At 68.8% G+C, this 219,428-nt stretch carries 223 protein-coding genes and 8 tRNA genes (1 of these 231 only partly in view); 140 read left to right on the top strand and 91 right to left on the bottom strand.

The genetic code is table 11. The annotated features are described in order from the left end of the window. The 4 genes from ED92_RS05640 to ED92_RS05630 all read left to right on the top strand — a co-directional run. Window positions 1-635 (top strand): sensor histidine kinase (locus ED92_RS05640; protein ID WP_037333754.1); only part of this gene is annotated, 635 nt, incomplete at its 5' end. Continuing rightward, a complete protein-coding gene (locus ED92_RS05635) occupies window positions 632-1,300 on the top strand; it encodes a response regulator transcription factor (protein ID WP_037333751.1) in 669 nt (222 codons plus the stop codon). The genes ED92_RS05640 and ED92_RS05635, both read left to right, overlap by 4 nt. Window positions 1,301-1,813: 513 nt before the next feature. Continuing rightward, window positions 1,814-2,014, top strand: coding sequence for a hypothetical protein (locus tag ED92_RS42395; protein ID WP_125731490.1), 201 nt, complete (start codon window positions 1,814-1,816; stop codon window positions 2,012-2,014). Beyond that, window positions 2,014-2,736 carry a Crp/Fnr family transcriptional regulator gene (locus ED92_RS05630; protein ID WP_037333748.1) on the top strand — a complete coding sequence of 241 codons (723 nt, stop codon included), beginning with the start codon at window positions 2,014-2,016 and terminating at the stop codon, window positions 2,734-2,736. The genes ED92_RS42395 and ED92_RS05630 overlap by 1 nt, the downstream gene beginning before the upstream one ends. Window positions 2,737-3,032: 296 nt before the next feature. Here ED92_RS05630 and ED92_RS05625 read toward each other — a convergent pair whose 3' ends face one another. The 6 genes from ED92_RS05625 to ED92_RS05600 form a co-directional block, all read right to left on the bottom strand. After that, window positions 3,033-4,802, bottom strand: coding sequence for a glycosyltransferase (locus ED92_RS05625; protein WP_037333745.1), 1,770 nt, complete (start codon window positions 4,800-4,802; stop codon window positions 3,033-3,035). Then, complete coding sequence (locus ED92_RS05620; RefSeq protein ID WP_235213200.1) at window positions 4,799-5,338, bottom strand: hypothetical protein; 540 nt, start codon at window positions 5,336-5,338, stop codon at window positions 4,799-4,801. The genes ED92_RS05625 and ED92_RS05620 overlap by 4 nt, the downstream gene beginning before the upstream one ends. Further along, complete coding sequence (locus tag ED92_RS05615) at window positions 5,331-7,232, bottom strand: glycosyltransferase family 4 protein (RefSeq protein WP_037333739.1); 1,902 nt, start codon at window positions 7,230-7,232, stop codon at window positions 5,331-5,333. The genes ED92_RS05620 and ED92_RS05615 overlap by 8 nt, the downstream gene beginning before the upstream one ends. Further along, window positions 7,229-8,572 carry a methyltransferase gene (locus ED92_RS05610; protein WP_037333736.1) on the bottom strand — a complete coding sequence of 448 codons (1,344 nt, stop codon included), beginning with the start codon at window positions 8,570-8,572 and terminating at the stop codon, window positions 7,229-7,231. Before ED92_RS05610 ends, ED92_RS05615 begins: the two co-directional genes overlap by 4 nt. Before the next feature lie 3 nt (window positions 8,573-8,575). Then, window positions 8,576-9,895 (bottom strand): flagellar basal body-associated protein FliL, encoded by a 1,320-nt coding sequence (gene fliL, locus ED92_RS41270; protein WP_052120294.1) that lies wholly within the window; start codon window positions 9,893-9,895, stop codon window positions 8,576-8,578. Between the two features lie 144 nt (window positions 9,896-10,039). Then, a complete protein-coding gene (locus ED92_RS05600) occupies window positions 10,040-11,167 on the bottom strand; it encodes a hypothetical protein (RefSeq protein WP_037333733.1) in 1,128 nt (375 codons plus the stop codon). 321 nt (window positions 11,168-11,488) lie between these two features. Here ED92_RS05600 and ED92_RS05595 point away from each other — a divergent pair, with 321 nt between their 5' ends. The 8 genes from ED92_RS05595 (at window position 11,489) to ED92_RS05560 (ending at window position 16,872) form a co-directional block, all read left to right on the top strand. Then, window positions 11,489-11,788: a helix-turn-helix transcriptional regulator gene (locus ED92_RS05595; RefSeq protein ID WP_037333730.1), complete on the top strand. Its 300-nt coding sequence runs from the start codon at window positions 11,489-11,491 to the stop codon at window positions 11,786-11,788. Between the two features lie 69 nt (window positions 11,789-11,857). Next, window positions 11,858-12,364 (top strand): hypothetical protein, encoded by a 507-nt coding sequence (locus ED92_RS05590; protein WP_037333727.1) that lies wholly within the window; start codon window positions 11,858-11,860, stop codon window positions 12,362-12,364. A 75-nt stretch (window positions 12,365-12,439) separates the two neighbouring features. After that, complete coding sequence (locus ED92_RS05585; RefSeq protein ID WP_007030508.1) at window positions 12,440-13,048, top strand: hypothetical protein; 609 nt, start codon at window positions 12,440-12,442, stop codon at window positions 13,046-13,048. Between the two features lie 187 nt (window positions 13,049-13,235). After that, entirely contained in the window at window positions 13,236-13,775 is a 540-nt protein-coding gene (locus ED92_RS05580) for a DUF2716 domain-containing protein (RefSeq protein WP_037333725.1), read from the top strand. A 38-nt stretch (window positions 13,776-13,813) separates the two neighbouring features. Continuing rightward, window positions 13,814-14,215 (top strand): immunity 7 family protein, encoded by a 402-nt coding sequence (locus tag ED92_RS05575; protein WP_037333722.1) that lies wholly within the window; start codon window positions 13,814-13,816, stop codon window positions 14,213-14,215. A gap of 68 nt (window positions 14,216-14,283) precedes the next feature. Then, window positions 14,284-14,709: an Imm10 family immunity protein gene (locus ED92_RS05570; RefSeq protein WP_037333717.1), complete on the top strand. Its 426-nt coding sequence runs from the start codon at window positions 14,284-14,286 to the stop codon at window positions 14,707-14,709. 95 nt (window positions 14,710-14,804) lie between these two features. After that, entirely contained in the window at window positions 14,805-15,098 is a 294-nt protein-coding gene (locus ED92_RS05565; RefSeq protein WP_037333714.1) for a YiaA/YiaB family inner membrane protein, read from the top strand. Between the two features lie 31 nt (window positions 15,099-15,129). Further along, window positions 15,130-16,872, top strand: coding sequence for a glycosyltransferase family 39 protein (locus ED92_RS05560; protein WP_235213199.1), 1,743 nt, complete (start codon window positions 15,130-15,132; stop codon window positions 16,870-16,872). Window positions 16,873-17,098: 226 nt separating this feature from the next. On the opposite strand, the gene ED92_RS05555 is transcribed toward ED92_RS05560, so the two are convergent. After that, window positions 17,099-17,171 (bottom strand) — tRNA-Gly (locus ED92_RS05555). 197 nt (window positions 17,172-17,368) lie between these two features. Here ED92_RS05555 and ED92_RS05550 point away from each other — a divergent pair. From ED92_RS05550 to ED92_RS05540, 3 genes are all read left to right on the top strand, one after another. Beyond that, the gene (locus tag ED92_RS05550; protein WP_037333708.1) at window positions 17,369-18,925 is read left to right on the top strand and encodes a sigma-70 family RNA polymerase sigma factor; all 1,557 of its coding nucleotides are present in this window, start codon (window positions 17,369-17,371) and stop codon (window positions 18,923-18,925) included. Between the two features lie 105 nt (window positions 18,926-19,030). After that, window positions 19,031-19,471 (top strand): hypothetical protein, encoded by a 441-nt coding sequence (locus ED92_RS05545; RefSeq protein WP_005161585.1) that lies wholly within the window; start codon window positions 19,031-19,033, stop codon window positions 19,469-19,471. 32 nt (window positions 19,472-19,503) lie between these two features. Next, on the top strand, window positions 19,504-20,367 hold the full coding sequence (locus tag ED92_RS05540) for an Fpg/Nei family DNA glycosylase (protein WP_016330579.1): 864 nt from the start codon (window positions 19,504-19,506) through the stop codon (window positions 20,365-20,367). A gap of 77 nt (window positions 20,368-20,444) precedes the next feature. Here the strand turns inward: ED92_RS05540 and ED92_RS05535 are convergent, their stop codons facing one another. After that, window positions 20,445-21,560, bottom strand: a complete 1,116-nt coding sequence (locus ED92_RS05535; RefSeq protein WP_037333701.1) for a serine hydrolase — start codon at window positions 21,558-21,560, stop codon at window positions 20,445-20,447. A 169-nt stretch (window positions 21,561-21,729) separates the two neighbouring features. Here ED92_RS05535 and ED92_RS05530 point away from each other — a divergent pair, with 169 nt between their 5' ends. The 12 genes from ED92_RS05530 to ED92_RS41610 all read left to right on the top strand — a co-directional run bounded on the left by ED92_RS05530 (window position 21,730) and on the right by ED92_RS41610 (window position 32,664). Beyond that, window positions 21,730-23,025: a histidine kinase gene (locus tag ED92_RS05530; RefSeq protein ID WP_016330581.1), complete on the top strand. Its 1,296-nt coding sequence runs from the start codon at window positions 21,730-21,732 to the stop codon at window positions 23,023-23,025. 19 nt (window positions 23,026-23,044) lie between these two features. Then, window positions 23,045-23,890, top strand: coding sequence for a S49 family peptidase (locus ED92_RS05525; protein ID WP_037333697.1), 846 nt, complete (start codon window positions 23,045-23,047; stop codon window positions 23,888-23,890). Between the two features lie 186 nt (window positions 23,891-24,076). Beyond that, a complete protein-coding gene (locus ED92_RS05520; protein ID WP_037333693.1) occupies window positions 24,077-25,009 on the top strand; it encodes a glycoside hydrolase family 16 protein in 933 nt (310 codons plus the stop codon). A 172-nt stretch (window positions 25,010-25,181) separates the two neighbouring features. Further along, on the top strand, window positions 25,182-26,018 hold the full coding sequence (locus tag ED92_RS05515) for a LytTR family DNA-binding domain-containing protein (RefSeq protein ID WP_037336073.1): 837 nt from the start codon (window positions 25,182-25,184) through the stop codon (window positions 26,016-26,018). After that, window positions 26,015-26,533, top strand: a complete 519-nt coding sequence (locus ED92_RS05510) for a hypothetical protein (protein WP_037333690.1) — start codon at window positions 26,015-26,017, stop codon at window positions 26,531-26,533. Before ED92_RS05515 ends, ED92_RS05510 begins: the two co-directional genes overlap by 4 nt. A 31-nt stretch (window positions 26,534-26,564) precedes the next feature. Then, window positions 26,565-28,355 (top strand): cation acetate symporter, encoded by a 1,791-nt coding sequence (locus ED92_RS05505; RefSeq protein WP_037333687.1) that lies wholly within the window; start codon window positions 26,565-26,567, stop codon window positions 28,353-28,355. A gap of 139 nt (window positions 28,356-28,494) precedes the next feature. Next, the gene (locus ED92_RS05500) at window positions 28,495-28,839 is read left to right on the top strand and encodes a DUF485 domain-containing protein (protein WP_037333683.1); all 345 of its coding nucleotides are present in this window, start codon (window positions 28,495-28,497) and stop codon (window positions 28,837-28,839) included. Then, window positions 28,836-30,467 carry a cation acetate symporter gene (locus ED92_RS05495; RefSeq protein WP_037333680.1) on the top strand — a complete coding sequence of 544 codons (1,632 nt, stop codon included), beginning with the start codon at window positions 28,836-28,838 and terminating at the stop codon, window positions 30,465-30,467. Before ED92_RS05500 ends, ED92_RS05495 begins: the two co-directional genes overlap by 4 nt. 47 nt (window positions 30,468-30,514) lie before the next feature. Continuing rightward, complete coding sequence (locus ED92_RS05490) at window positions 30,515-30,865, top strand: rhodanese-like domain-containing protein (protein WP_007030524.1); 351 nt, start codon at window positions 30,515-30,517, stop codon at window positions 30,863-30,865. A 44-nt stretch (window positions 30,866-30,909) separates the two neighbouring features. Further along, complete coding sequence (locus ED92_RS05485) at window positions 30,910-31,836, top strand: DUF4328 domain-containing protein (protein WP_052120292.1); 927 nt, start codon at window positions 30,910-30,912, stop codon at window positions 31,834-31,836. A 75-nt stretch (window positions 31,837-31,911) separates the two neighbouring features. Beyond that, window positions 31,912-32,211, top strand: coding sequence for a hypothetical protein (locus ED92_RS05480; RefSeq protein ID WP_037333677.1), 300 nt, complete (start codon window positions 31,912-31,914; stop codon window positions 32,209-32,211). 27 nt (window positions 32,212-32,238) lie between these two features. After that, window positions 32,239-32,664 (top strand): type II toxin-antitoxin system VapC family toxin, encoded by a 426-nt coding sequence (locus ED92_RS41610; protein WP_037333674.1) that lies wholly within the window; start codon window positions 32,239-32,241, stop codon window positions 32,662-32,664. A 155-nt stretch (window positions 32,665-32,819) separates the two neighbouring features. On the opposite strand, the gene ED92_RS05470 is transcribed toward ED92_RS41610, so the two are convergent. Then, window positions 32,820-33,989 (bottom strand): cytochrome P450, encoded by a 1,170-nt coding sequence (locus ED92_RS05470; RefSeq protein ID WP_037333670.1) that lies wholly within the window; start codon window positions 33,987-33,989, stop codon window positions 32,820-32,822. A 60-nt stretch (window positions 33,990-34,049) separates the two neighbouring features. Beyond that, window positions 34,050-34,262 carry a hypothetical protein gene (locus ED92_RS05465; RefSeq protein ID WP_037333665.1) on the bottom strand — a complete coding sequence of 71 codons (213 nt, stop codon included), beginning with the start codon at window positions 34,260-34,262 and terminating at the stop codon, window positions 34,050-34,052. A 289-nt stretch (window positions 34,263-34,551) separates the two neighbouring features. On the opposite strand from ED92_RS05465, the gene ED92_RS05460 reads away from it, so the two are divergent. The 4 genes from ED92_RS05460 to ED92_RS05445 all read left to right on the top strand — a co-directional run bounded on the left by ED92_RS05460 (window position 34,552) and on the right by ED92_RS05445 (window position 37,418). Continuing rightward, on the top strand, window positions 34,552-35,433 hold the full coding sequence (locus ED92_RS05460) for a DUF5926 family protein (RefSeq protein WP_016330593.1): 882 nt from the start codon (window positions 34,552-34,554) through the stop codon (window positions 35,431-35,433). 74 nt (window positions 35,434-35,507) lie between these two features. Continuing rightward, window positions 35,508-35,861 carry a DUF952 domain-containing protein gene (locus ED92_RS05455; protein ID WP_037333661.1) on the top strand — a complete coding sequence of 118 codons (354 nt, stop codon included), beginning with the start codon at window positions 35,508-35,510 and terminating at the stop codon, window positions 35,859-35,861. A gap of 205 nt (window positions 35,862-36,066) precedes the next feature. Further along, window positions 36,067-36,579 carry a SigE family RNA polymerase sigma factor gene (locus ED92_RS05450; RefSeq protein WP_037336067.1) on the top strand — a complete coding sequence of 171 codons (513 nt, stop codon included), beginning with the start codon at window positions 36,067-36,069 and terminating at the stop codon, window positions 36,577-36,579. Further along, entirely contained in the window at window positions 36,576-37,418 is an 843-nt protein-coding gene (locus ED92_RS05445) for a hypothetical protein (RefSeq protein ID WP_037333658.1), read from the top strand. Before ED92_RS05450 ends, ED92_RS05445 begins: the two co-directional genes overlap by 4 nt. Window positions 37,419-37,485: 67 nt before the next feature. On the opposite strand, the gene ED92_RS05440 is transcribed toward ED92_RS05445, so the two are convergent. The 3 genes from ED92_RS05440 to ED92_RS05430 all read right to left on the bottom strand — a co-directional run bounded on the left by ED92_RS05440 (window position 37,486) and on the right by ED92_RS05430 (window position 40,217). Continuing rightward, entirely contained in the window at window positions 37,486-38,037 is a 552-nt protein-coding gene (locus ED92_RS05440) for a ferritin (protein WP_037333655.1), read from the bottom strand. 157 nt (window positions 38,038-38,194) lie between these two features. Beyond that, a complete protein-coding gene (locus ED92_RS05435) occupies window positions 38,195-39,406 on the bottom strand; it encodes an arginine deiminase (RefSeq protein ID WP_052120290.1) in 1,212 nt (403 codons plus the stop codon). A 13-nt stretch (window positions 39,407-39,419) separates the two neighbouring features. Next, window positions 39,420-40,217: a CPBP family intramembrane glutamic endopeptidase gene (locus tag ED92_RS05430; protein WP_037333652.1), complete on the bottom strand. Its 798-nt coding sequence runs from the start codon at window positions 40,215-40,217 to the stop codon at window positions 39,420-39,422. Window positions 40,218-40,240: 23 nt separating this feature from the next. Here ED92_RS05430 and ED92_RS05425 point away from each other — a divergent pair, with 23 nt between their 5' ends. Beyond that, a complete protein-coding gene (locus ED92_RS05425) occupies window positions 40,241-40,702 on the top strand; it encodes a PPOX class F420-dependent oxidoreductase (RefSeq protein WP_037333649.1) in 462 nt (153 codons plus the stop codon). Here the strand turns inward: ED92_RS05425 and ED92_RS05420 are convergent. Further along, a complete protein-coding gene (locus tag ED92_RS05420) occupies window positions 40,699-41,490 on the bottom strand; it encodes a DUF2470 domain-containing protein (protein WP_037333646.1) in 792 nt (263 codons plus the stop codon). The two genes, ED92_RS05425 and ED92_RS05420, sit on opposite strands and share 4 nt — an antisense overlap. 94 nt (window positions 41,491-41,584) lie before the next feature. Here ED92_RS05420 and ED92_RS05415 point away from each other — a divergent pair, with 94 nt between their 5' ends. Then, a complete protein-coding gene (locus tag ED92_RS05415) occupies window positions 41,585-42,592 on the top strand; it encodes a hypothetical protein (RefSeq protein ID WP_037333642.1) in 1,008 nt (335 codons plus the stop codon). Window positions 42,593-42,856: 264 nt separating this feature from the next. Here ED92_RS05415 and ED92_RS05410 read toward each other — a convergent pair whose 3' ends face one another. The 3 genes from ED92_RS05410 to ED92_RS05400 form a co-directional block, all read right to left on the bottom strand. After that, window positions 42,857-43,597, bottom strand: a complete 741-nt coding sequence (locus tag ED92_RS05410; protein WP_037333639.1) for a hypothetical protein — start codon at window positions 43,595-43,597, stop codon at window positions 42,857-42,859. An 11-nt stretch (window positions 43,598-43,608) separates the two neighbouring features. Next, window positions 43,609-45,426 (bottom strand): substrate-binding and VWA domain-containing protein, encoded by a 1,818-nt coding sequence (locus ED92_RS05405; RefSeq protein WP_037333637.1) that lies wholly within the window; start codon window positions 45,424-45,426, stop codon window positions 43,609-43,611. Between the two features lie 164 nt (window positions 45,427-45,590). Then, on the bottom strand, window positions 45,591-46,766 hold the full coding sequence (locus ED92_RS05400; protein ID WP_037333634.1) for a homogentisate 1,2-dioxygenase: 1,176 nt from the start codon (window positions 46,764-46,766) through the stop codon (window positions 45,591-45,593). Between the two features lie 85 nt (window positions 46,767-46,851). On the opposite strand from ED92_RS05400, the gene ED92_RS05395 reads away from it, so the two are divergent. Continuing rightward, window positions 46,852-47,706: a hypothetical protein gene (locus tag ED92_RS05395; RefSeq protein WP_016330606.1), complete on the top strand. Its 855-nt coding sequence runs from the start codon at window positions 46,852-46,854 to the stop codon at window positions 47,704-47,706. Then, window positions 47,703-48,344: an IclR family transcriptional regulator gene (locus tag ED92_RS05390; protein ID WP_016330607.1), complete on the top strand. Its 642-nt coding sequence runs from the start codon at window positions 47,703-47,705 to the stop codon at window positions 48,342-48,344. The genes ED92_RS05395 and ED92_RS05390 overlap by 4 nt, the downstream gene beginning before the upstream one ends. Before the next feature lie 4 nt (window positions 48,345-48,348). On the opposite strand, the gene ED92_RS05385 is transcribed toward ED92_RS05390, so the two are convergent. Both ED92_RS05385 and ED92_RS05380 read right to left on the bottom strand, forming a co-directional pair. After that, on the bottom strand, window positions 48,349-49,011 hold the full coding sequence (locus ED92_RS05385; protein WP_037333630.1) for a DUF998 domain-containing protein: 663 nt from the start codon (window positions 49,009-49,011) through the stop codon (window positions 48,349-48,351). An 88-nt stretch (window positions 49,012-49,099) separates the two neighbouring features. Beyond that, complete coding sequence (locus ED92_RS05380; RefSeq protein WP_037333627.1) at window positions 49,100-49,687, bottom strand: TMEM165/GDT1 family protein; 588 nt, start codon at window positions 49,685-49,687, stop codon at window positions 49,100-49,102. A gap of 188 nt (window positions 49,688-49,875) precedes the next feature. Here ED92_RS05380 and ED92_RS05375 point away from each other — a divergent pair, with 188 nt between their 5' ends. The 10 genes from ED92_RS05375 to ED92_RS05330 all read left to right on the top strand — a co-directional run bounded on the left by ED92_RS05375 (window position 49,876) and on the right by ED92_RS05330 (window position 63,683). Beyond that, entirely contained in the window at window positions 49,876-50,829 is a 954-nt protein-coding gene (locus tag ED92_RS05375; RefSeq protein ID WP_037333624.1) for a S41 family peptidase, read from the top strand. 81 nt (window positions 50,830-50,910) lie between these two features. Next, entirely contained in the window at window positions 50,911-52,422 is a 1,512-nt protein-coding gene (locus ED92_RS05370) for a cytochrome ubiquinol oxidase subunit I (RefSeq protein WP_037333621.1), read from the top strand. A gap of 299 nt (window positions 52,423-52,721) precedes the next feature. Continuing rightward, complete coding sequence (gene cydB, locus ED92_RS05365) at window positions 52,722-53,729, top strand: cytochrome d ubiquinol oxidase subunit II (RefSeq protein WP_037333619.1); 1,008 nt, start codon at window positions 52,722-52,724, stop codon at window positions 53,727-53,729. Beyond that, window positions 53,726-56,977, top strand: a complete 3,252-nt coding sequence (cydC, locus tag ED92_RS05360) for a thiol reductant ABC exporter subunit CydC (protein ID WP_081975700.1) — start codon at window positions 53,726-53,728, stop codon at window positions 56,975-56,977. The genes cydB and cydC overlap by 4 nt, the downstream gene beginning before the upstream one ends. Before the next feature lie 14 nt (window positions 56,978-56,991). Further along, window positions 56,992-58,128 (top strand): GAF domain-containing sensor histidine kinase, encoded by a 1,137-nt coding sequence (locus ED92_RS05355; protein WP_037336058.1) that lies wholly within the window; start codon window positions 56,992-56,994, stop codon window positions 58,126-58,128. A 116-nt stretch (window positions 58,129-58,244) separates the two neighbouring features. After that, window positions 58,245-58,862, top strand: coding sequence for an excalibur calcium-binding domain-containing protein (locus ED92_RS05350; RefSeq protein WP_037333614.1), 618 nt, complete (start codon window positions 58,245-58,247; stop codon window positions 58,860-58,862). Further along, window positions 58,859-59,479 (top strand): class F sortase, encoded by a 621-nt coding sequence (locus ED92_RS05345; RefSeq protein ID WP_037333609.1) that lies wholly within the window; start codon window positions 58,859-58,861, stop codon window positions 59,477-59,479. Before ED92_RS05350 ends, ED92_RS05345 begins: the two co-directional genes overlap by 4 nt. 9 nt (window positions 59,480-59,488) lie before the next feature. Next, window positions 59,489-60,097, top strand: coding sequence for a histidine phosphatase family protein (locus ED92_RS05340; protein ID WP_037333606.1), 609 nt, complete (start codon window positions 59,489-59,491; stop codon window positions 60,095-60,097). 42 nt (window positions 60,098-60,139) lie between these two features. Next, window positions 60,140-61,390 carry an HAD family hydrolase gene (locus ED92_RS05335; RefSeq protein ID WP_037333603.1) on the top strand — a complete coding sequence of 417 codons (1,251 nt, stop codon included), beginning with the start codon at window positions 60,140-60,142 and terminating at the stop codon, window positions 61,388-61,390. Between the two features lie 73 nt (window positions 61,391-61,463). Then, a complete protein-coding gene (locus tag ED92_RS05330) occupies window positions 61,464-63,683 on the top strand; it encodes a tetratricopeptide repeat protein (RefSeq protein WP_037333601.1) in 2,220 nt (739 codons plus the stop codon). On the opposite strand, the gene ED92_RS05325 is transcribed toward ED92_RS05330, so the two are convergent. The 4 genes from ED92_RS05325 to ED92_RS05310 form a co-directional block, all read right to left on the bottom strand. After that, the gene (locus ED92_RS05325; protein ID WP_152610833.1) at window positions 63,673-65,247 is read right to left on the bottom strand and encodes a hypothetical protein; all 1,575 of its coding nucleotides are present in this window, start codon (window positions 65,245-65,247) and stop codon (window positions 63,673-63,675) included. The two genes, ED92_RS05330 and ED92_RS05325, sit on opposite strands and share 11 nt — an antisense overlap. Before the next feature lie 80 nt (window positions 65,248-65,327). Then, window positions 65,328-65,954 (bottom strand): response regulator transcription factor, encoded by a 627-nt coding sequence (locus ED92_RS05320; protein ID WP_016330621.1) that lies wholly within the window; start codon window positions 65,952-65,954, stop codon window positions 65,328-65,330. Between the two features lie 9 nt (window positions 65,955-65,963). Further along, the gene (locus ED92_RS05315) at window positions 65,964-68,486 is read right to left on the bottom strand and encodes a M14 family zinc carboxypeptidase (RefSeq protein ID WP_152610832.1); all 2,523 of its coding nucleotides are present in this window, start codon (window positions 68,484-68,486) and stop codon (window positions 65,964-65,966) included. A gap of 87 nt (window positions 68,487-68,573) precedes the next feature. Beyond that, window positions 68,574-69,404 carry a thermonuclease family protein gene (locus tag ED92_RS05310; RefSeq protein WP_037333597.1) on the bottom strand — a complete coding sequence of 277 codons (831 nt, stop codon included), beginning with the start codon at window positions 69,402-69,404 and terminating at the stop codon, window positions 68,574-68,576. 186 nt (window positions 69,405-69,590) lie between these two features. On the opposite strand from ED92_RS05310, the gene ED92_RS05305 reads away from it, so the two are divergent. After that, window positions 69,591-71,150, top strand: a complete 1,560-nt coding sequence (locus tag ED92_RS05305) for a 3'-5' exonuclease (RefSeq protein ID WP_037333594.1) — start codon at window positions 69,591-69,593, stop codon at window positions 71,148-71,150. Here ED92_RS05305 and ED92_RS05300 read toward each other — a convergent pair. Next, on the bottom strand, window positions 71,140-71,466 hold the full coding sequence (locus ED92_RS05300) for a nucleotide pyrophosphohydrolase (RefSeq protein ID WP_037333591.1): 327 nt from the start codon (window positions 71,464-71,466) through the stop codon (window positions 71,140-71,142). The two genes, ED92_RS05305 and ED92_RS05300, sit on opposite strands and share 11 nt — an antisense overlap. A 151-nt stretch (window positions 71,467-71,617) precedes the next feature. Here ED92_RS05300 and ED92_RS05295 point away from each other — a divergent pair, with 151 nt between their 5' ends. The 3 genes from ED92_RS05295 to ED92_RS05285 all read left to right on the top strand — a co-directional run bounded on the left by ED92_RS05295 (window position 71,618) and on the right by ED92_RS05285 (window position 75,544). Further along, on the top strand, window positions 71,618-72,511 hold the full coding sequence (locus ED92_RS05295) for a nitrate- and nitrite sensing domain-containing protein (protein WP_037333586.1): 894 nt from the start codon (window positions 71,618-71,620) through the stop codon (window positions 72,509-72,511). After that, window positions 72,508-73,845, top strand: coding sequence for a hypothetical protein (locus tag ED92_RS05290; RefSeq protein ID WP_152610831.1), 1,338 nt, complete (start codon window positions 72,508-72,510; stop codon window positions 73,843-73,845). Before ED92_RS05295 ends, ED92_RS05290 begins: the two co-directional genes overlap by 4 nt. 145 nt (window positions 73,846-73,990) lie before the next feature. Beyond that, window positions 73,991-75,544 carry a DUF1841 family protein gene (locus tag ED92_RS05285; protein ID WP_037333583.1) on the top strand — a complete coding sequence of 518 codons (1,554 nt, stop codon included), beginning with the start codon at window positions 73,991-73,993 and terminating at the stop codon, window positions 75,542-75,544. An 11-nt stretch (window positions 75,545-75,555) separates the two neighbouring features. On the opposite strand, the gene ED92_RS42970 is transcribed toward ED92_RS05285, so the two are convergent. The 3 genes from ED92_RS42970 to ED92_RS05275 all read right to left on the bottom strand — a co-directional run bounded on the left by ED92_RS42970 (window position 75,556) and on the right by ED92_RS05275 (window position 77,723). Then, a complete protein-coding gene (locus tag ED92_RS42970) occupies window positions 75,556-75,726 on the bottom strand; it encodes a hypothetical protein (protein WP_162836885.1) in 171 nt (56 codons plus the stop codon). Window positions 75,727-75,991: 265 nt separating this feature from the next. Next, window positions 75,992-76,924: a type I pantothenate kinase gene (gene coaA / locus ED92_RS05280; RefSeq protein WP_037333580.1), complete on the bottom strand. Its 933-nt coding sequence runs from the start codon at window positions 76,922-76,924 to the stop codon at window positions 75,992-75,994. A gap of 157 nt (window positions 76,925-77,081) precedes the next feature. Beyond that, a complete protein-coding gene (locus ED92_RS05275) occupies window positions 77,082-77,723 on the bottom strand; it encodes a macro domain-containing protein (RefSeq protein WP_037333577.1) in 642 nt (213 codons plus the stop codon). A gap of 97 nt (window positions 77,724-77,820) precedes the next feature. On the opposite strand from ED92_RS05275, the gene pheA reads away from it, so the two are divergent. The 3 genes from pheA (at window position 77,821) to ED92_RS05260 (ending at window position 80,303) form a co-directional block, all read left to right on the top strand. After that, complete coding sequence (pheA, locus tag ED92_RS05270; RefSeq protein WP_037333574.1) at window positions 77,821-78,729, top strand: prephenate dehydratase; 909 nt, start codon at window positions 77,821-77,823, stop codon at window positions 78,727-78,729. After that, a complete protein-coding gene (locus ED92_RS05265; RefSeq protein ID WP_037333570.1) occupies window positions 78,726-79,346 on the top strand; it encodes a histidine phosphatase family protein in 621 nt (206 codons plus the stop codon). The genes pheA and ED92_RS05265 overlap by 4 nt, the downstream gene beginning before the upstream one ends. Window positions 79,347-79,652: 306 nt before the next feature. Continuing rightward, complete coding sequence (locus ED92_RS05260) at window positions 79,653-80,303, top strand: DUF4232 domain-containing protein (protein ID WP_037333567.1); 651 nt, start codon at window positions 79,653-79,655, stop codon at window positions 80,301-80,303. Here the strand turns inward: ED92_RS05260 and ED92_RS05255 are convergent. From ED92_RS05255 to ED92_RS05240, 4 genes are all read right to left on the bottom strand, one after another. Continuing rightward, the gene (locus tag ED92_RS05255; protein WP_235213198.1) at window positions 80,300-80,674 is read right to left on the bottom strand and encodes a hypothetical protein; all 375 of its coding nucleotides are present in this window, start codon (window positions 80,672-80,674) and stop codon (window positions 80,300-80,302) included. The genes ED92_RS05260 and ED92_RS05255 overlap by 4 nt on opposite strands. Before the next feature lie 126 nt (window positions 80,675-80,800). Then, window positions 80,801-82,060, bottom strand: coding sequence for an MFS transporter (locus ED92_RS05250; RefSeq protein WP_037333561.1), 1,260 nt, complete (start codon window positions 82,058-82,060; stop codon window positions 80,801-80,803). Window positions 82,061-82,275: 215 nt separating this feature from the next. Then, window positions 82,276-82,626, bottom strand: coding sequence for a metallopeptidase family protein (locus ED92_RS05245; RefSeq protein WP_037333558.1), 351 nt, complete (start codon window positions 82,624-82,626; stop codon window positions 82,276-82,278). A 4-nt stretch (window positions 82,627-82,630) separates the two neighbouring features. After that, on the bottom strand, window positions 82,631-83,611 hold the full coding sequence (locus tag ED92_RS05240; protein ID WP_037333555.1) for a septum formation family protein: 981 nt from the start codon (window positions 83,609-83,611) through the stop codon (window positions 82,631-82,633). Window positions 83,612-83,804: 193 nt separating this feature from the next. Here ED92_RS05240 and ED92_RS05235 point away from each other — a divergent pair, with 193 nt between their 5' ends. Genes ED92_RS05235 through ED92_RS05220 form a run of 4 tightly spaced genes read left to right on the top strand, consistent with a single transcriptional unit; the run spans window position 83,805 to window position 86,983 of the window. Continuing rightward, window positions 83,805-84,353 carry a hypothetical protein gene (locus ED92_RS05235; protein WP_037333551.1) on the top strand — a complete coding sequence of 183 codons (549 nt, stop codon included), beginning with the start codon at window positions 83,805-83,807 and terminating at the stop codon, window positions 84,351-84,353. Next, window positions 84,354-85,520 carry a glutathionylspermidine synthase family protein gene (locus ED92_RS05230; protein WP_037333548.1) on the top strand — a complete coding sequence of 389 codons (1,167 nt, stop codon included), beginning with the start codon at window positions 84,354-84,356 and terminating at the stop codon, window positions 85,518-85,520. Window positions 85,521-85,569: 49 nt separating this feature from the next. Continuing rightward, window positions 85,570-86,022 (top strand): DUF350 domain-containing protein, encoded by a 453-nt coding sequence (locus ED92_RS05225; RefSeq protein ID WP_016330638.1) that lies wholly within the window; start codon window positions 85,570-85,572, stop codon window positions 86,020-86,022. 55 nt (window positions 86,023-86,077) lie between these two features. Then, window positions 86,078-86,983, top strand: coding sequence for a haloalkane dehalogenase (locus tag ED92_RS05220; protein WP_152610830.1), 906 nt, complete (start codon window positions 86,078-86,080; stop codon window positions 86,981-86,983). Window positions 86,984-87,043: 60 nt separating this feature from the next. Here ED92_RS05220 and ED92_RS05215 read toward each other — a convergent pair whose 3' ends face one another. Continuing rightward, the gene (locus ED92_RS05215; protein WP_037333541.1) at window positions 87,044-88,327 is read right to left on the bottom strand and encodes an aspartate aminotransferase family protein; all 1,284 of its coding nucleotides are present in this window, start codon (window positions 88,325-88,327) and stop codon (window positions 87,044-87,046) included. A 133-nt stretch (window positions 88,328-88,460) separates the two neighbouring features. Here ED92_RS05215 and serS point away from each other — a divergent pair, with 133 nt between their 5' ends. The 3 genes from serS to ED92_RS05200 are packed head-to-tail and all read left to right on the top strand — an operon-like array spanning window position 88,461 to window position 91,817. Beyond that, complete coding sequence (serS, locus tag ED92_RS05210) at window positions 88,461-89,729, top strand: serine--tRNA ligase (protein WP_073846028.1); 1,269 nt, start codon at window positions 88,461-88,463, stop codon at window positions 89,727-89,729. 25 nt (window positions 89,730-89,754) lie between these two features. Beyond that, on the top strand, window positions 89,755-90,765 hold the full coding sequence (locus ED92_RS05205; RefSeq protein ID WP_037333535.1) for a DUF3558 family protein: 1,011 nt from the start codon (window positions 89,755-89,757) through the stop codon (window positions 90,763-90,765). A gap of 47 nt (window positions 90,766-90,812) precedes the next feature. Next, complete coding sequence (locus tag ED92_RS05200) at window positions 90,813-91,817, top strand: DUF3558 family protein (RefSeq protein ID WP_037333533.1); 1,005 nt, start codon at window positions 90,813-90,815, stop codon at window positions 91,815-91,817. On the opposite strand, the gene lhgO is transcribed toward ED92_RS05200, so the two are convergent. Then, window positions 91,814-93,010: an L-2-hydroxyglutarate oxidase gene (gene lhgO, locus ED92_RS05195; RefSeq protein WP_037333530.1), complete on the bottom strand. Its 1,197-nt coding sequence runs from the start codon at window positions 93,008-93,010 to the stop codon at window positions 91,814-91,816. The two genes, ED92_RS05200 and lhgO, sit on opposite strands and share 4 nt — an antisense overlap. An 80-nt stretch (window positions 93,011-93,090) precedes the next feature. On the opposite strand from lhgO, the gene ED92_RS05190 reads away from it, so the two are divergent. Both ED92_RS05190 and ED92_RS05185 read left to right on the top strand, forming a co-directional pair. Further along, window positions 93,091-93,687 carry a TetR/AcrR family transcriptional regulator gene (locus tag ED92_RS05190; RefSeq protein ID WP_037333527.1) on the top strand — a complete coding sequence of 199 codons (597 nt, stop codon included), beginning with the start codon at window positions 93,091-93,093 and terminating at the stop codon, window positions 93,685-93,687. After that, window positions 93,684-94,172 carry a nuclear transport factor 2 family protein gene (locus ED92_RS05185; protein WP_037333523.1) on the top strand — a complete coding sequence of 163 codons (489 nt, stop codon included), beginning with the start codon at window positions 93,684-93,686 and terminating at the stop codon, window positions 94,170-94,172. Before ED92_RS05190 ends, ED92_RS05185 begins: the two co-directional genes overlap by 4 nt. 240 nt (window positions 94,173-94,412) lie before the next feature. On the opposite strand, the gene ED92_RS05180 is transcribed toward ED92_RS05185, so the two are convergent. Both ED92_RS05180 and ED92_RS05175 read right to left on the bottom strand, forming a co-directional pair. After that, the gene (locus tag ED92_RS05180; protein WP_037333521.1) at window positions 94,413-95,945 is read right to left on the bottom strand and encodes an MFS transporter; all 1,533 of its coding nucleotides are present in this window, start codon (window positions 95,943-95,945) and stop codon (window positions 94,413-94,415) included. Continuing rightward, window positions 95,942-97,033, bottom strand: a complete 1,092-nt coding sequence (locus ED92_RS05175) for a C45 family autoproteolytic acyltransferase/hydolase (RefSeq protein WP_037333518.1) — start codon at window positions 97,031-97,033, stop codon at window positions 95,942-95,944. The genes ED92_RS05180 and ED92_RS05175 overlap by 4 nt, the downstream gene beginning before the upstream one ends. Window positions 97,034-97,153: 120 nt before the next feature. On the opposite strand from ED92_RS05175, the gene ED92_RS05170 reads away from it, so the two are divergent. Then, complete coding sequence (locus ED92_RS05170; RefSeq protein ID WP_037333513.1) at window positions 97,154-97,372, top strand: hypothetical protein; 219 nt, start codon at window positions 97,154-97,156, stop codon at window positions 97,370-97,372. Next, window positions 97,369-98,055 (top strand): hypothetical protein, encoded by a 687-nt coding sequence (locus ED92_RS05165; protein WP_037333510.1) that lies wholly within the window; start codon window positions 97,369-97,371, stop codon window positions 98,053-98,055. Before ED92_RS05170 ends, ED92_RS05165 begins: the two co-directional genes overlap by 4 nt. On the opposite strand, the gene ED92_RS05160 is transcribed toward ED92_RS05165, so the two are convergent. Continuing rightward, window positions 98,034-101,156, bottom strand: a complete 3,123-nt coding sequence (locus tag ED92_RS05160; RefSeq protein ID WP_037333506.1) for a BTAD domain-containing putative transcriptional regulator — start codon at window positions 101,154-101,156, stop codon at window positions 98,034-98,036. The two genes, ED92_RS05165 and ED92_RS05160, sit on opposite strands and share 22 nt — an antisense overlap. Before the next feature lie 104 nt (window positions 101,157-101,260). Between ED92_RS05160 and ED92_RS05155 the strand changes: the two genes are divergently transcribed. From ED92_RS05155 to ED92_RS05140, 4 genes are read left to right on the top strand one after another with little or no spacing between them, the layout of a single operon-like run. After that, window positions 101,261-102,391 (top strand): DegT/DnrJ/EryC1/StrS aminotransferase family protein, encoded by a 1,131-nt coding sequence (locus ED92_RS05155; protein WP_037333503.1) that lies wholly within the window; start codon window positions 101,261-101,263, stop codon window positions 102,389-102,391. A gap of 7 nt (window positions 102,392-102,398) precedes the next feature. Then, window positions 102,399-103,331, top strand: coding sequence for an NAD-dependent epimerase/dehydratase family protein (locus ED92_RS05150; RefSeq protein WP_037333500.1), 933 nt, complete (start codon window positions 102,399-102,401; stop codon window positions 103,329-103,331). A 34-nt stretch (window positions 103,332-103,365) separates the two neighbouring features. Further along, window positions 103,366-104,592 carry a glycosyltransferase family 4 protein gene (locus ED92_RS05145; RefSeq protein ID WP_235213197.1) on the top strand — a complete coding sequence of 409 codons (1,227 nt, stop codon included), beginning with the start codon at window positions 103,366-103,368 and terminating at the stop codon, window positions 104,590-104,592. Further along, window positions 104,579-105,205: a DapH/DapD/GlmU-related protein gene (locus tag ED92_RS05140; RefSeq protein WP_037333498.1), complete on the top strand. Its 627-nt coding sequence runs from the start codon at window positions 104,579-104,581 to the stop codon at window positions 105,203-105,205. The genes ED92_RS05145 and ED92_RS05140 overlap by 14 nt, the downstream gene beginning before the upstream one ends. Here ED92_RS05140 and ED92_RS05135 read toward each other — a convergent pair whose 3' ends face one another. After that, window positions 105,206-105,655, bottom strand: coding sequence for a hypothetical protein (locus ED92_RS05135; RefSeq protein WP_052120287.1), 450 nt, complete (start codon window positions 105,653-105,655; stop codon window positions 105,206-105,208). On the opposite strand from ED92_RS05135, the gene ED92_RS42390 reads away from it, so the two are divergent. Beyond that, the gene (locus ED92_RS42390; RefSeq protein WP_125731609.1) at window positions 105,636-105,824 is read left to right on the top strand and encodes a hypothetical protein; all 189 of its coding nucleotides are present in this window, start codon (window positions 105,636-105,638) and stop codon (window positions 105,822-105,824) included. The two genes, ED92_RS05135 and ED92_RS42390, sit on opposite strands and share 20 nt — an antisense overlap. 42 nt (window positions 105,825-105,866) lie before the next feature. On the opposite strand, the gene ED92_RS05130 is transcribed toward ED92_RS42390, so the two are convergent. Continuing rightward, complete coding sequence (locus ED92_RS05130) at window positions 105,867-106,481, bottom strand: hypothetical protein (RefSeq protein ID WP_052120285.1); 615 nt, start codon at window positions 106,479-106,481, stop codon at window positions 105,867-105,869. A 172-nt stretch (window positions 106,482-106,653) separates the two neighbouring features. Here ED92_RS05130 and ED92_RS05125 point away from each other — a divergent pair, with 172 nt between their 5' ends. The 4 genes from ED92_RS05125 to ED92_RS05110 all read left to right on the top strand — a co-directional run bounded on the left by ED92_RS05125 (window position 106,654) and on the right by ED92_RS05110 (window position 109,254). Beyond that, on the top strand, window positions 106,654-107,232 hold the full coding sequence (locus ED92_RS05125; RefSeq protein WP_037333494.1) for a Uma2 family endonuclease: 579 nt from the start codon (window positions 106,654-106,656) through the stop codon (window positions 107,230-107,232). Between the two features lie 156 nt (window positions 107,233-107,388). Continuing rightward, the gene (locus ED92_RS05120; RefSeq protein ID WP_037333492.1) at window positions 107,389-107,952 is read left to right on the top strand and encodes a copper resistance CopC family protein; all 564 of its coding nucleotides are present in this window, start codon (window positions 107,389-107,391) and stop codon (window positions 107,950-107,952) included. Between the two features lie 46 nt (window positions 107,953-107,998). Next, a complete protein-coding gene (locus ED92_RS05115) occupies window positions 107,999-108,508 on the top strand; it encodes a SigE family RNA polymerase sigma factor (protein ID WP_037333490.1) in 510 nt (169 codons plus the stop codon). Beyond that, on the top strand, window positions 108,505-109,254 hold the full coding sequence (locus tag ED92_RS05110) for a hypothetical protein (protein WP_037333488.1): 750 nt from the start codon (window positions 108,505-108,507) through the stop codon (window positions 109,252-109,254). Before ED92_RS05115 ends, ED92_RS05110 begins: the two co-directional genes overlap by 4 nt. A 71-nt stretch (window positions 109,255-109,325) precedes the next feature. Here the strand turns inward: ED92_RS05110 and ED92_RS05105 are convergent, their stop codons facing one another. Both ED92_RS05105 and ED92_RS05100 read right to left on the bottom strand, forming a co-directional pair. Next, window positions 109,326-110,285, bottom strand: coding sequence for a Gfo/Idh/MocA family protein (locus ED92_RS05105; RefSeq protein ID WP_037333486.1), 960 nt, complete (start codon window positions 110,283-110,285; stop codon window positions 109,326-109,328). Continuing rightward, window positions 110,282-111,388, bottom strand: a complete 1,107-nt coding sequence (locus tag ED92_RS05100; RefSeq protein WP_037333484.1) for a DegT/DnrJ/EryC1/StrS aminotransferase family protein — start codon at window positions 111,386-111,388, stop codon at window positions 110,282-110,284. Before ED92_RS05100 ends, ED92_RS05105 begins: the two co-directional genes overlap by 4 nt. A gap of 158 nt (window positions 111,389-111,546) precedes the next feature. Here ED92_RS05100 and ED92_RS05095 point away from each other — a divergent pair, with 158 nt between their 5' ends. Genes ED92_RS05095 through ED92_RS05065 form a run of 7 tightly spaced genes read left to right on the top strand, consistent with a single transcriptional unit; the run spans window position 111,547 to window position 117,958 of the window. Beyond that, the gene (locus ED92_RS05095; protein ID WP_037333481.1) at window positions 111,547-112,278 is read left to right on the top strand and encodes a UDP-N-acetylglucosamine acyltransferase; all 732 of its coding nucleotides are present in this window, start codon (window positions 111,547-111,549) and stop codon (window positions 112,276-112,278) included. A gap of 10 nt (window positions 112,279-112,288) precedes the next feature. Next, window positions 112,289-112,528, top strand: coding sequence for an acyl carrier protein (locus ED92_RS05090; protein ID WP_037333479.1), 240 nt, complete (start codon window positions 112,289-112,291; stop codon window positions 112,526-112,528). After that, complete coding sequence (locus ED92_RS05085; protein WP_020632875.1) at window positions 112,528-113,253, top strand: SDR family NAD(P)-dependent oxidoreductase; 726 nt, start codon at window positions 112,528-112,530, stop codon at window positions 113,251-113,253. The genes ED92_RS05090 and ED92_RS05085 overlap by 1 nt, the downstream gene beginning before the upstream one ends. Further along, the gene (locus ED92_RS05080; protein WP_037333476.1) at window positions 113,253-114,662 is read left to right on the top strand and encodes an AMP-binding protein; all 1,410 of its coding nucleotides are present in this window, start codon (window positions 113,253-113,255) and stop codon (window positions 114,660-114,662) included. The genes ED92_RS05085 and ED92_RS05080 overlap by 1 nt, the downstream gene beginning before the upstream one ends. Then, complete coding sequence (locus ED92_RS05075; RefSeq protein ID WP_037333474.1) at window positions 114,659-115,711, top strand: acyl-protein synthetase; 1,053 nt, start codon at window positions 114,659-114,661, stop codon at window positions 115,709-115,711. Before ED92_RS05080 ends, ED92_RS05075 begins: the two co-directional genes overlap by 4 nt. Next, window positions 115,708-116,949, top strand: a complete 1,242-nt coding sequence (locus tag ED92_RS05070) for an acyl-CoA reductase (protein WP_037333471.1) — start codon at window positions 115,708-115,710, stop codon at window positions 116,947-116,949. The genes ED92_RS05075 and ED92_RS05070 overlap by 4 nt, the downstream gene beginning before the upstream one ends. A 34-nt stretch (window positions 116,950-116,983) precedes the next feature. Continuing rightward, window positions 116,984-117,958 (top strand): lysylphosphatidylglycerol synthase transmembrane domain-containing protein, encoded by a 975-nt coding sequence (locus ED92_RS05065; protein WP_037333469.1) that lies wholly within the window; start codon window positions 116,984-116,986, stop codon window positions 117,956-117,958. A gap of 60 nt (window positions 117,959-118,018) precedes the next feature. On the opposite strand, the gene ED92_RS05060 is transcribed toward ED92_RS05065, so the two are convergent. Continuing rightward, window positions 118,019-119,962, bottom strand: a complete 1,944-nt coding sequence (locus ED92_RS05060; protein WP_052120283.1) for a DUF6541 family protein — start codon at window positions 119,960-119,962, stop codon at window positions 118,019-118,021. Between the two features lie 260 nt (window positions 119,963-120,222). Between ED92_RS05060 and ED92_RS05055 the strand changes: the two genes are divergently transcribed. Further along, a complete protein-coding gene (locus ED92_RS05055; RefSeq protein ID WP_037333467.1) occupies window positions 120,223-121,833 on the top strand; it encodes a hypothetical protein in 1,611 nt (536 codons plus the stop codon). Continuing rightward, entirely contained in the window at window positions 121,830-123,278 is a 1,449-nt protein-coding gene (locus tag ED92_RS05050) for a hypothetical protein (protein WP_037333464.1), read from the top strand. The genes ED92_RS05055 and ED92_RS05050 overlap by 4 nt, the downstream gene beginning before the upstream one ends. Here ED92_RS05050 and ED92_RS05045 read toward each other — a convergent pair. Next, a complete protein-coding gene (locus tag ED92_RS05045) occupies window positions 123,248-124,486 on the bottom strand; it encodes a hypothetical protein (protein ID WP_235213233.1) in 1,239 nt (412 codons plus the stop codon). The genes ED92_RS05050 and ED92_RS05045 overlap by 31 nt on opposite strands. A 104-nt stretch (window positions 124,487-124,590) precedes the next feature. Here ED92_RS05045 and ED92_RS05040 point away from each other — a divergent pair, with 104 nt between their 5' ends. Further along, window positions 124,591-125,325, top strand: a complete 735-nt coding sequence (locus ED92_RS05040) for a 1-acyl-sn-glycerol-3-phosphate acyltransferase (RefSeq protein ID WP_037333460.1) — start codon at window positions 124,591-124,593, stop codon at window positions 125,323-125,325. A gap of 10 nt (window positions 125,326-125,335) precedes the next feature. On the opposite strand, the gene ED92_RS05035 is transcribed toward ED92_RS05040, so the two are convergent. Then, window positions 125,336-126,151, bottom strand: a complete 816-nt coding sequence (locus ED92_RS05035) for an HAD family hydrolase (protein ID WP_235213196.1) — start codon at window positions 126,149-126,151, stop codon at window positions 125,336-125,338. A gap of 66 nt (window positions 126,152-126,217) precedes the next feature. Here ED92_RS05035 and ED92_RS05030 point away from each other — a divergent pair, with 66 nt between their 5' ends. After that, entirely contained in the window at window positions 126,218-127,111 is an 894-nt protein-coding gene (locus tag ED92_RS05030; protein WP_037333453.1) for an LLM class flavin-dependent oxidoreductase, read from the top strand. A 283-nt stretch (window positions 127,112-127,394) separates the two neighbouring features. On the opposite strand, the gene ED92_RS05025 is transcribed toward ED92_RS05030, so the two are convergent. Then, window positions 127,395-129,404, bottom strand: a complete 2,010-nt coding sequence (locus ED92_RS05025) for a DUF6541 family protein (RefSeq protein ID WP_037333450.1) — start codon at window positions 129,402-129,404, stop codon at window positions 127,395-127,397. Window positions 129,405-129,485: 81 nt separating this feature from the next. Here ED92_RS05025 and glf point away from each other — a divergent pair, with 81 nt between their 5' ends. From glf to ED92_RS05000, 5 genes are all read left to right on the top strand, one after another. Then, the gene (glf, locus tag ED92_RS05020) at window positions 129,486-130,712 is read left to right on the top strand and encodes a UDP-galactopyranose mutase (protein ID WP_037333447.1); all 1,227 of its coding nucleotides are present in this window, start codon (window positions 129,486-129,488) and stop codon (window positions 130,710-130,712) included. Beyond that, the gene (locus tag ED92_RS05015; RefSeq protein ID WP_037333445.1) at window positions 130,705-131,220 is read left to right on the top strand and encodes a phosphatase PAP2 family protein; all 516 of its coding nucleotides are present in this window, start codon (window positions 130,705-130,707) and stop codon (window positions 131,218-131,220) included. Before glf ends, ED92_RS05015 begins: the two co-directional genes overlap by 8 nt. Continuing rightward, complete coding sequence (locus ED92_RS05010) at window positions 131,217-132,176, top strand: decaprenyl-phosphate phosphoribosyltransferase (protein WP_037333443.1); 960 nt, start codon at window positions 131,217-131,219, stop codon at window positions 132,174-132,176. Before ED92_RS05015 ends, ED92_RS05010 begins: the two co-directional genes overlap by 4 nt. Before the next feature lie 98 nt (window positions 132,177-132,274). Continuing rightward, window positions 132,275-132,643 (top strand): hypothetical protein, encoded by a 369-nt coding sequence (locus ED92_RS05005; protein WP_037333440.1) that lies wholly within the window; start codon window positions 132,275-132,277, stop codon window positions 132,641-132,643. Window positions 132,644-132,681: 38 nt separating this feature from the next. After that, the gene (locus tag ED92_RS05000) at window positions 132,682-134,187 is read left to right on the top strand and encodes a hypothetical protein (RefSeq protein ID WP_037336038.1); all 1,506 of its coding nucleotides are present in this window, start codon (window positions 132,682-132,684) and stop codon (window positions 134,185-134,187) included. A gap of 74 nt (window positions 134,188-134,261) precedes the next feature. On the opposite strand, the gene ED92_RS04995 is transcribed toward ED92_RS05000, so the two are convergent. The 4 genes from ED92_RS04995 to ED92_RS04980 are packed head-to-tail and all read right to left on the bottom strand — an operon-like array spanning window position 134,262 to window position 137,667. Further along, window positions 134,262-134,855: a hypothetical protein gene (locus tag ED92_RS04995; RefSeq protein ID WP_037333438.1), complete on the bottom strand. Its 594-nt coding sequence runs from the start codon at window positions 134,853-134,855 to the stop codon at window positions 134,262-134,264. Next, on the bottom strand, window positions 134,855-135,541 hold the full coding sequence (locus tag ED92_RS04990) for a hypothetical protein (protein WP_037333435.1): 687 nt from the start codon (window positions 135,539-135,541) through the stop codon (window positions 134,855-134,857). Before ED92_RS04990 ends, ED92_RS04995 begins: the two co-directional genes overlap by 1 nt. Before the next feature lie 3 nt (window positions 135,542-135,544). Continuing rightward, window positions 135,545-136,300 (bottom strand): decaprenylphospho-beta-D-erythro-pentofuranosid-2-ulose 2-reductase, encoded by a 756-nt coding sequence (locus tag ED92_RS04985; RefSeq protein WP_037333433.1) that lies wholly within the window; start codon window positions 136,298-136,300, stop codon window positions 135,545-135,547. Next, entirely contained in the window at window positions 136,297-137,667 is a 1,371-nt protein-coding gene (locus tag ED92_RS04980) for an FAD-binding oxidoreductase (protein WP_037336036.1), read from the bottom strand. Before ED92_RS04980 ends, ED92_RS04985 begins: the two co-directional genes overlap by 4 nt. Before the next feature lie 101 nt (window positions 137,668-137,768). Here ED92_RS04980 and ED92_RS04975 point away from each other — a divergent pair, with 101 nt between their 5' ends. Both ED92_RS04975 and ED92_RS04970 read left to right on the top strand, forming a co-directional pair. After that, the gene (locus ED92_RS04975; protein WP_037333430.1) at window positions 137,769-138,251 is read left to right on the top strand and encodes a GtrA family protein; all 483 of its coding nucleotides are present in this window, start codon (window positions 137,769-137,771) and stop codon (window positions 138,249-138,251) included. A gap of 6 nt (window positions 138,252-138,257) precedes the next feature. Then, window positions 138,258-140,183: a glycosyltransferase gene (locus ED92_RS04970; RefSeq protein WP_016330687.1), complete on the top strand. Its 1,926-nt coding sequence runs from the start codon at window positions 138,258-138,260 to the stop codon at window positions 140,181-140,183. Window positions 140,184-140,310: 127 nt separating this feature from the next. Here ED92_RS04970 and ED92_RS04965 read toward each other — a convergent pair whose 3' ends face one another. Continuing rightward, entirely contained in the window at window positions 140,311-140,553 is a 243-nt protein-coding gene (locus ED92_RS04965; protein ID WP_016330689.1) for a hypothetical protein, read from the bottom strand. Window positions 140,554-140,668: 115 nt separating this feature from the next. Between ED92_RS04965 and ED92_RS04960 the strand changes: the two genes are divergently transcribed. The 4 genes from ED92_RS04960 to ED92_RS04945 all read left to right on the top strand — a co-directional run bounded on the left by ED92_RS04960 (window position 140,669) and on the right by ED92_RS04945 (window position 144,079). Beyond that, window positions 140,669-141,433 carry an ESX secretion-associated protein EspG gene (locus tag ED92_RS04960; protein ID WP_037336034.1) on the top strand — a complete coding sequence of 255 codons (765 nt, stop codon included), beginning with the start codon at window positions 140,669-140,671 and terminating at the stop codon, window positions 141,431-141,433. Window positions 141,434-141,576: 143 nt separating this feature from the next. Continuing rightward, window positions 141,577-142,053: a hypothetical protein gene (locus ED92_RS04955; protein WP_235213195.1), complete on the top strand. Its 477-nt coding sequence runs from the start codon at window positions 141,577-141,579 to the stop codon at window positions 142,051-142,053. Between the two features lie 6 nt (window positions 142,054-142,059). Further along, window positions 142,060-142,611, top strand: coding sequence for a DUF3558 domain-containing protein (locus tag ED92_RS04950; RefSeq protein ID WP_037333427.1), 552 nt, complete (start codon window positions 142,060-142,062; stop codon window positions 142,609-142,611). A gap of 10 nt (window positions 142,612-142,621) precedes the next feature. After that, the gene (locus tag ED92_RS04945; protein ID WP_037333425.1) at window positions 142,622-144,079 is read left to right on the top strand and encodes a hypothetical protein; all 1,458 of its coding nucleotides are present in this window, start codon (window positions 142,622-142,624) and stop codon (window positions 144,077-144,079) included. A 55-nt stretch (window positions 144,080-144,134) separates the two neighbouring features. Here ED92_RS04945 and ED92_RS04940 read toward each other — a convergent pair whose 3' ends face one another. The 3 genes from ED92_RS04940 to ED92_RS04930 are packed head-to-tail and all read right to left on the bottom strand — an operon-like array spanning window position 144,135 to window position 146,812. Then, on the bottom strand, window positions 144,135-145,043 hold the full coding sequence (locus ED92_RS04940; protein ID WP_037333422.1) for a glycosyltransferase: 909 nt from the start codon (window positions 145,041-145,043) through the stop codon (window positions 144,135-144,137). Further along, entirely contained in the window at window positions 145,040-145,864 is an 825-nt protein-coding gene (locus tag ED92_RS04935) for an ABC transporter ATP-binding protein (RefSeq protein WP_037333420.1), read from the bottom strand. The genes ED92_RS04940 and ED92_RS04935 overlap by 4 nt, the downstream gene beginning before the upstream one ends. Before the next feature lie 3 nt (window positions 145,865-145,867). Continuing rightward, entirely contained in the window at window positions 145,868-146,812 is a 945-nt protein-coding gene (locus ED92_RS04930) for an ABC transporter permease (protein WP_037333416.1), read from the bottom strand. 145 nt (window positions 146,813-146,957) lie between these two features. Here ED92_RS04930 and ED92_RS04925 point away from each other — a divergent pair, with 145 nt between their 5' ends. Genes ED92_RS04925 through pseI form a run of 4 tightly spaced genes read left to right on the top strand, consistent with a single transcriptional unit; the run spans window position 146,958 to window position 149,637 of the window. Further along, entirely contained in the window at window positions 146,958-147,587 is a 630-nt protein-coding gene (locus ED92_RS04925) for a hypothetical protein (protein ID WP_037333414.1), read from the top strand. A gap of 35 nt (window positions 147,588-147,622) precedes the next feature. Next, window positions 147,623-148,057 carry a hypothetical protein gene (locus tag ED92_RS04920; RefSeq protein ID WP_037333411.1) on the top strand — a complete coding sequence of 145 codons (435 nt, stop codon included), beginning with the start codon at window positions 147,623-147,625 and terminating at the stop codon, window positions 148,055-148,057. Beyond that, window positions 148,054-148,572 carry a GNAT family N-acetyltransferase gene (locus tag ED92_RS04915; RefSeq protein ID WP_037333409.1) on the top strand — a complete coding sequence of 173 codons (519 nt, stop codon included), beginning with the start codon at window positions 148,054-148,056 and terminating at the stop codon, window positions 148,570-148,572. The genes ED92_RS04920 and ED92_RS04915 overlap by 4 nt, the downstream gene beginning before the upstream one ends. A gap of 9 nt (window positions 148,573-148,581) precedes the next feature. After that, window positions 148,582-149,637 (top strand): pseudaminic acid synthase, encoded by a 1,056-nt coding sequence (gene pseI / locus ED92_RS04910; RefSeq protein WP_037333406.1) that lies wholly within the window; start codon window positions 148,582-148,584, stop codon window positions 149,635-149,637. A 235-nt stretch (window positions 149,638-149,872) separates the two neighbouring features. Here the strand turns inward: pseI and ED92_RS04905 are convergent, their stop codons facing one another. Continuing rightward, the gene (locus ED92_RS04905; RefSeq protein WP_037333404.1) at window positions 149,873-151,006 is read right to left on the bottom strand and encodes a DegT/DnrJ/EryC1/StrS aminotransferase family protein; all 1,134 of its coding nucleotides are present in this window, start codon (window positions 151,004-151,006) and stop codon (window positions 149,873-149,875) included. Continuing rightward, window positions 150,999-151,982 (bottom strand): UDP-N-acetylglucosamine 4,6-dehydratase (inverting), encoded by a 984-nt coding sequence (gene pseB / locus ED92_RS04900; protein WP_037333402.1) that lies wholly within the window; start codon window positions 151,980-151,982, stop codon window positions 150,999-151,001. The genes ED92_RS04905 and pseB overlap by 8 nt, the downstream gene beginning before the upstream one ends. A gap of 49 nt (window positions 151,983-152,031) precedes the next feature. On the opposite strand from pseB, the gene ED92_RS04895 reads away from it, so the two are divergent. The 3 genes from ED92_RS04895 to ED92_RS04885 all read left to right on the top strand — a co-directional run bounded on the left by ED92_RS04895 (window position 152,032) and on the right by ED92_RS04885 (window position 155,030). After that, window positions 152,032-152,778 carry a cytidylyltransferase domain-containing protein gene (locus ED92_RS04895; protein WP_037336029.1) on the top strand — a complete coding sequence of 249 codons (747 nt, stop codon included), beginning with the start codon at window positions 152,032-152,034 and terminating at the stop codon, window positions 152,776-152,778. Beyond that, window positions 152,775-153,785 carry a spore coat protein gene (locus tag ED92_RS04890; RefSeq protein ID WP_052120277.1) on the top strand — a complete coding sequence of 337 codons (1,011 nt, stop codon included), beginning with the start codon at window positions 152,775-152,777 and terminating at the stop codon, window positions 153,783-153,785. Before ED92_RS04895 ends, ED92_RS04890 begins: the two co-directional genes overlap by 4 nt. A gap of 90 nt (window positions 153,786-153,875) precedes the next feature. Beyond that, a complete protein-coding gene (locus ED92_RS04885) occupies window positions 153,876-155,030 on the top strand; it encodes an epoxide hydrolase family protein (RefSeq protein WP_037333398.1) in 1,155 nt (384 codons plus the stop codon). Window positions 155,031-155,111: 81 nt separating this feature from the next. Here the strand turns inward: ED92_RS04885 and ED92_RS04880 are convergent, their stop codons facing one another. After that, entirely contained in the window at window positions 155,112-155,720 is a 609-nt protein-coding gene (locus ED92_RS04880) for a bacterial proteasome activator family protein (RefSeq protein WP_037333395.1), read from the bottom strand. Window positions 155,721-155,854: 134 nt separating this feature from the next. Between ED92_RS04880 and ED92_RS04875 the strand changes: the two genes are divergently transcribed. After that, on the top strand, window positions 155,855-157,054 hold the full coding sequence (locus ED92_RS04875) for a cysteine desulfurase-like protein (protein WP_037333392.1): 1,200 nt from the start codon (window positions 155,855-155,857) through the stop codon (window positions 157,052-157,054). Here ED92_RS04875 and ED92_RS04870 read toward each other — a convergent pair. Beyond that, window positions 157,051-158,028 carry an NAD(P)H-quinone oxidoreductase gene (locus tag ED92_RS04870; protein ID WP_037333390.1) on the bottom strand — a complete coding sequence of 326 codons (978 nt, stop codon included), beginning with the start codon at window positions 158,026-158,028 and terminating at the stop codon, window positions 157,051-157,053. The genes ED92_RS04875 and ED92_RS04870 overlap by 4 nt on opposite strands. 80 nt (window positions 158,029-158,108) lie before the next feature. Between ED92_RS04870 and ED92_RS04865 the strand changes: the two genes are divergently transcribed. After that, window positions 158,109-159,650: a M28 family metallopeptidase gene (locus tag ED92_RS04865; RefSeq protein ID WP_162836884.1), complete on the top strand. Its 1,542-nt coding sequence runs from the start codon at window positions 158,109-158,111 to the stop codon at window positions 159,648-159,650. 81 nt (window positions 159,651-159,731) lie between these two features. Here the strand turns inward: ED92_RS04865 and ED92_RS04860 are convergent, their stop codons facing one another. Continuing rightward, window positions 159,732-160,655, bottom strand: coding sequence for a neutral zinc metallopeptidase (locus ED92_RS04860; RefSeq protein WP_037333385.1), 924 nt, complete (start codon window positions 160,653-160,655; stop codon window positions 159,732-159,734). A gap of 538 nt (window positions 160,656-161,193) precedes the next feature. On the opposite strand from ED92_RS04860, the gene ED92_RS04855 reads away from it, so the two are divergent. Beyond that, window positions 161,194-161,697, top strand: a complete 504-nt coding sequence (locus ED92_RS04855; RefSeq protein ID WP_037333383.1) for a MarR family winged helix-turn-helix transcriptional regulator — start codon at window positions 161,194-161,196, stop codon at window positions 161,695-161,697. Here the strand turns inward: ED92_RS04855 and ED92_RS04850 are convergent. Further along, window positions 161,687-162,820, bottom strand: coding sequence for an RNA polymerase sigma factor (locus tag ED92_RS04850; protein ID WP_037336025.1), 1,134 nt, complete (start codon window positions 162,818-162,820; stop codon window positions 161,687-161,689). The genes ED92_RS04855 and ED92_RS04850 overlap by 11 nt on opposite strands. Window positions 162,821-162,828: 8 nt before the next feature. Further along, on the bottom strand, window positions 162,829-163,236 hold the full coding sequence (locus tag ED92_RS04845; protein WP_037333381.1) for a YciI family protein: 408 nt from the start codon (window positions 163,234-163,236) through the stop codon (window positions 162,829-162,831). 103 nt (window positions 163,237-163,339) lie between these two features. On the opposite strand from ED92_RS04845, the gene ED92_RS04840 reads away from it, so the two are divergent. After that, window positions 163,340-165,064, top strand: coding sequence for an RICIN domain-containing protein (locus tag ED92_RS04840; RefSeq protein WP_037333379.1), 1,725 nt, complete (start codon window positions 163,340-163,342; stop codon window positions 165,062-165,064). Window positions 165,065-165,113: 49 nt separating this feature from the next. On the opposite strand, the gene ED92_RS04835 is transcribed toward ED92_RS04840, so the two are convergent. From ED92_RS04835 to ED92_RS04825, 3 genes are all read right to left on the bottom strand, one after another. Next, window positions 165,114-165,202, bottom strand: a tRNA-Ser gene (locus ED92_RS04835). Between the two features lie 44 nt (window positions 165,203-165,246). Beyond that, window positions 165,247-165,609: a DUF4190 domain-containing protein gene (locus ED92_RS04830; RefSeq protein WP_037333377.1), complete on the bottom strand. Its 363-nt coding sequence runs from the start codon at window positions 165,607-165,609 to the stop codon at window positions 165,247-165,249. Window positions 165,610-165,632: 23 nt separating this feature from the next. Further along, window positions 165,633-165,920 (bottom strand): DUF2277 domain-containing protein, encoded by a 288-nt coding sequence (locus ED92_RS04825; protein WP_037336023.1) that lies wholly within the window; start codon window positions 165,918-165,920, stop codon window positions 165,633-165,635. Window positions 165,921-166,033: 113 nt separating this feature from the next. Between ED92_RS04825 and ED92_RS04820 the strand changes: the two genes are divergently transcribed. Further along, a complete protein-coding gene (locus ED92_RS04820; protein WP_037333374.1) occupies window positions 166,034-166,987 on the top strand; it encodes an Ldh family oxidoreductase in 954 nt (317 codons plus the stop codon). Here ED92_RS04820 and ED92_RS04815 read toward each other — a convergent pair. Together ED92_RS04815 and ED92_RS04810 are read right to left on the bottom strand one after the other, a co-directional pair. Next, window positions 166,984-167,202 (bottom strand): RNA-binding S4 domain-containing protein, encoded by a 219-nt coding sequence (locus ED92_RS04815; protein WP_016330720.1) that lies wholly within the window; start codon window positions 167,200-167,202, stop codon window positions 166,984-166,986. The genes ED92_RS04820 and ED92_RS04815 overlap by 4 nt on opposite strands. Window positions 167,203-167,209: 7 nt before the next feature. Continuing rightward, complete coding sequence (locus ED92_RS04810; protein WP_037333371.1) at window positions 167,210-167,971, bottom strand: serine protease; 762 nt, start codon at window positions 167,969-167,971, stop codon at window positions 167,210-167,212. A gap of 145 nt (window positions 167,972-168,116) precedes the next feature. Here ED92_RS04810 and ED92_RS04805 point away from each other — a divergent pair, with 145 nt between their 5' ends. Then, window positions 168,117-168,941: an SDR family oxidoreductase gene (locus ED92_RS04805; RefSeq protein WP_037333367.1), complete on the top strand. Its 825-nt coding sequence runs from the start codon at window positions 168,117-168,119 to the stop codon at window positions 168,939-168,941. Window positions 168,942-169,043: 102 nt separating this feature from the next. Beyond that, on the top strand, window positions 169,044-169,721 hold the full coding sequence (locus ED92_RS04800) for a hypothetical protein (protein ID WP_052120275.1): 678 nt from the start codon (window positions 169,044-169,046) through the stop codon (window positions 169,719-169,721). On the opposite strand, the gene ED92_RS04795 is transcribed toward ED92_RS04800, so the two are convergent. Further along, the gene (locus tag ED92_RS04795; RefSeq protein ID WP_235213193.1) at window positions 169,709-170,557 is read right to left on the bottom strand and encodes a LysR family transcriptional regulator; all 849 of its coding nucleotides are present in this window, start codon (window positions 170,555-170,557) and stop codon (window positions 169,709-169,711) included. The genes ED92_RS04800 and ED92_RS04795 overlap by 13 nt on opposite strands. Window positions 170,558-170,633: 76 nt before the next feature. On the opposite strand from ED92_RS04795, the gene ED92_RS04790 reads away from it, so the two are divergent. From ED92_RS04790 to ED92_RS04780, 3 genes are all read left to right on the top strand, one after another. Next, complete coding sequence (locus ED92_RS04790) at window positions 170,634-171,350, top strand: CTP synthase (protein WP_037333362.1); 717 nt, start codon at window positions 170,634-170,636, stop codon at window positions 171,348-171,350. 72 nt (window positions 171,351-171,422) lie between these two features. Next, window positions 171,423-172,685, top strand: a complete 1,263-nt coding sequence (locus ED92_RS04785) for an MFS transporter (RefSeq protein ID WP_037333358.1) — start codon at window positions 171,423-171,425, stop codon at window positions 172,683-172,685. Window positions 172,686-172,978: 293 nt separating this feature from the next. Continuing rightward, window positions 172,979-174,115 (top strand): diguanylate cyclase, encoded by a 1,137-nt coding sequence (locus tag ED92_RS04780; RefSeq protein ID WP_235213192.1) that lies wholly within the window; start codon window positions 172,979-172,981, stop codon window positions 174,113-174,115. Between the two features lie 339 nt (window positions 174,116-174,454). Here the strand turns inward: ED92_RS04780 and ED92_RS04775 are convergent, their stop codons facing one another. The 6 genes from ED92_RS04775 to ED92_RS04750 all read right to left on the bottom strand — a co-directional run bounded on the left by ED92_RS04775 (window position 174,455) and on the right by ED92_RS04750 (window position 181,729). Then, complete coding sequence (locus ED92_RS04775) at window positions 174,455-174,982, bottom strand: YbaB/EbfC family nucleoid-associated protein (RefSeq protein WP_037333353.1); 528 nt, start codon at window positions 174,980-174,982, stop codon at window positions 174,455-174,457. Beyond that, the gene (locus ED92_RS04770) at window positions 174,979-175,308 is read right to left on the bottom strand and encodes a type VII secretion target (protein WP_037333351.1); all 330 of its coding nucleotides are present in this window, start codon (window positions 175,306-175,308) and stop codon (window positions 174,979-174,981) included. Before ED92_RS04770 ends, ED92_RS04775 begins: the two co-directional genes overlap by 4 nt. Next, window positions 175,305-177,305 carry a WXG100 family type VII secretion target gene (locus ED92_RS42875; protein WP_037333347.1) on the bottom strand — a complete coding sequence of 667 codons (2,001 nt, stop codon included), beginning with the start codon at window positions 177,303-177,305 and terminating at the stop codon, window positions 175,305-175,307. The genes ED92_RS04770 and ED92_RS42875 overlap by 4 nt, the downstream gene beginning before the upstream one ends. 11 nt (window positions 177,306-177,316) lie before the next feature. Next, entirely contained in the window at window positions 177,317-177,727 is a 411-nt protein-coding gene (locus ED92_RS04760) for a hypothetical protein (protein WP_037333344.1), read from the bottom strand. A 30-nt stretch (window positions 177,728-177,757) separates the two neighbouring features. Continuing rightward, window positions 177,758-178,609 carry an ESX secretion-associated protein EspG gene (locus ED92_RS04755; RefSeq protein ID WP_037333340.1) on the bottom strand — a complete coding sequence of 284 codons (852 nt, stop codon included), beginning with the start codon at window positions 178,607-178,609 and terminating at the stop codon, window positions 177,758-177,760. A 180-nt stretch (window positions 178,610-178,789) separates the two neighbouring features. After that, window positions 178,790-181,729: an AAA family ATPase gene (locus ED92_RS04750; protein WP_037336019.1), complete on the bottom strand. Its 2,940-nt coding sequence runs from the start codon at window positions 181,727-181,729 to the stop codon at window positions 178,790-178,792. A 472-nt stretch (window positions 181,730-182,201) separates the two neighbouring features. Between ED92_RS04750 and ED92_RS04745 the strand changes: the two genes are divergently transcribed. Further along, entirely contained in the window at window positions 182,202-183,296 is a 1,095-nt protein-coding gene (locus ED92_RS04745) for a S1 family peptidase (RefSeq protein WP_037333337.1), read from the top strand. 74 nt (window positions 183,297-183,370) lie between these two features. Here ED92_RS04745 and ED92_RS04740 read toward each other — a convergent pair whose 3' ends face one another. Continuing rightward, entirely contained in the window at window positions 183,371-183,775 is a 405-nt protein-coding gene (locus tag ED92_RS04740; RefSeq protein WP_016330736.1) for an SsgA family sporulation/cell division regulator, read from the bottom strand. A gap of 206 nt (window positions 183,776-183,981) precedes the next feature. Further along, the gene (locus ED92_RS04735) at window positions 183,982-184,455 is read right to left on the bottom strand and encodes an Lrp/AsnC family transcriptional regulator (protein ID WP_037333334.1); all 474 of its coding nucleotides are present in this window, start codon (window positions 184,453-184,455) and stop codon (window positions 183,982-183,984) included. Window positions 184,456-184,648: 193 nt separating this feature from the next. Between ED92_RS04735 and ED92_RS04730 the strand changes: the two genes are divergently transcribed. Then, window positions 184,649-185,647, top strand: coding sequence for a beta-ketoacyl-ACP synthase III (locus ED92_RS04730; protein WP_037333331.1), 999 nt, complete (start codon window positions 184,649-184,651; stop codon window positions 185,645-185,647). On the opposite strand, the gene ED92_RS04725 is transcribed toward ED92_RS04730, so the two are convergent. Beyond that, complete coding sequence (locus tag ED92_RS04725) at window positions 185,634-187,112, bottom strand: adenylate/guanylate cyclase domain-containing protein (RefSeq protein ID WP_037336012.1); 1,479 nt, start codon at window positions 187,110-187,112, stop codon at window positions 185,634-185,636. The two genes, ED92_RS04730 and ED92_RS04725, sit on opposite strands and share 14 nt — an antisense overlap. An 84-nt stretch (window positions 187,113-187,196) precedes the next feature. Here ED92_RS04725 and ED92_RS04720 point away from each other — a divergent pair, with 84 nt between their 5' ends. Beyond that, the gene (locus ED92_RS04720) at window positions 187,197-187,697 is read left to right on the top strand and encodes an FBP domain-containing protein (RefSeq protein WP_037333327.1); all 501 of its coding nucleotides are present in this window, start codon (window positions 187,197-187,199) and stop codon (window positions 187,695-187,697) included. Between the two features lie 50 nt (window positions 187,698-187,747). Here the strand turns inward: ED92_RS04720 and ED92_RS04715 are convergent, their stop codons facing one another. Both ED92_RS04715 and ED92_RS04710 read right to left on the bottom strand, forming a co-directional pair. Further along, window positions 187,748-188,563 (bottom strand): class I SAM-dependent methyltransferase, encoded by an 816-nt coding sequence (locus tag ED92_RS04715; RefSeq protein ID WP_037333326.1) that lies wholly within the window; start codon window positions 188,561-188,563, stop codon window positions 187,748-187,750. A gap of 77 nt (window positions 188,564-188,640) precedes the next feature. After that, window positions 188,641-189,333: a FadR/GntR family transcriptional regulator gene (locus ED92_RS04710; RefSeq protein ID WP_037333324.1), complete on the bottom strand. Its 693-nt coding sequence runs from the start codon at window positions 189,331-189,333 to the stop codon at window positions 188,641-188,643. Window positions 189,334-189,407: 74 nt separating this feature from the next. Between ED92_RS04710 and ED92_RS04705 the strand changes: the two genes are divergently transcribed. Continuing rightward, window positions 189,408-190,034: a GNAT family N-acetyltransferase gene (locus ED92_RS04705; protein ID WP_037333321.1), complete on the top strand. Its 627-nt coding sequence runs from the start codon at window positions 189,408-189,410 to the stop codon at window positions 190,032-190,034. A gap of 107 nt (window positions 190,035-190,141) precedes the next feature. Then, complete coding sequence (locus ED92_RS04700; protein WP_016330744.1) at window positions 190,142-190,903, top strand: sulfite exporter TauE/SafE family protein; 762 nt, start codon at window positions 190,142-190,144, stop codon at window positions 190,901-190,903. A 49-nt stretch (window positions 190,904-190,952) separates the two neighbouring features. Here the strand turns inward: ED92_RS04700 and hisC are convergent, their stop codons facing one another. Continuing rightward, window positions 190,953-192,008 (bottom strand): histidinol-phosphate transaminase, encoded by a 1,056-nt coding sequence (gene hisC, locus ED92_RS04695; protein WP_037333317.1) that lies wholly within the window; start codon window positions 192,006-192,008, stop codon window positions 190,953-190,955. A 97-nt stretch (window positions 192,009-192,105) separates the two neighbouring features. Between hisC and ED92_RS04690 the strand changes: the two genes are divergently transcribed. The 8 genes from ED92_RS04690 to ED92_RS04655 all read left to right on the top strand — a co-directional run bounded on the left by ED92_RS04690 (window position 192,106) and on the right by ED92_RS04655 (window position 199,107). After that, entirely contained in the window at window positions 192,106-192,738 is a 633-nt protein-coding gene (locus ED92_RS04690) for a dienelactone hydrolase family protein (protein ID WP_037333315.1), read from the top strand. A 48-nt stretch (window positions 192,739-192,786) separates the two neighbouring features. Then, window positions 192,787-193,266 (top strand): hypothetical protein, encoded by a 480-nt coding sequence (locus tag ED92_RS04685; RefSeq protein WP_235213191.1) that lies wholly within the window; start codon window positions 192,787-192,789, stop codon window positions 193,264-193,266. A 113-nt stretch (window positions 193,267-193,379) separates the two neighbouring features. Then, window positions 193,380-194,399: a PPE domain-containing protein gene (locus ED92_RS04680; protein WP_369797391.1), complete on the top strand. Its 1,020-nt coding sequence runs from the start codon at window positions 193,380-193,382 to the stop codon at window positions 194,397-194,399. Next, a complete protein-coding gene (locus ED92_RS04675; RefSeq protein WP_037333310.1) occupies window positions 194,399-195,160 on the top strand; it encodes an ESX secretion-associated protein EspG in 762 nt (253 codons plus the stop codon). The genes ED92_RS04680 and ED92_RS04675 overlap by 1 nt, the downstream gene beginning before the upstream one ends. Window positions 195,161-195,179: 19 nt before the next feature. Next, window positions 195,180-197,156: an acetoacetate--CoA ligase gene (locus ED92_RS04670; RefSeq protein WP_037333307.1), complete on the top strand. Its 1,977-nt coding sequence runs from the start codon at window positions 195,180-195,182 to the stop codon at window positions 197,154-197,156. A 30-nt stretch (window positions 197,157-197,186) separates the two neighbouring features. Further along, complete coding sequence (locus ED92_RS04665) at window positions 197,187-198,836, top strand: phosphatidylglycerol lysyltransferase domain-containing protein (protein WP_052120271.1); 1,650 nt, start codon at window positions 197,187-197,189, stop codon at window positions 198,834-198,836. A gap of 65 nt (window positions 198,837-198,901) precedes the next feature. Continuing rightward, window positions 198,902-198,991 (top strand) — tRNA-Ser (locus ED92_RS04660). A gap of 42 nt (window positions 198,992-199,033) precedes the next feature. After that, window positions 199,034-199,107, top strand: a tRNA-Arg gene (locus ED92_RS04655). A 148-nt stretch (window positions 199,108-199,255) separates the two neighbouring features. Here the strand turns inward: ED92_RS04655 and ED92_RS04650 are convergent. The 4 genes from ED92_RS04650 to ED92_RS04640 form a co-directional block, all read right to left on the bottom strand. Beyond that, window positions 199,256-199,327 (bottom strand) — tRNA-Arg (locus ED92_RS04650). A 3-nt stretch (window positions 199,328-199,330) separates the two neighbouring features. Beyond that, window positions 199,331-199,419: transfer RNA gene (locus ED92_RS04645), tRNA-Ser, on the bottom strand. Between the two features lie 13 nt (window positions 199,420-199,432). Beyond that, window positions 199,433-199,509 (bottom strand) — tRNA-Pro (locus ED92_RS42385). A 35-nt stretch (window positions 199,510-199,544) separates the two neighbouring features. Then, a tRNA-Arg gene (locus tag ED92_RS04640) sits at window positions 199,545-199,618 on the bottom strand. A gap of 770 nt (window positions 199,619-200,388) precedes the next feature. Here ED92_RS04640 and ED92_RS04635 point away from each other — a divergent pair. Genes ED92_RS04635 through ED92_RS41785 form a run of 3 tightly spaced genes read left to right on the top strand, consistent with a single transcriptional unit; the run spans window position 200,389 to window position 202,843 of the window. Then, window positions 200,389-200,997 carry an HNH endonuclease gene (locus tag ED92_RS04635; protein ID WP_200882670.1) on the top strand — a complete coding sequence of 203 codons (609 nt, stop codon included), beginning with the start codon at window positions 200,389-200,391 and terminating at the stop codon, window positions 200,995-200,997. 47 nt (window positions 200,998-201,044) lie between these two features. Then, entirely contained in the window at window positions 201,045-202,010 is a 966-nt protein-coding gene (locus ED92_RS04630) for a NaeI family type II restriction endonuclease (protein WP_037333300.1), read from the top strand. Window positions 202,011-202,015: 5 nt separating this feature from the next. Continuing rightward, on the top strand, window positions 202,016-202,843 hold the full coding sequence (locus ED92_RS41785) for an HNH endonuclease (RefSeq protein WP_162836883.1): 828 nt from the start codon (window positions 202,016-202,018) through the stop codon (window positions 202,841-202,843). Window positions 202,844-202,888: 45 nt separating this feature from the next. On the opposite strand, the gene ED92_RS04625 is transcribed toward ED92_RS41785, so the two are convergent. Then, on the bottom strand, window positions 202,889-204,127 hold the full coding sequence (locus ED92_RS04625) for a DNA cytosine methyltransferase (RefSeq protein ID WP_037333298.1): 1,239 nt from the start codon (window positions 204,125-204,127) through the stop codon (window positions 202,889-202,891). A gap of 87 nt (window positions 204,128-204,214) precedes the next feature. Here ED92_RS04625 and ED92_RS41780 point away from each other — a divergent pair, with 87 nt between their 5' ends. Continuing rightward, window positions 204,215-204,709: a very short patch repair endonuclease gene (locus tag ED92_RS41780; protein ID WP_369797372.1), complete on the top strand. Its 495-nt coding sequence runs from the start codon at window positions 204,215-204,217 to the stop codon at window positions 204,707-204,709. A 9-nt stretch (window positions 204,710-204,718) separates the two neighbouring features. Here the strand turns inward: ED92_RS41780 and ED92_RS04620 are convergent, their stop codons facing one another. Then, window positions 204,719-205,276, bottom strand: a complete 558-nt coding sequence (locus tag ED92_RS04620) for a TetR family transcriptional regulator (protein WP_037333296.1) — start codon at window positions 205,274-205,276, stop codon at window positions 204,719-204,721. A 47-nt stretch (window positions 205,277-205,323) separates the two neighbouring features. On the opposite strand from ED92_RS04620, the gene ED92_RS04615 reads away from it, so the two are divergent. After that, on the top strand, window positions 205,324-205,992 hold the full coding sequence (locus ED92_RS04615; protein ID WP_081975698.1) for an SDR family NAD(P)-dependent oxidoreductase: 669 nt from the start codon (window positions 205,324-205,326) through the stop codon (window positions 205,990-205,992). Between the two features lie 4 nt (window positions 205,993-205,996). Then, complete coding sequence (locus ED92_RS04610; RefSeq protein ID WP_037333294.1) at window positions 205,997-206,890, top strand: SWIM zinc finger domain-containing protein; 894 nt, start codon at window positions 205,997-205,999, stop codon at window positions 206,888-206,890. Here ED92_RS04610 and ED92_RS04605 read toward each other — a convergent pair. Then, entirely contained in the window at window positions 206,887-207,879 is a 993-nt protein-coding gene (locus ED92_RS04605) for a tetratricopeptide repeat protein (RefSeq protein ID WP_037333290.1), read from the bottom strand. The genes ED92_RS04610 and ED92_RS04605 overlap by 4 nt on opposite strands. Window positions 207,880-208,057: 178 nt before the next feature. Here ED92_RS04605 and ED92_RS04600 point away from each other — a divergent pair, with 178 nt between their 5' ends. Together ED92_RS04600 and ED92_RS04595 are read left to right on the top strand one after the other, a co-directional pair. Beyond that, the gene (locus ED92_RS04600) at window positions 208,058-208,705 is read left to right on the top strand and encodes an HNH endonuclease family protein (protein ID WP_369797390.1); all 648 of its coding nucleotides are present in this window, start codon (window positions 208,058-208,060) and stop codon (window positions 208,703-208,705) included. Between the two features lie 28 nt (window positions 208,706-208,733). After that, window positions 208,734-209,390, top strand: a complete 657-nt coding sequence (locus tag ED92_RS04595) for an alpha/beta hydrolase (protein WP_037333283.1) — start codon at window positions 208,734-208,736, stop codon at window positions 209,388-209,390. Here ED92_RS04595 and ED92_RS04590 read toward each other — a convergent pair. Next, the gene (locus ED92_RS04590; RefSeq protein WP_037333280.1) at window positions 209,368-210,003 is read right to left on the bottom strand and encodes a nitroreductase family protein; all 636 of its coding nucleotides are present in this window, start codon (window positions 210,001-210,003) and stop codon (window positions 209,368-209,370) included. The two genes, ED92_RS04595 and ED92_RS04590, sit on opposite strands and share 23 nt — an antisense overlap. Window positions 210,004-210,058: 55 nt before the next feature. Here ED92_RS04590 and ED92_RS04585 point away from each other — a divergent pair, with 55 nt between their 5' ends. Further along, on the top strand, window positions 210,059-210,535 hold the full coding sequence (locus tag ED92_RS04585; protein WP_052120267.1) for a MarR family transcriptional regulator: 477 nt from the start codon (window positions 210,059-210,061) through the stop codon (window positions 210,533-210,535). On the opposite strand, the gene ED92_RS04580 is transcribed toward ED92_RS04585, so the two are convergent. From ED92_RS04580 to ED92_RS04570, 3 genes are all read right to left on the bottom strand, one after another. Then, complete coding sequence (locus ED92_RS04580) at window positions 210,504-210,929, bottom strand: ATP-binding protein (protein WP_037333278.1); 426 nt, start codon at window positions 210,927-210,929, stop codon at window positions 210,504-210,506. The two genes, ED92_RS04585 and ED92_RS04580, sit on opposite strands and share 32 nt — an antisense overlap. A gap of 77 nt (window positions 210,930-211,006) precedes the next feature. Continuing rightward, a complete protein-coding gene (locus ED92_RS04575) occupies window positions 211,007-211,780 on the bottom strand; it encodes a SigB/SigF/SigG family RNA polymerase sigma factor (RefSeq protein ID WP_037333276.1) in 774 nt (257 codons plus the stop codon). Beyond that, complete coding sequence (locus tag ED92_RS04570; RefSeq protein WP_037333273.1) at window positions 211,777-212,193, bottom strand: anti-sigma factor; 417 nt, start codon at window positions 212,191-212,193, stop codon at window positions 211,777-211,779. The genes ED92_RS04575 and ED92_RS04570 overlap by 4 nt, the downstream gene beginning before the upstream one ends. A 136-nt stretch (window positions 212,194-212,329) precedes the next feature. Between ED92_RS04570 and ED92_RS04565 the strand changes: the two genes are divergently transcribed. The 5 genes from ED92_RS04565 to ED92_RS41775 all read left to right on the top strand — a co-directional run bounded on the left by ED92_RS04565 (window position 212,330) and on the right by ED92_RS41775 (window position 215,032). Continuing rightward, on the top strand, window positions 212,330-212,638 hold the full coding sequence (locus tag ED92_RS04565) for a WhiB family transcriptional regulator (RefSeq protein ID WP_037315146.1): 309 nt from the start codon (window positions 212,330-212,332) through the stop codon (window positions 212,636-212,638). A gap of 214 nt (window positions 212,639-212,852) precedes the next feature. Then, window positions 212,853-213,206, top strand: coding sequence for an STAS domain-containing protein (locus ED92_RS04560; protein ID WP_016330770.1), 354 nt, complete (start codon window positions 212,853-212,855; stop codon window positions 213,204-213,206). Between the two features lie 54 nt (window positions 213,207-213,260). Continuing rightward, a complete protein-coding gene (locus ED92_RS04555) occupies window positions 213,261-214,046 on the top strand; it encodes a metal-dependent hydrolase (protein ID WP_037336001.1) in 786 nt (261 codons plus the stop codon). Between the two features lie 63 nt (window positions 214,047-214,109). Next, entirely contained in the window at window positions 214,110-214,667 is a 558-nt protein-coding gene (locus ED92_RS04550; RefSeq protein ID WP_037333271.1) for a TetR/AcrR family transcriptional regulator, read from the top strand. 53 nt (window positions 214,668-214,720) lie between these two features. Further along, window positions 214,721-215,032, top strand: coding sequence for a hypothetical protein (locus ED92_RS41775; RefSeq protein WP_081975697.1), 312 nt, complete (start codon window positions 214,721-214,723; stop codon window positions 215,030-215,032). A gap of 51 nt (window positions 215,033-215,083) precedes the next feature. On the opposite strand, the gene ED92_RS04540 is transcribed toward ED92_RS41775, so the two are convergent. Then, on the bottom strand, window positions 215,084-216,721 hold the full coding sequence (locus ED92_RS04540) for an ABC transporter permease (protein WP_052120265.1): 1,638 nt from the start codon (window positions 216,719-216,721) through the stop codon (window positions 215,084-215,086). After that, window positions 216,718-217,614, bottom strand: coding sequence for an ABC transporter ATP-binding protein (locus ED92_RS04535; protein WP_037333264.1), 897 nt, complete (start codon window positions 217,612-217,614; stop codon window positions 216,718-216,720). Before ED92_RS04535 ends, ED92_RS04540 begins: the two co-directional genes overlap by 4 nt. Window positions 217,615-217,708: 94 nt before the next feature. Here ED92_RS04535 and ED92_RS04530 point away from each other — a divergent pair, with 94 nt between their 5' ends. Further along, window positions 217,709-218,212 carry a GbsR/MarR family transcriptional regulator gene (locus ED92_RS04530; protein WP_037333262.1) on the top strand — a complete coding sequence of 168 codons (504 nt, stop codon included), beginning with the start codon at window positions 217,709-217,711 and terminating at the stop codon, window positions 218,210-218,212. A 164-nt stretch (window positions 218,213-218,376) separates the two neighbouring features. Here ED92_RS04530 and ED92_RS04525 read toward each other — a convergent pair whose 3' ends face one another. Then, window positions 218,377-218,976, bottom strand: a complete 600-nt coding sequence (locus ED92_RS04525) for a TetR/AcrR family transcriptional regulator (RefSeq protein ID WP_037333259.1) — start codon at window positions 218,974-218,976, stop codon at window positions 218,377-218,379. Window positions 218,977-219,072: 96 nt separating this feature from the next. On the opposite strand from ED92_RS04525, the gene ED92_RS04520 reads away from it, so the two are divergent. After that, on the top strand, window positions 219,073-219,428 hold the 5' portion of the coding sequence (locus ED92_RS04520; protein WP_037333255.1) for an NAD(P)-dependent oxidoreductase. Its footprint extends 277 nt past the window's final position; the window shows 356 of its 633 coding nt (coding positions 1-356); it begins with the start codon at window positions 219,073-219,075; its stop codon lies beyond the right edge, outside the window.

The following is a 219,428-nucleotide window of genomic DNA, read 5'->3' as shown; positions in this document are numbered from 1 at the left end:
GCCGCGAGCAGGCCGACGAGCATCGGCACCGGATGGCCGAGCAGGAGCGGCTCACCATCGCCCGGGAGGTGCACGACGTCGTCGCGCACAGCCTCGCGATGATCAACGTCCAGGCCGGGGTCGCCGCGCACGTCGCCGACAGACGTCCTGAGCAGGCGAAAGAGGCGTTGCTGAACATCAAGGAAGCGAGCGCTTCGGCGCTGAAGGACCTTCGCGCCACGTTGGCCGTGCTGCGGTCCGGGGAGGACAAGGCGCCCGCGCCGAGCCTCGCCCAGGCCGGCGAGCTGTTCGAGCACGCCCGCGCCGCCGGGCTGGAGGTCCGCGTCGACGGCGAGCCGGGGGAGTTGCCCGCCCCGGTCGATGGCGCCGCGTACCGGATCCTGCAGGAATCGCTGACGAACGTGGTCCGGCACGCGAACCAGGCGCGGGGCGTCGACGTCAGGTTCGAGCGGAAAACCGGTGCGCTGACCCTGCTCGTCCGCGACGATGGCCGTGGCGCCGTCGAGCCCGCGCCCGGACACGGGCTGCGCGGGATGTCCGAACGGGCGGCCGCGCTGGGCGGCGCGCTCACGACGTCGGTGGTGAACGGCGGCTTCCAGGTCCGCGTGGACCTGCCCATCGAGGGGGAAGAATGACGATCCGGGTGGTTCTCGCCGACGACCAGGTGCTGGTCCGCGCCGGTTTTCGGGTGCTGCTGGAGACCGAAGACGGTTTCGAGGTCTGTGCCGAGGCGGGTGACGGCGAGCAGGCGGTCGCGGCCGCCGTCGTGCACCGGCCGGACATCGTCGTGATGGACGTCCGCATGCCCGGCGTCGACGGGCTCGAAGCGACCCGTCGGATCACCGCGAATCCCGAGCTGGCCGGGGTGAAGGTCCTGGTCCTGACCACTTTCGACGTCGACGAGTACGTCTACGAGGCGTTGCGCGCCGGGGCGAGCGGGTTCCTGCTGAAGGACACCGATCCGGTGGAGCTGCTGCGGGCGCTGAAGGTGGTGGCCGCGGGCGAGGCGCTGCTGGCGCCGACGGTGACCCGGCGGCTGATCGCGGAGTTCGTCGACCGCCCGGAGAACCGCCGCATCGACGTGAGCGCCGTCCGCGAGATCACCGACCGCGAACGCGAGGTCCTCGGCCTGGTCGCCGGCGGTATGTCGAACGACGAGATCGCGGCGCATCTGGTGATCTCGACGGCCACCGCGCGCACGCACGTCAGCCGCATCATGACCAAGATCGGGGCGCGCGACCGGGCGCAGCTGGTGGTGCTCGCCTACGAATCGGGGCTGGTCAGCCCTCGCCGGGGTTGAGATTCCCCCAAAATGCTGAGATTGCCGAAAAACCTCCGCCGTGACGGGGAGTCGTCAAGCGCGGCCTGACGTCGACAGTCCGTTAATTCGCCACCTGGCCGACTCGAGGCACGCCCTGACTTAGGTCGTGCATCTGCACGTGCACAGACGCCACTGGTGCCTCTTTTTCGTCTTTACCAGGAGTCCGGCTGGATTCCGATCGCCGGTTCGAAATCAGACGGATGTACGGCTAATGCTGATTTCCTGACGAATCCAGCGGGATCGCGCGGGATTCCGCTCTCGTGAGCGTGTACGGTGCGTGATTTTTCCGCCAGTAGATCACCGGGATATCGGTTACTTTCCGTCGCGAAATCGCTCCCTGGACGGGTTCTGCTCGCTCCGTGTTGCTTTGTCGCAATGGCGCTGAGCATTAGTCTCCGGCTGAACGGCAAGGGGGATTTCACCTACCCGACGTGATTCTCACCCGGCCGGGCAAGAAATCGATTCACCTTTTTCTCTCACTGGGAGTCACCATTGACGGCAAAGACACCTGACCCGCTTCTGGTGGTCACCGCGGGCGTCGTCGTACTCGCCTACATCGTTTTCGCCGCGATCCTCACCAGGTCGCTGCTGACCAAGAAGGTCGCCCAGCCGGCGAAGGTCATCGGGTCGGTCGCGGCACTCGTGGCCGGACTCCCGGCGATCCTCTACGCGTTCGCGGCGGTGGTCGGCTGATGGGCGGGGACTTCCTGGCCGCGGTCACCGAACGGCAGCGCCGTCGGCTGCTCGACCTCGGCAAACACGTCGATCACGCGGCGGGCACCACGCTGCTCCACCAGGGCGACCCGGCGCCCCCGGTGCTGATCCCGCGGTCCGGCTACGTGAAGGCGCTGCGCGCGGCCCAGGGTGGCTCGCCGCCGATGATCGTGGACCTGCTCGGCGCCGGTGACGTGCTCGGCGTCGAGGACTGCCTGGCCGGACGGCCGAGCCACCTTTCGTACATCGCCACGAAACCGGTTCGCGTGCTGGAGATCCCGCGGAACGCGTTCCACGGCCTGCTCGACGACGATCCCGGGATGATGGCCCTGATCACCGCGGATCTGGCCGTCCGGCTGCGCCTGCGGAACGTCGCGCTGGGGTTCGCGACGGCCAAGGTCCGGAGCAGGCTGACCGCGTTCCTCACCAGGATGCAGGCGCTCTACGGCGTACCCGGTGAGGATGGCGTGGTGCTCGACGTGGGGCTGAACCACACGGACATCGCCTCGGCGATCGGCGCTTCACCCGCGTCGGTCAACGCCGAAATGGCGAAACTGAAGAACGAGGGATATTTGAGCACCGGCTACAAGACGATCCACCTGAAGAGACGGCTGCGCGAGGACGGCCCGCCGCTCGTTCCGGTCCCGTCCGCGCGGCGGCGGATCCCACAGTTGCGGATACCGCGGATCGCGATGGGGTGAACGAGGGGCGCGCGAGATCGGGTCAACTGCGCCTCAGCTGAAGCGCGAGCCGTATGACGAACACGACGGCCAGCGCGGCGACCAGGGCGATTTCCCAGGCCATGGCTGCTCCTTATCGGCCGGCATCCGAACTCGTCAGATGCTCTGCCCATAAGGCGCATGACCGGGGGAGGACGTTCACCGACACGGCCCAACTCACACTTTCGGACCAACGCCACGCCCACTTCCCGTGCAATGAAAGGTCCTTTCCTCGCAACATTTGCCAGGAAAGGACCTTTCATTGCACGCGAGGGCAGCTACAGAGCGCTTCCCACGGCCGCCCACACCCGATGCGGGTCGAGGTCCATCGGCCGCGAGTCCGGATCCGGGCGCAGCCGCCGCAGCAGGACCTGCTGCACCAGCGTCGTCGGCCGGGCCGAAGCGGCCACCCGCCGCCAGAACAGGTGATCCTCGAGGCCTTCGAACAGCACCTCGGTGTTCCACCCGCCGAACTCGTCGACCAGCGACCGCCGCACCAGATAGCCGCTGCCCAGATACGGCAGCGTCCGCAAGCGCCGTTCCTCCGGCGGCAGGGCGCCGACCAGACCGTCCACCGGATCCGCGACCGGGCAGTGCACGACGTCGGCGCCTTCGGAAACGGCCAGCAGCCGCTCCAGCAGGAACTCCGAAGCCCGCATCCCGCCGTCGAGCACCAGCAGCCACGACGCCGTCGAACGCTCCAGCAGCGAGTTCCGGGTGAGCCCCCGGCCGAGCGGGGTGTCGTGCAGCAGGACGTCGTACGGGCGCGGCCGCGGCCACGGGTGCACGCCGTCCTCGCCGACCAGCACCTTGCGCGGGGTCACGCTGCCCGTGAGCAGGTCGTTCGCGAGATCGTCCGGGTCGACCTCGCCGGTCCGCCGCACGATCAGCACGTCGACGTCGGCGGTGCCCGCCGTCGAAGCCGCCGCGGGCTCCCAGGTTCGCGTCGCGACCCGCCGGGCCCCCGCCGCGCGCTGCGCGATCCGAGCCGACAGCGCCGTCCCGCGTGCCGAGGCCGGTCCGGCGGCGGACCGGTCACCCGCGAACCGTACGTCGAACGACGGCGTGTCGATCGCCAGCGCGTCCTCCGGGTTCCGCAGGCTCGTCGCCAGCGCCCGCGCCGGGGCGATGTCCGCGGCGGGCGCCGAACCCAGCGAGGACGCGAGCTCGATCAGCCGCCGCGCGGACGCCGCCATGTCCAGCGACTTCACGAAGCCGTAGGCGGCCGAACGCAGATGCCGCTCCCGTTCCGGCTCGTCGGCGAGCGCGGCGACGACCGAGCCCAGCGCCTCCGGCCGCGCGAGGACCAGGTGCTCGCCGGGAACCAGCGGTTCGACGTCGACGGACGTCTCGCTGACCACCACGCAGCCGTTGGTCATCGCTTCGAGCGTGCGCACCCACTCCAGCGTCTGCTTGCGCTCGCGGTGCAGGTTCAGCAGGAACCGCGACCGCGCGAGGTGCTCGAATTTCGCCTTGCCCGGCAGGAAGTCGACGCGGGCGGCGGTCATCGGCTCGTGCGGCGGGGTCAGCAGCCGCGTCCGCAGACCGGCGAGGTCCCGCGCGTACGAGCCGAGCAGCACCGAACGACGCCGTTCGGCCGTGCCGAGGTAAGTGACGTCGAGGTCGCGCGGACTGTCGAGGTCTCCGCCCCACAGATCCCACAGCGGGCTGTAGCCGAGCTGGAAATGCTCGACGGTGATCCCGCGCCGCCGCAGTTCGGCGGTCGAATCGGTGTTGATGTCGACGGCGCCGCCCAGGATGGACAGCAGTTCCGCGTTGCGTTCGAAGGTCGCCGTGCCGGGGTGCTCCACGCAGAACCCGATGGTGCGGCGGCACTGCGCGGCGGTCGGGAAGTCGGCGTCCGGGACGGTCACGAAGTACTCGTGGGGGACCACGACGTACACCGTGTCGCCGTCGGCCTCGGGATAGGTGCCGACCGCGGTCCTGGCCTTGCCGCCCGCCGTGCGCACGGCGTCGGCGACCACCTCCAGGAGCTCCTCCATGAAGGCGGAACCGCCCTCGGCGGAGACGAAGCAGAGTTCGGTCACGGCCGGTCCATCTTCTTCCGCACGACCCGCAGCGGAGCGGTGACCCGCCAGCTGACGGTGCGGCGCGTGGCGTCGAGTTCCCTGGCCATCTCGGCGGCGAGCCGCTCGGCGTTGAGCAGGCGCTGCCGGTCGGCCGACGGTTCGCCACCGGGCAGGACGTCCGCGTCGACGACGCCGGCCGACACCACGAGTTCGGCGTCGAGCAGCGCGAGCCGCAGCTTGTCCCGCTCCTCGCGGCAGGTCTTCAGCTCCGCGCGCAGCGAGTCACGCTGCTGGTGGGCGAGCAGGACCTCGGCCTCCAACGCCTGCAAACGCGCCTTGGCGACGTCGAGTTCTTCCTGCTGCGAGGCGATCTTCTGGTTCACGGCGGCGGACTCGCCTTCGTCCGGCGCGGAGGCGGTGGCCTCGCGCAGTTCGTGCTCGGTTTCGGCCAGCTTCGCCTTCAGCCGGTCCTGCTCGGCGGTGAAGACCTGCCGCTCGGCACGGAGCCGGGTCAGCTCGGCCTGGACACGGCCGGGAATGTCGGTGTCAGACATGAACGCCCCCACTCAGTTCGGTCAGGATTTCGGAGTACTCGCGCGCGTAGCCCGCCGGGTCGAGCCACGGCAGCAGCTTCTCGTGCGCGGCCTTGGCCATCTCGCGGCGGCGCGTGGCCGACGTGCCGAGCGCGCGCAGCAACGCCGCGGTCAGCGCGTCGACGTCGTTGGTCTCGAACAGCCAGCCCGTCTCGCCGTCGACGATCATCTCCCGCGCGCCGAACACGTCGGTCGCCGCGACCGGGACGCCACAGCAGACGGCTTCGAGGATCGAGCGCGGCAGCGACTCGATGTCCGAGCTGTTCACGAAGATGTCGGCGGCCTGGAGCCAGCGCAGCGGATCCGGCTGGATCGGCACGAGGCTGACCGATTTCTCCAGGCCCGCGCGTTTGACCGATTCCTCCATCGCCAGCCCGTACGGCGACGGGTGCAGGCCGACGATGGACAGCTTCGCCTCGGGGTGGATCTTGTGGATCCGCTCCATCGCCGAGATCAGCGGCGCCTGCCCCTTGCGGGATTCCGCGATGCCGATGTTCACCAGCACTATGTCGTCCGGCGAGTAGCCGAGCATGTTGCGCGCCTGCTGCCGCGTCTCCGACCGCGTCCTGCCGCCGAACTTGTGCATCGGCGTGCCGTAGCGGACCGTCCGGCAGCGTTCCGGCTTGCTGTACGGCAGGAACATCTCGCGCGTGGCGTCCGCGACGAACAGCAGCTTGTCTACCTCGGCGAGGGTGCTTTCCCAGCGCTGCCAGACCGCGGCGGGCGGTTTCACCGGGCCCCAGTTCTGGTAGGCGAACGCGGGCAGCGAGAAGCTCTCGTGGATCACCCACGCCGTCGGCATTCCGGCGCGCTTCGCCGCGTCAGCGCCGACGAAGCCGCCGAGAGTGTTGACGAGCGCGACGCCCGCTCCGGAGCACTTCGCGAAGCGCGCCAGCTCGGCGACATGCCCTTCGTACGCGGGCACCGTCTGGTTCCGGTAGTGCGTCGTGACGTGCACGGGGATGCCGAGTTCGTGGCAGTCCGCGCGCAGCGGGCCGTCGGTCTCGCTCACCAGGCTGACCTGCCAGCCGTGGTCGGTCACCATCCGGCTCAGCAGTTCCTGCAGCCACAGCTGCCCGCCGCCGACGCCGAGGCTGTGCGTGAACACCAGCACGTGTTTCGGATCGGTCGGGATGTTCACCCGCGCCATCGCGCGCGCGGTGTCGCCCGCCAGCTCGTCGGCGAGTTCGGCGTCGTCCAGGTCCGCGACGGGGTTCCGAAGCGTGAAGGTGCGCTTCGCCGACACGACCTCGCCGACGCCTTCGGTGCGGTACCGGACGCGAAGCGACAGCGTCCGCTCTTCGCCGTACGGAAGGTCGACAGGGACCCAGGCCTCGAAGCCACTCACAGCGGCGTCGTCGAAGCCGGGGAACTCCTTGGGCACGTCCTTGCGCGGCAGCCGGGTACGCGCGCTGACCGTGCCGCCGCCCTCGACCATGACCTCGATCAGGCTCGGCGCGCGGCCCTGAAGCAGCGCCCAACCCGTCACGTAGACGACGTGTCCTTCGGTGACCTTGCCCTGCTTCGGCGCTTCGAGTTCGCCCAGCCACAGCGGTTCTTCACCCGGCAGCGTTCCCACGTGGACGGTCGCCTGGTTCAGCACGCGCTCGTCCGGACCGGTGACGACGACGTCCTGGACGCCCGCGGGCACGAAGGTCGCCGGGACCGCACGCCAGCCGAAGGTGCCTTCGGGCGCGCCAGGGCACGGCTCGGGGAACAGGTTCGCCTCGACGTCCGCGATGGTCACGGACATCTCGCCGATCCGGCTGATCCCGGTCGTCCAGCCCCGGAGCTCGAACAGGTGCCCCACCGGCCGGTCCGGCGTCAGAATGCCGGCGGTATGCAGGCTCGTCATCGCTTCGCTACCTCGTCTTCGTTCGCCGCCACACCGGCGCCGACCTTCGTAGAACCGTACTCGTGGACGGTCCGCGCCAGGCGCTTTCGCCAAATCCCGGCGATCGCCGCGCGTACTTCGTCCGTGCCGTGCGCGGTGCCGCACGAGCCGATCGTGGAGAAGGCCACCTCACGCTCCAGCGCACCGTCCACAAAGGAGGGATGAAGGCCGATCAGCACGCCGAGCCAGCCCGCCAGGTCGCGCATCGAGCCGTCAGCCGCCGCCGCGGACCAGCCCGCGTCGGTCAGCTTGTCGGCCAGCACCAGCACCCCGCGCTCGATCACCTCGGACACTCCGGCACCCGCGTGCCGCCATTCGAGGTCGATCGGGCGCAGCGTCGCACCGTCGACGAGAACGTTGTGCGGCACCAGATCCCACAGCGCCTCGACCCCGCGATCGGCCTCCGCGCGGACGAGATCCCGCCAGCCGGTGAGCAGTTCCGCGACCCGCTCCGGCTCGTCGAGCAGGACTTCGACCATCGTCGGGGCGTCGTACACCTTGTCCGTGCACGGTCCGACCGAGATCCCGGCCACCGGCGGCGACGGCACCAGCGGCACGCGACGGACTTCGGCGCCCTCCCCGGTGCGCACGACGTCGGCGCGCGTACACGCGAACGCGGCGCGCTCGGCGGTGTTGAAATAGGTCGCGAGCCGGAACGCGGGCCAGAGCGCGGCGGCGCCGGGACCGCAGAGCAGGGCGAGGCCGTTCGCGGGGCCACCGGTGATCGCCGCGGACAGCCGGGGCAGTTCGGTGTCGATCCGCTCGCTCCGGACCGCGCGGGCGACCTCGTGCCCGGGGGAGCAGAGCAACTCACGCTGGACTTCGAGGCCCGCCGCCGCGAGCGTCCCGGCGACACCGCGGGAAGACGTCAGCACCACGACGGCGCCCATCGGCGACAACCGCTCGCGAACCGACTCCAGCAGACCCCGCGTCGCGTACGGCTGCTGGGCGACGACGAGGTCGTAACCATCGGAAGGCGGCCGGTCGTGCACCGAAACCGTGCCGAGGTCACGGGTGCGGAACCGCACCGCGGCGGCGCGGACCGGGTCGGCCTCGACGGCGTGCACCGTCGCCGAGACCTCGCCCAGATACCTGGTCAGCCCACCGAAACCGGCTCCGACCTCCAGGACCTTCGCCGCCTTCGGCAGCACGAGCGCCCGGAGTACGTTCGCGGCACCGTGGTCGAGCGGGACGCGCTCGGCGGCGTCCCAGCCGGCGAAGTGCAGCTCGTCGGACAGGGAACCGGTGTCCTCGGCCAGGGAGAGCAGGGTGGTGAGCAGCCGTGCCGTCTCCGAGGTCATCTTTCAGCTGGTGACGGAGTAGTTTTCCAGCGTCTTCTTCACCGCACGCTGGTACGTGCCGCTCAACGCCTTCTCGCCCTCTTCCCCGCCGAGCGGGTTCTGCAGGATGTCGACGCGGACGATGTTGTTGCCGCTGATCCACGTGCCGCGGTAGGTGCCCTTGTCGCCGTCGATCTTCTTCTGGAAGTTCAGCTTCGGCGGCATACCCGGCAGCGGCTCGGTGATCTGCACGAACCCGTTGCTCGTCTGGTACTGGCGCAGCTGCTTGACCAGGTCACCGGCGGCACCGGGGCTGGTCAGCGGGATGACCGTGACCGAGATCTTCGCCGGCTGCGGGCCGGTCTCGTCCGGCTGCTTCTGCGAGCCGCGGTACGCGACCTGCTTCACGCCGGCGGCGATGACCAGATCCGCCTCGCCCTTCTCCAGCCCGGCGATCTCGGCGAGCTGGGCCGCGGGGATCGCGCCGCTCTTCGAGTCCTCTTCACCGGACTGCTCCGGGATCTTTTCGAACAGCAGCTCTTCGGGCGTCTTCGGCTTGGTCGACGACGGCGGGGGAGCCTGCGGCTGGGACGACTGCGGCGCGGCCGTCGGGTCCGGCGGGGTGTCACCGCCGCCCTTGAACGCGAAGTACCCGCCGACCCCCAGACCGGCGAGGACCAGGACGGCGACGATCGCGATGATCGCGATCTTGCCGCCCTTGCCCTTGGGCTTGTCCTCGAACAGTTCGGGGCCCTGCTTGACCCATTCCGTGCTGCCGACCGGCGAGATCGGCGGGAAGTCCGAGCCACCCCACGGCGGGCTGGCGTCGTTGTCGGTCCAGCCCTGCTGCTGCGGCTGTTGCTGCTGATAGCCCTGGTGCTGCTGCGGGAACCCGCCCGCGGGCGAGCCCTGACCTTGCTGGGGGAAGCCACCGGCCGGAGACGCCTGGCCCTGCTGCGGGAAACCACCCGGCGGCGACGCCACCGGCGGCACGACCTGGGTGCGGTTCGGATCGGCCTGCTGTTGCTGCCAGTTCGGGACGACCTGGGTGCGCTCGGCCTCGCCGCTCTGCTGCGGCTGGTTCACCGGCGCGATGATCTGCGTCGAGTCGGCGCTGGGCTGGCCGGGCTGCTGCGGCGCCTGCGGCTGCTGCGGAGCGGGCGGCTGCTGGAACGGCTGCTGCGGCTGCTGTCCGGGCTGCTGGACCTGCTGCTGCGCGGGGTCGCCGTACGCGACCGCCGAGGACAGCACCTGGTCACGGCGGAGCCGGTAATCGTCCGCGGAGAGCCGTCCAGATGCGAGCTCTTCGTCCAGATTGCGCAGCTCTTCCTGCCAGGACACCACCGGCCCCCTTATCCGAATTTCCGGCGGGAGGACTGCTCCCGGCCGTCGCGATACCACCACTGCGGTGACCTCGCACATTCTGCACTGCCCGGAGTCGATGCGCCCTCGCGGGTCGAATCGTGATCTCCCCGCGACCTGCGCTTCTCAGCTTGACGGCAGAACGGTGTCCAACGAGGTCAGCGTCTGCTCCAGCCGGGCGTCGAGCGCCTGAGGGTCGCCGCCGAGCGGCTGCGAGACCCAAGTCGTGACGGCCATCGTTCCGGAGACGTAACCGATCCCGCTGAGCTGGCCGTTCTTGTTCGCGCCGACGAGGGCGAGCCGATCGCCGACGCGCTGCTCGCGCAATCCGGCGTTGATCGAGTTTTCCCGGAAGTACTTCACGATCGCGGCGGCGTCTTTGGCATCGTTCGCCGGGATCACCAGGACGAGGTAGCTGTTCGTACCCTCGTTCGAACCCTTGTAGGTGACCGACGCGACATTCTTCGACGCGAGGAAATCACCCGCGGCCTTCGAGTAGAAGTTGAGCTCGACGCCCTTAGCGACCGACATCGTCGAGTTGTCCTTCGACGGTGTCCCCGGCAGTGCGGGCAACCGGTCTTCCAACGGCGTCTGGGCACTGTCGGGCCGGCCCGACGGCGTGAGGTCGCCCGGCGGCTGGGCCACGCTCGGTTGCTCGGCGACGTTCGAGGGCTGTGACGAACCCAGCCACAGCGTCCCGCCGATGATCAACGCCAGCACGACCAGCACTCCGGCGCCGATGAACAGCCAGGTCGGCTTGCGTTTCCCGACGACCGCGTAGTCCTCCGTGGGCGCGTAGTGGCTAGGGCCGGGCTCAGGTGCCAGAGGCGGAAGCGGCCGGCTCGGCGCGGAAACCGACGGCCTGCTCTTGACCGGTGGCGGCTCGGCGCGCAGGTAGACCGTCGGATTGATGTCGGCGGGCGAGGGGGCGGTGGTCTTGTGGTCCGCGATCCGCGGGATGGCGGACTTCTTCTCGGGTTCCACGACGGGCGGCGGCGGTGTGTAGACCGGCTGGGTCTGTTGGTACGGCTGGGGTTGGACCGTGACCGTGGGCTGCTCGACCGGACGCGCGGCGGGATTGGTGCTGTGCCACGTCCCGCCGGGGCGGCGCAGCGGTGAGGGCACCGGCGACGGCATCGTCCCGCCGGAGGCCTCCGCCAAGAGCTCGTCGCGCTTCCTGCGGTGCTCGGCGTGCCCGATACGACCCGAGGCCAGCTCGACGTCCAGCTGTCGAAGCTCGTCTTGCCAGCTCATTTAGCCCCCTGCCGCCGGGTGTGGGCAGCCAGTGTTGCATGCACCCTTATGGGTGGTTGATGTGGTCTTTCCTCATTCTTGCGTCCACTCACGACCTGGTCCAGCACTGATCTCCGAGGGCGCTCGCGGCCTTGCCGGATCGCAAACGGATCGCCCAAAAGTGGATCTACCTGGCTTTATAGCATCAAAGCTATGACATGGGTAACGTTCCGGAAAAACGCGCATGCGTGAAGAGCGTGAGGTACGACGGGCGCGGAAGGCGATGTGGCGATGCGTCGCCCGGGAGCACACGGCCGATGAGTGAGGAAAGGAGTGAGATCGATGGCTGAGCGGAACGACTGGCGGAGGCTTCGCGAGCGGCGGATGACGGAGCCCGGCGCCGCTGACGCGTACGAGGCCGCGAAGCTGGCTTATGTCCTGGGCAAGACGGTGCGTGAAATGCGTGAGGGACGTGGCTGGTCCCAGGCGACGCTCGCCACCAGGGCGGGGATGACGCAGTCCGCTGTCGCGCGGTTCGAGGCGGGCGGAACGGTTCCGACCATTCCGGTACTGGAGCGACTGGCGCATGCGCTCGAAGCCGATCTCGATATTCGAATCACTCCGCGGCTCTCCACGGTGTGACCCTCTTTCGGCTGGTCAGCTGCCGCTGGCTGCTCCCGGCGGTACCGTGGCGGACGTGGGAAGCATCCGGTGACGGAGATCGACGCGTGTCGTGGCGCGTTGCGCGAGCTGGCCATCGGCAGGCTCGCCGGACGTGACGTCCGCACCTCCCACCTGGTCGAGGCCGGTCTGGACGCGATCGTCGCCGGACTCGACACCCCGTCCCTCCCCTTGCTCGCCGGGCTCGAATCCACTGCCGAAGCCGCCGTCGACAAGGCGTTCGACCAGGTCGTCGACGAACTCGGCCTCGAACTGCCCGCCGACCCGACGGCCGCCCGCTGGCTGCTGGTCCACGGCTGGCTCACCGCGATGGTCCAAGGGCGCCTCTCACCCGCGGCCGGGGGCGCCCTGGTCAGCGAGGTCGGCGCGCTGCTCGGGTCGCCCCAGGCGTTGCGCGGGATCACGCGCTGGTCGGCGATGCTCGAGCACTGGATCCCGACCGACCTCACCCCGAGGGACGTGTGCGAGGTGCCGATCCTCGAGGAATCGGCGGAGCTGCTCGAAGGACCTTGGCCTCCTTCGCCGCGTCACCCGTAAAGCCCCGTTTTCTGTCGTACATGTGTTCTAAAATGGTCGTTGTACAGCAGGAACAGCGGCGAAAGGCAGACACGGATGGCCTACATCACCCTGCCCACGTTCGTGGGGTACAGCACGAGCTCGGGTCCTTCGCGTTCCTCGTTCGTCCGGCGGTGGCGCCGTCAGTACGAGGACCCGGCCCGGGGCGGGTTCAACTTCTACCTCCGCGCCGCGAACGCGATCCGTGCCGGGCGGATCTCCGGGCGGGATCGCGAGGTACTGCGAGCACTCGTCGAGAACGCGGACGAGCGCACGCGGCCGCACTACACCGAGATCGCCAACGGCTGGCTGCGCTACGTCGGGCGGCGTGACCTGCGGCTGGCCGAGGTCGGCCGGTCACGATGGCGGCTCGGCTCGCTCGAAGTGGGTATCAATCCGCATCTCGGCCTGCGCAAGGGCGACGGCCCCGTCTACGTGACCTGGCTCTATTTCAAGGAGGAGCCGTTGAGCCGGGACGCGGCGCAGATGGTGCTGTGGCTGCTCGAACAGACCATGGACGAGCTGCGGCCGGGCGGGCGTCCGCTGGTCGTCGACGTCCGGCGATCGAAGGAGTTCGCCTTGTCGCCGCGTGATCGCGACAAGGTGCGGCCGTGGGTGCGGAGTGAGGCCTCGGCCTTCATGAGTCTCTGGGAGGCGGCCGCATGATCGATCGACGGCGAGCCCGCGTTCCGTGGGCTCGCCGTTCACGCACCGTCATTCTCACGGTTCCGGCGGCGGCGCAAGACACCTGATCAGGTGACAGTTTCACGGAGAATGCCCACGAGCTGGACAACTTGAGCCTTGAACACGAAGCTTTCCCAGTCTTAATCGGCCGAACCACCGAGGGTCGCTCGTGAACAACGCTTGGGAAGCCATCTCCAGGGTCGCAGATGAGCCCGCCTGGTACTGGGTCTACGACAAGCTCGCGTTCTGGCCGAGCACCTACGCGCACGCCTGGCCGGGTTTCCGCGAACCCGCCCCGTCCGTCGCGTGGGATCTCGCGCCCGGCGGCCTCGACCGCGCGTCGGCCGAATTCCGGGTCGGTCCGTACGCCGTCGAGCAGAACGACGTCGCCCGCGTCGCCCTCTCGGCGCTGAAGGACTGCGTCGCCGAGGACGAGTGGGTCTGGGTGCTGCACTGGCAGCACCAGTCGTACCGCTTCTACCCGCATCGGCACGCCGCGCTCGACCCGTGGCCGGTCCCGGTGTTCCCGCGCACGGACTATCACATGTTCCTGGCGAACGACTTCCGCTTCGGCACACTCGGGCACCCCTGGGAACGGACCCTGTGCGTCTACGGCGAGAAGCTCGTGCCCGCCTTCGAAAAGCACGGCGAACAGGTTTTCAAGAACGCGCTGCGGCGCAACGGGGCACCGGCCGCGATGGCGGGCTGACCACCGTCCGGCGGGCGGACCTGCCTAAACTCAGGTGGGTGTTCGAATACCACGGGTGGGTGACCATCCAAGCGAGCCCTTCCGGTGACGACGACGCCGCGCTGCTCGAGCGCATCGTCGAGCGGGTGCACCGCGCCGTCCGCGACTTCGACGACGGCGACCTGCTCGACCTCCGCTGGGCGGCCGGGGTGCCGGTGCTGCACCTGGGTGGCATGGACAAACACGGCACGGCGATCGCACCCGAGCTGGTGGACCTGTTCACCCGCGTCGGCGACCTCGCGCCCGGCTCCTACGGTCTCCTGCACGTCTGGGACGACCAGGATCCCGAGCACGACAACGAATTCAAGGTGTACCGGATGGTCCGCGGCCTGGTCACCGAACGCGGCGACGAGCACCTGTCCCCGGTCGCGCCGACCGTGATGGACGGCTACGAGATCTGAGCCGTGTCTCGGGGCCGCCCGCTCCGAAGCAGTTCGCCAAGCAGGGCAGGAAAACGGAAGCAGTGACAATGAAATTGACCGCTGCGGAGGTCGGGTTCTTCGAGGACTACGAGGATGAAGAAGCCCTTGAAGTGGGCGTTGCCGGGGTGGACGAGTCCGGTACCCCGAGATCGTTTTCATTTCAGCGATCCACGTATGAACCGGATGAGCAGGAAATCCGGTCCGGGATGGATTCCTACAACGTCTCAACTCAGCGAGGCTTGACCGTATACGGCTGCCTGCGCAGTGTGCGACTCTTCGAAATGGTGCTCACGCTGGAATTCTCCGCTGAGGATGCGGAGATTCTTGAAATCTCGACGACCGTCGAAGTGAACCTGAGCGAAGCGCAGGCGGATGAGGAGAACCTGACTCGGAAGCTCCGTGAGGTTCTGGACTGGGGCTCTCTCGAGAAGCGGCCGGATTTGGTCGGTCTGGATCCGCTCGCCGGTACGTAGGTCGGTCTTGCAGCCGCCTCGTCTTCCGAATCGCAACCGTGCTTGAGTAGCCGTACTCAAGACACCGAAGTGCCATCGGCGCGACCGTGGTACGCATGACGAAAACCTCCGCAGCACCGCCCACCACCGTCGCGTTCTTCGTCCAGGCCGCCCTCTCGTTCGGCTTGGCGTTGCTCGCGGTCGTCATCGGCATCTGGTACCTGCCGGTCGACGGCTGGGTCCGCGGCTTTCTCGCCCTCGGCATGCTCTTCCTGACCACTTCGGCGTTCACCCTCGCCAAGTGCATCCGTGACCGGCAGGACGAGAACACCGTCGTCAGCAGAGTCGACCAGGCCCGCGTCGACAAGCTCCTGTCCGAGCACGACCCCTTCAAAACGCCCGCGCTCTAGCCTGCCCAGAGGCCCGACTAGATTCTCGACCATGGTCTTGACCAGGGGGATTCGCCGCGTCCAGGTGAACACATGGATCCTGCTCGGCGTGGCGGTCGCCTGGTTGCTCGTCAACTTCCGATGGATCGTCCTGTATCGCGACGGCCAGGTGTTCGACATCGACGAGGCCGGCTACTTCGGCATGGCGTTGAACAATCACGGCGCGGCGCTCCGGGACGGTGCCGTCGGCTGGATCGAAGCCGTCGAGTCCCCGGGTATCCAAGCGCCGCTGCTGCCCGCGCTGACTTCGCTGCACTTCTTCGCGACCGGGACCGGAACGGTGGCCGCCTTCCTCGTCCCGCTGATGGCCGGGACGGCCTTGATCCTGCTCACGCACGCCGTGGCGAACAGGGTGGCGGGCCGCCCCTTCGCCTGGATCGCCACGGCGCTGATCGCCACCGCGCCCGGCGTGCTCTTCGAGGCGCGCGCCTACCATTTCGCGCTGCCCGCGGCGGTCATGACCATGGCCGCCGTCTACTGCCTGATCCGTTCCGAAGGGCTGTCGAAACTCCGGTTCGTCCTGCTGTTCGGGGTTTTCGTCGGGCTGATGCCGTTGTCGAGGACGATGGCGATCGCGTTCGTGCCGGCATTGGTGCTGGCCGCGTTGGTCCAGGCGGTGGTATTGCGGGACCGGGGGAAGCGGCTGAAGCACTTCGCCCTCGCGGCGCTCGTGGCCGCCGGCGTCGCGGCGATCTGGCTGGTGCCCAACGGTGCCCGGGTCTTCGAGTACCTGACCGGCTTCGGCTACGGGAAGCAGTCGGTGGAGTTCGGCCAGGAAGCGGGGGTGTTCAACCCGGCGGCCTGGGTCGCGCGGCTGAAGCTGTTGATCTCCGATCACGGGCTCCCGCACGCGCTGGTGCTGTGTGCCGGGCTCGTCGCCGCGGTCGTCGTGGCGATCGTCAAGTTCCGGTCCGGTCCGGCGAAGGACGTCCTCCGCTCGATGGTGGTATCGGCGTTGTTTCCGTCGGCGCTGCTCGTCGCGGAAGGCGGGCTGGCGGTGCTGACGTCCAAGAACACGGGCACCTCCTTCTTTCTCCCATTGATCCCGTCCATGGTGATCCTGGCGCTCTGGGGGTTGTACCGGGCACACCGTTCGCTTCGGCGGGCCTTGCCGGTCGTGGTCGCGGTGGCCGGGCTCCTGGCGCTGGTGCCGATGGTGGATCTGCGCCTGCCGACCGCTCGGCCGTGGGAGGTGGACCTGCCGGTGCTGGGCACGTCCAAGATCACCGACGGGCGCGGTGTTCCTCAGGTCTACGCCGACCCGGATGGTCAGCTCGCCGAGCCGTTGAGCGCGGAGACGGCGCGGGAGTGGCGGGCCGCGTCGGAATGGGCCGTCGGCCAGGTGGAGGAGCAGCACGCGCTGGGCGGGGCGACCGCGTTCGGGTTCCGTGACCGGCTCTTCAACACCAACACCGTTCAGCTGGAGATGCTGCGGAAGTTCGGCTACGGCGTGGCGCTGCCGCAGGTCGACCCCACCGCGAACGGGAACACCGGGCCGGACCATCTGCGCTGGCTGACGTCGTATGCGGGCAGCCTCGGCGGCGACGCGAGCAAGACGTGTCTGCTGTTCACCGCGACGGGAACGGTGAACGAGTACGAACCGAAGGTGGATCCGCCGTCCATGGCTTCCACCGCGAAGGCTGCGGGCTTCACGCCGGTTACGACGCGGCCCCTACCGAACGGTCGGCTGGTGACCTTGTGGAAGCGCCCGCAGCCCACTTGCGTGCCCTCCTGAGGCACGAAGGGCGCACCCACATATGCACAAATCCGAATTACTACAGTCGTGTGACTCCGCTCACTGAACCTGTAGCACTTAGTAACCGAAAAGACCGACGCGCCCAAGAACCGGCTCGCCAACGCGAGTCACAAGGAACGTGGGGGTCCGGGGGCTCGGGCCCCCGGGAATTATGGCGAGTACGCTGCGGCGCAGGCTTTACCTGCGCACGCGGTACCCGCGTGCGAGCGGATGACGGGATTCGAACCCGCGACCCTCACCTTGGCAAGGTGATGCGCTACCAGCTGCGCTACATCCGCATGTCTTGCTCTGCTCCGGCACTCGTTTGAAGCAGTGGAACAACCATACACCGACCGTCTGTAGCGGTTTTGACCCACCCCTATAGGTGCTTCGGCGTCACACCTGGCGTACAAGGGGTGACGACGGCTGCATACCTCCGTATGGTGTCCCCATTCGACCGAATGGTGAGTCCTTCGGGGAGGAGGTGCCTGGCCGGATGACCGAGCAGGGCACGGTGCCGCTTCAGGCGGCCTCGGAATCCGACGAGCAGGCATTGCTCCAGCGTCTCCGTGATGGGGAGGACGCTGCCTTCGGGGAGCTTTTCGAACTTCACGCCGCCGCCGTGCGGCGTTTGGCCCGCAGTCTGGCCGCCGATCGGTCGGAGGCGGAGGACATCACCGCCGAGACCTTCTTCCGGGTGCTTCAGGCGTTGCGCCGGGGCGCCGGGCCGCGTGACTACGTCCGGGCCTATCTGCTGACGGTGGCTCGCCGCGTCTCGTGGGAGTGGCACGGCGCGCGTCGTGACGTGCCGGTGAGCGACGACGAGCTGACCTTCCGGGCCGGGGCGGGGGCGGACACGCATGCCCGGACGGCCGAGCATTCGCTGATCACGACCGCTTTCACGAGTTTGCCGGAGCGCTGGCGTTCGGTCTTGTGGCAGACGGAGGTCGAAGGCGAGCAGCCGTCGATGGTCGCGCCGCATTTCGGGTTGAGTGCGAACGCGACGGCGGCGCTGGCCCGCCGGGCGCGGCAGGGGCTGCGAGCGGCGTATCTGCAGGCGCATCTGTCGGTGAACCGCGGGCCCGATTCGTGCCGCGCGGTGGTGGAGAAGCTGGGCGGGTTCACCGCGGGCAGCGTGACCGGGGCCGAGGCGCGCCGGATCAAGACCCACCTGATCGCCTGCCAGTCGTGCCGGGCCACTCACGACGAGCTGCGTGACGTCTGTTCGTCGCTGCGGGCGCACGCCGGTGTGGTGGCGCTGCTGGTGCCGGCGGCCGCCGGGGCTCACGCGAGCGGGGCGTTGTCCGGGCTCGCCGCGTCGGTCAAGGGACTTCTGCTCGGCTCGAAGGTGAAGGTCGGCCTGGCGGTGGCGTCGACGGCCGCCGCCGGTGCGGTCGGGATCGTCGCCGGTCCGGCTGTGTTCGGCACCGACGTCACCCACACCGTGGGCCTGTCCGGGGGCGGGCTGCCGGAGCTGGCGCTGCTGCCGGCGCAGGTCGCGCCACCCGGCCACGCCCAGCCGGTGGAGATCCCGCCGCAGCGGATCGCGCAGGACCAGCTGCAGGGCAAGGGCGCCCAGCCCGCCGTGACCGGACGAGGACCCGGAGCCGGAGCCGAGCTCGGGGTGTCCGACATGCCGAGCCTGCCGGGTGCGGGCACGCCGCGGAAGGAGCTGAGCGGCGGCGACGTCGTGCAGCCGCCGGACGAGCAGAATCCGACGCAGGAGGAGACCTCGCCGCGCAACGAGGTCCCGGATCCGGGCACGGGCTCCAACCAGACCACTTCGAAGCGGGACGACATCCCGCCGGAGGAATCGTTCAGGCCCACCGAGGAGTCGCTGAGCCCGACAACGACGACTTCGCGGGACTCGACCGAGCAGTCGACCACGCCCGATTCGACGACTTACCCGGAAGGGTCCTCTTCGACGGAGACCGGGACCCCCGAAAGCGCGACCGGGACCCCGTCCGGCGACACCTCGGAGGACGAGCCGAGCCCGGTCAAGCCGACTTCCCACTATCCGGAACCGGGTGTCGACTACCCGACGTGCCCATAACGCCCGAGCGGGCATATCGCCTTCGAACTCTCGCGAATCCGGCTCCCGTCACGGTACGGTGGAGCTCGCTCACGACGAGCGAGCGGCCGCGCGGGAGGCGACTGAATGAACCGGCTGGTGCACGGCGAGGACGGCCGTGACTGGGTGGTCCGAGCCCAGATGGAATGGCGTGCTCCCGCGACAGCGGACGATTTCGAGCACGATGTGGCGGGCAGCTACGGCCCGGGTATCGCGATGATCGCCGTGACGGCGCTGCTCGCGATCGTGCTCATCATGTGGACTCCCGCCGACGTCATGATCCCGTCGTGGGTACCGCTGGCGCTCCTGCTGATCGCGCTGTTCTTCCCGCTGCGGTGGATTCTGCGCCGTCCGTGGACCGTGGTCGCCGAGACCGAGGGCGATCTGGCGGGCGACCGGCCGTCGGAGCGCTGGGTGGGCACCATCCGCGGCATGTTCACCGTGCGCGGCGAGGTCTCGAAGATCACCAAGACCATCCAGAAGCACTCGCTGCCGGATTTCGACGGCCCGTTGCACCCGGTGGAGTAGTCGCGGCGGCCTGAACGCGCGAGACTGGGGCCATGCCCGAGTTACCCGAGGTCGAAGCGCTCGCCCACCACCTGCGTGAACACGCGGTGGGCAAGACGGTCTTCCGCGTCGACGTGTCGTCCCTCAGCGTGCTGAAGACGGCGACGCCGCCGTGGACCGAGCTGCACGGCCGTGAGGTCACCGGGGCGGGCCGGTTCGGCAAACATCTGGATCTCGTCGCCGGGGATCTCCATCTGGTCGTCCACCTGGCGAGGGCGGGCTGGCTGCGGTGGTCCGACGCGTTGTCGCCGACGCCGCTCAAACCCGGCAAGGGGCCGATCTCGCTGCGCGTCCATCTCGACGCGGCCGCCGGACCGGGCTTCGATCTCACGGAGGCCGGCACGAAGAAGGGCCTGGCAGTCTGGATCGTGCGCGATCCGGAGAAGGAGGTCGCGAGTATCGCGAGGCTCGGGCCGGACGCGCTTTCGCTGGACCGCACGCAGCTCGAGAAGTTGTTCACCGGGCGCACCGAACGGCTGAAGACGGCGCTGACCGATCAGTCGCTGATCGCCGGGATCGGCAACGCCTACTCCGACGAGATCATGCACATGGCGAAGCTTTCCCCTTACGCCACAACCGGAAAGCTGTCCGAGGCGGCGCTCGACGGGCTCTCGGAGGCGATCCGCGAGGTGCTGACCAGCGCCGTGACGCGTTCGGTCGGCCAGTCCGCGGCCCGGCTCAAGGGCGAGAAGCGGTCCGGGCTGCGGGTGCACGCGCGCACCGGGCTGCCGTGTCCGGTCTGCGGCGACACGATCCGCGAGATCTCGTTCGCGGACAAGTCGTTCCAGTACTGCCCGACCTGCCAGACCGGCGGGAAACCCCTCGCGGACCGGCGGATGTCGCGCCTGCTGAAGTGACCCGGCCACCCTCGCGTTTCGTCCTCTGAATGCGGTACTTGCACGCGCAAGTACCGCATTCAGAGGACGAAACGCGGTCAGCAGAGGGCGGCCTTCACCGCGGGCGCCGGAATCTTCGGCACTCGCTGCCCGCCGTGCACGTCCGCGGCGAGGTCGTACACGTTCAGCGCGAGGACCAGCTGTTTCGAGCCGTCCGCGTTGCTCATCGAGACGCTGAAGAATCCCGGCCCGGCACCGGTGTTGCCCCAGAACGTCTTCATGCCATCGGCACATTTCACGTCGAGCGTCTCGATCCCCGCCCCGTAGGCGCCGCCCCGGTCGTTCGGCACCAGCCGCTTGAGCTCGGTCTGTTGCGCGGGCGCCAAAAGCCGCCCCGACAGCAACGCGCGATGGAACCTCGCGAGGTCGTCGACGGTCGACACCATCGCGCCCGCGGTCCAGTCGTACGACGGGCTGAACACGGTCATGTCCCGCCCCTTCATGTCATAACCATGTAGGTGTGGACCCCTCAGGAACGGCGACCACAGCGGGAAATACGTCCGGCCGAGTTCGAGCGGATCGAGGATCCGCCGCTGGATCTCCGCGCGGACGTCGTCATGGGTGATCTTCTCGATCACCTTGCCCAGCAACAGATATCCGGTGTTCGAGTAGCCCACGCCGCTGCCCGGCGGGAACGACGGCCGGTCGACGAGCGAGCGCCGGATGACCTCCGACGGCGTGATGACGTGCGCCCGGTTCCCCTGGACGAGATACGGGTCGAAGAAGTGCGGATCCAGTGGGTCGTGCACGCCGGACGTGTGGTTCAGCAGCATGCGCAGCGTGATCTTCTCCGGTTCGTAGCCCGGTCCGCGGACGACACCGGGCAGCCGCCGCTCGATCGGATCGTCGAGCGACAGCTTCCCTTCGCCCGCCAGTTGCAGGACCACGGTGGCGACGAACGCCTTGGTGTTGCTGGCGATCCGGAACCGGTGATGCGGCTCCGCGGCTTCCCGCGTGGCCTGGTTCGCGTATCCGGCGCCGAAGCGCGAGACCGCCTCACCGTTCCGGACCTGGGCGACCGCTCCCGGAAATCCCCCTTCGCCGACCAGATCGCCGACGGCCGCGCGCACCGGGTCGGTCGCCGCGGCCGCCGTCCCGCTCCCCAGCAGGACCCCCACCAGCACCCCCGCCGCGAGCTTCCCCGATCCGCGCATTGTGTTCCTCCCCCGGAAGCGATTGCCTGCGCACAGTCTTTCCCGTGCGACGGGGAGTGACCATGGGGACAACGCCCGGGTCTTGGGTAGGGTCGGCCCCACCCTCAGTTGTCACAACTCAACGGAAAGTGGGGAGCAGGCCTTGCACCCGGTTGGTCGAGCGCAGAGCATGGACGCCGTGTCCGGGCTCGAAATCGCGCAGATCATCCCTTGGGGTGTGGCGCTGTTGCTCGCCATCCTCGTCGTCGTCCTGCTGATCAAGCTGAGGCGTCCCGCGAGCATCGTGGAGAACGCGGTGCTGCAGGCCGTCCACCGGATGTCGAAGGCGACACCGGATCTCCGCGAAGGCCTCGACGAGCAGGTCGCCGACAAGATCACCAGCCAGCTGCTGGAGATGCTCGACTGCGTCGCCGTCGGCATCACCGACAGCGAAGGCACGCTGCTGTCCTGGGACGGCGAGGCCAACGACCACTACGTCGACCTCGTCGACGCCATCGGCAACGCGATTCGCAAGCACCGCCGCGAGGTCGTCGCGCACGACAAGATGCCGTGCAACCACCGCGGTACCTGCCGGATGCGGACGGCGGTGATCGTGCCGCTGATCGTCGAGGGCGAGACGGAGGCCGCGCTGATCGTCGTCGGGCGCACGCGCGGGCGGCTGGTGCAGATGGCCGACGCGGTCGCGCAGTTCGTCTGCACCCAGTTCGAGCTGGCGCGCCTGGACGAATCGAAGAACCAGCTCCAGCAGGCGGAGATCAAGGCGTTGCGCGCGCAGATCTCGCCGCATTTCGTCTACAACGCGCTCAACACCATCTCGTCGCTGATCCGGACGGACCCGGAGGAAGCGCGAGAGCTGCTTCAGGACTTCGCGGACTTCACGCGCTACTCGTTCCGGACGTCGGGCATGTTCACCTCGCTCGCCGAGGAACTGCGCAACATCGACCGGTACCTGACCATCGAGAACGCCCGGTTCGGCGGACGGCTCGAAGTGCGGATGAAGATCGCGCCCGAGGTGCTCTCGGTGGTCGTGCCGTTCCTGATCATCCAGCCGCTGGTGGAGAACGCCGTCAAACACGGCCTCGCGTCGAAGCCGTCCGGCGGCTGCGTCACGGTGATCGCCGAAGACTACGGCGCCGAAGCGCTGATCAGCGTCGAAGACGACGGCATCGGCATGGAGCCCGCCAAACTCGCGGACCTCCGCAGCCAGCACCGCACGGGCGCGCACGTCGGCCTCGGCAACATCAACCAGCGGATGCAGCAGGTGTTCGGCCGCGACTACGCGCTCATGGTCGAGACGGCACCCGGCGCCGGCATGAAGGTGACCTTGCGGGTGCCGAAGTTCATGCCCGGCGTGCGCCCGAACCTGCCGGACTTCTCCGCCGACAGTGCCACCGTCCCGCCGCAGGGCGGCCCGAACGAGGCCAGCGGGGTGAGCGGTTCGCGCAGCGGCGTGCTGCCGTCGTGAACGCCGGTAACCTGGCGGTATGAGCGTTGCGGACAAGCTGACCTCCCGTCTCCCGATGATCGGCGAACGGGGTGAGCGCAAGGACGTCGTCGCCGTGGTCAAGCTGCACGGGGTGATCACACCGACCCCGTCACCCCTGGCCAGGGGCTCGATCAACCTCGCCGCCGTCGAATCGGCGCTGACCCGCGCGTTCGCCCACGAGCGGCTGAAGGCCGTCGCGCTGCAGATCAACTCCCCGGGCGGGGCGCCGACGCAGTCCGGCCTGGTCGCCGAGCGGATCCGCCAGCTCGCCGACGAGAAGAAGGTGCCCGTCCTGGCCTTCGCCGAGGACGTCGCCGCGTCCGGTGGCTACTGGCTGGCCTGCGCGGCCGACGAGATCTACGCGCACCGGACGTCGATGGTCGGCTCCATCGGCGTGATCAGCGGCGGGTTCGGGTTCACCGGCCTGCTGGAGCGGTTCGGCATCGAGCGGCGGCTGCACACCGCGGGGGAGAACAAGTCCCGGCTCGACCCGTTCAGCCCGGAGAAGCCCGAAGACGTCGAGTGGCTGAAGAAGATGCACGGCCAGCTCCACGAACTGTTCGTCGACTGGGTCACCGAGCGCCGGGGCGACCGGCTTTCCGGCTCCGACGACCTCTTCAACGGCGACGTCTGGCTGGGTGCCCGAGCGGTCGAACTCGGCCTGATCGACGGCGTCGGCAGCCTCCGCCAGGTGATCACCGAGCGGTACCCGGACGCCGAGATCTCGGTCGCCGAACCGAAGAAACCGCTGCTGGCGCGGCTCGGCATCGGTGCGCCCGCCGCGGCGAGCGCGTTGCTGGACGCCGTCCAGTCCAAGGCCGCCTGGAGCCGCTTCGGCCTCTGACCCGCGTGCCATGAAAGGTCCTTTCCTTGCGAAATTTGCGAGGAAAGGACCTTTCCTTGCATCCGGGGGCGGCGGGGATTCACCCGAACGGTGGTAGGCGTAAGTGGTTCAGACCAGGTCTCATATCGGACATACCGCTTTGTTGTGAACGGCAACAAACCTCGACAGCGTTGACGAGGAGGTCCGATGTCCGTTAATCGTTCCCGTTGGAAGATCGCGCTGGCAGGCGCCGCGTTGCTCTTGGTGTCCCTGGCCCTGCCCGCGACCGCCGCCGTCCCGCCGCCCCCGGCCGACTGGACCACCGTGTTCACCGACGACTTCACCGGCGCCGCGGGTTCGCTCCCGTCGAGCGCGAACTGGATCGTCGACACCGGCCACGCGTACCCCGGCGGACCGGCGAACTGGGGCACCGGCGAGATCCAGAACTACACGGCGAACCCCGCCAACCTGGCCCAGGACGGATCCGGGAACCTGCGGATCACGCCGTTGCGCGACGGTGCGGGCAACTGGACCTCGGCGCGGATCGAAACGCAGCGCACGAACTTCAAACCGCCCGCGGGTGGCGCGCTGCGGATCGAAGGCCGCATCCAGATGCCGAACGTCACCGGCGCCGCGGCACTCGGCTACTGGCCCGCGTTCTGGGCGCTGGGCTCGCCGTATCGCGGCAACTACTGGAATTGGCCCGCCGTCGGCGAGTTCGACATCATGGAGAACGTCAACGGGATCAACACGGTCTGGGGCGTGCTGCACTGCGGCGTCAACCCCGGCGGCCCCTGCAACGAGACCACCGGGCTGGTCGGCAGCCGTACCTGTCCCGGCGCGAGCTGCCAGAGCGCGTTCCACACCTACACCTTCGAATGGGACACGAGCGTCAGCCCCAACGTGTTCCGCTGGCTGGTGGACGGGCAGCAGTTCCATTCGGTCGGCCAGAACCAGGTCGACGCGACGACCTGGGCCGACATGACGAATCACGCGGGCTACTTCGTGCTGCTGAACGTCGCGATCGGCGGCGCGTTCCCGAACAACAACTCCGGCACCACGACACCGGGACCGGGAATCGTGCCGGGACATCCGATGCTCGTCGACTACGTCACCGTCCTGACCCGCGGCGGCACGTGAGCGTCAACTGGTTCACCTTCACTCCGTGAAGGGATGGACGTGGCACGGCGAGGCGGTTCGTGTCACCGGAAAAGATGACGGCACCGGCCACCCCGGGCGCGGGGGTGCCGGTGCCGTCCTTTCGTTCGACTTTCGTGAAGCGGGCTGGACAAGAAACCCGGCAATGGGCAGGATGCGTCTCACTGTGAGTGCTCACGATGACACCCGGAAGCTCATCGTCCTGGCGGTGGACGATGAGCCCAAAGGGCTAGACGAACTCGTCCACTGTCTCCGGAACAGCCCGCACGTCGCCCTGGTCTACCCGGCGATCGACGCTTCGGAGGCGCTGCGCCTGCTGTCCGCGGACGATCCGAGGCTGGCCGATCGCAAGGCCCGTGGCCTGCCGATCGTGGACGCGGTGTTCGCCGACATCGACATGCCCGGTCTGTCCGGGATGGAGATGTCGCGGGTGTTCGCCGCGCTGCGCCCGTCGCCCGCGCTGGTCTTCGTGACGGGACACGCGGAAGAGGCGGTCAACGCCTTCGACCTCGGCGCGCTCGACTACGTGCTCAAGCCGTACCAACAGGATCGTCTCGACCGCGCGATCACCCGCGTGATCGACAAACTCGCCGCCAACGCCGCGCCGAAGTTCGGCCCGGAAGGCGGCCTCGGGCAGGTCAAGAACGACGACGAGGTCATCCCCGTCGAACTGGCGGGCACCACCAAGCTCATCCCGCGGTCTTCGGTCCGCTGGGTCGAGGCGCAGGGCGACTACGCCCGGCTGTTCACCAACGACGGCAGCCACCTGGTCCGCATCCCGCTCGCCCAGCTCGAAGAACGCTGGGAGAAGGCGGGTTTCGTCCGCATCCACCGGTCGTTCCTGGTCTCGCTGCCGCTGATCACCGAACTGCGCATGGGCCAGGGTGGCTACCAGGTCGTGATCGGTAACGAGGAGAAGGTGCTGCCGGTGAGCCGCCGCCACACGCGCGCCCTCAAGGACAGGCTGGTCGGCGCCAACCGGTCGTCGTGACCGACGACTACTACCGCCGCGTCAACGGCGTCCGTGAGCCGGACCCGACGCTGGGCAAGCGCAGGAAACCGGCGCAACCCGAGGGCGCCGCCGTCGAGCCCGTGCCGGGCGCGCCGTCCGGTCCGAAGCACGAACAGGCCAAACCCGAACATCACGCGAAACCCAAGCGGCAGCGGGTGATCCTCGCCGATCCGCGGCAGGCCACCAGCACCCTGCGGGCCAGGGTCGAGCTCGAAGAACAGACCAGCTGGGGAAAGCTCCTGGTCAAGGATCTGGTGAAGATCCAGCTGCGGACGGCCTCCTGGCTGGCGCTGCTGGTGATGGTCACGCTGTGTTCGCTTCCCGTGCTCTTCTACCTGATCCCGTCCTTCGGACGAGTGGTCGTCGTGGGCATTCCGTTGCCCTGGTTGATCCTCGGCGTGGCCCCTTTCCCGTTCCTGTTCGGGATCGGCCTTTGGTACAACCGGCTCGCCGAACGTCATGAACGCGACTTCGTCGACATGATCGAGAACTGATTGCGGAGCTGCACATGCGAGGATCCACACCGTGCAGCTGAATCCGTGGGCCATGGCCGGCATCGTGCTGGTGGCGGTCCTGACCTTCTATCTGGGACACCGCTCCTCGCGGTCGGCCGTCAGCACGCACGATTTCCTCGTCGCCCGCCGCACCGTGCGCTCCCGGCGCAACGCCGCCGCGATCTCCGGTGAGTACCTGTCCGCCGCGTCGTTCATGGGCGTCGCCGGCATCGTGCTCAAGGACGGCGCCGACGCGCTGTGGTTCCCGATCGGTTTCACCGCCGGCTATCTCGCGCTGATGCTGTTCGTCGCCGCGCCGCTGCGGCGGTCCGGCGCGTACACGCTGCCGGACTTCGTCGAGATGCGGCTGGGCTCGACGATGCTGCGCCGCGTCTCGACGGCGTTCGTCGTGTTCATCGGGATCCTTTACATGGTCCCGCAGTTGCAGGGCGCCGGCCTGACCCTCTCGACGATCTTGCCGGTGCCGGTGTGGGCCGGAGCGCTCCTGGTCACCTTCGTGGTCGGGTTCAACGTGATCGCGGGCGGGATGCGCGCGATCACCGTCGTTCAGGCCTTCCAGTACTGGCTGAAACTGTTCGCCATCGCGGTGCCCACGTTCATCCTGTGCATCGTCTTCCTCGGCGCCGGACCGCCGGGCAGCGCGCGCCCGCTCGGGCAGCCCGCACCGCCGACCTTCCCCGAGAACACCACGGTTTCGGTGCAGGCCGACGTCACGCTGAAGGTCACCTCGGTGACCGTGCTCGAGGCCTACGGCCAGGTGGAAGGCGCGCGCGCCAACGGTTTCGCGGTATGGGCGCCGGAGGTCGCGCACAAGGTCGCCAAGGGCACGACGCTGAAGTTCACCGCGGGCACCCCGGTGCCGGTGGTCAGCGACGCGCCCACGTCCAATGGCGACTGGCTGCGGCCCGGTTCCGGCAGTCTCACCGATCTGCTGCAGGTCTACTCGCTGATCCTCGCGACGTTCCTCGGCACCATGGGCCTGCCGCATGTCCTGGTCCGCTTCTACACCAACCCCGACGGCAAGGCCGCGCGCCGCACGACGGTGCACGTCCTGCTGCTGCTCGGCCTGTTCTACCTGTTCCCGACGCTGCTGGGCGCGCTGTCGCGGATGTACGTCCCGGAACTGCTGGTGACCGGGAAGACCGACGCCGCCGTCCTGCTGCTGCCGTCCGCGGTCCTGCCGGGACTCTGGGGGCAGATCCTGGGCGCGGTGACCGCGGCCGGCGCGTTCGCGGCGTTCCTGTCGAGCTCGTCCGGGCTGCTGGTGAGTGTCGCCGGGGTCGTGTCCACCGACGTCCTGCCCGGCCGCGTCCGTGATTTCCGGGTGGCGACGGCGATCGTGGCGCTGATCCCGTTCGGGCTGGCGGTGCTGCTGCCGTCGGAGGATCTGTCCCTTTCGGTCGGGATGTCGTTCGCGCTGGCCGCGTCGACGTTCAGCCCCCTGCTGCTGCTCGGGGTCTGGTGGCGCAAGCTCAGCTGGCCCGGTGCGCTGGCCGGGATGCTCGTCGGCGGCGGACTCGTGCTGACCGCGCTGGTGGTCAACATCGTCAGCAAGTACACCGGCGGCTGGGCGCCGTGGTTCTCGAACCAGCCCGCGCTGATCACCGTCCCGGCCGCCTTCCTGACCACCTACGTGGTGAGCCGAGCGACCGGGTATGGGCGGCCGGACGACGTCCACGGCGTGATGCTGCGGCTGCACGCACCCGATCCGCTCGGCTTCATGCGGGATCGTGCGGTCGCCCGGTTCGGGCAGGCCGAAGAGAAGACCCGCACCACCGGAAAAGGCCGTCACCGGAAGTAAATCACTCTTTCGAGTCGCGACCCTCTACGCAGAGTCGTACCGTTCACTCAAATGGATTGATCCTCTGGAGCCCTATGAGGGGCATGATCTTTCGTGACAACGAAGTCATGGAATGGTCGCGGCAGGTGGGAGGTCCGACATGAGCGAGACCGATCAAGACCTGGGTTCCCAACCGGAATCCGACTGGGAAAAGGTCCAGGCGAGTCCGGAATTCACCGAGCTGCGACGACGGCTACGGGTATTCGTTTTCCCGGTGTCGGCCCTGTTCCTCCTCTGGTATCTGCTGTACGTGCTCCTCGCCGACTACGCGACCGAGTTCATGAGCACCAAACTCTTCGGCAACATCACCGTCGGCCTGGTCTTCGGCCTGCTGCAGTTCGTGTCCACCTTCGTGATCACCGGCCTTTACGTCCGGTACGCGAACCGCAAGCTCGATCCGCTCGCGGACAAGATCCGGCACGAGATCGAAGGGACCGAACGGTGAATACGCTGGCAGCGGGCGTACAGGGCAGCAGTCCGGCGCTCAACATCACCATTTTCGCGATCTTCGTGGCGATCACACTGGTGATCGTTTTCCGGGCGAGCCGGAATACGAAGACCGCGTCCGACTACTACGCCGCCGGGCGCGCGTTCACCGGTCCGCAGAACGGGATCGCGATCTCGGGCGACTATCTTTCCGCGGCGTCGTTCCTGGGTATCGCCGGTGCGATCGCGATCAACGGTTACGACGGTTTCCTCTACTCGATCGGATTCCTCGTCGCGTGGCTGGTGGCGTTGCTGCTGGTCGCGGAACTGCTGCGCAACACCGGCAAGTTCACCATGGGCGACGTGCTGGCGTTCCGGATGAAGCAGCGTCCGGTGCGCGCGGCGGCCGCGATCTCCACGCTCGCCGTGTCGTTCTTCTACCTGCTCGCGCAGATGGCGGGGGCGGGCGGTCTGGTGAACCTGCTGCTCGGTATCGAGGGGAACCTCGGCCAGGACCTGGTGATCGCCGTCGTCGGCGTGATCATGATCCTGTACGTGCTGATCGGCGGGATGAAGGGCACCACCTGGGTCCAGATCATCAAGGCCGTCCTGCTCATCGCGGGTGCGTTCGCGATGACGTTGTGGGTGCTCGGGAAGTACGGCTTCAACCTCTCCAGCCTGTTCCAGGCAGCCGTCGACAAGGGCGGCCGGACCGGGGAAGCGCTGCTCGGCCCGGGCAAGCAGTACGGCAAGACCGGCACGACGAAACTCGACTTCCTGTCCTTGGGCATCGCGCTGGTGCTCGGCACCGCGGGGCTGCCGCACGTGCTCATGCGCTTCTACACGGTGCCGACCGCGAAGGACGCACGCCGTTCGGTGGTGTGGGCGATCGCGCTGATCGGCATCTTCTACCTGTTCACCCTGGTGCTCGGCTACGGCGCGGGCGCGCTCGTCGGCCCGGACGTGATCGCGAAGGCGCCGGGCACGACCAACTCGGCGGCACCGCTGCTGGCACTCGAACTCGGCGGCCCCGTCCTGCTCGGCTTCATCGCGGCGGTGGCGTTCGCGACGATCCTCGCCGTGGTCGCGGGGCTGACGATCACCGCGTCGGCGTCGTTCGCGCACGACGTCTACGCCAACGTGATCAAGAAGGGGAAGACCGATCCCGACAGCGAGGTCCGCGTCGCGCGGATCACCGCGCTGGTGATCGGGGCGGTCGCGATCGTCGGCGGGATCCTCGCGAAGAACCAGAACGTGGCGTTCCTCGTGGCGCTCGCGTTCGCGGTGGCGGCGTCGGCGAACCTGCCGACGATCCTGTACTCGCTGTTCTGGAAGCGGTTCAACACCCAAGGCGCGTTGTGGAGCATCTACGGTGGTCTCGCGGTCTGTGTGCTGCTGATCGTGTTCTCGCCGGCGGTGTCGGGCAAACCCGTCGACCCGAAGACGGGCAAGAGCGCCTCGATGATCCAAGGCGTCGACTTCCACTGGTTCCCGCTGGACAACCCGGGCATCGTCTCGATCCCGGTCGCGTTCTTCCTCGGCTGGCTCGGCACCGTGCTGTCCAAGGACCACAACCAGAAGAAGTACGCGGAGATGGAGGTCCGCTCGCTCACCGGCGCCGGGGCGGAAAAAGCCGTCAAGCATTGAGTTGTTCTTCACGCGCGCGCAACGGGACGGGATGCGAGGATGGCAGGGTGGTGAGCCCTGCTGACATCCCGACCGTCGCCGTCCGTGATCTGCCGAAGGACGGCGTCGCGCTGCTCGACGTCCGCGAGGACGACGAGTGGGCCGCCGGGCACGCTCCCGGCGCCAAGCACATCCCGATGGGTGAACTGCCCGCGCGCGTCGGCGAACTCGACGACCTGCCCGACGACCAGCCGGTCTACGTGATCTGCCGCAGCGGCGGCCGGTCCGCGCGCGCCGCCGCGTGGCTCAACGCGAGCGGCTGGGACGCGGTGAACGTCGCCGGCGGGATGGGCTCCTGGAAGCAGGAGGGGCGCCCGATGGTCGGCGACCATCCCGGCGTCGAGCCCGAAGTGCTGTAACCGTGCAGCCAGGCCACTACCCACCGAGGGCGCCCCTGTCGCCGATGCCGCCGGTGCGCCCCGCGCCGATGCGGCAGCCGGTGCGCCATCGCGTCCGCTGGGTCGCTTCGCCGCCGCCCGGCGCGCTGCCGCAGCGTCGCAAGCCCGTGGCCGAGCGCTACTCCGGTCCGCCGTCATATCCGGTCCCGCCGAGGTGGGGCTTCCCGAATCTGGCCTGGCGCCGCCCGACCGCCGTTCCCGGGACGGCGTCCGGCGAGGTCACCGCAGGGGAGCGGCTGCGGGTGATCACGCGCAGCCTGCTGCCGGTGCTGTGGACTTTCGCCGCCCTCGCCGTCATCGCGTCTGCCGCGGAAATCTGGCGCTACGTCCTGCTGGTGCAGAGCCGCGACTCCGCGCTGTCGACGTCCGTGGTCTCGGTCTCCGACACCTTCGTGATCACGGCCGGTCTGCTCACGACGATCCTTTCGCTGCTGCCTGCCGGGCTCACCGTGTGGTGGCTGCTCGTCGCCAGGCACGCGGCCGCGGACGTCACCGGCGAGGCGCCGCCCAGGCGGCAACGGCATGTGCTGGCCTTCGTGCTGGTGCCGGTGGTGAACCTGATCATGGTGCTGCCGGTCGTCGCGGAACTCGAACACGCCGTCCTGCGGCGGACGCGGGAAACGCGGCCGAAGCCGTCGCGGCTCGTGCTGATCTGGTGGGGCGTCTGGGCCCTCAACTGGGTGCTGCTCGCGCTGGTCATCGTCTGGCGGTTCCGTGACGGCGTCCAGGCGCTGGCCGACGGCGTCGTGCTGGTCGCGCTGACCGATCTGACCGCGGGTGGGCTGGCTGTGGTGACCGCGCTGCTCGTGAAGCGCATGTCCGGGCTGCTCGCTCCTGTTGAGGAGAAGCGCCTTCGGCTGCTTCGCGTGCTGAAGGTGGATGGGGTTCCGGAGCCGGAGCGGCGCGAACGTCCCGCTTCCTCCGTGCGCTGACGCAACTTTTTCACTAAACGTTGAATGCGGATTCACGCACTCCGCTGACGAGGGATCAGCCTGTAACATGGCGGTATGAGCGAGCAGCGGAAGTGCGACCTGCCTGCCGGGGAGACCGGCCGGGTGCGGTCTGCTGCGAGCGGTCTGTACAAGTCGTCCGCTGCCAGGACGAAGAAGGTGAAACAGCCTGTGACAGGGCGAGTTTCACCTGGCACTAAAACGGGGCTCACCGGGCATGGGATCCGTCGGCCTGAGGCGACCCCGGACGAGCCGTCGAAGCCGTATTCCTTACCGTCCTTCCTGGGCATGTTCGATCTTCCCCCCGACGCGTCCGAGACGGTGAAGGCCGTGGTGCGCGGCCGGGACGTCGCCTGAGTTCGCGGCGGGAACAAGCGAAGATCGATGGCGCGCCCGATCGTGGTGGACGCTGGTCCGCTCATAGCCATGGCCAGCCGGAAAGACGATCACCACCAGGCGGTGGTGGGGTGGCTCGCGACCGCGGCGACCCGTGATCTGCTGGTGCCGTCGCTCGTACTGACCGAGGTGTGCCACTACATCGAAAAGTACCTCGGTGGCGAAGCCGAGGCGGCGTTCATCGAAGGACTCATACGCTCGCCTCAGTTCGCGATCTATCACCCCATGGACGACGATTTCCGGCGGATGGCCGTCCTGATGCGCCAGTACTCGGATTGGCCGCTCGGCCTGGCGGACGCGGCCGTCGTGGCCACGGCCGAACGGCTGAAGACGGTCGAGGTGGCCACTGTGGATCGCCGGCACTTCGAGCACATCAAGCCGGTGCATGTTTCGCACTTCACGCTCTACCCCTGACCTGGGGAAAGAGAGCAAGGGACCTTTGCTACCACTCGCCGACGCCGGGTGAGATCCCCGCGCTGGTGGTCTCGGTGGGGGTGAAGGGGACTTTCACCGCATGCGACGCGGGTAAAGCGCCCTTCACCTCACGGCCCGCCCCAGGCGCAGGACCGTCAAGCCGTGGTCACCCGGAGCGAGCGCAGGCCGCGGATCACGAACTCCGGCCGCCGCTCCGGCTCTTCCGCGAGCTCCAGTCCCGGCAGCTTCGAGGCAAGGGAGGACAGCGCGGCCGCGATCTCCACCCGCGCGAGCGGGGCGCCGACGCAGTAGTGGATGCCCATGCCGAAGCCGAGGTGCGCGTTCGGCGTGCGGCCGATGTCGAGTGTGTCCGGCCGGTCGAAGACCTTCGGGTCCCGCGCGGCGGCGCCGAGGAGCGCGCCGATCTTCTCGCCCTCGGCGATCCGGAACCCGGCGATCTCGACGTCGACGGTTGCCGTCCGCTCGAAAAGCTGCAGCGGCGCGTCGAAGCGGATCAGCTCCTCGACGCACGGGTCCAGGAGATCCGGGGAGGCCAGCAGCCGCTCCCACTGGTCACGGTGGGTCAGCAGCGCGTTGACGCCGTTCCCGATGACGTTCACGGTCGCCTCGTGTCCGGCCATCAGGAGCAGGACCGCGGTCGCGACCAGTTCGTCCTCGGTGAGCTCACTGCGCAGAAGGTCGCTGATGATGTCCTCGCCGGGGGAGTTCGCGCGTTGCTTCGCGACGTCGCGCAGGTAGTCGACGAACTCCGCGGCCGCGGCTTCGGCGGCGTCGCGCTTGTCCTCGGCGAGCCCGTACTCGTACATCTTCACGATGTGGTTCGACCAGGTGACCATGCTCGGCCCCTTGTCGACCGGGACGCCGAGAAGTTCCGCGATGACGGCGACCGGCAGCGGCTGCGCGAGGTGCGCCAGCAGATCGGCCGAGCCGGTTTCGGCGATCTCGGCGGCGAGGCCGTCGACCATGCCGTCCGCGAGTTCGGCGACCATCGGCCGCAGCCGCTGGACGTGCCCGCGCCCGAACGCACCCGCGATCACCCGCCGCAGCCGCGTGTGGGCGGGCGGCTCGTTCTCCAGCAGCGAGTTGCGGTGCAGGAGGTTGAACGACGCGAACCGCTCCACCGGCAGCGCGTCCTGCCAGATCCGGCCGAGCCCGCGATGCCGGAGGACGGCGGCCGACGCCGCGTGCGACACCGCCACGGCGATGCCGAGACCGTCGTGCCGGTGGACTTCGCCGCGCTCGCGGAGCTCGGCGAAGGACGGGTACGGATTCGCGAGGAAGGCCGGGTCGGCGAGGTCGAACACCCGCCGACTGTAACCCGGCCGGGCGCCGCGCCGGGGTGGCCGCCCCGGCGCGGCAGGGAGCTACAGATGCAGCCAAAGCCCCAGGTGCAGGTGCAGCCCGTGATGGTGATGCCCGTGGTGATGGCCGACGCACAGCAGCAGGCAATGTCGCGCCTGGTCGGCTCTGTCGGACTGCGGCGCGGCCGAAGCCGTGCCCACCGCGGGCCCGGCCAGCATCAGACCGAGTGCCACGGGAAACGCGGCCAACGCGGCCCGGCGCTTCGAGGTGCTCATCTGTGATCCCTTCTCCGCACTACGGCACCGGATGGCGCCGTGATCGAGTATTCGGTGCGGTACGGGCAAAACGGCAGGCTGATCACCCGCGATTAGATCGTCCGGATGATGACAACCGTTTTCAGTCACGTTTGCGTGGTACCCGGATGGCCGCTGAAACCCGCCGATCAGGTCGATCCGGTGGCCCGCCGGGTGTCGTCCGCGACGTCTTCGTCACCAACCCCGGGGGCCTTACGAGGCGCGCGCCTTCCCGCGATAGCGTTCCGAACCGAGCTTTGAGGAGGCTGACGTGGGCAAGGGTTCGCGCAAGAAGGGTCCCAAGACGACCTCGGACCGCAAGCCGAAGGTGCGCGACGTCTTCGTCGGCCAGCCCTTCGAGGGGCTCGCGGCGGAGACCGAACTGATCGCGCTGCGCGAGTTCGTCCCGTCGGCGACGGCGGCGCTCACGCTGGGCTCCGGCGAGAAGGTCACCCTCGGCACGGTGCTGCCGATGGCGGCGGCCGCGTTCGTCCGGTCCGACGGCGAGCGCTACATCGGGATGCAGGTGCAGACCCGGTCCTCGGACATCAGCCGCGACCTCGGCCGCGCGCTCAAGTGGGTGCTGGAAGCCAAGGAGGGTGACGTGCTGTCCGTGCCGGACACCACGACGCCGCCCACCGCCGACGAGAAGGCCCGCCTGCAGGACCTGCTCGACACGGACGTCGAACTCGACGTCACGCTCTACAACGACTTCGCCTGGTGGCTGCCCGAGGACGCCGACGCGAGCGGAGACGTCGCCCTGTCCCTCGAGCGCGCGAACGCGGCGATCATGCCGACCGAACGCCTCGGCGCGGGCGCGTACTGGGTGCTCGCCGGGGAGAAGGCGCATCTGCGCTGGGTCCGCCCCGAGCCGGAGAACCTGCTGCTGCAAGCGCTTGCGCGGCTGTCCGCGGCCGGTGAACTCGGCCTCGGCGAGGGCTCTCGCTACGCCGGATCGTTCCGCGCGCACGGGCTGCTCGTCCCGGTGTGGGACCTCGACCCCGAGGCCCACGCCCGCGAATGGGCCGACGCGAAGGACCAGCTCGGCACCCGGCTCGAGGCGGCCCTGAAGTCCCTCGACACCGAGCCGCTCAACGCCGCCGAGCGCCGCTCGCGCGACGGCCTCATCGGCCGCCAGCTCACCATCCGCTGATCCGCTTCCCACGCATTTCGTCCTCTGGATGCGGAGCCCCGCATCCAGAGGACGAAATGCGCGAGGATGGGCGCGTGATCCTCCATATCTGCACCAAGGACGAGTGGGCTTCGGTGCCCGAAGGCGACGTCTACACCGCCGCGTCGCTCGAATCCGACGGCTTCATCCACTGCTCGGACCCGGGAACGGCGCATATCCCGGCCAACGCCGTGTTCCCCGGCCGCACCGATCTGGTGCTGCTGGAGATCGACCCGGCGCTCGTCGGCGCACCCGTCGTCTGGGAGGACGGGGACCCGCCGCATCCGGCCGGTATCCAGTTCCCCCACGTGTACGGGCCGATACCCCGTAACGCCGTGGTGGCCGTTCACGAATTCCCTGTTCAGGGGGACGGTTCGTTCAGAATTCCCGAGTCCGTGTCGAAACGTTGACGCGGGCAACTCCTCGGCGAGACGAGCGTCTCCCGAACTGGTTCGCGGCTGAAGACAACCTGTGGGGGCGGTCATGCGTTTCGGGAGAGGTGGGCCGGGCAGACCTGGCCAGGTGACCCCGGGAGGAGGCGATACGGTGACCGCTGCCGCGACGGTCATACCGGGGACCGACGTCTGGGGGGCCGGCGAGAGCCGGAACAGCGCCGTGTCGGGTGAGCTCACCGACTTCGGCGACTTCGTGCGGGCCAGCCTTCCGGGGCTGCTGAGGTACGGGCACGCCCTCACCGGGAACCCGCACGACGCCGCCGACCTGGTCCAGACCGTGCTGGAGAAGATCGGCTCCCGCTGGTCGTACGTCCAGCACAAGACCGGCGACCCGATGGCCTACATCCGCCGTTCGATGGCCAACGCGCACATCAGCCGCTGGCGCCGGACCAAACGCGAGAGCCTCGTCGCCGACCTCCCGGACGTCGAGCCGTACAGCCCGGCCGATCCGTTCGAGCACGAGCCGCTGTGGCAGGCGCTACGCGCGTTGCCGCCGAGGCAACGCGCGGTGATGGTCCTGCGTTACTACGAAGGGCTGTCCGAGGCGGAGATCGCGGATTCGCTCGGGGTCAGCCAGGGCACCGTCAAAAGCCAGGCGAGCAAGGCCATCGCGTCGCTGCGGACGAAGCTCGCGTTGTTCGAGCCCAAGGGCGAAGGGAGGGAAGCGGGATGAACATGTCCGAAGAGGACGTGCAGCAGAGGTTGCGCGACCTGTTCGCCGACGAGCGGTTGGCCGTGGGGTCCACGCTGAATCCCGAGGCGATCGTCGCGGGCGCACGCCGTCGCCGTCGCCGCCGTCAGCTGATGCAGACGACGAGCGGGATGGCCGCCGCGGTGGTCCTGCTGGGCGGTGGGCTCACCGTCTTCACGATCCACGACAAGGACAACGGCGCGGCCTTCCCCGGCGGCGACCAGCTCACCATGGGCGCGGCGTCGTCGAGCCTGGCGCAGCCGGGGCCCGGAAGCTCGGCGCCGCCGGCCTCCGCGCCGGTGGAGCAGCCGAACCCGACCACCGTGCCGCCGCACTCGACCGCCTCGGACGGGCCGGTCAAACCGCCGAAGAGCACCGCCGCCACCAAGCCGCCCACCCAGCGCAAGGTGACCACTGGCGCGCTGCTGACCTCCGCCGGTTTCGGCAAGCTCCGGCTCGGGATGAGCGAGTCCGAGGCGGAGGCCACCGCCGGTCCGCTTCGGGCGAAAGAAGTCCGAGGCACCTGCACGTACGGCTACGCGGAAGGGGCCGCCGTGCCGGCGCCGACGTCGGTGTCGCTGACCGAGGGCGACGGGATCACCGTCATCAACCCGGCGGGCACGGTGCACACCCCGGAGGGGATCGGCGTCGGCTCGAGCGAGGCGGACATCCTCGCCGCCTATCCCGGCAGTACCAAGGACGGCAGTGCCTACGTCGCGCCGGTCAGCGCGGTGAGCGCGTACCGGATCTCCGTGTCCGACGACGGATCGGCCGTCGGCATCCTGCTGACGAGCATCAACCAGGACTGTCAGTTCAGCTGACGCACGAAGAAAACCCGGGCTTCTCCAAGGGGGAGAGCCCGGGTTTTCTCCGTGGTGGGAGCGTTGGTCAGAGCGCGCCGCCGGCGACCGGGGGCATCCCCGCGTCGGCGCCGCCGTCACCGACGGACTCGCGGTGCAGGTGGTTCTCCACCTCGAACAGGTTGCCGTCGGCGCGTTTGACGATGTTGAGCAGCGTGGACATCTGGGAGATCTCCTCGACCTGCTCCTTGAGGAACCACTGCGTGAACTGCTCGCCGATGTAGTCCTCTTCGGCGCGCGCGGCCTTGGCCAGCTGCTGGATGTCGGTCGCGACGTCCTTCTCCTGCTGCAGCGCGAGCTCGATGAGCTCACGGACGTCGGAGAAGTCGTTGCGCACGTCGCCGGTGCCGGGGATCTCCACGTGGTGGTCGGTGTCCAGCATGTACTGGACCAGCGCCATCGCGTGGTTCCGCTCCTCGACGGACTGCTTGTAGAAGTGCTTCGCGAGCTGCGGCAGGTCCTCGGCGTCGAACCAGACCGCCAGCGCGATGTACTGCTGGGAGGCGTTGAACTCGTTGTGGATCTGCGCCTGCAGCAGTTCGTAGAACTTCGAGCGCGGTTGCTTCTTGATGAGGGCCATGTGTTCGACGATACGTCAGGTCCCTATTCGATTTCCACTTTTCTCTGGTGATGTCCCCCCTATTAGGTTACCATTACCGACAATAGGTCCGCCTCAATTAAGTAAGCCTTCCCTAATCAATGGAAATCAATTAGGGAAGGCTTACTTAATTTCTGTTTCAGATGCTTTCGCGCCGGATCGGGCACGACATGCAGCGCGGGCCGCCGCGGCCGGAGCCCAGCTCGGACCCCGTGATGGCCAGGACCTCGATCCCGGCTTCCTCCAGGCGCGCGTTGGTTTCCACATTACGTTCGTACCCGATGACCACGCCGGGCGCGAGGGCGAGGGTGTTGTTCCCGTCGTCCCATTGCTCGCGTTCGGCGGTGACCGGATCGAGGCCGGTGTCGATGACGCGGAGCCGTTCGATTTCCATTGCTTCGGCGGCCGCGGTGAGGAATGGGGCGGGGCCTTCCACCTTCACCGAACCGTCGTCGGTCGGTCGCATGGTGAATGCGGTCAGTGAATCACGGGAAAGCGGATACATGACGACCGCGTCGGCCGCGACCATCGTGCAGACGGTGTCCAGATGCATGGTCGCGCGGGTCTGCTGGATCGGGACGGCGAGCACGGTGTGCGCGATCCCGTCGGCGAACACGGACCGGGCCAGCGACTCGGCACCCGCCGCGGTCGTCCGCTCGCCGACGCCGATGGCGAGGACGCCCGGCGAGAGCAGCATGACGTCGCCGCCTTCGATCGGCGCCGAATGCGCGCCGTACGCGCGGGCGGCGTGGCGGAACCAGGGGTGGTAGGCGTAGATGAGGTCCAGCACCGCGGTTTCGCGGACGCGCGCGGGCATGGTGAGCGAGGAGACCGCGACGCGGTCGCCGATCCACGCCGACGAGTCACGGGTGAACAGCAGGTTCGGCAGCGGATCGACGGCGAAGTCGTTCGGGTGGTTCATCAGCCGGACCAGGGAGGCGCCCTCGGCGGCCGGAAGTTCCTCGAAGGTCATCCCGGCCATCAGGACCTCGGCCAGCGTCGCCGGTGCCGCGCTCGAAAGGTGGGAGCGGAGCGAATCGGCCAGGTCGGGCCCGAGGCGGCGCTCGTCGACGGCCGCGTGCACGCCCGCCGCGTGGGCGCGGGTGTCCGAGAGCGCCGTGCGCAGCGCGTCGGCCAGCAGCAGCACCTCGACGCCACGGCCGCGCAGCACCTCGGCGAACGCGTCGTGCTCCTCCTGCGCGCGGTCCACCCAGGGGATGGAATCGAACAGGAGCTGGTCGTTGTTGCGAGGCGTGAGCCTTTTGAGCTCGTTGCCGGGCCTGTGCAGCAGTACCGCGCGCAGGGGGCCGACTTCGCTGTCAACTCGGGGTGGAGTCGTCTCGTCAATCACGGTTTCACCCTAGCTAGGGAAGCCAGGAAACTCGCCCTTTGAGCAGCGCGTATCCGACGAAGGAAACGAAATCCAGCGCGGTGTGCGCGGCGATCAGCGGCCACAGCCGGTTCGTCTTCTGCCACAGCCTGCCGAACACCAGGCCCATCACGACGTTGCCGACGAAACCGCCGAAACCCTGATACAGGTGATACGACCCGCGAAGCACCGAAGACGCGACCAGTGAGGTGTTCTCGCGCCAGCCGAGCTGCCGCAGCCGGGTCAGCAGGTACGCGACGACGAGCACCTCTTCGGCGAACGCGTTCCCGAAGGCCGACAACGTCAGCGTGATCGGACGCCACCACGTCTCGCCCAAAGTGGACGGTTGCACCGACAGGCTGAATCCGAGGTTGTAGGAGAGGAAGTACAGCCCGAGTCCCGGAATCCCGATCACCGCGGCGAGCAGGAGCCCGTGGACGACGTCGCGGCCGGGACGCCGCCTGTCGAGCCCGATCTCCGCCAGCTTCATCCCGCCGCGCCACAACAGGTACAGCCCGAGCGCGCCCCAGCCGATCAGCTGGCCGGCGCTCAGGAGCTGTTTGAGCAGGTCGAGCAGGCTCAGGGTCGCCTGGGGGACGTTCAGCTGCGCCTGTTGCTGCGCGAGCGGAACCGGCTGCAGCAGCGAGTCCACAAGGGACAGCAGGCTGCGGAGCCCGGACAGGCCGAGGGTGATGCCGAAGACGACGACCAGTTCGATGACGATCGCGCGGCGGCGCGCCGGATCTTCCACGAATTCCGGCAGCGCCGGGCGTTCGGGACGCAGCCAGCTCATCGGCCGCACGTTACCGTCGGGTCATGGCAAGGAGTATCGCGACCAACGAAACCGTCGACCGGGCCGCGCTCGTCGACTTCCTGTCCACCCGTCACCGCGCCATCCTCATGACCACCAAGGCGGACGGCGGCCCCCAGCTTTCGCCGGTGACCTGCGGAGTCGACGCGGAAGGCCGCTTGGTCATCTCGACGTATCCGAAGCGCGCGAAGGTCGTCAACATCCGACGCGAGCCGAAGGTGTCCGCCTGTGTCCTTTCCGACGAGTGGAACGACCAGTGGGTCCAGCTGAACGGCACCGCCGAGGTGCTCGACCTCCCCGACTCGGTCGAGCCGCTGGTCGACTACTTCCGCGCGATCTCCGGTGAGCATCCCGACTGGGACGAATACCGCGAAGCGATGGTGAAGCAGGGCAAGAGCATCATCCGCGTCACCATCGACTCGTGGGGCCCGATCGCCAAGGGCGGCTTCCCGGCGGAACTCGCCTAACCCTGGGGAAAGTAAGGACAACCGACCAGTCGGCGGATCTCGCCGCTCAACTGCTGCGGCCCTTCGACCGGCCGCGAGAACGCCAGCCGGACGTCGTGGTCGCCGGAGTCGGCCTCGACGCGCAGCCGCAGCCCGTAGCGGTCCAGCCCGAGCGGCCGGATCCAGCCGCCGCGCAGCTCGGCGGGCACGTGCTTGGCGAGCTGCTGGACGACGTCGGCGTGGTCGGTCTCCAAATGCCGCAGCCACCCGGCCTCGTAGTCGTGGAAGGGATCCGGCGGCGCGGCGCTGAACATGTGCGGCCGGAGCGAATGCGTGCCCTCGGCGTCCGCGAGCACCAGCGACGCCGGGGTCAGCCGCAGCAGGGTCAGGCCGTGCCCGACGTCCAGCAGCCGCTCGTCCGGCCGGGTTTCGGCGATGGAGACCGCGCGGGCCCGCGCCGACACCGCGGAAAGCGGCCGGAGCCAGCCCGTGATCCACAGCAGCCCGCGAACGGGTTCGCGCAGGTCGACCGGCGCCTGATCGGTCAGTTCGACCATCACCGCGAGCTCGCCGCGCTGTGCCTCGTGCGCGCGTTTCACCAGGTGGTGCTCGTCCGGCAGCAGGATGCTGACGCTGCCGCTCGGGTGCACGTGGTGCAGCTCGGGGATGACCCGCCCGCACTGTCCCGGCAGGTCACGCTGCTCGGCGGTCGGCATCAGCGTCGCCGGCCCGTTGCGGGTGGCGATCGTCTTCGCGCGTTCCGCGGGGTTCGGCGCCGGCGGGCGGCGGATGGACGTCGGTGTGGTCACGGCTCACCTCCTGGTTAGGTTAGCCTAACCTGATCTGGCTGCCGAGTGGAAGTAGCCTGGATCACGTCTCACCGCACACGTATACGTTGACCTGGTGGAAGACCACAGAATCCGGGTGCTCGAACCACCCGAAGGAATTCCGGCGAAGAACATGCCGGTCCTGACACCCCTTCTCGACCGTCTCACCCTGACCGCCGGAACGACGTCCTTCGCGTCCGGGTTGCTCGTGGTGCTCGGCGTCTTCCTGGCGGTGTCAGGACGGTTCGGAATCGCCGCGCCCGCCTTCCTGCTCTGCTTCATGACACCGGTTTCGCTCTACTTCGGCTACCTCGTCCTTGCCGGATCGTCGCCGATGCGGAAGCTCACCGGCAAACCGTTCCGCCTGGTGAGCGGGCTGGACGGAGTCGTCGTCGCCGGTTCCCGGGTGAGTGTCCCGCTCGACGGCCGGTGGCTCGTGTTCCGGCTGCCCGCCCCGCTGCGAGCGCAATTGGCGGCGCAACGGCGGCTGTGGGTGCTCGGCCCGTTCTTCGTGCTGCCCGGTGTCATCGGCCCCCGGCGCGGCGCGTTCCGGGACGCGCCGGTGCGGGGTTCGGTGCCGTTGGCGGCCGAGCCGGTCACACCGGGACGGCTGGTCACCCTGCAAGGACGGCTGCTGGGTTCGTACTACCTGTTGGGCGCCGGGATCACGCTGGTGGCGGCCGCCTTCTCGCTCTGGGTCGCCTTCGACTATCCCGACCGCGACAGCCTCCTCGTGTCGAACACGCGCGTGCTGGCCGCCCTCTGTGTCCTCGCGACGATCGGGCTCGGTATCGCGGCCATCGTGGTCGCCCGGCCGTCACCCGAGCCGCGGTGGACCGAACTCGCCGTCGTGTCCGGGCCGGCGTCGGTCAACCTCTTCGGCATGGTCACGGTGAAAGGCCGGACGGTGCTGCCCGACGGCCGCGAGGTCACCGTCACCGCGGGCGGTTCGGATCCGTCGCTGGCCGCCAACATCGCCGCCACCGGACGGCTGTGGGTGCTCGGCGTGCCGTCGGCGGGGAAGACGGCGAAGGCCGGTGTGCCGGGGTGCGCGGTTTTCGGGCCGGTCAGATTCGGGCGGTGACGGTTGGCCGGGTTTGCCGGACGGCCCGCGCATAAGGGATACCTGCGACGGCAGATGTCTGATCTGGGTGCTTTACGCGGTTTGTGCGGGGGGTCGTGAGTGGTAAAGAGCGTTAGAACGATCATCGCCACTCACGACCCCCAGGCAATACCGCTCAAAGTGTCCAAATCGGGCACCTGAATCGCGGAAGGTGTCCCTTGTGGACAGTCAAGACGTGGCAGTTCCCGCGATGACCTCTCGACCTTGAAGCCGGCCGGGTCAGATTCAACTGAGCGAGCGCCGCGTCGCCTCCTCGGTCTCCACGACACCCCGCCGGATCCCTTCCAGCTGCTCGCTCAACTCGCCGATCGTCGTGGTGTCGAGCAGCGCGTCGCCGGTGGCGGCCGAGAGCTCGGCCGCCCTGGCGACCAGACCGTCGAGGCCGAGCGCGCCGGATCGCAGCTGTGCCACCAGTTTCCGCTGCGCGCTCGACAGTCGCGTGTGGACGTCTTCCTGTGCCTGCACCGATTCGAGCGACTGGGTCAGGTCACCGCGGATGTCGTCGTCGGCGGTCTTCAATTCCTTTCGCAGCCGGGCTTTCTCGGCCGACACCGCGCCGAGGTCCACCCGTGCCAACGCTTTCCCGGTGGCGGACGTGCGAGCGGCCAGCCGCCGGAGGGTGTCGACGGTTTCCCGCACCACCGGCTCCATGGCGGCCACCCGATCCGCGAGCGGACCGGTGTCGAGCGAAGCGGAGATCGAGCGGAAGCCGTCGGCCGCCGCTTCCGCGCGCCGCACCCAGCCCGCCTCGGGGGAACCGGGCTCGACGTCGGGTAGCGGCCGTTCTTCGGGCTCCGGCAACGGTTTCGGACGCGTGGCGGCGGCGACCCCGGCGCGGGCGGCGAGTACGGTCACGCCGACGCCGAGCGCGGCGAGCGTCGGCAGCTGCACCGCCCAGGCGGCCCCCGCCGACGTCGCCGCGAGGAGCAGTCCCCACGGTTCGGCTAGCTCACGGACGAAGCGCATATCCGAGGATCTCAGAAATTCGAGATCACGGCGGTGAAGACCTGGTCGATCGAATCCGGTTTGGACGAGTCGTACCCGACGCCCTGGGTGGTCTCGGCGATCTCCTTGAGCACGTTCAGATCCGCGTCCGAGCCGTAGGCGATGGTGAACAGCCGCACCGCCTCGCCACCGCCTTCGGTCCGCAGTTGCCCGACCAGGTTCGGCAGATCGATCCCGCCCGGATCCTCGTTCCGGCCGTCGGTGAGCACGACGACCGCGTTGATCGCGTCCGGATCCAGCCGCTGCTTCATGAACTCGTAGGCCGCCAGCGACGAGTCGTAGAGCCCCGTCCCGTTCTGCGGGGTCAGCCCGTTCAGCCGCGACGCCAGTTCCTGTCTGCCCGGTTCACCGCCGATCGGCGACACCGGCCGGAGTTCGGCGTAGTCCTTGTCGCCGTCCAGTTTCGTCGAAAACATCCACAGCCCGACCTTGTCGGCGTCGCTGAACTGCGGCAACGACGCCACGGCGGCCTGCTTCGCGAGATCCATCTTGTTCTTCCCGGTGCCGCTGACGCCGTCGCCCATCGAACCGGAGACGTCGACGACCAGCAGCACGTTCGCCTTCTTCCGCAGGTCCTTCCACGACTTCAGCACCTCGGTCAGCACCGGCGGGCTCGGCGGGCGGATCAGGTTGAGCTTCGAGTCCGGCTCGGCGCCGTTCTCCTTCGTGGTCTGCGAGCCGGGTTTGCCGTCGAACGTGCGGAAGCCGATGTCGCTGAACTTCCGCTGCGCTTCGGCACCGCGCAGATGCGCGAGGAAGTCCGCCGCGACCTGCTTGTGGATGTCGTCGGCCCAGTTCAGCACGGTGAACGGGTGGTCGGAATTGAGCGTGCCGTCGCTCGGGTAGATCCCGACCAGGGGCACCTTCGGCGGCGCGTGCTGACCGCGTTTCGCCGGATCGTTCGTGGGATTGCCCTGGTTGTACCCGACGAGCGAGTTCTCCTCGACCGTCACCGCCGAGATGTACGACATCGCGGCGCCGCGGTCGTCGGCCTTCTGCAGGTTCGTCAGGAACGTCAGCGTGTTGTCGCCGTAGTGGACGATGGCCTGCTCGACGTTCTGCACGAACGTCCGCGCCTCGGGTTTCGCGAGCGCGTTCGCGGTGAGGTCCGAAGACGTGCCCGTTGCCGCGTAGTAGGCGCCGATGGTGGCGTTCAGACCGGACGTCGAGATGTTCGGATTCGTCTTGCCCAGCCGGAACTTCCCCCATTCCGGATGGCCGTATTTCGCCCAGCCCTGCGGATCCGTGGCGAGCGCGGCGAGATCCTTCCAGCCGATGCCCTTGCCGGGCCAGCCGAGCGCTTCGGCCATCGGCTTCGGCATCGCGACGACCAGCGGCGCGTTCGCGACCGATTCCGGGTCACCTTCGGGGACCAGCGCGGGGTGATCGGAACCGGTGAGGTTCTGGCGCAACAGGTTCACCCAGCCGGACGCGGCGGGCGTCCAGACGTCCGGCCGCGGGCCGTCCACCGCCTCGTTCCAGCCGCGGGACAGCGCCTGCATCGCGGTGCCGGACGACTTCGACTGCACGAGCACGTCGACGCAGCGTCCGGCCACCGTGCGGCCGCTGTAGCCCTGGGCGATCTCGGCGACCACGCCCGCCTTTTCCGGCGAAGACGACACCTGCAGCTTGACCGCGTCGCCCGTCGTGCACTTCGCTGCCACGGCCTCCTCGCCGGAGTCGCTCGTGAGCGCGCGCAAGCCGATGATCAGGCCGATGGCGACCACCGCCGCGGCCACGAACGCCAGGACCTTGCGGCCGCCGCGGGACTGCTGAGGATTCACGACCATGGAGAACCTCCGCCGGTGGGGACACCGATTATCCGGAGGTTTCGCCTTGTCCGGCTTGGCGTTGCCGAACCGTTGCGGCCGTGGCGGTACTTATCCCGCCACCCCACGCCGCATTTAGTCCTCTAAATGCGTGGGCCCGCATTTAGAGGACTAAATGCGTGTCACTAAGCGCCGGGGCCGCGGCCGGACCAGGTCCACGCGTAGCCGTGATCCTCCGACGCGTCGGCCGCCTCGCCGAGATCCAGCGGCGCGAAGGTGTCCACCATGACCGCGGTCTCGTCGAAGAACTGCGCCCCGATCGACGCCTCGGCCGCACCGGGCTGCGGCCCGTGCGTGAAGCCGGACGGGTGCAGCGAAAGCGAGCCGACCTCGATCCCGGAGCCCTTGCGCGCCTCGTAATTCCCACGGACGTAGAACATCAGCTCGTCCGAGTCGACGTTCGCGTGGTTGTACGGCACCGGGATCGACTCGGGGTGGTAGTCGACCTTGCGCGGGCAGAACGAGCAGACCACGAAGTTCGGGCCCTCGAACGTCTGGTGCACGGGCGGCGGCTGGTGCACGCGGCCGGTGATGGGCTCGAAGTCGTCGATGTTGAACACCCACGGGTACAGGCAGCCGTCCCAGCCGACGACGTCGAACGGGTGGGTCGCGTAGGTGTAGCGCGTCAGCCCGGCGCGATGGCGCACGAGGACCTCGACGTCGGTGCCGTCGACGACCAGCGGCTCGGACGGCCCGCGGATGTCGCGCTCGCAGTACGGCGAGTGCTCCAGGAACTGGCCCTTCGCCGACAGGTAACGCTTCGGCGGGCCGATGTGGCCGCGAGCCTCGATGGTCAGCAGCTTGACCCCGTCGTCACCGTGCGGGAGCACGCGATAGGTGCACGATGTCGGGATGACGAGGTAGTCGCCGTCGCCGACCTCCAACGAGCCGTAGATCGTCTCGACGGTCGCGCCGCCGCCCTGGACGTAGAACAGCTCGTCGCCCGCCGCGTTGCGGTACAACGGCGAAGGCTTGGTCGCGTGGACGAAGCCGATGGTGACGTCGGCGTTGCCGAACAGCCGCCGCCGGTCGGTGACCGCGTCGGCGTCGCCGAACTTGAGGTCGTGGGTTTTGAAGGCGCGGGGCTTGAGCGGATGGTTCGGGGTGATCGGGCCGCGTTCGTCCTCGATCGCGACGGCGTCGACGATCGCCGTCGGCAGGCCGCGGTGATAGAGCAGCGCCGAGTCCGCCGAGAAGCCCTCGACACCCATCAGTTCCTCGGCGTACAGGCCCCCGTCGGGCTTGCGGAACGCCGTGTGGCGTTTGTGCGGGATCTCGCCTACCTGCCGGTAGTAAGGCATCGGAATCTCCCCGGAACGTGTCCGTTGTGCGAACGATTTTGTCCTGATGTCGTACGCTACTAGCGTGTCAGTCGTGTCAAGCGCTGTGGAACTCACGCCACCCGGCCCCCGAGGAATCCCTCCCCTGTTCGCGCGGCTCGTCGACGACTCGGCGTTGTTCCCGCCCGGTGAGGCGTCCATGCCCGAAGCGCTGCGTGCGCACTTCGCGTCGAGGGCCGGTGAGCACTCCGGCGTCCTCGGTGTGTTCCTGTGCCAGGCGTCGAGGCTGCCCGAGCTCATCACCGAACTCATCAAGATCAAACCCAAGGAACCGCTGCCGCTGTCGCTGATCATCGACACCGGCCTCGGCGGGGTCCCGAAGGCGATCTCGATCGTCGAATCGCGCAGCGAGATCCTCAGCCTGCGCATGGTGGAGATGCCGGCGCCGTCGGACGTCGACGAGGTCTGGCTGGAGCGCGTCTCCGAGTTCGTGCCCGAGGACGTCATCCGCGTGGTCGAGCCGCGGCGCGGCGTCGGCTGGCTGGACGGCGTGCGGAAGGTGATCGAGCACGGCAGCTGGCCGAAGATCCGCTGCGGCGGCAAGGCGGGCGAGAACTTCCCCAGCGTCGACGAGGTCGCGGACTTCCTCGCCGTGGTCAGCGGCTCGACCGGGGCGTCGTTCAAGGCGACGAACAGCCTGCACCGCGCCGTCCGGCACACCGAGGAGTCGAGCGGCTTCACCCACCACGGGTTCCTGAACCTGATCGTGGCGTCCGCGCGCTGCCTCTCCGGCGGCGACGTGCGCGCCGCCCTCGAATCGACCGACGGCGCCGCACTGGCCGCCGAGGCCAAGGGGATGTCGGACGAGGCGGCGAAGGCGGTTCGAGGGCTCTTCGCGTCCTACGCGGCGGCCTCGTTCGACGAGCCGGTCGCCGATCTCGGGGAACTCGGGTTGTTGTGACCCGCGAAGGGTCACTCACCCTCGACCGGGGTCTCGCGCTGCTGCAAGCGGTCGCGGACGCCGGTGGCGAGGCGGCGACGATCTCCGAACTCGCCGTCGCCATCGGCGCGAGCCGGGCCGCCGTCTACCGGCTGCTCGTCCCGCTGTCAGAACGCGGCCTGGTGTGGCGTGACGGCAACAAGGTGCGGCTGGGTGTCGGCCTGCTCCGGCTCGCCGGGCAGGTTCTCCCGCAGCTGCGTGAGGCCGCGCGGCCGGTGCTGCGCGAGCTGGCGGAGAAGGTCGGCGCGACGGCGCATCTGTCGGTCGCGCAGGGGGACCAGGCGCAGGCCGTCGCGGTCGTCGAACCGTCGTGGACGAGCTTCCACGTCGCCTACCGCGTCGGCACCCGGCATCCGCTGTCCGCCGGCGCGGCGGGCAAGGCGATGACGCTGCGTCCTGGCGGCGGCGAAGGCTGGGTCACCTCGTCGGGTGAGCTGGAGGCGGGCGCCTCCGGGGTCGCCGCGCCCGTGCGCGGAGTGCCGGGATTGAAGGCCAGCGTCGGCGTCGTGTCCCTCGAGCCGCTCGATGCCTCCGTGGTGGGGCCCGCGGTCGTGGCGGCCGCCGTCCGGCTCGCCGAGGTGCTGAAGCAGCCCGAGTAGCGCCTCAGCGGTGGCTGAGCAGCGGGCGCACCATCGTCGCCAGCAGCGTGAGGTCGATCGCGAACAGCAGCCGCTCGAACAGGCCGAGCGTGACCTCCTGATGCGACGGGCCGGTGAGCATCGTCCAGACGAAGCCGCCGAGCACGATCACCACCGCGGCGAAGCTGGCCACCGAAAGCCGCCGGATCGTCGTGCGGCGCGGCTCCCACGGGCAGCGCGCGCGGCCCGGGCGGGTCAGCACCCAGGCGGCGGCGGGCAGCGCGAGAAAGGCCGCCAGCGCGGCGTAGTTGTGGATCTGGCCCGCCAGTGACCGGGCCTGACCTTCGGGATCGACGGGGATGAGCGCGAGGACGAACAGCCCGGCGCACCAGACACCGAGCAGGACCAGAACGGATTCGTAGCCCTTGCGGTGCGCCTTCGCGATCCCGCCGAGCAGCGCGAGCGAACCGAACCCCAGTGCCAGGCACATCGCGCCGAACAACGGGGCCGCCGTCGAACCGGGCGAGAGGTAGCCGTAGACGTACTCCGACAGCGTCTGCCAGATCGGGCTGACCTGGCTGGAGAGCCTCAGGTGCAGGTCGATCGAGATGGCGACGGCGACGGCCATGCCGAAGACCGCGAGCCTGCCGTGCACAGGGGAGACTGCGAGTGTCTTCGGCGAGGTCACGACCGGTTTCTCCAGGCACGTCGGGGCGGGTGTTCACCTTTTCGTTCCCGAAAGGTTACCCGGCGAACCTGTGAAAACCCCGTGCGCCTCAGAAGGCGAGCTGGGCCAGCGCGAACAGCGAGAAACCGGCGAAGACGAAGCCCGCGACGCGTTGGATGAGCTTGGGGCGGATCCGGCTACGGACCTTCGCGCCGATGAAGACGGCCAGACCGGCGACGGCGATCAGCGCGCAGAAGGAGCCGAGGCCGACCGCGAACGGGTTGCCGAAGCGGGCCGTGAGGCTGGCCGTCGCGAGCTGGGACGCGTCGCCCCACTCGGCGGCGAAGAGCACGCCGAACGACGTCAGCGCGGAGCGGAGGAAGGTCGCGGGACCGGGACCGGAACGCGAGGCGTCCTCTCCGCCGTCCTTGGCGGGACTGAACCCTTCGCGAAGGAGCATGTACGCGCCGACACCGAACATCGCGGCGACGATCGCGGTCACCAGCGCCTCCGGCAGCAAAGTGAGGACACTGCCGAACGTGGCCGCGATCGCGGATTGCACGGCGAATGCGGCGGTGACGCCGACGAATACCGGCCACGCGCGAAAACGAGTGGTGAGAACCAAAGTGGCGACGAGGGTCTTGTCCGGCAGCTCCACGGCCAGTACCAGGCCGAACGCGCTGATCAGCGCCAGCATCGAGCTAGACATGATGGTTCTTCACCCCTTTCACTGCAACGATAAAGGGGCGATTCAGAAAAAGGCAAGCTGATGGCTTTTCCGAATCGGTCGGCATGTGCGGGCGAATTGTATTCGTTGGCCGGGCGGAATTGAGTTTTCGGCAAACCGAATTCTTTTTTCAGGCTTCGCTGGTAGCGTCGCCGGGCATGGACGAGAGAGCGCGGATCGAAGACGTGTGCAGGCGCCTGCAGGACCACTACGTGTTCCCCGATGTCGCCGAGAAGCTGACGGTGTTGCTACGGGCGAGGCTGAGTGACGGCGCGTACGCGGGGCTCGACGATCAAGCGTTCGCCGCCGCGGTCACCGGAGACCTGCAGTCGGTCAACGGGGACAAACATCTGCGGCTGCGGTACCACGTCGACCCGCTGCCCGAGGTCGACGGTGAGTCGTACGATCCCGAGGAATTCCGGCGTGAGGCGGAGCTGAACTGCCACGGCATCGCGTCGGTGCGGCGGCTCGCCGGGAACGTCGGCTACTTGGAGACCAAGCTGTTCTACGGGCCGGACATCGCGGGCGAGGCCCTCGCCGCGGCGATGACGCTGCTCGCCACTACCGACGCGCTGCTCATCGACGTCCGGGAAAACCGGGGCGGTGACCCGTCCGCGGTCGCGCTGCTGATCAGCTACCTGGTCGGCGAGCCCGTCCATTTCAACAGCATCTATCTGCGCGACGGTGACGTGACCAACCAGTTCTGGACGCAGCCGTACGTGCCGGGGCGCAAGTTCGGCCCGGACAAGCCGGTGTGGGTGCTCACCGGGCCGACGACGTTCTCCGGTGCCGAGGATCTGAGCTACTCGCTGCAGCAACTGGGGCGGGCGAAGACGGTGGGCGCGGTCACCGGCGGCGGGGCGAATCCGCGAAAGCAGTTCAATGTGGACACCCATCTGGATGTCACCGTCCCGGGTGGACGGGCCGTGAACCCGGTCACGGGGACCAACTGGGAAGGCGTCGGCGTCCAGCCCGACATCGCCGTCGATGTCGAGGACGCTTTCGACACGGCATACGCGTTGGCGCTGGCCCACGTGCTGACGCTGGGGGACACGGGCCTGCGGCGGCAGGTCGCCGATGAGGCGCGTCTCACGCTCGCGAGCCTCGGCTGACCAGGGCGCGGGACCTACGTCCCGGCGAGATCGGGACCACTTGAACTGGCGGGCTCATCGGGCGTTGAGCAGGCTTGAGGCGTGGAGGTTCTCGATCTCGCTCGGTGGCAGTTCGGCATAACCACCGTCTATCACTTCCTGATGGTCCCGCTGACCATCGGGCTTTCGGTCCTGGTCGCCGGGATGCAGACGGCGTGGGTCCGCACGGGTGACGTGCGCTATCTGAAGATGACCAAGTTCTGGGGGAAGCTCCTGCTGGTCAACTTCGCGATGGGCGTGGTCACCGGCATCGTGCAGGAGTTCCAGTTCGGGATGAACTGGAGCGCGTACTCGCGGTTCGTCGGCGACGTGTTCGGCGCGCCGCTGGCGATGGAAGGGCTCGTCGCGTTCTTCGTCGAGTCGACCTTCCTGGGGCTGTGGATCTTCGGCTGGGACAAGCTGCCGAAGAAGGTCCACCTGGCGTGCGCGTGGGCGTATTCGCTGGCGACCGTGGCGTCCGCGTACTTCATCCTGGCGGCGAACTCGTGGATGCAGCACCCGGTCGGGGTCGAGTTCGTCGACGGGAAGCCGACGATGAACTCGATCTGGGCGGTGCTGACGAACAACACCGCGCTTGCCGCGATCCCGCACACGCTCGCGGGGGCGTTCTCGGTGGCGGCGGCGTTCCTGGTCGGTGTGGCCGGCTGGCGGCTGTGGCGCAAGCGTTCGGAGGACGACGAGCACCGCGCGGTGTGGCGTTCGTCGTTGCGTCTCGGCGGCTGGACCGGTGTGGTGGCGTTCGCGGTGCTGGCGATCACCGGCGACGTGCAGGGCAAGCTGATGTTCGAGCAGCAGCCGATGAAGATGGCCTCGGCGGAAGCGTTGTGCCATACGGAGAAACCGGCGAGCTTCTCGATCATCGCGATCGGCGACGTGCGGAACGCGAACTGCGAAGACGTCAAGACCTTCACCGTGCCCGCGCTGCTCTCGTTCCTGGCGCACAACGACTTCACGACCGAGGTCAAGGGCGTGGAGAACCTGATCACCGAGTACCAGGCGAAGTACGGCACGAACTACCCGGACGACCCGCAGCTCGGTTCGCTCGCGGGCAAGCCGATCGACTACGTGCCCAGCCTTCCGGTGACCTACTGGGGCTTCCGCGCGATGATCGGCTTCGGCGCGATCTCGGCCGGGATCGGGGTGCTCGCGCTGTGGCTGACCCGGCGTGGCCGGATCCCCGGGCAACGCTGGTTCCCGTGGCTCGTGCTCGGCGGGATCGCGACGCCGTTCATCGGCAACAGCGCCGGGTGGATCTTCACCGAGATGGGCCGTCAGCCGTTCGTGGTGGTGCCGAATCCGACCGGTGTCGACGGGGTGTGGATGTTCACCGCGCAGGCGGTCTCGAAGTTGTCCACAGGCGAGGTGTGGACTTCGCTGATCGCTCTGACGACCGTCTACGCGGTGCTCGGCGTCGTCGAGGTCTACCTGATGCGCAAGTACGTCCGCGGCGGCGTCGACGCCGTCATGCCACCCAAAAAACCGGCCTCGACCAGCAAGAACAGCGACTCGGAAGGCGGTGACGGCGATGACGACGCGCTGGCCTTCGCCTACTGATCGCCTCTTGACCTCACGTACCCAGCCCCCCGCCCTTCCCGGGGGACGGCCCCGCACCCAGCGTATCGGGGGTATCGCTCAGGCGGGTTACCCACAGCCGATCTGTGGACAACTTGCGCGGTTGTGGATAACTCAGGGCGATCGGGGGATGGGGAGCGTCGCGAAAGCCACTTTCGCGACATCCAGCGTCCCGAAAGTGGCTTTCGCGACTTGCCGCACGGCGTCGACAAGGCGCGCGACCGGGCCAGGCGGGCTGAAAGCGTCCTTCAGCCCCCGGAAGCCAGGAAAGTGAGCACCCGATGACCCTCGAAACGATCTGGTTCTGCGTCATCGCCCTGTTCTGGCTCGGCTACCTCTTCCTCGAAGGCTTCGACTTCGGCGTCGGCATGCTCATGCCGGTCCTCGCGAAGGACAACACCGAGCGCCGCGTCATGGTCAACACGATCGGCCCGGTCTGGGACGGCAACGAGGTCTGGCTGATCGTCGCCGGCGGCGCGATGTTCGCCGCCTTCCCCGGCTGGTACGCGTCGCTGTTCTCGGCCGCGTACCTCCCGCTCCTGGTGGTCCTGCTCGCCCTCATCGGCCGCGGCGTCGCGTTCGAGTACCGCGGCAAGGTCGATTCCGATCGCTGGCGCCGCAATTGGGACCGCGTCATCGGCATCGGCTCGTGGGTACCGCCGTTCGGCGTCGGCCTGCTGCTCGCCACCACCGTCCTCGGCCTCCCGCTCGACGCCGACGGCAACCGGGTCGGCGGCCCGTTCGCCGCCCTCAGCCTCGAAACGCTGCTCGGCGCGATCGCGGTCGTCGGGTTCTCGCTGGTCCACGGCGCCGCGTTCCTCGCCCTCAAAACCGAAGGCGACCTCCGGCACCGCGCGCGGAACCTCGCCACCCGCCTGCTTCCGGTCGCCCTCCTGCCGTTGCTCGCGTTCCTCATCGTCGTGCAGCTGCGCTCGGGTGACCTATGGACGCTGTTCCTCATCGGCGTCGCGGTCGTCGCCGCGGTGCTCGCGTGGTTCAAGATCCGCATGGGCCGCGAAGGTCAGGCGTTCGCCGCGCTCGGCGGGGTCATCGGGGCCTCGGCGGTCGCGATCTTCGTCGCGCTGTACCCGAACGTCCTGCCGTCCACTTTGGACGCCGCCAACACGCTGACGATCGCGGGTGAGGCATCGAGCCCGTACACCCTGACCGTGATGACCTGGGTCGCCCTGTTCGGCGCCCCGGCCGTCCTGATCTACCAGGGCTGGACGTACTGGGTGTTCCGCAAGCGCATCGGCACCCGGCACATCCCACCGGTGCACGCACCATGACCGAACTTCCCGGCCGCGACACCCTTTCCGCCACGGAGTCCACAATGGACCCAGCGCGACCGGGGAAGGGTCCGCTCGGCGCGCTGGCTCCGCTTTCGAGTGCGGCGCGCCGAGCGTTGATCCTCAGTGGAGTCCTCTCCTTCGTCAACGCGCTTCTGCTGGTGGGACAGGCGTTCCTGCTGGCCGACGTCCTCTCCGCGGTCGTCCGCGGAACACCGGGGGACCGCACCGCCCAGCTGGCCGTGCTGCTCGCGCTCGTCGCAGGGCGCGCGTTGACCGGCTGGGCGGTGCGGATCGTTTCCGTTCGCGCGGCCGCCCGCGCGAAGGAGGAGTTGCGCGCCAAAGCCCTCGACCACGCCTTGAAACTCGGTCCGGAATGGATCGCTCGCCGCGGTCACGGCGAGCTGACGTCGTTGACCACCAAGGGACTCGACGCGCTCGACGCCTACTTCACCCAGTACCTCCCTGCCCTGGTGACCGCCGCGATCGTGCCGCTCGCCGCCGGTGTCGCGATCCTGTTCGCCGACTGGCCGTCGGCCCTGCTCGTCGTGATCACCGTGCCGCTGGTGCCGCTGTTCGCCATCCTGATCGGCAAGCACACCGCCGAACGGGTCGCCGAAGCCGCCGACGCCGAACAACGGCTGTCCGGGCATCTGCTGGAACTCGTCCGCGCCCTGCCGATCCTCAGCGCGTTCCGCCGCGCCGGGGCGCAGGCCGAGACGGTCCGGAAGATCTCCGAACGCCATCGCCGCACCACGCTCAAGACGTTGAAGGTCGCGTTCGCGTCGGCGTTCGCGCTCGAACTGATCGCGACGCTCTCGGTCGCGCTGGTCGCGGTCGTCATCGGGGTCCGGCTCGTCTCCGGCGAACTGTCGCTGGCCATCGGGCTCGGCGTGCTGATCCTGGTTCCGGAGTGTTACCAGCCACTGCGCGCGGTCGGCGCGGCCTTCCACGCCAGCGAGGACGGCGTCGAGGCCGTGCGCCGGGTCGCGGACGTCCTCGCGGAACCCTTGCCGCCCAACGGTTCCGAGACACCGGCCAAGGGTGAGATCCACGTCGGCGGCCTGCGTGTCGCCAGGCGCGGCGGATTCGCTCCCGACGGTGAGACGTTCAGCGTCCGGCCCGGCGAGATCACCTGGCTGCGTGCGCCCAGCGGCGGAGGCAAGTCGACGACGCTCGCCACGCTGCTCGGTTTCGTGCAGGCCCACGACGGGACGATCACCGTCGGCGGCACCGACCTCGCCGACGCCGATCTGACGAGATGGCGTGAAAGCGTCGCCTGGGTGCCGCAGTCGCCGGTGTTCGGCGGAGGCACGGTTCTCGACGAGGTCGGAGCGGAGGACATCCTCGGCGAACTCGGGCTCGCGGGGCTCGCCGACCGGCCGGTTTCGAAGCTGTCGCAGGGACAACGCCAGCGGGTCGCGGTGGCGAGGGCCCTGGTGCGGATCCGGTCGGGCGCATGGCTGCTGCTGCTCGACGAACCCACCGCGCACCTCGACGAGGTCAACGCCGCGCGTGTCATGGCCGCCGTTCGCCGGGCCGTCGACGGCGGTGCCGCCGCGATCATCGCCGCCCACGAACGCGGCTCCGGTGTCGACATGTCGACCACAGTGGGCGGCGAAATCGGAACCACCGAGGAAACCCGGCAAGTCCGGCCGCTGCCTTGGCGTGCGCTGCTGCACCCCCGGTTCTTCGGCGGCGCGCTGCTCGGCGCCGCCGCACTGCTCGCCGGGGTCGCGCTGACCGCGCTTTCGGGCTGGCTGATCGCCAAGGCGTCGCAACAGCCGCCGATCCTGACGCTGACGGTGATGATCGTCGGCGTGCGGACGTTCGGGCTCGGCCGCGCTGGGCTGCGTTACCTCGAAAGGCTGGTCACACACGACGCCGCGTTCCGGATCGCCGGAAGCCTGCGCGTCCGGTTGTGGGAGTCGCTGGTGCGGCTCGGACCGGCTCGGGCGCTTCGGGCGGGTGAAGAGCAGCGTCGGCTGGTCGGCGACACCGACACCGTGCGTGACTTGCTCCCGCGCGTGATCACCCCGCTGATCGTGGTCGCGTTGGTGGCCGTCGGCGCGGTCGCGGTCCAGGCCGCCGTGCTGCCCGAAGCCGGGCTCGCGCTGGCGGCGGCCGTGCTGGTGAGCGCGTTCGCGCCGCTGCTCGCGCTTCGGGCGGAACGCCGCGCGACCAGTGCGCTGGCCGCCGGACGGCGTTCGGTGTCGGCGCAGGTGCTGAGCCTGTTCGAGGCCGCCGCCGAACTGATCGCGTATGGAGTCGACAAAGAGCGTCGTCGACGGATCGCCACGACCGACGCCGCCCTGACCGCCGAAGCGCGCAGGCAGGCCTTCGGCGCGGGCGCGGCCGACGCCCTGATCATCCTGGCGACAGGGGCCGCCACCGTCGTGAGCACCGGGTTCGCCGTGAGCGCCGTCGCCGCCGGCGCGCTGAACCCGGTGCTCGCGCCCGTGGTCGCCCTGGTGCCGCTCGCGCTGGCGGAGGTCCTCTCCCTTCTTCCGCCCGCCGCGCAGCACTGGGACACCCTGCGCCAGGCCCGTCTGCGCCTCGCCGAGTGTCAGGAAAGGGCCGTTCAGGACGAAAAACGTCAGGAACGCCCCTTTCCTGACACCGGCGGGGTGCGGATCCGGAACGCCGACCTCGGCTGGCCCGGCACCGAGCACCCGGTCCTCACCGGCGTCGACCTCGACATCGCGCCCGGCACGCACGTCGCCGTCGTCGGCCCGAGCGGCGCCGGGAAGTCGACGCTCGTCGCGGCCCTGCTCGGTTTCCTCCAGCCGAGCAAGGGCGACGTCGCCGCGCCCGAGAACGTCGCCTGGGCGCCGCAGGAACCGATGCTCGTCTCGACCACGGTCGCCGAGAACCTGCGCCTCGCCAAACCGACGGCGTCCGAGGCCGACCTGCGAAAAGCGTTGTACGAAGCCGCTCTCGAAGACGTCGAGCTCACCACGATGCTGGACAGCGCCGGCGCCGGCCTTTCGGGCGGGCAGGCGCAGCGGGTCGCGCTGGCGCGGGCCGTACTCGGCGCCGAGCAGGCCGAGCTCGTCCTGCTCGACGAGCCCACCGCCCATCTCGACGAGCCGACCGCGCGCACCGTCCGCGAACGGCTCGGCGAGGCGCTCGCCGGGAAAACCGTCGTCCACGTCACGCATCACGCCGCCGAAGCCGAAGAAGCGGACGTGATCCTGGAGGTCCTAGAGGGCCGAGTCACAGCGCGCGCACTCGCCGGAGCCGACTAATGTCGATAGCGCTCATGGATCCCACGCTTGCCGCGCGCGCACTGTCCGCCGCCACCGAGATCACCGGCACCGCCCTGTCCGGTGACGACCCGGGTGACGTGCTGGAGACCGTGGTCGCCCGCGCCGTCGAACTGGCCGAGGCCGACCTCGGTCTCGTCATGGTGCGCGCGGACGACGGCCAGGTGGTCGCCGAGGCCGCGCACGGGGCCACCACCCAAGGCCTGCGAGGGCTGGCCTTTTCCGCCGATTCCGCGGCGGGCCAGGTCGCGCGCGGTGGGGAGCCGGTGGTCAGCGAGGACTTCACCGTCGATCCCCGCACGGCGCCGTTCGTGCCGCCGGAGCTCCAGGGCTTCGGGCCGTTCGCCGCTTCGGCGTTCGGCGCGGGCGGACGTGTTCTCGGAGCGCTCACCGTGTACCGCCGTCACGGCGGGGAGCCGTTCTCCGCCAGCACGGTCGAGGTGCTCACCGCGTTCGCCGCGCAGGCCGGCGTGGTGCTCGCGCTCGCGGAGGGCGCCAACGCCCGGCACCGCGTGACGCTCTATCAAGAGCGCGAACGTATCGCGCGCGAACTGCACGACGTCATCGTGCAACGCCTCTACGGCGCCGGGATGCAGCTCGACCGCGTCCGCAAGAACATGCGGAAACGCTTCGCGCAGGCCGACGGCGCACGGTTGTCCGAGGCGATCGACCAGCTCGACCAGACCATCGAAGAGATCCGCGGCACCGTGCGCGCCCTGCGCAGCCCGGAACCCGCGAACGAGACCGTCACCGCGACCGACCTCGCCGAGTCCGCGCGGGGCGAAGTGCGCATCGCGGGCGAGCTGCTCGGCTATCCGCCGACCCTCGAACTGTCGGGAGAGCTCGCCGACATCCCCGCCGAACAGGCGGACCACATCCGCGCCGCCCTGCGCGAGGCACTGTCCAATGTGGTCAGACACTCCGGGGCGAGCGAGACCCGCGTGACGCTCAGCCGCGACGCGGAAGGCGTCAAACTCCGCGTGCGGGACAACGGATCCGGTGTCCCGCAGGGGGTCGCCAAACGCGGTCTGCGTCATCTCGCCGAACGCGCGACGACGTCGGGCGGGCGCTTTTCGATCAATTCTTCCCCGAGTCTGGGGACTTTGGTCGCTTTTGACGTTCCGCTCGACTGAACCGGGTGAAATTAACGGTTCGCGTTTCCGATTAATCCGTAACAGCTGGGGTCTGAACGCGACTCTATGTGCATCGAACGCGCCCCGAGCGCGGATTCCCAGCGAAAGGACTCCCCATGTCCTCGGTTCGTCGCGCCTTCGGCACGGCCGCCATCCTTGCCGGATTCTCCTTGTTCGGCCCCGCTTCCGTCGCTTTCGCGCTGGCCGAAGCGCCCGCGATCGCCGATCTGGACTGCGGTGACTTCAAGTATCAGGAAGACGCGCAGGCCGTGCTCGACAAAGATCGCTCCGATCCGCATCGCCTGGACGAAGACGGCGACGGAATCGCATGCGAAAAGCTTCCCAAACGGGGAACTGCGCCGACCGTGACGAGTACGCCGGCCCTTCCGTCGATCACCACGGAAACGCGGGCGCCGCGATCCACCGACAAGGATTGCGCCGACTTCCCTTCGCAAGCCGCTGCGCAGGCCGAGCTCAAGAAGAACCCGCGAGACCCGCACCGGCTCGACGCCGATCACGACGGGTACGCCTGCGAATCCCGGTTCGGCGAACCCGCGAAATCCGGCCAGGTGAAGGTCAAACCCGTCGGTGGAGTCGCGACCGGTGGCGGCGAGGCCGTCGAGAGCAACGGCGGGTTCCTGGAGGTCGCCGCGGTCGCGCTGACCGGCACCGCCTTGCTGACCGTGTCGGTCGCGGGCGCGTCCCTCGTCCTTCGGCGGCGTGCGGAGCGATGATCCGGCCTTCCTGGCGCCGGTGGCCGTTTCCGCTGGTCGTCGGCACGCTCATCGGGGTGGTGCTCGCGGCCGCGCTGACCGCGTGCGCCGTCCCTCCGCCGGGCAAGGTCGCCTCGCCGGCGCCGCCTTCCTCGGTGTCTTCCGTCGCGGAGGCGCCTCCGCTGGCGCCCGCGAAACCGGCCAGACTCGAGATCCCGGCGATCGGCGTCCGCACCGGCGAAATCGTCGACCTCGGCCTGGCCGGTGACGGCACCCTGCAGGTGCCGCACGACGCGATCACCACCGGCTGGTTCACCGGTGGCCCGGCGCCGGGCGAGATCGGGCCCGCCGTCCTCGCCGGGCACGTCGACTACAAGAAGGCCCCCGGCGTTTTCGTCCGGCTCAAGGAACTGAAGGCCGGCGACGAGGCACTCGTGCATCGCGAGGACGGGAGCACCGCGGTGTTCACCGTGTACGCCGTCGAGCGGCATCCGAAGGCGTCCTTCCCGACGGAGAAGGTCTACGGCGACACCATCGGGCCTGAACTGCGGCTGATCACCTGCGGCGGGGATTTCGACTCCTCGACCGGCAACTATCTCGACAACGTCGTCGCCTTCGCGAAACTGACGCGCGTTTAGATTCTCCGGATGCGCACCGTCCACGTCGTCACGCATCCGGAGGCCACCCACCACGTCGATCGCCTGGTGGGCGGGTGGTACGACTCCGAACTCACGCCCGAGGGTGAACGCGCGGCCGTCGCCATCGCCGAGTCGCTGCGCGCGAAGGTGCCGGACGAGGTGGAGCTCTACGCCTCGGATCTGCGCCGCACCGCGCGCACCGCGGAACTGATCGGTGAACGGCTCGGCGTGACCCCGGTCCTGGACCGGCGGCTGCGCGAGAAGTCGTACGGGGAAGCCGGCGGCAAACCGCAGGCGTGGCTGGACGGCCGGTTCGTCCCGCCGCCCGCCGTCGGCGAGCGGCTGGGACACGACGAAGGAATCCCTGGCGCCGAAACGAAAGGCGCGATGGCGGCGAGGGTCTACGCGGCCATGAAGTCGATCCTGGAAAGCGCCTGCGAGCACCAGATCGTCGTCACGCACGGTGGTGCGCTCACCTTCGTGATCGCCGCGTGGATCCGGATGCCGCTCGAATCGGCCGGCTACGTCGACTTCCGCGGTTCACCCGGCAGCGTCACCGTGCTGCGTGAGGACGACTACTTCCACAACCGGCAGGTCGTCACCCTCGCCGGGAAATGACAGGATCTCCCCGGACAGTCGAAGACCATGTGGGGAGATGACATGCCGAGGTTCCTGCGAGCCGTGGCCCTTGCCGCCGCCGTGGCGGTCGTACCGGTGGCCGTGCCCGGCGCGGCGACCGCCTCGACCGCGTCACCTTGTCCGCAGCTGAGGTTGGCCGACCATTGGTACGGCGACAACGCGGCGAAGATCCAGCAGGTCATCTGCGGCAAGAAGCACGGCGAGCGGCCGGTCGCCGTGTTCGATTGGGACAACACGGTCATCAAGAACGACATCTCCGACCAGACCGTCTTCTGGATGATCCGACACGACAAGGTCCTCCAGCCGCGCGACCAGGACTGGCGCACGACCAGCCGCTACATGACCGACGCCGGCGCGAAAGCGCTGAGCAAGGCGTGCGGTACCGCCACCCCGGCCGGAAAACCGCTTCCCACCAGCAAGAACATCGCCTGTGCCGACGAGCTCCTGTCGGTGCGGAAGAGCGCGAAGACGACCACCGGAGAAGAGGTCTTCGCGGGCAACAACCGGCGGTACATGGAGGCGGCCTACGCCTGGGTCGCGCAGATCAACGCCGGATACCGTCCGGACGAGGTCCGCGCGATCGCCCGGCAGGCCAGGGCCGCGGCGCTGTTGGCGCCGGTCGGGGCGACCCAGAAGGTCGGTTCGAGCACCCAGGTCGCGTGGATCCGGTACTACCCGGAGATCAAGGACCTGATCTCGACGCTCACCAAGGCGGGCTTCTCGACCTGGGTCGTTTCCGCCTCACCCAAGGAATTCGCGGACGTCTGGGGCTCCGCCGTCGGCATCCCGCCGAGCCGCACGCTCGGGATCTACTCGCAGACCACGAACGGCCGGATCAACGGGCACCTCGAAGGCTGCGGCGGGCACGCCGACGGCGCCGACGAGATCATGACCTACATCGACGGCAAACGGTGCTACATCAACGAACGCATCCTCGGGATCCGCGGCGCGAAGGCGATGGAACCGGCGCCGGCGGACAAGCGGCAGGTGCTCGCCGGCGGTGACGCGACCACCGACGTCACGATGCTGCGCGACGCCACCGGAGTCCGCGTCACGCTCAACCGCAACAAGGACGAGCTGATGTGCCGCGCCTACGACAACGCGGACGGGAAATGGGCGGTGAACCCGATGTTCATCGAGCCCTTCCCGGCGCTGAGCCGCACCTATCCGTGCTCGACGACGGCGTACGAAAACGCCGACGGCACCCACGGTCCGGTGCTGCGCGACGACGGCACGGTCATCCCGGATCAGCGGGACACCGTTCATCCCTGAGCGGGTTCACGGTGAGTGACGTGCATGATCCGCGCTGCTAGCGTGTCGGATACAGCTGTGAGGGGGTTTACAGGTGACCGATCCGTTTCAGGCGGAGCTCGTCAAACAGACAGTCGCGCTGGTGTTCACCGGTGGGGGCAAGGTCGCCGAATACCTCTGGAAGAAGCTTTCGGGGCGGCGGGACGAGAAACGCCTGCGGTCCGATCCGGCCGCCCTGGAGGCCGCCGTGCGCAGCCTGGCCGCGGAAGATCCCGCCGTGGCGGGGGAATTGCGCGAGCTGGTCGGAAGCATGCTCGCGATGAGCCACGACCGGCCGCGCATCGTTCCTCGGTCGCCGAACCTGTTCGACCGCGTCGGCGCTCAGGCTCAGCTGGGTGGCACAGGTGTCGTGGTGCTCTCGGGTCCGTCCGGAGTCGGCAAGACGACGCTCGCCGAGCACTACGGGATGCGCTCCGGCGGCGCGTATCCCGATGGCGCGCTGCTCGTCGATCTCGGAGATCATCGCGACGGCCCGGGCGCGCCGTTGAGGATCAGCCAGGTGCGGGAGGCCGTACTCCAGGCGTTGGGAGTGGAGCCGAAACTCATCACGTCGGGTGCCGGGGAACTGAAGACCCAGTACAACGATGTGCTCGGCCCGTTGCGTCTGCTGCTGGTCTTCGACTCGGTCGAAAGCGTCCACGATCTTCAGGCGTTGGTGCCTCCGGCGCCGATGAGCCTGGTGCTGGCGCTGACGGAAGGCACGTCCGACGAGCTCGTGACGCAGTATCCCCGGCACGTACCCCTCAGCAGGCTCGAAGAGGGAGCGGACCGGATGCTCTTCGAAGCGATCGCGGGGACCGATCTGCTCGCCGCCGATCCGGAGAGCGCGCTCGAGGTCCTCGTCGAATGTGACCGTTTTCCGGCGACGGTGGTCGCCGCCGCGATCGCGGCGAGGCAGCGGGCGGCGCTGGCGGCCCGGCCGCTCAAGCTCCTCGCGGAGGAACTGCGCGGAGGGCGCGCCCTCGGGCCCGTGAGTGCCGCCTTCGACCGGGTGCTCGCCGGGCTTCCGCGGCGTGAACAGGATCTTTGCCGGGCACTGAGCGAGATCCCCGGACCGAGCTTCACCTATGAGGCGGCAGCGGCCGTCGCCGGTTGCGAACCGTTCGAGGTCCTCGACGGGCTGGTGCATCTCCAGTCCGTCTTCTTCGTGACCGAGGAGTCCGGCAAGCGGCTTCGGCTGACCAAACAGGCGAGGCAGGCGCTCACTCGCGCGGGTCACGAGCCGGATGGCGAGGGATTCCCGCGGCTCGTGCGCTTCCACCGCACCCGGGCGGTGCAGGCGGATCACTGGAAGATGGGTGACCGGCGGCTGAGGCTGTACGACCAGACGCTGCCGGAGGACACCCGCCCCTTGGACCTCGCCCCTGGACAGGACGCGATCGACCTGCTGGTCGCCGAAATCCCGACGTATCGCGCGCTGGCGAAACCGGCCCACGACGCCGGGCTGCATCGCGAGTTGACGCAGCTCTGCGGCGCCCTGGAAATCGTCGGATTGCACCGGGGACATCTGCGTGAGCTCGCGGAGATCAACAAATGGGGGATGGCGAGCGCGGAAGCCCTCGGCGACGTTCCGCTCCAGTTGAGGACCATCGCGCAGCAGGCACGGCTGTACTCGTTGCTCCAGGAGTTTCCGCGGGCGGAGGCGGAGTTCGGCAAGCTGGGAGAGCTGCTGCGACGGCTCGAATCACCCGAGACCGAAACGAATCGGCAGCTGCGGGCGTCGCTTTGGGAGTTCCGCGGGCTCTTCCACCGAGAACGAGGCCAGTACAACGAAGCGTCGGCGTGCTTCTTCGAGGCGCTGAAGATCAGCCGGACTTTGGGCGGACTTCCGTTCCGAGGACAAGGACTGCACGCGAGGATGCTCGCCAACGTCCAGGTGCTGCTCGGCGATCTCGCCGGAGCGTTCCAGCTGTTGGAAGAAGCCGAGGCGAACACGGACCCGGAGAACAAACGTGACCTCGCCCAGGTGTGGCTCGTGCGGGCGAAGGCACTGAGCCGATCGGGGACGGCGGACGCCGCGCGGCGGGCGCTCGACCTGGTGCCGGAAGTGTGGCGCATGATGGTTCCCACGGGGAGCGATCAGTACGAACTGGAGATCGCCGAGGCACTCGGGGACGCCGCTTGGTCCTGCGGAGACTTCAAGACGGCACGCGAGTACTGGTCCGGTGTCTGGCAGCGATTGCAAGCGGTCAAGCATCCGCGCGCCGACGCGGTGCACGCCAAGATCTACACCGAGGCGCCACTCAATCGGTGAGCAGCGAGACGACGACGTTCCGGGTGTGGTGGCCCTCGCGCACGCGGAACGATCCGGTCGCCGGGAGATTTCGTTCTCGACGCCAGTAATAGGCGGAAATCGCGGCCAGCGGCTCACCTCGCGTGGTGAGTTCGACGACCGGTTCCCCGGTGCTCCACAGCAGGCACCGGTCCACGCCGATCCCGGCGACGAGCGCGGCATCGGGACGGCGACGGCTGATTTCCCTTGCCCAGCCGTCGAATTCGGTGTCTTCGCCGGTGAATTCGCAGTAGACCACGGCGGCGCCTTCGAGTTCGTCCAAAGTGGACAATTCCTCGTGGGCTACGACATGGCGATCGAGGGAGCCGGACCGCCCGGCCTGTTCGGTGGGAAACCGGGAGACCGTCAGATGATCCGTGTGCCGCCGGACCTCGACCGAGAACGTCGCGGGCTCCGTGACGTCGGGCACCGGATCGGGAACGGGAAGGAAGACCGCCCGGGTGTCCGGCTCCGCGAGCCGCATCAGTTCGTAGAGGACGGGACGGAGAAGCTCCGCGCATTTGCCGGAGAACTCGACCGCCTGCGCCGCGACCTCGGTGAGCGGTCCCGCGGCGCATGCCTGGTCGACCTGTTCGCGCAGATCGCGTTCCTGGTCGAGCCGCGGGGCCCTGACCAGTAGTTCCGCGAGCGGGGAGTCCGGCACCACGGTGGCGGGTTCCCGGCTGCCGATCAGCACCGGGATCTTCGCGGCGGCCGCGTACAGCGCGATGGAGCCGCCGTCCGAGACCAGGCAATCCGCGGACACGACGGTCGCCTGCCAGCCACGTTGGGGCGGGATCACGGCGAGCCCTGCTCGCAGCGCCCTTGACAGCCACGCGCGGATCTGCCAGGGACTGTGCGCGGCCCAAGCGCCCGGATGCGCGATGAGGCTGAACTTGTACTCGTCGACCGGAAGCTCGGTGAGCAGCCGTGCCGGCAGGCCCGGATCGGTGCCCAGCAGGGAATCGGGCCCCCAGGTGGAGGCCAGCACGACATGCCTGCGGTCACGGACGTCGAGCAGGCGCCGGTAGCGGGCCGCGCGGTTGAGACTGGCGAGCATCCGGTCGTGACAGGGGTCCCCGACCACGACGGCGTGCGGTTCGGCCTGGGGACAATTCCGCCGGATGTACCGCAGCTGGTTACTGTGCGAAAGGCCGATCCGGCTGGGGACGACGTGACCGTCCCGGACCAACCGGGCCGGGTTCAGCCCGGAAATGACCGGCTGGTGCGGGTAGTGCTTCTGGTGTCCGATGCCGTGCGGCACGAGCAGGACGGGCGCGTCCAGCCGGTGGAGTTCATCGTTCTCGCTGGCCGCGATCGCCAGGTCGAACCGGGTTTCGACGGCCTGCTCCCAGGAGATGACCTTCGCGTCCAGCGAGGCGAGGAACTCGCCGACCCCGGAGGACAGGATCGCCGGCTCGCGCTCGTTGTGGGTGAACACGATCTGGACCCGCGGATCGTCCTTCAGCAGCGACACGACGTCGAGCAGCCGGGTCAGGGTGGTGACGGTGCGGACGACGACCAGGACGCGATGGGAGAACCGCACGGTGAGCCACTGGTCGAATTCGGGATCGACCGGGACCTTCGCCCAAAACGACGGGGGGGGGGGGGTACTTTTTTCGCGCACTACCTGTCCCGGCGCGCGATCCACGCCGCGGCCTGCGTGCGGCGCTGCATGCCCAGCTTCGCGAGGACGGACGTCACGTAGTTCTTCACCGTCTTCTCGGCGAGGAACAGGCGCTCGGCGATCTCGCGGTTGGACATGCCCTGCCCGATCAGGTCCAGCACCTCGCGCTCACGTTCGGTGAGGGAGCCGAGTTCGTCCTCGGGCGGATGCCGCAGCTTGTCGAGCACCCGCGCCGTCGACAGCGGATCGAGCAGCGACCGGCCGGCCGCGACCTCGCGGACCGCGTTGACGACGTCCTGGCCGCGGACCTGTTTCAGCAGGTACCCGGCCGCGCCCGCCATGATCGCGCCGACCATGGCCTCCTCGTCGTCGAACGCGGTCAGCATCAGGCACTGCGGCGGGTTCGGCTTCGAGCGCAGCTCGCGGCAGAGCGCGATGCCGTCGCCGTCGCCGAGCCGCACGTCGACCACGGCGACGTCCGGCTCGACGTGCATCGCCACGGCGAGGGCCTCGTCGACGCCGCTCGCTTCGGCGACGACCTCGATGTCGGGCTCGTCGGTGAGGAGGTCACGCAGACCGCGCCGCACCACCTCGTGGTCGTCGATGAGCAGCACCTGGATCGGCATACCCCCACGTTACTTCGGGGCCGCCCAGTAAATCGCCTTGGCCACCTGCGAGTACAAGCCCTTCGGGTGATCGCGGAACAGCGGTTCGGTGCCGAACAGCACCGCCCGCCCGCCGAGCCCGGTGGTCCCGGACACGACGGCGGCCTGGCCCGCCGCCTGCTGCGGCCCGCCGGTCCCGTCGTCCCGTGTCCGCCAATGCCCCGCGACCAGGGGATTCCCGCTCGCGTAGCGCTGCTCGACGGTGACCGAGGAGCCGAGATCGGTGAACCAGAACGGCCCGTAGACGAACGAGTCCGGCAGGGCGCCGGCACCCACCGGGCCGGTCCCGTTGACGACCGAGACGACGCCGTTCCCGTCCTCCCAGCCCACCACCGGACGTGCTTCGAGAAGTCCCACGTCCGTGTTGAACCGCGCGCCCGTGGCACCGCGGGTGACCACGCCGCCGCGGGCGAGGAAGGCGCGCAAACCGTCCTTCGCGGCCGGAGTGAGGTCGGTGTAGCGCAGTCCGGAAGAGACGAACAGCAGGTCCACCCGTGACCAGTCGAAGCCCGCGTCGAGCACCGCCGCCGACACCGGTCGCACGTCGAAGCCCATGTCCCGCAGTGCTTTCAGCTCGTCCGCCCCGACGGCCGCCGCGATCGTCTTGCGGCTCAACGGGGTCGCCGTCCCGCGTGCCTCGGTGAACCGCACGCCGTAGCGGTCCGCAACCTCGGCGGCGGCCGGACGGGCCGACGCGGGGACGACGATCGTGCCGTCGTCCGTACGGCCGAGGGCGAGGCCTCGGTTCAGCAGGTCGTTGACCGCGCTGACGTCCTTGGCGTCGACCAGCTTCAGCGCGAGATCCCGGCCGGGCGCGGCGTCGACGCCCCCGGTCGGCGAGGCCGCGACGACGTCGTGCGCACGGACGTCGAGCCTGCCCTGCTTCACGATGTCGACCGACGCGCCCCAGAGCAGGCGATGGCTCCAGCCGGAGATGTCGTACATGACCGGCACCTTCGCCGAGATGTCGCTGCCCTGCTCCAGCATCACGTTCGCCAGCCCGCGTTTCGGCTGGTGCATGTCGACCACGTACGAACCGGCCGGATAGCGGCGACCCGCCAGCGAGAACGGGCGATCGGCCTGCCGCACCCGGACGTCGTTGGCCACCAGATGGTCGACCAGCCGGGAAGCGGCGACGGCCGAACGCTGGCCGTCCCCGGCGGGGATGACGTACGCGCGCGGGAATTCGGTGCGGTAGCGGTCTTCGGGCCCGAAGCCGGGCACGAATCCGTCCGGGATCTCGCGCTGCGCTTCACCGGCCGTGCCGCGGCGGAACATCTCGATCTGGTTCGCGATGAGCTCGCCGCGGTTGCGGTCGACGTAGTCCAGCGTGCTGCCGATGGTGGCCTCGACGACCTCGGTGTTGATCACCGCGCGCCGCTGGAGCTCCGTCACCGGCTGGTTTTCGTAGTCCGCGTTGTTCACCCGCATCGGGATTTCGATCGTGAAGGACACCGCGCCGTGGTACATCGCGTACTGGGCGGTGTAGATCGGCGCCCAGCCGTCCCAGCTGCCGGGGTCGTAGTCGCGGAACGGGATCTCGGGCTTCGCCGTCTCGGGGCGCCCGAGCGCCTTGACCGCCTGCTCCATGCCGAGCCCGTTGGCGTAGCCGTGCTTGATGTAGAGGTCGAAGTCGTAGTTCTGGCCGTGCGGCGGCGTGGTCGGCTCGATGAGCGTGTTCGCGACGTAGCCGTGTTCGTCCAGCATCATCAGCGGCTGCTTGCCGATCGCGATCCCGCGCATAGCCCGCACTTCGGGCTGCGACGCGGTGACGAAGTCGCGGTTGGGGTCGAAACCCTGCGACGTCTGCCGCGTGCCGGCGACGCGGCCGTCCGGGTTGGCCGTGACGTTGAAGTAGATGCGGTTCCGCTTCAGCAGTTCGACGGTCTTGGGATCGTTCGACGTCGCCAGCTTCTCGATGACGCGGAGCGCGCCGTCGGTGCCTTCCCATTCGTTGCCGTGGATGTTGTTGTTGATCCACACCGGCGCCTTGTAGCCGTGGCGCAGGAACGGGTCGCGCGCGGCCCGCGCCGGATCGTTCTCGATCAGCGACCGCCAAGCGTCCTGCCGTCGCGTCTCGGACCGGCTCTCCGGCGCGGTCAGCGTCACCAGGTAGAGGTCGCGGCCGAGCCCGGACTGCCCGGCGATCTCGACCGAGATCCGGTCACTGCGCGCCTGCAACGCGTTCAGTTTCGGCGCGATCGCGTGATACGGCGCGAGCCCGAGTTTGATCGACTTGTCCGCCGTGTTCTCCGGATACACGCGCAGCTTCGTCTTGCGCGGATACCCCGAATGGTCACCCGCGACGTTCTCGCCCGCCGCGGCCCGCGCGACGCTCATCGGCTGGTCGGTCGCGGCGACCTCGTTGCGCTCCGGTCCGTTGCCGGGATCGCGATGCGGCGACGTCGGCGGTGGTGCCGCGTACGCCGGCGCGGCGACCGCGCTCAGTGACAGCATCAGGGCCAGGAACACGGTGCGAGCCGAACGCGACAAGGGCCACCTCCAGGGACGTCGGCACAGTGTTTCCGGTCGGCCGAACGGCCTACAAGACCCGAAAGGCGGCTAATCGGGCGCCGGGAACTACTTCTTCGGCTCGCAGGCGACGCCGTCGCCGTCTCGGTCGAGTTTGCGGTTGTAGCCGGGCTGGCCCGCGTACAACGGCGCCGCTCCGGCCGCTCGCACGGCGTCGCAGTTCGCGTAGGACACCGCCTTGGGCGGATCCGGTTCGGCCGCCGCGGGCGGCGGGGTGGACTTCTTCGTGGTGGGCTCGGCCCGGGTGATCGGCGGGGCGGCCGGCTGCTGCGGTGGCGCGACGGAGGTCGGTGGTGTGTCGATCTTGCCGAAGCAGGGCGGCCCCCAGAGCCCGTTCCCTGCCGTTCGCGCGGCGTCTTCGGCGGCCTGCAGCGCGGTACCGATGGTCTTCTCGACCGCCCTGCTCGCGAATTTCGCGTATCCCGCTTTGAGCGCGGTGGTGGCGTAGTCACCGCCGTTCACCATGCTCACCGATGCCAGCGCGGCACCTGCCTCATCGGATACCGATCGAATGATGACCTCTTGGCCGGTCAGTGTGTTCTTTGCCCACGCGAGGGCTTCCTCGGCGAAACATCCGTTCGTATTCGGAGGGGGCGTCAAACCGAGGATCCTGACGATTTTCTCACCGTCGGGACCGGTCACCTTGACCGTGCCGGCGTCCACGATTTCGGCGATCCGGTAGGTGCTCGGAGCGGTGGCCGAGGAGGTCGGCGGGGGCGACGTCGTCTGTTCGGCACTTTTGGCCGCGACCGGCTGCGCTTGTTGTGGCTGAGGGGTTTTCCCGAACACGGCGCCGAGAACGAAAAGTACCGAAAAGGCGGCGAGGACGATCATCATCCAGCGGGGCATCCGCTTGTCGCGGGAGGGACCGGTGTGCATGGGCGTCCTCGGGATTCTTGCTTCGGGTGAGCTTCGCCGGTTTTTGTCGTTCCCCCGGCGAATGGTGTTACATGCTCGGCATTTCTGTCACGAAGCGGCCACGAACGGGTCACCGTCGGAATTCGGGCGTTACGCGGACGGTGACGTCACGATCCACCGGTAGACGCTTCGAGAAAAGGAAACGAAATGGCGGAGACAGTCGGAAATCTCGCGTTGACTCCAGACGGCCGGTTCGCCGCGGGGACGACCGAATTCACCGCCATCGACTTCGAGACCACCGGCCTGCACCCCGGACACGTGGTCGAGGTGGCGGCCGTGCGCGTCCGGGCGGACGGCACGGTCCTGCGTGAGTTTTCGACGCTGGTCAATCCGGGCCCCGGCGTGGATCCCGGCCCCGCCCACGTGCACCGGATCACCCGCCGTGAGCTCGACGGCGCTCCTTATCTCGGCGAGATACTGGGTGACTTCCTCGATGTCTGCCAGGGCAGTGTCCTGGTCGGACACAACCTGCCCTTCGAGGCGCGATTCCTAGACGGGGAGTCCGGCAGGTTGGGCGCGCGGATCCCGGCGATGCCGGGCGTGTGCACGCTGGCCGCGGCCCGGCGTGCGCTGCGGTTGCCGAACTATCGCCTGGCCACGGTCGCCGAGGCGGTCGGCGTCGGTGAGTTCGCGGCGCACACGGCGCTCGCCGACGCCTACGTATGCGCCCGGATCGTGACGACGCTGGTGAACACGCACGGCCTCAGGTTCACGGAACGGCCGGTGTTCCCGGAATTGCCACGATTCGCGCCCGCCACGCGTCTGTCGCCTCGTCGTGTGGTGGTGCCGAGCGGCGGCACCTGGATGGCGGATTTCGTCGACCGGGTACCCGAGGCCGCGTTCGGAGCCACCGGCTCGCTGCAGGACGCCTACGTCGAGCTGCTCGGCAACGCCTTGGCGGACCGTCATATTTCGGACGACGAGGCGAGGGCACTCGGTGCTGCGGCCTCGGCGGCGGGGATGTCGGACACCGATCTGCACCGCGTGCACACCGGGTTCGTCAAGGCCATGCGCGAGCTCGCCGAAAGCGACGGCGTCATCACCGCGGAGGAAGAACGGGATCTGCGCGCCGTCGCGGCGGCTTTGCGGGTGCCCGAAACGCTGCACGGGCTCCGGGCCACCGGGGCCGCGTCCGGTGTGCGCCGCCGCGTCCTCGTTCTCGGCGACGGGCTGGCGGAGGATGATCTGCGCGCCGCAGTGCTCGACGCGGGCCTTCAGCTCGCGAAGAAGCTCACCGCGTCGGTGACCCATCTGGTCGTGGGCTCCGGGGTGCCCCCTGCCGAGCCACGGATCGCCAGGGCGGGTGAACTCGGCGCGAAGGTGCTCGGAGTCGCCGAGGCGCGTGAAGTGCTGGGTCTCGTTCCGCGGCCGGCGCCCGTGTCGGCCCCGATCCCCGTGCCGCCGCCCGCCCCGGTCCCGGCTCCCGTGGCGTCGGTGCACCGGCCGGTCTACACCGCTGAACAGCCGACGGCTGCCTTCGTTCCTTACCCGCAGCCACCTGTTCCGCACGGGTACATACCGCCAGTGCCGTCCCCACCGTCGGTGAAGCTGTGGGGCGGCCGGGCCCTCATGGGGTTCGGGATGCTGCTCATGTTCATCACGGTGCTCGCGTTGTTCGGCGGCGCGGGGCTCGCCGCGGGCCTTTTCGTGGGCGTGCTGGGTGTCGGGGGCCTGCTCGGCGGCTGGCAGATCGCCGTCAGGGCTTGACGTCGGGCGCCGGGAACCGGTGCTCGTTCCGATCGATCTTGGCGTTGGCCGCCTCGATCAGGTCCACCCCGAGGCTGTTCGCCAGCTGGAGGAGGTACAGCGTGACGTCGGCGATCTCGTCGACGACGTTGTGCGCCAGCTCAGGGTCGGAGCGCCACTTCGCCGATTCCTCCGGGGTGAGCCATTGGAACAGCGAAGTCAGCTCGCCGACTTCGCCGGACAGCGCCATGACCAGGTTCTTCGGAGTGTGGAACGGTTCCCAGGCCCGTGCCGCGGCGAAGTCGCGGAGGCGCTGGTTGAGGTCGTCGAGAGTCACGTGCCGTGCCTACCAGATCGTCACGGTGCGCTAACGGCCGTATGGCGGACGAGCGTTGACGTGCAATTTGCAACTTGCCTAACGTCGCTGGGCGTCGGGGAACCGATCCGGAAGGAAAGTCTTGACGTACCAGCGAAGCCTTCGCGCTCGCATGCTCTCCATCGCGTTCGTGCCGAGCGCGGCCTTGGTGCTCGTCGCGTTGTTCATCGGCGGATTCCTCGTCCAGCAGGCCATCCAGGACCGTGACGACGCCGAGGGCGGGGCGGTCGTCATGGCCGGGGCGAGCCGGGGGATCGCGGCGTTGCAGCGTGAGCGGGCGGTCGCGCTGCGGGCGCCGGGCAGTCGTTCCGCCACGTACACCGCGTACGCCGATCGCATCGACACTTCGCTTTCCTCGTTGCGCGAGATCGCGCGGGCCGCCCCGGACGCCGAAGTCGGCTATCAGCAGACGATCGCCGTCGAGCTGCTCACCGCCGTCGAAGGCATGGACCGCAGCGATTCCCTCGCGGTCGCCGGGATCGACGACGAGGGGCGGCGCGACTACGCCGCGGCCGTGGGCGCCTACCGGTCCAGGCTCGACGCCGTCGCCGGAAAGCTGACGGAAAGTAGCCGTCGGACCTACCGCGATCTTGTCGCGAGCGTGGATTGGAGCCGGTTCGGCGCGGTCGAAACCGCGTTGAGCGCGGCCACGCCGCCGCCTGTCGGCCAGGACGCCTGGCGCGCGGCGGCCGGCGTCGTCGGCCGGACCCTCGGCGATCTCGCCGCGCGCCAGATCGAGTACTCGGCGCAGCTCGCGATCGACGGCGGACGCCGGGTGCTGAGCGGCGCCCTCGCCGCCGCCGCGGCGATTTCGCTGCTCGCGGTGGTGGTGATGGCGATCGTCATGCGGCTCGCCGGCCGGCTCCCGATCCCGATCATCCGCTGTCCTTCGCGGCTGGACGCGGCGCCGCTGACCTGGTCACACCTGGTGAGTGATTACGCCGAAAAGAGCACGCTGTTGGCCCACACGAGTCGGCGAAGCGGTCGGGCAGACTTGTCCGGGTGAGTTCCCCGACGGATCTGCGCCCCTACCTGCGTACTTTGGACGCGGAAACGCTGGCGGACCTGCTGCACGCCCAGGCCGAGCGTGACCCTGAGTTACGGCGGGCTCTGGAGAACCGTTTCGCCACCCAGGGGAGTGACGTCGCCGAGGCGCACCGTCTCCTCGACACCGCCGTGCTGGCGAACAACGTCGAGTACGCCGCGAAGGTCGGCTCCGTCCTCGACACGCTTCAGCGGCTTCTCGACGCAGGCAGCCGGGCCGATCTAGCACCGCTCGCCCGCCGGACTGTGGACGACATCAGCGAGATGCTGGAGCAGATCGACGACACCTCGGGCGAGGTCGCGGACCGGCTGGACCGGGCCGTCGAGCTGTACGCGCGGGCCTGCGCGGCCCGTCCGCCGGATCCCGAGAGCCTGGCCGCCTGGATCCTCGAAGTCGAGTTCGACGGGCCCGGCTGGCCTGCCATCGAACTGGCCGACTTCGCCTCTGCATTGGGAGAAAAGGGAATCGCGCGGATCAAGTCCACTGTGGACAAGGTGCTGGCGGAGCAGCCGTCCGGTGCGAAACGCGAGACGGCCGAGCGGTTGCGCGAGGAACTGGCGGAGGTGTCCGGCGACGTCGACGCGCTCGTCGCGATCCTCGCCGCCAAACCGCCGCGGGTGGACGTCAGCCTCAAGATCGTGCGCGTCCTGCGCGCGGCGGGGCGGCACAGCGAGGCCATCGCGCATGCGGCGCGGGCGCTCACGTACGACAAGAAGGAAGAGCCGCCACCGCCGGAGCCGGAGCCGGTTCCCTTTTCGCGCAAGGAGTTCGACGAGAATCCCACGGCCGCGACGTACCTCGCCCTGCGCGAGGAGTCGCTGGAAACCGGGCGCTGGGTCGCCCAGCGGAAGACCGCGCTGGCCCGTCTGCGCGAACTCGCCGCCGGAAGCACCCAGGCCGCCGACGAACTCGTCCGCGCGTTGCTCGGCGAGGATCGCGTTGACGAGGCTTGGCGGGCGGCGGTGCGGTTCGAAGCCTCTTTGCCGGTGCGCGTCGAACTCGCGGACGCGCGTTCCGTCGCCCATCCGGCCGAAACCATTCCCGTGTATCGGGACCATGTCGAAGAATTGATCACGCGGAAAGACCCGAACTCCTACCGCGAGGCGGCCCGGCAACTGCGCAAACTGCGCACGGTGCACAAAAAGGCCGGTATGGCTGAAGAATTCAGCTCGTATCTCGGCACATTGGTGGAAATACACAAACGCAAGACCCGGCTGATCGCCGAGGTCAAAGCGGCGAGAATCGCCATTCCCAAAACCGTAACCGCGCCCGTCGGCGGTCGTTATTCGGAGTGAACCGAGGAAACCCGGCGAAGAAGGTCGAAGTCGCGGTGGTCCTGTAACCGGTTTCCGCCCGCGTCCTCCCCGCGGACGGGACCCGTGTTCCGCGCCCGGGACCACCGCGACGAGCCCGATCGGGTCCGCGTGAAAACATGTCGCCATGAGTCCGGTCAGCCGTGCCCGCAAGAAGGCAGCCCAGCCCTCCACTCCGAGTGTGACGGGCCTCTTCAAGGACGTCCTCCGGGACTTCTCGACCCTTGGCGCCGAACCCGAGGTGCTCGACGTCGAGCTGCTGACCTCCGAGGTGCTCGGCCAGTGGTGGGAGATCGAGGTCGAGGAGGACGAGACGCCGCTGGGCCTGGAGCTCATCGCGTTCGCCGAGCGGAAGATCACCCCCGCCGCGGCCGCGCTGCTCGCCGGATTGCGCGTCTTCGCCGAGACCGAGGAAGAGCGCGAGGCGGCCGCCGCGGCGCTGAACACCGTGCTGGGCCGCGGGATCCCGGAGCCGGAGTGGGTGGGAGACCTCGCCGCGGTGACCGTGGGGGACTGCTGGCGCACCGGCGACGTCTTCGGTGACGAGTCCTCCCTGCTCTGCGTCTTCACCCGCGGCGGTGTCGAGCACGGCCTGCTCGCGCTGGTCGACTTCACCGAGGGCGGCCGGATCCGCGACGTCGTCGTGGTCGACAAGCCGCAGGACGTGCTGGCCGAGATGCGCCAGCAGGCCGCCGACGATCCGGAGCTGGTGACGCTGGAGCGGGTCCTGCCCGAGCGCGCCCACCAGCTGCTCGCGGACGGCCTCGCCGCGACGGACGTCGTCGAAGAACCCGACGTCAGCGAGGATTACGCGCGGTTCCACGCGCTCGCGCTGGCCTGGATCCGGGCGATGCCCGCGCCGGAACCGTCGCCCGAGATCTCCGAATGGCCCGAGCAGGTCCGCGAAGAGGTCGTCGCCGACTTCATCGGCTCCGGGCTCGTGGAGGACACGGACGCGACGCGGTTCTACGCGCGCCTGCTGGTCGACTACGGCTGCGAGACCGAGCCGGGCAGCCCGCTGCGGGTCGGTCCCGAGAAGCTCGCCCGGTTCCTCGAGTCGCTGCTGGACGGCGAGTTCGAGATCGACGAGGCCTACGAAGACGCGCTGGAGCCCGCCCTGCTCGGCTGGGTCACCTGGGCCGCCGACCGCGCCGGGCTCCCCGAGGCCGCGCGGGTGGCGCTGCTGGAGAGCGCGACCGAGTTCCTGGAGGAGTTCGCGCAGGACGAGGATTCGGCGCTGGACGTCTACTTCGACGGTTCGGAAGGGATCGAGGACCCGGCGGAACTCGCGGACGCCCTGGCGCGCCGCATGTTCGCCGTCCCGACGGTCTACGCGGAGATCGGCGACGAAGAGCTGGAACTGGAGCCCGCCGACCCCGAACAGCGCCGCCTGCTGGTGATCGGCGAGCACCCCGAGTACCACGAGGCGCTGGCCGAGGAGACCTTCGACGGCGAGCCGAGGATGCGGCTCGCGCTCAAGACCACGATCGTCGACCAGCTCTGGGACGACGAGCCCGCCGAGGTCTGGCAGGCCGTGCGGCGGCTGAGCGAGACCGGGCAGGAGCGTGAGGAGATCTTCGATCGCCTCATCGACGCGCTGTCCGCTCAGCTCGCCGAAGCGGGCGAACACGAGATGGATTACGACGTCGACGACTACCGGAAGGCGCTCGGCGAGCTCTGAGCGCCGGAGGCTCAGCTCAGCGGAGCCGCGGGGGAGCCCTTGGTCTCGGTGACTTGGGGCTTCTTCCGGCGGCGGTCCCCCCGGGCGTCGTCGAAGTCGACGACGAAGGCGCCGGCCGCCATGGCCACCAGGAGTGCGAGTCCGAGAATCGAGCCGACCCAGGTCAGGATGATCGAGAACATCGTGAGCCTCCTCCCTGCTCAAGGTCTGTTCGAGACCTCTTGTTCCCCTGACACAAGGGTCGCCGTGGGGGGCTGTAGCCGGTATCGGCCAACCGGTTACACGTACTGAGCGTGGATCGGCCGATCGGCCGAGGAAAGCCGCTCGGCGACAGCGGTGCGCGACGGGAACGCACCGTTGCCTCGCAGGTGGTGCGAAGGTTGCTGCTTGTGAGGGAACGGCGGGGAGCGGGAAACCCTCGAGCGTCCGGTTACGCGGTGTGCTCGCTCAGAGCTTGCGCAGGCGGACCCGGTTGATCGTGTGGTCGGCGTCCTTGCGGAGCACGAGGGTCGCCCGGGGCCGGGTCGGCTTGATGTTCTCCATCAGGTTCGGCTCGTTGATCGTGTGCCACAGGTGGCGCGCCTCGGCACGGGCCTCGTCGTCCGGGAGGCCGGCGAAGTGGTGGAAGTGCGACGCGGGATCCGCGAAGGCCGTGTGCCGCAGCTTGAGGAAGCGCTCGATGTACCAGCGTTCGATGTCGGTCGTCGGTGCGTCCACGTAGATCGAGAAGTCGAACAGATCGGACACGGTCAGCCGGGGGCCGGGCTGGAGGACGTTCAGCCCTTCGAGGATCAGGATGTCGGGCTGCTGAACGACCTGTTCCTCGTCGGGAAGGATGTCGTAGGCGAGGTGCGAGTACACCGGCGCGCTGACCCGTTCGGCACCGGACTTCACCTCGGTGACGAACCGCAGCAGCGCCCGCCGGTCGTAGCTCTCCGGGAAACCCTTGCGGTGCATGATCCCGCGCCGGACGAGTTCCGTACGCGGGTAGAGGAACCCGTCGGTGGTGACCAGGTCGACCCGGGGGTGGTCCGGCCAGCGGGCGAGCAGCGTGCGCAGGATGCGCGCGGTGGTCGACTTGCCGACGGCGACGCTTCCGGCGATGCCGATGATGTACGGCACCTTGGTGCCCCGGCTGTCTTCACCGAGGAACGTGGTGGTGGCTTCGTACAACCGCTGCCGGGCGGCGACCTGGAGATTGATCAGCCGGGAGAGCGGGAGGTAGACCTCGGCGACCTCGGCCAGGTCGACCTGTTCACCGAGACCGCGCAGCCGCAGCAGTTCCGCGGCGGTCAGCGGCAGGGGAGTCGACCTGCGCAACTCTCGCCACTGCTCACGGTGCAGCTCGACGTAGGGACTGAGCTCACGGACCCGCGGCATCGCACACTCCTCGCCCGTCGCCTGCGCTGGCGCCGTACAAAACCGTGTTGACGAGTTCTCGGCGGGTGAACGTGCCTCGAACCGGATGAAGCCGCTTTAACGGTAGGGCTTACGGCTCGTGAACGCGCTGCGATGTGATGTAGCCCGCTTCGGGGCGTTACCGTCCGTTACGGGGACGGCCGGGCGTGAAGACCTCGTCCCAGGCCGCGGCGACCTGCCGGGCGCAGGACGCGGGGGCGACCCCGCCGACGCCGGTACCGAGCCCCGGCATCGCGATCGTGTGCACGAGATCACGGACGCGGCCCTGGTCGAGGCTGGCGTCGCGCCACTGCTGGAACACCGCGCGGGCGGCGAGGTACGGGTGCACGGTGTCGCGCGGGAGGCGTTCGCCGGGTTCCCGCATGGTCGGCGCGCTGATCAGCCAGGCGGGCTCCGCCTCGCCGGTCGGCACGATCACCGCTTCGCCGATCGGCAGCTCGCCGCCGTGGTAGGCGAGGACGGCGCTGCGGACGTTCTGCTCGACGCCGGGGTACGCGCGGGCGTAGACGGCGTCGATGCCGCCCCGCATCCAGCCGTAGGAGTTCGCTGGGCTGACGACGGCCTGCGCGACGACGTCGAGCACGGATCCGCGGTGCACGAAGACCCGGCCGTCCACGGTGTCCGCGACGGTCGTCCAGGCTTGGGCGAGCAGGTCATCGACGGCGCACAGCACCAGCTCCGGAGTGGGATGGTCCGGCACGGGAGCGAAAGAGGCGCCGACATCCTCGTGGCCGGTGTGCGTGCCCGGTTCGGCGGTCACGCCCTAAGCATGGCAAAAAAAGCCACCTGGCGTAACCGGCGCGCGTACCGGCTGTCCGAGTGAAAGTCGCCACCCGCGCCGTGCGTAATCTGGCGGGGTGTCACGGATCGCCTACTTCGGCCCCCAGGGAACCTTCACCGAACAGGCCGCGCGACGGCTCGCCTCCGGTGAGGAGCTGATCCCCGCGGAGACCATCCCGGCGGCACTGGCCGCGGTGCGCTCGGGCGCGGCCGACGCGGCCTGCGTCCCGATCGAGAACTCGGTGGAGGGCGCGGTCACCGCCACCCTCGACAGCCTGAGCGAGGCCGAGCCGCTGGTCGCGGTGGCGGAGGTGCTGCTGCCCGTCCACTTCAGCGTGCTGACCAGGCCGGGCACGACCGAGATCCGCACCGTGGCGAGCCATCCGCACGCGCTCGCGCAGGTTCGGCACTGGGTCGAGGCGAATCTGCCCGGCGCTCATCCGGTCGCGACGTCCTCCACGGCTGCGGCCGCGGTCGCGGTGGCCGAGGGCGAGTTCGACGCGGCCGTCACCGCGCCGGTCGCGGTCGAGCACTATCCGCTGGAGGTGCGGGCCACCGAGGTCGCCGACGTCCGCGACGCCAAGACCCGGTTCCTGCTGGTCCGCGCTCCCGGTGAACTGCCGGAGCCGACCGGGGCCGACCGCACGTCGATCGTCGCCGCCGCCACGAACCGGACCGGTGCCCTGGCGGAACTGCTCACCGAACTGGCGGTCCGCGGGATCAACCTGACCAAATTGGACGCCCGGCCGACCAGGAACAACTTCGGCGAGTACCGCTTCTTCATCGACTTCGAGGGACACGTGTCCGAGCCCCGGATCGGCGACGCGCTGGCCGCGTTGCGCCGTCGGTGCCGCAACGTGCGGTTCCTCGGCTCCCACCCGCGCGCGGACAACGGCAGGACCGAGGTCGAGCCGGGCGCCGCGAACGAGGACTTCACCGAGGCGATCGACTGGGTCGCCGCGGTTCGGAAGGGAGCACAGGCGTGAAACTTCTCCTCGTCCGCCACGGCCAGACCGACGGCAACGTCCGCGGCGCGCTCGACACCGCGCTGCCCGGGCCGCCGCTCACCGAGCTGGGCCGCGAGCAGGCGCGGGACCTCGCGACGCGGCTCGACGGCGAGCCGATCGTCGCGGTCTACGCCTCGCAGGCGGTCCGCGCCCAGCAGACCGCCGCGCCGCTGGCCGCCAAGCTCGGCCTCGACGTCCAGGTCCTCGACGGCGTGCACGAGGTCGCCGCGGGCGAGCTCGAAGGCAAGACGGACAAGGACTCGATCACCACCTACATGAGCGTCGTGCGCCGGTGGACGCTCGGCGAACTCGACCCGCCGATCCCCGGCGGCGAGACCGGCGCGCAGGTCCGCGCCCGGCTGCTCGACGCGGTCGCCCGGCTGCGCGCCAAGCACGAGCAGGCCGACCCCGACGGCACGGTGGTGCTGGTGAGCCACGGTGGCGCGATCCGGCTCGGCGGCGAATGGCTCGCCGGGAACGTGACCGCCGAGATCGCCAACCAGGGCCTCATCCCGAACACCGGCGTCGTCGAGCTCGTCGGGACCGCCGACGGCTGGACGTGCCTCACCTGGGCGGAAACCCCCGTCGAACCCTGACGCGATAACGGACATTTTGCGCGGACTGCGTGCCCGATTGATGTCGTTATGTCCGACCAGACTGGAGGCCGCACTCGGGTGTTCCGCCGCTGATCACGCGAGTTCCGCCTTCGATCACGTGAGTGCGGTCTCATGGCCGCCGGTCACGTGGGGAGGCGTCCTTCACCGCGTTTGCCTCCACCCCCGCCGGGGAACACAGCACACAAGATCGATTAACACCTTGTGGGGAATTAACCGGTGGGGCGCAACCTCGTCGGCGGACGACACGTCTACTGGACGGTGGGTCACCCGGATACAGGGAGGCGAATGACCATGGTTCGTTCGAAGTTGATCTCCATCGGCGGTCTCGTCGCGGGTACCGCCGGGCTGCTGTTGGCCAGCGCGTGCGGTTCGGGGACCGAACCCGTCGCGCAGAACACGTCCGCGTCACCGTCGAGTTCGGCGCCGGACACCTCGGTGGCGCCCAGCGCGACTTCTTCGGCTTCGACGCCGACGCCGCAACCCGCCCAGCCGCCCGCGCAGGCTTCGAAGAATGACGGGCTCTGCAAGGCCGGCGACGTCAAACTGTCCATCAAGGACAGCGACGCCGCCGCGGGAACGGTGTACCGGAAGCTCGTCATCACCAACGCGAGCGGGCACCCGTGCACGATCCAGGGCTTCCCTGGTATCTCCTACGTGACGGGCGCCGACGGTCACCAGGTCGGTGAGGCCGCGTACCGCGACGGCGCCAAGGGCGACCCGGTGCAGCTGGCCAACGGCGAGAGCGCGATCGCGGACGTCGGTTTCGCGAACGTCCGCAACTACCCCGAGGAAGTCTGCAAGCCGGTCGAGACCAGGGGCCTGCGGGTGTACCTGCCGCAGGAGACGGCGTCGAACTTCCTGGCGGTGCAGGGACTCGGCTGCACCGGGAAGATCTCGGGCAACCAGCTGACCGTGAAGACCGTCCACAAGGGCTAGAGCTGGGTGCAGAGCTGTTCGGCCTGCACGAGGTGCCGCTGTCCCGAGATCTGGTTGAAGTGCAGGCTGAACACCATCCTGCTGACGCCGTCGATGTGCTCGGCCAGCGGCCGGTAGGTGTCGTTGGCGGCGGCCGCCGCGGCGGAGAGTTCGCGCGCGGCCGTCATCCGGTGCAGGACCTCGGGCGCAAGGACCGCCACGGTCTGGTCGCCGGGGGCGGAGTCGGTGGTGTCGGGGATCGTGCCGACCCTGGCCAGCGCCGAGCACGCCGCCTGCGCGTCTTCGAGTGCACCCGCGTTGACGCCCGAGAGCGCCCAGAGCATGCCGATCACGCCGCCACCGATCACGAAACCGGCGACTGCGGTGAGCACTTGCGGGCGTCTGGAAGGTTCTGTCGTCCCCACGCCGGCCTCCGGCACCAGTGTCTGCTGCATCGCGGACCTCTCCCCGTCACCCGTGGCGGTGATGGGCTATTTCAGCACCAAAGACCTTGGTTTTCACCGGTCTTGGTGGAGAACCCGCTCCTCCGTGGCCGATTCGTCATCGAAGGCTCCGGGCCGTAACGAGACGAACGCGAAACCGGCTACGCCGAACAGCAGAAGCCCGGACGTGAGGAACGTCCGGGCCGCGGAACCGAGGGCGTGGGTGAGGACGCCGCCGAGCAAGGCGCCGACCGGGATCGCTCCCCAGACGACGGTGCGCCACACGCCCAGCACCCGGCCGAGCAGGTCGCCGGGGACGAGGGTGTGCCGTGCCGTCCCGAGCACGATGTTCACCGCGACGACGGCCGCCGCGAACAGGCCGAACAGCGCCGCCCCGGCCACCGGCGAACTCGTCAGGCCCATGCCGGTGAACGCCGCTCCGCAGCAGGCCGTCCCCCAGAGGAGCACCGCGCGACGGCTGGACACCTTCACCAGCCGCGGGGCGACGGCCGCGCCGAGCAGACCACCGATGCCGCCGACGAACGCGAAGAGCCCGAAGGCCGCTTCGCTGAGATGCAGGTACTCGATCGCGTACAGCACCAGCTGTGCCTGCGCGAGTTCGCTGACCAGGCTGATCGCCCCGGCGAGGACGACCAGGCGCAGCACCAGCCTGCTCCGCTTCAGCCAGCGGAAACCCTCCGCCAGTTCGGTGCGGAGGTCGGTGGTGGCGCGCTCGGCGGAGCGCGGCCGGTAGCTCCCGGCGAGGCCGAGCAACACGACCGCCGCGATCGCGAAGCCCACCGAGTTGAGCAAGAACGGGAAGGTCGCGAAGAGCGCGAAGGTGGCGCTGCCGACCGGTCCGCCGAGGAAGGTCTGGCCGACGATCTCGCAGGCTTGGAGCTTGCTGTTCGCGCCGTCGAGCGAACCCTCGCCGACGACCGCCGGGATGAGCACGTTCGCGGCGCTGTCGGCGACCACCTCCGCGAAGCCGATGAGCAGGGCGGCGGCGTAGACCATCCAGATCGTCACCCCGCCCGCGGCGACCAGCGCGGCCGTCCCGCCGACGACCACCGCGCGGGCGCCGTTCGCGAGGATCATCGCCCGCCGCCGGTCGACGCGGTCCAGCAGCGCGCCCGCCGGGAGCGCGAACAGCAGCCACGGTAGGAACTGGGTCGCCGAAAGGCCGGCGATGAGCAGTGGGTCCCGGGTCAGGGTGACCGCGAGCAGCGGGAACGCGACCTTGCCGATCCCGTCGCCGAGGTTCGACGCCGCGCTGGACGCGAGCAGCCAGCGCAACCGCCGGTCGCTCCTCCTTCGCACCGTCGACTCGGCCATGCACCGTCTCCCCAGGCATTCGCCGGCGAAGACCGGCGACAACGTGTCGAAAAGTTTAGCGGGGCTGTCGCCCAAAGTGGCGGGGTTGTTACACGCAGTTAAGAATCCGGAGAACCCTTGGTGCTCCACGCACAAAAATCACCCACCATGCCACCGGTGGCGCGGAATCCGTCGCGAGGAGAGCAAGGGACCTTTGCTATCACGTGCGCGGCGGTTCACCCCCAGCCGAGTTCGTGCAACCGCTCGTCGTCGATGCCGAAATGGTGCCCGACCTCGTGCACCACCGTGATCAGCACCTCCTCGACGACGTCTTCCTCGGTGTCGCACATCTGCAGCAGCGGACGCCGGTAGATCGAGATCCGGTCGGGCAGCACCCCTCCGTACTCGTGGGTCCGCTCGGTCAGCGCGACTCCGTGATAGAGCCCGAGGATCGTGGGCGACTCCTCGTTGAACTCCTCGACGAGCACCACGACGTTGTCCATGGCGTCCGCGAATTCGGGTGGGAGCTCGTCCAGCGCCTCCGAAACCAGCTCTTCGAAACGCTGCTGGGTCATCTCGACGGGCATGCGATCACCCTCCGGTCTTCGGGGGCGAGGAGGACGACGGCGGCGGGGCCTCGCCGTTGCCGACCTTGACGCTCCCGGTGACCGGCGCCAGCCCCTTGTTGTCCGGAAGGACCGCGGCGACCTTGCAGTTCACCAGCGTGGACCCGGCGTCCCAGCTCTCCTGCTCGCGGACGTCCCAGCTGAGGATGAGCTTCTTCGCCGCCAGATCCGCGTTGCCGGTGTACTCCTGCGAAGCCGTCGAGCATTCGGTGTCGAGCCAGGTGTTCTGCTGCTCCTGTGAGGGGTAGCCGTCCTTGAACTTCGTCTTGAGGTCGAGCGTCGCGATGATCTCGTACGAATGCGTCTGCGCGCAGTCGATCGGGTCGCCGAAGCTGTTGTTGAGCAGCGCGAGACAGGTGCCCGGCTCCCACACCGCCGACTGGTCCTGCTCCTTGGCGGGCCCCTTGGTCGGCTGCAGCTTGCCGCCTTGCCCCGCCCATTGCAGACCGCACCGCAGCTGCCGGTCGCCGTCGGCCCACTGCGCGGGCGTCGGCCGGAGCAGGTTCATGCTCAGCTTGCCGTAGGGATCGAGGTTGCGGCCGAGGTACGGCTTGACGTCGATCGTGCAACGCGAGCGGGAGATCTCCTGCCACTGCTCCAGGTTCGGGCTCGGCACCCCCGGCGGGTACTGCGCGCCGATGTCGACGATGCTGGTGACCTCGAACAGATGGGACTCCGCGCACGGCACGCGCCGCGCGTCGGTGGCGTCCGGGTTGTTCCAGGTCAGGCAGGTGCCAGGGGGAGATTGGAACGCCTCGGCCGCGGCGGGCGACAGTTTGGGGGCGCCGCCGCCCGCACCGCCCTCCGGGCCCACGTTCCACGAAAACGCCACACTCAGCGAAAGCGCGATGATCGCGCCCGCGAACACACCGGCCATGACGAGCCGGGTGCGCAGGGTGCTCAGCGCGTTTCGCGGATCACGGAACCGCTCGGCCTGTTGAGACATCCACTCCATGATGCCCGCGCCGCACGTAAGGTGCGCGTACCGGGTGGTTAGTGTTGGACACGAGTTCGGGCCGGCGGGCGATTACGGAGCTTCGATGACGCAGGATGACAACCAGGGGCCACAGGTGCCACCGTCCGAGGGACGCTTTCCCCCCGAGGGCGCATCGGCACAGCAGCCGCCCAGGCGCGGCACCATGCGCTTCCAGGACAGCAGCACGCAGGCGCGGCAGCCGTCGCTGGCCGAGCAGCGGGCACGCCAGCAGGCGCTGGCGGAACAGCAGCGCCAGGAGGCACTCGCGGCGGAGGCCGCTCACGCCGCCGAGAAGAAGTCTTCGACCAAGAAGAAGCTCCTGATCGGCACGGGCGTGACCGTCGGCCTGGTCGGGCTGGTCGCGACGTTCTATTCGGTCGCGAAGCCGCGGGAGGTCACGGCCGTCTGCGCGGCCAAGGACACCGAGATCATCAGCGACGACCAGAACTGCGACGAGCGGTACGTGACGTCGCACGGCGGCTACCACTCCGGTGGCTTCTTCTTCATCCCGATCGGCGGCGGGCGGTACGACAGCTACCGCTACAACTACGGCGGCACCGGGACCATCGGCCAGCGTGTGTCGGGTGGTTCGTACACCGCACCGTCGAACGCGAACGTCCGGACGAAGTCGGGCTCGACCGTCCAGCGCGGCGGGTTCGGCATCAGCGGCAAGAGCGGCTCCGGCGGCAGCGGCAAGAGCGGGGGCTCGTAGGTGTACCGGGATTCCAAGCCGCCCCGGCGGGACTGGCAGAACATCGTCGAAGAGCAGGGGCTGGTCTTCGGCACGCCCGCGCGCGACGGCTCCGGCAAGTCCCGGCCGTACTGGGACGAGTCGGTCCACTACGTCTTCGACATGGACGAGATCCTGTCGGTCGAGGCGGACGTCGAACTGCTGCACTCGATGTGCCTCGAAGCGGTCGACAACGTGATCACCACCGAGCAGTACCACCGCTTCGGCATCCCGGAGTGGGTCTGGCCGCATATCGCGGAGTCGTGGAAGCGGCAGGATCCGCACGTCTACGGCCGGTTCGACCTGCGCTACGACGGCAAGAGCCCGGCGAAGCTGCTCGAGTACAACGCCGACACCCCGACCTCGCTGCTCGAAGCCGCGGTGCTGCAGTGGCATTGGAAGACCGCGGTCTTCCCCGAGGACGACCAGTGGAACTCCATCCACGAGAAGCTCGTCGAGCGCTGGGGCGAACTCGCCGACAAGCTGCCCTCGAACGAACTGCACTTCACCTGGTCTTCGGCCGATCCGTCCGGTGAGGACCACGTCACGACGGCGTACCTGCAGGAGACCGCGGCCGAGGCCGGGCTCGACACCGTCGGCCTGTCGATCGAGGAGATCGGCTGGGACCCGGTGCTCAAGCGGTTCGTCGACCTCGAAGAGGCGCAGATGGCGACCGTGGTGAAGCTCTACCCGTGGGAATGGGTGGTCGACGAGGAGTTCGGCCGCTTCGCCGTGGAGACCATGCCGCGCACGCTGTGGGTCGAGCCGCTGTGGAAGATGATCCTCTCCAACAAGACGCTGCTCGCGATCCTGTGGGAGAACTACCCGGGGCATCCGAACCTGCTGCCCGCCTTCGCCGACGACCCCGGTCTGCTGACCGAGTACGTCCGCAAGCCGAAACTCGGCCGCGAGGGCGCGAACGTGCAGATCGTCGCCACCGGCTACGAGACGCAGACCGACGGGGTCTACGGCGCGGAAGGGTACGTCTACCAGGCGTTCGACCCGCTCCCGGAGTTCCAGGGTTACCGGCCCGCGCTCGGCGCGTGGATCGTCGGGGACCAGGCCGCCGGTCTCGGTATCCGCGAGACCGCGGGACTCGTCACGGACGACGGTGCGGCGTTCGTCCCGCACCGCATCGTCGAGTCGTGATAGAAGCAACCGCACAAACCTGACATTTCCTGACTTCTGGAGAACCCCTGTGACCACCACCCTTGCGCTGTCCGACACGTTCGGCTCCGACCTCGTGCGAGGGATCGGCGCGATCCTGCTGTACGGCGTCGTCGGCCTGCTGATGATGTTCGCCGGGTTCTGGGCGATCGACTGGACCACGCCCGGCAAGCTGTCCCAGCTGGTCACCCGCGGTCTGCCGAACGCGGTCATCGTCACCGCGTCGGGCCTGCTGTCGATGGCGTTCATCATCGTCGTGGCGATCGCGAACTCCGCCAGCGACCTCACCGAGGGCCTCATCACCTCGCTGGTCTACGGCCTGCTCGGGATCATCGTGCAGGTGGCCGCCGTCCGGCTGCTGGAGTGGGCGACCCGGATCGACATCCGCTCGACCATCGAAAGCGAGAAGTTCGCCCCGGCCAGCGTCGTGGTGGCCTCCGCGCACCTGGCCCTCGGCCTCATCGTGGCCGTTGCCATTTCGTGATTTCCTGACGTACTGAAAACGGCATAGGCGCACGATTCCCACTAACGTGGGAGTCGTGCGCCTTTTAAGGACACCGGACGACCGGTTCTCGGACCTGCCCGATTTCGACTTCGAACCGCGCTACGCGGAGCTCGTCGACCTTCACGGCGGCGTGATCAGAGTGGGATACGTGGAGGCCGGACCCGAGGACGGACCGCCCGTTCTCCTGCTTCACGGCGAGCCGACCTGGTCCTACCTCTATCGCAAGGTCATCCCGGTGCTCGCCGACGCCGGGCTGCGCGCCATCGCGCCCGACCTGGTCGGCTTCGGCCGCTCCGACAAACCCGGCGACATGGTCGACCACACCTACCAGCGGCACGTCGAGTGGATGCGCGCGTTCGCCGTCGACGTCCTCGACCTGACCGACGTCACCCTGGTCGGCCAGGACTGGGGCGGCCTGATCGGCCTGCGGCTGGTCGCCGAGAACCCCGACCGCTTCGCCAGGATCGTCGCGGCCAACACCGGCCTCCCCACCGGCGACACCGACATGCCCGAGCTCTGGCACAAGTTCCGCGACGCCATGGAGAACGCCCAGGTCATCGACATCGGGCGGTTCGTCCAGTCCGGTTGTCAGACCAAGCTGTCCGACGAGGTCCGCGCCGCCTACGACGCGCCCTTCCCGAACGAGATGTACAAGGCCGCGCCGCGCGCGATGCCGTCCCTGGTGCCGATCACCCCGGACGATCCGGCGTCGGCCGCCAACCGGGCCGCGCTGAAGGTGCTGTCCGAACTGGACAAGCCGTTCCTGGTCTCGTTCTCCGACGGGGACCCGATCACCGCGCCGTGGGGCCTCGAACTGCGGGGCTCGATGCGCGGCGCCCGCGAACTGGAGCATCCGACGATCACCGGCGCGGGTCACTTCCTGCAGGAGGACGCCGGCGGGCGGCTGGGCGAGGTCATCGCCCGTTTCGCCCGCTCCTGAACGCTAGGAAAGGACCGTTCCTTGCAAAATTTGCAAGGAACGGTCCTTTCCTAGCGTTCGTCAGGACACCGCGGCCAGCGCGTCCACGATGATCCCGAGGCCCTCCGCGGCCTCTTCGGCGGTCAGCGTCATCGGCGGCGCGATCCGCAGCACGTTGCCGTGCAGCCCGCCCTTGCCGATCAGCAGCCCGCGCGCCTTGGTCTCCTCCATCATCCGCGCCGCGGCGCCCGGGTTCGGGGTCATGCCGCCCGGCTCGACCAGCTCGACACCGATCATCAGGCCCTTGCCGCGCACGTCCCCGATCAGCGGGTTCCCCGCCGCGCGCAGGCCGTCGAGCAGTTCGTTGCCGCGGGCCAGCGCGTTGGCCTGCAGGTCGTGGTCGGCGATGTGGTCGAGCACCGCGGCCGCGCCCGCCATCGCGACCGGGTTGCCGCCGAAGGTCGAGATCGAGTTCGCGGTCAGGCAGTCGACGAGGTCGCCGCGCGCCACGAGACCACCGATGGCGAGGCCGTTGCCGAGCCCCTTCGCGAAGGTCATCGCGTCGGGGACGACGTCGTGCGCCTGGATCCCCCAGTAGTGTTCCCCGGTCCGTCCCCAGCCGGTCTGGACCTCGTCGGAGATGAACAGGATCCCGTACTGGTCGAGGACCTCCTTCATCGCCTTGAACAGGCCGTCCGGCGGTGAGCTGAAGCCGCCGACGCCCTGGATCGGCTCGGCGATCATGCAGGCGACGTCGCCCGAAGTGCCCGTCTCCAGGACGTCCACCAGGTCCGCGACGCACGCGTCGATGTACTCGGTGTCCGAAAGCTCGCGGAACGGGCTGCGGTACCGGTAGCCGCCGTGCACGTAGCTCACCTTCACCGGGCTGAGCGACGACGCCGACCAGCCGCGGTTGCCCGTGATGCCGACCGTCGCGAACGACCGTCCGTGGTACGAGTTCCGCATCGCCAGCACCTGGTTGCTGCGCCGGTACTGGGTGGCGAGCATGAGCGCGGTGTCGTTGGCCTCGGTCCCGGAGTTGGTGAAGAACACCTTCGCGTCGGGGATGCCGGAGAGCTTCGCGATGCGCTCGGCCAGCTCGACCTGCGAGCGGATCAGGTACAGCGTCGACGTGTGCAAGATCCCGGTGTCGAGCTGCTTGCGCACGGCGTCGCTGATCGCCGAGACGTCGTAGCCCATCGAGTTCGTCAGGATGCCCGCGAAGAAGTCCAGGTAGGTGCACCCGGTCGAGTCGATGACCCGGCGGTCCTGCGCGTGCACGATCTCGATCGGCTCGTCGTAGTAGAGCGCCAGCCACGACGGCAGCACCGCCTTGTGCCGCGCCAGCAGGTCCGCATCGGTCATCGGGTTTCTCCGTCCGCAGCAGGGAGATCCCAGTATGGGGAGCGGCCGAAACGGGCGGCAACGATCAGACTGTCGGGTCATCCGCGCGGACCCGCACATTTTGTGCGGCCGCCACGGACTACCCTCTGCATTCGTGATTGACCCCAGGACTCTGCGCGATGAACCGGACGTCGTGCGCGCTTCGCAGCGCGCTCGTGGCGAGGACGAAGGAGTGGTCGACAAGCTGCTCTCCCTCGACTCCCGCCGCCGGTCCTCCATCGCCGCCGCCGACAAGCTGCGCGCCGAGCAGAAGTCGCTGGGCAAGCTCATCCCGAAGGCGCAGGGCGACGAGCGGGCCGAGCTCCTCGCCAAGGCGAAGGAGCTCGCCGCCCAGGTCAAGACGGCCGAGGTCGAGCAGACCGAGGCGTCGGAGGAGTTCGAGCAGCTGCACCGCCTGGTGCCGAACCTCGTCCACCCCGACGCTCCCGAAGGCGGCGAGGACGACTACGTCGTGCTCAAGCACGTCGGCGAGCCGAAGAAGTTCGACTTCGAGCCGAAGGACCACCTCGAACTCTGCGAGGGCCTCGGCGCGCTCGACATGGAGCGCGGCGCGAAGGTGTCGGGCTCGCGGTTCTACTTCCTCACCGGCGTCGGCGCCCAGCTCCAGCTCGGCCTGCTGAACATGGCGATCGCGCAGGCGACCGCGAACGGCTTCACCCCGATGATCACGCCGACCCTCGTGCGGCCGGAGATCATGGCGGGCACCGGATTCCTCGGCGCGCACTCGTCGGAGGTCTACCGGCTGCGCGACGACGACCTGTACCTCGTCGGCACCTCCGAGGTCCCGCTCGCCGGCTACCACGCCGACGAGATCCTCGACCTCGGCAAGGGCGCGAAGCGGTACGCGGGCTGGTCTTCCTGCTACCGCCGCGAGGCCGGTTCGTACGGCAAGGACACCCGCGGCATCATCCGCGTGCACCAGTTCGACAAGGTCGAGATGTTCGTCTACACGCGTCCCGAGGACGCCGAGGCCGAGCACGCGCGCCTGCTGGACTGGGAAGAGCAGATGCTCGCCAAGATCGAGGTCCCGTACCGGGTGATCGACACCGCCACCGGCGACCTCGGCACGTCGGCGTACCGGAAGTTCGACTGCGAGGCGTGGGTGCCGTCGCAGGAGACCTACCGCGAGCTGACCTCGACGTCGAACTGCACGACGTTCCAGGCCCGCCGCCTCGGCATCCGCTACCGCGACGACGACGGCCGCCCGCAGACCGTCGCCACGCTGAACGGCACGCTCGCCACCACCAGGTGGATCGTCGCGATCCTGGAGAACCACCAGCTCGAAGACGGTTCGGTCCGGGTGCCGGAGGCGCTTCGTCCCTTCCTCGGCGGAACCGAGGTGCTCACGCCGACATCGAAGTAGGGTCCGCACCGAGGAGGGACCCCCGATGAACCGCCGTCGCAAGCCGATCACCGCGTTGTTCGCGGCGGTCCTCCTGCTCGGCGGATGTTCCGAGACGATCTCGGGTACGGCGTCGCCGGTGCCCGGCCAGGGGCCGGTGCTCACCAAGGCGGCGCCGTGCTCGTTGCTCACCCCCGAACACGCCGACGCCCTGGCGCTCAAGCAGCCGGGTGTCGAGACGAAGGGCAACCAGGCACAGAAGCTCCCGCCGATGTGCCTGCTGTCCGAACGCGACGATTCGCCGCGCGGGGTGTCCCTTTCGATCACGCAGAGCGTCGACATCCCGCTGAACGACTTCTACGCCGGTGCCCAGCCGGGGGAGAAGTACGGCATCGGCGGCTTCACCTGGACGCGGTACGCGTCGCCGCTCGGCCCGACGGCCTGCTCCCTGAGCACCGAACTCGGGCCGTCCTCGTTCGTCGAGCTCGGCAGCGAGACCCAGACGGGCGCGCCCGAGTCGACGGCCTGCGATCTCGCGCTCGCCGCCGCCCCCGCGATCGCCTCGAGGCTGCCCGGCGGCGTGCCGGACCCGAAGATCGTCGCGCCGCCGGGACAGAAGAAACCCGAGCCTTCCGGCCCGTTGCTGCAGGCCGACCCGTGCACGCTGCTGAAGCCCGACGAAGCCGCGAAGCTGGCCATCGCCCAGGGCACCCCGGTCGATCCGGCAAACCTGGCCAATCCCGAGGACAAGGGCTGCGAGTGGAAGGACTCCGACGGCGACAAGGGGCAGCGTCCGCTGAACGTGACGTTCTTCCCGTCGACGGCCGTCGCCGACGTCGCCGGACTCCAAGGCACCCCCGAAGAGACCGACCTCGCGGGTCGCAAGTGGACGGTCCGGTCCGACGCCGCCACGAAGTACTGCACGGCCGCGCTGCCGATCACCGCGACGTCCACCGTGAAGGTGTCCAGCGGCCACTGGGACGACGAGACGAAAGCCTGTGACCTGCTGCGGGCCGCGCTGCCGACGGTGAGCGCCGCGCTGCCCGCCGGTTCGTGAACGGCGGCCGCGCACAAGTAGTGTGCGAGCCGATGAGGAGGGGACGCATGCGGTTTCGGAACTCGCTCGCGATCGGGCTGGCGGTGCTGACGCTCGGCGGCTGCACGTCGACGATCGCCGGTACGGCCTCGCCGGTGCCCGGACAGGGACCCGTGATCACGAAGGCCGAGCCGTGCAAACTGCTCTCGGAGGAACACGCGAACGCGCTGGGAGTCACCTATCCCGGAGCGGAGCGCCCCGCCAAACCCGAACAGAAGGTGCCCGCGGTCTGCCGGTTCCGCGAGCTGGAGGGCGTGCGCAAGGCGTCGAGCCTCGAGGTCGCGTTGAGCAAGGACCTGTCCGTGAACGAGTACATGAACGGCGCCCAGCCCGGCGAGAAGTTCGGCATCGGCGGCTTCACCTGGACGCGGTACGCCACCATCCTCGGGCCGACCTACTGCTCGCTGAGCACGGAGCTCACGCCGGACTCGTTCGTGGAGATCTCCAGCGAGAGCCCCGACCGCACCGAGGGCAACGCGTGCGACCTCGCCAAGGCGGCGGCCCCGGCCGTGGCGTCGAAGCTGCCGGGCGGGGAGCAGAACCCGCAGATCACCGCCCCGCCGGGGCAGAAGCCCGCCGAGCCGGGCGGTCCGCTCGTGAGCACCGACCCGTGCGCCATGCTCAAGCCCGAGCAGACCGCCCAGCTGCGGCTCGCCCCCACCGGCGAACCGATGAAGTCCACCTCGGATCCGAACCAGGTCGGCTGTGAATGGGCCGATACCGACGGCGAAAAGGGCGAAAAGGCGCTCGACCTCTGGTTCTACCCGGCGACGGCGATGGACGAGACTCCGACGCTGATCTCGCAGGGCGAACCGCAGGACTTCGAGTCGGGCGGTCGCAAGTGGAAGATCTACACCGAGTCGGGCAGCAAACTGTGCGCGGCGGGTATCGCGATCACCGCGACGTCGACGGTGGCGATCATCGCGGGCAACCTCGACGACCCCGCGAAGGCGTGCGAAGTGATCAAGGCCGCGGTTCCGCTGCTGAACACGAACCTGCCGCCGTCGTCCTAGGACACGGCCTGGCCGGTCACCTCGTCGGCGATGTGCTTCGCGATCTCCAGCGCGCTGGTCGCCGCCGGTGAGGGCGCGTTGAGGACGTGCACCTGGTTCCGCGCGGTCTCGATCAGGAAGTCGTCGACGAGGGCGCCGTCCGGGCGCAGCGCCTGTGCCCGGACCCCGGAGCCGTGCCGCACGATGTCGTCCTCGGTGACGGCGGGCACGAGCCGCGCGAGGCTTTCGGCGAAGCGGCGGCGGGAGAACGACCGGCGGACCTCGTCGAGCCCGGTCGGGTACGCGTACTTGCGCGCGAGCCGCCAGACGCCGGGGAAACGGGCGACCTCGGCGAGGTCCCTCGCGGAGACATCGCGCCAGGTGTAGCCCTCGCGCCGCAGCGCGAGCACGGCGTTGGGGCCGGCGTGCACGCTGCCGTCGAGCATGCGGGTCAGATGCACGCCGAGGAACGGCAGCGACGCGTCGGGAACCGGGTAGATCAGGCCCCGCACCAGGTGGCGGCGTTCGGGTTTCAGTTCGTAGTACTCGCCGCGGAACGGCACGATCCGCGCGCTCGGGGTGAGCCCGGCGAGCCGGGCGACCCGGTCCGCGTGCAGGCCCGCGCAGTTGACGAGGGCGTCCGCGTGGATCACGTCGTCGCCGGTCGCCACCTCGACACCGCCGGTGCGGCCAGGCCGGATCCCCAGCGCGGGCGTGCCGAGCCGCAGGTCGGCGTCGGACTCGTCGAGCAACCGGACCAGCGCGGCGCAGACGGCGGGGAAATCGATGATGCCGGTGGACTCCACGCGCAACGCGGCGACGCACGAGACCTCGGGCTCGTACTCGCGGGCCTCGCTCGGGGTGATCAGTTTGGCCGGGACCCCGTTGGCCTCCGCGCGTTCGGCGAGCACCTTGAGCGCCGGAAGCTCGGCTTCGGACGTGGCGACGACGAGTTTGCCGCATACCTCGACCGGCACCCCGTACTGCCGCGCGAAGTCCACAATGGACCGATTGCCCGCGGTGGACATCCTGGCCTTGAAGGAACCCGGCTTGTAGTAGAGCCCGGCGTGCACGACGTTCGAGTTGTGCCCGGTCTGGTGGGCCGCCCAGTGCTCCTCCTTCTCGAGCACCGTGACGTCCAGACCCCGTTTGGTCAGTTCCCAGGCTGTGGCGAGACCGACGATCCCGCCCCCGATGACTACGACTGTGCGCACGATCGACCAGGTTACCCGGAGCGCTACCTGACAGCTGTCAGGTTAGGTGGTAGCGTACCTGACCGATGTCAGGTAAGCGGTTGAGCAGGGAAGAACGCCGGGAGTGCATCCTGGCCGCGGCGGCGCGGGTGTTCGCCGCGTCCGGGTACGACGCGGCGGGGATGCGCGAGGTCGCGACCGCGGCGGGGATCAGCACCCCCGTGCTCTACGACCATTTCCCGTCCAAGGCGGCGCTGTACGCCGGTCTGCTGGAGTCCGAAGTGGACAGTCTGCTGGCCGGCTGGGCGGAGCTGCCGCCGTCGGACACCGCCGAGGGCCTGCTGCGCGCCAGGGTGGCGGCGATCTTCGCCTGGATGGAGACGAACGAACGCGGCTGGCGGATGATCTTCGCCGAGACGCCGTCCGACGAAGGCGTCGCCGAGGTGCACCGGCGCGGCCAGGCCAGGTCGACCGCACAGCTGACCGAGGTGTTCGCCCAGATCCCCGGCCTGGCGCTGACCGCGGACCTGCCGCGCGACCGCGCGAACGAAGCGCTCGCCGAAGCGGCGAAGAGCGCGCTGAACGCCATCGCCACCTGGTGGTGGGACAACCGCGACATCCCGCGGGAGCAAGTCGTCGCGCTCACGACGGATCTGTTGTGGCGCGGGCTGGGGAACCTGATCCAGGAGGACCGATGAGCATCGAAACCACCGAGCGGTACCGCCGCGCCCTCGAGACCCGGGACGTGGACCTGGCGCTGAGCGCCTTCGCGCCGGACGTCGTGGTGCACTCACCGCTGACGAGCCGGGTCCGGTTCACCGGGCACGCGGAACTCAGGCCGCTGCTGGAGGTCGCGTACACGCATCTGCGCGACGTCCGGTTCCACACCGACACCGGGGACGGCGAGACGCGGGTCGTCGTCTACACCGCGCGCATCGGCGGCGAGGAGATCGAAGAGGCGGCGGTGCTGAAGATCGGCGAAGACGGGCTGATCACCGAAGTGACGCTGTTCGTCCGGCCGCTGCCCGGGCTCGTCGCGCTGATGGACGCCTTCGGCCCGGACATCGCGCGCCGCAACGGCCGCACCTTCGCGGCCCGGCTGCTCGCGGTGGCCGCGAAACCCCTGCTGGCGATGGTGCGGTCGGGCGACCGGCGCGCCGTCCCGCTCGCCGGGCCTCGCTGACGGACGCTTTTCGCGTGATCAGATGGACGACACGCGTGATCAGGCGGACGACACGCTCGTCGTCCGCCCAATCACGCGTGTCGTCCATACCGTCACGTATGTCGTCCGTCCGGTCACGCGTGTCGTCCATCTGGTCCCGAGAAGAGTCCCTATGGACGATCAGTGCGTGAGGCCGCTGACGGATGTCATGAACGGCCCTTTCCTGACGAAAAACGTCAGGAAAGGGCCGTTCATGACACTTCACGCGGCCACGGCGACCGGAGCAGACTCCTCTTCGGGGTCTTCGAGGACCTTCGGCACCCCGCGCAACGTGAACAGGACGCTCACCGCCAGCACCGCCATCAACCCCGCCGAGCACAGCATCGTCACCTGCAACCCGTCGACGAACGCCAGTTTCGCGTTGGCCAGGACCAAAGCTCCCTGTTCCGGCGGCAGCTTGGCCGCGAACTGGACGGCACCGCCGAGGGTGTCCGAAATCGCCTCCGGCGGCACACCCGGCGGGATGACGAGTTCACTCCGGTACAGCGCGCCGAGCGCACTGCCGAGTACGGCGATCCCCAGCGCCCCACCGAGTTCGGTCGCCGTTTCGGAGATCGCCGACGCCGCGCCCGCCCTGGCCTTCGGCACGACGCCGAGCACCGTGTCCGTCGCGACGGTGAGGATCAGCGCCAGCCCCACGCCGAAGACGATCATCGCCGCCAGCAGATCCGTGTACACGATCGTCACGTCGATGCCCGAGTACAACGCGAACCCGATTGCCGACAGCGCGCAACCCAGCCCGATGGTGATCGCGCGCCCGAAGAGTTTGATCCCCAAGGGCGCGAGCACTCCGCCGACGATCGCGCCGCCCATCCCGGGCAGCCCGGCGAGCCCGGACTTCAGTGGCGACCAGCCCGCCACCAGCTGCAGGTACTGCGCGAACATCAGCGAGACCGCGAGCTGCGCGAACATCGCCAGGATCGTGGTGCCGACGGTCGCCGAGAACGCCCGCCGCGCGAACAACTTCAGATCCATCAGCGGTTCGGCCAGCCGCGGCTGCCGCAGGACGAACGCCAGCAGGCAGCCCAGCCCGAGCACCGCGGCGATAGCGACGTCCCAGTGCCCCCAGCCCTTGTACGCGACTTCCTTGATCGTGTAGACGATCCCGACCATGCCGGCGATCGACAGCAGCACACTGACGACGTCGATCCGGCCCGGGGCTGGGTTCTTCGATTCGGGCAGGATCAGCGCGCCCGCGATCACCATGACCACCACCACGGGCACGTTGACCAGGAACACCGAACCCCACCAGAAATGGTCGAGCAGGAACCCGCCGACGAGCGGCCCCATGCCGAAACCGAGGATCGTCAGCCCGCTCGACACCCCGATCACGGCCGCGCGTTCCTTGCCGGTGAACACGTTCCGCACGATCGAGAGGGTCGACGGCATCAGCGTCGCGGCGGCGACCCCGAGCAGCGCGCGGGCGGCGATCAGGAGTTCCGCCGTCGGTGCGTACGCCGTGATCACCGAAGCGACCCCGAACAGCGACGCCCCGATCAGCAGCAGCTTCTTCCGGCCGACGCGGTCGCCGATGTTCCCCATCGTGATCAGCAGCCCGGCGAGCGCGAAACCGTACGCGTCGGCGATCCACAGCAGTTCCGTCGTCGACGGGTGCATCTGCTCCGAAAGCGACGGCAGCACCAGATGCAGCACGGTCAGATCGATCGCGATCAGCAGCTGCGCCAGCACGCAGACCGCGACGGTGCCGATCTTGCGGCCCTTTCCGATGGTCACCGCGACACTCCGAAGGTGAGTTCCGGCGAGTGCCGCGCGGTGCCGTTCTCGCCGTCACCCAGGTAGAACCGCGTGCTGAGGGTGCGGGCCGCCGGGTCGAGGACGCTGCGCCACAACGTCCGCCACGGCGCGCCGGGCTCGACCGCGAACGACACCGCGTCGAGTGCGGCGCGCGGCCCGGAGCCGGCTTCCTTGGTGACGGTGCGCAGCCGCTCGTAGGTGCGCATGGTCTCCGGTGTGTCCTCCGGCAGCGAGTCGACGTCCGGGTGCAGGTGCAGCAGGTGGTTCGTGACGCACAGCGGACCGTCGGCCACCTCGACGAAGTACTCGACATCGTGCGCTCCGCGTTCGTACACGAAGCCGCGGCCGGAGGCGTCGGCGACGATGTAGTGACAGGGCGCGCCATGCGCGTACTGCTTGGCGAGCATCAGCGCTTCTTTCGCCTCGTCTACGGTTTCGCAGGTGTCCAGCAGGTACCGGCACACCTGCAGCACCGAGAGACCCGCCTGCGGACCGTGTTCCAGTGGCATGGCCGTCTCGACGTCGGCCATCAGCAGCGCGACGACCAAGCCTGCCTCGTTGACCCCTTCGGTCGCACCGTCCATTGTGGACATCGTGAGCGCGGTCGAGGCGATGCCGTCGTCGGGGATCGTCGTCAGGACATAGGGCCGGGACGCCATCGGCACGGTCCCGTCGTCCACGGGTTCCTCCCCGGCCAGCACCGCACCCAGCTGGGTCCAGCTCATGGTGAAGAAGTCGTAGTTCCGGCCGAGCGCGCTCCCCGTCCACAGCGCCGAGCACCCCGACCCGGCGGGCAACGCGCTCGCGTCGTCGAAGGAGACCGCCGCGTCGGCCGGGAGCCCGTAGGCCTCGGCGAACCCGGCAAGGCGTCCGGCGTACTCGGGCCAGTTCCGCGCGAACCAGGTGCGCCGCGCCGTGGCCGCGATCGGGTCGATCGCCGACGGCGACCAGTCCGAGCGCGCCTTCACCTCGGCGCCGAGCGCCCGGCCGATCTCGGACTGGGAGCCGCGCACCGTCAGATGTCGCACGGCGAGGAAGTCTTCGGGAGATCCAGCTGCGTAAGTCATGTCCGCAGGGTCTCCGCGACCGCTGACCGTCCACGCACCGAACGCTGTCAGTGTGTCATCGGAATGTCATGTGCCCCGCGCGAGAGTGATCCCACCAGGCAACGACAAGCGAGGGAAACCATGCTCAGCAACAAGGTGTACATCATCGGCGGGGCCGTCGTCAGCGTCCTCTTCGTCGCGCTCGCGATGGCCGAATTCTCCACCGGCTACCCGGAGGACGGCCTTCAGGACCTGCTCTACGCCGTCCTGAGCGCCGGTGCCGGAGCCCTGCTGTACGTCCTCGACCGCCGTCAGCGTGAGCGTCGCGCGGCCGCCGAAACGCAGCGTGACGCCCGATGAGGAACATCGACGGCGGCTTCCTCGCCGCACCCGACCAGGCCGCGCTCCAACGCCGCGAACAGGACGTGCGCAAGGGAAAGCTCGCGCTGATGTCGACCGTCGTGGGCGGCTTCGTCGCACTGATCGCCGGGTACAACGTCTTCGCGGACTTCTCGCCGGTTTCGCTGGTGGTGACGATGCTCGGGCTCGCCGCCGCGGTCGGGGGCGGGGTACTCACCAAACACCTGACGCGCAACGTGCGGTTCCGGGTGCACAAGCCGAACGCGGGCCTGGTCGGCGCCGCGAAGCTGACCGGGCTTCTGGTGGCCTTCCTCGGGATCGCCGCCCTGCTCGGTTCGATCGAAGCGCCCGGTGCGCTGCGCGTCGTCCTGATCGCCGGCGGCGTCGGCACCATCGCCTACGTGAAGTCGCTGCACGACCAGCAGTGGGTGCTCTTCGAACTGGACGCGGTGGGCGTCCGGATCGAGCGGACCGTCGTGCCATGGCGTGACGTCGCCCGGCTCACCATCGACCCGGTCGGCCCCGGGATGACCCGGCTCGGCGCCGTCCCGACCAACGCGGCACCGCTGTACGTCGCGGTCCAGGACAGCGAACTCGACCAGCGTCACCTCGCCGATGCCATCGGCCGCTTCGCGCCGCAGGGGATCCAGCTGGCAGGCGGTCAGAGTTTCCCGGTCAATTGAGCGGCGCCGCGCACGCCGAGTCCCCGGCGGTAGGCCCGGTCGAAATCGTCGCCGAGCCGCTCCCGCACGGTCGTCCTGAGCAGGGCGGCGTCCAGATCGACGGCGAACGAGGTGCCCCGGATGGTCACCGCCGCCCCGATCAGGACCGCCGCCCGCTCCGCGTCGCCGCGCAGCAGCGCGACCCCGGCGAGGCCTTCGACGGCGCAGGCCACGGTGGTGCTGTCGTGCCAGTGGTCCGCCGACACCAGCGCCAGCCGGTGCAGCTCCTCGGCCCCGTCGACGTCGCCCTCGGCGGCCAGCACCCAGCCGAGGGAGATCTTCGCGCCGGCACGCACCCCTTCGGCCGCGAACGAACCACCGGAACACTCCGCGAGCGCGCGTTCGCTCAACGCGCGGGCCGCCGCCAGATCGCCCTCGTGCCGGGCGAGGAACGACAGCCCGACATATCCGGCCGCCCGGCTTTCGGGCATCCCGGCCCGGCGCGCGATCTCGATGGCGAGTTCGAAATCCGCCCGCGCGCCCGCCGCGTCACCGTGAAGCAGCTTGCTGCCGCCGCGACGGCACAGCAGGTCCGCGTTGTCGTCGGAGGCGCCGAGCTCCCGCATCAGCCGCAGGGCCTCGTTCATCGTTTCGAGGGCTTCGGCCTGCCGGTTCGTCCAGATCAGGACCTGTGACAGGTGGTCGAGGGCCATGGAAAGGCCCCAGCGTTCCCCGATCGAGCGGAACGCCTGTGCCCCCTCGCGCAGGAATTCCTCCGCCGTTTCGAGATCGCCCTGCATCAGCGCGCGGAGGCCGTAGCCGGTCGGCGAGAGGGCGAGACTCCAGTCGTCGCTGTTCGCCAGCAGCACCCGGCTGCGTTCGAGCAGCGCGTCGTCGTCACCGGGCGGGCCGGTCACGACACCCATCAACAGCAGCAGCGCCGGGTTCCGGGGTGCCTTGACGAGGCTCAACATGAGGCCTTCCACCAGCGGCAGGTGCCGGTCGAGCGCCTCATGGCCCCGCAATCCCGCGGCGGCGGTGAGCACGCAGAGCTGGTGCTCCTCTTCGAGGCCGTCCGGCGCCCGCTCGCCGAGGCGTTTGACCACTTCCAAGCAGAGCGTCGAGCCCTCGAACCGGCGCCCGCGCATCCACCAGTACGTCACCAGCGAAGCCGAAAGCCGCAGCGCGACGCGCACGTCGGATTCCGCGGCCCAGCGCAACGCGGCGAGGAGATCGTCGTAGGCGGCGTCGAGGCGGTCGAGCCAGCGCAGCTGGTCGCCGGTGCGCAGCATCGGATCCGATTCCTCGGCGAGGGCGAGGAAATGCTCGGCGTGCGCGCGCCGCATCCGGTCGGCTTCGCCCGCTTCGGTGAGTTTCCCGGCGAAGAAGGCCCGGATCGTTTCGAGCATCCGGTACCGGTCGCCGCCGCGTTCGACGAGTGATCTGTCCACAAGGGACGGAAGCAGCTCCGCGGCGTCCGGCATGCCGCAGACAGCTTCGGCGTCGGCCAGCGTCGTCCCACCCGCGAAAACGGTCAGCCGTCTGCCCAGCAGACGCTCGTCCTCGTCGAGCAGATCCCAGCTCCACTCGACGACACCGCGCAGGGTGCGATGCCTGGTCTCGGCGGTGCGGCTGCCTCGCGACAGCAAGCCGAACCGGTCGTCCAGCCGGGCCGCGATCTCGCCTATCGGCAGCGTCCGCACACGCGCGGCGGCGAGTTCGATGGCCAGCGGCAACCCGTCGAGCGCGGCGCAGACCCGTTGGACGTCGCCCGCGGTGGTGTCGTCGACGGCGAATCCCGGATCACCCGCCCGCGCGCGGTCGGCGAACAGCCGGACGGCGGCGAACTCCAGCGACCGGGCGGGCGGCGTGCCCGGCGGCGGTACGGCGAGCCGCGGCACGGGGGAGACGATCTCGCCGGTGATACCCAGCGGTTCGCGGCTGGTGGCGAGTACCCGCAGGGCCGCGGCGGCGCCGAGCAGCCGGGCGACCAGTTTCGCGGCGGCCTCGACCAGATGCTCGCAGTTGTCGAGCACCAGCAGGACCGCCCGATCGGCCAGCGCGTCGATCAGCCGGTCCACCGGAGCGTTCTCCACCGGCGCGGTGACCGCCCCGAGCGGGACCGTCCGCAGGCCCAGGGCGGTCAGCACGGCCTGGGCGACGTCCGCGTCCTCGGTGTACGGCGCGAGCTCGACGAAGACCGCCGGAAGGTCCATCGCGGCCGCGGTCTCGATGGCCAGCCGGGTCTTGCCCGTCCCGCCGGGGCCGGTCAGCGTCACCAGGCGCGAGCGGTCCAGCTGGTCGAGCACGTGCCGGAGGTCGCCTTCGCGCCCGATGAAGCTGGTGAGTTGCGCGGGTAGCGGTGCGGTCGTGGTCTTGACGGGCGGCGTTTCACCCCGCAGCACGGCCAGATGCGCGGCGGCGAGGTCGGGGCCGGGGTCGGCGCCGAGCTCGTCGGCCAGGACCCGGCGGGCGTCCTCGAACGCGGTGAGCGCGTCGGCCTGACGGCCTGCGGCGTGCAGGGCGCGGATCAGCAGCGCACGCGGCCGTTCCCGCAACGGCTGCTCGTCGATGACCTCGCGAAGCTCGGCGAGGACGTCTTCGTGTCTCCCGAGCCTGAGTTCGGCCTCGACCCGGTCTTCGATCGCGGACGTCTTCAGCTCGTTCAGCCTCGTGACCTGCGGATCGCGGAACGGCGCGTCGGTGATGTCCGCGAACGCGGGACCGCGCCAGAGATCGAGAGAGCCACGAAGCAGCTCAGCCGCCTTCGCGGCGTCTCCCGCCGCCAGAGCGCGCCGTCCTTCGGCGGCGAGCCGCTCGAACCGGTGGACGTCGACGTCGTCGCGGTCGACGACGAGGCGGTAACCCGCCGGGCTGAACTCGACGGGCGCGAGCTCCTTCAGCGCGCCACGCAGCCGCGAGACCTGCGATTGCAGCGCGTTCGCCACTCCATCGGGTGGCTGCTCGCCGTAGAGGCCGTCGATGAGCCGTTCCGCGGGGACGACGCGGCCCGCCTCCAACGCGAGCAACGCGAACAGCGTCCGAACCCTCGGGCCGCCGACCGGGACGGTGGTGCCGTCCTCGCGGCGCACCTCCGTCGCCCCCAGAACGCCGAATCGCATGAGCTAAAGACTAGGACGTCGTTTACCTGGGCGGATCCAGCCCGCCCGAGATCCGCCGAATGGCGTCTATACACTTCGCCGGGTCCCCACGCAATGGGAGAGGTATGTCTGAGCAGGAACCTGTGGTCCTCGGTCAGCCGACCGTCGGCGACGAAGAGCTCGCCGCGGTGGCGGAGGTGTTCCGGTCCGGCTGGCTGGCCGGTGCCGGTCCCGCCTGCCGCCGTTTCGAGGAACGCTTCGCGAAGACCGTCGGCACCGCGCACGCCCTGACCACCAGCAACTGTGGCTCGGCACTCTTCCTCGGGCTGCGTGTGCTCGGCGTGAAGCCGGGCGACGAGGTCATCGTCGGCGACTACACGTTCCCCGCCACCGGCCACGCCGTGCTCCAGGCGGGCGCGACCCCGGTCTTCGCGGACATCCGCCCGGACGTGTGGAGCGCCGACCCGGCGTCGATCGAAGCGCTGATCACCCCGCGCACGGTCGGCATCCTCGCCGTCGACGTGGCCGGGCAGCCCGGTGACTTCGACGAGTACCGCGCCATCGCCGACAAGCACGGCCTGTGGCTGTTCGAGGACGCCGCCTGCGCCGCGGGCGCGACGTACAAGACCCGCCCGGCCGGCAGCCTCGCCGACCTCGCCGCGTTCTCCTTCCACGGCCGCAAGGGCATCACCGCGGGCGAAGGCGGCGCGCTCGTCTCGGATCGCGAAGACCTCATCGCGCACGCGCGCAAGCTGCACACCTACGGCATCGAGCCCGCCATCACCCGCGAGGGTTCCGGCGCGCTGCCGATCCCGGAGTTCCACGAGCTGGGTTACAACTTCCGGCTCTCGGACGTGCAGGCCGCGATCATGAACGTCCAGCTCGACCGCCTCCCGGACCTGCTCTCGGCCCGCCGTTCGGTGGCCAAGCGCTATCACGAGGCCTTCGAGAACCTGCCCGGTCTCGACGTCCCGGTGGAACTGCCGGACCGTGAACACCCGTGGCAGGCCTACATCCTCACCGTGGCCCCGGAGATCGACCGCGACGCGCTCGCGCTGCGGATCCGCGAGCAGGGCGTGCAGTGCAACTTCGGCACCTACGCCTCGCACCTCCAGCCCATCTACGGCAAGAAGCAGACCTTGCCGGTATCGGCGGACCTCTTCGCCCGTCATCTCGCCATCCCGATGCACGCCAACCTCACCGATACTCACGTGGACCGGGTCATCGAGACCGTCAGCACCGCGTGGGCGAGCTAGGAGAGAAATGCCCGACAAGAAGGTCCTCTTCACCGGGGGCGGCGGTTTCATCGCCGCGCACGTCATCCCGATGCTGATCGAAGGCGGCTACACCGTCCGCGTCTTCGACAACATGACGCGCGGCGACCGCGCCCGGATCAACGAGTTCGTCGCCACCGGCAAGGTCGAACTGGTCGAGAAGGACGTGCGCTACGGCGGCGCCGTGCGTGAGGCCATGCGCGGCTGCACCCACGTCATCCACTTCGCCACCGTGTCGATCAACAAGTCGGTCGCGGACCCGCACGAGTCCATCGACATCAACATGGTCGGCAACCACAACGTCTTCGCCGCCGCGGCGGACGAAGGTGTCGAGCGGGTCGTGTTCGCCTCGACCGCGTCCGTCTACGGCGACCCGAAGCGGCTGCCGATGCACGAGGACGACGAGCTCAAGCCGCTCACGCCGTACTGCATCTCGAAGCGCGCGGGCGAGGACATGCTCGGCTTCTACGAGCGCACCAAGGGCCTGTCCTGGAACGCGCTGCGGTTCTTCAACGTGTACGGCCCCGGCCAGAAGATCGAGGCCTACTACACGTCGGTGATCAACCACTTCATCCAGCGCCTGCGCGCGGGTCAGCCGCCGATCATCGACGGCCGCGGCGACCAGTCGATGGACTTCGTGCACGTCACCGACCTGGCCCGCGCCGTCGTCGCGGCACTGGAATCGGAGAAGGCGAACGTGCCGATCAACATCGGCACCGGTATCGACACCTCCATCGCGACGCTGGCGAAGATCCTCATCGACGCCGTCGGCGTGAACGTCGAGCCGCTGTTCAACGAGCGCGACGTGCTGGTCTCGCGGCGTGCCGCCGACATCACCCGTGCCCGCGAGATCCTCGGCTGGGAGCCGAAGATCTCGGTGGAAGAAGGCATGTACGAACTGGTGAAGGCTTCGGAGGGATGACCGCCGTCGACGTACTCTTCCCCGCGGAGACGGCATGGTGATGGCGCCGGGGGAGAGCCGTCCTCTTCGTATCGCCGTGGTGAACAACTTCTTCCCGCCGAGGGTGGGCGGAAGCGCGCACATGGCGGCTTCCCTGGCCGAGCAGTACGCGGCGCGCGGGCACGAGGTGCTCGCGATCACCGCCGCGTACGCCGACGCCCCGGCCGACGAGACGAAGGACGGCTACCGCGTCGTCCGCCTGCCCGCGGTGAAGATGCCGCAGCTGGGCCTGTCGATCGACTTCGACATGAGCTTCGCCTCGCTGCGGCCGGGGAACTGGCGCCGGCTGCGGAAGCTGCTGGACGAGTTCAAGCCGGACGCGATCCACCTGCACGGGCAGTTCTTCGACCTGTCGTGGCTGGCCGGGCGGTACGCGCGGCGGCACAAGCTGCCGATGCTGCTGACCATCCACACGCTGCTGATCAGCGACAACAAGCTGTATGGCGGCGTCTTCCGGTTCCTGGACGCCGTGCTGGTGAACCCGATCCTGCGCTACCTCAAGCCGCGGTACGTCATCCTCGACAAGCTCGGCGTCGACTACTGCGTCGAGCGCTACGGCACGAGCGACGCGAACTCGGACTACTTCCCGATCGCCGTCGACACCGGGAACTTCGAGAAGCCGCTGACGAAGGATGTCCGTGCGGAGCATGGGCTGGGCGACGGTCCGGTGATCGTCTCGCTGGGGCACGTGATCCCGCTGCGCAACCGGCTCCCGCTGGTCGAGGCGCTGCCGTCCATTTTGGACAAACACCCCGGCGTGAAGGTGGTCGTCGTCGGCCGCGTGTACCACGACGTCTTCCTCAAGCGGGCGGAAGAACTCGGGGTCGCGGACGCCATCATCGTCACCGGTGCCGTGCCGAAGGCCGATGTGCCGTCGTATTTCGCGGCGGCCGACATCGTCACGCACGACCTCAACGGCGGCTGCGGCACCGCGTCGCTGGAGGCGATGCTTTCGGGTACCGCGACCATCGCTTCGGTCACCGAGGACAACTACCCGGGCATCGAACTGCGCAACGGCGAGAACATCCTGCTGGTGCGCCCGGACGACAGCGAGGCGGTGGCGAACACCGTCATCGAACTGCTCGACGACCCGGAGAAGCGGGCTTTGGTGGCACAGCGGGAAAGCGCGATGGTGCGGGCCAACTTCGGCCTCGACGTCGTCGCCGAAGAACACCTGCGTACCTTCGAGAAACTGGTGACCGAGGCCGATGTTCTTCGATGACGAACGCAGCAACCGGCTGCGTCCGCAGATCCTGACCGAACTCGTTTCGCAGTACATGAACGACGCCGAGCGCGCTCGTTTCTACGGGCTGCCGGAGTCGACCCGGGTCCGCGAACGCGTGAAGATCATCAGCCCGGAGAACCTGAAGATCGGCGAACACTGCTGGATCGGCGAAGGCGCGGCGCTCGACGCGAGCGGCGGGCTGGAGATCGGCGAGCACACCAGCATCGGCCTCAACACGCTGATCTTCACGCATTCCAGCTGGCTCGCGAACATGACGCTGCAGAACCACTCCGGCAGCGACCTCATCGAACGCAAACCCGTGAAAATCGGCAAAGGCTGCTTCATCGGCGGCCTCGTGGTGATCATGGCCGGGGTCACGATCGGCGATTTCGCCACCGTGCAGCCGAATTCTGTGGTCGCCAAGGACGTTCCGCCGCGCAGCCTGGTGGCGGGCAACCCGGCGCGCGTCTTCCAGAAGTACGACGACGAGTACATCCAGTCCGAAGTGGAGCGTGTGCGCGCCGAAAACGCGCGGCGGCGGGCGCTGGCCGAGGAACGCGGTGACACCCCTGGGTCTTGGGGTGCCCCCGCGGGCGATTTCACGGAGTAGTCAGAGCCGGTCGGCCATCAGCTTCGCCAGCGACGAGTAGACGTCGGTCCTGGTCTCGTTCATGTACAGCGTCGCGACCCGTGTTTCGCCATGGCTACGCTTTCCCACGGTCACCAGGATGTTGAGGTCCGGTCCGTCGGTGGGGATCCCGCACCACAAGGCCTGCTCGCCGATTCCGGGAAGCTGGGTGACCGGTTGCTTGCATTCCTTCGCGAGCTTGTCGATCGTGGTGCGAGGCGGCTGATTTCCGGGGATCGCCGCGACGAAGAGTTCGGCCGATCTCGCGTACTTTCCCTTGGGGTCGTCGAAGGAGCACCGGTAGGCCTTGCCGGCGCCGACCCGTTCGGCTTCGCCTTCGTCGGCGACCAGATCGTCTGATTTCCCGATCACTTGAAGGAACTCGATCGGGCTCAGCACGGGGCAGGCCGCGGTGATCTTGGCGAGGGGCACCGGTGGTGGCGTGGTGCTGGGCGTCGTGCTGACGGCCGGTTTGCTCGAGGACGACGGTGGTGCCGTCGAGGTCGGCGTCGGCTCGGTCGCGGCGCCGCTGGAGCAGGCCGCGACGGCGAACAACAGGCAGGTGGTGGTGAGGATTCCCCTCGATCTGTGCACGCGGTGAACGTATCCGAGGTGATGGGCGATCAGCCATGCGTTTTCCGGGTCAGAGCCGTTCCGCGAGTAGCTTCGCGATCGCCTCGTAAACGTCCGCGCGGTTCTTCGGGAGATCGACGAGGGCGAGCCGGACCTGTCCGTTGCTGCGCTTGCCGACGACCACGATCGCCCTCGTGAAATCCTTGCCTTGCTCGCAATGGGCCGTCTTGTCCCCCACGCCGCCGACGGTCGTGATCGGCTCGCGGCAGAACGCCTTCATCGTGTTGTCCACCGCCGTGACACTTTCCGCCCCGATCTCCGGCGCCACGGTGATGTGCAGCCGCGGCGCGCCGTCGGGCGACTGATGGATGTCCTCGTAGAGGCAGCTGTACCGCTTCTCGGTGCCTTCCACGTCCGCCGGCTGTTCCTGCGCTCGGATCTCGGCCGACGTGCCGATGATCTGCGCGAGTTCACCGACGGCGATGAACGGGCAAGCGTCGGTGACCGTGGCGGGTGACACGGGGATCGGCGTCGTGGGTGTGGCGGCCTTGAATGTCGTGGGTGTGGCGGCCTTGAACGAGGAAGACGGAGTCGTTTTCGAGCGGATCGGGATTTCGATCTCGATGGAACAGGCCGTGGCGAGGAAGAGCAGGCCGACGGTCAGGAACCCCCAGGTTCTTCTCATGCTTGAAATCTAGCTGAGCAGCGGAAATGGTTTGATCACGATCGGATGTCCCGGCACAGCGGTTGCCGCCGGGCAACTCCTCACCGTAATGGTGTGTCACTTTCCGTGGTGCTACGTTCTCGGGGAAACCGTGGGAAGATGGTCTGGTGATCACCGGCGAAGGAGGAGTTCGATGAGTGTCGTGCACTGGCCTCACCGCCTCCTGACGCTCGACGACTGGACCGCGCTGCCGGAAGACCCGGAACACCGCGCAGAAGTCGTCGAAGGGGTCCTCGTCGTGTCGCCGCGTCCGTTGTTCTTCCATCAGCGTGCGGTCAATCGCCTGACGTATTGGCTCGACGAACAGACGCCGCCGGAATACAGCGCGATGGGTGAAGCCGAAATGGTCGTCGCCACTGCGCCGTTGACGGTCAGAGTGCCCGATGTACTGGTCACCTCCGCCCTCGTGGCCGACGAAAACCCGGCGAGAATCTCCGCCGCGGAAGACGTGCGGCTCGTCATCGAGGTGCTGTCCGAGGGAACCGTCCGCACCGACCGGGTCACCAAGTTCTCCGAATACGCCGAAGTCGGCATCGAGCACTACTGGATCGTCGACCTCGAAGACCCGGCGAGCATGACCACGTACCGCCTGATCGACGGCGAGTACGAGAACTTCGGTGAGCACACCGGCAAGGTGAGCCTCGACTTCGACGGCACTCCGCTCACGCTCGACCTCGACGCGCTGACCACCCGCCACGCGCAGCGTCCCTGAATGTCATGAACGGCCCTTTCCTGACGAAAAACGTCAGGAAAGGGCCGTTCATGACATTCGACCAAGCCGCAGGGCCGATCCCGAGCCGGAACCAACGCCCGTCCCGGCCCGACTACTAGGCTCGGCGGGGGAGTTCCCCGGTGAGAAGGGTGTCTGATGAGGTTCAAGCGGTTCGGTGCGTCGTTGCTGGTCACCGGGTTGGCCCTGCTGGGCACCGCGTCCCCGGCGCTGGCCCATTCGGAGCTGAAAAGCAGTGATCCGGCGAGGGGCGCTTCGCTGGCGACGCCCCCGACGCAGATCAAGCTGACCTTCTCGGGCCCGGTCACCCTCGCCGACGAGAACCCGATCCAGATCACCGGCCCCGAGAACGCGTCGTGGACGGTCGGCCGCGCGGAGGTCGCCGGAACGGTCGTCACGGCGCCGGTCCAGGCCGTCGGCCCCGCGGGCGAGTACACGCTCCGCTACAAGGTCACCTTCGAGGACACGCACGCCACGAGCGGCTCCGTGAAGTTCAACCTCAGCGCGCCGGCACCGAGCCCGACGAGCCAGGCCCCGACGAGCAGCCCGGCTCCGGCCAGTAGCGCGGCCCCGGCACCGCAGGCAGCCGGCGAGACCACTCCCGAAGACCTCGTGCCGTCCTGGGTGTGGATCGTCCTCGCGGTGGCCGTGGTCGTGGCGGGGATCGTCGTCGCGCTCCGGTTCGCTCGCCGGAAGGACTGAAGCAACCTTTCAGGTGGTCAACCGTCGAACGAAGATGAGGACCAGGGTGGCTCGCGGCGATGACGAGTTCGTCGAGTTCGTGCGGAACTCGGCGACGCGTCTTCAGCATGCGGCCTTCCTGCTCACCAGCGACCGTCATCAGGCCGAGGACGCCACCCAGACGGCGCTCGCCAAGACGTACGCGGCCTGGTCGCGGGTACGCCGCAAGGACGCTTACGCGTACGCGAGGCAGGTGCTCGTCAACCACGTCATCGACGGCTGGCGGCGCCCGATCCGCGAGAACGCCACGGAGGACATCCCCGAGCAGCCGAGCGGCATGGACGTCGCCGGTGCCGTCGTCCAGCGGAAATGGCTGCTTGACGCGTTGCGTACGCTCACAGACCGGGAGAGAGCCGTCGTGGTGCTCAGGCACTTCTTCGACTTGAAGGAATCCGACGTGGCGGGCGAATTGGGTGTCTCGGTCGGCACCGTGAAGAGCACCAATTCCCGCGCCCTGACCAAGCTGCGGATCACCGCGGAGGACGGAACGGAACTGATCGGGGGGCTGGGACGATGACCGACCTCGAGACGCTGCGTTCGGCTTTGCGGGAACCGCCCGCCGAAGGGTTCGCCGAGCCCGACCTCGGCGCGATCATGACCAAGGGCAGGCGTATCCGCCGTCGCCGCCGTCTCGCGACCGGCGCGGGCGGGGTCGCCGCCGCCGTGGTGACGGTGCTGGTCATCGTCGGCGCGGTCGCGCTGAGGGAGCCCGCCCAGCAGCCGCTTCCGCCCGCCGCGAGCGCGCCCGTCGCGTCCGTCCCCGCTCCGGTACCGGCACCGGCACCGGCGAGCACTTCGATCACGGCGGCCCCGTCGGACGCTCCGTTCGGGGACGTGATCCCGCTCGGGTACAGGGGCGAAGATGGCCGTGAGCTGGTGATCTACGCGTCCGAGATCGACGAGCCGTCGATGCCGGACGTCCGGTTCGGTCTGCAGGTCGCGTACCGGACCGGCGCGGGCGAGTACGAGGCGCTCCTGGCCGCCAACGAATTCAAGGGTTCCGACCGGTCGTTCGGCTTCCACGCCGTGGACGGCGGCGACGTGATCCGGGGCACGTTCGTGCCGGTGTTCGGCTACTTCTCCGGTCCGGCGGTGCGGGTCACCAGCACCGTCCGCGGGAAACCGGTCGAGGCCAAGGTGATCCCGTGGAGTGAGGATCCGTCGGTCGTCATCTTCTGGTTCAACCCCGGCCAGGTGGAGTCGCCGTACGTGCTGACCCCGCTCGTCGCGTACGACGCGAAGGGCCAGCGCCTCACCAAATAACGCAATCAGTCCTCTGGATGCGGTACTTGCACACGCAACTACCGCATTCAGAGGACTGAATGCGCGAAAGGTCAGGCCGCGGCCTGCGTCAGCACCTGGTCGACGACGGCGTGCGACGGCAGGATCAGGTCCCGCTCGACGTCCACGTCGACCTTGCCTTCGAGCAGATCGACGAACCGGTCCAGCTGTGTCGCGAGCGGCTCGCGCGCGGTGACCAGTTCCGGGATCTCGATGACGGTCTGCTGCCGGTAGCCGAGGCCGTCCTCAGTGACCGAGTCGTGCGAGACGTGCCGGTAGATGGTGACGTCGCGGCGCAGCAGGTCGATCTCGATCATGCGGTCCAGTTCGGACACCCACAGCGAGCGGACCTTGCGCTGGCCGAGGCGGGACGCCGAAACCGTGGCGAGCCCGGACTCGAACGACAGCACCGTCTCGATGGTGTCCTCGGCGCCTTCGACGGAGCTCGGGTGGAAGTAGCCGGCACCGGAGGCGACCCGCTGCGGGGTCGCGCCGCCGAAGAACTGGATCGCCAGGTCGACGTCGTGCACCAGGAGGTCCCACGCGACACCGGTCTTGATCCGCGGCGCGTACGGGCCGTGGCGGCGGGCCATCAGGTGGATCGGCTCGTTGACCAGCGCCCGCGCGGTCATCACGGCCGGGTTGTAGCGCTCCAGGAGCCCGCACATCAGCGGGATGTCCTTCTTCGCCGAAAGCCCGACGATCTCCTGGGAGAATTCGAGGCTGTTGCACACCGGCTTCTCGACCAGCATCGGCTTGCCCTGGCCCAGGATCTCCTGCGCCAGCTCGTAATGCGCCTCGGTGGCCGAAGCGAGCACGACGGCGTCCACATCGGACAGTGAGCCGATTTCGGGCGTCCACTGGGTTTCGTAGCGATCGGCGACCTTGCGGCCCGCCTCTTCGCGCGGGTCGATCACGCGGACGAGGTCCACGCGCTCGTTCGCGGCGAGGACACGGGCGTGCAGCGAGCCCATGTTCCCGGTGCCGATGAGGGCGATCTTGTGGGTCGTCATGCGCCGAGTACCTCGCGAACCGTTTCGATGATGGTGTCCAGGTCGGACTCGGAAAGGTGCGGGTGCACCGGCAGGGAAAGCGCCTGCGCGGCGACGGAAGCGGCCACCGGGAAGTCCTCGACCTTCGCGTCGGGGATCAGCGGGTTGTTCCGGTAGCAGTCGTAGTCGAAGACGATCTTCGGGTAGTAGATCCCGTTGCCGATGCCCCGCTCGGTGAGCGCGGCGGCGAGCTCGTCACGCGAGAGGAAGGCGTGCGGGCCGACCAGCACGGTGTACTGGTGCCACACGTGTTCGCGGCCCGGCAGGACCTGCGGGATGTCGAGACCCGGGGTGCCGGCGAGGCCTTCGGAAAGGCGCTTCGCGTTGGCCTGGCGGGCGGCGGTGAGCTGGTCCAGCTTCTCCAGCTGCGGGATGCCGACGGCGGCGTGCAGGTCGGTCATCCGGTAGTTGTGCCCGGCGACCTCGTACTGGTACCGGGCGCGCATGCCCTGGTTGCGCAGCACCCGCAGGCTGTCGGCCAGCTCGTCGTCGTCCGTGGTGATCACGCCGCCCTCGGCGGTGGTCACGTTCTTGGTGGCGTACAAGGAGAAGCAGCCGATCCCGAAGGAACCCGACGGCTTGCCCTGGAACGACGCGCCGACGGCCTGCGCGGAGTCCTCGATGATCTTGAGACCGTGCTCGGCGGCCAGCGGCGCGAGCTTGCCCATGTCGGCCGTCTGCCCGTAGAGGTGCACGGGCATGAGGACCTTGGTGCGGTCGGTGATCGCGGCCGCGACGGCGTCCGGGTCGATCGCGAAGTCGTCGCGCCGGATGTCGGCGAAGCGGACGGTCGCGCCGGCTTCCAGGATCGCGTTCAGCGTCGCCACGAAGGTGAACGGCGAGGTGACGACCTCGTCGCCCGGCTTCAGGTCGAGCGCCTGGATGGCGGCGACCAGCGCGGTGGTGCCGTTGTTGACGGCGATCGCGTGCTTCGTGCCGGAAACGCTCGCGAACGCGTCCTCGAAGCGCTTGACCATCGGTCCCTGTGCGATGGCGCCGGATCGCAGCACCTCGACGACGAGGTCCTCCGCGTCACGGACGTCGACCACGGTAATGGGGATCATCTGCAAGTCTCTCTCGACTGGGCGTTCTGGTGCGTCCGGTACAGTGAGCCGCCGGTTCTGCGCCCGGCCGCCCCCTCTGGCGCGGGCCACACGTTACCGGGACCGCCGAAGCGCCCATTACCCCAGGCTGCCTCCAGCCACAACGAACGGATCTTCACGTGGTGAACCGCATCCACCCGACAGCAGTCATCGGCGAGGGTGTCGAGCTCGGCGACGACAACGTCATCGGACCGTTCACGGTCATCGTGGGCCCCACCCGGATCGGGGACGGCAACTGGATCGGCCCGCACGTGACCATCGGGACCCCCGGTGAGGACCGGGGCCGTGAGCACCCCGCGGCCTGGGAGGGCGCGCCGACCGGTGATCCCGATCACGACGGCCACGGCGTCGTCATCGGCAGCCGGAACCGGATCCGCGAGTACGTCAGCGTCCACCAGGGCACCTGGCGCACCACCACCATCGGCGACGGCGGCTATTTCCTCCGCGGCTCGCATATCGCCCACGACTGCCTCGTCGAGGACGCCGTCACGGTCGCGTCGAACGTCATCACCGGCGGCCACTGCCACATCTGGTCCGGGGCGAACCTGGGCATGGGCGCGATCCTGCACCAGCGGGTCGTCATCGGCCCCGGCGCGATGGTGGGGATGAGCTCCGCGGTCCGCAAGGAGGTGGGCGCGTTCACCATCGCCGTGGGCAACCCCGCACGGGTGACCGGCGTCAACACGGTGGGCCTGTCCCGCCGTGGCCTGGACGAGGCCGCCATCGAGGCGCTGGGACCGTGGCTGAAGGGTAAGGCCGGTCTCCCTGAGGACGGGCTGGCCGACCGGCTGCCCGGCGACCTCTCTACCTTGGTGAAGGCGTGGGACGCCCGTCCACGCGACGAGCATTAGGAGTACGGACATGGCGGAAGTCGCCGGCAAGCTGCGTGAGGTCTTCGTCGAGGCGCTGGACCTCGACGGCGAGGTCGACGTCGAGAACCTGAAGTACCGCGACATCGAGGCCTGGGACTCGGTCGGTCACATGGCGCTGGTCGCGGCCATCGAGGACGAGTTCGATGTGGAATTCGACACCGACCAGGTGATCGACATGTCCAGCTTCAAGGTCGCCGTCGACATGGTGACCGACCTCCAGAACAAGTGATGCTGGACGGCAAGGTCGCCCTGGTCACCGGGGGTACCCGGGGTATCGGGCTGGCCACCGCGCGGGCGCTCGCCGAGGCGGGCGCCACCGTCGTGCTGACCGGCCGCGACGAGGCGAAGGCCAAGGAAGCGGCGGCCGCGGCGGGGGCCGCGAGCGGGCTCGCCCTGGACGTCACCGACGCCAAGGCCGTGTCGACGCTGGTCCGCGGGGTGGCCAAGGAACACGGCAAGCTCGACATCGTGGTCGCCAACGCCGGGATCATGGAGGACGCGCTCCTCGGCATGATCCGCGAGGAACTGGTCGACACCACGCTGAGCACGAACGTCGCCGGCACACTGCACACCGTCCAGGCCGCGGCCAGGGCGATGATGCGCAAGAAGACCGGCGCCATCGTGGTGCTGGCTTCGATCGTCGGCGAGCACGGAAGCGCAGGTCAGACGGTGTACGCGGCCTCGAAGGCGGCGGTGGCGAACATCGCGCGTTCGGCCGCGAAGGAACTCGGCCGGTCCGGGATCCGGGTCAACGCGGTGGCGCCCGGTGTCATCGACACCGACCTGACCTCCGGCCTGACCGAGGACGCCAAGGCCGAGAACATCGGCAAGACCCCGCTGGGGCGCCTCGGGACGCCCGAGGACGTGGCGAACGCGATCCGGTTCCTCGTCAGTGATGACGCTTCGTTCATCACCGGGCAGGTGCTGGGCATCGATGGAGGATTAGTTCTCTGATGACCCTTCTGGGTGTGGGTGCGCGACTGATCGACGTCACGAGCGGCAGGACGCTCGAGGGCGAGGAACTCGACACCGAGGTCACCCGCGTGGGTGCCGCGTTGTCGCTGCTGCCGCCTGGCGCGCTGTTCGCGCGCATGTCGGTGGACCTCTCCAGCGTCCTGAACTACCTCGGCGCGTTCGAGGCGGGCCGCGCGATCGCGCTGATCGACCCGGCGCTGGACGCCGACGTCCTGGCGGGGCTCATCGAGCGCTTCCGCCCGGCCGCCGTGCTGTCCGCGCCGGACGCGCCCGCCCCCGAGGGGTACGCCGTCTCCGACGGCCACTGGGTCCGGGAGTCCGCCGAAGGGGTCGAGCCGCATCCGCATCTCGCGGTCCTGCTGCCGACCAGCGGTTCCACCGGGAATCCGAAGCTGGTCCGGCTCTCCCGTGGCGCGGTGTACGCCAACGCCGACGCGATCGCCGAGGTACTCGGCATCGACCGCCACGAGATCGCGCCGACCAGCCTCCCGCTGCACTACAGCTACGGCCTGTCCGTGCTGAACTCGCATCTCGTCCGCGGCGCGACCGTGGTCATCGAGCCCTCCGGCGTGCTGGGGCGCGGGTTCTGGGACGCGGTCAACGAGCACAAGGTCACTTCGCTCGCCGGGGTTCCGTACCACTACGAGATGTTGCGGCGCCTCAAGTTCGACCCGGCGAAGTACCCGACGTTGCGCACGCTGACCCAGGCGGGCGGCAAGCTGCGCGACGATCTCGTCGCCCAGTTCAACGACAAGATCCGCGAGGTCGGCGGGCGGATGTTCGTGATGTACGGGCAGACCGAGGCCGCCCCGCGGATGACCACCGTCCCGGCGGAACGGCTCGCGGAGAAGCTCGGTTCGGCCGGGCCCGCGCTGCCCGGCGGTTCGTTCGCCATCCGGCGCGAGGACGGTTCCGAGACCACGCATCCGAAGATCGTCGGCGAGGTCGTCTACCGCGGGCCCAACGTGATGATGGGGTACGCCGAGGACGAGGCGGGGCTGGCCGCGGGCGACGAATACGGTGGCGTGCTGGCCACCGGCGACCTCGGCTACCTCGACGAGGACGGGTTCCTCTACATCACCGGACGCCTCAAGCGGATCGGCAAGGTCTTCGGCAACCGCGTCAGCCTGGATGATCTCGAGCACGCCGTGCGTTCGGCTTCGGTGGGGATCGACGTCGTGGCCGCCGTCCCGGCCGGGGACAAGGTCGTCCTGTTCGCCGAGTTGCCCGAGGGCGACGGAGCCAAGGCCATCTGCAAGGACGCCGCGAAGGCGCTGTCCGAGCGGCTGCACCTGCACACCAGCGGGTTCGACGTCCGCCCCATCGACACCGTGCCGTTGCTCGCCAGCGGCAAGATCGACTACCGGTCGCTGGAGGCCCAGGTATGAGCGTCTTTACGTTGTCCCAGGCCGAGCGTGAGAAGCATCTGCTTCCGCAGCTCGCCGAACTGACCGCGCACCACCGCGAGAACTCCGAGGGCTACGAGCGCATCCTGTCGTCGCTCGGCATCGCGCGGGACGCTTCGTTCAGCTCCATCGCGGATCTGCCGTGGCTGCCGGTGCGGATGTTCAAGACGCACGACCTGCGCAGCATCCCCGAGTCCGAGATCTTCAAGACGCTGACCTCCTCGGGCACCACCGGCGCGGGCGCGTCCCGGATCTACCTGGACAAGGACGCCGCCGGCGCGCAGACCAAGCAGCTCGGCGCCACCCTTCAGGAGGTCCTCGGCGGCGAGCGCCTGCCGATGCTGATGGTCGACACCATCGGCATCATCAAGAACCGCCGCTCGTTCTCCGCGCGCGGCGCGGGCGTGCTGGGCATGGCGAACTTCGGCCGCAAGCACACCTACGTGCTCGACGAGAACGACCAGCCGGACGTCGAGGCGGTCAAGACGTTCTTGGCGACCTACGGCGACAAGCCGTTCCTGATCTTCGGCTTCACCTTCATGGTGTGGCAGTACCTCTACGAGGTCGCCCGCGAGCACGAGCTGGATCTCTCCAACGGGATCCTGATCCACTCCGGCGGCTGGAAGAAGCTGATCGACCGCGCGGTGGACAACACCGAGTTCCGCCGTCGCTTCAAAGAGGACACCGGGCTCACCCGGATCCACAACTACTACGGGATGATCGAGCAGATCGGCACCGTGTTCCTCGAAGGACCGTCCGGGAACTCGTTGTACTGCCCCGATTTCGCCGACGTGGTGATCCGGAACCCGGAGACCTGGGAAGAGCAGCCGGTCGGCGAGCCCGGGGTGATCGAGGTCGTCAGCACGCTGCCGCGTTCGTACCCGGGCCACGTCCTGCTCACCGAAGACCTCGGTGTCTACAACGGGATCGACGACGGCGACTGGCCGGGTAAGCACTTCTCGGTCATGGGCAGGCTGCCCAAGGCCGAGGCCCGCGGTTGCTCGGACACCTTCCAGGGAGCGGCGGCATGAGCCTGAACCAGCGTTTTCCGATCGGCGACGCGATCGAGGTCTCCTCGCTGGTCGAGGAGCTGCGGGCCGAACCCGTCGGCGGACGGATCCGCGTCGGCGACCCGCGTGTCGTCGAGTTCCTGACGAAGTTCGCGCGCAAGCTGCTCGCACCCGCGACGGCCCGTCGTTTCCCGGAGCTGGCTTCGCTCGGTTTCTTCCTGCGCAAGGGAGAGATCGCCAAGGCACTGTCCACTTTGGAGACTTCCGGTGACGCGCTGCGCTTCCCGCGCGGGCTGGTCTTCCACGTGCCGCCCGCCAACGTCGACACGATCTTCGTGTACTCGTGGGCGCTTTCGGCACTGGCGGGCAACCACAACGTCGTCCGCGTCTCCTCGCGTTCGGCCGGTGCCGCCGAAACGGTGCTGGAAGCACTGAACGCCGCACTGTCCGAAGTGGACGCCGACACCGCCGCCGCGATCACCGCGACGCAGCGCATGGTCACCTACGACCGCAGCGACGCGATCAGCGGCGCGCTGTCGGTCGCCGCGGATCTGCGGGTGATCTGGGGCGGCGACGCCTCGGTCGCCGCGCTGCGCAAGTACCCGCTCGCGCCGCACGCCCGCGACCTGACCTTCCCGGACCGGTCGTCGTTCGCGGTCGCGTCGGTGCGCGGCTGGCAGAACGCCTCCGAGGCCGAGCGCCGCGGTGCCGCCGAGGGCTTCTACAACGACTCGTACTGGTTCGACCAGGCCGCTTGCTCGTCGCCGCGCGCGGTGTTCTGGGTCGGCGAGGAAGACGGCGCCCGCGAGGCAGGGCAGGAGTTCCGGAAGCTGCTCGCCGAGGTGCTGGCGACGAAACAGCACGTCACCGAGCCCGCCATGGCCGTGCAGAAGCGGGTTTCGGCGTACGGCGCGGCCGTCGACGGGCTCGTCAGCGGCATCGAGTTCCAGGGCAACGGCATCGCGACCCTGGAGCTGGCCGACCCCGCCGTCCTGCCACGCGAATGGCTCGGCGCGGGCACTTTCGCCAACGCGCGCGTCGACACGCTTTCCGACCTCGTCCCGATCGTGCTCCGCAAAGATCAAACCGTCGGTCAATTCGGCTTCACCAAAGAAGAATTGACGGAATTCGTGACGGAATTGGCCGGCCGTGGCGTCGACCGTGTCGTTCCCTTCGGCTCGGCCCTGACGTTCTCCGCGATTTGGGACGGCTACGATCTGCTGACCGAGTTCAGCCGCTTGGTGACCGTACAGGCCTGACCTGCGGTGACGAGGTAGCAGCAGAGGAGGTTCAGTGACGACGGTCGAAACGCCCGAAGAGGACACTTCGGTTTCCGTAAAGCAACCGAAATCCACCAAGGCGAAGATCCTCGACGTCGTCCGCTGGATCGCCATCCTGCTGGTCGTCGGTTTCGCGGCGAAGACACTTGTCACCAATTGGGGTGAATTCTGGCGGACCTTGTCCGAGGTCGCGTGGGAATCCTCCACGTTGAGCCTGCTCGCGCTCATCGCCGCGATCATGGTGTCGACCTACGGCTGGCAGGTCATGGTCGACGACCTCGGCAAGCCGATCGGTTACGCCCGCGGCGCGCAGATCTGCCTGGTCGGCTCGCTCGGCAAGTACGTGCCGGGTTCGGTGTGGGCGTATCTGCTGCAGATGGAGCTGGGCCGCAAGGCCGGGCTCGCCAGGGCCCGGATCTTCACCGGCTCGCTGATCCAGCTCGGCGTCGGTGTGGTGTCCGCGCTGGTCGTCTCGCTGCTCGCGGCCCCCGCGGTGTTCAGCAACAGCCCGCGGGCGATGTGGCTGTTCGTGCTCATCCCCGTCGGGCTGGCGATGCTGCACCCGCGCGTGCTCACCTGGGGCACGTCGCTGGTGCTGCGGATCCTGCGCCGCCCGCCGCTGGACCACCGGCTGAGCTGGTCGGTCGTCGGGAAGGTCTTCGGCTCGTCGACGGCCGCGTGGGCGCTGCAGGGTGTCCACCTGTGGCTGCTGGCGAACTCCGTCGGCACGCCGGGCTTCAGCGGTTTCGTGCTGTGCGTCGGCGCGATGGCGGTCGCGATGACCGTCGGGACGTTCGCGTTCATCCTGCCCAGCGGGGTCGGCGTCCGCGAGGTCGCGCAGGTCGCCGTGTTGACCGCCTCGGGTCTCACTGTCGTCCAGGCGACGGCCTTCGCCATCGCCTCGCGGGTGATGTTCACCGTCGCCGACCTGATCACCGCCGGCGGTGCCGCCCTCTCGGCCCGCCTCGTCACCCACCCCCGCAATTAGTCGACTAATTGCGGCTAACAACTCGCGTCGGTCGCAGACGTAACGACCGCAATTAGTCGACTAATTGCGGGGGTTCAGGCGGTAGATCACCGCGTCGGGGTTCCGGTACACCTCGGTCACGAAGTTCAGCCCGTCCAGATCGCGCAGACCCGCCTGGCGCGGGGCGCCGGTCGGGTAGCCGTACTGCCCGAGGATCACCCACCGCACGTTCAGCCGCGCCACCGCCGCCCGCACCTGGGCGTTCGACGGGTACTCGCGGAAGTGCCATTCCAGCAGCCGCGCGTCCGACGGCGACAGCGTCTCGTCGAAATGCCCGGAAGTCGTGCGGACGCCGGAGAGCGCGTAGGTCCACACCGTCCCGTCCAGGCGGTCGTTCAGCGCGCGCTCGCCGGGCTTCGCGAACTCGGCGAGCTTCTCCATCGCGACGACCTCGTCCGGGCTCACCGGCAATTTGTGCTGGTCGATACCGGGGGTGTTCGCGTAGCCGGGCGCGACTTTCGCCGCGTTGGACGGCGCGTAGAAACCGTTGCTGAGGAAGGCGAACGCCCCGAACACCGCCACCGCGACGGCGAACGCGGGCACCTTGCGGTGCGCGATGTTGTCCCGCAGCCACGCCTGCGTCTCGGCGAGGCCGTGCGCCGCGATGATCGACAGCGGGATCGCCGCCATCGACATGAACCGGTACGGGTCGTTCCACCACGGCCGGGACAGCGCCAGCACGAGCGGCTGCTCGGACGACGTCACCGCGATGTAGGCGAGCCCGGTGATCAGCGCCGTGACCCCGATCCAGCGCAGCGCGCCCGCGCGCGAGAAGAAGATGAAGCCCAGCAACAACGCCACGGAAAGCCAGATCTGCGGATACGGCTCGTGGTGCTGGAAGCCGAGCAGCGCGCCGAGCGCGGTCGTCGCCCGCCATTCGACCGGCCAGCTGCGGTAGGGCACCTCGCCGCTCGCGAGCCCGATCGCGCCGAACAGCTGCAGCCACGCCACGAGGATCGCGACGACCCCGACGATCGCCAGCGCGCGCAGGTCACGCCCGATCCGCCGCCACCGTTCCCCGGGCGCGATCCACCGCTGCAGCAGGAGCGGGCCGGCGAACAGGATCGCGCCGAACAACGCCGACGAGTGCACGCACAGCAGTCCGACGGCGCTCACCAGCAGCACGAATCCGGTGTCGGGTGCGGGACGGTCGAGGTACCGCTTCACCGCGACGGCGGCCAGCGGCGTCAGCGCGAGGCCGAGCAGGAACGGGAGCAAAGGTCCCCTGCTCATCGATTCGTACAGGCCCATCACCGGCGCGATCGAGACGAGGGCGACGGCACCCGCGAACACCGCGCGTCCCCGGAACACGCGCACCATCGTGACCAGCGACAACGCCAGGAGCGCGGGCAGCAGCGCGGTGTTCACGTCCAAGGCCAGCGGGATGGTCGCCGGGCTCAGCAGGTACACCACGGACGCGAGCAGGTGGTACGCGTTGGGGTAGAACACCGGCGCCGCGTCGCCGTACCAGTTCACCTCGCCGGTGCCGAACAGGCTGCCGTCCCCGGTTTCGGCGATCTGCCGGACGCCGTTCGCGTGATACACCGCGTCGAACCCCTGCGGGATGGCGTCCAGCCTGCCCATCCCACGGACCACCGCGTACATCCCGACGGCGGCCGCGAGCAGCAGGCAGGCCCCGACGGCGAGGTGCCCGGAGCGTCCCCACAGCGGTTCTTCCGGCGCGGGCGGCCACCGGCGCAGCGTGAGCCGCCGCAGTCCGAACGCGACACCGGCGAACAACGCCGTCGCGACCGCGTACGTCACGGGAGTGAACGGCAGCCCGAGCGCGGCCGCCCACGGGCCCGCGAGCCCGCCGATGGCGTAACTCAGCAACGGCGTCATCCCCGCGAGCACCCAGCCGCGCAGACCGGCGGCGAGACCGGTGAGCAGACCGGGAAGGCCGATGACGAGCAGCGCGACGACCACCGTGAGGACGTCGGCCGACAGGGAGGTGTGGGTGGGCACGGGCTACCTCGGCTGGGGAATCCGCACAGAACCCCCGAGGTGCGGAACGGAATGGGAAGCCAGATTAACCACCGGGGACCGATACCCGAAGGAGGCACATCCCGACGGGGAAAACCGCGTGCCTCCGTTTACTCGGCGCACACGTCGATCGCCCATTCGTGTCAATTGGCTGCGCCGAAAGAAACACCTTGGCGCGGTGATCGATACTTGACCGTAGTCTTTTCGCATACGGAGCGCTCGGCCCGGGAGGGTGGGATCAGGTGGTGGTCGCGCTTGTCGTCGCCTGGTCCGCGGTCGCGATCTTCGTGCTGGTCGCCTGGCCCAAGATCGGCGTGGACAAGGGCCGGCGTGCCGCCGCGCTGATGCTGATCCTCGGTTTCTCGCTGGTGCACCAGCTGGTGTTTTCGACCATCGCGGAAGACGCGTACATCACCTTCCGATACGCCCAGAACATCGCCGACGGCAATGGGCCGGTGTTCAACACCGGCGAGCGGATCGAGGGGTACACGAATTTCCTCTGGATGATCGTGATCGCGTTGCCGAAAGCCGCTTTCGGGGCCGATATCGAGACCTCCGCGGTCGTACTCGGCATTCTCGCCACGCTCGGCGCCGTCCTGCTCGCGTACGTGACGGTGAACCGGGTGGTCGCGCGGGCCGCGGGTGAGCCGCGGCCCGCCTACGGGGTGGCCGCCGCGGTGCTCGTCGCCGGTGCCGGAGGCCTCGCCGCGTACGGCGGCTCCGGTACCGAGACGCCCTTGTTCGTGCTGCTCGTGTTCGGCGTCTTCGCCGCGCTCGCGGCCCGGCGGCCGGTGGTCGCGGGGGTGCTCGTGGCCTTCGCGATGATGACGCGTCCGGCGGGGATCCTGCTCGCGGTGCTGGTGGGCTGCTGGCTGGTCGTCGCCGCCCTGCGCGGCCGGTACACCTGGTGGTCGCCGGTGGGCTGGCTGCTCGGCGGGCTCGTCTTCGCCGCGCCCTGGACGGCCTGGCGAGTGACCTACTACGACCATGTCCTGCCGACCTCGGTCGTCATCCCCTTCGACCTCGGCCTCCAGTCCCGGATCGACCGCGGGTGGCAGTACCTGTCGGGTTTCTCCGTGGTCCACCAAGGATTCCTGCTGCTCGGCCTGATCTCGGTGGTGGCGCTGTCGCTGCGCCGCACCGGCCGGACCCCGCACGAGGCCGAAGCCCGGTCGCTGATCTGGCTGATGCTCGCCACCGCCGTCGCGCTCACCGGGTTCGTGGTCTTCTTCGGCGGCGACGCCGCGCCGGCCTGGCGTTTGCTGGCGCCGATCCCGCCGCTGCTGTCGGTGGCGGCGGTGTCGGTCTACGGCGTGCTGACGGTGGCCGCGAAGCCGAGCCCCCGGCCTCGGCCGCCGATTCAACGGCTGATGCCCGCCGCCGCGGTGGCACTGTCCGGGCTCGCGGTGCTGGTGTCGGTGTTCAGTCCGGAGATGCTGGGCCGGGTGCGCGCCTGGCACGACCACGGCGCGCAGATGGAGGAGATCGGCCGCTGGCTCGATGCCTACCTGCCGCCCGGTTCGGTCGTGAGCACGTCGGCGCCCGGCGTGCTGTCGTATCACGCCGGGACGCAGCTGCAGATCGTCGGCGTCCGCGGTCAGACGGAGGAAGCGGGCGAGGCCGTCGTCTCCCGGCGCCATCCGACGATCGCCGTCATCACCGACAGCGGCTATTCGGCGAAGCAATCCTGCGTGATCGACCCGGCGTACGCGGCGAGGTACCGCGTCGCGACCTTCGCGCGTGAAGGAAGCTCGTCGTGGATCACCGTGTTCCTGCGGGCGGACGTCGAGCGGGTGGTCAGGGCGGCCCTCGACCGCTCACCCGATTTCCGCCACGTACCGTGCCCTGCGTGAGTGTCGTTTCCCCCAGCAGACCGGCAGCGCTCGAAGCATCGTCGCGCCTGTTCGGCGTCGGCGTTTTCGCCGCCGCGCTCACCGTGCTGCTGGCTCGTTTCCTCGTGCCGAGGCCGGTCGGGATGGCCGACAACGGTGACGGTTTCCGCGTGCTGTGCGGCGCGGGCATCCCGTGGAAGGGCAAGCCGGAGGGCTTCGTCCACCTCGCCTACACCGTCCCGGCAGGCGAATGCGACGCCACCTACCTCCTGACCCAGAGCTGGTTCGCGCGGATCGCGCGGTCGATCGGCGGCGTGCTCGGCCTCGAATCGACGCTCAGCCTGGTGGTGCTCGGCGTGCTCACCAGCGTCCTCGCCGCCGCGGCGGTCGCGCTCATCGTCGTCGGGCTGCCGTACTCGCGCCGCGTCCGCGGCTTCGCGGCCGTCGGGCTGCTGCTCGTCGTCGCGGACTCGGCGTTCTTCGGCTACTTCGCGTCCGTGCTCGGCGAAGGCGCCGCGTTCCTCGGTCTCCTGCTCGCCGTCGGCGGTCTCCTGGTGTCCGCGAGGCCGGACTGGTGGCGCTACGCGGGCTTGGCCGTGCTGCTCTTCGGCGGCGTGATCGCGGTCAACGCCAAGGTCCAGACGCTGATGATCCTGCCGTTGCTCGCGCTCGCCGCGCTGCTCGTCCGCCCGGCGGGCGTCCGCGGCCTGAAGCGCTGGCTCCCCGTCGTGTTCGTCATCGGCGCGCTCGCCGGGGGAACGGCCTACGCGCAGCAGACCGTCGAGCCCGCGAAGCTGCCCGACGGCTCTCTCGCCGCGCGGCCGGGCGACGATTCGCGCGAGATCAACATGTTCAACACGATCTTCTTGACCATTGTGGACGGTCGGCACGACACCGAAGCCGACCTCGCCGCGTTGGGATTGCCCGCCTCGTTCGGCCAGTACGCGGGCAACGGCTGGTGGCATCCGAAGCCCGCGACGCTGGACCCCGAGTACCCGAAGTACCGCGAGCAGATCAGCAGGCGCAACGTCGTCGAGTACTTCGCGACGCATCCCTTCCGCACCGTCGAGATCCTGGACCGCGCGGCGGGCGATCTGCTCACCGCGCGGCCGCCCTACCTCGGCAGCTTCGACCAGTCGGCCGGCTTCGCCCCGGAAACGCAGGAGTACCGCGTCCCGATCGTCTCGACCGCGACGAAACTGCTGGCGCCACTGGGTTTCTTCGCCCTGCTGCCGATATGGGCCCTGATCGCCTGGCGTGGCTGGAAGACCCGGCGCACCGCGGTGGGTGTCGTGCTGGGCTTCCTGCTCGCCGTGGCCGCCGGGCAGTTCGTGCTGGCGGCGCTGGGCGACGGACTGGAGAACGTCAAACACCAGGTGATCGCGCTGTACTGCACGCTGCTCGGCGTCGTCCTGGCGGTGGTGACCTTCGCGCGTCAGGACGAGTTGACGTCCAACGTCCCTTGATGGGGGCGGAAGCCGCCGAACACGGAGCCACGGGCTCGCAGCGGTGTCTTCGGGAACGACACCAGCGCGGCGAAGATCAGTAGTGCGACGGCGTCGACCCAGAACACCGCCGCGCCCGTGACGATCCGCAGGTTCACCGCGATGTACAGGAAGAACAGCACGCCGACCCAGAGCCGCCGTCCTTCACCTCGCTGCTGGTCGAGCACGAACGCCGCGAGCGCGATGATCAGCGGCGCCATCATCACGAACACCCGCGGGGTGTCGGTCGCGACGAGCCGTCCGGCCAGACAGCAGGCGAACAGCCAGATACTGGAGACCAGGAGTTCGGCGCGCAGGCCGTGGCGGCGATACTGCTGGTAGAGGCCGTAGCCGAAGACCAGCCAGAAGAAGTGGAACGTGGCGAACAGTTCGACCTGGCCCGCCCCCTTGCTCGCGTTGAGCGCGAACCGGATGTTGTCGAGCAGGCCGCTGTTCGACTGGCCCGCACCGAAGCCGTAGTCGCCGCCGATGAGGTTCTGCGCCCAGATCCGGTAGCCGATGTAGACGCCGATGGCGACCACGACCACGACGACACCCCCGAGCACGTCGCGATCGCGGAACCGGCGGCCGCGGATCCACGCGAGCAGCGGGTACAGCGGCGCCAGCAGGAGCGTCGTCTCCTTGTTGACCGCGCCGAGCACGATGACGATCGCGAACGGGATCAGCTTGCGCTGGAGGACGAACCAGATCGCGAGCAGGTAGAGCAGGTTGTTGAGCGGGTCGACCAGCCAAGGGTTGCTGAAGGCGTAGGGCGCGTACCAGAACGTGCAGGCCAGCGCGACGGACGCGAGCACCGAGGTGAACAGCTGCAGTTTCAGGTACGAGCGCAGGAACTCGAAGAAGACGAAGAGCGTGACGAGCGTGACCAGGAAGGTGAACGCGACCCAGAGGACATCGAGGGACAGGCCGGTCAGGAGATTGCCGCGGTGGACGATCCACGGGCTCAGCATCCGCAAGGCGAACGGGTTCTCGACGGCCACGCCGGTCTGCTCGGACATGCGGTAGTAGTTCACCGCGTCTCCCCAGGCCTGTTCGTGCGGCTTGGGGAACTTCGGCATGAACGAGATCAGGTTGATCAGGGAAACCGTGCTCAGCGCGAGATAAGCCCAAAGGCGCTGAGCGCCGGGTCTGCCTCTCGGCATGAGGGTGATTTCGGAGGTTTCGTGCATCACCTGGGCATTTTAGGGTAATGACCTGCGGTGATCGGACGAAAGGCGGTATGTGACCTACGCGACCGTAGGTTGGTTACCCTACGGTAGCGTAACCTGAACGAATGGCTGAGCTCGTTTACCCGCCCGTCATCATGGCGGCGAAGTTGATGTTCCGGGTGCTGGACAACCGCATCCGGGTGGAGGGGACCGAGCACATCCCGTCGAAGGGCGGGGCGGTCATCGCCTGCAACCACGTGAGCTATCTCGACTTCATCTTCTGCGGCCTCGGCGCCCAGCCGGCGAAACGCCTGGTCAGGTTCATGGCGAAGAAGGAGATCTTCAGCAACCGCGTCGCCGGACCGCTCATGCGCGGCATGCACCACATCTCCGTCGACCGCGGCGCGGGTCTCGCCTCGTACCGGGAAGCCGTCGAGCGCCTGAAGGCCGGGGAGGTCGTCGGTGTGTTCCCCGAAGCGACGATCAGCCGGTCGTTCACCGTGAAGGACATCAAATCCGGCGCCGTCCGGATGGCCGCCGAGGCGGGTGTCCCGGTCGTGCCGATGGCGCTGTGGGGCACGCAGCGGCTGTGGACCAAGGGCCGCCCCAAGGACCTCACCAAACGCCACGTCCCGATCTCGATCCTCGTCGGCGAGCCGATGCACCCGAAGGCCGACGAAGACGCCGAAGTCCTTTCGAAGGACCTTCGCGTGCGGATGTCGGCGCTCGTGGACCGCGTCCAGGCCGACTATCCGGAGAAGCCCTCTTCCGACGACGAGCGCTGGTGGCTGCCCGCGCACCTCGGCGGCACCGCGCCGACGCCGGAAGAGGCCGCGAAGCTCGACCGCGAAGGCCGCTAGGCAGGTCGTCTCAGAACCAGCGCTCCAGCACCTGCGCGACGCCGTCCTCGGAGTTCGGCCCAGTCACCTCGTCGGCGACGTCGAACACGTAGCGATGCCCGTTGGCCATCGCGACACCGTGACCGGCCCAGCCGAGCATCTCGACGTCGTTGGGCATGTCCCCGAACGCGATCACGCGCTCGGCGGGCACGTCCAGCCGCTCGCAGACCTCGGCCAGCCCGGTCGCCTTCGTGATGCCGTGCGCGGCGACCTCGATCAGGCCGGTGTCGGTCGAGTACGTGATGTCGACGGAGCCGTCGAGCACCTCACGCGCCGCCCGCGCCATCTCGTCGGAGCTCATCCCGCGCCTGCTGATCAGCAGCTTGATCGCCGGATGCCCGATCACCTCGGCCCGCGGCGCCTCCGCGCCCTCGTGGTTGCCCCACGGATTGTGGTAGTCGGGCTCGATCACGAAGCTGCGTACGCGCGGGTCCTGCGCGGACTCGCCGACCCGTTCCGCGGCGAACCGGCAGCCGGGAAGGGCGTGATCAAGAGCACTCACGGTGTCGTGCAGCAGGGCCGGTTCGAGCTGGCCGTGGACCGCCACGATCCGGTCCGTCCCGATCTCGTAGAGCACCGCGCCGTTCGCGCAGACCGCGTAGCCGGTGAGGCCCAGCGGGTTCGCGATCGGGGCGATCCAGCGCGGCGGACGGCCGCTGGCCAGCACGAAGGGGACTCCGTCCTCGGTCACCCGCCGGACGATGTCGATCGTGCGTTCGGACAGGACCTCCAGCGGGGCGAGCAGGGTGCCGTCGACGTCGGAGGCGATCAAGAGGGGCTTTTCCACCGGCACATTGTCCCCGAAGATCCGCCCATCGGGCGAAGTGTCGGTCTGGACCAGTACCTTCCCGGTGTGCGCGTAGGCATCGTGATCCTTCCGGAAGATCGTTGGTGGGCGGCCGAGCCGAAATGGCGGGCCGCCGAGGAGTACGGCTTCGACCACGCTTGGACGTACGACCACCTCGGCTGGCGGACCCTCGTCGACGGCCCGTGGTTCAGTGCGATGCCGACGTTGACGGCGGCCGCGATGGTGACGTCGCGGATCAGACTGGGCACCTTCGTGGCGTCGCCGGTCGCCCGGCATCCCGTGCCGTTCACCCGCGAGCTGACCACCCTCGACGACATCTCCGACGGCCGCTTCATCCTCGGCGTCGGCGCGGGCGTCCCGAACACCAACTACGACGCCACCGTGCTCGACGGCCCCGAACTGTCGGTCAAGCAGCGCACGGACCGTTTCGCCGAGTTCGTCGAAGCGCTCGACGGGCTTTTGATGACCGACGGCTTCGACTTCGAGGGCGAGTACTACCGGGCCAAGGGCGCGCGGAACCTGCCGGGCTGCGTGCAGCGACCGCGGCTGCCGTTCCTCGTGGCCGCGAACGGCCCCCGCACGATGACGCTCGCCGCGCGGTTCGGCGCGGGCTGGGCCACCACCGGCGTCAAGGCGGAAACCCAGGACGAGTGGTGGAAGGGGGTCGCGGAGCTCGTGAAGACCTTCGACGAGCGGCTCGACGCCGTGGGCCGGGACAAGGCGAGCGTGCAGCGGTTCCTGAGCCTCGACGCGGCGCCGGTCTTCTCGCTCGAGAGCGTGGGCGCGTTCACCGACGCCGCCGGGCGGGCCGGTGAACTCGGGTTCACCGACATCGTCACGCATTGGCCGAGGTCCGGCGACTACTACGTCGGCCGCGAGTCGACGCTCGAAGAGGTCGTGAGCGACGTACTCCCGGTACTCCAGGGAAGAAGCTCTTAGGCCGATCGGGTGACGTTGGCGAGCCGGGTAAACCGGTTCCGCCCAGTAGTCGTCTGAAGAACAAGTACAGCGAGTGGGTGTGGCCGACGACGGCTGCCCCTCATGGGTCACCCCGGGGGTGAATGGGGGACGAAAGGCTCGCGTGGTCGCGGCAGGGGCAGTCCGCGACCACGCGAGCCTTTTATCTTTTCCGACCCGACACCGGTCCGGATGTCATGAAAGGGCCGTTCAGGACAAAAGATGTCCTGAACGGCCCTTTCATGACATCCGTGAAGGGCTGCCGTCAGCGAGTCAGCGTGTAGATCGAAGCGCCCGCGTTCGAGAAGTCCTTCCGCAGGAAACCCAGCCCGTCCAGATCCCGCAGCCCCGGCGCCGGCGGCTCGCCGATCTTGATCGGGGTGCTCCCGATCAGCACGTGCTTGATGTTCAGCCGCCGCACCGCGGCCCGCACCTCGGGATCGGTGTCGTAGTCGCGGAAGTGCAGTGCCAGGTACTTCGCGTCCGGCGGCGGCACACCCGGGTCGTAGTGCCCGGCGACCGGGTGGATCCCGGTGATCGCGTACAGCCACGCCGTCCCGTCGAAGCGCTCGTTGAGCACCTTCTCGTCCGGTCCGATGTTCATCTTGGTCAGCTCGTTCATCGCGGCCAGTTCGTCGGCGCTGACCGGCGGCGTGACCTCGCCCTCGGGCCCGTTGTAGTACAGGAACGACACCGCGTGCGCGTTCGACTCGGTGTAGAAACCCTTGGTCAGCACGGCCGACGCGGCCACGACGAACACGGCGGTCGCCAGCCCCAGCCTGGCGGGCAGCGCGGGACGGCTCTTCACCCAGGACCGGCCGCTCGCCCACTTCGCGAACCAGCGCTGCAGCTCCGCCATCCCGTGCCCGGCGAGCAGGCACAGCGGGATCGCGGCGAGCGCCATCAGCCGGTACCGGTCGTTCCACCAGGGCCGCGACAGCGAGATCACCCACGGTTCGGCGCCGAACGAGGCGACCAGTACGAACAGCGCCGAGAAGCCGATCGCCGAAAGCCCCACCCAGCGCATCCGCCCGAGCCGGAACAGGCTCAGCACGCCGATCACCAGCAGCACCGTCAGCCACACCTGCGGCGCGCTCAGCACCTGCCGGAAGGTCACCAGCAGCCCCAGCGACTTCAGCACCGGCAGGTCGGAGCCCCACGCGTAATAAGGGTATGAACCCGAAGTGAACTTCAGGGCGCCGAGGATGTGCGGCGCCGCGAGCAGCCCGCTGCCCGCCATCACCGGCACCATCTTGACGACGTCGCCGCCGATGACCCGCCAGCCGCCGCGCCCCTCGGGAACGCCGTCGAGCGGCTTGTGCCGCAGCGCGCGGTACCAGCGCTGCACCACCAGCGGGAAGGCGAACAGCAGCGCGCCGAACAGGGCCGACGAATGCGCCGCCAGCAGGCCGACCGCGGTCAGCGCGAGCACGTAACCGGTGTCGAGGCCGGGCCGCGCGAGGAAGCGGGCCAGCGCGACCACGGCCAGCGGCGTCAGCACGATCCCCAGCGCGAACGGCAACAGCCCGCTGGACACCGACTCGTACGCGCCGGTGGTGGCCGCCGCGGCCACCAGCGCCGTGCAGCCCGCGAACACCGCCCGTCCGCCGAGCTGGCGGATCAGGGCGACCATCGACAGCGCGAAGATCCCGGCGACCGGCATGGTGATGGCGTTCAGCGTGACCGGGATCGTCGTGCCCGAGATCGAGTACACGAGCGAGCCGACCAGGTGATACGCGTTCGGGTAGAACGAGCCGTCCGGGTACCAGTTGATGGTGCCCATCCCGGTCAGCGAGCCGTCGCCGGTCTCGGCGATGTAGCGGATGCCGTTCGCGTGGAACACGGTGTCCCAGCGCTGGAACACCGCCGTCGTGCCGCCGCGGGCCGAGAGCACCACGAGGATCGAGATGCCGACGGCCAGCGCGACGCAGGCCGCGACGGCGTAGTGCGCGCGCGGGTGCCACTTCGTCGGCGGTTCCTCGGCGCCCTGCTTGATCCAGCCGCGTGCCTGGCCCAGCTTCCGAAGGCCGAAGCCAAGTCCGGCGAGCACTGCCGTGACGGCCGCCACGGTCAGGGGGTTGTACGACACGCCCGCGAGTGCCAGCCACGGACCGGCCAGTCCGGTTACCGTGTAGGACAGCAGCGGGGCCAGCCCCGCCAGGGCCCAGCCACGCAGGCCGGCGGCGCGGCCGACGAGCCCGCCGGGGACCGCGAGGACGGCCAGGTAGGTGAGGGTCGCACCGAAGTACGACCAGAAGGTGTCCGGAGTAGGCACTGCTTCCTAAATGTGTCTGTCGAAGGTGAAAACCGGTGCTCGCTGCAGGGCACGGAGTCGACGTGCGTACCCTCGACGCCCGTGAGCGCGCACACGAACCCCGACAAGATTACTGAAGCCGATTTCACCGGCTACGACCTCATCGTGGTCGGGTCCGGATTCTTCGGGCTGACCGTCGCCGAACGGGCCGCGGCCGAGCTCGGCAAGAAGGTCCTCGTGCTGGAGCGGCGTCACCACATCGGTGGCAACGCCTACTCCGAGGCCGAGCCCGAGACCGGGATCGAGGTGCACCGCTACGGTGCGCACCTGTTCCACACCTCCAACAAGCGTGTGTGGGAGTACGTCAACCGCTTCACCGACTTCACGAACTACCAGCACCGGGTGTTCGGCAAGTACCAGGGTCAGGTGTACCCGCTGCCGATGAACCTGGCGCTGATCAACCAGTTCTTCGGCAAGTCGCACACCCCGGACGAGGCCCGCGAGCTGATCGCCAAGCAGGCGTCGGAGTTCGAGACCGCGAACGCGCAGAACCTCGAGGAAAAGGCCATCTCGCTGATCGGCCGCCCGCTCTACGAGGCGTTCATCCGCGGCTACACGGCCAAGCAGTGGGAGAACGACCCGAAGAACCTCGGCGCCGACATCATCACCCGGCTCCCGGTCCGCTACACCTTCGACAACCGCTACTTCAACGACACCTACGAGGGGCTGCCGGTCAACGGCTACACCGCGTGGCTCGAGAAGATGGCGGAGCACGAGAACATCGAGGTGCGGCTGAACGTCGACTACTTCGACGTCCGCGAGCACATCCCCGCCGGCACCCCGACCGTCTACACCGGGCCGCTGGACCGCTACTTCGACTACTCCGCGGGCCGCTTCACCTGGCGCACGGTGGACTTCGAGTCCGAGGTCGTCGAGACCGGTGACTTCCAGGGCGCCTCGGTCGTCAACTACAACGACGAAGAAGTGCCCTACACCCGGATCATCGAGTTCCGGCACTTCCACCCGGAGCGCAAGCACTACCCGAACGACAAGACGGTCGTGTTCCGCGAGTACTCCCGCTTCGCCGGCGAGGCCGACGAGCCGTACTACCCGATCAACACGCCGGAGAACCGCGAGAAGCTCGAGGCCTACCGCGAGCTGGCGAAGGCCGAGGCCAAGAACAAGAACGTGCTGTTCGGCGGCCGTCTCGGTACCTACAAGTACCTCGACATGCACATGGCCATCGGTTCGGCGCTGTCCGCGTTCGACAACAAGATCGCGCCGCACCTGACCGATGGCGCGCCTCTCGACGGGTCCCTCGATGCTTGAGAAGGGCGCACCCACGGGTGAGGTAGCCGTTCTCGCGAAGGCTCAGGGCGTCCTCAAGAGCGACGTCACGGTGAAGGCGGCACGCGGTCTTTCGCACTTCGGCGAGCACAGCGCGGGCTGGTTCGCGCTGGGGCTCGTCGGGGCCGCGGTCGACAAGAAGCGCCGCAAGGACTGGCTGGTCGCGGCGGCGGGCGTCGTCGGCGCGCACGCCGCGTCCATCGCGGTGAAACGCGTGGTCAGGCGGCCGCGACCGGACCACCCGAGCGTCGAGGTCCTGGTCTCCACGCCGAGCAAGCTGAGCTTCCCGTCCTCGCACGCGACTTCGACTACGGCGGCGGCGGTGCTCTACTCCGGATTGACCGGGCGTAACCTGGTCCCGGCCCTGGTACCGCCGATGCTGGCCTCCCGGCTCGTGCTCGGCGTCCACTACCCGACCGACGTTCTGGCCGGAGCGGCCCTTGGGGGCGTAGTCGGCGGCTTGATACGTAGGAAGCTGAAGCGACGATGAGTGAAACGACCGAGAAGGCCGATTCCAAGCCTGACGACGTAGAACCCGTGGCCGAGGCCGCCGAAGGAAAGAAGGTCGCCGGCGGTCTCGTCGGCGGCATCATCAAAACGGCACGCCCACGCCAGTGGGTGAAGAACGTGCTGGTGTTCGCCGCACCGTTCTTCGCCTTTTCGAAGTCGACGGACCGGACCGGCCTGCTGATCGCCGCGCTGATCGCCTTCGCGGCGTTCTCGCTGGTGGCCTCCTCGGTCTATCTCATCAACGACGCGATCGACGTCGAGGCGGACCGGGCGCACCCGACCAAGCGGAACCGGCCGATCGCGGCCGGGATCGTGCCGGTGCCGGTGGCGTTCGTCGCGGCGGGCGTGTTCTTCGCCGCCGGTCTCGGCATCTCGTTCTTCGCCAGCTGGCAGCTCGCGGTCGTGCTGGCGGTCTACGAGGCCGTCCAGCTCGGCTACTGCTTCGGGCTCAAGCACCAGCCGGTGGTCGATCTGGCCATCGTCGGCTCGGGCTTCCTGATGCGGTCGATCGCCGGTGGTGTGGCCGCCGGTATCGCGCTTTCGCAGTGGTTCCTGCTGGTCACCGCGTTCGGCTCGCTGTTCATGGTGGCGGGCAAGCGCTACGCCGAGATCATGCTCTTCGAGCGCACCGGGGCGAAGATCCGGTCTTCGCTCAAGAAGTACTCGGCGAGCTACCTGCGGTTCGTCTGGGCGACGTCCGCGGCGATCCTGATCATGTCCTACTGCCTGTGGGCCTTCGAGATCCGCCAGGTCGAGCACGACTCGGTCTGGGCGGTCGTCTCGATGGTGCCGTTCGTGGTGGCCGTCCTGCGCTACGCCGTCGACGTCGACGGCGGCAACGCGGGCGAGCCGGAGGAGATCGCGCTCAAGGACCGCGTGCTCCAGGTGCTCGGCGCGAGCTGGGTCATCACGCTGTTCCTGTCGTTCTATCTCTGATTCGACAGCTCACACACAGCGCATCCATAGGAAGCGCACGCATCCTCGGTGATGGGGGCGGGCACACAGCCCGCCCCCATCAGCCTGAGGAGCGAAAGATGACCGACCAGCAGCGGCCGCCCGAAGACGAGGACAAGACGGTCGAGCAGCCCGCCGCCGAGAAACCCGCCGAGACCCCGGCCGCCGCCCCCGCGGGCCCGCCGCCGGGCTGGGTTCCGGCGCAGCAGGCTCCGCCCGCGAAGGGCGGTTTCCGCCGCTTCGCCGGGCACCGCGCGACGCAGCTGGTCGCGGTCGGCGTACTCGGCTTCGTCCTCGGTGGCGGCATCATCGGTACCGCCGTCGGACTGGCTTCCCGCGACGGCGACCGGCCCGGTTTCTCCCGTGAACACCGTGGCCCCGGCGGACATGGCATGGATCGCGACTTCCGTGACGGCCCCGGCTGGCGTGACCAGCGCCACGGCGGGTAGATAACGGAATCATCACGGCACCGTGTACGGTGTTCGTGATGCGAAGCGCCTCCGCTGATCTGCCCCAGGCTCCCGGTGCGCTGCCGGGAGCCGCCGTCCTTACCCGACCCTGGGTGCTCCCGGCCGGGGCGGCGGTGGCGTCGGCCCTGGTGTTCGTGCTGGTCAGCGGGCATTTGATCGACGACACGTACATCACGCTCTCGTACGCGAAGAACCTCGCCTTCCACGGCCACTGGGGCCTGATCGAAGAAGGCACCGCCAACACCGCGACGTCGCCGCTGAACGTCCTCGTGCTGGCGCTCGTCACCTTCATCGTGCGAGACGCCGTCTTCGCCGCCGGGATCGTCTTCGTCGCGAGCCAGGTGGCGCTCGTCCTCGGCCTCCGCCGGATCGGCGCCGCGACCGGCCTCTCGGGTTGGTTCGCCCCGCTCGCGCTGGGCCTGCTGCTGGTGAACCCGCTGCTGCTGTCGTCGGTCGGCCTCGAAGTCGCCCTCGGCGCGGCGGCCGTCGTCTGGACGATGGTGTTCCTGCACGAACGGCTGCCCGCCGCCGCGGGCGCGATGATCGGCCTGATCGCGCTGATCCGGATCGATCTGCTGCTGATCGCGTTCGTGCTGTTCCTCGGACGCCGCGAATTCTGGGTGGGCATCTGGCGGATGACGTTCGCCGCGCTCGCGGTGATGCTGCCGTGGTTCGGGTTCAGCTGGCTGGTGCTGGGTTCGGCGGTGCCGGACACCCTGGTCATCAAGATCATGCAGCGTTCGTGGGGACCGTTCAGCTTCACCAACGGCCCGCTGCTGTACTGGCGCAACTTCCCGGTGGCGGCGACGCTTTCCTTCCTGCCGCTCGTGATCGGCGCGCTCGCCGGTCTACTGTGGACGTTCCATTTCCGGCGCGGCTCGGAGCGGGCGAAGCGCCTGCTGCCGTTCGCGACCCTCGCCATCGCCGGCGCGGCGCACTATCTGGCCTACTGCTGGCTGAACGTTCCGCCGTACCACTGGTACTACGCGCCCAGCATCATCGGCGCGACGGTCTTCCTCGCCGCCGCGGCCTGCGCGGTACCCGGCCGGGCCCGGCTCGGGGCGGGGATCCTCGCGGGCGCGTTCCTGCTGACGAGCGCCGTCGCCTACGCCGCTCCCGAACTGCCGCGGCGGTTCGCGCCCATCACCAGCAATCACGCCGCGTCGGACGAATACCGCGCGATCGGCTCGCAACTGGCCGAACTGACCAAGGGACGCAAGGTGGAGAGCGCGGGCGAGGTCGGCGCGCTCGCGTACTCCTGCGATTGCGACATCGTCGACCAGTTCTCCGACCGCGGCTCCGTCGACCCGGCGATCATCGAGACGAAGAACCGCAGCAGCGAGCTGGGGAAGGCGCTGCTGGCGGCGAACTTCCGGTTCTTCGACCACAGCGTCCCGCCCGCGACGCCGGATCTGGTGCTGGCCACCACCAGCAAGGCCCCGCCCGCGAACGCCCTGGCGACCTGGACCATTCACTCGCCGTGGATGGGCACGCAAAGCCTGTGCCTCCTCCCGGCCCGCTAACCCCCGCATTTCGTCCTCTGAATGCGGTAGTTGGCATCGCGAACTACCGCATTCAGAGGACGAAATGCGAGGGGTCAGCGGCGGGAACGGGCCCGGTCGGCCTTCGTGACGGCCAGCATGTCCCGCTGGTAGACCACGGACCCGTCCGCGAAGACGAACTGGAGCACCGGGCGTGGCGGGAAACTCCGTCCCAGGTAGAGCGCGGAGACCGAACGCACCACCCCCGACGGCATCTCCTCGAAGGTCCGGAACGGCTGCGCGGGATCCTCGCCCTCCAGCAGCCGCGCCGGGTACACGACGGCCAGCCGCCGATCCGAAAGCGTCAGCCGCGCCTCGCCCTTGCCGCCCGCGAGATGGTCCGCGAGCCGCACGGCGGTCTGGTCCGCGGTCCGCGCGACGACCCAGTACGCGATCGTCGGGTCGTCGGTCCAGTCGCCTTGGAGAACGTCCGAAGCGGGCAGCGGCCACCGCGTCTTCCCGGTCACCGCGGGGGTTTCCCGCGACGCCGAATAGGGCAGCGTGAGCTCGCCGTCCAGCACGAGACCCACATAACCGTGCGCGGGCGGGCAGCCGATGATCAGGCGTTCTCCGGGCGCGAGCCAGAACCGGTGCAGTTCCCGTTCGACGATCTCATCGACGGACTTCGCCATCGGAAGCGTGTTCTCCATCAGCTCACCGTCACCGAGTGGAGCCAGGCGAACTGCCGGGGATCGTCGCAGTCGAACAGGAAATCCATCCCCGATCCGTCCACAAAGGACGCGCGGAGACACGGGCGCCGCTTCTTGCCGTGCTCGGCGACGGCGAACCCGGCGATCGACTGGCGCGGGATCTCGGCGCACGGCACCATCTCGTGCCGCGCGATCGGGACGCCCGCCGCGTTCTCGCCGTAGGTCTTCGTGGTCATGATCGCGGCGATGTCCTTGCCGAACCCGATCGCCTTCGACAGGAAGGACTTCTCCGAGGGCTTCTCCGGCGTGACGGCCTTCTCCAGCACCAGCAGCCGCGCGCTGGTGAGCGCCCACAGCCGTGCGAGCGAACCGCTCGTGGACAGCCCCCGTACCGCCGCGTGCGCGAGGCCGCCCTGCTCGCCGAGCACGATGACCTGCGGCGACGGCGGATTCGACCGGCCGCTGTCGTCGCCCCCGCCCAGCGCCGCGCCGACCATGTCCCCGGCGAAGTTCGCCGCGCCTGACCCGAGCTTGCTCAGCACGCTCTTCTTCGGCACACCCCAGGGATCGAGGCCGCGCACGTCGTAGTTCAGCGTCCGGCCGTACGCGGCCCACAGCAGCCGTTCGCCCGGGCGCAGTGAAGGCAGGGCCTGTGACGCGGCCCCGAGCGGATAGCCGAGGTTCATTCCTTAGATCGGCAGCTTCCGGAAGATCGGCCGGGGGATGTGCCGCAGAGCCGACATGACCAGCCGGAACGGCGCGGGCGACCACACCAGTTCCTTGCCCGCGCGCGAGGCGGCGACGGCGGTCTCGGCGACCTGCTCGACGTCCACCGTCAGCGGGGCGTCCTTGAGGCCTTCGGTCATCTTGGTCCGGACCTGGCCGGACCGGACGACGGTGATCTGCACGCCGAACTCCGCCAGCGCCTCGCCGAGGCCCAGGTAGAAGCCGTCGAAACCGGCCTTGGAGGAGCCGTAGACGAAATTCGACCGGCGGACCCGCTCACCGGCGACCGAGGACAGCGCGATGACCTTGCCGTGCCCCTGCGTCTTGAGCTTGTTCGACAGCGCGACCCCGACCGACACCGCGGCCGTGTAGTTCACGGTCGCCGCCTCGACGGCCTTCGCGTGGTCCTGCCACAGCTCTTCCTGGTCGCCGAGCAGGCCGAACGCCACGACGGTGACGTCGATGTCGCCACCCTCGAAGGCCTTGTCGAGCACGCCGGGGTGGGTGTCCAGTGCCTTGGCGTCGAAATCGACGGTGGACACTTCGGCGCCCTTGTCCTTCAGGCGCTGAGCGGCCGCGTCGAGCCGCGGCGACTGGCGGCCGGCCAGCACGACCCGGAGGGGCCGCTCCGACAGGTACTTCTCCGCGATCGCGAGCGCGATGTCGGAGGTGCCGCCGAGCAGCAGCAGGGACTGGGGGTTGCCCACAGCGTCGATCACAGTTCCAACCTTCGGGACATGTCAGAGGCGAAAACGCCTTCGGGGTCTACGGAAGCGCGGACCTTGCGCCATTCCTCGAGCCGCGGGTACATCTTCGCGAAGTTCTCCGCGGAGGTGCGCGAGTCCTTCGCCGTGTACAGACGGCCGCCGAGGGCGAGCACGTCCTCGTCGAGTTCCTGGCAGAACCGGTTCAGCCCGTCCTTGATCGGGAAGTCGAGGCAGACCATCCAGCCGGGGTGCGGGAACGACAGCGGCGCCGCGTTGCCCTCGCCCATCTGCTTGAACACGTTGAGGAACGACACGTGCCCGGAGTCGGCGACCTTCTGGATGATCCGGCGCAGCGGCTCGTGCGCGTTCAGCGGCGTGCTGAACTGGTACTGCAGGAAACCCTTGGAGCCGTATGCCCGGTTCCACTCGCCGAACAGGTCGAGCGGGTGGTAGAAGGCGGTCAGGCTCTGGATCTGGTCGCGCGCGTTCTTCGCGGTCTTGCGGTAGTACAGCTCGCCGATCGCGGAGAACGACAGCTTGTTCGCCAGCCCGTTCGGGAACACGTCCGGCAGGGTCGCCAAGGTGCCCGGGTTGAACTTGAGCGGGTCGGCCCGCAGCTTGGGCGGCAGTTCGTCCAGTTTGGCGAGCGAGCCGCGCTGGAAGGCGGCGCGGCCGAGCTTCGCGCCCCTGGAGATCGAGTCGAACCAGCCGGAGGAGTACGTGTAGTTGTCCTCGGAACCGTCGGTGACCAGCGCCAGCGTCTCGTCGAGGTTCGCGGTGCGCTGGATGTCGGCCTTGAAGTAGGCCGTCTCCGTCTTCGTCATCCGGATCTTGGCGCGGACGATGATGCCGGTCAGGCCGATGCCGGCCACGGTCGCCCAGAACAGCTCCGCGTCGGGGCCGTCCGGCGTGATCGTGCGCACCTGCCCGTCGGCGGTGACCAGGTCCATCGACACCACGTGGTTGCCGAAGCTGCCCGCCGAGTGGTGGTTCTTGCCGTGGATGTCGTTGGCGATCGCGCCGCCGATGGTCACCTGGCGCGTACCCGGCAGCACCGGGACCCACAGGCCGTACGGGAGGCCCTCGCGCATCAGCTTGTCGAGGCTGACCCCGGCGTCGAGGTCGACGATGCCGGAATCCGGGTCGATCGAGTGGATACGGTCCAGCGCGGTCATGTCCACGACCAGGCCGCCCGCGTTCTGCGCCGGGTCGCCGTACGAGCGGCCGAGACCACGCGCGATGACCCCGCGTTCCCCGGCCCGCGTCACCGCGCGGGCGATGGCTTCCACGTCGGGGGTGCTCAGGACGTTCGCGATACTCGGCGACGTCCTCGCCCAGCCCATGAGCGACTGCCGCTGTGTCTCGGGTGCTTGGGTCACGCCGACCAGGGTAACCACGCCGAACACTGCCCGGAACGTGACCCTGAAGTGCTCGCTTCTACACTTTGCGCATCAGCCCCAGCAGTTTATGAGGTAGAGCAGTGGTGGCGACCGACCCGAAAGCCGGCGTGACGGCAGCAGCGCCGTCCTCCCCTGGGCTGCTCGGGCAGCTCATCCGCTTCGGCCTCATCGGCGGTTTCTGCGCCCTGGTCGATTTCGGCGTCTACCAGGGGCTTCGTGCCCTCGGAATGGACGCGACGCCGTGGGTGGACATCGCCCGCGCGCTCAGCTTCATCGTGGGCACCACGACCGCCTTCTTCCTGAACCGCAAGTTCACCTTCGCCGGTGGACGCCAGGAGGGCGCGCGTCAGATCGGTAGCTTCGTGCTCTTGTACGCCGTGACGTTCCTCGTGGCCGTCGGCGTCAACCGCACGATGCTGCACGTCCTGCCGGAGTCGGCCTGGAAGGCCACCTTCGGCTGGGTCGTCTCGCAGGCAACCGCGACCGTGATCAACTTCGTCATGCTCAAGTGGGTCGTCTTCCGTGAGCCCCGCGCCACCGCCACCAGCACAGAGGAGAACTGAGGATTCATGCCCGGTAAAGCCGCCGTCACCGGAGAGGCCCCGAGCGCCATGGTGAGCACTGTCGACGACACCCGCTTCGCGGAACGCACCCCGCAGGGCCGTCTCACCGCGCAGCGCGGGCTCTACGCCGGCCCGGCCCCCATCGTCAGCAAGGACCTCTACGCCGAACTCGAGTGGGGTACCGCCGTGCGCGAGCGCGGGGGCATCTCCATCGAGCCCGCGTCGAAGGTGTCCGGCAACACGTACTTCGGCCGGTTCCCCGCCAGCTACTGGCAGCGCTGGACCGATGTGACCGAGGTCCAGGTCGAGGCCGTCGTCACCGGTGACGGCCAGCTGTCCGTCGGCGCCTCCGACATCGAGGGCGACCCGCGGGTCGTCGCCGCCGAGGTCGTCGCGGGTGCGAAGCAGCAGAAGGTGACGCTCACCGCGAAGCTCGACAAGTTCTACGACGGCGGCGCGCTCTGGCTCGACATCGAGACCGAGGGCGGCCAGTCGCTGCGCGTCGAGAAGGTCCGCTGGACGGTCGAAGCGCCGGAGAAGATCCGCCCGACCGCGGTGACCATCTGCACGATGAACCGCGCCGACGACTGCCTGTCGAACCTGCAGGCGCTCGCCGCCGACGTCTCCTCGCTGGAGACGCTCGACGCGATCTACGTCGCCGACCAGGGCACCGACCTCGTCGAGTCGCGCGACGGCTTCGAGCAGGTCGCCAAGGACCTCGGCGACAAGCTGCACTACATCAAGCAGCCGAACCTCGGCGGTGCCGGCGGGTTCACCCGCGGCCTCTACGAGGTCGCCGGCCACACCGAGACCGAGCACGCGAACGTCCTGTTCATGGACGACGACGTCCTGCTCGAGCCGGATCTGGTGATCCGGATGACCGCGTTCTCCAACCGCACGGTCAACCCGGTCATCGTCGGCGGGCAGATGCTGAACCTGCTGCACCCGAACCAGCTGCACGTCGGCGCCGAGTACGCCCGGCTGAACACGCTGGAGCCCGGCCAGCCGGTGCAGCACTCGCTCTCGACCGCCGACCTGCTCGGCGTCGACGAGGAGACCCTCAAGCCGAACCGCCAGGAACGCCGCCTCGACGCCGGGTACAACGGCTGGTGGTCGTGCCTGATCCCGTACGAGGTCGTCAAGGCCACGGGCTACCCGCTGCCGTTCTTCTTCCAGTGGGACGACGCGGAGTACAGCTACCGCGCCCGCGCGCACGGCTTCCCCACGGTCACCCTTCCGGGCGCCGGCGTCTGGCACGCCGACTTCCACTGGAAGGACTGGGACGAGTGGCACCGCTACTTCAACCTGCGGAACTCGATCATCACCGCCGCGCTGCACTCGCCGTTCAACCTGAACCTGCTCTCGCGCGTGCTCATCGCGCAGCTGGTCCGGTACCTGCTCGGCATGCAGTACGGCCTGTCCGCCACGCTGATCAAGGCCGTCGAGGACTTCCTCGAGGGGCCCGAGGTCCTGCGTGACGGCGGCGTCGCCGCGATGAAGGAGATCCGCCGGATCCGCGACGAGTACCCCGAGACCAAACGGCACAAGGCCACCGACGTCCCGGGTATCGCGTCGAACGACATCGGCATCATCAACAGCGCGCCGCGGCCCAGCATGCAGCGGCTGGTGCTGATCAAGCGGATCCTCGACCGGGTGCTCGGCCGCAGCCGTCACTCGCTCGGCGCGATCCCGATCGACGAGGCCCACTGGTGGCACGTCGCGACCTTCGACACCGCCGTCGTCACCGACGCTTCGCAGGAAGGCGTGCGGGTCCGCTCGTACGACCGCGCGAAGATGTTCGACCTGGCGCGCCGGGGCGCGAAGGTGATCCAGCGGCTCCGCAAGGAAGGCGCGGCGGTGCAGGAGCAGTACAAGCGCGCCATGCCCGAGCTGACCTCGCGGGACAACTGGAAGCGGCTTTACGAGCTGTAAGCGCACTTCGCTTCACCGAATGTCATGAAAGGGCCGTTCAGGACGTTTTTCGTCCTGAACGGCCCTTTCATGACGTCTGAGGCCGGTCACCTGCTGCCCTCGACGACTCAAGTAGGGCTCCCTGGAACTAGTGCAGCCCGAACACTCTCGTCTTGCGGTTCAGATCGTCGATGTAGGCGGCGGCGACGTGGGAGAAGTTGATCGCCACCTCCGAGTCGTCCCTCGTCTGGATCGTCTGCACCGAACCGGTGCGGACGAAATGCGAGAGATCCTTGGTCAGCCGTTCGGTTTCTTCCGTCGTGAGCGCGAAGAGCAGTGGCTCCCCGCCGGTGGCGAGATGGAGGACGAGCGCGGGTTTCTGGTCTGCCATGGATCCATGGCAGCAGCCGTGATCACAACCGGGCAAGCGGGTTCGCTGCGGGCGTATCGGGCGCGTGGACTACGTTCATCCCGACGGACAAGACACCCGCGGGGGGGAAATGGCGATGCCGCATTCGTTTTCGTTGTCGCTGGCGGCGGTGGACATCCTGCTCGAACACGGCCGGTTCGGGCCGTCGCCCGTCCCGTTCGAGATCCCGCACATCGGCACGACGACCGATCAGCGCGCGATGGTGCGCGAGGCCGTCTTCCGCGACCTCGAAGGCCGCGGCCTGATGCGCGGCGGCAGGCTCGACGCGGACGTCGAGCTGGCGATCGCCACCTTCGCCAATCCGCAGCTCGCCGTCTGGGCGGTCGCGCAGCTGGACAAGGACAAGCAGCTACTCGCGAGGGCGGCGACGAACGGGCAGTTCGCGGTCGTCGTACGCCAGGACGAGAACCTGCTCGTGTTCGAGGAGACCAGGCCGACCGCGATCGTCGCGTCGATCGTCGACCTGCTGCCGCTCACCCCGGCAGGCCCCGGTCAATCGGTCACCATCGCGAAGCCGGCGAGCACGCCGAAGCGCCCCCGGAACGACGACGCGTACGACCCCTTCGCCAACGTCAGCGGGCCGCGGTCACACGGGTCGAATCCGCAGCTGCGGCAGGTGGAGCGGATCTTCGAGAAGCCGAAGACGCGTGTGGGCCAGTTCAGCGTGTTCATCCGCGGCGGCCAGCTGTTCCCGCCGCTGGCGTGGTTCGACACCGAAGCGGGCCGCTTCATGATGACCTCGCGTCAGGCGGCCGACGGGCAAAGCTGGCTGACCTACGCTCCCGCCGACAACGCGAGGATCGCTCAGCAGCTGTATGCCCAGCTCGAAGGGCACTTCTGAGCCACGGGGAACCGGGGTGACGCCCGTTTCGTCACAGCTACGGAGATCTTCGGCGATCGGTGAATCACCGTCGCGCTGAGTGCCCGGCTAGTAGACTGCCGGGCGATACGCACAGGCGAGCAGACGAGGCAGTGGGGCGGGCGATGGCTTTCGAAGCGGACGGCGGACAGGCGGCACCGGACTTTTCGATCGGCTCCGCCTTGGGTGCGGCAGCTGGTTACGTGGCGGCCGGTGGCCTGAACGCGGCCGCGGTCGCCAAGGTGAGCGCGGAGACCCAGAAGCTGGTCTCGGCCGCCAAGAGCGGCGGCTTCAAGATCACCGCCAAAGGCGTCGAGCCGCTTCTCAAAGTGGTGCGCGACATGACGAAAGAGCTCAACAGCCTGGAAAGCAAGACGGTCCACCTTTCCCAAGCGCCGCAACTCGGCGACCACCCGTACGGCAGGGCCGTCGCCGCCCACGACCACAAGGGTGCCGCCCAGTCGGCCAATTCGGCGAGCGCGGTGATCGGTCAGTTCCGCCAGGTGGTCCTGGATACCGAAGAAGCGCTGTTGCGCGCGTCGGGCCAGTACGAGAAGAAAGAACACGAAACGGTCGAGGCGCTCGATCGGCTCAAGAACTGAGGCGGAATGAAGAAGCTGCTCCTCGTACCGCTGACCGCGGCCGCGTTCGTGCTCGCGGCCTGTTCCACCGAAAAACCGGGCACCCCCTCCGCGGCGCCGTCGTCGCCCGCGCAAGGCGGCGAGTCCACCGCCCCGACGACGGCCACCGGTGGTGCCGACCCCGCGTCGATCGATCCGTGTTCGCTCGTCGGCGCTGCCGATCTGGCGTCGTTCGGCACTTTCGAGCCACCCGTTCCCGAGAACGTGGGTGGTGCCCGCGTCTGCGAGTTCACCAAGGACTCCCAGACGGCGGCCGACAGCGTCACCGTCAGTGTCGGGGTTCGTGACAAGCAGGGTGTCGACGGTGTCGTCGACGGCGGGAACGGCAAGACCACCGGCAACGTCAACGGGCGCAAAGCCGTGCTCGTTCCGAAACCTCCCGCCAGCTGTCTGATGGCACTCGAAATCAGTGCCTCGGCGCGGGTCGACCTCGTGGTCGTCAGCACGGATCCGGAGAAGTCGTGCGGGATGGCGGAGAAGATCGCCGACATCGTCGAACCGAAGCTTCCGAAGGGCTAGGGGGACCAGGATGACCACCAACAAGGCTCAGATGACCGAGCAGGAGTACGTCGCCGGTCTCTCGCCCCAAGCCCGGGACCAGTACTACCGGGACAAGGCCAGTGGCGAAGGCGACGACGGGCCGTTCGGCATCTTCCAGCGGTTGATCGCCCAGGGCAGGGCTCAGCAGCAGTCCGAAGAGGTCGGCGACAAGACCGTCGACGAGCTGACCAAGAACAAGGACGTCAAGTACGTCGAGGGGCTCGAGCCGCCGAACGGCGACTACCTCGGCTACGACCACGAGAAGCTCGAACAGTTCGTCAACAGCAACCTGAACGTCGAACAGGTCTCCGAGGTCTCGACCGCGTACCACGAGATCCACAAGGCATTCGACACCTTCTCGAGGAGGATGGACGAGGCCGTCGTCGCTTCGCAGGGCACCTGGGAAGGTGACGCGGCGGGCAACGCGCAGGGCTACTTCAAGAGCCTCAGCAAATGGTCCGAGGCGAACTCCCAGAACGCCAAGCTCGCCTCCGAGACGATCTACGACCAGGGCACCGCGGCCTCCACCGTGAAGAACACGATGCCCAAACCGATCCCCTTCAGCTGGAAGGAAGAGATCGGGGGGTGGCTGACGTCGAACCCGTTCAACATGAGCGAGAACATCGACAAGTCCATCCAGAAACAGAAGGACAGCCTGGAGGCCCACACCCAGGCGGCCTCCGCCATGAACAACTACGACAAGTCCTTGTACGAGGCCGCGTCGAAGCAGCCGGTGTTCGCCGAGCCGCCGAAGTTCGGCGAGGGCGGCGGTGGCGGGATCGACGATACGGGCAAGCCGCTGCCGTACCAGGTTCCGCCCGGCTCGAACACGCCCGGCCCCAACAACCCCGGGAACACCTACATCCCGCCGGGCAGCGGTGGCGGGGGTAACGGCGGCGGTGGTGGAGGCGGTGGCGGTGGCTACGGCTCCACCTTGCCCGGTCCGGGCAGCACCACGGGATCCGGCAGTCTTCCGTCGGGCACCACGCCGTCCGGCTTCCAGAACAACCCGGCGCCGATCACCACGCCCGGCCCCAACAACACCGCGATGCCGATCAGCCCCATGCCGATGGCGCCGCCCATGATGGGCGGCGGCATGGGCGACTCGGACTACAACAGCCGGACCGGCCGCGGTGGCGGCGGAAGCGGGTTCGGCCCCGGCAGCGGCGGCGGTTCCACACCCGGTTCGGGTTCCGCGTCCGGCGCGGCCCGTCCGGGCGGTATCGGTGCCGCCGAAGCGGCCGCCGGCCGCGGTATGGGCGGTCTCGGCGGTGGCGCGGCCGGTCGCGGCGGGCCGGGGATGGGCGGCGGTATGGGCGGCCGCGGCCAGCAGTCGGAGGGGGACGAGGACACCGAGCACCAGCGTCCGACGTACCTCGTCGAGGGCGACCCCGACGAGGTCTTCGGGACCGACATGCGCACCGCGCCGCCGGTCATCGGCGAATAGACGCACGAAAACGGGCCCCTCGCGCGAGCGAGGGGCCCTTTTTCTTCCGTGGAACTCAGTAGCGGTAGAACTTCTCCTTGCGGCCCTGGCGAACCAGCTTGAGCCACTGCAGGAAGGCCTTCGGATCCCGCTTCACCCCGACGAAGTACAGACCGAACCGCACCACTTCGAGCGCGCCGATCTTGCGCATCCCCGGCTGGGACAGCAGGTATCCGCGGTTGCGGTAGGTGTAGTAGCGCTTGACCTCGTTTTCCGGGTCCTGCGCGTGGAACCGGCCACCCAGCATCGGCTTGAACTCGTCCGAACCGTCCGGGTGCAGGTACGCGGTCTTGAGCGAGGTGCCGAACGGCAGCCCGGAACGCACCAGGCGCCGGTGCAGTTCGACCTCGTCACCGCGGAAGAACAGCCGCAGATCAGGCACGCCGACGACGTCCAAAGTGGACGCCCGGAACAACGCACCGTTCATCAGCGAGGCGATCCCCGGCAGGAAGTCGACGCCCAGTTCCGACGACGAACGCTTCCAGGTCAGCCCGCGCCGCAACGGGAACGCGAGCTTGTCCGGCGCGTCGATGTTGGACACCACCGGGGAGATCTCGGCCAGATCGCGCTTCTCGGCCTCCTCCAGCAGGATCGCGAGGACGTTCTCGTCGGCGGGACGGCCGTCGTCGTCGGCCAGCCAGATCCAGTCCGCGCCAAGGGAAAGCGCGTGCAACATGCCGAGCGCGAACCCGCCCGCACCGCCGAGGTTGCGATGCGAAGGCAGGTACGTGAAGGGAAGCGGGTAGTTCTCGACGATGTCCCGCGCCGACTTGTCCGGCCCGTTGTCGACCACGACGAGGTGGTCGACCGGCCGGGTCTGCGCGGCGATCACCTTGAGCGAGTCCGCGAGCAGTTCCCGTCGATGGCGCGTGACGACCACGCCGACGACGGCGCCTTCGGGCAACTGCCGGGTCTCGCTGGTCATCCTTGGCCACCGTTCGTCGTCGCCACCGGCTCGGGTTCGATACCGAACCGCTCCAGCGTCTCCTTGCTCATGTTCTCGAACGGGTCGCGCCCCTTGTAGCCGGTGAGCACCTCGCGCAGCGAACCGCGCTGCTTGACGTGCCCCTCGTCCATCCAGATCGCGGAGTCGCAGAGCTCGAAGAGGAACTCGTCCGAGTGGCTGGCGAACACCAGGATGCCCGAGCGCTTCACGAGGTCCTTGAGCCGGTCCTTCGCCTTGTTGAGGAACGCCGCGTCGACCGCGCCGATACCCTCGTCGAGGATCAGGATCTCCGGGTCGATCGAGGTGACCACGCCCAGCGCCAGGCGCACCCGCATACCGGTCGAGTAGGTCCGCAGCGGCATCTGCAGGTAGTCGCCGAGTTCGGTGAACTCCGCGATGTCGTCGACGCGGGCTTCCATCTGCTTCGCGGTCATCCCGAGGAACAGGCCGCGGATGATGATGTTCTCCATCCCGGAGATCTCCGGGTCCATGCCGATGCCGAGATCGAAGACCGGCGCGATCTTGCCGGAGATCTTCGCCGAACCACGGGTGGGCTCGTAGATCCCGGACAGCAGCCGCAGCAGCGTCGACTTCCCGGCGCCGTTGTGGCCGACGAGACCGACACGGTCGCCTTCGCGGAGCTGGAGGCTCACGTCGTGCAGGGCTTCGATGATCGGCACCTTGCTCTCGGTGCCGATCTTGCCGCCGACCTTGCCCAGCACCTTCTTCTTCATGGAGCGGGTCTTCGCGTCGAAAATGGGGAAGTCGACGTAGGCGTTGTGCACATCAATGCTGACCATCTGTCACACCCAATAAGAGACGCGGGAACGGTAATTGCGCATCGCGACCAGCGCGAGACCCCAGCCGACGACGGTGATGCCGAGCACCACGTACCAGCTGTTGAGGCTGACGGCCTGGCCGATCAACGGTGCGCGCACGATCTGGATGAAGTGGAAGAGCGGGTTGCCGTAGACGTACGGCAGGGCCCACGAAACGCCGTCACGGGCGCCACCCGCCATCAGCTGGTCGATCGGCCAGACGATCGGCGTCATGTAGAAGAGCAGCTGGATGAGCGAGTTGATCACCTGCGGGATGTCGCGGTAGCGCGTCGAGATGATGCCCAGCAGCAGGGTGACCCAGCCGGCGTTCAGCGCGAGCACGAGGATGCCGGGGATCGCGCTCAGCGAGTACCAGCCGAGCCCCGGGTGGCACAGCGCGCCGTCGACGCAGGCGCCGCTCATCGCGTACGGCTGGTCCAGGCTGGTGAAGAAGATCGCGACCACGATCACGTAGACGATCAGGTTGTGCGCCAGCATCAGCGTCTGGCGCCAGACCGTCCGCAGCACGTACACCGAAAGCGGTGCCGGGAGCTGTTTGATCAGCCCTTCGTTGGAGATGAAGGTCTCCATGCCCTCGGACAGGCAGCCGCTGATGAAGCCCCAGATGATGAACCCGGTGCTGATGTAGGGAAGGAACGTCGCCGTCGGCAGGTTGAACAACTGTGAGTACAGAAGCCCCAGGCCGAGCGCGATGACGCCCTGGCTGATGGTGATCCAGAACGGGCCGATCACCGAGCGGCGATAGCGCTGCTTGATGTCCTGCCAGCCGAGGTGTCCCCACAGCTCTTTGGCGGCGAAACCGGTCTTGATGTCGGCGAACGCGCGCGAAAAGGTCTTGCTGTCCGAAATCGGCGGAACCGAGGTCGGCGCAGCACCGTCGGCGGCGTGAACCGTGCTGGTGGCATGCACGGGAACGAGGGTACCGATGGGGCCGATGATGCCTGGGGCGCCCCGTCCCGACCACGGAACGCTACCGTCGGATTCGCACCCGAACGCGGTGCGTGTGCTGGTACTTTCTGCCCTCATGACTGCTGCACTCGGCGACGCGAGCCTGATGGTCAATCTGCTCGCCGCATACGCCGACCGGCCGGAGCCCCGTTCGGTGGCCGTGGTCGGGAATCAGCCGCTTCCGCCGGACCCTCGGCGAGCGAAGGCCATCGACGCTTGTGACCTCGTGATCCGCGTCAACGGCTTCGTCGTGGACGAGCCGGGCGGCCCCGAAACGGTCGGCAGCCGGGTGCACGTCGTGGTGTTTAACCGCGCCGTCCGCGCCACCAAGCACGTCTTCCGTGACTACCGCAAACGGCTCTACCTGCTGGTCGAGCCGGGCCGGATGCACTGGGAGCCCGAAGACATCCCGGGCTGGTGGCCCGGAGACCTCGGTTACGTGCCGGTGCCGAACCGCGAGGTCGTCCTGCCGCTGTCCGACGCGCTCGGGCTGCCGAGCCGCGAAGAGGGCCTGTGGTCAACCACCGGGACGCTCGCCGCGTGGATCGCGCGCACGTCGTTCCCGCACGCCAATCTGGTCCTGTCCGGGTTCTCGTTCATCGACGACCCGGCCCAGACCCACTGGGAGCACGCCGCGGGCGACTCCTGCATCGTCGGACCCGAGCACCGCATCGCCGCCGAGGGCAGGTTGCTGGACTCGTGGACGAAGACCGGCGAAACCGAACTCCTGCGCTGAACTCCCAGCCAGCCCATCCCGAGAAGGAACACCCCATGGCAGTGCAGAAACTCCGCAGCGGCGTGATCGGCCGGATCGCCCGGCTCATCGACTTCCGGATCGACGAGCGGCTTCGCGACCTCAACGGGCGCGTCAACGACCTCGAACACGCCACCGCGGACCACCGCCGACGGCTCGACGGCGCCGAGAGCGGCCTTGAGCACGCCCGCGGCGACTTGCGCTGGACCCGCGCCGAGCTGGACCGCCTGATCCCGAGTGTCGCGGCCCAGGAGGCCCAGCTGGAGGATCTGCGCGAGTCGCTGTCGCTGCCGGTGCACGCGGACAAGCCCGAGCTGGCCGAGGCGCGCAGCCTGATCCAGGAGATCCAGCGCCAGCACGCCCAGATCCGCGTCCGGCTCGCCGGGATCGCCCGCTACGAGGACCGGCTGCGCCGGATCGAGGACTCCATCACCGTCCCGGCAGGCGAATGACCGGCCTGCTGGTCGAAGCCGGGGACGAGGACCTCGACCGGATCCGGCGGTGGCGCAACCATCCGTCGGTCCGGCGGGTCAGCTTCACCACGCACGAGATCGGTGTCGAAGAACACCGTGGCTGGTTCGAAGCCGTCCGCGCGGACCCGAGTCGTCGTGTCCTCGTCTACCGGCACGACGGCGTGCCCGCCGGTGTCGTGCTGTTCAGTGACATCGATATCGAGGCCGGAAGCGCGGAATGGCACTTCTACCTGGACGTCGAGGGCCTCGGCCGGGAAATCCTCCCTGCTTGGCTGAAGCTGGAGGGCGCCGCCGTCGACTACGGCTTCGACGTGCTCGGCCTGAACCTGCTCGGCGGGGCGACACTCGCGGACAACCGGCAGGTGCTGCAGCTCCACAAGCGATTCGGCTTCCTCGAAACACGCAGGTATGTTCGAGAGGTCGACGGTGAGCCGCGCGAGGTCGTCTGGACCGAACTGCGTGCCGCCGACCGCCGGACCAGGAAGAAGAGGTAGTCCCACCCGATGACCGCCACCGAGGTGCGCATCGGCGCACATGTTCTCTCGACGGCGCATCCGCCGTTCGTGATCGCCGAAATGTCCGGTAACCACAACGGTGACCTCGGCAGGGCCCTGGAGATCGTCGACGCGATCGCCGAGACCGGCGCGCAGGCGGTCAAGCTGCAGACCTACCGGCCGGACACGATCACCATCGACGTGGACACACCGGACTTCCGGATCGGCGACTCGCATTCGCTCTGGGGCGGCGAGAACCTCTACAAGCTTTACGAGCGCGCCCACACGCCGTGGGAATGGCACGAGCCGCTGTTCGAGCGCGCCCGCGCCCGTGGCCTGGAGATCTTCTCCAGCCCGTTCGACCCCACCGCCGTCGAACTGCTGGAGTCACTGGACGCGCCCGCGTACAAGATCGCCTCGTCGGAGATCGTCGACCTGCCGCTGATCGAACTGTGCGCGAAGACCGGCAAACCGTTGATCATCTCGACCGGGATGGCCAGCGTCGCCGAGATCGACGCGGCGGTCCGGACCGCGCGCGAGGCGGGCAACGACCAGCTGATCGTGCTCGGCTGCACCGCCAGCTACCCGGCGTCGCCCGCCGAGAGCAACCTGCGTGGCCTGCCTGTCTTGGCGGGCGTGACGGGGACGCTCGTCGGCCTGTCCGACCACACGCCCGGTATCGGCGCCCCGTTGGCGGCCGTGGCGCTGGGCGCCGTCGCCATCGAGAAGCACGTGACGCTGGCCAGGAACGACGGCGGCGTCGACTCCGAGTTTTCGCTGGAGCCCGGTGAGCTGGCCGCACTGGTCACCGAATCGCACCGCGCGTGGGAGGCGCTGGGCGCCGCCGTGATCGGGCCGCGCGAGAGCGAGAAAGAGGGCTTGCGGTTCCGCCGTTCCCTTTACGTCGTCGAAGATGTGCGCGCGGGGGACACGGTGACGCGGGAGAACGTCCGGTCGATCCGGCCGGCCGGCGGGCTGGCGCCCGCCGAGATCGTGAACGTGCTCGGCCGCACGTTCTCCTCGGATGTCCCGAAGGGCACCGCGCTCACCTGGGGCCTGATCTAGCCTCACGTGACCTGGTGGACGACACACGTGATCCGACGGACGACACGTGTGATCGGGCGGACGACACGCGTGACTGGATGGCCGACACGCTTGCGGCCGGGTCCATGGCGCGAGTCGTCCGCCCAATCACGCGTGTCGTCCATCCCAACACATGTGTCGTCCGTCCAGTCACGCGAAACCGCCACCCGTGCATCGGTGGGACGTACCTAAGACACGGTCGGCCTTAGTCGTCCTTCTAGCGGAAGAAGCCGTGGACCTCGTCGATGACGCGGTCCACGTCGGCGTCGGTCAACGCCGGGAACAGCGGCAGCGAAAGCTCCTGGCTGTAGTACAGCTCCGCGTTCGGGCACATCCCGCGCCGGTACCCGAGATCCTCGAACACCGGGTGCCAGTACGCGGGGATGTAGTTGACCTGCACGCCGATTCCCTTGCCGCGCAAGTGATCGAAGAGCGCACGGCGGCGTCCTTCGAGGACTCGCAGCGGGTACAGGTGCCACACCGGGTCCGCGCCTTCGCGCACGGCAGGCGTCAGCACTCCGTCCACTGAGGACAGTGCGGCGGTGTAGCGCGCGTGGATCTCCGCACGCCGCTTCTTGAACTCCGCGAGCCTGCGCAGCTGACTGCTTCCCAGGGCGCACAACACATCCGGGAGCCGGTAGTTCAGGCCGAACTCGTGCACCTCCTGGTGCCACGCGCCTTCGTCCGGATACCGCTGCGCCGCCTTGTCCCGCACCAGGCCGTGATTGCGGAAACCGCGGGCGCGGGCCAGCAGCTCGTCCGAACCGGCGACCACCGCACCGCCTTCGGCCGTGGTGAGGTTCTTGGTGGGGAAGAAGGAGAACGTCGTGAGGTCGGCGAGCGAGCCGACCGGCCTGCCCTGCCAGTTCCCGCCGACCGAATGCGCGGCGTCTTCCAGCAGCAGTGCGCCGTTGTCGTGCGCGATCCGGCCGAGCTCGTCCAGTTCGGCGGGGTGGCCGGCGTAGTCCACGGCCGCCACGACCTTGGTCCGCCCGGTGACGGCCGCCGAAGCCGCCGCCGGGTCGAGGTTGCCCGTGTCCGCCTCGACATCGGCGAACACGACCTTGCCGCCGAGCAGAGCCGCGGTCGCGGCGGTGGCGACGAAGGTCATCGGTGACGTGACGATCTCGTCGCCAGGGCCGATCCCGGCCGCCGCATACGCGACGTGCAACGCGGCCGTACCCGACGTGACGGCCACTGCGGGCGTGCCGCCGGTGTGTTCCGCGAGGTCTTCTTCGAAGCGGGTGACGGCGGGGCCGGTGGTCAGCCAGTCACCGCGCAGCACCTCGGTGACCGCGGCGATGTCCTCGTCCGAAACGGACTGACGGCCGTAGGGAAGGAAGTCACCCATACTGCTCGACCAGGTCGCGCAGTTCCTCGGCGTCGAGCCACAGGTCGTTGGTGTCCGAGCGGTAGGCGAAGTTCTCCGGGACGGCCTTGCCGTCCGACGGCGGCTCGTAACCCCAGCCCGCGATATGCGGCTGGACGACGTAGCGGTCGCTCAGCTGCACCGTGCGGCGGGCGTCGTCCGGGGCGATCATCTCTTCGTGCAGCTTCTCACCGGGGCGGATGCCGACCTCGTGCATCGGCGAGCCGGGCGCGATCGCCTGCGCGAGCTCGACCAGCCGCATGCTCGGAATCCGCGGCACGTACAGCTCACCGCCGTTCATCTGGTCGAACGAGTCGACCACGAACTGCACGGCCTGCGGGAGGGTGATCCAGAACCGGGTCATCTCCTTGTGCGTGATCGGGAGGGACTCGCCCTTGGCCGCGAGCGCGCGGAAGAACGGGATCACGCTGCCCCGCGAGCCCATCACGTTGCCGTAGCGGACCACGGAGAACCTGGTCGGATGCGTCGCGGCGTAGTGGTTCGCGCTGATGAACATCCGGTCGGCGCAAAGCTTGGTGGCGCCGTAGAGGTTGATCGGGCTGGACGCCTTGTCCGTCGACAGCGCGACGACCTTCTTCACGCCGGTGTCGATCGCGGCTTCGATGACGTGCTGCGAGCCGACGACGTTGGTCTGCACGAATTCGAACGGGTTGTACTCACCCGTGTCGACCTGCTTGAGCGCGGCGGCGTGCACCACGTAGTCGACGCCGTGCATCGCGCGCTCGAGGCGGCGGCGGTCCCGGATGTCGCCGATGAACCAGCGCAGCCGCGGGTCGTTGTCGAACTGCTGGCGCGCTTCGTACTGCTTGAGCTCGTCGCGGGAGAGCACGACCAGCCGTCGCGGGTTCAGTTCGGCGAGGGCGTAGGTGATGAACGCCTTGCCGAACGAACCGGTCCCGCCGGTGAGCAGGATGCTGGAGCCATCCAGCTCGGACATCGTTGACCTCCGCGTTTCGGTGCTACTGCCGCACGACATCATGTCACCCATGGATCCAGACCCCGGGGCCCACGTGGTCAACGCCGTCATCCAGGCACGCGCGTCGTCCACCCGGCTGCCTGGCAAGGTGCTCCGCCCCTTGGCGGGCCGGAGCGTCCTCGGCTGGGTCGTCCGTGCCGCCACCGCTTCGCCGGGAATCGACAACGTCGTGGTCGCGACCTCGACGGAGGCCGACGACGACGAGGTGGCCGAGGAGGCCGCCCGGCATGGTGCCCTGGTCGCGAGAGGGCCGCTCGACGACGTCCTCGGGCGTTTCGCGGTCGCCATCGAGTCGTACCCGGCCGACGCGGTGGTACGGCTCACCGCGGACTGCCCGCTGCTGGACCCGGAATTGATCGGGCAGCTCGTCACGCTGTGGCGGGCGCGGCCGTCGCTGGACTACCTGAGCACCACCCTCGTGCGCACGCTGCCCCGGGGCTTCGACGCGGAACTCGTGCGTGCGGGAGTGCTGGCCGAGCAGATCGAGACCGCCCGCGGCGCCGATCGCGAGCACGTGACTTCGGGTGTCTACTCGCGTCCGGAGACGTATTCGTGCTCGGGCGTCGTGGTCAGCCCGCCCGCCGACGATCTGCGCGTGACCTTGGACACCGTCGAGGACTGGGCGGTCATCGAAGGTGTCGTGGCGGAGCTCGGGGATCGCGTCGGCGTTTGGCGTGAGGTGGTCGCGGTGCTGCGGTCGAGGCCCGATCTCGCGGCGCTCAACCGGCACGTGGAGCAGAAGAAGGTGGCCAGGTGACGAAGCTGGTGTTGAGAGCCGACGCCTCCGGGACGATCGGCGCGGGCCACGTCTCACGCATGGTCGCCTATGCCGAACGCGCGGTCGCGCGCGGCTGGGAGGTGGCGTTCAGCGGCTTCGTGGACAACGCCGAATGGCTGGCCGCGCGATTCGCGGAGCTGTCCGTTCCGATGCTCTACTCCGCCGTTCCCGCCGCGCTGGCGGAGGACTTCGACGTGGTACTCGTCGACCACTACGGCATCGGCGAGATACGGCGGGAAGTCAACGCCGGTGGTGCGCTGCTGGTCTCCATCGAGGACGACGTTTTCGGCAGGCGTGCGGCGGATCTGGTCGTCGACTGTGGGTTCGCTCCCGCGCCGCGGCCCGACGACGGCTCCGGTGAGTTGCTCAGGGGCGTCGCCTACGCGCCGATGCGGGACGTCGTCCGCCATGCGCGGGAGAAGCGTCATGCCCGCGAGCTGACCGAGCGGCCGCACGTGACCGTGGTGCTCGGCGGAGGGACGGAATGGGCCGGAACGGTCAGCGCGCTCCTGCACGCCTTGCGCGACACGGGGTTGCCCTTCGTCGCCGACGTGCTCGTACGTGGCGAACCCGTGGTGCCGGAGGCCTTGCCCGGGCAGGAATTCCGTGTCGCACCGCCCGGGCCGGGGCTGCTGGATCTGCTCGTGGAGACGGATGTGGCGGTGAGTGCGGCCGGGGTGACGCTGCTGGAGTTGTGCTGTCTCGGCGTGCCGACCGGCGTCGTGAAGCTGGTCGACAACCAGGAGACGGGCTACCGGGGCGCGCTGGATCTCGGGCTGGCGGCGGGCCTCGGAAGTGCCGCGGCATTGGACGACGATGTCGTCGAGACGCTGCGGACCTTGCTGCTGGACAGGGAGGCTCGCCATCGGTTCTCGGAGACGGCGGCGTCCATCGTGGACGGCCACGGCGTCGACCGTGTGCTGGACCGAATCGAGCGTTTCCTGCCGCCGGGGGAGAAAGCGCCGACCAGCGTCGACCAGCGCTGAGCTGATGACCAATTGGGCGCGGCCCGAGAACCGGGTTTGACCTTCGGTCGAGGACCGTGGTTGTCCTCGATCCTCCCTACCGTCGTCCCCATGACCATCACGCCGTTCACGATCGACGTCCCCCAGCGCGACCTCGACGATCTCGCCGCCCGCCTGGCGAACACCCGCTGGCCGGACGAGATCGACGGCGTCGGCTGGGGCCTCGGGACGCCGCTCGGCTACCTCCAGGAGCTCGCCGAATACTGGCGGCTCCGCTACGACTGGCGCACCCACGAGGAGCGTCTCAACGGTTTCCCCGGATTCCTGGCGAACATCGACGGCGCGAACGTCCATTTCCTGCACGCGCGGTCACCGGAGCCGGACGCGATCCCGCTGGTGCTGACGCATGGCTGGCCGGGGTCCATTGTGGAATTCCTCGACGTCGTCGGGCCGCTCTCGGACCCGCGCGCGTACGGCGGCGACCCGGGGGACGCGTTCCACGTCGTCGTGCCGTCGCTGCCGGGGTTCGGTTTCTCCGGGCCGACGACCGAGGCGAACTGGGGTTCGGACCGGACCGCGGACGCCTGGGTCGAGCTGCTGTCGCGCCTCGGGTACGAGCGGTTCGGGCTGCACGGTGGTGACTGGGGCGCGATCGTGTCGCGCGCGGTGGGCGTCCGGTGCCCGGAGCGGGTGATCGGCGCGCATCTGACGATGCTGCCGCACGCGGTGCCCCGGAGCGAGGCCGATCTGGAGGGACTCACCGGCGAAGAACTCGCGCGGGGCGAGGCGGCGCTGGCGCGCGGGCGGGAGTTCCAGAGCGGCGAATTGGGCTACGCGATGATCCAGTCGACCAAGCCGCAAACGCTTGCCTACGGGCTCACCGACTCGCCTGCCGGGCAGCTCGGCTGGCTGGTGGAGAAGTTCAAGTCCTATTCGGACTCGCGTGACGTCCCGGAGGACGCGATCGATCGCGACGATCTGCTCACCAGCGTGATGCTCTACTGGCTCACCGGCACGGCGAACTCGTCTTCGCGGATCTACACCACGCTGGGCCAGGCTTGGGGTACGCCACCGCCGCGGTCCACAGTGCCCACCGGCGTGGCCGTGTTCCCGAAGGACACCGGCCTGCCGATCCGGCACCTCGCCGAGCGCACCGACAACGTCGTGCACTGGTCCACTCCGGACCGAGGGGGTCACTTCCCCGGGCTGGAGGTGCCGGATCTGCTCATCGACGACCTGCGGACGTTCTTCCGCCCGCTGCGCTGAGCCGCGGATGTCATGAAAGGGCCGTTCAGGACGAAAAACGTCTTGAACGGCCCTTTCATGACATTTGGAGAGGGGCGCGTGTCAGAGGTACTGGCCCGGCCCGTGAGACTCGCCGCCGGCACCGTGCCCACCCAAAGCGGCGCCGCCCGCGGACGGACCCGCCGGCAGCCCCCGCCGCATCTGTTCCAGCTGCACCCGCGCCGCCATCTGCTGCGCGAACAGCGCGGTCTGGATGCCGCTGAACAGCCCTTCCAGCCAGCCGACGAGCTGCGCCTGCGCGATCCGCAGTTCGGCATCGGACGGCGTCGAGTTCTCGGTGAACGGCCGCACGAGCCGCTCCAGCTCGTCCTGCAGCTCGGGCGCGAGCGCCTGCTCCAGCTCGCGGATCGAGGTCTGGTGGATCTCGCGCACGCGGGTGCGGCTGGCGTCGTCCAGCGGCGCGGCGCGGACCTCCTCCAGCAGCTGTTTGATCATCGTGCCGATGCGCATCACCTTGGCGGGCTCTTCGACGAGGTCGCCGAGCGATTCCTCGTGTGCCTCCTCGCCGGAGTCGGCGCCGGGGGAGGCGACGCGCGCGGTGCCGACCGGAGTGCCGTCGGGACCGACGACCACCACATGGTGTGTGGAGTCTCCTCCGCCGTCACCGGGGGTGGTCGATTCGCGGGAAACTGGGTCGGTCATGTGCTCCATCCTGGCCTACGTCGGGCACGAAGCGCAGTGTGGTTTTCAGCGCCGTCTCCGAGCGTAGCGGGAATCGTCGCGCCCCGTGATCGGGCAGCCAACCCCGGGTAAAGCGCCAAACCGCACGTCCGTACGGTGTCCCCATGGCGTTCGACGTCGCTCGTATCCGTGGGTTGTTTCCCGCGCTGGGTGACGGCTGGATTCACTTCGACGGCGCCGCCGGAATGCTCGTACCTGAACAGGTCGCTTCGGCCGTATCCACGGCCATGCGCGCTCCGGTGTCCGGGCCGGGTGGAGCGTTTCCGGCCTCCCAGCGCGCGGAAAGCATTGTCACGGCCGCTCGCCGGGCGGTCGCCGATCTGGTCGGCGCCGACCCGGCCGGAGTCGTGCTCGGCCCCAACGCGCCCGATCTCATCCGCCGTCTCGTCGACGCGATGGCCGATCGCTGGACGATCGGCGACGAGGTCGTCGTCTCCCGGCTGGACGAAGAGGCCAACCTCGCGCCGTGGCGCCGAGCGGCGAAACGTGTCGGCGCGGTCGTGCGCTGGGGCGAGATCGACATCGAGACCTGTGAGCTGCCCGCCTGGCAGTACGAGAACCTCGTCTCCGCGCGCACCAAGGCCGTCGCGGTCACGCTGGCCTCCGGTTCGGTCGGCACCCGGCCCGACGTCCCGACGGTGATCGAGTTCGCCAAACGCGTCGGCGCGCTGGTCGTCGTCGACGCGACGTACGCGGCGCCGTTCGTGCCGCTGGACCTCAACGCGCTCGGCGCCGACGTGATGGTGGTTTCGGCGCAGGCCTGGGGCGGGCCGTCGGTGGGGGCGCTGGTCTTCCGCGATCCCGAACTGCTCGAACGGTTGCCGTCGGTCTCGCTCGACCCGGCCGCGCGCGGTCCGGCCCGGATGGAGCTGGGGCCGCACGCGTACCCGTTGCTGGCCGGGCTGGTCGCGTCGATCGACTATCTGGCCGGTCTGGACGACGCCGCGCAGGGCTCCCGGCGCGAGAAGCTGGTGACGTCGCTGGGCTCGGCCAAGTCGTACCACGCGGGTCTTCTGGCGCAGCTGTCCACGGAGCTGCGTTCGCTGCGGCACGTCATGGTCATCGGCGACGCCATGCGCAGGATCCCCGCGCTCGCGTTCGCAGTCGCGGGCAAGAAGGCACCCGAGGTCGCCGAATACCTGGCGTCCCAAGGGCTCTGCGCCTTCGCCGACGACGGCACGAGCGGTGTCTTCGGCTCGCTCGGCGCCGCCGAAGTCGGCGGCGCCGTCCGCATCGGACTCGCGCATTACTCGAACGTCTTCGAGGTCAATCAGCTCGTCCGCGTGCTGGAAGAGATCCGCTAGGACTTCGCGGCGAGGAGAACCTTGCCGAAAACCGTGCCGTCCTCGAGGGCCCGGTGCGCGGACGCGGCTTCGGCCATCGGGACGACCTGACCGACGATCGGCTTCACCGAACCCTGCTCCACCAACGGCCACAGCCGCTCGCGGACGTCGGCCACGATCGCCGCCTTCTGCGCCAGCGGCCGTGAGCGCAGGCCCGCGCCGAACACGCTCGCCCGTTTGCCCATCAGCTTGCCGATGTTCAGCTCGCCCTTGACGCCGCCCTGCATGCCGATGACGACCAGCCTGCCGTCCATGGCCAGCGCGTCGATGTTGCGGCCGAGGTACTTGGCGCCCATGTTGTCGAGGATGACGTTCGCGCCATCGGTTTCGGCGCGCAGCACCTCGACGAAGTCCTGCTCCTTGTAGTTGATCGCGATGTCGGCGCCGAGCTGGCGGCAGCTCTCCAGCCGTTCTTCCGAACCCGCGGTCACCGCGACCGTCGCGCCGAGCGCCTTGGCGACCTGGATCGCGTGCGTGCCGATCCCGCCCGCGCCGCCGTGGACGAGCAGGACGTCACCTTCGGACAAGCCGGCGTGCATCACCACATTCGCCCAAACCGTGCACGCGACTTCGGGCAGTCCGGCGGCCGCGAGCAATTCGACTTCGGCGGGAAGCGGAAGCAGTTGTCCGGCCGGGACGGCGACCTTTTCCCCGTAGCCACCACCGGCGAGCAAAGCACAAACTTCGTCGCCGATTCGCCACCCTTCGACGCCTTCGCCGATTTCGGCGATCGTGCCCGAACATTCGAGCCCGAGGATTTCGCTGGCGCCCGGCGGAGGCGGATAGTTCCCCTGCCGTTGCAGCAGGTCAGCGCGGTTGACGGCGCTCGCGGCGACTTCGATGACGACTTCGCCTTCACCCGCAACGGGATCAGGGACCTCGGTCCATTCGAGAACATCGGGATCGCCGGGCTCACGGATGGTGATCGCGTACATACAAACGACCCTATCCCGGTGTCGTAAAGTCCGCCGAACGTCGGTTGACCTGTGGCACAAACCGCACAAAGGTGACGCTCATGTCATATTCGCGAAGAAGCATTGTTCCCTCGATCGTGGTGATGGCCACCGCCGCGCTCACGGTCGGAATGGCTCCCGCTGCGACGGCCACGACCGGGATCGACGGTCCCGCGCTGGCCAAGCAGCTCGTCAAGAAGGTCGACGTGAACAACGTCAACCGGCACCTGATCGCGCTGCAGCGGATCTCGGACGCGAACGGCGGCCGCCGTGCCGCCAGCACCGAAGGGCACAAGAAGTCCGCCGAGTACGTCGCCACGAAGCTGGAGCAGGCGGGCTTCACGGTGACGCGGCAGGAGTTCCCCTTCACCTACGCGGAAACCCTCGCGGAGAAGCTGACGGTCGCGGGCGCCGACGTCCCGATCATCATCATGTCCTACAGCCCGTCGACGCCCGCCGGGGGAATCACCGCCCCGCTCGCGGTGGTCCCGGTCGACGACACCAGCGGCTGCGAAGCGACCGACTACGCCGGCGGCGTCACCGGCAAGATCGCGCTGATCCAGCGCGGTGGCTGCTCCTTCGCGCAGAAGCAGGCGACGGCCGCGGCGGCGGGCGCCGTCGGCGCGATCGTCTACAACAACGTCCCGGGCCCGGTCAACGGCACCCTGGGCGACCCGGCCGCGGGCAAGATCCCGACCGGCGGCATCACCCAGGCCGACGGACAGGCACTCGCCGGGAAGGCCGGTGCCTCGGTCACCCTCGACCTGCGTGCCTTCCAGGAGGCGCGGACCAGCTACAACGTCATCGCCGAGACCAAGACCGGGCGCAAGGACAACGTCGTGATGCTCGGCGCCCACCTCGACAGCGTCACCGAGGGCCCCGGCATCAACGACAACGGCACCGGTTCCGCGGCGCTGCTGGAGACCGCGCTGCAGCTGGGCAGCAAGCCCAAGGCCAACAACGCCGTCCGCTTCGGCTGGTGGAGCGCCGAGGAGTTCGGTCTCGTCGGCTCGACCTACTACGTCAACTCGCTGAGCTTCGAGCAGCAGCTCGACATCGCGCTCTACTACAACTACGACATGATCGGCTCGCCGAACGCGGCGTACTTCGCCTACGACGGTGACAACTCCGACGGTGTCGGCGCGGGTGCGGGCCCGTACGGTTCCGCGCAGCTCGAGAAGACCCTCGTGGACTACCTCCAGCTCGGCAAGGGTGTCCCGGTCGAGGGCACGGACTTCACCGGTCGCTCCGACTACGGCCAGTTCATCGCGGTCGGCATCCCGGCCGGTGGCCTGTTCACCGGTGCCGAAGGCGTGAAGACCGCGGCGCAGGCGGCCAAGTGGGGCGGCAGCGCCAACGTTCCTTACGACAAGTGCTACCACCAGGCGTGCGACAACCTCGGCAACATCGATCGCGTCGCGCTCGAACGCAACTCCGACGCCGTCGCGTGGGCGCTGGGCGTGTACGCGACCAGCACCGCGGACATCAACGGTGTGTCGGGCAGTTCGGCCGCGAAGGCGAAGTCCCTTCGCGCGGCCGAGCGGTCTCAGCAGCGGAGCATGACGGCTTCCGTCCAGGCTGACGAGCACCACGTCGCCGCGTAGTAGCTCCTCAAATGCTAGGAACGGTCCTTTCCTCGCAAATTTTGCGAGGAAAGGACCGTTCCTGGCGTCCAGGGGGAGTGCTCAGCCCAGGCTCTTGGCCGCGAACGTGTCGCACCGCGCCGGCTCGCCCGTCTGGAAGCCGGTCGTGAACCACTTCTTCCGCTGCGCCGAGGTGCCGTGGCTGAACTTCGACTCGTCGACCCGGCCCCCGCCGAGTTTCGACTGGATGTAGTCGTCGCCGATCCGCGAAGCGGTGTCCAGCGCCGAGTTGACGTCCTCCTGGCTGATCTCGCTGATCAGCGGCCGCCCGCTCTCGGTCGGGGTGGTCGTCGCGTGGTTCGCCCAGACACCGGCGTAGCAGTCGGCCTGCAGTTCGAGCCGCACCGAACCCGACGTCGGCCCGCTCCCGGTGCCCTTTTTGGACACTCCGGTGAGGTTCTGCACGTGGTGGCCGTATTCGTGGGCCAGCACGTACGCCTCCGCGAACGGCCCGCCCTCCGCGCCGAACCTGGTGCGGAGTTCGTTGAAGAAGCCCAGATCGATGTAGACCTCGGAGTCGCCGGGGCAGTAGAACGGCCCGACGTCGGAAGTCGCGTTACCGCAGGCGGTGTTCACCCCGCCGTTGAAGAAGTTCGTGACGGCCTTGCGGTAGGTCGAGCCGGACCGCTGGAACTCCTGGCCCCAGTAGTCCTGGATCGAGTTGATGATGGCGACGATCGCGCAGTCGTGGTTCCGGTTCGCGTCCGCGCCGGTCTTGCACTCCTGGGACAGCGTGGTGTTGTCCATCTGCTGCCCGGAGCCCACGCCGCCGAGGCTGCCGATCCCGCCGGACGACGGGTTCAGGCTCACGCCGCCGAACTGGGAGAGCAGGAAGTAGATGACGAGGCCGACCACGCCGAGCCCGCCGCCGCCGAGTGCCACCCGGCCGCCGATACCGCCACCGCCACCGCCGCGCAGGTCCTCGACCTCGGAGGTGTCCAGGCCCGCGCCTTCGTCGAATCGCACGGGGGAAGCGTAGCCGGAAGACCCCGGATATGCCTGGGTGCGGCCGCGTGGAGCGGCCGCACCCAGGGCTACCGAGGTTGTCTTGTTCCGATCGCCGGTCGGCCGCGATCACCGGGCCGGCGTCCTGGCGCTGCCGAGGCGGTCGAAGAGGCCGCTAACCCGAAACAGGCCGGAGTGACGCCGAATGCGCCAGAATTGTCGAGCGCATCCGAGATGCCCGCGCTCGTCGCTGTTCACAGTCGCGACCGACCCGGTCCTTTCCGTTCCGGTCGCGGGGACACAGCAGGCGGTCAACCGCGAGAATCACCCGCCATACCACCACCTGACCCTTCCCGGCTGGGAGCAGGTCCGGCGACCCTTCCACGGGTTCGCCCGGTACTTGCCCGACCATCCGCTGACAAGCAGAATGCGCCTTTTCTCGCCGAGTCTCAACCTTTTCGTAACCCTCCTTCGGGCGAATGTTCCGCCGGATTTTTCAGGGACCGAAAAGTGACCGGTGGGTATGCGCCTTGTGCGATCAACGCTCTACTCTGCGTGGATGGCGGTGGAGCAGAAGGAAGTGCGCTGGCTTTCCGAGTCCGAGATGGTCGCCTGGCGCTCGTACATCGTCGCCACCATGCGGCTGCGACAGCGTCTCCATCGCGAACTCTCCGAGCGCCACGACGTCACCCTCGCCGACTACGAGGTCTTGGTCTGCCTTTCGCTCCAGCCCGACCGGCGGATGCGGATGACGGAGCTGGCGAGCATGCTCGGTTCGACCAAGAGCAGGCTTTCGCACCAGATGGTCCGGCTCGAGGCCGACGGTCTCATCCGCCGCACCCGGGACCCGGCGGACAAACGCGGCGTCGTCGCGGAGATGACCGAGACCGGCGCGGAACTGCTGGAAGGCGCGGCACCGACGCATGTCGAGGGCGTCCGCGAGCATCTGATCGATCTGCTGAGCCCCGAGGAGCAGCGGGTGCTGGGACAGGCGTTCGGACGCGTGCTGGAGCACCTGTCGGAGATCGACGGCCTGCCGCGGCTGCCGCCGATCACTTCTTGAGACGCTCGGCCTGACGCGTCAGGTGGTCGCGCTCGGCCAGGTCGGCCGCCTTGGCCGCGGCTTCGCCGTACAGCCGCGCCGCGGTCTCCGGATCGCCGTCGCGCTCGTGGAGGTACGCCGCCACCGCCGCGTACCTCGGCAGCGAATCGTCCAGTTCCGCGAGCGCGGCCAGCCCCGCGCGCGGTCCGTCCGCCTCGCCGACGGCGACCGCGCGATTGAGCCGGACGACCGGGCTGCCGGTCAGCCGCGCGAGTTCGTCGTACCACTCGACGATCTGCACCCAGTCGGTCTCCGCCGCGGTGGGCGCGTCTGCGTGGAGCGCCGCGATGGCCGCCTGCGCCTGGAACTCGCCCAGCCTGTCGCGCGCCAGCGCGGCTTGCAGGATCTCGACGCCCTCGGCGATCAGACGCGTGTCCCAGGCGCCGCGGTCCTGTTCGGCGAGCGGCACGAGCGCGCCGTCGGCCGCCGTCCGCGCGGCGCGCCGGGCGTGGTGGAGCAGCATGAGGGCGAGCAGCCCGGCGACCTCGGGATGGTCGATCGAGACGAAAAGCCGCCGGGTGAGCCGGATGGCTTCGGCGGCGAGGTCGACGTCGCCCGAGTAACCCTCGTTGAACACGAGATACAGCACGCGCAGCACGGTGGCGACGTCGCCGGCCTGGTCGAAACGCACTCCCGAGACGGTGCGCTTGGCCCGGCTGATGCGCTGCGCCATGGTCGCTTCGGGCACCAGGTACGCCTGGGCGATCTGGCGGGTGGTGAGCCCGCCGACGGCGCGCAGGGTGAGCGCGACCGCCGAAGCCGGCGTCAGCGACGGGTGGGCACACAGGAAGTAGAGCTGCAGCGTGTCGTCCACCGCGGGAGCGGGCCCCGGGGCGGGCTCGTCGTCGACGAGGTCTTCGCGTCGGCGGCGGGCGGCGTCGGACCGTGCCATACCGAGGAACTTGCGCCAGGCGACGGTGACGAGCCAGCCCTTCGGATCGTTAGGCCGGTCACCGGGCCAGACGCGGACGGCCTCGATCAGCGCCTCCTGGACGGCGTCCTCGGCCGACGCGAAGTCGGCTCCGCGGCGGACGAGGATCCCGAGGACGTTCGGCGTGAGACTCCGGAGCAGGGCCTCGTCCAGTTCGGTGGTCACTCCGTGACGACGAGCGGCTCGCCCTGCAACGGACGCAGTTCGAGCCATTCGTGGATCGGCTTCCCGCCCGCGCCCGGGGCGGCCGACAGTTCACCCGCGAGTTCGAGCGCCCGCTCGTAGCTGTCGACGTCGATGATCATGAAACCGGCGATGAGGTCTTTGGTCTCGGCGAACGGGCCGTCGGTGACCGGCGGTTTGCCCTCGCCGTCGTAGCGGACGAAGGTGCCTTCGGGTGCGAGAGCCTGCTCCGCGACGAACTCGCCGGTCTCCACGAGCCGGGTCGCGAAGTCCCTCATGTAGTCGATATGCGCCGTGATCTCCTCCGGCGCCCATTGCTCCATCGGGATGTCGTTCACCGCTGCCGGAGCGCCGCGGTAGTGCTTGAGCAGCAGGTACTTGGGCATGGCCGAAGGGTAGCGGCAGACTGCCGGTCCTTCTGCCTGGCGCGGCCATACATCCGATCTCTAGCGTCGTTATCGCGTTCCTCCATCGCGAAAGGAAGAGCCTTTGTCCAAGGCGAAACGGCGAACCGCCTGCCTGCTAGTGACCATCGGCCTCGGCTGTGGCCTGCTCACCGGAGAGGCGGCCGCCTCCGAGGTGGCCCCGCCCCCGCTCGCTCCAGCCGTCGCCCAAGCGCTGATCGCCGCGAACCCGGTGGTCTGCGAGGGCGACGGGGTTTCCGGCAAACGTGTCGAGCTGGTCTACGTCCGTGAGGCCGGCCAGGCCGACCGGTACGCGACCGTCGTGCCGTCCCTGCGCGCGTACGCGTCCGGGATCGACGATTCGTTCAACGACAGCGCCGCCGCGACCGGCGGCAGCAGACATCTCCGCTACGTGACGACCGCGGGCGCGGGCTGCCAGGTCGCCGTCGCGAATCTCGTGGTGCCCGACGGCACGTATCTGTCGGGTGCCATCCGCGACCGCGCCATCGAGGCCGGTTTCTTCAACGCGGACCGTGACTACATGCTGTTCTCCGACAACCCGCACACCTGCGCCGGCACGTGGGGCGACAGCGACGACCAGCCCGGTCCCGCCAACGCCTTCAACAACGGCAGGCACTACACGGAGATCGCCGTCCCCTGCTGGGGTGTCAACGCCGCCGCGCACGAACTGGGCCACATGCTCGGCGCGGTCCTGCCGGGTGCCCCGCACTACCAGGGTGGCGGGCACTGCTCCCAGGAATGGGATCTGATGTGTTACGGCGACACGCAGTCCTTCGACTGCACGGAACGCGACTTCGACCGGCTGCTGGACTGCGGCAACGACGACTACTTCAGCACGAACCCCACGCCGGGCAGCTGGCTCGCGACGCATTGGAACGTCGCGAACAGCGCCTTCCTGATCAAGAAGGACACCCCCGACAACGACGACGGCCACGCCAGGGGCGGGAAGACCTACGTCATCACCGGCGCGAGCGGTAACGCCATCGACGTCGTGGGCTCGTCGACCGGCGGCCTCGCGAACCTCAGCCATCGGCCGCGGACCGACGCCATGAGCCAGAAGTGGATCCTGGGCTACAACACCGGGCTTCAGCTGGTCAACGCCAACAGCCAGCTGTGCGCCGACAGCGCCCAGAGCGGGACGGCGCCGGGAACGCCGATCCTGCAGTACAACTGCAACGGCCAGAACGGTATGCGGTGGGCGTTCCAGCCGCTCGGCAACGGCAAGGTGGCGATCTTCAACTACCTGACCGGCTTCGCGATCACCGACGGCGGCGCGTACCCGGCGCCGCTGGTCCAGCAGCCCTATACCGGGGCGGCCAACCAGCAGTGGACGCTGAACCCCGTCGCCGATCCCGGCCCGCAGGCGGGCAAGAAGTACTACCTGACCGTCGCCACCAACGGCAACAGCGCGGCGGTCGTCGATGGCTCGTCGTCGGCGGGCGCGAAGATCACGCATGTGGTCAGGCAGAACGACAACGGCCAGAAATGGCGGCTCACCGACGCGGGCGGCGGGTACTGGAAGATCTCCAACGAGCGGAGCGGTCAGTGCCTGCGGCCGGTCTCCGGCAGCACCGCGGAGGGCGCGCAGTTCGAGCAGACGCACTGCGGCTCGGCCACCAACCAGCAGTGGAAGCTGTTGCGGAGCGCCGACATGCGCTACGGACTGGTGAACCGGGCGAGCAAGCTGGCGGTGCGGCAGATCAACAACGGCACGGCATCGCTGCTGGAGCAGCGGCCGTTCCTGGGCGGCCGTAGCGACGAGACGGTCTGGGCACTGGTACCCGCGTGACGAGAAGCGCCCCAGGTCGGTCGGCCTGGGGCGCTTTCGTTTTCAAGACTGGCGGTAGCGGTGGGATTCGAACCCACGGAGGACAGAGCCCTCGCATGTTTTCAAGACATGTTCCTTCGGCCGCTCGGACACGCTACCGCTGTCGAGGGTATCCGACGGGCCTTTGCCTTAACGCTTCGGATCTAGTCGAAGTCCCAGTCGGTCAAGATCCCGACGAAGATGAAACCCGCCAGGAGCAGCAGGATGACGGCGACGCCGAGGTAGCCGATGATGATCGCCGCGAGCGCCATCCCCTGGCCGCCCGCTTCCCCGCGTTTGGCCTTGGAATGCGCGATATGCCCCATGATGACGCCGGCGATCGACGGCAGCCCGCTGCACGCGACCAGACTGGCGATCGACACGACCAGTGCCGCGATCGCGAGCCCTTGTTCCTGCGGCGGCATCGCCGGGCCGTATCCGTAACCCGGTTGCTGGTACGGCTGCCCGTACGGAGGTTGCTGGCCGTAGGGCTGCTGCTGACCGTAGGGGTCTTGCGGGTATGTCACCCGCTAACCGTAACCGCCGGAGCTCAGGATGCCTGGCTCTTCGCGGCCTTCGCCGCGATTCGCGCCTGGACTTCGGGACGGCGCAGCGGCGGCACCGTCGCCGGGGGCTGACGGCGCGGGGGCAGCTCGGCCAGTACGCGCCGGGTGATCTCGGTGATCTCGGCGACGGCGGCCTCGAACGGCTCACGGGTGGCGTCGGACAGGCTCTGCACCCCGGACACCTTGCGGACGTACTGGCGGGCGGCGGCCTCGATCTCGTCCGGCGTCGCCGCCGGTTCCAGGCCTCGTAGCGTGGTGATGTTGCGGCACATGCCCCGATCGTACGTCCGCCCACCGACGTTTCCGAGCGCTCCGATCACACAGTCGGTTAGAAGCTGCCCTGGTTCGTTGACGCCGAAAAACGCGTTTAGGCACCCTCGGCGGAGTGCCCCTCAGACCTCGCTCTCTCCGCCGTGCGCCCGTCGAGCCGACCCCCGAACCGGCCGAACCCTCCCCGATACCGGAACAGATCTGGCAGCGCGTCCCGATCGACGCCCTGATCGACCTGGTCACCGAGATCTTCACCGCGCACGACCTGCCGTGGTCGCGGGCCAGGATGGCCGCCGAGGCGTTGTGCCACGGCGATCTCACCGGAACGCCGGAATCCGGCGTCGCCGAACTGACCCGGTTGCATCTGCCGATGCTCGCCAACGGGATGGTGCGGCCGAGGGCCGAACCGCTGATGATCGCCGACCGCGGTGCCGCCGCCCTGATCGATTACCGCCGCGCGCCGGGCCTGTGGGCCGTCGGCGACGCGATGGACCGGGCGGTGTCCAGGGCGGGCCGGTACGGCGTCGGGCTGATGTCGGTGCGCGGCGTCGGGCCGTTCGGCCGTGCCGGGCACCATGCCGCGAGGGCGTTGCCGCACACCATGATCGGGCTCGTCATGGCGGCGGGCGGGGAGCGCGGGACGGCCGCGAACCCGCTCGGCATGGCCGCCCCCGCCGGCGCGTACCCCGAATTCGTCCTCGACCTGGACACGCTGGGGGACGTCGACGGCGCGGGCAGCGCCGCGATCGCCGGATTCGCCCTGCTGGTGGAGATCTTCGCCGGGGTGCTGTCGGGCGTCGGCGACCACGACCACGACACCGGACTGATGGTGATGGCGATCGCGCCGACGACGCTGCGCAGCGCCGACGGGTTCTACAAGGCCGCGAGCGCGTTGTTCGGCAGCCTGCTCGGCTGGGAGGGCGGCACCCCGGTCCGCTATCCGGGCTGGCGCGAGGCGCAGTACCTCGAACAGTGCCAGGCGCTGGGGGTCCCGCTGAACGAGCCGGTGCACCGCGAGCTGGAAGAACTCGCGAAGGCGTTGCGCCTGGCGCCGCTGCAGGGGCGTTAGCCCAGGACGACGCGGCCGCCTTCGCCGCCGACCTCCACGACGTCGCCGTTCGTCAGCTGACGGCCGCGCCGGACCTCCACCTCGCCGTTGACCGTGACCTCTTCGGCGTCGAGGAGGTCTTTGGCGTGCGATCCGTCTTCGGCCAGGTTGGCCAGTTTGAGGAACTGGCCGAGGCGGATCGGTTCACCGGTGATCGGGACGTCGTGGATGCTCATGGGGAGATCATCCCCGTGTGTCCATCTTCCGGTACAAGGTGGCGACGTCGGTGTCGAAGTAGCTGCTGTAGGACGTGTCCGGATCGTCCCCGCCGTACAGGTAGCCGCCGATCACGCCGACGACGGTGCCGAGTCCGGTCTTCGGGTCGGCGTCGACCACCCACGGGCCGCCGCTGGTGCCGGTCGTGAAGCCGGGGCACGCGACGCGCATCTGGTAGGTGTCGGCCTGGGCGCTGGTGCCGTGGCAGACGACCGGCGCCTCCCGTTCGTCGGGATAGCCGGTCAGGGTGATCGGGTGGTCGAAACCGCCGCCGGTCAGCAGGGTGTTGGCGCCCGTGACGCTTTCGAGGGTCTTCGTGGTGCCGGCCTGGCGGGCGGTCGCGAACCCGACGTCGAGGTCCGGATCGGAGGAATCGGCCCAGCCGTCGGGAACCTGCGGATCGGAGACTTCCCAGTAGCCGTATGGCGCGACACCGTCGTGGTAGCCGGGTGCGAACGAGATCCCCGTCGCGTACTCGCCGCCTTCGCCGTCGTGCAGGCAATGCGCCGCCGTGAGCAGGAGGTCGCCGGGGGCGCTGTGGACGACGCTGGCCGTGCAGAAATGCGTTCCGTCCAGGAAGAGCGCGCCGATCGCGGGATTGGTCTCCGGTGCCGCGGGGGTGGCCGCCACCGTCGCGGGGACGGCGCTGTCTTCGGTCGCGGCGGGATCCGACGCGGCGGAACAACCGGACAGAACGACACAGAGCACGAGCAACAGGGCGCGGCGCATCGCCTTCCTTTCGCTCGTCCACGGCTGTCCGGTTACAGATCACCATAAGTGGTGTGCGAACACAGCCCGAATCGATCAACGCACAGCAAGCTCACAGCCGTAGTATGTGTTACCTCCGGTAACAGTCGAGCGGGTTGGAGCGGGTATGAAGTCGTTCACGGACAAGGTCGTGGTGATCACGGGTGCGGGCTCGGGGATCGGCAAGGCGCTCGCGATCGAGCTCGCCGGGCGGGGCGCCAGGCTGGCGCTCTCCGACGTCGACGCCGTCCGCGCGGCCGGCACCGTCGCGGAGTGCGAGAAGGCGGGCGCCACCGCGAAGGCGTACGAGCTCGACGTCGCCGACCGTGACGCCGTTCTCGCGCACGCCGAGGAGGTCGCCGTCGATTTCGGCGGCGCCAACGTCGTGGTGAACAACGCCGGGGTCGCGCTCGGTGCCACGGTCGAGGAAATGACCTGGGACGACTACGACTGGCTGATGGGGATCAATCTCGGCGGCGTGGTCAACGGTACGAAAGCGTTTCTGCCGCAGGTGATCGCTTCGGGTGACGGGCACATCGTCAACCTTTCGAGTGTGTTCGGCTTCATCGGCGTGCCCACGCAGAGCGCGTACAACGCCGCGAAATTCGCGGTGCGGGGGTTCACCGAGGCGCTGCGGCAGGAAATGCTGATCGCCCGGCATCCGGTCAAGGTCAGCTGCGTACATCCCGGTGGCATCAAGACGAATATCGCCCGTGACGCGCGGGGCGGCGCCGAGCGGGACATCGACAAAGCCGCCGAGGGATTCGAAAAGATCGCGCGGACGACGCCGGAGAAGGCCGCGCAGACCATCGTCCGCGGTATCGAACGGGGGACGGCGCGGATCCTGATCGGTCCGGACGCGTATGCCATCGACGCGATTCCCCGCGTGCTCGGCTCCTTTTACCAGCGGCCGCTCGCCCTGTTGGGACGCTTGGGAATGCGGAATCTCTGAGAAAGCGGAAGCCACTGAACGGAGTAACCCTCCGTGGTCCGGACGGCTCGGGATAACTCGATCGGGGTGCATTACTTACGGCGGCGTCGGAAATGCACCACAATGCTCAAGTTCGTGATTCCCCTTCCGGAGGTCCCCATGCCGCGCGCCGCCCAGCGCCGTACGCCGACCGATGCCGCGCTCTCCGTCGAGACGGCGGAGTTGCTGGACCGGACCGGGATCATCGCGGCGAGTCTGCCGAAACGGCGGCGCAGCCCGGAGAACGAACCCGAGCCCGAGCCGATGCCGGTCCGGCCCCCGGTCTGCGAACCGGTGGTGGACAAGGATCTCCGGCCCAAGGCCGTGGTCATCCATCGCCGCGCCCGCTCCTGGCTCGTCGGCGGAGCGGGGGTGGCGCTGCTCGCGATCGGCTGGTTCGCCGGCACCTTCAGCTTCCAGCCCGTCGACGACACCGCCCTGCCCGAGCAGCCGTTGCCCGCCGTCGCGACCCAGCAGGCGGCGCCGCCGGTCGCGCAGCCCGCGCCGCAGGCCGCGCCGGTGACCGTTTACGTCCCGGTCACCGTGAAACAGCAAGCGCCCGCGACGAAGAAGAAGCCCGTCAAGGAACGCGTCGTCGCCCTCCCGCCCGCCGAGACCAGGCCGCCGGAGCAGCCGCGCACCGACCTCGGCTCGCGCGACAAGCCCACGCAGGACATCCGGAGCATGATGGATCCCGTCGTGGCGAGTTCCCTGGCGATGCAGATGGCGCAGGGAATGGTGAGTTACGGCTACGGCCGCTGACCCGTCAGCGTGGCGGCCAGTGCCGAGCCCTCGCCGGGATCCCCGTGCACGAGTTCGGTGCGATGCACCACGCGCGGTGAGGACAGGGAAAGCGCGCTCACGCCGGTGACGACGTCCGCCGGGAGCAGCGCCAGTCCCTGACCGGCCGCGACCAGTCCGAGCAGGCCCCGGACGTCGGTCCCGGTGTAGCGCAGCCGACCGCGGAATCCGTCGGTCGAGGCGAACTTCCTCAAGCGTTCCAACGGAATCGCCGTATCCGGCGCGTCGATCCACGCCGCGTCGGCGAGTTCGGCGAGCCGGACCGCCCGCCCCGCCATCGGATGACCGCCGGGTACCGCGACCGCGAGGGGGCGTTCACCGACGACAGTGGTGGTGAGCGGGCCGACGTCCGGCAGCGGGAGCGGATCGCTCGGCGCGGTCATCCCGTCGACGAGGCCGAGGTCGAGTGAGCCGGTCGCGACCTCCGTCAGGACGTCTTCGCGGCCCAGGACGCGCAGTTCGGTGCCACGACGCGCGGCGGCGGCGACTTCGGCGGTGAGCGACAGCGGGGTGAGCCCGAGGACGACCCGCCCGCTGGGCGCCGCGGTGAGCCGGGCGAGGTCCGCGCGGGCGGCGTCGAGCCGGGTCAGCAGCGGACCGGCGTGTTCGAGGAGACGTTCCCCGGCGCGCGTCGGGGCGACCGGCCGCCGGGTGAGCAGCGCGGTGCCGAGGTCCTGTTCGAGCCCGGCGATGTGCTGGGAGATCGCGGATTGCGTGTAGCCGAGGTCGCGGGCCGCCCGCGAGAACGAGCCGCCGCGGGCCACCGCCACGAAGGTGCGGAGCAGATGAGTCTCCATGAGCATCAGTATCGCTTATGAACACAGCAAGGATCATCGTTGGCGCTGAACTCGGTTCACGGGTCAGGATGGCCGCATGACACAGACAGCCCGGGTCGCCCTGGTCGGCGACCGCTCGGACGGCGTCCGCTCCCACGTCCGCATCCCGATGCTCTTCGAACGGCTCGCCGAACGCGACGGCCTCGAACTCGACGCCTACTGGATCCCGACGGACGCCGTCGGCGACCTCACCGGTTTCGACGCCGTCTGGCTGGTGCCCGGCAGTCCTTACCGGTCCGAATCCGGTGCGATCGAGACCGTGCGCGCCGCCCGCGAGAACGGCATCCCATTCCTCGGCACCTGCGCCGGTTTCCAGCACGCGCTGCTGGAATTCGCGCGGAACGTCTGCGGGCTCGACGGAATCGGGCACGCGGAGAACGCGCCGGACGCGGAAGAGCGGTTGATCGTCCCGCTCGCGTGTTCGCTCGTCGGGCACGAAGGCGCCGTGCATGTCACGCCGGGCACCCTGGCGGCACGGGTTCTCGGGGCGGAGCGTTCCGTTGAGCGGTACCACTGTTCGTACGGTCTCGACGCCCGGCACCTGGACACCTTGGCGGCGAACGGGTTGATCTTCAGCGGATTCGACGCCGATGGCGACGCGCGGATCGCGGAACTGCCGGAGCACCCGTTCTTCCTGGCGACGCTGTTCCAGCCGGAACTCGCCGGCGACGGAACCCGGCCGCATCCGGTCGTCCGCGCCTTCGCTTCGGCCGCCGTGGAACACGCGAAGTTGACTGTCCACAGTGGACGCTGATGGTCGACGTGGGCCGGATGGACGCTGACACTGCGGAAGTGATCGACTACCGTGAGCCAAGGGGAGGGGCTCATGGAGAAGGGGGATTCCGCTCGGGGCACCGCGTTCAAGGCCGCTTTCGCGGTCGGCGAGTTCCGTGCGTTGTGGGCGGCCGAGGCGCTTTCGCAGGCCGGTGACCAGCTGGCCAGGGTCGCGTTGTCGGTGCTGGTCTGGGAAAGAACGGCGTCGGCGGGGTTGACCGGGCTCACCTACGGCCTGACGTATCTGCCGACGCTGATCGGCGGCACCCTGTTCGCCGGATTGGCGGACCGGTATTCGCGACGGACGGTGATGATCGTCTGCGACCTGGTGCGCGCGGCGGTCGCGGCGCTGATGGCCGTTCCGGGGATACCGCTGCCGGTCCTTGCCGGACTGCTGGTGATCCTGACGATGGCGGGCGGTCCGTTCCGGGCGGCGCAGCTCGCGTTGCTCCCGGACGTCCTCGAGGGAGACCGATACGTCGCCGGGCTCGCGGTCCGGACGATCACCATCCAAACGGCACAGCTGGCCGGATTCGGCGGCGGCGGACTGGTCATCGGGCTCGTGACGCCCTACTGGGGACTGGTGATCGACGCGGTGACCTTTGTGGTCTCGGCGCTGCTCGTCTCCGTCGGAGTGCGCCGCCGGGGGCCCGCCACCACGGAATCTTCGGTGAAAAGCCGTGTGGCGCGGGCTTTCAGTGGCGAAGGCGCCAAGGAACTGTGGCAGGGCAAGGGAATCCGGGTGCTCTTCGGGTTGAAGATGCTCGCCGGGTTCGCCATCGCGCCGGAAGGGCTCGCGGCGCCGCTCGCCGTCGGGCTCGGGGCGGGCAGTTTCGCGGTCGGTCTTATTCTCGCGGCCGATCCGATCGGTTCGGTAATAGGTTCGTGGATCTTCACTAAATGGGTTCCGGCGCGACGGAAAACGCGAATCGTCGGCATTCTCGCCATCGCATCCGTCGTTCCTTTGGTGTTCCTCTTCTTTCGCCCGTCCTTGCCCGTCTGCCTCGCGCTGATCGGGCTCAGCGGGGCCTTCGCGGCGCCGTACCACCTGCAGGCGGTCGCGTTGATGGCCCGCGCGGTGCCGGACGGCGTCCGGGCGCAGGTGATGGGGCTGACCTCGACGAGTTTGGTGACCGTGCAAGGAATCGGGATCATGCTCGCGGGCGGTCTCGCCCAGCTGACCGGTCCGTTCGTGGCCGTCGGGGTGGCCGCGACGGTGGCCGTCGCCTCGGCGGGACCGATGGCGATGGCGTGGAAACGCGCCATCGCCACCGGCCCCGATGTGTGGCTCCCGGCCGGGAGCCGAACCGGCTGAATCGGTGGGATCAGTCCTCGCGACCGTTCATGATGGTCCTCCCTCCCACTGCTCCATCTGTGTGTTCCGGAAATGACTCGAGCCACCCTCAGTACTACCTCGGATACATTGAATTGTGCACGGAAGGGGGACCGGTGACGATGATTATGGGGGAAGTTGAACTCGCCGGAGAAGGGGCCGGCACACGTCTGAGAGCCAGGGTCCGACGCTGGGAATTATGGTCCGGACCACGCGGTGTTCCCGCGGTTTTTCTTGTGGTGGAAGGCCTCGCGGCGGCAGTCGCCGTAATCGCCTTGCTCCGATCGAACTACGACACTACGGAATTCGTCCGATTTGGATCACTGCTCGGCCTCGCTGTTCTGCAGGCCGAGCTTTCGCGTTCGGTGGAACGGTTGCGGCGCACGCTGTGCGACCGGCCGCATATCAACATGACTTCGGTGTGGACGTTCGCGGGGGTGCTCGTCCTGCCGTCCGGGCTCGCGCTCGCCCTCGGTTTGCTCATCTACCTGCATCTTTGGTTCCGGGTGTGGCGGGGGATGAGCCACCGCCCGGCCTACCGCGTCGTGTACTGCGCGGCGGCGATCGTGATCTCCTGCCTGGCCGCGGGGGCCATCGTCGCCGGCTGGAACGGACTGCCCGTCGGGTTCGCCGGCTCGCTGAAGATCGTCGAGGCGGCGGCGGTGTTCACCGTGGTCAACGCGTTCATCGTGGCGCTCTCGGTGTACCTGCACACCGGGGCCCGCTCCCTGCGGTCGCTGTTCGGCACCGGCGACGACAACCTGCTGGAGGTCACCACCCTGGTGCTCGGGACCTCGACCGCGCTGGGCATCGTGCACACCCCGGCGCTGGTCCCGTTCGTGCTGCTCCCGGTGCTGGTGCTGCACCGCAGCGTGCTGGTGCGGCAGCTGGAGATCGCGGCGAACATCGACGGCAAGACCGGCGTCCTGAACGCGCACGCGTGGCACGCGCTGAGCGAACGGGAGCTTTCGCTGGCGGCGAGGGCGAAGAGCAAACTCGGCGTGCTGATGCTCGACCTCGACCACTTCAAGCAGGTCAACGACGTCTACGGGCATCTCGCGGGCGACGTCGTGCTCAAGGTCGTCGCGAAGACGATCTCCGAGCACGTACGCGACTACGACTCCGTCGGACGCTTCGGTGGCGAGGAGTTCGTCGTGCTGCTTCCCGGGGCGACGGAGACCGAGGTGCTGCCCGTGGCCGAGCGGGTCCGCCGGGCGGTGATGGCGATCGAGGTCGAGGTCGCGACCGCGTCGGGGCCCCGGGTCGTGCGAGGGCTTTCGGTGTCGATCGGCGCGGCGGTGTACCCGTCGGGTGGGACGGTGCTGGAGCGGCTGCTGCACGTCGCGGACTCCGCGCTCTACCAGGCGAAGAACAGCGGGCGGAACCGCGTGGTCTCACTCGCGGCCGCCTGACCGGCTCGTGAGTGGTGAGGACGGGAAGGGCCCGTTGGTCAAAGGTCCGTGAAGGCCTCCTTGCCTACCCTCAAGGTAGGGAAGGAGGCCTTCACGGACTTCAGGGGCGAGCCGCGCTGTGCCGCCTGAGGCCGTTGGTGTCCACAGTGGTCACTTTCCGGACAGTGAACGCCTGCTTTGTGCCGGTAAGTCCGGTTTCGCGCGGGGTCGTGAGTGGCAAAGAGGGTTAGAACGACCATCGCCACTCACGACCCCCACGCAATACCGCGCAAAGTGCCCAAAACAGACGCCTCCCTCTCGGAAAGTGTCCTTTTTGGACGGTCCAAGGAGCGCGAAGGGCTACCAGGGCGAGTTCTCCTCGTCGTCCGGCGCTTCGTGACGCCGTTCCCGAGGTGCCTGCGGCGGAGGCGGAGCGTCAGCCGCGGACGCCGGAGGTGCGGGCGGCGGCGGAGGCGGCGGCTCTTCCTCTTCGATCTCGGGGAAGCGGCTGCGCAGGGTGCCGATCATCAGCGCCCTGGTCTCCTGGTCCTCGTCGCCGAGCGATTCCTGCATGACCTCGGCGACCTGGCCCGCGATCCCGGCCTGCGCCTGGTGCATGGTCCGCAGGATCGCCCGCGACAGTTCCTCCAGCGGGTACGTCCTGGCCTTGTTCCCGAACTCGATGTCCGTCACGCCGCCGTCCGCCCCGACGGTGATCTTCACGGCGCCGTCGGAGCTGGACGCGGTCAGCCGGAGCTGCTCCGTCCGCTCCTGTGCGGCCGCGTACCGCTGGGCCTTCTCTTCCAGCCCGGCGGCCCATCGCTCCATTTTGCGCTGGGCCTCGTCCGGGTCCAGCATGAGCTCGCCGAGCTCGTTCGCGCCGGTCACTTCTTTCCTCCGATGTCCAAGGCGGAGAAGTCCGCTTTGAACGGTTCCGCGTTGGTCTTGTCACCGTCTACATAGGACTTGGCGGCGGTGCGGACGTTGTCGGCCGTCGCCTGTATCCCTTCCACGGCCGCCTTGATCGTCTCCGCCGCGCGTTCGCCCGCCGGGTTGACGATCGGCGGCAGGAACGCGCACAGCAGGCCGTACGCGTCCGCCGACATCGCCGAACCGGTCGCGGCGTGCGCGGTGTTCAGCCGGTCCACGAGCCCGTCGAGATGGCTCGCGTGCGCGGTCAGGTCGTCCGGATCGACCTCGAACGAGGCCGTCACTTCCAGTCCTTGTTCTTCCAGTCGCCGATCACCGGCGGCGCCACGACCTCGTCGGCCGCGAAGAAGGACGGGTCGTCGGATTCGACGTAGTCGGCGACCTTGTGCTCCTTGTCGTCCTGGCCCTGACCCTTGCCGGCGCCGGGGGCCATCCCGCCCATCGGCCCCATGCCGCCGGGGGTACCGGGCTTGCCGCCGGAGGCCGCCGCACGGGCCGCGGCCGCTTCGGCGTCCAACGCGCCCGCGCCGACGGCACCGCCCATGCCGAGCGAGCCGGACGCCCGTCCGGCGCCACCGAGACCGCCGCCGCCCGCGCCACCCGCACCGGTACCGCCGCCGCCGAAGCCACTGGTCCCGCCGGTGCCGCCACCGCCGGGGATGTTCGGCATGCCGAGTTTGGGCGCGTTGTACGGCGTGCCCTTGTACGAGTTGCCGTCGGGGAACGAGGGGCCGGTGAGCCGTTCGCCGATGCCGCCGGGCCGCGGAATGGGCGGGATGTTCGGCATGACCGGCCTCGGCCCGCCGCTGGTGGGCCCGTTGGGCCCGTTCGGGAGGGGGATGTTCGGCGGCGTGAACGGAAGACCACCGCCGGGCCGCGGTCCGCCGCTTTCGGGGATCGGGATGTTCGGCGGGGTGAACGACGGCGGCGAAACGGACGGGGGCGTGTAGCCCGTCGTGCGCGTGGTGTCGTCGATCTTGGGCATGTTCGGGAGGCTGGGTCCGGACGACGCGGCGGGCTTGTAGGTCTCGCCGCCGGTCGGTCCGTTGGGGATGTTGATGTTGGGCATGGTCGGGCTGGAGCCCGGGCCGCCACTACCGGGACCACCGCCGCCGGGGAAGCCACCGGGACTTCCGCCAGGACCTCCGCCCGGTCCACCACCGGGGCCGCCGCCCGGTCCGCCGCCCGGTCCGCCGGTCGGCGAGTTGAACGGCGACACACCGCCGGGACCACCGGCCCCGCCCTGCGGCGTCCCGTCCATCGAAGCGACGAGGCCGTCCGGGCGCGTCCGGTCCGAGGTCGCGCTGAACGGGCTGAGCTGCCCGTCGGCGCCTTCGGGCGACATGCGGTCGCGAAGCGTGCCTGCGGGCGAACCCGCGCCACCGCCGGCGGGAGTGCCCTGCAGCTGCCTGGTCGCCGACGCCAGCTTCGGCGGGGCGGGGAACGCCGGGGTGGCGATCGCCGAGCCGACCGTGGTGTCGAAGTCGGTCATCACCTTCGCGGCCTGGTCCCGCGCGTCCTGCTGCTTCTTGAAGGTGCTGAGATCCTTACCGAGCTGCGCCATGTAGACGTACGGGTCGGTGATCTTTTGCAGGTTGGCGTTGGCCTCCTGCACGCTGAACGCCACCGGCGGGTTCGCCGCCATCTGCTTCTGCGTCTCGTTGAGCGTCTGCGAGTGGATCTGCTGCTGCCGCCCGGCCAGCGTCGCGCCGTTCGCGGTCGAGCCGAGCCATTTGCCGACACCGGCGAGGTGCTCGCGAGCCGCGTCGCCGCCCTCGCCCTCCCAGTTGGCCGTGCTCGCGCTGATCGCCTTCGCCAGGTTGCGCTGGTGCGAGGCCAGGTCGTTGCCCGCCCGGATCCACTCTTCGGAGGTCTCGGCCACCGCTGCCGGATCCGCGTTGTCCGCGATCGCGGTCTGCATCTGCTCGTGGGTGGCGTTCGCCCAGACCGTGGACGGCGGCTCGCCGGGCTTGCGGATGTCCAGGTTCTTGTCGAGACCTTCGCGCGCCTTCTCCAGCTGCCCCTCGTACATCTTCTGCGTGAAGATGTCCTTGATGCCGCCGAGCGCCTTGTCACCCCAGCCGAGGATGTTGAAGAGGAGGTCCGTCCCGGCCGAGGCCCCGGCCCGGATCTCGTCGCCGGAGGCGGCCTCGTCCGCCAGCGGTCCGACGTAGTAGTCGGACGACGAGTCGGCCGTCGGGTCGTAGTTCGGGTCCAGCTTGTCGTAGTCGGGCGAGTTCGGGTCGGAGACCTTCGCCGTCTTCTCCTCGGATTCGGTCACAGGTCTCTCCTTCAGATCTCGGTGTCGATCCGCTTCAGGTCACGCTGGTTCTGCGTGTCGCGTTCCCGGTAGTTCCGCTGGGCGAGCTCGATCGCCTCGATGTAGGTCGGGAACTCGGCGCGAGCGGCCTGGAGCTGGGTGAGCAGACCTTGCGCGTCCGTCGCGGTGCCGTGCATGTGCTCGGACACCCAGCGGGCGGTCGCGGTGGAGCTCATCGGAGGTGACTTCTGCAGCTTGGTCAGCGCGCTCCAGCGCTCTTCGAGGCTGTCGATCACACCCTGGAGCGAACGGATCATCTCCTGGCCGGTGGTCTCGTCGACGGCGAAGCCGCCCTGTTTGGCCATCTCCTTCAGCCGTGCGCCCGCGAACGCCACCTTGCGCGCCGCCATCATCGGCTGCAGTTCTTGTGCTTCCTCGGTCAACGGAGGGTCCTCTCGCCGGATTCAGGAAGGTCAGTAGATGTCCGCGATGGCGTCCCGGATCGCGTTCGCCACGCCCGATTGACTGGCCGGGTCGTAGTGGCCGATCACGGCGCCGGAGGTCTCGTCGGTCTCGGTCCGGATCAGGTACCGGCCGTCTTCGGTGTCGAGCCAGCTCAACGGTGTCGACCGGAGCCGTTCGCCGCGGCGGCCGATCCCGCTCACGATGATGTAGCCGCCGCCGAGGCGGGTCCCGGACAGCACCCTCTCCAGGACCTCGACGTCGCTCTCGTCGTTGCGCGGCGCCGGGGCCTCCGGCCGGGCACGGACGACGCCGGTGAACTGGAGGTTGCCGAACGCGTCGGTCTCTTCCTCGTCGAACTCGGCTTCGGCCTGGCGGCGCGCGGCCATCGCGGAGACGGCGCGCTCCTCCTTCTGCACGAGCGTGCGGCGGCCGGTCGACGCGGGGCGCATCCGCGGCAGCACCCCGGAGAGGACCTCGACCAGCTCCTCGTCGTCGAAGAGCGCGAACTGCAGGAGGTCTTCGCCGTGGGCCTGCGTGATGCCGAGCGCCTGCCTGCCGTCGGTGAGCGCGAGGACGGCGATGTCCTGGCCGATACCGTCGATACCGTTGATCGAAACGGTGATCCGGTGGTTCCCGAGCAGCTCGAACGCGGTGCGGACGGCCTTGTTCAGCTCGCCGTTGATCGACAGGCGGCGCTGTTCGAGATCGGTGTAGACCTTCCGGATGATCGCGGCGTACCGCTCCGGGTCGATCGAAGTGTTCTGGACGCGCAAGGGAAACAAGCGGGCATCGACGCCAAGCGCCCGCCCGACCACTGTCGCCTCGACCGTCCCCAGCGCGAAATCGGCTCGCTCAGCCATGCTTCTGCGCTACTCCCTCACGGGGTCGGGCCCCGACTTTGTTAATGGCCAAAACAAACTAGCACAGCGCATGAACCTACGGAACCATACGTACACCGCTGAACCCGATGGAATGGATCACCATGCCCGATCGGGCACTTTTCTTGCCCCTAAAGGAATAACGGCCTGTTCACCGGCGCGTTACCGGTCGGCCGTCGCGGGGGCGTAGGTCGTCATCCGGCGGGCCACGTCGGTCCGCGAACGGGCACCCAGTTTCCGCAGGACTTTCGCGACGTGCTGTTCGACCGTACGCGGCGAAAGGAACAATCCGTCCGCTATCTCTCGATTCGTGCGTCCGTCGGAAAGCATGCGCGCGACCTCCAGTTCGCGGGGCGAGAGCTCCTGGCCGTAGCCGCGCCGCCCGCGCTGCGAAGGTGCCCACGCGCCGTGTTCCCGGAGCAGGTGGCGGCAGCGGCCGGCGTCCCTGGTCGCGCCGAGCCGCTCGTAGGCCTCCGCGGCCGCCGCGAGTTCCTCGATCGCCTTGCGGTCGCCCGCGTCGAGACGGCCCCCGGTCAGGCGGCCCGCGGTCAGACGGCACAGCGCCGCACGCTCGCGGGCACCGATCGCCTGATAGGGCATCGGCAGCGCTTCGTAACCGGCCGCGGCCTCGTCGAAAACCGTTGCCGCGGCGGGATGTTTGCCGCGCGCGTCGAGCAGGATCGCCCGGCCGGCGAGCAGCGCGACCCGGGAGACCGGCGAATCCTTGCCGTCCACGCCGCGGGCGAATTCCTCGACCACGGCGTCCGCCTCCGACCAGCGCCCGGCCCGCGTGTAGGCCTCGGCCGCGGCGGGCACCAGCGCCGCCGCCCACACCCAGACACCCTTGCGCCGGGCCGCCGCGACGGCGTTGTCGGCCGCCGCGCACGCCCCGTCGACGTCGTCCGTCGCGAGGAGCACCCGGATCAGGACGCCGGCCGCCGAGAGGACGACCGGGATGGGCCCGTGTTCCGGCGCGTGCACGCTCGCCGCGACCAGATGTCGTTGCGCGGCGGCGAATTCCCCGCGCACGGCGGCCAGACCGCCGAGGACGAGCGAGCATTCCATGACGATCGGGCCCAGGTCGGGATAGCCGTCGCGAAGCTGTTCGGTGGCCTCCGCGAGCCCGGACCAGTCGCCGCGCACCCAGTCGAGCCGGACCCTGGTGCCTTGCGCGAGCCCGGCGGCGTAGAGCGCGCCCGCGTCGGACGCGCGGCGGATCCCTTCCGTGACCAGCTTTTCCGCCCTCGCCAGATGTCCGGCCCAGGACTGCGCGTCGGCGAGGTTGCACCACATCCTGGCCAGCTGGACCCGTTCGGCCACTCCGCCGCCTTGATCGGCCAGTTCGGTGAACTCGGTCCAGGCCGAGCCGTCGCCGATATGAGCCTGGGTGGAGATCCGGTCACCGAGCAGCGCGAGGCGCAGCTCCGGGTCTTCGATCCGGTCGAAGACCTCGCGGGCCCGATCCATCCAGACCTCGTGCCAGGACAACGGGGTCAGCCCGTCGATGGGCTGGGCGAGCAGGTTGATCCCGCGCGCGGCCAGCTCCGGCTCGTCGACCAGTTCGGTGATCGCCTTCTCCACCTCGACCCGGCCGCGGGCGAGCCGCCCGATCGTGCGGACCAGCAGCATCCCGAGGCTGAGCCGGATCGTCCCGCGCACGCTCGGGCGCAGGTCGGTGAGGTCTTCGAGGATCCGCTCCAGCGTCTCGATGACGTCCGGGCGGAACCCGCGCAGCGCGACCTGGCTGAGCTTCGTGGCCAGCCGCGCGATGTCGTCCTCGCCGAGTCCCGCCTCGGCCAGCACGGACTGGAGCAGGTCGATGGCGCGTGAGGTGTCGCCGTGGGCGATGGCCTCGTCGGCGGCGGCTTCGGCGTAGTGGCGCCATTGCCCGGTCCGGCCCGCCGCGCGCGAATGGTTCGCCAGCAGGGTCAGCGGCGGGGCGGGCTGCTCGGCGAGCACCTTGATGGCGCGCGAATGCAGCAGAGTCCGTTCCGGGCCGCTGATCGTGTCGTAAACGGCCTTGCGGGCCAAGGGATGCCGGAAGCCGTAACGGTCGCCGCCGAGTTCGCCGAGCACTCCGCCGTCCAAAGTGGACAAGAGGGCGGTGCGGAGGGCGTCGCCGTCGAGGCAGGCGAGTTCGCCGATCACGGCCGGTTCGGAGGGGACGGCGAGCACCGCCGCCGCGCGGGCGAGCCGGACGGCGGGTTCCGGCAACGCGTCGAGCCGTTCGGTGATGGCCTCGCGCAGGGAGATCGGGACTTCGAGGCTTTCCAGCAGCCGGTCGCCCAGCACTTCGCCGATCGGCAGCCGCCCCGCCGCGTCCCGCAGCGCCCGCAGGGTCTCCTCGACCACGAACGGGATCCCTGCGGTGCTTTCGTGGAGCTTCGCGGTGAACGGCGCGGAAACCCTCGGCAGGTCCAGCAGTTCCTCCGCGAGCTTCCCGACGGCGTCGAGATCGAGGGGGCCCAGCGTCACGCGGGCGGTCTGGACGTTCGGCGGGGTGCGGAACGGGATGCCGGCACCGTGTGCGGAGGGGGAACCGGTTCGGTAGGCCGCGACGACGGCCAGCTCGGCGGGCATCGCGGCGGCGAGGAAACGCAAGAGGTCGCGGGTGCCTTCGTCGGCCCACTGGAGGTCGTCGATCAGGACGAGCGCGGGCCCGCAGGCGATCAGGAGTTCACGGACGGCGCGGAACTGGCGGTGGCGTTCGGCGCACGGGTCGGCGAGCGGTTCCGGTTGGGGCGGAAGGCTTTCCGCCAGTTCGGGCAGCAAGGGTCTCAGTACCCCGGCCACCGGGCTGAGCGGCCCGAGCGGCCGGTCGCCCGCCGAGCGCAGCGCTTCGAGCACCGGCCCGAACGGGAACGGTTCGCGCATCGGCTGGCAGGCGCCCGAAAGCACCCGGGCGGACGCGAACTCGCGACGTCCGGCCAGCTCTTCGAGCAGCCTGCTGCGGCCCATCCCGGGTTCGCCTTCGATCAGCACGACGGCGGGACGGCGCAGCAGGATCTTCACGATCGCCGAGACCTCGACGTCGCGGCCCACTAATGCCGTCGATCCGGCGCGGACCGAAACCGAGGTCGGGCGAGGGGTGGCAAGCCACATCATGCGCTCCTCGGTGGGGAGTTCCCGCTGAGCCCGACACGATCTTGTGCGTTGTCCTGCGGAGCCTAAGCACTGCCTACCGGGTCGTAAACCACCCAACACGGACACCCCGGGCACCCCCTGAGGCCGTTCGGGGACGCAGAGTCACCGGTTGGCTGACGGATCATCGGTTGGAAAATCACCGGGCACCCGAAACGTCGGCCACCAACCCGATTCGGCGATTCATCCCACGTTCAGGGGGTGGAAACGACTACGCAAGGTATTCGCTCGAAACCCTACTTACGGACGTGTCCGTCCGGGTGCCTGCTCTAGGTGGCCGCCCGTGGAGCAGGCGATTCGGTTCCCGAAGAATGGGTATACCTATCCCGCGCCGACCCGGATTGCGGCCTTCCCCGGAGTCCAGAACCCTCACCCGTCAGGGGAGGGCCATCGCATGGCGAACCGGAGCCGTGCGTGATGACGAGGGAGAAGCATGAAGATCACGAAGCTCCTCGGTGTGGCCGCCACGGCAGCACTGGCCACCGGCGCGCTCGTCACGGGTACCCCCGCGGCAGCGACCTCGGACACTCTGCTCAACGCCGGAATGGTTCCCGCCCTGCAACGGGACCTCGGCCTGACCGCCGACCAGGCGCTCGCCCGGATCCAGAGCGAGACCGCCGCCGGCACGCTCGAACAGGCACTCGCCGCCACGCTCGCCGGCAGCTTCGGCGGCGCGAGCTACAACGAGGCCACCGGCAAGCTCCGCGTCGGCGTGACGGACGCGGCGAAACTCGGCCAGGTCCTCGCCAGCGGCGCGGAAGCCGAACTGGTCCGTTTCTCGGCCGCCCAGCTCGATTCCACTGTGGACAAACTGAACGCGAGTGAGCGCGCGGCGGACGGCGCGATCACCGGCTGGGGCGTGGACACCAAGACCAACCGGGTGACGGTGAACGTCCTGCCGGGCAAGAGCGGCGTCGTCGACTCGTACCTGGAGAAGGCCAAGGTGGACAAGGCCGCCGTCGCGGTGGTCGAGACCACTTCGGTGCCGACCCTCAAGTACGACGTCCGCGGCGGGGACGCCTACTACATCAACAGCTCTTCGCGGTGCTCGATCGGCTTCTCGGTCAACGGCGGCTTCCTCACCGCCGGGCACTGCGGCCCGGGCACGGTGACCGGCTCGAACCGCGTCGCGATGGGCTCGTTCGCCCGCGTCAGCTTCCCGACCAACGACTACGGGCACGTCCGGGTCAACAGCAACTGGACGCCGCGCGGCATCATCAACAACGGCACCCGGGTGAGCGGCTCGACCGTCGCCGCCACCGGCGCTTCGGTCTGCAAGTCGGGCTCGACCACCGGCTGGACCTGCGGCACCGTCGGCGCCAAGAACCAGACCGTCCGCTACGCCGAAGGCACGGTGTACGGCATGACCGCCACCAACGTCCGCTCGCAGGCCGGCGACTCCGGCGGCTCGTTCATCGCGGGCAACCAGGCGCAGGGCATGCTGTCCGGCGGCAACAGCTCGGTGACCTACTTCTTCCCGGTCCGGCCGGCGTTGTCCGCGACCGGGACCTCCCTGGTACTGGGCTGACACAGGACGAAGGGCGGACCGAGTGCCTCCAGCGCACTCGGGCCGCCCTTCGTTTTCGTGCCGCGGGAAAGTTTTCAGACGTTGCTGATCTCCTCGATCAGCGCTTCGACGTCGAAGTGCTCGCTCTCGGACCCGAGCGGGACCAGGTCGTAAGTGGACTCGAGGAACGTCTCCACGTCCTCGCGCTCCAGCTCGAACGACGCATAACCGTCGGGTGACTCGATTTCGAGCGTCAGCATCGCCTCGTCCTCGGAGAGGTCGGGGCGGACGCGGACGTCGCCGAGCCCGGCCGGATCGGTGAGGCCGGTGACGAGCAGCTCACGCGCGAAGGTCCACTCGACCCACCGGCCACGCTCGGTCCGGAACGACACGGTGACCGCGAACGGTTCGCCGGCGTGGAAGGACAGGCGGGAGAGAACGGGCGTGCTGCTGTTGTTCAGCAGAACGAACTGGCTCTGGTGAATTGCGTCGGTGTGCACGGCCACTCCTCAGTGCTCTCGTGGTTCGCGCGGCGCGAACTTTTCGTCTCGGGGAGGAGATGGCCGGGCACGGGCCGGATGACGCGACTGTCGCGACGTTCACGCTATCGGCTGCATATGTCCATAGTGGTGTAACGCCGGGCACAGACCCCTTGCGTTCGGGCCGATACCCGTGGTGACGAGGTCAGGGAGTCCTTTTTGGACCCTCAGGGCTCCAGTGGCAGGGACAGCCCGGTCTTCACCCGGTCCATCGCCACCGACGTCGTGAAGTGCCGCACGTTCGGGTTGTCGAAGAACATCCGCCGCGTGAAGGTCTCGAAATCCGCCATGTCCCGGCAGGTCACCACGAGCACGAAGTCGGCGTTGCCGGTGACGTAGTAGCACTGCTGGACGTTGTCGTCCGCGAGCACCTGGCGGCGGAACCCGTCGAGCACCGCGAGGTTCTCCCGCTCCATCTCGACCATCACCACGAACGTCATCGACAGCCCGAGCGCCGCCGGCGACAGCACCGCGACCTCGCGTTCGATCACCCCGGCCTCGCGCAGCCGCTTGATCCGCCGCTGCACGGCCGCCGCCGACAGGCCCACCTTCGCCCCGATGTGCTCGGCGATCGTGCGGGCGTCGGACTGCAGGCAGGCGAGGATGGCGACGTCCAGGCGGTCGAGGTCGGGTGTGTGCACCAGGTCAGGCTAACCGGACCGCTCTCCCCGGCGCCTGTTCTTTGATCGCGCCCCCGCGCGGCGTCGGTCACGCCAGGGGTGAAGGTGAGAATTCTTTGAATTGTGACCCGGAACACAACTGACGGGTCTACTGAATGGTAGCGCTTACAAGTGAATGGCAGACCTCTCATTTCCCCCGCGAAAGGATTTCTTGGTGCCCTCATCTCAGGCGGCCGTTCTCGCCGGTCTCGGCTCTTGGCTGCCTCCGCGCGTGGTGGGCAACGAGGAGATCGCCCAGCGGCTCGACACCTCCGATGAGTGGATCCGCTCCCGGACCGGCATCGCCGAGCGCCGGGTCGTCGATCCGGGGACGTCCACTGTGGATCTCGCCGTCGAGGCGGGACGACGGGCGTTGGCCTCGGCGGGGGAGACCGAGGCGGACGCGGTCGTGCTCGCGACGTCGACCGCCGACCAGCTGTGCCCGGCCAGCGCGCCGCAGGTCGCGACGAAGCTCGGGCTGAACGGTGTCGCCGCCTTCGACGTCAACGCCGTGTGCAGCGGGTTCGTCTACGGGCTCGCCACCGGCGCCGGGCTGGTCGCCGCCGGTGTCGCGCGGCGGGTGCTGGTGATCGGCGCCGACGTCTTCACCTCGCTCGTCGACCCCGAAGACCGCGGCACGGTGCCGATCTTCGGCGACGGCGCGGGCGCCGTCCTGCTGCGCGCGGGCGACCCGGACGAACTCGGCGCGCTCGGCCCGTTCGACCTGCACAGCGAAGGCGAACTCGCCGAACTGCTCTGGGTCGAGGCCGGTGGCGCGAAGAACCGCCGCTCGGACGACCCACGTGACCACTATCTGGTGATGCAGGGCCAGACCGTCTTCCGGCACGCCTGCGCGCGGATGGCCGAGTCGGCGCGCGCGGTGGTCGGCGCCGCGGGCTGGATGGTCGGCGACATCGACCGGTTCATCGGGCACCAGGCGAACATCCGCATCCTGCAGACCTGCGCGAAGCAGCTCGGGCTCGCGGAGGACGTGATGTACTCGAACATCGAGAAGGTGGGCAACACGAGCGCGGCGTCCATCCCGATCGCGCTGGCCGACGCGGCCAAGGACGGCGCGCTCCAGCCGGGGCACCGCGTCGTGATGGGGGCGTTCGGGGCCGGGCTGACCTGGGGTTCGACGCTGCTGCGCTGGCCGGACGTCATTCCGGGCTGAGCGCCGCCCAGGCGTGTGTCGGTTCCTGACGCCCGCGAAGCTCCAGTTCCGCGTACGGCTCCCAGTGCGAGCGCTCGCTCTCCAAGGCCGCTTTGAGCACCGCTTCGCTCGCCAGGATCCGGCCGTCGGCGGCTTTCGCGTACTCGGTCAGGCGCGCGGCCTCGTTCACCGCGTCGCCGATGACGGTGTACTCGAACCGGCTGCTGGTGCCCAGCTGACCGGCGAAGACCCGGCCGCTCGCGACCCCGATGCCGAGGTCCAGCTCGCCGGTCTCCTGGACCGCGTCCCGGATCGCCCGCGCGGCCGAAAGCGCGGCCGTCGGCGCGTCCGCGAGCCGGGTCGGGGCGCCGAAGACGCAGAGCGCGGCGTCGCCCTGGAACTTGTTGACCAGCCCGCCCCGCGCCCCGACCGCGTGCACCACGCTGGTGAAGAACCGGTTGAGCATCTTCACCAGGTCTTCGGGCGGGGTGCGGCTCGCCAGGGCCGTCGAATCGACGACGTCGACGAACAGCGCCGTCACCTCGCGCACGTCACCCGAAAGGGAGGCGCCGTACTCGAGCGCGTGCCGGGCGACCTCGTCCCCGACGTGCCTGCCGAAGAGGTCCCGCATCCGTTCCTGCTCGCGCAGCCCGGCGGCCAGGTCGTTGACCGACGTCTGCAGCAGGCCGATCTCGCTGGAGTCGTCGACCTCGACCACGACCTCCTTGTTGCCGCGGGCGATCTCGTCGAGCGCTATCCGCAGGCGGTGCAGCGGGGTCGCGACGGCCTTCGCGAGCAGGCCCGTCCCGATCGCGCCGACGCCCAGCCCGATCACCGAAAGCATGATCAGGCTCGCGACGTGGTCGCCCTGGCCGAGATCCGGCGGCGTGGCCACCAGCAGCACGCCGAGGAACGGGACCCCGCTCGCCAGCGACCAGGTGACGACCACCCTGGTCAGCACGGTGACCTTGAGCGTCCCCTTCGGCGGGGTCACCTTGAGCGCGATCGTCATCACCGGCCGGGCGACCCATTCCGCGGCGAGATAGGTGAGGCCGACCGTGGTCAGCCCGCCGAGCCCGATGACCAGCGCCATGCCGAGCGCGTCCATCCAGGACCCGAGCACTCGCGCGAGTGAACCGAGCACGATCGTGCCGATCAGCCAGAGCGTGCCGCTCACGATCCCCATGTCGACCGGGAGCCGGAGGGCGCGCTCGGCCTCGGCCTTCGTCGGCGGGCGGCCGAAGACGAACCAGACCGCCGTGCGCCGCTGCAGCCACGCCGTCCACACGGTGCCGACGATCAGCGACAGCGCCACGATCCCGGCCGCGGTGACGCCGAGGATCCAGCCGCGATCGCCGACCTCGCTCGGAAGGCCCTGCAGGAGCAGCAGCAACGCCACGACCCCGGCGCCGCACACACTGGATCCGACGCCGAGCGCGGCGAAGCCGAGACTGGTCCTGAGCACCAGCCGGAACCGGCTCGACATCGTCTTCGCGCGCACCCGGTGATCGTATGACCTCCGGCGGAAAACGGTTCGCCAGTTCCCGGGCGCGGTGGTTACCGTGCGGGTATGGAACCGCTGGGCCAGGACGAGATCAGAGCGTCCTTCGTGAACTGCACCCGAGGCGAGGCCAAGGGGGTCACGCTGCCCGCCCGGCCCGAAGAGATCCCTTGGGAGAAAAGGGAATTCCTCGGCTGGCGCGATCCGAAGGCCGCCGCGCGGGCGTATCTCGTGCTGCCGTACCGCGGGGAGACCGTCGGGCTTTCCCTGCGCGCCGCGCCGCGGCCGAAGGGCCGTGTGCTGCTGAGCAACATGTGCGGCCTGTGCACGACGACACATCCGCTGTCCGACATCGCGCTGTTCTCCGGCCGCCGCGCCGGGAAGCTCGGGCGCGAGGGCAACACGCTCGGCATCTACGCGTGCGCGAATCTGGCGTGCAGCCAGTACATCCGCGGCGAGCTGAAGTCGGACGTGCCGCAGCCGGCGGAAACGCTGTCGCTCGAAGAACGCGTCTCCCGGCTGGAGGACAAGCTGCACCGGTTCGTGGAGCGGGTACTCGAGTCACGCTGACCTACCTGCGGTAGAACGCATTCAGAGGACTAAATGCGTTCTACCGCGCCTCAGAACCGCATCCGCAGGATCCGTCCCATCTTCTTGAACGCCGGGAACAGCCCCGCGAACCACAGCTGCGCCCGCATCGACCCGGAAAGCCGGTCCTTCACCTCAGGCGTCGCGTAATCCGTCGAATCGAGTTTCGACACCAGCGTCAGCCCGAGCCGCTCCAATTCGGAAATCTCGTCGATGCCCCAGTACAGCGTCGCGTTGGCTTTGCGGACAACGGGATTCAGCTTCTGCAGTTTGATTCCGAGCCTGCTGAAGATGTCGAAGACCATTTCGCCGCCCTGCGGGAAATGCGCGATCAGCCGCCGCAGCAATTCCTCGCCTTCGGACGGCCGCAGGTACATCGTCAGCCCCTCCGCGATCACCAGACCGGGTTTGTCCGACGGGATCTCGTCGATCCAGCCGAAGTCCGTCACCGACGAGCCGATGGTCCGGTAGCCGTCCCGTTCGGGATAGATCCGGGCGCGCAGGTCGACGACCTCGGGGTAGTCGACGTCGAACCACCGCACCGTGGGCGGCGGGTCGACGCGGTACACGCGGCTGTCCATCCCGCAGCCGAGCTGGACGACGGTCGCGTCCGGGTGCTCCCGGAGGAACGACGCGGCCCAGTCGTCCATCGGCTTGGCGCGCAGCGCGACGGTCAGCCCCATGTCGGCGTTCACGCCCAGCGAGGCGAAGTCGTAGTCGATCTGCTTGACGGCTTCGTCGGCGGCCTTGTCGCCGAGGATCGGCCGCTCGCCGCGGGCGTCGAGCGCCCGGCCGTACAACGTGGCGAGCATCGTCGCCTTCTCTTCGGTGAACCGGACCTTCTCCACCGCACACCCCCGTCAGAAGTTTCACAAACTTCTGAAAATAATACTCGCGCGAGGGCGGCCGCGCCATCAAGGAAGCGTTAATCCCCGGACGTGTAGTCGTGGACGTAGGTCTTGGCGTCGAGCAGATGCCGCAAGGTGATCTCCCGCGCGGCCGCCGCGTCCGACCGGCGGATCGCTTCGAGGATCGCGCGATGTTCGTCGACGGCCTTGCGGATCTGCCCCGGAAGCCGCAGCGCCGCCCGCCGCTCCTCGCCGACCAGCGAGAGCACCGAACGCAGCAGATCGGTGACGTCGTCGTTGCCGGCGTTGCCCGCGATCACCCGGTGGAATTCGGCGTCGGCCGCGATCACGCGCAGCATGTCGCCGTCGGCGGCGGCCTGGTCCATCTCGTCGACGGTGCTTTCCAGCCGGGCGAGCACCCGCGGCGTGTGCTCGAGCGCGAGCCGCTCGGCCAGTGTCGGCTCGACGGTGGTCCGCAGGTCGAAGAGCTTCTCGACCAGTTGCTCGTGTTCGGAGAACCAACCGCGCAACGGCTGTTCGCCGAGGTTCTCGCGGACGTAGGTGCCCGAACCCGGCCGCACCTGCACGTAACCGATGGAGTCCAGCACCCGCAACGCCTGCCGCAGCGAACCGCGGCTGATCCCGAGCTGCTCGCAGAGCGCCCGTTCGGCGGGCAGTCTCGACCCGGCGGGGAGCCTGCCCGAGTCGATCATCGTGCGCAGATGATCGACGGTCGCACTCCACACCTGTTCGCGCTCGTCGTCGGCCACGGCCCCATCCTCGCAGGCCCGGCGGGACGTCCGGAATTGTCGGTGCGGGATGTCATCCTGTGCCGATGACTGGGGTGGCAGGGCTGATCAAGGCATGGGTGCACGGCTGGGCGCTCTCCCGCGGTGTCGGGCTCCCCGTCGCCGAGCCGGACGGTTACCGGCTCGACGTCGGGCGCCCGGGGCATCGCGTGCGGTACGTGCTGGCGGACACCGGATCGGTCGCGAGCCGGGCGCGTTCGCTGACCGAGCCCGGAACGTGGTTGAAGGTGAGCGGTTCCCGTGAGGAAGTGGCGAAGACGGTGCCGCCGGAGTGGCAGGTCGGCCCGCCGGAATACCTGATGAGCGCGCCGATCGCGCTGCGTCCCGTCATGGCCGCGCCAGAGCCGTATCGGGCGGAGCTGGTCGGCGACGGCGTCGTCACCGACGTCGTCGTGCGCGCCCCCGACGGTTCGCGCGCGGCCACCGGCCGGGTCGCGATCGCCGGCGGCACCGCGGTGATCGATCAGGTCGTGACGGAGCCCGAGCACCAGCGGCGAGGGCTGGGCCGGTTCGTCATGCGCAGGCTCGACGAGGTGGCGGTCGCGGCCGGGGCGGAGCGGGCGGTCCTGGTCGCGACGGAGGAGGGGCGCGCGTTGTACCTGACACTCGGCTGGACGGTCGCCACGGAGATCACCGCGGCCCATCTGCCGGAGGGGAACTGAAGGGTGCCCCGTCGAACGGGACATAACGGGCTCGTTGAATGTTCGACTAGACACATCCGCAGCGCGAAAGGAGGTAACGGTGCTTAGGGTGCGGACGTGAGTGCTTTATGACGTGGTGGCACGCGGTCGTGATCTTCGTCGCGGGGCTCTGGGCGGGCACCATCAACACGGTCGTCGGTTCGGGCACGCTCGTGACCTTCCCGGTCCTGGTCGCGCTCGGCTACTCGCCGCTGACGGCGACGACCTCCAACGCGATCGGCCTCGCCCCCGGCACGGTGAGCGGGGCGATCGGCTACCGGGAAGAGCTCAAGGGCTACTGGCCCCAGGTCGTCAAACTCGCCGTCGCGTCGTTCTTCGGCGCGATCTGCGGGACGATCCTGTTGCTCTCGTTGCCGAAGGACGCTTTCGAGACCGTCGTACCCGCGCTCGTCGGGCTCGCGGTGGTGCTCGTGATCGTCCAGCCGCGCGTGGCCGCCTGGGTCGCGAAGCGCCGCGAAGAGAACGGAAAGGTCCACAAGATCGGACCGCTCCTGTTGTTCCTGATCTTCCTGATCGGCATCTACGGCGGATACTTCACGGCCGCGCAGGGCGTGATGATGATGGCCGTGATGGGGATGCTGATGTCGGAGTCGCTGCAACGGCTCAACGGCGTCAAGAACGCCCTGTCCGCGGTCGTGAACATCGTCGCGGGCGCGATCTACGCCTTCATCGCGCCGGTCAGCTGGCCCGTGGTCGCGCTGCTCGCGGTCGGGTCGACGATCGGCGGCCAGATCGGCGCCAAGATCGGCCGCAAGCTTTCGCCGAAGGTACTTCGCGGCGTGATCGTCGTGATCGGCCTCGCCGCGATGGTGCAACTGCTCCTCAAGTAGGAAACGGCCCGCACTCCGTCGACGAAGTGCGGGCCGCCCCGAATCCTTGTCAGCGCGGGAAGTCCCCGGCCGCTTCGAGGAAGAGGTCGTTCTCCTCAGGCGTCCCGATGGTCACTCGCGCGCCTTCGCCCGCGAAGGGACGCACGATCAGCTTCCGCTCCAGGGCGTGCTCCGCGAACTCGGTCGTCCGCTCGCCCAGCGGCAGCCAGACGAAGTTCGCCTGCGTCTCCGGCACCTCGTAACCCTTGGCCACCAACGCATCCCGGACCCGGGTGCGTTCCGAGACGATCTCCTTGCAGCGTTCCAGCAGTTCGTCGGCCGCGTCGAGCGAGGCGATGGCCGCCGCCTGGGCGATCATGTTCACCGAGAACGCGACGTAGACCTGCTTCAACGCGACGGTGATCGCTTCCGGGGCCACCGCGTAACCCACGCGAAGGCCGGCGAGACCGTACGCCTTCGAGAACGTCCGAAGCACCGCGACGTTGTCCCTGCCGCGCGCGAGTTCGACGCCGTCCGGCACCTCGGCGTCGGTCACGAACTCCTTGTACGCCTCGTCGAGCACGACGAGCACGCCCGAGGGGACGGCGTCCAGGAAGCGCTCGAGTTCCGCGCGCCGCAGGACCGTTCCGGTCGGGTTGTTGGGGTTGCACACGAAGACCAGCCGCGTCTTCGGCGTGATCGCGGCCAGCATCGCGTCGAGGTCCAGCCCATGCCCGGCCGTGAGCGGCACCTTCACGCTCACGGCGTTCGCCACCTGCGTGACGATCGGGTACGCCTCGAACGAGCGCCACGGGAAGACGACCTCGTCGCCCGGGCCGCACAGGGCCTGGATCATCTGCTGGCAAAGGGAAACCGAACCGCAGCCGACGGCGATCCGGTCGACGGACTCGTTCAGCTCGCGGGCCAGCCGCTCGACGAGCGCGGAAGCCGTGATGTCCGGGTACCGGTTGATGCCCTGCGCCGTCTCGGCTATGGCCTGCGCCACACTCGGCAGCGGTCCACCGGGGACCTCGTTGCTCGCCAGCTTGATCGCGCCCTGGATTGTCCGGCCAGGGACGTACTTCGGCAACGATTCGAGATCCGCACGCGGCGAAACAGGTGACATCTTCGGCGCTCCTACGTCTGGGGGACGGCTCCGACACCGTATCCTCCCGCGCGGGCGCAAGCTCCGAATATTTACCTAAGAGTGGTCTGATGGAGGAATGACCCTGACGACCACCGTGGAACATCAGCACGCCGACGGCCACACGCTGCGCCTGACCTTCGCCGAACCGGATGGTGTCGTCCGCGGCGGACTCGTGGTGCTGCATGAGGAGGCCGAAGAGGTCGAAGAGGGTTTGGGCCTGCTCCTGGCCGGTCTCGCCGGCGAAGGCTGGCTCACCGTCACTCCGCATCTCGACCGGGACAACCTCACGCAGCAGGACCTGCTCGAAGCCACCGACGCGACGCTCTCCTGGCTCGCGGAGCGCGGCGTCCAAGCGGATCTCGTCGGTGTCGTCGGTTTCGACCTCGGGGGCACGGCCGCGCTGGTCGTGGCGTCGAACCGCAGGCTGGGCGCGGCGGTCAGCGTCGGCGGGCAGGGTGTCACCGGGCTGCCGGTCCTCGTCGAGATCGCGGGACGGCTCACCAGCCCGTGGCTCGGCATGTACGGCGACGCCGGCGACGAGGCCGGAGGTGCCGAGGTCGAGCAGCTGCGTGACGCGGCGGCGACGGCGAACGTCGCGACGAACGTCGTCCACTACCCGGGCGCCAATCACCGCTTCGACGCCGACCCGGACGCCGCCGCGGAGGCCTGGCAGCGCACGTTGAATTGGTTCGACGCCCACCTGCGCTGACCCCGTTCGCGCTAGCATTCCCCTCAAGATGTGACAGGGGAGGGTCGAATGGCACAGTCACCCAAGGTGCCCGTGACGCCACAAGCCGCGTTCGGAGCTTCGGCTCCGGCGCTGGCTCCGGTGGCGGGTCAGATCCGGGACTCCAAGACCGATGCCAAGAAGGGGGCCGTCAAGGTCTCCGAGGACGCCGCCAAGAAGCTCGTCGACGCCCTGCTCAAGGCGCGCCAGGAGCTCAACGCGCTGATCAAGGACTCGACGGAGTTCAACGCACCGTTGAAGCTGGGCGACAACGTCGTCGGGCACACCATGAGCGATCGTTTCCAGGGCGCCGCGAACAAGGGGACCGAGGCGGCCGTGCCCGTGCTCAAGGACTTCGCCAAGGTGCTCAAGGACTTCCAGCTCACCGTGATGGCGGCGCGGAAGATGTACGTCGCCGCGGACGAGGAGGGCCAGGAGCAGCTCGAACGGGTCGCCCGCCGGTTCGACATGGAGGACATCGTCGGCCAGGAGCGGAAGGACGAGCACTGATGCGCATCCTGCCCATGCCGTGGCCGCCGCGGGAGCCCGAACCGCAGCCGGGCCCCGAAAGCCTCACCGCCGACATCGACTGGATGAGCTACTCGCATCGAGAGCTCTACGCGATGGTCCACGACGAGCTGGATCTCGCGAGCGCGGAAGCCGTCGCCGCGCAGTGGACGAAGATCAGCGCTTTCCTCGACCGGGTCGGCTCCGAGCTCCGGGCGGCCCTCGCGGCCACCGCCGACGGCTGGACGGGCGAGGGCGCGGACAGGGCCCGCGACGCCGCGGTCAAGCTCGTCGACTGGGCGGGCGAGACGGGCTGGCGGGCGGAGAACGTCGCGAACTGCGTGCGCCGCCAGGCGGACATCGCCGAAACCGCGCGCCGCACGATGCCCGAGCCGCCGGGATACGCGCCGCGCCCCAAGCCGCCGGAGCCGCCGAAGCGCCGCCCGATCCCGGTCTCCGATTCGACGCAGGCCATGTCGACCTCGGCACCGTCGGGATCCGCGTTCGCCGAAGCCGGGCGGATCGTCGCCGAACCCACCGACGAGAGCTCGCAGGATCTGCACCGTCAGGCCGCCGACGTGATGAAGCGGATGCAATTCAGCTCCGGCGAGGTCTACGAGAACGTTCCGAGCTTCACGTCGTACGGCAAACAGCCGAAGATCCTTGAGACGCCTGAAGAACCGAAGCCGAAGCCCGAAGAACCGAAGCCGGAGCCGGTCCCGCCGCCGGACGACTCGACACACAGCAGCGGCGTCGACGACGTGGCCCCGATCCAGGTGCGCGAGCCGGTCGAGGCGCCGCGCGCACCGGGCGCGGGCAGCGGCGCCTACGTGCCACCGCCGCCCGGCACCGTCGGAGGAACCCAGGAACAGCTCGGGCAAGGCGGCCGGTCCGGCGCCGGTGCCGGTGGTTTCGGGCCGTCGGGGCAGCCCGGCCAGCCGGCCGGGACCCGCGCCGCGGCCGCGGGCATGGGCGGCTTCGGCGGCATGCCGATGGGGATGGCGCCTTCTCAAGGGCGGCAGGGCGAAGAAGCGCACAAGGCGCCGGACTACCTCGTCGAGGATTCCGACGTATGGGGCCTCAGCGGGCACGTCACGCCGCCGGTCATCGGCGAGGACCCGAGGAGCGGTCGCTGATGGACTGGATCCGGCTGCACGTCGGCGAGCTGTTCCTGCTCTGGTCGGCGCACGGACGCGACGAACTGCCCGCGGTACTGGAGGTGCCGCACGTCGGGCGGACACCGGAGTTCCGCGCGGAGCTGGTGGCCACGGCGAGCGCGACGCTGTCGGAACGCGGCCTCGGCACGGTGGACGCCCCCGCGCCCGAACTGGTCCGGCTGCTGCACACCGTCGCGAACAGCGAACTCACGCTCGACCTGCGGCTCGACGGGGATCCGGCGTACCGGGCGGTCGGCTGCGTATCCGATCGCGGCGCGGTCGCGATCGGCGTTTCGGGCACCGACGTCGAGTTGGCGGCCCTGCGGGAACCGCTCGTCGCCGCGACGCTGCTGCAGGCCTTGCCGCCGTGCGAACAGGGGCGGGGCCTGTCGGTCAACCTGCGCGTCGACGACTACACGGCCGCGTGCGAGGCGGGAGAACGTGGCGGGCAGCCGGCGTTCTCCGACGTCCTGCGCGACGCCGGGCTGCGGGAACCCGAGATCATCGTCATGGTGCGGATCGCGACGCAGCGCATCGGCAGCGGACGGCTCGGCGCGGTCAGGAAGTCTTGGGAAGGCCGCTGGGTGCGCGGAGAGGGTACGTTGACCTGGGTCGACACCCCCGACGGCCGCTACGGGCTCCGGCGCGACCGAGGGTGGCTGACCGTCACCCCGCTCGACGCGTCACGGCTGAAGTCGATGGCGTACGAGCTGTTCACGGGGGCTCGCCAAGCAGGTTAACGAGGGTTAACATCGCGGGGTGACTCACACCGCCGACGCCCCGGAAGTGCTCTGGCGCCCCGAGCCGAGCCGCCTGCCCGACACCAAGATCGACGCGTTCCGCCAGTGGCTGCGCACCGAACGCGGCGTGGAGGTCGACGACTACAACGCGTTGTGGGAGTTCTCCACGCGGCGGGTGCCGGAGTTCTGGTCCGCCGTCGCCGAGTTCCTCGGCGTGCGCTGGCACGAGCAGCCCGGTGAGGTGCTCACCGGTGAGATGCCGAACGCCCAGTGGTTCGTGGGCGGCACGCTGAACTACGCCGAGCACTCGCTCATGCCCGGCGTCGCGGGCGCCGCGAAGGCCGACGACGAGATCGCCGTGATCTTCCACCGCGAGGACGGCCTCTCGTCGCAGCTGACGTACGGCGCGTTGCGCTCCGCCGTCGCCGCCGCGCGGCAAGGGCTACGCGAACTCGGAGTGTCCAAAGGGGACAGGGTCGTCGCGCTGGCGCCGAACTGCCCGCAGACACTGATCGCCTTCCTCGCCACCGCGAGCCTCGGCGCCATCTGGTCGTCGTGCTCGCCGGACTTCGGTGTCCGCGCGATCACCGACCGCTTCGCGCAGATCGAGCCGAAGGTGCTCATCGCGGTCAACGGCTATGTCTACAATGGACGGTGGTTCGACAGCCGGTCGACGGTGAACTCGTTGCGCGACGAGATCCCCACGCTCGAAGCGACCGTGCTCGTCGACTACGCCGGCGGCCGCCTCGACGGCACCCTCGACTGGGACGAGCTGCTCGCCGACAACGCCGGCGCGGAGCTGGCCTTCGAACCCGTCGACTTCGCGCACCCGCTGTGGGTCCTGTACTCCTCGGGGACCACCGGCCTGCCGAAGGGCATCGTCCACGGGCACGGCGGGATCACCCTCGAACACCTCAAAGCCCTTGCCCTGCAAAGCGATCTCGGCCCGGGCGATCGGTTCTTCTGGTTCACCACCACCGGCTGGATGATGTGGAACTTCCTCATCTCCGGCCTGCTGACCGGCACCACGATCGTGCTCTTCGACGGCAGTCCCGGCAGCCCGGACCTCAACGTGCTGTGGCATCTGGCCGAGCAGCATCGCGTGACGTACTTCGGCACGTCGGCGCCGTACATCCAGAGCTGCCTGAAGGCCGGAATCAAACCGGCCGAACGGTTCGACCTGACGGCGTTGCGCGCCTTGGGATCCACCGGCGCGCCGCTGAGCGTCGAGGGTTTCCGGTGGATCGTCGACGAGGTGGGCAAACGCGTCCAGATCTGCTCGGTGTCCGGTGGCACGGATCTGTGCGCGGCGTTCGTCGCGTCGGCCCCGGACGTCCCGGTCTGGCTGGGCGAACTCTCGGTCCGCGCGCTCGGTGCCGCCGTCGCCGCCTTCGACGAGGACGGCAAGCCGGTGGTGGAGACGGTCGGCGAACTGGTGATCACCGAGCCGATGCCGTCGATGCCGGTGTTCTTCTGGAACGACCCGGACGGCTCGCGGCTGCGCGAGGCGTATTTCGAGATGTACCCAGGGATCTGGCGGCACGGCGACTGGATCCGGATCACCGGCCGCGGCTCCGCCGTCATCTACGGGCGCAGCGATTCGACGCTCAATCGCGGCGGCGTCCGGATGGGCACGGCCGAGTTCTACCGCGTCGTCGAATCGTTCGACCAGGTCGCGGACTCGCTCGTGATCGACACTTCGGCGGCGGGCAACGAGGACGGGCAGCTGCTGTGCTTCCTCGTGCTGACCGAGGGCGCGTCGCTCGACGAGGTCGAACCCGCGCTGCGCAAGGAACTGCGCGGAGCCCTCTCGCCGCGGCACGTGCCCGACCGGTTCGTCCAGGTGAGCGAGGTGCCCCGCACGCTCAACGGCAAGAAGTGCGAGGTCCCGGTCAAGAAGATCCTTTCGGGGGTCTCACCTGACCGCGCCGTCAGCCGGGATGCCCTGCTGAACCCCGACGCCCTTGTACCGTTCGTAGAGCTGGCAAGGAGCTGACAGGGGCGGGATTTGGCAGGTGCTTGGCGGGTGGCGGGCGCCACCACGGTGGCGGTGATCACCTGGGTGACGCGGCTGGCCGGGCTGCTGGCACTGGTCTCGGTGCTGGTCCCGGCCGGGCGGCGCACCCTGCGCGGACACGTCGCCACCTGGCTGGAACTGCCGCACGAGGCCACGGTCGGCGCGGCGACGGTGGCGCTGGTGACCGGCGTGCTGCTGATGCTGCTCGCCACCGGTCTCAAACGACGGAAGCGCCGGGCCTGGCAACTGGCGGTCGCCGCCGCCGCGCTGCTGACGGTGTCGCACCTCGGGCTGCGGCACACCCTCGGCGCGGGACTCGTGTCGCTCGCGCTGCTGGTCGCCCTGATCGCGACGCGGCGGTACTTCATCGCGCTTCCCGATCCGGTGACCGGCCGGTGGCGCGCGATCCGGGTCTTCCTGCAACTGACGGTCGCCGGGGTAGCGATCAACTTCGCGCTGCTGTCGGTCGCGCCTGTCGACGCGGGTGTCGGCGACCGCCTGGCGCAGTCGACGCTGGCCCTGATCGGCGTGAGCGGCCCGGTGACTTTCCCCGCGCTGTGGCTGGAAGACCTCTCGGCGGCGGTCGGCCTGCTGTTCGGGATCGGCGCGGTGCTGCTGGCGGCGTACTTCCTGCTCCGCTCGGCCGAACCCGCCCCGGAGCTGACCGACGAGGAGGTCGAGCGGCTCAGGGGGCTGCTGGGGGAGCGGGACTCGCTGGGGTACTTCGCACTGCGCCGGGACAAGTTCGTGGTCTTCTCGAAGTCGGGGAAGGCCGCGGTGACCTATCGGGTGATCGCCGGGGTCGCGCTGTGCTCGGCGGACCCGCTCGGTGACCCGGAAGCGTGGCCCGGCGCGATCGAGGAGTACCTGGACGTCTGCCGGCGGTACGCGTGGACCCCGGCGACGATGGGCTGCTCGGAACTGGGCGCGACCGTCTGGGCCCGCTTCGGGCTCGAAGTGCTGGAGATCGGCGACGAGGCCGTCGTCGACACCGACACCTTCACGCTCGAAGGGCGCGTCATGCGCGGAGTCCGCCAAGCCGTCTCACGCACGAAGCGCGCCGGCTACACCGCGCGCATCCGAAAGGCCGAAGACCTACCGGCCGCGGAACTCGACGAACTCCGCGCCCTCGCCGCCACCTGGCGCGGCACGGATACGGAACGCGGCTTCTCGATGGCCCTCGGCCGCATGGGCGACCCGGGCTCGGTCCTCGTGACCGCCGAACACGACGGTCAGGTGCGCGGCGTCCTCCAGTTCGTCCCCTGGGGTGAGAAAGGCCTGTCGCTGGACGTCATGCGCCGCGACCGGACCGCCGACAACGGCGTCAACGAACTGATGATCTCCGAGCTGCTTCTGACGACGCCCGCCCAGCACGTCTCCCTGAACTTCGCCGCCTTCCGCGCGGTGCTGGAACAAGGCCAGCGCATCGGCGCCGGCCCCGTCGCCCGCCTGTCCGCCCGGACACTGCGATTCTTCTCACGCTGGATCCAGATCGAGACCCTCTACCGCTTCAACGCGAAGTTCCAGCCGCGCTGGGTCCCGCGCTACCTCGCCTACCCCGCGGCCCGAGACCTCCCTCACGTCGGCGTCGCCGTCTTCGAAGCCGAAGGACTCGGCGGGCGCCCATCTGGCCTGCTCAGAGCCCTGCAACGCGTCTAAGGGGGGTGCCTTCCGAGGGGGTCCAGGGGGTGTGTAACCTATTTGAGCAGTGGTCGTTGGGCCTGGGAGGCTTCGCCTAGTCTGGTCTATGGCGCCGCACTGCTAATGCGGTTGGGGGTAACCCCCCCTCCCGGGTTCAAATCCCGGAGCCTCCGCTGGTGCCTGTTCCGGCAGGTGCTAGATTGATAACTGAACAAGCGCCCGTAGCTCAGCTGGATAGAGCATCTGACTACGGATCAGAAGGTCAGGGGTTCGAATCCCTTCGGGCGCACGTCTGGTTGAGACAGCACGAAGGCCCTCCCGTTCGCGGGAGGGCCTTTTTGTCTGTCCGTTGTGGATTCTGGAGGCCCACCCGGGAGTCGAACGGCTTTGCAGGCCGCCGCACGACCGTCGTGAAGTGGGCCGAGTTCGGACCATCGTGCCCTCGGCAGGAGTCGAACCCGCGTTCCCGGCTTCGGACGCCGGCGTCGTATCCGTTGGACCACGAGGGCTTGCGGAGGATGCAGGATTCGAACCTGCGCGACGCTCTCGCGCCGACCACCGTTTTCGGGACGGTTGCCTTACCTGGCTCGGCCAATCCTCCTTGCTGTGCCGCTTGGTCGGACGCCCGCGAGTCGAACGCGGTGACTCCTGATCCCAAATCAGGCGGGGTCGCCAGTGCCCCTCGCATCCGTCGACCGGCGTATCCCCCTCCGATACGCCGACCAGTACCCCTGCCAGGACTCGAACCTGGGACCTCCGCATTCGTAGTGCGGCACTCTGTCCACCTGAGCTACAGGGGTGAGGTGGAGACGAGCACACGCCTCCACCGGCGCTCGTCCTGGCCGCCTCTTTCGGCGACGGGGACGAGCTTTGGGAAAAGTCTTCTGTTGTCAAGGTTCGCGCCGAATTGGGCGGCATCGAGCACCGGCGGGAGGAGTCGAACCCCCTGGATACGGTTTTGGAGGCCGTTCCGCTTCCCAAGCTCGCCGATAGGGAATTGCTTTTTGCGCAGCGAAAAGAGAAGCCGCCCGGATCGGTTTCCCGATGGGCGGCTCCCTGGCATCACACGCGCTATGGCGTCATGATGGGGAGCCTTTATCGGCCAGAACTCGCTGGTCAGCACGGCATGAACGTCGCCAGGAACAGGGCGAAGGACATACGGCGATGGGCGCGAGGGCCGAATGCCGACGCTGCGCCTTTCGCTCACGCATGTTCATCATGGCTGCTCCTGTACTGGTTGAGTGCGCTAACTATGGCTGATAAACCTCCGTGGCGCAATGTTGTTTTGTGTATTCGGGCAGAAGGCGGACTGGTGCGAGCGCGAGATTGAGTGGTGGGTCTCGGCGATGCCGGACGTGAGGTCTCTTTGTCGACGGCGCAGTGTGGTGCCGCTACTTGCCGAAGCAAGCTTCGGCGGCGTACGGTGCGAAGGTCGCTTCGCGCGCTTCGGAGGTAGAGGGTGTCTGGTTACGACGCTGAGGCAAAGCCTGACTGGAGGAACCCGAGTTTGGGGACGCGGGTGCGAGTTGCCCTTTGGCTCGCCGCAGAGGTCGGTGAGGGTGGGCGCTTCGTGAAACGGCAACTTCGGGAGGCGATCCCAGGAGTGGAGCAAGTCGACAGGCGTATGCGTGATCTCCGGCCCGCCGGATGGTCGATCCTGACCTATCGCGATCATGGTGGCCTCGCGCCGGGGGAGCTTCTCCTGGAGAAGATCGGAAGGCCGGTCTGGGAGAAGGAGCACCGTGCCGCAGGGCTGAGGGTCATCACGGCCGCGACCCGGCGGAGAGTCTTCGAGCGAGACAACCACCGGTGCGTCCGATGCGGAATCCTGCCGGGCGAGATCTACCCAGATGAAACGGAAGCTGCAGCGAGGCTCACCATTGGCCATGTGGAGCCCCACAAGTATGGATCAGCTTCGGGCGAGGAAAACCTCGTGACTGAGTGCTCGCGATGCAACGAGACTGCCAAACACCTGGCGTCCCCCAGGTTCAGCGAGCGTCAAGTATGGGATGAGATCACGGAACTTCCTCGCAAGGACAAGCAAATGCTGCTTGCCTGGCTGGCAGCTGGGAAGCGTGAGCAAAGCCGGGTTGAGCGGGCGATGTCCCATCTCTGGCAGCTTCCTGCTGTTCAGCGCGAAGACATCATGCGCCGGCTGGGGCGCTCGCTTTCGTCTTGATTTTCACCTGACGCGACTCATTATGTTCAATTCCTTGAGGGGGATGGATGACTCCTGGGCTGTTCGCGCTTAATTCTGACGATTCTGAGCTGCTGGAGGTCCGAGACGAGCTCTATCGCAGAGATCCTTCTGGTGGAAGGGTCGCCGCCGTCCTCCGGGACACGCTAGATCAACTTTATGACGGCCAGCGTACGGGTAGGTGGTCTTTCGATCAGCTGCACAAGACCGAAAAAACCTATATGGGGACTTTGATCGAGATAAATCTTCACCGCGAATTCGGGTTCGAAGACGGTGACGTGATGGACTACAAGATCGCTGGTATTGAGGTCGACTGCAAGTACTCGATGTCGAAGGGCTGGATGCTGCCACCCGAGGCAGCAGGGCATATCTGCTTGCTGCTGTGGGCGGAAGACCTGAAACAGTCTTGGTCTGCTGGCCTGGTCAGAGTGCGTGACGAGTACCTGAACCGCGGTGCGAACCGTGATAGCAAGAATACGCTGAACAAGGCCGGCCGGGCCGCGATCCTTCCCCTCTGGGAGGACCACACGGTGCTTGAGCCCAATCTCTTCCTTGAACTTCCGGCCGATAAACGTGAGCGGATCTTCAGTGCGCGCGGAAAAAGGGGTCCCAGTGGCCAGGCAAGAATCAATGAACTTTTTAGGCTGGTTCAGGGAAGGATCGTCCGACGAGCTGAAATCGCCACTGTCGCGCAGCAGGACGATTCAATGAAGCGTGCTAGGGACTCTGGCGGTGCACGTGATGGGCTTCGCCCCGAAGGCATCCTCGTGCTGGGGCACCAGGACAACGACCCATTGGTGGCCCGCTCGCTAGGGTTGCCTGTTCCCAAGAAGGGGCAAGTCATCGCTGCCCGGGTCGTCCCGGCTGAAGAGGGGGAAGAGCGACCCGTAGCTGAGATCGAGGGGAAGCTGTGGGTTGTGGCGAGGGAGGGCGAGGAGCCGGTGGTTCCAGCTCCCGTCGTTCCCCGGAAGCGCATAGCGCTGGTGGAGGCGTAGCCATCGTGCCGGAGAAGAAGCGCGTCCTGCCGAAGCCAGGATCACCGGAACTGTCAGTTCTTGCTACGGAGTCGCACCGGGTGCTTTACAAGTTCTTGTATGAACGCAGGAACGATCCTCCGACCATGCGTGAAATCCGCGCACACGTCGCCGATGTCCTGGGCGAGGCCCTGTCGCAAACTGATCGCCGGGTGCGTGACCTGCGCGATCACTTCGAGGTTCTCGCTGTTCGGTCTGGGGCCGAACATCGCTACCGGCTTGAAGGCTGGTCGAAGGTCAAGAAGGCCGGATCCAGGAAGGCTCTGAGCAGACGGGTCAGGGCCGAGGTGCTCTCGCCCAAGCGTTGTGCTCAGTGCGGGAGAACTCCACTGGACCATGGAGTGGTGCTTGATGTCGACCACAAGGTTCCTCGCGAGTGGGGTGGAAACGATGAACTGGATAACCTCCAGCCGCTGTGCGTCGAGTGCAACTCAGGGAAGAAGGACTTCTACGCCACCTATGATGCGTACGCCGCGGAGATCAGGGCCGCTTCCGCTCATGTGGAGCCGCATGGGCGGATCGGCGAACTGCTCAAAGCGTTTCGAGGCGACTGGGCACCGTCGAGTTTGATTGGTGTTGTGGCGTCGATGCAGCAGTACCAGGAGGACTGGCAGCGGCGGCTTCGTGAACTTCGCTTGCTGGGATGGAAGATCTCATCCAAAAAGGAGAGAGACCCCATCACCGGACGTATCAATACCTGGTACCGGGCCGAGGCTTGGACTCCTTGGCCCAGCGGAACGATCCGGGCCGAAGTCGACCGGCTTGCTCCTTACACGAAGCGCGGACGGAGTTGAACGCAGGTCAGGCCCTCCTCCACAGGGGGTGGGCCTGACCTGATATCAGCTGATCTTCGCGCGGTGCTTCAGAAACAGGTCATGCCTGTCGTGATCTTCCTGTCCCACGAAGGCCTTGAAGTTGCCGAGTTTGTAAGCGGTTTTCGTGCCATTGATAGCGATCTCGACCTCGAAGTCGCGGCTGAGCAAGCCGATCCTGCGTTCGAGCTCGGCCGGGTCGTCGAGGCCAGCTGTCTTCATGAGACGTTCCGGGGTGATGAAGTCACTGGCTGACCGAAGAGCTGTGTACACCGGATCTTGTTCTGTAGCTGCTACTTGCTTTTCTGGTGCATCATGCTCGAGCGCCTTGAAGATCGCTTCACCGACTGCTTGCGCGACAGGGGGCGGGAAGGCGTTTCCGATTTGGCGGTACCTGGAAGTCTTGCGGCCCGTGAACTCCCAGGGGTACTCCTCGGTCCAGCCCTGGATGCGCGCGACCATCTCGGTGGTCAATTTCGGAATGAAGTCGAAGGGATGGTCAGGCGTCGGGGGAGCGTCCGCGACGCCAAGGGCGTCCACTCCCATCTCGGCCCAGGCGCGTTTCGCCCGTGTGGGGCCCAGGTCGGCCCCGCCGTGCTTCTTGGAACCACCGACAATCGTGGGCGCGATCTTGTTCGCCTTCTTGGACCAGGCTTCGGCGCCCTGCCAGCCATCAGCCGCCATGAGGTCGACCAGGAGCTCTCCCACCGTCGGCGGGGGCCCTGCATGCTTCGGCCAATGGAAGTAGGGAGCGTCTTCGGCTTTGAGTGCGACGAGGATGAAGCGTGGCCGGAGCTGTGCGACACCGAAATCTGACGCTTGTAGTAGCCGCCATTCGGCGACGTACCCGAGTTCGGCAAGGCGGTCGAGCACGTGCTGACGGTAACCAGCGAACCGCGGCATGCTCAGTCCGCGAACGTTTTCGAGCATCAACGCGCGAGGCTGGACAACGGTGACTTGTTCCACGGCCCAGGCGAAAAGATCGCGCTCGTCGTTCGCGCCGAGTTGCTTGCCCGCGATCGAAAATGGAGGGCATGGCACTCCGCCGGCGAGGAGGGACACACCCTCGTAGTCGGAGGGTTGCCAGTTCTCTGTATCGGCGACGTCGCCCTCTGCGACCTTCCAGCTGGACCTGTTGGCTCGAAGCGTGTTGCAGGCGTGTGTGTCGAGTTCGACGGCAAGGGCGTGCTCGAACCCTGCCTTCTCGAGGCCCAGGGCTTGTCCACCGGCGCCTGCGCAGATCTCGACCACATCGTGTGTGCTCATCGATGCTCCTCTCTATCTGCGCGGGTGGGCGGTCTGCCGGTATCTTGCCTCACGCGGGACGCAGAGTTGTGATTGGTCTGGTGGTTGGTGAACGTGTCGGAGAGTGATCGTGCTGAGCCGGACCCGCGCGAGGCTGAGCGGCGTCGATCTCCCGCGCCTCTGAACGCTGGACGCTCGCGCAACATGAAGGCGAATCGGCGGTCTGATACCAAACCCGAGGTCGAGCTGCGTCAGGCATTGCATCGGCTCGGCTATCGCTACCGCAAGGATCATCGACTCGACTTGCCGGCTGGCGTTCGAGTGCGGCCTGACATCGTGTTCACGCGGCGTAAGATCGCGGTCTTTGTCGATGGATGCTTTTGGCACGTTTGCCCGGAGCATGGACGTGAGCCCACTCGAAACGAGTGGTACTGGACTCCGAAGTTACGACGGAACATCGAACGCGATCGCCTGGCTGACGCGGCACTTGCCGATGCTGGATGGCGGGTCGTGCGTATCTGGGAGCACGAAGACGTACAAGGGGCGGTGGACAGGGTACGCGAGGTCATCGAACATGGGTTCGATGTTATTGATGGGGTCTGACACTTTCTGTTAGTTCCCGAACACGCTGGTCAGCGTCTCGCGGATCAACCCCGCCAGATCCGCCTCCCCGTCCGTCTCCGCCCACCGCAGCAGCGCGACATGCGCCGCCCCAAGGCACGCCATAGCCGTAGCCCGCACCCGAAACTCCTCCTCGGGAGAACAACCGACAGCGGCCACGATCGCATCCGCCGTCGCGTACTGGCTGTCCAGATGCCGTGCCCGCAGCGCCGGCACCGAGATCATTAGCCGCAGCCGCGCCAGCAGGAACGCCTTCTCCGACGAAGACCCGTGAGCGGCCGTTTCCGAGAGCGCGTGTCCGATCCGGGCGGGCAAGGGCCCCGGAGGCGCGGCAGCGACGGCCGAAGCGGTCACGGGGTCGTATTCGTCGTAGAGGACCAGGTCCTCCTTCGTCGGGAAGTGCCGGTAGACCGTCATCGCCGAGACGCCGGCGGCCGCGGCGACGTCGGCGACGGTGGTCGCGTCGTAGCCGACGTCGGTGAAGAGGCGGATGGCGTGCGTCTGGACAGCGAGCCGGGTTTCGGCGCGCTGGCGGTCTCGGAGGTTCACGTGGTAGACACTATCAAAGTGTTAGTCACTAACATCTGGGGCGAGCGATGAAGACGGCATTGGTGACCGGGGCCTCGCGGGGGATCGGGGCGGCGATCGCGCGGCGGCTCGAAGAGGACGGCATCGAAGTCCTGAGACACGACAGCACCAAGGGTGACTTGTCGACCATGGACGGAGTCGACAAAGCCCTGGAGGGCATCGACAGTCTGGACATCCTGGTCAACAACGCGGCGGCCGCACCGGGAGGGCCGATCGAGACCGACACGCCCGAGGGCTTCGACCACCTAATGGCGGTGAACGTGAAGGCGCCGTACTTCCTCATCCAGCGGGCGCCGCTGAACGACGGCGGCCGCATCGTCAACATCTCGTCGGTCGCCACCAGGATGGCCAACCCCGCGCAGACGTCCTTCGCGATGACCAAGGGCGCGCTCGAGACGATGAGCCGCACCCTCGCCCACCAGTTCGGGCCGCGCGGCATCACGGTCAACGTCGTCGCGCCGGGCGCCACCAGGACCGCGGACAACGGCCGGATCTTCACGCCGGAGCTGGAGGCCGCCATAAAGACGCTCACCGCGCAGCGAAGGCTCGGCACCGCGGAGGACATCGCGGACGTCGTCGCGTTCCTCGTGTCCGACGACGCCCGGTGGGTGACCGGGCAGGTCCTCGACGCGAGCGGTGGGTTGTTCCTCGGTCCTCCGGGCCAAGGCGCAGAATAGGCCGGTGACGTGGTTCAGCGAGGACGAACTCCGCAGGCAAGCCGGTGACGTCTCGTTCGCGCGCGGCGCCAAGTACCTGGAGTCGGTCGAGACGCTGGACGACGTCGCGGGCGGGGTGACGGCCGTGGTCAGCGGCACCGACCGGTACACGGTCCGGTTGCGCAACGTCGACGGCGAGCTGGTCGGCGAGTGCTCGTGCCCGCACGCGGCGGACGGCTTCTTCTGCAAGCACTGCGTGGCCGTCGGGCTGCTGGTCCTGGAGGGGGTGGCAGACGGCGGCGCGGCCGACATCCGCGGGTACGTCGAGACGCTCGACCGCGAGGAGCTGGTCGAACTGCTCGTCGGGCACGCGAACGAGGATCCGGTCCTGTTCCGCAAACTCTCGCTCAAGGCGGGCCGCGGCGACCTCGACGCGTTGCGCCGCCATGTCGAGGGAACGTTGCGGTTGCGCGGTTTCGTCGGCTTCCAGGGCACGGTCGCGTACACCGAGAAGGTGCGCGAGGTGCTCGCCACCGCCAGGGAACTCATGGACGGACCGTTGCTGTGCCGCGTCATCGAGCTGGTCGTGGAGGCGCTGGACTTCGTCGAGGACTCCTTCGGCGTGCTCGGCTCCGAGGTGTCGGGCGCGCTCGCGCTGTACGCGGAAGCCTGCGCGGACACGCCGCCGGAGCCCAAGGAGCTCGCGGAGTGGTTGCTACGGCTGGATCTCGACGGTTCCGGCCGCGTCGACGTGAACATCGCGGACTTCACCGCGGGCCTCGGTTTCGAGGGGCTCGCGGTGTTCCGCGCCGGCGTCGAGGAGCGGTGGCGGCTCGACGACGGCGAGGACCCGTATCGCAGCCGCAAGCTCCAGCGGCTGCGCGAGGGGTTCGCGGCGATGCGGAACTGGCAGGCCTAGTACCGCTGCCGGTTGCGGTACAGCTCCTCCAGATCCCGTAGGCCCGCCTGGTCGCCGGTGTCGGCGGCCGCGCGGAACCAGTGTTCGGCCTCCTGGAAGTTGCCGTGGTCGGCGGCCAGCCTGCCGAGGTTGGTGTACGCGGGAACGCTGCCGAGTTCCGCGGCCTTCCGGTACCAGGCGGTGGCCTCACCGGGGTCGTTCCGGTCGTTGGCCAGCACGCCGAGGTTCGTCATCGCGGCGGCGTCGCCTCGTTTGGCGGCCTTGAGATACCAGCGTTCGGCGGCGTCGAGTTCGCCGCGGCGATGCAGCACCAGGCCGAGGCGGACGGCGGCGTCGGGGGCACCGGCGGCCGCGGCCGCGTGGAAACAGCTTTCGGCGCGCGTGAGGTCGCCTCGTTGCTGCGCCTGATGGCCGAGTTTGATCAGCGACGCCGCGTCGGCCTCTTCGCTCGCCTTGCGCCACCAGGGATCCGCTTCGGACGTCCGGCCGGTGTCGCACAGCACCGCGCCGAGCGTGATCATGCCTTCGACGTTGCCCGCCTCGGCGGCCTCGCCCGCCCAGTATTCGGCTTCCTCGAGATCGCCACCGCGGTGTCTCGACCGCGCGAGTTCCGCCATCGCCTCGACGCGGCCTTCGGCGGCGGCCCGGCGCCACCAGTCCTCCGCCGCCTCCCGATCCCCTCGGCGCGCACAGAGATTTCCCAGATGCGACATGGCCTGCGAATCACCGGCGGTCGCGGCTTCGCGGTACCAGCGTTCGGCCTGTTCCGGTACGCCGCGCTCGTTCAGGAGATGCGCCAGGTTGCCCATCGCGACCCTGTCCCCGCCCTCGGCGGCCTTGCGGAACCACGTCTCGGCCCCGTCGAGATCACCACGCTCCAGCGCGGTGGATCCCATCCGTGCCATGGCGATCACGTGCCCGCGTTCCGCGGCCTTCCGGTTCAGATAGTCGTCGACCCGGGTGTTCCACTTACGTTTTTCGGCGCCCACAAGCCCGCTCCTTCCGGCAGCGTCCCTGGGGTAGTCGCTGCTCAAGGCCCCGATGTGACAACAACTACCGGGTGTCATCGCCGTGTCGCGCCCGGTTTCCCCGCGCCGCGCGGCGATACTTGGCGCTCCCCATCCCCCCGTCGAGAGGAACCGCGCGGTGGCCACGCGTACCAGCCAGATGACCACTGCTCAGCGGTTGCTCCTGCTGATCACGCTCGCCGCCGTCGTGCTCGCGGTGTTCTGGTTCGTGAGCGGCAAGGGCGACGCGCTGCAGCCGAAGCCCGCGAACCCGGCGAGCGCGGCGGACGCGCGCAAGCAGCTGGACGAGCTCACCGTCGCCCCGCGCGGCTCGATGGACGGCTACGACCGCAAGAAGTACCCGCACTGGGACAACCAGGGGAACAACTGCAACACCCGCGAGTTCGTGCTCAAACGCGACGGCAAGGACGTCAAGACCGGTTCCGACTGCGCCCCGACCTCCGGCAGCTGGACGAGCATCTACGACGGCGAGACCTGGACGAAGCCGACCGACGTCGACATCGACCACATGGTGCCGCTCGCGCAAAGCTGGGTCAGCGGCGCGAAATCGTGGACCGACGAGAAGCGGCGCCAGTTCGCGAACGACCTGACCCGGCCGCAGCTGTTCGCCGTCACCGACAACGTCAACCAGGAGAAGAGCGACAAGGCGCCGGACCAGTGGAAGCCGCCGCTCGTCTCGTTCTGGTGCACCTACGCCACCGACTGGATCACCGTGAAGCACTACTACGGCCTCACGATCACGACAGCGGAGAAGAGCGCACTCAGCGACATGCTCGGTCGTTGCTGATCAGCCCGGTTTCGGGTTGGCTGGGGACATGGCGACCTTCGTACTGATCCACGGCGGTGGCGGCAGCGCCTGGGACTTCCACCTCCTCGAGGCGGAACTGACCGGGCGCGGGCACGACGTCGTCGCGGTCGACCTGCCGATCGACGACGAAAAGGCGGGCTTCCCGGAACACGTGGAAGCCGTCGTGAACGCCATCGGCGATCGCGGGGACCTGGTCGTGCTCGGCCATTCCTATGGGGGCTTCACCGCGCCGCTGGTGGCCGAGAAGCTTTCACCGCGGCTTCTCGTGATGCTGACGCCGATGGTCCCGAAGCCGGGCGAGTCACCGGGGGACTGGTGGGGCAACACGGGTTTCAAGTCCGACGAAAGCCTCAGCGAAGAAGAGCAGTTCTACAACGGCGTCCCCGCAGACATCGTCGCGGAGGCGGGCTCGCACGCCCGGAACCAGGTCAGCGCCGAATGGGGACAGCCGTGGCCGCTGGACAAGTGGCCGGACGTCCCGACGAAGGTGCTCATCGCGCGTGAAGACCGCTTCTTCCCGCCCGAGTTCCAACGCCGGGTCGTCCAGGACAGGCTCGGTTTCGCCCCTGACGAGATCGACGGCTCGCACTCCGTGCCCTTGAGTCACCCCAAGGAACTCGCGGACCGCTTGGAGTCCTACCTCACCAGCGATCCAGCCGCATGACCTCTTCCAGCGGCTGACGCGCGGCGGGCTTGAACGTGTCGCCGGTGTAGAACGCCGTCGGGATGAGCGCGGCCTGGTGCACGTTCTCGGGCAGGCCGAGGATCTCCGCGGCCTCCTTCTCGTACGCGAGGTGCAGCGTGGTCCACGCCGTGCCGAGCGTGACCGCCCGCGCCGCGAGCATGTAGCTCCACACCGCCGGCAGCAGGTTCCCCCACAGCCCGGCCTGGTTCCCGGCGGGCAGGTCCGCGCTGTCGGTCTCCAGGCACGGGATGACGTGCACGGGCACTTCGCCCATCTTGTCGGCCAGGTACTCGACGCTGGAGCCGACGCGTTTCTGCACCTTCGAGCGCTGGGGGTCGTCCGCGAACAGCTTTCCCGCAGCCCGAGGGGAATCCAGGTACTCGCGGCACGCCCGCTGGTAGAGCTTCCCGAGCTCGGCCCGCTGCCCGGGATCGGTGATCACCAGCCAGTGCCAGCGCTGGGTGTTCGACCCGCTCGGCGCCTGCAGCGCGACCTGCAGGGCGTGTTTGACCAGTTCGAGAGGCACCGGCCGGGTCAGGTCCAGTCGTTTGCGGACGGTCCGGGTGGTCGTCAGCAGCTCTTCGGGCGTCATCTCAGAAGTATGTCGTTATGATCCGCTGGTGGGGAGGCCGCCGCGCGAACGAGGGATGGGCACTTTGCTCAGGCACGTCCTCGACGTGACCGAAGCGGACGTCTCCGCGTTCTTCGAGGACATCGGGCTGGGGGACTACCGGCCGCGGTTCACGCCGTTCGTCCGCGCGATCGTCGCGCACGGGCCGCTGCCCATCCGCGACCTCGCCGCCGAAGTCGGCGTCACCCATTCCGCGGCCAGCCAGACCATCGCGCAAATGGCGCGTCAGGACCTCGTCTCGCTCCGGCCGGGGACGGACGCCCGCCAAAGGATCGTCTCGCTGACCGAGAAGACACTCGGCCTGATGCCGACGCTCGAAGCGGAATGGGCGGCGACCAGCGCCGCGGCCGCCCAGCTGGAAGCCGAACTGCCGTACCCGCTCAGGGAGGTGCTGGTCGCCGCCGTCGAAGCGTTGGAGCGGAAATCGCTCCGCGAGCGCATCGCCGAGACGGACGCCGCGCTCAAGCTGAAGCGTCGGCTCGAGCAAGACTGAACACGGCCCAGACGTACTTGCCGCCCGAGCAGAGCTCGTGTCCCCAGTCGTCGGCCAAGGCGTGCACCAGCTGAAGACCGCGGCTGCGCGCCGCCATCGGCGACGGCTCCTTCAGCTTCGGCCGGTTCGTACCGGAGTCGAAGACCCGCAGGGTGAGCCTTCCGTCGGAGTACTCGACTTCGAGCCTGTCCGGCTTCTCTCCGTGCTCGAAGGCGTTCGTGACAAGCTCGGAGGTGGCCAAGAGGACGTCGTCGACTTCCGGCCCGTCGAGGCCGAGGTTCCCGAGAGTCGTCCGCACGGCCTGTCGCGCGACGGCGGGTGCCGTCACATCGACCGGCAGGGGCAGGGAGACCACCGGCAACGAGCCCTCCGATCGCGTCTTGGACATCGTCATGGTTCCGCACCTCCCCTCACGAGAGACTCCCAGATCCGCTGTTCGCCTCCCTGATACCCACAAGGGCCGAGGTCGAATCAGACTCCGTCGGTGAGTTCCGTCTCGGTCAATCCTTCACGCAGTTTCTTGAGCGTGGCGGCCAGCAGCCTTGACACCTGCATCTGGGAAACGCCGACCCGGCGCGCGATATCCGACTGGCTCATCCCGGACCCGAACCGCAGCGCGACGATCTTGCGTTCGCGATCGGGCAGCCGTTCCAGCATCGGCCGTAGCGCTTCCCGCAGCTCCGCCTGGCTCAGATTGGCGTCCGCCTCGCCGAAGCGGGTGTGCGCCGAGTTCTCCAGGAGGTTGTCCAGCGAGGCCCCATAGCGGCCTTGGCCTGCCCGGAGCCCCTCGTAGACCTCGTCGATCGGGACGCCGAGATGCGCGGCGATCTCACTGGGTTTCGGCGCGCGCGAGAGCCGGACGGTGAGCTCCTCGCGCACGGCCGAGATGTTCGCGTTCAGCTCCTTGAGCCGCCGCGGCACCCGGACCGACCAGCTGTTGTCACGGAAGTGATGCCGCAGCTCGCCGGAGATGGTGGGGACCGCGAAGGCCAGGAAGTCGCTGCCCTGACCGGGATCGAACCGGTCGACGGCATGGATCAGCCCGATCGTCGCGATCTGGACCAGATCCTCCATCGACTCGTCCCGGTTGCGGAACTTGCGCGCCAGATTGCGCGCGAGTTCTAGGTGCGCGCGCACCAGCTCGTCCCGCAGCGCCTCGCGCTCCGGGGCGTCCGGGGGCAGCGCACACATGCGCTCGAACAGGACCGGGACATCCGCGCCGTCTTGCCCGACGGGTTCGGTCACGGCCGGGCCGCCTCGCTCTCCCGGACGAGTTCCACCCTGGACAGGTAGCCGCCGTCGGCCGGGGTGACACTCCGCCGCGCGGACGTCGCGAGCGCGGTGAGCAGCTGCCAGGACAGACCGGTCTCGTCGTCGGGTTCCGGGGAGTCCGAAAGCACCGAGACGGTCACCTCGATCCGCCCGTCCTTCCACGAGAAGACGCAGGTCAGATGGCCGTCGGCGGCCGAAGGGAGAAGCATGGAGCACGCCTCGTCCACCGCCATCCGGAGGTCTTCGACGGCGTCCAGATCGAAGTCCTGGCGCATCGCGATATCCGCGACGATCGTACGGAGGGTGGGTACCACGTGCGGTACCGCGGCCGTGCGTACCTCGATGAGTTGAGCGCCCTCCCCGCCGGGCGGGGTGTTGTCCACCACGTGTGTTCCTCTCTCGAGCTGCGCTGCCGCTCCGTCAGATGCCCTGGGTGTGAGCAAACCAAACCCACGTTTGAGCCGTGCAGGGGGCGGGCATGTAACCGGCGACAAACGATCTCCTTGGAAGGCGGGGACCGACATGGCTGACGTGAGCCGGCTGCCGAACGTGGTGGCGGAAGAGTGGGACTGGCAGCTCCGTGGGTCGTGCCGAGGCGCGGACAGCAGCTTGTTCTTCCACACGGACAACGAACGCGGTTCCGCCCGTGAGCGGCGCGAATCGCGCGCCAAGGCGATCTGCCAGACCTGCCCCGTGCTGGCGCAGTGCCGCAAGCACGCCCTCGCGGTGCAGGAGCCGTACGGCATCTGGGGTGGCCTCGGTGAGATCGAGCGTCGCGAGCTGTTCCTTCGTGAACGCCGCGCCGGGCGCAAGGCCTTGACCGCGCATTGAGCGCGCCCCGGCCACCGGTCGGCGACGCGCACGACGGCGATCGTGGCGCCCCGTCCGTACTGGGTTAGGGTTGGGACTGTCGTTGCGGGGACAGCCACGCCTACCCGCCGAAGAAGAGCGTGCGTCCGTGTCCGGACTGGGCGCGGCCGTCGCTTGAGACCACAGGCGCGTTCCGGCGCTGAGCGTCGGTTCTCACCTGATGAGGAGAATGTGCATGCCCGCAGCGGACCAGAACACCACGCCGCCCGGTTTCAGCATCACGCTGGACGCCGACGCGTCTGAACCGCGTGTGGTGGTGACCGGTGAGCTCGACCTGCTGACGAGCCCGCAGCTTCAGGAGACCCTCGGGGCCCTGATCACGGACAAACCGTCCGGCCGGGTGGTCGCCGACCTGACCGGCGTGACCTTCTTCGACTCCTCGGCGCTGAACGTGGTGCTCCAGGCGCAGCGCCAGGCCGCCGAGAAGGCGGTCGAGCTCGAACTGGTGCCCAGCCCCCAGGTGAGCCGCGTGATCGAGCTCACCGGCGTCGCCGAACACCTCAGCGTGTCGGAGGAGCCCCCCGCCTGATCCCCCGCTACGGTCGTGGGCTCGTGATCCGCGACACCTGGGGGCAGCAAGATGATGGGGCGGACGCATGCCCTGACGGGGTGGTGCGCGGGCCTCGCGCTCGCGCCCGCCGTCGGAGCGGGCACGGTGCACCAAGCGGTCGTCTTCGCCGCGACCACGGCGGGTTTCGCCCTCCTTCCCGACCTCGACCATCCGGGCGCTCGCGCGTCGAAGCTGCTCGGCTGGTTCACCGGCGCGATCTCATGGGTACTTCGCCGCGTTTCGGCGGGGCTCTACGCGCTGACCAAGGGGCCTCGGGACGAGAAGGTCACCGGTAAGCACCGCCATCTCTCGCACACCGTCCTGTTCGCCGTCGGCCTTGGTTTCCTGACCTCCTGGGGGACCACCGAGGGCGGGCCTTGGGCCGTGTTCGGCGTCGTCGTGCTCGGCCTGCTGCTCGCGGAAGGCGCGCTGGGCGACTGGCTCCTGCCGGTCAGCGGCGCCGCCGTCGGCTGGTGGGTGTGGACCGCCCCGCCGGACAAGGCGGCGCAGCTCGCGGAGATCTCCGGCTGGCTCGGCATCGCCGTCGCGGCCGGGTGTTTCGTGCACTGCCTCGGTGACGCGCTGACCGAATCCGGCTGCCCGTTCCTGTTCCCGATCCCGATCGCGGGCGAGACCTGGTACGAGATCCGGCCGCCGAAACCGCTGCGGTTCCGCACCGGCAAGAAGGTGGAGAACCGGCTGATCTTCCCGGTGTTCGCGGTCGCTGCGGTGGTGCTGATCCCGGGTGTCTGGGAGTACCTCTTCACCACGGTCCAAGGGCTGCTCACACCGGACGGGACGCAGACCGCGGTCCAGTGAGGAATGCCCTCGTCGCCGCCGGCGTTGAATCGGAACGCCGGACCCGGTTGAGGAGGGGGAACAGTGGACAAGCCCGTGCTGCGCGCCGACGCGCGCCGCAACCGAGCGAAGGTGCTCGCGGCCGCCGAAGAGGCCTTCGCCGTCGACGGCCTCGCCGTCCCCCTCGACGAGATCGCCCGCATGGCCGGTGTCGGCGCGGGTACCGTCTACCGGCATTTCCCCAGTAAGGAAGCGCTCTTCCAGGCCGTCGTCGTGGACCGTCTCGAACAGTTCGCGCGGGAAGCCCGCGACCTGCTGACCGCCGAAGACCCCGGCGAAGCGTTCTTCGACTTCTTCAGACGCGTCGTCCATCAGGCGTCCCGTAACCGGGCCCTCTGCGACGCGCTCGCCGAGACGACCGGGCTGGGTTTCAAGGCGAGCGCGGGCGACGATTTCCGCTCGGCGACGCAGGCGCTGCTGACCCGGGCACAGGCCGCGGGCGCGGTGCGTGAGGACATCGACGGCGACGACCTGCGCGCCCTGATCGCCGGGTGTCTCGCCGCCGAACGGTACTCACTCGAAGAGCGGCATCTCGTGCGGATCATTGTCGACGGTTTGCGCACGCTACGTAACAAAACGTAAGATCAACGCGAGTAGTCCCCGTACCTGCGCTTCGCATGGCGAGGGGGTGCCGGATGTCGAGTCAGGGTTCCGTCACGGTCGCGGCCATCGCGGGTCTCGCGACCGGGCTGCTCGTCGCCGCGCTCCTGGTCGCCAGCCGTGAGCCACAGCCCCGCGTCTACGAAGTCGGCACGACCCCGTCCCCGACCTCGACGTCCCGTTCGGTCGGGCCGGTCACGGTGACCGTGCCGGGGAGCGCCCCGGAGCCGCTCGTCATCACGCGGACCAGCACGCCGGCGCCGCGCACGGTGACCAGGACCGTGACGCCCTCACCCACCTCGACGGCGCTGCCGCCTTCGGCCACCACCGGGTTCCGAAGCGACTGAGGACCGTGAAGGCCGCCCCCGATGAACGGCCTCCACGGTCATCCCCTGTGGCTAGCCGATGTCGCGACGCCGCCAGCCCATGAGCCCGGCCACGAGCGCGACCACGGCGACCCCGGTCAGCCAGACCAGCGGTGTCGCGGTGAACTCCGCGGCGGGCAGCTTCGGAACATGCGAGAACGGTGAGGCGTCCACGATCGCCTGCGGCAGGTTCAGCACCGGGCCGAACAGGCTGAGCAGCAACGCCAGCCCGGCGATCGCCCACGCCGCCGTCGTGAACTTCGGCGCCAGGCCGAAGAGGGTCACGGCGAGCCCGGTGATCACCCACACCGCCGGAAGCTGCGCCAGCGACGCGACCACCATGTCGCCGACCGCGTCGCCGACCCCGCCGGACCGCATCCCGTTCGACAGTCCCAAGAGGACACCGCTGACGACCATCATCAGCGCGGTGCCGCCGAACGCGAACACGAGATGGCTCCCCAGCAGCCGCATCCTGCCCACGCCCGTCGCGAGCAGCGGCTCGACCCGCACCGCGGTCTCCTCGGTGCGCAGTCGCAACGCGGCCTGCACCCCGTAGAGCGCGATGACCATGGCGAACAGTCCGGTCATCGCCGCCATGAAGGCGTCGACCAGCCCGTCCGTGCCGCCGAGACGCTGGAAGATCTCCTTCGCCTGCTGGCTTTCCCCGACGACGTCGCCGATCCCGCTCGCGACCGAGCCGAACACCGCGGCGCAGACCGCCGTGCCGATCAGCCAGCCGAGCAACGGACCCCGGTGCAGCCGCCACGCCAGCGCGAACGGGCTGCGCAGCGACGCCGCGGCTTCGGCGGGGCCGGGACGCGGCGGGATGATGCCGGTGCCGACGTCGCGTCGCGGGAGGAGCGCGTAACCGATCGCGCCGACGACCCCGGTCGCGGCCAGTGGCAGCAAGAACACCCACCAGCGTTCGTCGGCGAACGGCCGGATCCGCTGTGCCCACCCGATCGGGGAAAGCCAGGAGACCCAGGTCGCGTCCGAGGTCGAGTCACCGACGGCGCGCAGCAGGAACGCGACCCCGACGGCGGTGGCGCCGATCCCGTTGGCCGTCCGCGAGTATTCGGCCACCTGGACGGCGACCGCGGCGACCGCAGTGAAGACCAGACCGGTCGCCGCGGTGGCGGCGCCGAGCGCGAGCGACCCTTCGACGGGCAGCTTCGCGCCGATCATCAGCCCGGTCTCGACGAGTCCGATGAGGACACTCGCCCCGGCCGACACCAGCACACCCGCGGTCAGCAGGGCGTACCGGCCGACCACCGCGGAGGCCAGCAGTTCCGCGCGGCCCGAGTCCTCCTCGGCCCTGGTGTGGCGGGTGACGGTGAAGACCGCCATCAGCCCGATGACCAGGGCGAGGAAACCGCCGAGCCGCCACGCGGTGAACCCGCCCGCGGTCGAGAGGTCGAAGGCCGGGCCGTAGATCAGCGACAGGGACGGGTTCGCGCCCATGCTTGCGGTGAGCCCGGCCCGTTCGGCGGCCGTCGGGTACAGGGTTTCGAACGTGCCCGACGACGTCGAGGGCATGATCCCGAGCAGGACGATCCAGATCGGCAGGACGATCCGGTCCCGCCGCAGCGCCAGCCGGGTGAGCTGCCAGGTGCCGACCAGTCCGTGCGCCGGTCCGGAAACGACGGCCGGGCGCTCCAGCGTCGCGGTCATTTCGCGCTCGCTTCGGTGGTGTAGTGGCGGAGGAACAGCTCCTCCAGCGTCGGCGGCTGGCTGGCCAGGCTGCGGACGCCGACCTGGGTGAGCTGCCGCAGCGCTTCGTCGAGGGAACGGGTTTCGACGTCGAAGCGGACCCGGTTGCCCTCGACCTTGAGGTCGTGGATGTTCTGGAGTTCGGTGAGCCCGTTCGGAGGTCCGGCGAGTTCGGCCGAGATCGACGTCCTGGTGAGGTGCCGGAGCTCGGCGAGCGTGCCGGTCTCGACGGTGCGCCCGTTGCGGATGATGCTGACCTTGTCGCAGAGCGCCTCGACCTCGGCCAGGATGTGGCTCGACAGCAGCACCGTGCGGCCCTGCTCGCGCTCCTCCTGGATCGCGTACTGGAAGGTGGCCTCCATCAGCGGGTCGAGACCGGAGGTCGGCTCGTCGAGGATCAGCAGGTCCACGTGCGAAGCCAGCGCGGCCACGATCGCGACCTTCTGCCGGTTGCCCTTGGAGTAGGTGCGCCCCTTCTTCTTGGGGTCGAGGTCGAAACGTTCGACGAGATCCTTGCGGCGGCGCTGATCGAGCCCGCCCCGCAGCCGCCCCAGCAGATCGATCACCTCGCCGCCGGAGAGGTTGGGCCAGAGGTTCACGTCGCCGGGGACGTAGGCGAGGCGCCGGTGCAGGCTCGCCGCGTCCTTCCACGGGTCGCCGCCGAGCAGGCGGACGTCGCCCGAGTCCGCGTGGAGCAGACCGAGCAGGACCCGGACGGTGGTCGACTTCCCCGCGCCGTTCGGGCCGAGGAAGCCGTGCACCTCCCCCACGGGTACCCGCAGGTCGAGGCCGTCCAAAGCCTTGGTCCGGCCGAAGGATTTGTGGAGGCCGGAGATGGAGATGGCGTTTTCCATGAAGCTGAAGGTACAGTGATTTCACGAAGTTGTGAAGTTAAGAAAACGTATGGATGGTGTGATCACTCTGGGGGAAGTGAGAGAGGATGTGCCCATGACGACGACGCCTGAGAGTGCTTCGAGCACGCAGAGAGACGAGGACGCCGTCCGCCGTTACGTGGAGCACCTGGGCCTCACGCTCTCCCAGATCGGGATGCAGCGGATGCCCGCCAGGGTGTTCGCCGCGTTGATGACCACCGACGCGGGCCGTCTCACCGCGGCCGAGCTGGCCGACCAGCTGTCGGTGAGCCCCGCCGCGATCTCGGGGGCCGTGCGGTACCTGGAGCAGATCGGGCTGGTCGCCAAGGAACGCGAGCCCGGCTCGCGCCGCGACCACTACCGGCTCTTCGACGACCTCTGGTACGCCACCTTCATGAAACGCGACCGCATGATCACCATGTGGCGCGACGCGGCCGACGAGGGCGTTTCGGCGCTGGGGCCGGACACGCCGGCGGGTGAGCGGGTCGCCGAGATGCGCGACTTCCTGAGCTTCATGATCAAGGAGCTCAACGACATGTACGCGAAGTGGCACGAGATGCGGGCCGAGAAGGGCAAGTAGGTCATCGGGCCTCGTGAGTGGTGAGGGCGGCTAGACACTCGGTTGTCGCCGAGTGTTGCGAAAGCCACTTTCGCCACGTTGAAGGTTGCGAAAGTGGCTTTCGCAACACGCCCCCAGAACCTTCGCGGACCGAAGCCTAGGACGGGTAGAACCGTCCTGAACACTCACGAGGCCACCGCGACCAGGAGTGTCGCCGCGAGCCGTTCCGCCCATTCGTCCAGCTCCTCCGTGGACGGTTCGCGGTCCTCGAAGGACGCCAGGAACGCGTACTGGAAGCACGCCCCGAGCAGCAGTGACGCCGCCGCGTCCAGATCCGCGTCCTCGCGGATCCTGCCGAGCCGGGCCTCTTTCCGCAGGTACTCGGCGACGCGCACGAGCGGGACGTCCGGCCCGCGGTCCCGGCTCAGGACCCGTTCCCGGTGGGTCGCGAGCAACTCCCGTGACGAGAACAGCGACACCGCGATCGGGAAGCTCTCCAGGTAGAACGACAGCGTGATCCGCGCCAGCCGGGCGAGGTTCGTCGCGAGCGGGGTGTCCGACGGTGTCCCCGTGGTGTCCATCAGCTCGTCCAAGGTCGACCCGAGCGCGGGCAGCCGCTCGGTGAGCACGCTCGTGAAGATCTCGGTCTTGTCCTTGAAGTGCTTGTACAGCAACGCCTCGGAGTAGCCAGCCGCCTGCGCGATGGCCTTCGTCGTGGCATGCGCGTAGCCCTGCTCGCGCATCACCTTCGCCGCCGCGGCGACGATCTCCTCGCGGCTTCCCATGTTCGCTCCTGAGGGCTTCTCAGCGTTCGCTCGACAAGTGGTTAGTGAACACTCACCATAGTGGGTGAGTGTTCACTAACCCAGGAAGGCGTGACCATGAAGCTCACTGTTCTCGGTGCCACGGGCGGGGTCGGTTCCGAAGTCGTCAAGCAGGCGTTGGCCGCCGGCCACCACGTCACCGCGGTCGTCCGCGACCCGTCCCGGCTGGACGTCGAAGGAGACCTGCTGGAAGTGGTCGTCGCGCAGCTGTCCGAGCACGGCGCGCTGACCGAGGCGGTGGCCGGGCGCGACGCGGTGATCTCCGCCCTCGGCGCCCGCGACCGCAACCCGACGACCATCGTCACCGACGGGGCCCGCGCCGCCGTCGCCGCGCTCGGCTCGGCGGGTGTCCGGCGGCTGCTGCTGGTGAGCGCCAGCGGCCCGTTCGTCGACGGCGACACCTTCTTCACCAG

It is taken from the genome of Amycolatopsis sp. MJM2582, from assembly GCF_000754115.1.
Taxonomy (GTDB): Bacteria; Actinomycetota; Actinomycetes; order Mycobacteriales; family Pseudonocardiaceae; genus Amycolatopsis; species Amycolatopsis japonica.
Note: the sequence above shows the minus strand (reverse complement) of the source record. Positions and strands in the feature narration are given on the sequence as shown.

What these genes read in the sequence shown, in the direction of transcription:
- ED92_RS05310 (WP_037333597.1), bottom strand. Translation starts at nt 69,404, where the DNA reads ATGCACACCGGTCCCTCCCGCGACAAGCGGATGCCCCGCTGGATGATG.
- ED92_RS04940 (WP_037333422.1), bottom strand. Translation starts at nt 145,043, where the DNA reads ATGACCAGCGAGACCCGGCAGTTGCCCGAAGGCGCCGTCGTCGGCGTG.
- ED92_RS05165 (WP_037333510.1), top strand. Translation starts at nt 97,369, where the DNA reads ATGAGGAACATCGACGGCGGCTTCCTCGCCGCACCCGACCAGGCCGCG.
- ED92_RS04725 (WP_037336012.1), bottom strand. Translation starts at nt 187,112, where the DNA reads ATGTCGAGCCGGTTCCGGCTGGTGCTCAGGACCAGTCTCGGCTTCGCC.
- ED92_RS05535 (WP_037333701.1), bottom strand. Translation starts at nt 21,560, where the DNA reads ATGCGCGGATCGGGGAAGCTCGCGGCGGGGGTGCTGGTGGGGGTCCTG.
- ED92_RS04615 (WP_081975698.1), top strand. Translation starts at nt 205,324, where the DNA reads ATGAAGACGGCATTGGTGACCGGGGCCTCGCGGGGGATCGGGGCGGCG.
- ED92_RS04535 (WP_037333264.1), bottom strand. Translation starts at nt 217,614, where the DNA reads ATGGAAAACGCCATCTCCATCTCCGGCCTCCACAAATCCTTCGGCCGG.
- ED92_RS04965 (WP_016330689.1), bottom strand. Translation starts at nt 140,553, where the DNA reads ATGGCAGACCAGAAACCCGCGCTCGTCCTCCATCTCGCCACCGGCGGG.
- ED92_RS41610 (WP_037333674.1), top strand. Translation starts at nt 32,239, where the DNA reads ATGGCGCGCCCGATCGTGGTGGACGCTGGTCCGCTCATAGCCATGGCC.
- ED92_RS05015 (WP_037333445.1), top strand. Translation starts at nt 130,705, where the DNA reads ATGCTTGAGAAGGGCGCACCCACGGGTGAGGTAGCCGTTCTCGCGAAG.
- ED92_RS05010 (WP_037333443.1), top strand. Translation starts at nt 131,217, where the DNA reads ATGAGTGAAACGACCGAGAAGGCCGATTCCAAGCCTGACGACGTAGAA.
- ED92_RS04580 (WP_037333278.1), bottom strand. Translation starts at nt 210,929, where the DNA reads ATGACGATGTCCAAGACGCGATCGGAGGGCTCGTTGCCGGTGGTCTCC.
- ED92_RS05620 (WP_235213200.1), bottom strand. Translation starts at nt 5,338, where the DNA reads ATGTCTGACACCGACATTCCCGGCCGTGTCCAGGCCGAGCTGACCCGG.
- ED92_RS05005 (WP_037333440.1), top strand. Translation starts at nt 132,275, where the DNA reads ATGACCGACCAGCAGCGGCCGCCCGAAGACGAGGACAAGACGGTCGAG.
- ED92_RS05145 (WP_235213197.1), top strand. Translation starts at nt 103,366, where the DNA reads ATGGTGATGGCGCCGGGGGAGAGCCGTCCTCTTCGTATCGCCGTGGTG.
- ED92_RS05540 (WP_016330579.1), top strand. Translation starts at nt 19,504, where the DNA reads ATGCCCGAGTTACCCGAGGTCGAAGCGCTCGCCCACCACCTGCGTGAA.
- ED92_RS05245 (WP_037333558.1), bottom strand. Translation starts at nt 82,626, where the DNA reads ATGCCCGTCGAGATGACCCAGCAGCGTTTCGAAGAGCTGGTTTCGGAG.
- ED92_RS05125 (WP_037333494.1), top strand. Translation starts at nt 106,654, where the DNA reads ATGAGTGTCGTGCACTGGCCTCACCGCCTCCTGACGCTCGACGACTGG.
- ED92_RS04915 (WP_037333409.1), top strand. Translation starts at nt 148,054, where the DNA reads ATGACCGGCCTGCTGGTCGAAGCCGGGGACGAGGACCTCGACCGGATC.
- ED92_RS04800 (WP_052120275.1), top strand. Translation starts at nt 169,044, where the DNA reads ATGCTCAAGTTCGTGATTCCCCTTCCGGAGGTCCCCATGCCGCGCGCC.
- ED92_RS05410 (WP_037333639.1), bottom strand. Translation starts at nt 43,597, where the DNA reads ATGCGCTTCGTCCGTGAGCTAGCCGAACCGTGGGGACTGCTCCTCGCG.
- ED92_RS04935 (WP_037333420.1), bottom strand. Translation starts at nt 145,864, where the DNA reads ATGGTCAGCATTGATGTGCACAACGCCTACGTCGACTTCCCCATTTTC.
- ED92_RS04880 (WP_037333395.1), bottom strand. Translation starts at nt 155,720, where the DNA reads ATGGAGCACATGACCGACCCAGTTTCCCGCGAATCGACCACCCCCGGT.
- ED92_RS04815 (WP_016330720.1), bottom strand. Translation starts at nt 167,202, where the DNA reads ATGAGCATCCACGACGTCCCGATCACCGGTGAACCGATCCGCCTCGGC.
- ED92_RS05430 (WP_037333652.1), bottom strand. Translation starts at nt 40,217, where the DNA reads ATGAGCTGGCTGCGTCCCGAACGCCCGGCGCTGCCGGAATTCGTGGAA.
- ED92_RS04720 (WP_037333327.1), top strand. Translation starts at nt 187,197, where the DNA reads ATGGAACCGCTGGGCCAGGACGAGATCAGAGCGTCCTTCGTGAACTGC.
- ED92_RS05405 (WP_037333637.1), bottom strand. Translation starts at nt 45,426, where the DNA reads ATGGTCGTGAATCCTCAGCAGTCCCGCGGCGGCCGCAAGGTCCTGGCG.
- ED92_RS05350 (WP_037333614.1), top strand. Translation starts at nt 58,245, where the DNA reads ATGTCCTCGGTTCGTCGCGCCTTCGGCACGGCCGCCATCCTTGCCGGA.
- ED92_RS05205 (WP_037333535.1), top strand. Translation starts at nt 89,755, where the DNA reads ATGAACCGCCGTCGCAAGCCGATCACCGCGTTGTTCGCGGCGGTCCTC.
- ED92_RS05610 (WP_037333736.1), bottom strand. Translation starts at nt 8,572, where the DNA reads ATGACCTCGGAGACGGCACGGCTGCTCACCACCCTGCTCTCCCTGGCC.
- ED92_RS04960 (WP_037336034.1), top strand. Translation starts at nt 140,669, where the DNA reads ATGCCGCATTCGTTTTCGTTGTCGCTGGCGGCGGTGGACATCCTGCTC.
- ED92_RS05600 (WP_037333733.1), bottom strand. Translation starts at nt 11,167, where the DNA reads ATGAGCTGGCAAGACGAGCTTCGACAGCTGGACGTCGAGCTGGCCTCG.
- ED92_RS04690 (WP_037333315.1), top strand. Translation starts at nt 192,106, where the DNA reads ATGACCCTGACGACCACCGTGGAACATCAGCACGCCGACGGCCACACG.
- ED92_RS05090 (WP_037333479.1), top strand. Translation starts at nt 112,289, where the DNA reads ATGGCGGAAGTCGCCGGCAAGCTGCGTGAGGTCTTCGTCGAGGCGCTG.
- ED92_RS05445 (WP_037333658.1), top strand. Translation starts at nt 36,576, where the DNA reads ATGAACATGTCCGAAGAGGACGTGCAGCAGAGGTTGCGCGACCTGTTC.
- ED92_RS04895 (WP_037336029.1), top strand. Translation starts at nt 152,032, where the DNA reads ATGGATCCAGACCCCGGGGCCCACGTGGTCAACGCCGTCATCCAGGCA.
- ED92_RS04590 (WP_037333280.1), bottom strand. Translation starts at nt 210,003, where the DNA reads ATGACGCCCGAAGAGCTGCTGACGACCACCCGGACCGTCCGCAAACGA.
- ED92_RS05355 (WP_037336058.1), top strand. Translation starts at nt 56,992, where the DNA reads ATGGATCCCACGCTTGCCGCGCGCGCACTGTCCGCCGCCACCGAGATC.
- ED92_RS05110 (WP_037333488.1), top strand. Translation starts at nt 108,505, where the DNA reads ATGACCGACCTCGAGACGCTGCGTTCGGCTTTGCGGGAACCGCCCGCC.
- ED92_RS05000 (WP_037336038.1), top strand. Translation starts at nt 132,682, where the DNA reads ATGCGAAGCGCCTCCGCTGATCTGCCCCAGGCTCCCGGTGCGCTGCCG.
- ED92_RS04675 (WP_037333310.1), top strand. Translation starts at nt 194,399, where the DNA reads ATGGACTGGATCCGGCTGCACGTCGGCGAGCTGTTCCTGCTCTGGTCG.
- ED92_RS04755 (WP_037333340.1), bottom strand. Translation starts at nt 178,609, where the DNA reads ATGGCTGAGCGAGCCGATTTCGCGCTGGGGACGGTCGAGGCGACAGTG.
- ED92_RS05120 (WP_037333492.1), top strand. Translation starts at nt 107,389, where the DNA reads ATGAGGTTCAAGCGGTTCGGTGCGTCGTTGCTGGTCACCGGGTTGGCC.
- ED92_RS04825 (WP_037336023.1), bottom strand. Translation starts at nt 165,920, where the DNA reads ATGTGCCGCAACATCACCACGCTACGAGGCCTGGAACCGGCGGCGACG.
- ED92_RS41775 (WP_081975697.1), top strand. Translation starts at nt 214,721, where the DNA reads ATGTCGAGTCAGGGTTCCGTCACGGTCGCGGCCATCGCGGGTCTCGCG.
- ED92_RS05285 (WP_037333583.1), top strand. Translation starts at nt 73,991, where the DNA reads ATGAGTCCGGTCAGCCGTGCCCGCAAGAAGGCAGCCCAGCCCTCCACT.
- ED92_RS05525 (WP_037333697.1), top strand. Translation starts at nt 23,045, where the DNA reads ATGAGCGTTGCGGACAAGCTGACCTCCCGTCTCCCGATGATCGGCGAA.
- ED92_RS05170 (WP_037333513.1), top strand. Translation starts at nt 97,154, where the DNA reads ATGCTCAGCAACAAGGTGTACATCATCGGCGGGGCCGTCGTCAGCGTC.
- ED92_RS04955 (WP_235213195.1), top strand. Translation starts at nt 141,577, where the DNA reads ATGGCTTTCGAAGCGGACGGCGGACAGGCGGCACCGGACTTTTCGATC.
- ED92_RS04920 (WP_037333411.1), top strand. Translation starts at nt 147,623, where the DNA reads ATGGCAGTGCAGAAACTCCGCAGCGGCGTGATCGGCCGGATCGCCCGG.
- ED92_RS05465 (WP_037333665.1), bottom strand. Translation starts at nt 34,262, where the DNA reads ATGAGCACCTCGAAGCGCCGGGCCGCGTTGGCCGCGTTTCCCGTGGCA.
- ED92_RS05425 (WP_037333649.1), top strand. Translation starts at nt 40,241, where the DNA reads ATGGCAAGGAGTATCGCGACCAACGAAACCGTCGACCGGGCCGCGCTC.
- ED92_RS05175 (WP_037333518.1), bottom strand. Translation starts at nt 97,033, where the DNA reads ATGACTTACGCAGCTGGATCTCCCGAAGACTTCCTCGCCGTGCGACAT.
- ED92_RS05595 (WP_037333730.1), top strand. Translation starts at nt 11,489, where the DNA reads ATGGCTGAGCGGAACGACTGGCGGAGGCTTCGCGAGCGGCGGATGACG.
- ED92_RS05485 (WP_052120292.1), top strand. Translation starts at nt 30,910, where the DNA reads ATGCCGCCGGTGCGCCCCGCGCCGATGCGGCAGCCGGTGCGCCATCGC.
- pseB (WP_037333402.1), bottom strand. Translation starts at nt 151,982, where the DNA reads ATGTCCGAGCTGGATGGCTCCAGCATCCTGCTCACCGGCGGGACCGGT.
- ED92_RS05105 (WP_037333486.1), bottom strand. Translation starts at nt 110,285, where the DNA reads ATGACGACCCACAAGATCGCCCTCATCGGCACCGGGAACATGGGCTCG.
- ED92_RS05530 (WP_016330581.1), top strand. Translation starts at nt 21,730, where the DNA reads ATGGACGCCGTGTCCGGGCTCGAAATCGCGCAGATCATCCCTTGGGGT.
- ED92_RS05550 (WP_037333708.1), top strand. Translation starts at nt 17,369, where the DNA reads ATGACCGAGCAGGGCACGGTGCCGCTTCAGGCGGCCTCGGAATCCGAC.
- ED92_RS04925 (WP_037333414.1), top strand. Translation starts at nt 146,958, where the DNA reads ATGGTCAATCTGCTCGCCGCATACGCCGACCGGCCGGAGCCCCGTTCG.
- ED92_RS04790 (WP_037333362.1), top strand. Translation starts at nt 170,634, where the DNA reads ATGACACAGACAGCCCGGGTCGCCCTGGTCGGCGACCGCTCGGACGGC.
- ED92_RS04595 (WP_037333283.1), top strand. Translation starts at nt 208,734, where the DNA reads ATGGCGACCTTCGTACTGATCCACGGCGGTGGCGGCAGCGCCTGGGAC.
- ED92_RS05545 (WP_005161585.1), top strand. Translation starts at nt 19,031, where the DNA reads ATGAACCGGCTGGTGCACGGCGAGGACGGCCGTGACTGGGTGGTCCGA.
- ED92_RS05500 (WP_037333683.1), top strand. Translation starts at nt 28,495, where the DNA reads ATGAGCGAGACCGATCAAGACCTGGGTTCCCAACCGGAATCCGACTGG.
- ED92_RS04565 (WP_037315146.1), top strand. Translation starts at nt 212,330, where the DNA reads ATGGCTGACGTGAGCCGGCTGCCGAACGTGGTGGCGGAAGAGTGGGAC.
- ED92_RS04995 (WP_037333438.1), bottom strand. Translation starts at nt 134,855, where the DNA reads ATGGAGAACACGCTTCCGATGGCGAAGTCCGTCGATGAGATCGTCGAA.
- ED92_RS05240 (WP_037333555.1), bottom strand. Translation starts at nt 83,611, where the DNA reads ATGTCTCAACAGGCCGAGCGGTTCCGTGATCCGCGAAACGCGCTGAGC.
- ED92_RS05235 (WP_037333551.1), top strand. Translation starts at nt 83,805, where the DNA reads ATGCGCTTCCAGGACAGCAGCACGCAGGCGCGGCAGCCGTCGCTGGCC.
- ED92_RS05400 (WP_037333634.1), bottom strand. Translation starts at nt 46,766, where the DNA reads ATGCCTTACTACCGGCAGGTAGGCGAGATCCCGCACAAACGCCACACG.
- ED92_RS04950 (WP_037333427.1), top strand. Translation starts at nt 142,060, where the DNA reads ATGAAGAAGCTGCTCCTCGTACCGCTGACCGCGGCCGCGTTCGTGCTC.
- ED92_RS04540 (WP_052120265.1), bottom strand. Translation starts at nt 216,721, where the DNA reads ATGACCGCGACGCTGGAGCGCCCGGCCGTCGTTTCCGGACCGGCGCAC.
- ED92_RS05440 (WP_037333655.1), bottom strand. Translation starts at nt 38,037, where the DNA reads ATGGCCCTCATCAAGAAGCAACCGCGCTCGAAGTTCTACGAACTGCTG.
- ED92_RS05335 (WP_037333603.1), top strand. Translation starts at nt 60,140, where the DNA reads ATGCCGAGGTTCCTGCGAGCCGTGGCCCTTGCCGCCGCCGTGGCGGTC.
- ED92_RS05380 (WP_037333627.1), bottom strand. Translation starts at nt 49,687, where the DNA reads ATGCTGGCGCTGATCAGCGCGTTCGGCCTGGTACTGGCCGTGGAGCTG.
- ED92_RS04700 (WP_016330744.1), top strand. Translation starts at nt 190,142, where the DNA reads ATGACGTGGTGGCACGCGGTCGTGATCTTCGTCGCGGGGCTCTGGGCG.
- ED92_RS04630 (WP_037333300.1), top strand. Translation starts at nt 201,045, where the DNA reads ATGACTCCTGGGCTGTTCGCGCTTAATTCTGACGATTCTGAGCTGCTG.
- ED92_RS04805 (WP_037333367.1), top strand. Translation starts at nt 168,117, where the DNA reads ATGAAGTCGTTCACGGACAAGGTCGTGGTGATCACGGGTGCGGGCTCG.
- ED92_RS04560 (WP_016330770.1), top strand. Translation starts at nt 212,853, where the DNA reads ATGCCCGCAGCGGACCAGAACACCACGCCGCCCGGTTTCAGCATCACG.
- ED92_RS42970 (WP_162836885.1), bottom strand. Translation starts at nt 75,726, where the DNA reads ATGTTCTCGATCATCCTGACCTGGGTCGGCTCGATTCTCGGACTCGCA.
- ED92_RS04795 (WP_235213193.1), bottom strand. Translation starts at nt 170,557, where the DNA reads ATGGAGACTCATCTGCTCCGCACCTTCGTGGCGGTGGCCCGCGGCGGC.
- ED92_RS05080 (WP_037333476.1), top strand. Translation starts at nt 113,253, where the DNA reads ATGACCCTTCTGGGTGTGGGTGCGCGACTGATCGACGTCACGAGCGGC.
- ED92_RS05585 (WP_007030508.1), top strand. Translation starts at nt 12,440, where the DNA reads ATGGCCTACATCACCCTGCCCACGTTCGTGGGGTACAGCACGAGCTCG.
- ED92_RS05185 (WP_037333523.1), top strand. Translation starts at nt 93,684, where the DNA reads ATGAGCATCGAAACCACCGAGCGGTACCGCCGCGCCCTCGAGACCCGG.
- ED92_RS04600 (WP_369797390.1), top strand. Translation starts at nt 208,058, where the DNA reads ATGACCACTGCTCAGCGGTTGCTCCTGCTGATCACGCTCGCCGCCGTC.
- ED92_RS05045 (WP_235213233.1), bottom strand. Translation starts at nt 124,486, where the DNA reads ATGCACGAAACCTCCGAAATCACCCTCATGCCGAGAGGCAGACCCGGC.
- ED92_RS04810 (WP_037333371.1), bottom strand. Translation starts at nt 167,971, where the DNA reads ATGCGCCGCGCCCTGTTGCTCGTGCTCTGTGTCGTTCTGTCCGGTTGT.
- ED92_RS05295 (WP_037333586.1), top strand. Translation starts at nt 71,618, where the DNA reads ATGCTCTCCATCGCGTTCGTGCCGAGCGCGGCCTTGGTGCTCGTCGCG.
- ED92_RS04750 (WP_037336019.1), bottom strand. Translation starts at nt 181,729, where the DNA reads ATGTGGCTTGCCACCCCTCGCCCGACCTCGGTTTCGGTCCGCGCCGGA.
- ED92_RS04525 (WP_037333259.1), bottom strand. Translation starts at nt 218,976, where the DNA reads ATGGGAAGCCGCGAGGAGATCGTCGCCGCGGCGGCGAAGGTGATGCGC.
- ED92_RS05075 (WP_037333474.1), top strand. Translation starts at nt 114,659, where the DNA reads ATGAGCGTCTTTACGTTGTCCCAGGCCGAGCGTGAGAAGCATCTGCTT.
- coaA (WP_037333580.1), bottom strand. Translation starts at nt 76,924, where the DNA reads ATGCCGCGGGTCCGTGAGCTCAGTCCCTACGTCGAGCTGCACCGTGAG.
- ED92_RS05565 (WP_037333714.1), top strand. Translation starts at nt 14,805, where the DNA reads ATGACGAAAACCTCCGCAGCACCGCCCACCACCGTCGCGTTCTTCGTC.
- ED92_RS05520 (WP_037333693.1), top strand. Translation starts at nt 24,077, where the DNA reads ATGTCCGTTAATCGTTCCCGTTGGAAGATCGCGCTGGCAGGCGCCGCG.
- ED92_RS05340 (WP_037333606.1), top strand. Translation starts at nt 59,489, where the DNA reads ATGCGCACCGTCCACGTCGTCACGCATCCGGAGGCCACCCACCACGTC.
- cydB (WP_037333619.1), top strand. Translation starts at nt 52,722, where the DNA reads ATGACCCTCGAAACGATCTGGTTCTGCGTCATCGCCCTGTTCTGGCTC.
- ED92_RS05150 (WP_037333500.1), top strand. Translation starts at nt 102,399, where the DNA reads ATGCCCGACAAGAAGGTCCTCTTCACCGGGGGCGGCGGTTTCATCGCC.
- ED92_RS04785 (WP_037333358.1), top strand. Translation starts at nt 171,423, where the DNA reads ATGGAGAAGGGGGATTCCGCTCGGGGCACCGCGTTCAAGGCCGCTTTC.
- ED92_RS05100 (WP_037333484.1), bottom strand. Translation starts at nt 111,388, where the DNA reads ATGATCCCCATTACCGTGGTCGACGTCCGTGACGCGGAGGACCTCGTC.
- ED92_RS04585 (WP_052120267.1), top strand. Translation starts at nt 210,059, where the DNA reads ATGGGCACTTTGCTCAGGCACGTCCTCGACGTGACCGAAGCGGACGTC.
- ED92_RS04845 (WP_037333381.1), bottom strand. Translation starts at nt 163,236, where the DNA reads ATGCCCAAGTACCTGCTGCTCAAGCACTACCGCGGCGCTCCGGCAGCG.
- ED92_RS05040 (WP_037333460.1), top strand. Translation starts at nt 124,591, where the DNA reads ATGGCTGAGCTCGTTTACCCGCCCGTCATCATGGCGGCGAAGTTGATG.
- ED92_RS04625 (WP_037333298.1), bottom strand. Translation starts at nt 204,127, where the DNA reads ATGAGCACACACGATGTGGTCGAGATCTGCGCAGGCGCCGGTGGACAA.
- ED92_RS05570 (WP_037333717.1), top strand. Translation starts at nt 14,284, where the DNA reads ATGAAATTGACCGCTGCGGAGGTCGGGTTCTTCGAGGACTACGAGGAT.
- ED92_RS04885 (WP_037333398.1), top strand. Translation starts at nt 153,876, where the DNA reads ATGACCATCACGCCGTTCACGATCGACGTCCCCCAGCGCGACCTCGAC.
- ED92_RS05635 (WP_037333751.1), top strand. Translation starts at nt 632, where the DNA reads ATGACGATCCGGGTGGTTCTCGCCGACGACCAGGTGCTGGTCCGCGCC.
- hisC (WP_037333317.1), bottom strand. Translation starts at nt 192,008, where the DNA reads ATGTCACCTGTTTCGCCGCGTGCGGATCTCGAATCGTTGCCGAAGTAC.
- ED92_RS05345 (WP_037333609.1), top strand. Translation starts at nt 58,859, where the DNA reads ATGATCCGGCCTTCCTGGCGCCGGTGGCCGTTTCCGCTGGTCGTCGGC.
- ED92_RS05375 (WP_037333624.1), top strand. Translation starts at nt 49,876, where the DNA reads ATGGACGAGAGAGCGCGGATCGAAGACGTGTGCAGGCGCCTGCAGGAC.
- ED92_RS05200 (WP_037333533.1), top strand. Translation starts at nt 90,813, where the DNA reads ATGCGGTTTCGGAACTCGCTCGCGATCGGGCTGGCGGTGCTGACGCTC.
- ED92_RS05630 (WP_037333748.1), top strand. Translation starts at nt 2,014, where the DNA reads ATGGGCGGGGACTTCCTGGCCGCGGTCACCGAACGGCAGCGCCGTCGG.
- ED92_RS04745 (WP_037333337.1), top strand. Translation starts at nt 182,202, where the DNA reads ATGAAGATCACGAAGCTCCTCGGTGTGGCCGCCACGGCAGCACTGGCC.
- ED92_RS05515 (WP_037336073.1), top strand. Translation starts at nt 25,182, where the DNA reads ATGCGTCTCACTGTGAGTGCTCACGATGACACCCGGAAGCTCATCGTC.
- ED92_RS04990 (WP_037333435.1), bottom strand. Translation starts at nt 135,541, where the DNA reads ATGAACCTCGGCTATCCGCTCGGGGCCGCGTCACAGGCCCTGCCTTCA.
- ED92_RS05250 (WP_037333561.1), bottom strand. Translation starts at nt 82,060, where the DNA reads ATGGCCGAGTCGACGGTGCGAAGGAGGAGCGACCGGCGGTTGCGCTGG.
- ED92_RS04945 (WP_037333425.1), top strand. Translation starts at nt 142,622, where the DNA reads ATGACCACCAACAAGGCTCAGATGACCGAGCAGGAGTACGTCGCCGGT.
- ED92_RS05560 (WP_235213199.1), top strand. Translation starts at nt 15,130, where the DNA reads ATGGTCTTGACCAGGGGGATTCGCCGCGTCCAGGTGAACACATGGATC.
- cydC (WP_081975700.1), top strand. Translation starts at nt 53,726, where the DNA reads ATGACCGAACTTCCCGGCCGCGACACCCTTTCCGCCACGGAGTCCACA.
- ED92_RS05130 (WP_052120285.1), bottom strand. Translation starts at nt 106,481, where the DNA reads ATGAGAAGAACCTGGGGGTTCCTGACCGTCGGCCTGCTCTTCCTCGCC.
- ED92_RS04865 (WP_162836884.1), top strand. Translation starts at nt 158,109, where the DNA reads ATGTCATATTCGCGAAGAAGCATTGTTCCCTCGATCGTGGTGATGGCC.
- ED92_RS05615 (WP_037333739.1), bottom strand. Translation starts at nt 7,232, where the DNA reads ATGACGAGCCTGCATACCGCCGGCATTCTGACGCCGGACCGGCCGGTG.
- ED92_RS05140 (WP_037333498.1), top strand. Translation starts at nt 104,579, where the DNA reads ATGTTCTTCGATGACGAACGCAGCAACCGGCTGCGTCCGCAGATCCTG.
- ED92_RS05305 (WP_037333594.1), top strand. Translation starts at nt 69,591, where the DNA reads ATGGCGGAGACAGTCGGAAATCTCGCGTTGACTCCAGACGGCCGGTTC.
- ED92_RS05320 (WP_016330621.1), bottom strand. Translation starts at nt 65,954, where the DNA reads ATGCCGATCCAGGTGCTGCTCATCGACGACCACGAGGTGGTGCGGCGC.
- ED92_RS04555 (WP_037336001.1), top strand. Translation starts at nt 213,261, where the DNA reads ATGGGGCGGACGCATGCCCTGACGGGGTGGTGCGCGGGCCTCGCGCTC.
- ED92_RS05480 (WP_037333677.1), top strand. Translation starts at nt 31,912, where the DNA reads ATGAGCGAGCAGCGGAAGTGCGACCTGCCTGCCGGGGAGACCGGCCGG.
- ED92_RS04870 (WP_037333390.1), bottom strand. Translation starts at nt 158,028, where the DNA reads ATGTACGCGATCACCATCCGTGAGCCCGGCGATCCCGATGTTCTCGAA.
- pseI (WP_037333406.1), top strand. Translation starts at nt 148,582, where the DNA reads ATGACCGCCACCGAGGTGCGCATCGGCGCACATGTTCTCTCGACGGCG.
- ED92_RS04875 (WP_037333392.1), top strand. Translation starts at nt 155,855, where the DNA reads ATGGCGTTCGACGTCGCTCGTATCCGTGGGTTGTTTCCCGCGCTGGGT.
- ED92_RS04530 (WP_037333262.1), top strand. Translation starts at nt 217,709, where the DNA reads ATGACGACGACGCCTGAGAGTGCTTCGAGCACGCAGAGAGACGAGGAC.
- ED92_RS04685 (WP_235213191.1), top strand. Translation starts at nt 192,787, where the DNA reads ATGGCACAGTCACCCAAGGTGCCCGTGACGCCACAAGCCGCGTTCGGA.
- ED92_RS04855 (WP_037333383.1), top strand. Translation starts at nt 161,194, where the DNA reads ATGGCGGTGGAGCAGAAGGAAGTGCGCTGGCTTTCCGAGTCCGAGATG.
- ED92_RS05160 (WP_037333506.1), bottom strand. Translation starts at nt 101,156, where the DNA reads ATGCGATTCGGCGTTCTGGGGGCGACGGAGGTGCGCCGCGAGGACGGC.
- ED92_RS05085 (WP_020632875.1), top strand. Translation starts at nt 112,528, where the DNA reads ATGCTGGACGGCAAGGTCGCCCTGGTCACCGGGGGTACCCGGGGTATC.
- ED92_RS05260 (WP_037333567.1), top strand. Translation starts at nt 79,653, where the DNA reads ATGACCATGGTTCGTTCGAAGTTGATCTCCATCGGCGGTCTCGTCGCG.
- ED92_RS04680 (WP_369797391.1), top strand. Translation starts at nt 193,380, where the DNA reads ATGGTCCACGACGAGCTGGATCTCGCGAGCGCGGAAGCCGTCGCCGCG.
- ED92_RS05070 (WP_037333471.1), top strand. Translation starts at nt 115,708, where the DNA reads ATGAGCCTGAACCAGCGTTTTCCGATCGGCGACGCGATCGAGGTCTCC.
- ED92_RS04970 (WP_016330687.1), top strand. Translation starts at nt 138,258, where the DNA reads ATGCCCGGTAAAGCCGCCGTCACCGGAGAGGCCCCGAGCGCCATGGTG.
- ED92_RS05155 (WP_037333503.1), top strand. Translation starts at nt 101,261, where the DNA reads ATGTCTGAGCAGGAACCTGTGGTCCTCGGTCAGCCGACCGTCGGCGAC.
- ED92_RS05215 (WP_037333541.1), bottom strand. Translation starts at nt 88,327, where the DNA reads ATGACCGATGCGGACCTGCTGGCGCGGCACAAGGCGGTGCTGCCGTCG.
- ED92_RS04905 (WP_037333404.1), bottom strand. Translation starts at nt 151,006, where the DNA reads ATGGGTGACTTCCTTCCCTACGGCCGTCAGTCCGTTTCGGACGAGGAC.